This window comes from uncultured Desulfobulbus sp. (assembly GCF_963662935.2).
Classification (GTDB): Bacteria; Desulfobacterota; Desulfobulbia; order Desulfobulbales; family Desulfobulbaceae; genus Desulfobulbus.
On sequence record NZ_CAXXTL010000002.1, the window covers coordinates 403700 to 634385 of the forward strand.

The window sequence follows — 230686 nt, forward strand, 5'->3', positions numbered from 1 at the left end:
CGCCGGGTATAAGGAGCATAAATCGAAGAAGGGCGAGCGTATGGCCTTTACCGTGCTGGAGGATATGACTTCCAGCATCGAGGTCATCGTCTTTCCCTCGACATTTGCCGAATGTTCGCATCTGCTGACCAGTGATCAGCCGCTGATTGTGCTGGGCACCGTCCAGCAGGGGGAACGGGGCGCCAAGGTGGTGGCCCAGGAAATCAAAGGGTTAACCGAGACCTTGGAGCAGTATACCGAGCGGGCGGTGATCACGCTGCGGGCAGCCTCGACCTCGCGCCAGCACATGCTGGAACTCAAGGAACTGCTCTACCAGCACCACGGGACCGCACCCGTGCTTCTCACCCTGCATTTCGACAATCGCGGAGAGGTGGACATCCAGGTGCTCAAGGACATGAGTATCCGCCCTTCCACCGACCTCTTTCACAAGATCACCCGGCTCTGCGGGCCCCGCTCTCTGGCAGTGCAGATGCGCAAGCCTGAGGTACAACAGCGGCGCAATGGCAACGGTAACGGCCGCAACGGTCATTGAAGCCGGCTGAAAAAAAAGGCGGCCCATCAAGGTTGATGGGCCGCTTTTGAAACATTCTTGGTCGGTGCTGGTTTACAAACCCAGCGCCCGCCGTTTTTAATCAAGCATTTTCAAAAATTTCGTACTTTGTTGGTTCACCGAGCAATTTATCAATTTTTTCCTGCAACTCGATCCGCTCCTTGGTCAGAGTCCACGCCCGCCAATCATCAATGGACTGCCAGGTGCTGATAACCATACTAACGCCTGGTTCGTCAACCCGGGTAAAGGTTTCCCCCGAAATATAGCCCTTTTGATTCAGGGTTAATGCCCTCATTTTCCTGAGCAGGGCTTCCAGTTCCGGAGCCAGCTTATCCGCGACTTTCCTCTTGATCAGAACCTTGACAGCCATGTGTTCCTCCTCGTGTTGATGTAGGTTAATCGGACGTACATGAACAACCAGATAACGAACAGCGTGTTACGTCTTTAATATAAACATATCCGGACCCAGAAGCAAAAAATTGTGTCCGCATGACTCGAAAAAAAGGTTTGCCCACCTGAGAGAAGTGGCGAAAGTGTAACCACTGCCCGCTTACACTTTCGCACAAACGGGCAGTAGTGCAACCGCAAAGGGGCAATTAATACACCTTCAGCTTGCCCCCGGTTCCATGCCCTTGGGGTCCAGCGGCATCCTGAGGACGATAACTTTTAGTAGCCCTAACCAGGTTGTTAAAGGCATCGGTCATGGCCGCGACAATGACCTTGCCTTCAGGGGTTTTTTGATAGGCTGACAACGCACCGCCGGCACCGCCTCCGAGCATGCCAAAAACACCGCCAACATCCATGGCACTGCCACTCCCCTCGGCCGCCGCTACCTGCACGCCGGAGCGGTTGTCCACCAGGGTCAACATACTCTGGGCGCCCTTGGACTGCATCGCACCGCCAACTGCCGCGCCGACGCTGCCGAACAGGCCGCCGACCGCACCGCCGACGCCGCCCATGTTGTTGTCCTGGAAGATCAGGGTGGGAGTTACAGTGTAATCGGCGGCCACCATCTGCCCCTTGCCGAAGTTGGATTGCTTGCGCAGCTCGCCCGATTGCGCCAAATCCCGCTCGCGCATCATGCTATCCATACCGGCGCCGCGCTCAACCACGACAAAACAGTTACTTTGCTGGGCCAGGAGCCGCAGCACAGGTATGGTTGATTGGATACCGTACCGCCCAAGATAGGAATACCAATTGGCGGCGTGGTCCTCATTGACGGCAAGAGTGCCAAAAGGGGAACCGCACCGCTCCAGGCTGGCATTGGCATTGGAGGCGTTAGCGCCGCCGGCGCTGCCCGTGGCCTCGGTTTTGGCGCCTGCACTTCCCATTGTCACCTGGCTGCAGGCTGGCAAAACACATGCCATCAGAGCAATCCCCAACAGATACTTCTTCATACAACCCTCCCGTGATGAATTATTGTTTTTTACTGGTTATTTTTGCACAAGATGTACAATTATCGGGTCACCGGACGTACAGCCGAGCAATTCGGCGGCATTCGCCCGGTTAGCCGCGATTTCGAGATAACCGGAACTGTCGACCAAGACGAGTAAAGAACCGGCTTTAGCCTGATGATAGGTTTGGAAAAACTGGCTTATCCGCTGGTTGCCAATCTCGAGAAAACCAAAGGTGGCAGGATCGAAACGCCCGCCGCCGACGCGGATGTTCGTGCGGATATTGCCGAAATGATCGATACGCTGCACCTGCCCATGGAGGGAACCTGGCTGATGGACTGCCGAAGGGACAATGGCCATCCGTATGCTTCCCAAGGATACAGAGGGGCCCAAATCGTCCAAGGCGCGCGACTTGACCAAAGCCGTGGCCACGGGGGCCATGACATCGCGGCCGTGAAAAGTCGGGCTGACCGTTGCCGGAAAAAATGCGGGATGCTCCACCCGATGAATCGACTCAATCTTGTGATCGGCGACCAAAAGGGACAGAATGCCGTTATCAGGAGCGATAAAAAAATGGCCATCCCCGGCAGCTGCCAGGATGGCCCGCTGGCTGCCGACCCCAGGATCAACAATGATCAGATGAATCGTTGCCGGCGGAAAAAAGGTATAGCTGGTGCGAATGGTGACCGCGGCGGTGACCACGTCCCAGGCAGGGATCGCATGGGTAAGGTCGACGATAGTAGCCGACGGACAGCCTTTGAGCAAGGCCCCCTTAAGCTGGCCCGCATAAGGATCCTGCAGGCCAAAATCGGTGGTCAAGGTGAAAATGGCTGAATTATTTCCCATAAAGACAGGTCAGGAAGATTTCCACAACATGGTCAGAGAGAAAGGGGTCCGCTTTTTAAGAAAAACTATCCCCCGACGTCACCAGCTCAATTTGCAGGTCGGACCCGAAAAGGAACAGGCAACACGTGTCACTATGGGAGCATTGTAGAGCAAAATCTCTTCCGCCGTCAAGAAAGTCCGGCTACCCCATGCAGAAACTCTAACCTGCCGCCATGACTCAGGCAAAACAGAGGCCACAATCGGGACAGGCAGTCAAACTGGTGGAAAATTGACAGCCGCAGGCAGGACAGGTTGCCTCGGCCGCTTCAACATTGTACACCGCACCGGCAAACCGGGTGTCGTGGTCCGACAACCTGGTGCTGTGCCGGTATTCCTGCTCAAGCGCAGTCATCACCGCTGGCAAGTCGTTCTCACGCACCTGAAGGAGCAGCTCGCCGCCCCGGCAACCACAGGCGGCCCCATTCTCTTTGAGGGCGAGGGAAGGAATGCCGCCACGCAGAAGGTAAGCCTGCAACTCCTTAATCTGCAGCACCGGCCCTTTGCGGACCGTGAGCAGCGATTCCTCGGGGTGAATCTCCAAGGAAAGGGAGTTCGACTGTGGCCTAATCCGGTCCGCGTGCAGGGCCAGCATCTGTTCGCCGCTGAGCAGGTCAATGCCGCAGGCAGCACAGGTTGAGATTTCAGCGCGGTACTCGTCGTTGCAGTGAGGGCAATAGTTGAGATCGGGATCGATGTTTTGGTTCATGGCAGGCACAAGGTGCATTAGAGAATATAGCGACTGAGATCCTCGTTTTCGGAGATTTCCGTCAACTGGCGGCGAACATACTCAGCGGTGACCGTGAACACCAGGTCCTCCCGGTCCGAAGCATCAAAGGACACCTCGTCCAGAACCCGTTCAATCACCGTGTGGAGTCGGCGGGCACCAATATCTTCGGTCTTTTGGTTGACCTGCACCGCAATTCGCGCCATCTCCCGAATGGCCGAATCCTCGAACACCAGCTGAATATCCTCGGTCGCCAACAGTGCTGTATACTGTTTGATCAGGGCGCTCCTCGGTTCAGTGAGGATGCGAAAAAATTCCTCTTCACCCAAGGCATGGAGATTCACCCGTATGGGAAAACGACCTTGCAGTTCGGGCACCAAATCCGAGGGCTTGCAGACATGGAAAGCGCCACTGGCGATGAAGAGGATGTGGTCAGTTTTGACTGGCCCGTACTTGGTGGTGACGGTCGTGCCCTCGACAATGGGCAGCAAATCGCGCTGCACCCCTTCGCGCGAGACCTCGGGCGCGCCGGAACTGCTGCCGCCACGCGAGGCAATTTTATCGATCTCATCCAAGAAGATAATCCCCGACTGCTCGGTACGGCGAATGGCCTTCTCGACGACACTCTCGGTATCCACCAGCCGTTCGGCCTCTTCCCGTTTGAGGAATTCCAAGGCCTCGGGCACCTTCATTTTCTTGGGCTGTTTCTTTTTGGGGAAAAATTTGGAAAAGGCGTCCTGGAGCGAACTCTGCATATCCTCCATGCCGGAGGCGGAAAAAACCTCAACCACCGGAGTCCCGCCAGCCGAGGACACCGCCAGTTCGACCATCCGGTCGTCCAGTTCCCCCCGGTGCAGCATCTCGCGGAACCGCTCCCTGGTAGTCTGGCTGCGCGACGCCTCCTGCTTGTCTGCACCGGCATCGTAACCGAGCGAGATTACATTTGCCCCCAGCGAGGTAGACATGCCCGTCCCTTGCCCCGGGGAGCGTGGTAGAAGCAGATCAAGAAGACGCTCCTCGGCCATGGCCGCCGCCTTGCCCTGCACGCCCTCCTCCGCCTCCTTGGTTACCATATTGACCGCCAATTGGGTGAGGTCACGGATCATGGATTCGACATCTCGGCCCACATACCCGACCTCGGTGAACTTAGAGGCCTCGACCTTGAGAAAGGGACTCTGGGCCAGATGTGCCAGCCGGCGGGCGATTTCTGTTTTCCCCACACCGGTCGGCCCGATCATGATGATATTTTTCGGAGCGATCTCCTCCCGCAGCGGGGGCTCGACCTGCTGCCGCCGCCACCGATTACGCAGGGCAATGGCCACCGAGCGTTTGGCATCGTTCTGACCGATGATGTATCGATCCAGTTCGGCAACGGTTTCCTTGGGGGTGAGTGAGTTGATTCCTTTCATATTTTTTCAACGACAATGTTGGTGTTGGTATAAACGCAGATCGATCCGGCTATTTCCAGGGCGGTGCGGGCAATGGCCTCGGCATCAAGATCGGAGTGAGCAACCAGGGCTTTGGCTGCGGCCTGGGCATAGGGCCCGCCGGAGCCGATGGCCAAGATGGCGTCGTCGGCCTCGATGACATCGCCGGTGCCTGAAAGCAGCAAGGAATGCTTGGTGTCAACGGCGATCAGCATGGCTTCCAAGCGGCGCAGCATCTTGTCCATACGCCAATCCTTGGCCAACTCGACAGCGGCCCGCAGCAGGTTACCGTTGTACTGCTCAAGTTTCTGCTCCAGCCGGTCATAGAGGGTAAAGGCATCGGCGGTGGAGCCGGCAAATCCGGTAATCACCTGGTCATGGTACAGCCGCCGCACCTTGCGCGCCTGATGCTTGAGGATGGTCGCCCCGAGCGAAACCTGGCCATCACCGGCAACGACGACCTGACCTTTGTGCCGGATGGCGATAATAGTGGTGGAGCGAATTTTTTGTGTTTGCATAGGGTTCGTTCGAGGGTGGTTGATTCAAGGGAAAGTTGTTGGGGACGTGTAACCATGATAAAAAAGGGAGTCAATCCCCGTTCCGCTCTTCATCGTCCCCGCGCTTTGGCCTGGGGATGGGCTTGATCATAGACCTTGGACAGATGATCGATGTTGATGTGGGTATATTTTTGGGTTGTCGACAGGCTGACATGCCCCAACAGCTCCTGAACCGTGCGCAGATCGGCTCCCATCTCGAGCAGATGGGTGGCAAAGGAATGGCGCAGAGCATGCGGGGTGACCATCACCCCAATGCCGGCCCGCAGACCGTATATCTGGATAGAACGCTCAACACTACGGGCGCTGATTCGGGTTCCCTGACCATTGAGAAAGAGGGCCTTACCCTCGGCCTCATGTCCCCGCTGGATGCGGGCAATACTAAGGGCCTCGCGCTCGGGCAGGTACTGCTCCATCGCTTCCCCGGCAGCGCGGCCAAAGGGGATCAGCCGTTCCTTGTTGCCCTTGCCCCGGACACGAACCATCCCTGCGGAACAATCAAAATCTTCCCGATTACAACCAACCAGTTCGGAGACCCGCATGCCAGTCGAATAGAGCATCTCCAGTATGGCGCGATCGCGACGGCAATAGCGGTCTGCGGCCATCGGGGCCTCAAGTAGCGCGAAGACCTCATCCACGGTGAGGAAGGAAGGAATATGCTGGCCGAGTTTCGGGCCCACAACGCCGGCAATCGGGTCAGTGGCCAGCACCTTCTCCCGTTGCAGGAAGCGGAAAAAAGTGCGCAGAGCTGAGAGTTTGCGGGCAACAGAAGCACTTGCGTTGCCGGCATAAAGCGAGCCGACAAAGGACTGCACCGTAACAGCAGTGATCAATCCCGGTGCAACATCGCTGCCGCAAAAGCGTTGAAACTCGAGGATATCGCGCTGATAGCTGTCGGCGGTATGGGGCGAATATCCCTTTTCCACCAAAAGCCAAGCCACGAATCGTTTTATATGAGCAGTCATTGCCAAAGAGATGTTGAAACCCATGGGGAGAGTGTTTAGTATAGACGATTACCCTTGCTCAATGTATTCGGCAAATAAAATCGTTCTCAGTTCAGGCGGGCGAGGCCGCTTTATGGCAAAAAAGACCTTCGAAAATGCGCTGGCTAGGCTGGAACAGATCACCGACGAACTGGAAAGCGGCGATCTCGGCCTGGAAAAAAGTCTGGAGAAATTCAACGAAGGCATGACACTGGTGCAATTTTGCAACGGTAAACTCGATGAGGCGAAAAGTCAGGTTGAGCTGCTGTTGAAAAAGGATGGCGAACTGGTGAGCGTGCCCTTTGCAGAGGAAGACGGTGGAGATCACAACCTATCTGAATGAACAGCGGCAACGGGTCGAAGATCGTCTTGCCGCCCTCATGCTCGACCCCGTCGGTGCCTTTGCTCAGCACATCGAATCCATGCGCTACAGTCTCTTTGTCGGTGGCAAACGAATCCGGCCCATCCTGTGCCTGGCTGCGGCCGAGGCCGTGAACAACAACGAGCAAACCCGCCAGTGCGCCCTGCCCGTGGCCTGCGCCTTGGAGTGCATCCACACCTACTCCCTCATCCACGATGACCTGCCGGCCATGGACGACGACGACCTGCGCCGGGGCAAACCGACCAATCACACGATCTTCGGTGAAGCAGCCGCCATTCTTGCTGGCGATGGCCTGCTGACCTTTGCCTTTGACCTGCTCAGCAGCCCGGTTTCAGCAGCTCTTGCTGACCCGGTGCGCCTCCGCCTCATCCAGACTGTTGCCCGGGCAGCCGGTTCCCTGGGCATGGTCGGCGGTCAATCCCTGGACATGATCTATGCGGGCAAACAGGTCGGATACGAGGTATTGCGCAGCATCCACCGCAGCAAGACCGGCGCCCTGATTACCGCTTCAGTGACCTGCGGCGCTCTCGTCGCCGGGGCCAGCGAAGAACAAGAGGAGGCACTGAAGACCTACGGCGACCACATCGGTCTTGCTTTCCAGATTGTCGACGACCTGCTTGATGTCGAAGCCACCACCGAACAATTGGGTAAACCGGCGGGCAGCGACATCAAGTCCGACAAGGTCACCTATCCCTCACTCTTCGGCCGGGAAACTTCCCGAACCATGGCCCGGGAAGCGGTGCAGGAAGCCATTGCCGCCCTGGCCGCCTTTAACCATCAGGCCGAGCCACTGAGAGCTCTCGCCAATTACATCGTCAACCGTAAAAAATAGTTATGCTGATTGTGGATTCCCTGACAGACCAGACCAGTTTCCTGCTCGACACCATCGATTCTCCCTGTGATCTGCGTCGGCTCAGTCTGCCACAAATGGAATTACTTGCCCAGGAACTGCGAGAGACAATCATTACCACAGTGGCCGAAACCGGCGGCCATCTTGCGCCCAGCCTAGGTGTAGTCGAGCTGACCATGGCCCTGCATTATGTGTTCGACACGCCTCGCGACCGTCTGGTTTGGGATGTGGGCCACCAAGCCTATGCCCACAAACTCCTCACCGGTCGTCGGGATCGCTTCACCACCTTGCGCCAGTACAAGGGTTTGAGCGGCTTTCCCAAGCGGGGAGAGAGCGAATACGATACGGTCGAGGCCGGCCACAGCTCCACTTCAATCTCCTATGGTCTCGGCATAGCAGCGGCCAAGGCAATCCAGGCAGACCCGGGCAAGGTAGTGGCCATTATCGGCGACGGCTCGATGACTGCGGGCATGGCCTTTGAAGGACTCAACCACGCCGGTGATCTGGGCCGCAATCTGGTGGTTATCCTTAACGACAACGAGATGTCGATCTCCAGAAACGTCGGAGCCCTCTCGAGTTTCCTCAGCCGCAAAATGACCGGCAAAACTATCCGCCGCCTGCGCGATCACATCGAAGAACGATTAATGGCCCTTTCCTCGGTGGGTGAAAACATCCTCACAGTCCTGCGCAAAAGCGAGGAGAGCCTCAAGGGATTTTTCACCCCGGGCATGCTGTTCGAGGCCCTGAAATTCAAATATATCGGCCCGATCCCCGGTCACGAACTGGAAGACTTGATTGCAACGCTCGAAAATGTCCGCGACCACAACCACGGTCCGGTGCTGGTGCATGTGATCACCACCAAGGGCAAGGGCTACAAGCCGGCGGAAACCCACCCCGGCGACTACCATGGGATCGGCCCCTTTGATGTTACCACTGGTGCTCCAAAAAAGAACAAAAACGCCGCCATTTCCTACACCAAGGTTTTTGGCGAGACCCTCTGCAGGCTGGCCCGGCAAGACAAGCGGGTGGTGGCGATCACCGCTGCCATGCCCGGCGGCACTGGCTTGCTGCCTTTCAGCGCTGAGTTTCCCGAACGTTTTTTTGATGTCGGCATCGCCGAGCAGCATGCGGTCACTTTTGCCGCAGGCCTGGCCCTGGAAGGACTTCGACCTTTTTTTGCAGTCTACTCCTCCTTCATGCAGCGGGCCGTGGATCAACTGATCCACGATGTCTGCCTCCCCAATCTGCCGGTGACCATTGCCCTGGACCGTAGCGGCGTGGTTGGGGCCGACGGCCCGACCCATCACGGCGTCTTTGACCTCTCCTTTCTCAGCTTCATTCCCAACCTGACGGTGATGGCACCCAAGGACGAAAACGAACTACAACAGATGCTCTTTACCGCGCTGCATCATAGCGGTCCGGTGGTCCTCCGCTATCCCAGGGGCAGCGGTGAAGGCGTCGCCCTGGAGGCCACGTTTCAAAGGCTGAAGATCGGCAAAGGGGAACTGCTTAGGGAAGGCGGGGATGTGCTGCTCCTGCCGTTGGGCAACCGGGTCTACCCGGCCTTGACGGCGGCAGCTCGACTGGCGGAGCAAGGGGTCAATGCGGCCGTCATCAATCCCCGTTTCCTTAAACCGCTCGACACCGAACTCATCACCTCCTGGGCCGCACAGACGGGCCATGTGGTCACTATTGAGGATAACAGTGCCTTGAGCGGATTTGGCAGTGGGGTCTTGCAATTGCTTAACGAACGCGGCCTGCATCTACCGGTCAAGATTCTCGGCTATGCTGACAGCTTCGTCGAGCACGGCCCGCAAGCCACCCTCTGGAACAATGCGGGCATCGACGCCGACGGTATAGTTCGCAGCGTGCAGAAATTACTCCGCAAATAAAAAGAGAGCCACGGAACCTTTAAGCTTCGTGGCCCTCTTGCCGACCTCCCCTCCCCCGCCGACGACCGAAGACTCTCACACCTTGTGATCGTTCCTCTACCAATCAGCTTTTCCTTGTTGTTGGCGATGTTGTACACTCGCCAGGACACCAGCAGCTGGTCGCCGCTCAATCATCAAAATTGCCCTGCGGCCCCTTATCGGTGGCCAGGTGCGCTGCCCGCTCCCGAATTTTGACTTCGGTCCAATCCTCCAGGGACTCGATCCGGCCGGTTTTGGGTCCGATGTCATAGGAACCAGCCTCGAGGATAGCCTCCACCCCGAAGCGAGCGGTATCGGCAGCGTTGAAGACCTCGACCAGCATGGTGTAGATGAAGTTCTCGACCCGCCGGGCCATCCGCTCGCGCACCCTTTGAGGCTGGCCCAGGATCTTGTTTTCAAAGGGCAGATTAATATTCTTGTAATCGCCCTTTTTCCAGCCCTTGCTCTCGGCAAAGGTCCGCATCGCCGACCAGAGCTCCTCAGTGACGCCCTCACCGACGACCTTGATGAAATCGCCGTTGGCATCAAGGGCGGCATTGCCGTAATCATTGACCTCCAAGCCCCAAGAAACCATCTGTAAAGCCGTGGCTACATTGGCCTTGGTGGTGTAGGTCTGGGCGGCAATGGCCCGCAGCCGGTCGGAATTGTTGCCCGAAGTGCCGTGCTGGGCGCCGGAAACGGCATACCCGGCCAGAGCCTTGTGGATCTCGGTGGTCAACTCCACCTGGATCCCCTGGGCCGAGGCCTCGATGCCGTGAGTGGTGCCGTTGTTCAGGGCAATCCAGTCAGGGAAAATATCGTGGGCGTTCAACCCCTGAATGATAAACAAGGCCTCTTCTTTGGTGGATAGGCCGTGCTTGCCCTTGATCTCCCCGACCTCGGTTTCCAGACCGGCCCAGGCGGGCACATACTTCGCCAACTCAATACTGGCCAGCAGGTTGTCGGCATCGGGCATGTGCGAGGCGTCGATGGCAATCGAAGTGATGCCCGCCTCGAAAATCGTCGGGATCTCAACCACAGCAGCCGGGACATCCTCGGGTTTCTTGATCCCGTAATGATCGGCATGAATGGCAACCGGCACGGTAATGGCCAGTTCGTTGCAGAGAGCGTCCACCTGCCGGGCGATATTCCAGTAATTGACCGGACAATAGGCGTTGGCTCCGCCTTCGGAGCGGGCGATTTCAATAATGATGGCCGCATGTGCCCGTTGTGCCGCCTGCAGGGCGCCACGGATAACCAGATGGTTTCTGCCGTTGGCGGCTATGGTCATAGCCCCACCCTTGGCCAGCAAGGCGCGATCAATCACTTTGCCGCTGACGACCAGGGCACGTGAGTGGGGAAACAGGGTTTTGATATTCGGCGGTCGTCCAATTTCCAGGGCTTTCTCAAAATCAGCGATGTACGACATTCTCTCCTCCTGTTGACAATGCATTCAAATGATGGCGGCAGAATCGATCTCTTGTTGACGGAACCTTCAGGGTTGACCTCCAAATACTTTAGAATAAACGAGTTGTTAACGACTCGGCAAGGATAAAGTCAAGATCAGTGAGCAGTGACACCGCTGGGAACTTCAGGAAGGCCGGCGAAAGTCCTTACTCTTGTTTGCCGGGCTCGGATGCGGGTTCCTCGGCATCGGCCTTTGGCGGAAAACCGGCCAGGGTTTTTCGGGCAAAGAGAGCCACGGCCACGATGCTCACCTCATAGAGCAGGATCAACGGCCCAGCCATCAGCAACTGATTGACCACGTCGGGTGTGGGGGTGAGAATGGCGGCGACAATAAAAGCAATCAACAGAGCGTATTTCCGATTTTTCACCAGAAAAGACTTGTTGACCATCCCGATTTTACCGAGAAAAACCATGAAAACCGGCAGCTCAAAAATAACGCCAAACGCTAAAAACAGGCGAAGAGCCAGGGAAAAATACTCATCCACCGCTGGCATGGGTTCGAGGAACGCGCTGGAATACCCTAATAAAAATCGAAACGCCGGTGGGAAAACCACAAAATAGCCGAAAGCGGTACCGCCGACAAAACAGAGTGTAGAAATGATGGTGAAAGGAGCTAAAATCTGCTTTTCATGACGATAGAGGCCAGGGGCAATAAACCGCCAGATTTGGAGAAAGATAACTGGGCTTGCGAGAACCACGCCGCAGACAAGGGCGAGCTTTAGATAAAAAAAAACCCTTCTTGATACGAGGTGAAAATCAGCGATTTGCCGGCGGGCAACACCTTGATCAAGGGCCGGAGAAACCAATCGGCCAGTGGCTGAACAAAACTGTAGGCAGCGGTAAAACCGGCGGCCACTGCACCGAGGGTAATTAACAGACAGGAACGCAACTCCTTCAGATGTTCAGTCAGGCTCTGTTGATCGAATTGTTCTTGGTTTTCCACGAGTTCATCCCTGAGAAACTGGGGTTAGAGAGAATACGCACCTTGGCTTTCTACCCTATCCCCGTTCTAAAGTAAACCGGTTATGGATAATGTTTGACTTCGACTTCCACTTGGGGCTACACTGATCCCCAGAGCCAATGAACTGATTTACAAGGATTTTTACAAGGATACACATGGCCTCCATCCTGGTTGTCGACGATGAATTGAGCATGCGCGAATTTCTCAAGATTCTTCTTGAAAAAGACGGGTACCATGTCACCACTGCCGCCGATGGCAAATTGGCCATTGAGCTTGCCGAACAACACCCCTTTGACCTGGTTATCTCCGATATTCGCATGCCTGGCATGACCGGCCTGGAGTTACTGGCCCAACTCAAGCAACTGAAAGCCGATATCGGCGTGATCATGATCACAGCCTTTGCCTCACCCGACGATGCGGTGGCGGCAATGAAAAACGGAGCCTTCGATTACATCACCAAACCCTTCAACGTCGACGAAATTAAAAGCGTTGTCCGGGCCGCGCTGAAAAAGAAACAGAAGAGTGATCCCCAACCGGTGAGCGGATTTTCAGAAATCATCGGTCAAAGTCCGGAGATGATGCGGATCTTCGACCTGATCACCAAGATTGCGCCAACGCCGGCCAATGTTCTTATCTACGGTGAATCAGGAACCGGCAAGGAGCTAGTGGCCAAGGCCATCCACAACCGCTCCCGGGTAGCGGCCAATCCCTTTGTTCCCATTACCTGCAGCGCTATCCCGGAAAGCTTACTCGAAAGTGAACTCTTCGGTCACGTCAAAGGTTCGTTTACCGGGGCGATTGCCGATAAAGCCGGGCTGTTTCAGCAGGCTGATAGCGGTACGGCCTTTCTCGACGAAATTGGCGAACTGACGCCGATTATTCAGACCAAACTCCTGCGGGTGCTGCAGGAACGGGAATTCATGGCGGTGGGATCGACCAAGACCCGGCAGATCAATGTGCGGATCATTGCCGCCACCAACAGAATTTTGGAGCAGGAGATTATTTCCGGAAAGTTTCGGGAAGATCTTTATTACCGGCTGGCGGTTGTGCCCATACGAGTTCCCCCTCTGCGCGAACGCATCGGCGATGTGCCCCTTCTGGTCGACCATTTTCTCAAAAAATATTCGCGGCTGCTCGGTAAAGAGGTGCAGACCATCAGCTCCTATGGCATGGAAGTGCTGATGCAATACGATTTTCCCGGCAATGTCCGTGAGCTGGAAAATATCATCGAGCGGGGCGTTGCCCTCGAATCCTCCAACATCATCCTGCCGGAAAGTCTCATTCTCTCCCTGCATCGCCAGGAAAAAAACAAGCCGGAACCAGGTAAAAAGAATGGGCCGCTTTTTGTCGCGGCCCACGATGAAGGCGAGCTTTTTGACCAGGGATTGGAGGAGGTACTGCAAAGAGTAGAGAAGGAGATGATCCTCCACGCCCTGACCAGGGCCGACAACTCGAAAATGCGCGCCGCGGACCTGCTCAAACTCAGTTTCCGCAGCCTGCGCTACAAAACAAAAAAGCATAACATCGACTGAAACCGGTTTGAACAGGCGAGGCCGCCTCCATCTCTCACTCCAAACAGCGTCCAGTATGTTTCGTTTTATCAGCAGGGCCTTGACCCCGGTCGTCGATAGTGAACAGGAAACCAGGAGACACCTCCTCTGGTGGATAGCGACCAGGGTCTTTCTGTTCACCCTGCTCATCGGGCTTGCCGCCTTCTTTCGTGAAAAAGGACTCAACCTCCTTTTCCCCTCCACTTGGACGACCTCTGTTTTCCTTCTGGGACTGTACGGGTTCTCCATCGGCTCAGCGCTTCTTCTCCAGCGAATCACTCGCTCGATTCGCAGATTCGGCGTGATCCAACTGTTTTTCGACGCCGTTTTCATTGCCCTGTTGGTGTACGCCACCGGATGCAGCCGGTCTGATTTCACCTCCCTGCTCATCTTACCGGTGATTGCCGCCGGCCTCATCCTCTACAGACGTGGCGGCCTGTTCCTCGCTGCCGCCACCACCCTGCTTTATGGCGGAGTCCTTGCCTGCGAGCAACTCGGATGGATTCCCCGGTATTTTTTCGCCTCAAGCTACAAAGCGCCCGCCTCCATTCTCACCGCCACCAACCTGTTTGCCATCTATGGGCTGCTCTTCTTTCTGGCTGCCTTGTTGAGCGGACAACTCGCCCGGCGCCTGCGGGTCACCGAGGAAAAACTGCAGAGAACCGCCCTCGAGTATGACCGGCTGTCGATTCTCTATAAACAAATCTTTGAGGATATCTCCACTGGGATCATCACTACCGATCACAGCGACTTCATCACCTCCTACAACCAGGCGGCAGAACGGATCACCGGATATTTTCGCGAAAAAGTGCTCGGCCAACCGTTCAGTCGTTGCTTCCCCGACATTCTTCTTCACAAACACCAAAGTCGCAATGTTTGCGATTTTCAAAAAACCGACGGAACTTCAATTAGAATAGGCTATTCCTTTTCTTTTCTCAACATGCCGGAACCGGAGGAGATGAAGGAGCAATCAACCCGGTGGAAGGTGATAACCCTTCAGGATATCAGTCAGATCGAAAGGATGGAACAACAGGTGCGGGAGGCGGAGAAGATGGCGGCCATCGGCGAACTGAGCGCCTCCATTGCCCATGATTTCAGGAATCCCCTGGCGGCCATTTCCGGTTCCGCCCAGATTTTATCCATGGAACAGAACGACATCGGCGGCCTTGACCCGGCGACTTTGAAAACTCTGCTGGGCATTATTCACAGGGAGTCCGGCCGGATGGCCAAGACCATCACCGATTTTCTCCAGTTTGCCCGGCCAGCATCCATCCAACCCGAATGGTTTGATTTTAACCGGCTGATCGATGAGGTGACGGCCCGATTGCAGGCGGGGAGTAATGCGATGGTTGCGGCGGCGATCGTCAAGGAAATCGACGAGCGGCTTGATTGCTGGGGCGACCGGCAGCAGATGCAGACCGTCATGACCCATCTCCTTGACAACGCCTGCCATGCCGTAGCCGCCCGGCCGGGGAGTGTTGTCGTGGCCGCCAGCGAACACGCCGTCGCCGATCAAGGAGAATTGTGCATTGAAATTCGGGACCAAGGGCCGGGGATACCGATGGAACTGCGCGAGAAAGTCTTTGCTCCTTTCTTTTCCAGCCGAACAGATGGCACCGGATTAGGGCTGGCCATTGTCCGCCAGATTGTGGAGAATCATGGCGGCAAGATTGAGATCGACGACAGCACCTCTTACACCTGCATCATCCGCCTGCATCTCCCCGTGCCCCAGACGACTACTCCCTAACTTTCCAGACCTTTGCCCCCAGTCCTTGCAGTTTTTCCACCATGTTCTCATAGCCGCGCTCAAGATGATAAATCCGTGAGATTTGGGTGGTGCCGCTTGCGGAAAGACCAGCGATAACCAGGGAAGCAGAGGCCCGCAGGTCCGTGGCCATGACCGGAGCGCCGCAAAGCTTGTCGCGGCCGACGCCTCGGATAACGGCTCGGGAGCCTTCAATGGTAATGTCCGCGCCCATGCGTATCAACTCTGCTACATGCATAAACCTGTTTTCGAAGATGGTTTCATGGATAATGGAGGTGCCCTCACCCTGCGCCATCAGAGCCATAAACTGGGCCTGGAGATCGGTAGGAAAGCCGGGATAAGGCAACGTGGTGATATCGACGCTCTGCAAACGGCACAAGCTCCGACCACCGACCTCAGGACAGGAAACCGTCATCGAATCTGTTGCGGTATCGATATTGACGCCACAGAGCAGGAGTTTTTCGGTAAGTGCGGGGAGATGGGCGGGGTTGCAGTCGGTGATGGTGACCGAGCCACCGGTGGCGGCAACCGCAATCATGTAGGTTCCGGTCTCGATCCGGTCGGGAATGATGGTTGACTCGGTCGCATGGAGCCGGTCGACACCGCGAACAATCAGCCGATCTGTTCCCTTGCCTTCGATCTCAGCGCCCATGGCTGTGAGCATATCGATCAAATTGCCAACCTCCGGTTCCTTGGCGGCATTCTTGATCACTGATTCGCCCTGGGCAACCACCGAGGCCATGAGCACGTTCTCTGTACCCGTCACCGAAGGGATGTCGAAATAGACCGTGCCGCCACGCATCCGTCCCTCGACAATTGCCTCGACATACCCATGTTCCAGGTGGGTAGTCACCCCCAATTTTTCGAATCCCTTGAGGTGATAGTTAATGGGCCGGGCGCCAATGGCGCAGCCACCGGGAAGAGAAACACGGGCAAAACCCGATCGTGCCAGCAGTGGCCCGAGCACGAGAACCGATGCCCGCATGGTTTTCACCAGATCATAAGGCGCCTCCACACCAGTGAGACGGTCACTGTTGATCCGTACAGTTTTTCCAGTCCGTTCCCATTGCACACCCAGGATTTCAAGAAGTTTGAGCATAGTCCTGGTATCACGAAGATCGGGGACGTTATGTAGGGTATGCAATCCGGGAGCGAGTAGGGTAGCCGCCAACAGAGGAAGGGCAGCGTTCTTGGCGCCGCTGATGGCCACTGAGCCGTACAGGGGACGCCCGCCCTCGACAATGAGTTTATCCATAAAGATTCTCAGCGATTAAAAGGAAAGAGGAAGTATCATTCAATAACGTATCATTTCGGCACATGCCGGGCCTGCACAACCCGCGGCCGGCCGGCCCAGTCATCAATAACGCGGACTTCACTGTAATGGGGGGCGAGTAACCGGAACAGGGTACCCACCGCCTTCCTTTGGTCCGCGCCGATTTCAAGAAAAAGCCAGCCGCCGGGCTGAAGAAAGAGGTGCGCCTCCGAGGCAATTCGTTCGATGATCTTCATCCCGCCAGGACCGCCTGAGAGGGCGAGGCGAGGTTCGGACCGGCACACTTCAGGTTCCAGGCGGTCAATTTGTTCTTCGGCAATATAGGGGGGATTGCTGACAATGAGATCGAATTTCTGGTTGCTGGCCAGCGCGGCGAACAGATCGCTACACACCGGCTGGATCTGCTCCGCCACCTGGTGCCTGGAAAAATTCTTGACCGCCACCCGCAATGCGGTCTCGGAGATATCGACCGCCACCACAGGGCATCCCAGTTCTTTGGCCAGCACAACCGCGATCACGCCGCTGCCGGTGCACATGTCAAGAGCCTCGGTGCTCAGAGTTCCCGAACAGGTAGCCAATACCTGCTCCAAGAGAAATTCGGTTTCGGGACGAGGAATGAGCACCGCGGGCGACACCGCAAAGTCCATTGACCAGAATTCCTGCGAGCCGATCAGGTGCTGTAGGGGGATTCGATGGCTACGCTCTGTAATGAGATTCTGGTAACGCTCGAAAGTCCGCTCATCCAACACCGCATCTCCGTGCAGCAACAATTGGCTCCGGTTGAGTCCCGTCAAGTGCTGCAACAACAGGCGCGCATCAATGGCAGCCTCACCAATGCCGGCCAGCGACAGGTCGCGAGCCGCAGCGGCCAGTAATTCATCGATCCGCATTGAAGGCATCTCGGCAAGAAGCTAATTGGCGGTCTTCAGCGCTTCGGTCTGATAGTGGGTGATGATCGGAACAATAATATCGTCGAGCATGCCGGCAATGACCTGATCTAGGCGATAGATGGTCAGATTGATGCGGTGGTCGGTGACCCGTCCCTGGGGATAATTATAGGTACGGATGCGTTCGCTCCGATCTCCTGTGCCGACCTGACTTTTTCGATCTTCAGAGATCCGGTCGTGCCGTTCCTGTTCCAGTTTGTCAAGCAACCGGGCGCGCAGGACCTGTAAAGCCTTGGCTTTATTTTTATGCTGGGATTTCTCGTCCTGGCAGGTGACGACCAGTCCGGTGGGTAGATGGGTGACCCGGACAGCGGAATCGGTGGTGTTAACCGATTGTCCGCCTGGACCGGACGAACGGTAGACATCAAATTTGAGTTCGTTTGGTTCGATGTGCATATCCACCTCTTCCGCTTCGGGAATGATAGCAACCGTCACCGCCGAGGTATGGATGCGCCCCTGGGTTTCCGTGTCAGGGACGCGCTGCACACGATGTACCCCGGACTCATATTTCAATCGGGAATAGACCTGATGACCGCTCACGAGGGCAATGATTTCCTTGAACCCGCCGATGCCGATGGGATTAGAACTCATCACCTCAATCTTCCATCCTTGCATTTCGGCATAGCGGCTGTACATGCGAAATAGGTCTGCCACAAATAAAGCCGCCTCGTCACCACCTGTTCCGGCCCTGATTTCAAGAAAAATGTTCTTTTCATCGTTGGGATCTTTCGGGAGAAGCCGGAGGCGGATGGCTTTTTCCAGCTCCGATTGTTGCAGGGCAAGCTCTTCGAGTTCCGCCTTTGCCATTTCGACCAGATCAGGATCGTCCTGTTCGGTGCGGATTAATTCCTGGCTGTCCCGGATTTGTTGGCAAGTTGACGTGTACGCGGCATAAAGTTCAGCTACTCTGGCGACAACAGAATGCTCACAGACCACCTCACGGAACCGTTGCTGATTACTCACCAGCAGCGGGTCCGAAAGCTGCCGTTCCAGCGCACTCAGCTTCTCGTCAATATCGCGCAGATTCTCAAACATGCCCGTTTGTGTGCAGAAAAAGAAAATCCCTCATGACAACGGGAGCCAAAACCATAAGCCGTGTCTTGTCTGCCGATTTATAGGTGGACAAGGCACGGTAGGCTATGACGCCCGTGATCAGGAGGGGAAAGAGAAAAGCGTTGAACAGCGTTATTTCTTGTCGGCGCCCTGAAAACCGGCATACTTTTTCTTAAACTTTTCAATACGTCCTGCAGTATCGATCAGTTTCTGCTTACCAGTAAAAAAAGGATGGCAGGCGGAACAAATTTCGACTCGTATTTCTTTCTGGACGGAGCCAAGTTCGATTTGATTGCCGCAGGCGCAGGCAGCGCTAATTTTATAATATTCTGGATGGATATCTGGCTTCATGGGTAACACTCCTTCTGAAAAGATGGCCTCGGGAAAATAATAAAAGAAAAACTATATATCTTTTTTCGTCATTTCTTTAAAGAAAAAACGAAATCTACCGGTTCATGGAGGCAAAAAACTCCTGATTCGTCTTGGTCTGACTCATTTTATCGAGGAGAAATTCCATGGCGTCGGCAGGATTCATCGAGGACAAGAGTTTACGAAGGATCCAAATCCGGTTGAGATCTTCCGGCGGCAGGAGCAAGTCCTCTTTTCGCGTCCCGGACTTTTGGATGTCAATGGCGGGATAAATCCGACGATTTGCCATCTTACGATCAAGAACGATCTCCATGTTGCCGGTCCCTTTAAACTCCTCAAAGATGACCTCGTCCATACGGCTGCCGGTATCGATCAGGGCTGTAGCGAGAATCGTCAGGCTGCCCCCTTCTTCGACATTGCGGGCGGCACCGAAAAAACGCTTGGGACGATGCAAGGCGTTAGCCTCAACACCGCCGGAGAGTATTTTACCGGAGGCCGGGGTCACCGTATTATACGCCCTGGCCAAACGGGTGATGGAATCAAGAAGTATAACCACATCCTTCTTATGCTCCACGAGGCGCTGCGCCTTCTGGATAACCATCTCGGCTACTTGAATGTGCCGCTGCGGTGGTTCGTCAAAGGTTGAACTGACCACCTCGGCATCAACACTCCGCCGCATGTCAGTCACCTCTTCGGGGCGCTCATCAATGAGCAGCACAATCAGGATCACTTCTTTATGATTGGTGACGATCGAATTGGCAATATTCTGCATCAGCACGGTCTTGCCGGTACGTGGCGGTGCGACGATCAGCCCGCGTTGGCCCTTGCCTAGGGGAACAGCTATATCGAGCACCCGCATGGATAGATTATCGGGTGTGGTTTCCAGATTGATTTTTTCCTCTGGATGGAGCGGAGTCAAATTGATGAAAGCGGTTTTATTTTTAGCCGCTTCAGGCAATTCGTAGTTAATGGTGTCGACTTTGAGCAAAGCAAAATACCGCTCGTTGTCCTTGGGCGCCCGAACCTCGCCCTCCACGGTATCGCCGGTGCGAAGATTCAACCTGCGGATCTGCGACGGGGAAACATAGATATCGTCTGGACCGGGGAGATAATTGTAATCCGGAGCACGAAGAAAACCAAATCCGTCCTGCAATATTTCAAGGACACCACTGCCTCTTAGCTTACCGTCCTCGTCCGCTTGTTCCTTGAGGATGGCAAAGATCAGTTCTTGCTTGGTCATATTACTGTACCCTTCAATGTTTAAGGTAGCAGCAAGGCTGACGAGATCTTTAATTTTCTTGTTCTTTAGATCAGTTGGATTCATTGATCGGTTTTCCTCCATGGGCCAGTACGATAAACCGCCGATGGGATATCATCTGAAATTTAGGGGAGTTTTGAAGTGATGAGAACAACGGAAATGCTTAATTGCCGCGCTTGTCACACTTAGAGCGTTGGAGTACCAATAATGATAAATTGGCGTGATAATTATATACAAAGGCTGACTGGATAGAAAAAAGGCGAGAAAAACCCTTGCAACAAACAGGTATCAAGTTGATGCAACCGAATCAGGCAGTACACCACATCGATTCAGTTAACGTATATTTTTTTGTGTGAAATATCAGAACAAGAAACCGACAGGCACAAATCGATCTATTGAGATGTTACTGTTAGATATTTGTTTCCAGTGCGACTGTCAAGAACTTTCTTGGTAAAATCAATCCGCAAACCGTTCTGACAACTCATTTCCCAAAGAAACGACCTGTGCACGGGTGGAGGCCCAAGTCCAGCTGTTATCGATGACGTATTCGGCTCGATTTGCTTTTTCCTTGAGACTCATTTGAGCAGCTATGGCTTGTGCCGCTGCTCGCCTCGACACCCCATCGCGACGCATGATCCGACAACATTGAGCACCGCGCCGAGCGAACACCACCAAGACCGCATCCACTTCTCCTTGCCAGCCGGCCTCATACAGCAGGGGAATCTCGACCAAAATCAACGGCACCTGCTGGAGACCGAGCTGCTCGCGCATCGCTTCACGGGCCAAGGGATGCAGGAGAGCATCGACCTGTCGGCGAATCTCTGCATTATTGAAGATACGCTCACGCAAAGCGACCCGGTCGACCGCACCATTTTCCAGGAACAACGCCTCTTCAAACTCTGACCGGAGAGCAAGCCATCCGGGTTGATTGATATCCAACAAATGCCGGCAACATTGATCAACATCAATGAGCGGGACGAGGCAATAGCTGGCCAATAAACGGCTCACGCAGCTTTTCCCCGATCCGATCCCACCGGTAATGCCAAGAACAAAGGGGTTCATTGGTGAATTTCACGGAGTTTGACGAGCAAAACCTTCATGTCTTCAGGCAATGGCGCTGAGCAGCAAAGAACTTCTCCGGTAAGGGGATGATTAAAGTGGAGTGTGCTGGCATGGAGCATCTGCCGCATTGGCCTGAAACCCATATTGCGATCTACCGCGCCTCCATAGAGAAGATCACCGACCACCGGCGATTTGATCGAAGCCATGTGCACACGGATTTGGTGGGTCCTTCCGGTTTCAATACCTATTTCCGCCAAACACCATCCATTGGCAAAACGCTCTTGAAGGTGCCAGTTGGTGACCGCATACCTGCCATGTACCGGTCGAATGGCCATTTTTTTTCGGTCCACCGGATGCCTGCCGATGGGAGCTACAATCTGGCCATTACCTTCTCGGGGACAACGCAACAACAAGGCGTGATAGGTTTTATGAACCTTTCTATCCTTAAAATCAGCCATCAAGGTTCGCAAAGAAAACTCTGTCTTGGCCACAAGCATGATCCCGGAGGTGTCCTTATCCAGGCGATGGACAATTCCAGGACGTCCAGCAGCCGCTTCAGGCAGATCTTTGCACCGGTGCAGCAGCCCGTGTACCAAAGTGCCACTATGGTGCCCGCAGGCAGGATGTACGACCACACCTGGAGGTTTGCTGATGACCAAAAGGTGTTCATCCTCAAGCAGGACTGTGAAATCGACCTGCTCAGGGACGAGCGTATGGGCTTGGGGTGGAAGAAAAACGATCGATATCGCATCATTTCCCCGCAAACACTGGCCAGCTTTTACCCGCTGACCGTTGACCAAAACATCACCCGTGTTGATCAATTTAGAGAGAGAGGAACGGGAGTGCTCCGGGTATTTACTGCTCAGAAAATGATCGAGTCTTTGTCCAGCTTCGTTGCAATCAATGGCCAAGAAAGCATGAGGTTCAACAGATTGTGAAGCTTCAGGTTTCACTGAATCGTTATCCACGGAACCTGTCATAGACAATAAAAAATAAGGAGTTCAACTAAAAAGTTTTTCTATCTGTTTTTCTATCTGTTCTTCTTCGGTCTGCTTGGCCAACGATAATTCCTTCACAAGCAAATTTTTGGCGGTATCCAGCATCTTTCGCTCGCCGTAGGAGAGATCTTTATCCTCTTTCAGCAAAAAAAGATCCCGCATGACGACAGCAACCTCAAAAACAGATCCGGTCTTAATTTTTTCCATGTACTCGCGATATCTACGGTTCCACGTTTGTGCGGTAATTTTAACGTCACGTTCTTTTAAAATATCGATAACCTTGGCCACCTCTTCTCGAGAAATGATCGCCCTCAAGCCGACATTGGCACTGGTGGCCGTCGGAATCATGATAGTCATGTCATTGTCCAAAATTTTCATCACATAAAAACGCTGGTCAACACCGCCGACGGTTTGTGTTTCTATGGCTTCAATGAGGCCTACGCCATGGGCTGGATACACAGCCATATCGCCTTGTGAAAACACATTATCCTCCAAAACTGAAGTAGACTTATGCCGACCGATTCAAAAGGGGCCCGCATATTCTTAAAATATTATATTAGCATATTTTTTTGCTAATCGCAAAGCCTGTCTATAGCAAGGAAAGGAGAAAGACACCTGGAAGAAAAAACTCTGTTTAAAATCTGGCAGCTACCTGCTTTCGCCCCAAATTAAATTATCCAATGATGCTAATTGAACGCAGGAAATGATCCATCATCGACCATTCACCTGATTCATACAGACATCAATCCCCTCGTGGACAAACAGATCGGCCGCCTCTGCCACAAGCGCCTTGCGCTGATCGAACAAATCCAGCTCGTCTTCACTCATGCGCGACAGGACAAATCGATCGACCGGTTGCCCTGCACCTTCAGAGTGAACGTCGGGGCGCCCTATGCCGATTTTCATGCGCGCAAAATCCTGCGCGCCAATATGCTGGATAATAGAACGAATGCCGTTGTGCCCTCCAGCGCCACCTTTTTTTACCACCTTGATACGGCCGGCCTGGAGATCAATATCGTCATGCAGAACAAGAATATGTTCTTTGGAAATTTTAAAATAGTCGGTGAAAGCACGAACACATTCGCCAGATCGGTTCATATACCCCTGTGGTTTCAACATGAAAACCTGAGCGCCAAAGACCCGACCCTGACAATACAGGCCCTGCATTTTCAAGGTATCTACCTGCCACCCTTGAAGGCCGGCGAGAAAATCAATAAAGAAAAAACCGATATTGTGTCGGGTTAAATCATAATCCCGCCCAGGATTACCAAGCCCTACAAGCAAAAAACGAGAATCCGTCATGGAAGCAAAAGAATGAGAAACAAAAAACGAGCCGAAAGAACATTTCGGCTCGTGGGAGGTCCAAACAAAAGCAGAGGCCCTGCCTCCTTTACAATAGAGCGGGGGGAGTTACTGGACAACCACGCAGGTGACGTTGCTCTTTTCCAACATTTCGACATTTGCCGGAATGGGAAGGTCGCCATAGGTTAAACCAGCACCACCTTGCTCAAGCGGGGTAATGTCAACCTGGATGACATCGGGAACGTCAAGTGGGCAACCCTTCAATTGAATGGTTTCCTTGAGCACATGTAACTCTCCGCCCAGATCAACTCCCTTGGCTGTTCCGACATACTCGATCGGCACCTTAAACTTGGCGGACTTCTGGAGGTCTATCTCTAAAAAATCGACATGGACAAGATGACCGGAAACGGGTTCTTTTTGAATTTCCTGAACGATAACATGCCGCTCCCCAGCGCTGTCCCCCTCAACCTGCAAGGTCACCACAGCATTGCGGCCATGAATGAAGAGGAGATTTTTATAGAGCTTTGCTGTATCCAACTGGAGAGATATAGGCTCACCACCACCGCTATAGAGATTGGCTGGCGTTATCTCACGCATCCGTAACTGCCGCATCGGCCCCTTGCCAAAAACCGTGCGCACTGTAGAATCTAAATGTACTTGTAACATGCAAACCCTCCCCCCTTACTCCGGGATCTAGAACAATTCGTGAGTAGTAAAAAATCAAACAAACAAATAACTGACAGAATCCTCATCGTGGATCCTGCTGATAGCCTCGCCCAGTAGCTCACCAACAGAAAGCACAGTAATTTTATCACACTGCTTGGCATCGTCCTTTAATGGAATGGAATTGGTGACCAAGAGTGATTTCAAGCAGGAATTGGTGATCCGTTCAATAGCAGGCCCCGATAAAACCCCGTGCGAGCAGCAGGCATGCACCTCTTTCGCACCAACCTTTTTCAAAATCTCCGCCCCGCTGCAAAGTGTTCCGGCAGTGTCGACCAAATCGTCGAGAAGAATAGCGGTCTTTCCAGCAACATCGCCGATGACATGCACGGCCTCGCATTCGTTGGCCCGCTCGCGGCGTTTATCGATAATGGCCAACCCCGCATTCAGGCGCTTGGCGAAGGCACGCGTCCGCTCTACCCCTCCGGCGTCCGGCGAAACCATGACCACATCGCTAAAGCTGTCCCTGATGTATTTCAAAATGATGGGCGCAGCGTACAGATGGTCGACTGGAATATTGAAAAAACCCTGAATTTGGCCGGCATGGAGATCCATACACAGCACCCTTCGAGTCCCCACCACCATGAGCATCTCAGCAACCGCCTTGGCGGTGATCGGTACGCGTGGCCGTACCTTGCGGTCCTGACGGGCATAGCCATAATAGGGCATGACCGCTGTAATTCTCCGGGCAGAGGCGCGGCGCAAGGCGTCGATCATGATCAGTAACTCCATGAGGTGATCATTGACCGGGGTGCAGGTGGGCTGAACGACAAAAACATCGGCACCGCGAACATTCTCGCCGATCTCGACAGAAATTTCACCGTCGGAGAATTGCTTGACCTCAGCTGCCCCAAGAGGGACGCCTAAATATTCACAGATTTCCTTGGCAATAGCCGGATTGGCATTACCAGTAAAAATCTTCATTTTTTTGGGCATGACGCTCATCTCTTAGAGAATGGCTGGGGCGGGAGGATTCGAACCCCCGAATGCAAGGATCAAAACCTTGTGTCTTACCGCTTGACGACGCCCCAGCCCATTGCCAGATAGACTAAACGGACAGTGGTATTCATTTCTCTCCAACAGGAGAAACCAAATAGGTATGGAAAAAACGGCGTTTGAAAAGAGTATAGCAGGCGTCCGCACTCTGCCGGTCGGCAAACAAACCAAAAACCGTTGGCCCGGAACCAGACATCAAAGCCCTGGCCGCACCATTCTGGAGCAACTCCTCCTTCAACCGCCCGACCTCTGGATACCTGAAAGCGGTAACCGTTTCGAGATCGTTCAACAAAAAAGTCCTTTGCGGAACCGTTTGCGCGGAACCGTTTAGGGTGAAGGGCCCAGAGACACCTTCTTGCGAACTTTTTAGGTTACCTGTGTTTTCTTTTTTTGTCAACGCAAAACTCTGATAAACCCAACGGGTGGAAACGGGAAAACCTGGATTAACCAGGAGAACGCTGCACCCGCAGAGCGGTTCGACTGGCTGCAGAATTTCTCCAATTCCCGTAGCAAGCGCCGCCGGTGCATCAGCAAGAAAAAACGGTACATCCGCTCCTAATTGCAGCCCAATTTCCGCCAGCTCCACGGCGGAACAGCCGCATTCGTATAACTTATTCAAACCGTTAAGCGTTGCCGCCGCATCGCTGCTGCCTCCGCCCAAACCGGCAGCCACCGGTATCCTTTTGGTCAGCGTTATGTCAACACCGAATTCCCGCCCCCCCCTCCGTCCCTGGGTGGCCTGTAAAAACAATGCGGCCGCCCGGTAGACGAGATTCTCTTTATTTTCAGGGACTCCATCCTCCGAACAACGCAGGTGAATACCCGCAGCACACGCCCGCAGCTCAATCTCATCGTACAGGCTGACCTTCTGCATGATGGTCTCAAGGAGATGGTACCCATCGGGTCGGCGGCCGGTCACCTGAAGAAACAGATTGATCTTCGCCGGCGCTTCAATAATAAGCCGAGTTCGCTGCATGGCCCGAAACAACCAGACAATTTTAAGTCAACTTGACAAACCGCATCTTTAATTCGTAGAGGATACGGGTCAGCAACTCGCTTTCATTCGGATCGAGGTTGCCATTAGTTTTACCGGCAAGCAGAATCAGAGTGTCGATGGTGTGCTTAGCCAACTCGCGATCCACAACCCGCTGCCCGGTTTCCGGATGCGGCAATTCGCCCATGTGATAGAGGGCGGAGGTATTCAGGGACAGGATCAGAGAGGCAAAGGTAACCTCCGGCATGACGCATCTGCCGGAGGCGTCCTTCACCTTACCATCCGGACATTCGTCGCAGCTGGAGAGATTCTCGCTCATAGTTCTTCGCTCAACAGTTCAAGTTCCTTCCATCCTTCGGTTTGCCAGTGGGCGTACCAAGGAGCAAGACAGCATAAAATCGACTGAAAGGCCGATGCATCAACCGGGTATATAAATAAAATTTGACCCGCAACCCTTCAACTTTAAGGGGTCACAAACAATTGGGCAATATACCGATTTTCCCGGATACCCACAATATTAAAGTAGAATCAGCACAATTCCGAGTTACCCCACCCATCCAGACGAAGGCAATCAAACAACCAGGATCAGCTTTTCCTTGAAGAGAAGCTGGCAAGGCGCTATATCATTAAAGTTTCCCGCGCCTGAATCGCGAGGAGCAAAGAAGAGTCAACTACAGGAGTTTTGCATGGAAGAAGTTCGCGTTCGTTTCCCCCCTAGCCCCACCGGATACCTGCACATCGGGGGAGCGAGGACGGCACTATTTAATTGGATATTTGCCAAGAAACATAACGGTAAACTGATCTTGCGCATTGAGGACACCGACGAAGAACGCTCCACCCAGGCGTCAATCGACGGCATCATCGACGGCCTGCAATGGCTCGGCCTTGACTGGGACGAAGGTCCTTATTTCCAAACCGAATTCACCCATGATCATGTCGCAGCTGCCAACCGTCTGCTGGCCTCCGGGCATGCGTACAAATGTTTCTGTACCAAAGAAGAGCTGGAGCGCAAACGTGAGACGGCCTTGGCTGAAAAAAAACGCGAAGCCGGCTACGACGGCACCTGTCGCCACCTGAGCGCTGAGCAGGTCCGTGAGAAGGAAGAACAGGGAATCCCCTCGGTCATTCGTTTCAAGGTGCCCGAACGCCAAGGCACTCTTTTCTACGATGACGAAGTCCTGGGACACATCGAGCGAGCCTACAGCGAGATCGAGGATTTTGTCATTGTCCGCTCTAATGGCAAACCGCTCTACCTGCTGTGTAATGTGGTTGACGACATCCGCGACCGCATTACCCATGTCATCCGTGGTCAGGATCACATGACCAACACCACCCGCCAGGTGTTGTTGTACGAGGCCCTGCAGGCTAAAATTCCAGCCTTTGCCCACATGCCGCTCACCCTGGATCTGCAGAAACGAAAAATCTCCAAACGCAGCCATGGCGAAGTGGTGGCGGTCCAGTTTTACAGGGAGAAGGGCTTCATCCCCTGGGCGCTGTGTAACTTTCTCTGCCTGCTCGGCTGGAATCCTGGCACGGATCAAGAATTCTTTTCCCGTGAGGAACTCATCGACGTTTTCAGCCTCTCGCGGATGAGCCGGGTCAACTCGGTGTTCAACTACAAACCGGGCGACCCTAAATTCTTCACCGACCCAAAACTGATCGCCATGAATGAACATTATCTGCGCACCATGGATCTTGCACAACTTGGCGGTTTGGTGCGCAAAGAACTGGAGACTGAGAACCTCTGGGATCCGGCTTACGAAACCACCAAACTAGACTGGTACCTGGCGACACTGGGGTTGATCCGTGACCGTTTCCACACCCTCAAAGATTTCACCACGGCAGGCCGCGCCTATTTTTCCGATCAGTATGCAATCGATCCTAAGCCATTGGCCAAAAACGTGCTCAAATTCCCGGAGCTGGCCACCTGGCTGCCGCAGCTGGCAGAGCGTTTTGCCACGTTGGACACTTTCAACACCGAGGAAACCGAGCGGATCAGCCGGGAACTCGCTGACGAGTTACAGATCAAACCAGGCACTCTGATCAACGGCATGCGGACCGTGCTCACTGGGCAGTTAGCCGGCCCTTCGATGTTTGACATTGTGACTACCCTGGGCCGGGAGAAGGTCGTGGCCCGCTTAAACGACGTCGACCGCCTGTTCGCCGCAGCCTAACGAATGCCTACGGAATATGAGATGACCACAGAAAAAGAAAGCGCCAGCAAGCCGCTCGATTTCATCCGCCAGATCATTACCGAAGATCTCGCTTCCGGGAAACATCAGACCATCGTCACCCGTTTCCCACCCGAGCCCAACGGATTTCTCCACATTGGTCACGCCAAATCGATCTGCCTTAATTTCGGCGTCGCGGTGGAAAACAACGCCACCTGCCACCTGCGCTTCGACGATACCAACCCGGACAAGGAATCCACCGAGTATGTCGAATCAATTAAGCGCGACGTGCGCTGGCTAGGGTTCGACTGGGGCCCGCACCTCTATTACGCCTCCGATTACTTTGATCAACTGCACGACTTCGCCATCGAACTGATTAAGATAGGTAAGGCCTATGTCTGCCATCTCAGCGGTGAAGAAACCCGTGCATACCGCGGCACCCTGACCGAACCCGGTAAGGAAAGCCCGTATCGCCACCGGACGGTGGAGGAAAACCTCGCCCTCTTTGTCCAGATGCGCAACGGTGACTTCGAGGAAGGAACCTGTGTGCTCCGGGCCAAAATCGACATGGCCTCACCCAACATCGTCCTGCGTGATCCGGTGCTGTATCGCATTCTCAAGTCCAGTCACCACCGCACCGGCGACAAGTGGTGCATCTACCCGATGTACGATTTCACCCACTGCCTCTCCGACATGCTGGAAGGAATCACCCACTCTCTCTGCACCCTGGAGTTCGAAAACAACCGCGCCCTGTACGACTGGGTCCTGGATACGCTGCACACCCCCAACCACCCACGACAGATCGAATTTGCCCGGCTCAATATCAACTATACGGTGACCAGCAAACGCAAATTGCTGCAACTGGTGACCGAGGGGCATGTCTCTGGTTGGGACGATCCCCGCATGCTGACCATCTCCGGCCTGCGCCGCCGTGGCTATACGCCGGCCGCGATCCGTAGCTTCTGTTCCACCATCGGCATCGGCAAGCGGGAGAGCTGGATCGATATGGGCGTGCTGGAGAATGCGGTTCGAGATGATCTCAACCAGGCGGCCCGGCGGGTCTTCGGAGTGCTCGACCCGCTTAAAATAGTGATCACCAATTATCCTGAAGGCCAGACAGAGGAGGTCATTGCCCAAAATCATCCGCAGAATCCAGCTATGGGCGAGCGTCTCGTACCGTTCTCCCGCGAGGTGTATATCGAGCAGTCGGATTTCATGGAAAATGCCCCGAAAAAATTCTTCCGCCTCAGTGTCGGCCGAGAAGTACGGCTCCGCTACGCCTATCTCATCACCTGTCAGGAGGTGATCAAGGACGACCAAGGCAAGGTGGTGGAACTGCGCTGCACCTACGACCCGGCAAGCCAAGGCGGTTCCGCACCCGACGGCCGCAAGGTCAAGGGGACCATCCACTGGGTTTCTGCCCCCCATGTCCTGCGGGCTGAGGTTCGCCTCTATGACCGGCTTTTTACCGCCGAATATCCTGATGCCGATAAGGAGAAGAGTTTCAAGGACTTCCTTAATCCAGACTCGCTGACCGCTCTGGCTGACTGCATGCTGGAGCCGGGTTTGGCCCAGGCCCATTCCGATGACCGTTTTCAGTTTGAACGGCTAGGGTATTTCTGCCTCGACCCGGTGGCGAGCACACCGGAGAAACCGGTCTTCAACCGGATTGTCACCCTCCGTGACAGCTGGGCTAAACTGAACGAATCCCATGAGTGAACGGCATGCCACTGGTTAATCTGCGAAATATGTCCATCAACCAGAGCGGCACCATTGTCTCCGTCAAGGTGGGCGGCGAACTCGGTCGCCGAATCCGCGAAATGGGGCTTGTTCCCGGTACGGAGATCACGGTGAAACAACGCGCGCCCCTCAACGACCCGGTTGCCCTCCGGGTCATGGGCGGAACTTTGACCCTGCGCAACAACGAAGCGGATTTCATTGAGGTGGAAATCGCCCCCTGACCCCTGCCATTCCCACCCCCAACAGGGCGGCATTCCGTTTCTTCAAAAAATCCGCTCCCGCCCGCACCAGAACTTGTGCCGAGAGCACCAGCATAAGGCCCCGTTGCTCCCCTCTCGTCCTTCCTCTGAAAAATCGACTCGTATCGAGATCCCCCCTTGGCAAAGCTGTTGACAGTGGGCATTGTTTCGGATTACCTAACAATGACTGTTTCCACTGAACGGCAGGGGCTGGAAACGCTTTTTTATGAAAACCAACCTGCTCGACAAGACTTTCAGGGCCAGCTAAATTCCAACAGGTAGAGATCGTGTTCATGACCAAGGAGCCCTCCGAAACATCCTGCCTCCTGCTCAGTGATATCCAAACCCAGTGCCTTTGGCGTAAAAAATGTGGCAACCGGGCGGTACAGGCAGGAACCCCCTTACCCGAAACCTGTTGCAACAGCCGCTTACGAGTCTGTGCCATCAACGGCGACCGGCAGACCTGCGCCAAAATGGCACACCTTGGGGTGCTGCCGGGTTCCGAACTGGAACTGTTGTGCAAGGGCGGAGGGCAACAGTGCATGATCAAGGTTAACGGAGGCACCATCAGTCTTGATGCCCCGACCGCCGCCAATATTCTGGTGACGCCGGCCTAAGCAATCAGTTCCCATTGGGGCAGCAAGCAGGCCAAGGAATTTTTATCACGACAGTTTGGGGATGGAACAGTTGCCTCTGCTCTCAGCCCTTTGGAGGAAAAAATGCAACAGATTCTCGTATTGATCGCCGTTGCCGTTGCCGTCTTTTTTATCGCTCGACGGATATGGAAAACGCTGCGTAACCCGAAAAATCTCACTTGCGGTTGTGGATGTTCTGGTTGCGGTGCAGCTGACGACTGCTCGGAAAAGGCAACCTCCTTGCCCACATACAAACCTTGATGATGGGGGGTTGCTGTTTTCTTTCGAACCCTTCCCCTACCAGACTTTCGCTTGATCGTCTGTTCCCTAAACCTTATCTGCTTGCATGGAGTCCCACCTTCTCGTATCCGGCCCATCCCCCACTCTCAACGCCAGACCGATCCAAAAGACCATGAATAACGCCTTGACCATTGCCTTATCCGGTAACCCCAATGCCGGCAAAACCACCCTTTTCAACCATCTCACCGGTGCCCGTCAGCATGTGGGCAACTACCCCGGGATCACGGTTGAACAGAAGGAAGGCTGCTGCTGGCATCAGGGCCAGGGCCTGCGCGTGGTCGATCTGCCGGGCACCTATTCCCTGACTGCCTACTCGGTCGAGGAACTGGTGGCCCGCGATTTCATCATCAACGAGAAACCTGATGTGGTGGTAGATGTAGTCGACGCCTCCAACCTGGAACGGAACCTCTATCTCAGCTGCCAGTTCCTGGAACTCGGGACACCGCTGGTGATTGCCCTTAACATGGTTGATGTTGCCGAAAAAAGAGGCATAACCATCAATGTCAATGAGTTGGGGGCACGCCTCGGCGTGCCGATAATTCCGATTATCGCCCGGAGCGGCAAGGGCGTGGACCAGTTGCTTGATGCCGTGTTGGCGGTGGCCGCCTCGCCAACATCGCCGCAGCCGGCCTTCCTCCGTTACGGCTCGGATATCGATGAGGCCCTCACCGACATGACTGCCGATATCAGACAATGCACAGCACTGACCGCCATCTACCCCGAGCGCTGGCTCGGGGTCAAGCTGCTGGAAAACGATGACCAAATCGTCCAAAAGGCCTTAGCCACCTATCCGGAGGCTGGGGAAAAACTCATCGCCCGCTGTGCGGAAGTGACCAATCATCTCCAGCACACCCTCAGCGTCTACCCGGAAGCGGTGATTGCCGACCACCGCTATGGCTACATCAAGTCCATTATCCACCAAGGGGTCGTCTCGCGAAAATTTGTCGCCGACCGCCTGTACGCCTCAGACAAGATCGATAAAATCGTCACCCACCGCCTCCTCGGCCCGCTGATCATGGCCGCTGTCCTCTACGCCCTGTATACCTTTACCTTCAGTTACAGCACCGTGTTGGTTGACTGGCTCGCGCAATTTTTTGCGCTCATCAACAAGGGGATCGACGCTCTGCTGCCTGACGGCCCGCTGAAATCGATGATCACCTCCGGCGTGGTCGACGGGGTCGGCGGCGTCCTCGGTTTCGTGCCGATCATCATGTTCATGTTTTTCGGCATTGCCGTGCTCGAGGACTCGGGCTATCTGGCCCGGGTAGCCTTCATGATGGACCGGATCTTTCATTTTTTCGGCCTGCACGGCTCCTCGGTCATGCCCTTCATCGTTTCGGGAGGCATTGCCGGCGGCTGCGCTGTTCCCGGCGTCATGGCCACTCGCACCCTGCGCTCCCCCAAGGAACGGCTGGCCACCCTCCTGACCGTTCCCTTCATGAACTGCGGGGCCAAGCTGCCGGTGCTGACGCTCTTGATCGGCGCCTTTTTCTCGGATCATCAAGCCCGCTACATGTTTCTCTCCACCCTAGCCGCCTGGATTGTGGCCCTGTGCGCGGCCAAACTGTTACGCCTGACAGTGCTCAGAGGCGCATCCACCCCCTTTGTCATGGAACTGCCGCCCTACCGTTTCCCCACACTGAAAGGCTTGTTCATCCACACCTGGGAGCGGACTTGGCAATACATGAAAAAGGCAGGCACCGTGATTCTCGGCATTTCTGTGCTCATCTGGGCGATGATGACCTATCCGGGACTGCCGCAGGAACGGGTGACCCATTACGAACAACAGCGGCAACAGGTGCAGACGATCCATACGGCGATGAATCAAGAAGAAAAAGCCACAGAACTGCACAAGATTGAGGCGGAGGAGGCGATGGAAGGGCTCCGTCATTCCTTCGGTGGCCGGATCGGTATTGCCCTTGAAAGCGTCAGCCGTTTCGCGGGCATCGACTGGCGGACCAACATCGCGCTGCTCGGCGGTTTTGCCGCCAAGGAAGTCATCATTTCGACCCTGGGCACCGCCTACTCTCTGGGCCATGTCAGCACAGAGGAACCGACATCGCTCAGTGAACGGCTGGCCAAGGATCCCAAATGGAATCCTGTGGTCGCCTTGGCGGTGATGGTCTTTATTATGTTCTACGCCCCCTGCTTCGTCACCGTGGTCTGCATTGCCAAGGAGGCAGGGTCATGGAAATGGGCAGGCTTTTCCATAGCCTTTAACACCCTATTCGCCTTCATACTGGCGGTGGCAGTCTACCAGATCGGCGCCCTGCTCTATCTACGTTAAAGGTTTCCCGCAGATTCAGGACTTGTAGTCCCTGAACCGGCGCAGAACCTCGACCATCTCCGCGCCGGGGAGGACCGGCGGCTCGGCCACGGACAGGGCCTGCAGGTACATACGGGCCAGGGCTTCCACCTCGACAGCCAGAGCCAGGACCCGATCGAGGCCGCCGGCAAAACAGATCATGCCGTGATGGCCCAGAAGTGCTGCGGACCGGTCACGCAAGGCCTCGATCACCGTATCCGAAAGGGCCTGGGTGCCGAAGGTGGCATAGGGGGCGCAGCGGATGGAATCGCCGCCGGCCATGGCCACCATGTAGTGAAAGGATGGGATGGACCGTTCCAGGCAGGCTAAAGTGGTGCAGTAAAGACTATGGGCATGGAGGACAGCGTCCGCCTGGGGATAGTGGTGATAAATGTCACAATGCATTCGCCACTCCGAAGAAGGCTTGCGGTTGCCCTGCGCTTCACCGGCCCAATCCAGCCGCACCACATCCTCCGCCCGGCACTGATCATACGCCAGAGCCGAAGGTGTAATCAAAAATCCCTCGCCATCCCGAACGCTGACATTCCCCGAAGTACCTTGGTTGAGCCCCTGGCTGTTCATGGCCCGGGCGGTCGCCAGCAACTGTTCCCGCAACTCCGATTCGGTCATTTTCCCGGCTCCGGATAGAGCCCAAGCAAACCAGCACGGCTCGCCGAGCAGATGCCCCGCTCGGTGATCAGGCCAGTGACCAGTCGAGCCGGAGTGACATCAAAAGCCGGATTAACTGCCGGTGTTGCCGCAGGCGCGATCGACACTGTATGCACCACGCCCGCTTCATCCTGACCCTGCAGTCTCAGAACCTCCTCCCCGCCCCGCTCTTCAATGGGAATTTCCGCCACCCCGTTGCTCACCGTCCAATCAACGGTGGAGCCGGGCAAGGCCACATAAAAGGGCACGTCGTTGTCAAAAGCAGCCAGCGCCTTGAGATAGGTGCCGATCTTATTGCAGACATCGCCACTGGCAGTGGTCCGGTCGGTCCCGACGATGCAGCAGTCGACCTGACCGTGCTGCATGAGGTGCCCTCCGGCATTATCCACGATCAGGTGGTGAGGCACACCGGCAGCCACCAGTTCCCAGGCGGTGAGGCTGGCGCCCTGGTTACGCGGCCGAGTCTCGTCCACCCAGACATGCACGGGTATCCCCGCCTCTACCGCTTTATAGATCGGTGCCAAAGCGGTGCCCCAGTCGACGGTGGCCAGCCAGCCGGCATTACAGTGGGTGAGAATGTTGACCGGTTCCCCTCCCCCCTTCTTCTCCCAGATGGCCGCTATCAGGGTGGCACCGTGCCGGCCGATGGCCTCGTTGGCGGCGACATCCTCCTCGCAGATGCGCCCGGCCTCCTGGTACGCTGCAGCCAGCCGCTGCTCCACCGGCAAGGGCAAGAGCAGTCGCAGCATCCGATCCACAGCCCAACGCAGATTGATCGCCGTTGGCCGGCAGGCGATCAGCTGTTCGGCCATGTTCACGAGGGCTGCCGAAGACAGATGACGCCGCAACCCCAGACAGATGCCGTACGCTGCCGTGGCGCCGATGAGGGGCGCACCGCGAACCAGCATCCGACTAATCGCCGCCATCGCCTCTTCCACACTCTCCAGTCGAACCACTGCAAAACGAAAGGGGAGTTGGGTCTGATCAATAATTTCAACTCCTTCGCCGTCAGCCGCCAGCCAAATTGACCGATAAGCCTGCCCATTTACCTTCAAAATTCACCTCTTTCTGGAAATTATCGTCAGTCCGGTGAACGGAGCCGCCACCGTTACCAGAAAATTCGCTCCGTGCTCATGATTGCTCATACCTACCTAAACGGCGCACCATGGGTCAAGCGATTTGTACGCCACCATCGATCAATTGGGCCTGAGGCCGTTCAAAAATAATGGACGCCTAAAACTTGGTTGCTGGATTTTTCTTCTATGCTCTGCTATACAATCTAAAGTAGCCTGTTTTAAGAGAGTTACATTTCACCTGCCCATGTTATTGGCCATGACCACTGCCCACAGCGTTCTCAGCACTCTCAAAATCTCCGGCAACCTGCCGAGCATGCCGCAGGTTCTGGTGCAATTGATCGACAGTTGCCACGAAACCGATATCAATCTTCGGGCGATTGCCCACATAGTCGATAAAGATGCCGCCATCAGCGCCAAATTGCTGCAACTGGTTAATTCCGCTTTCATTGGCGCGCGCAGGACCTTTACCAATGTGGAGCAGGCGGTGGTTTATCTGGGCGGCAATACCGTAAGAAACCTGGCCATCAGCATCTCGGTGCAACAGGTCTTTCGCCGGGTCGAAAGCAACGGCCTGCTGTCCATCGACCGGTTCTGGCATCATAGTTATCTCAACGCCCTACTGGCGCGCAACATTGCCGTCGCCACCTCCTACCCCGACCCTTCGGAAGCCTACCTGGCCGGACTCCTGCACGATATCGGCAAACTTCTGCTATGGATGGCCTTTCCGGGCAAATACGCGCCGCTTTTACTCAAGGGAGTGCGCTGCAATAGCGGTCGCCTCACCTTTCTTGAAGAGGAAAAACTCCATGTCAACCACTGTTCGGCCGGGGCCTGGCTCTGCGAACAGTGGCGGCTGCCCACCCTGATCGCCGATGCCATCCGTTACCACCACCATCCGCTCGACGAGGTCGAGCAGGCTCTGCCGTTAACCAGAATCGCTTATCTGACCGATTTGCTCAGCCATAGCAGTACCGCCGGCAAAGACTGCCTGGAGGCTGCCGACCGCTTCTTCAATCTTTCCCCAACGCACGTCAAGGCACTCTACAAGGGGGTGGATGAAGAAATAGCAGAATTTGCCGAACACCTGGGCATCCATATTCCCCACAACGCCAAAACCTCCCATGATAAAGAACCGGAAAGCCAGGAGACGCACAAAGAAATTTCCTTAGGGCTGATCAATCGCATCAGGGAAATCACCCAGATGAGCGGCCTGCTCGACAACCTGCTCCGAGCTGAAAACACGGCACAAGTTGTGGCCGCAGTGGAACAAGGCATGAAAATCCTCTTTAACGAGGAGGCCTGCGTGGTGATGGTGTTGAACCCGCAGACCGGCGAGTTGCGCTGCTCCACCTCCCCCGACAACAAACTGGCCCGGGAAATGTGCGATTTCACCTTTGCGCCCACGCGGTATGCTGACAGCCTTCCCGGAAAAGCCCTCCAGCAACAACGCCTGCTGCACACCTTCCGGCAAAAGTCCGAGGAGAAGCATCCGGTCAATCTTGTTGACGCCCAACTGCTGCACCTTCTCGGGACAGAAGGCATGGTCGCTCTTCCCATGATCCATCAACAAGAACTGCTGGGCTTGGTCCTCATCGGCCTGACGGAAAAAACCTTCCACAACTTCAATGGCCAATGGACCCCGCTCCGCCTCCTGGCCAACCATGCGGCCATCTGCTTTTCCCTGGAGCGAATGCGAACAACCCAAGCGGAGAGGATTGCGGCTGAACGTGTTGAGTCGGCCACCCTGGTAGCCAGAAAAATTGCGCATGAGATCAACAACCCCCTGGCCATTCTCCGCAACTACCTGCACATCCTCGGCAAAAAAAATGAACAAGGCGAGGCAATCAACCAAGAGCTGGCCATTCTCGACAACGAACTGGAACGGCTCGGGCACATTACCTTGGGACTCGAAGATCTGGCCCGCGAACAGGATGAGCTCCACCTCGAGCAGCTGGACCTGCACCGGCTCCTCGAAGAAACACTGCATCTGTTTCAGGCCACCTCAGGCAAAATTCACCTGATCGATTTCACCTTCACCCCCTGGACCCAACCGCTTTACATCCGCAGTGACCGCGGAAGCCTCAGTCAGATCCTGCAAAATCTGTTGGGGAACGCTGTCGATGCCGTTGCGGGACACGGCGCTGTTGCCGTTCGCATAACCGCCAACAACGACAACATCCTGATTTCCGTGGAGGATAACGGGCCCGGTATTGATCCGGCCCTGACAGCAACGCTTTTCACGATCGGCGCCTCCACCAAGGATGGCCGCCATGGCGGACTGGGCCTTGCCATTGTCCATAACCTCGCAACAAGGCTGGGCGGTTCAATCAGCTTTCAAACCCGTCCAGGACAGACGATCTTCACCCTTACCCTTCCGGCCTGAAAACCTTGTCCCCATTGAATAATTGTTTTTTTCATTGGACTTTTTCCGGCAAACACGTTTGAATGATTCTCTATGGATAATCAACTGCTTTATTCTCAATAAATCTCAATTTAAACAAGAGGTTTACCCTGCCCCCATGCCTCGGTTACACACTGTTCTCGTCATTGATGATGAAGTGCACCTTTGTAACAGTCTTGCAATCTTACTCAAGGCGGATGGGTACCAAGTCGACACCGCCAATTCAGGGGCACAGGCGTTTTGTCTGCTCCAACAGCATGCCTATTCCGTGGCGCTGGTGGACATGGACCTACCCGACATAAGCGGCAACCACATTGCCGCCCGCATCCGGGACGAACACCCCGGCACCGCCATCGTTATCCTGACCGGCAACGCCACCATCGACAGCGCCGTGGAATCTCTTCGCCAGGGGGTCTACGATTACCTTCGCAAGCCCTGCCCCCCGGATCGACTGCTCCGAACCATCGCCAGAAGCATTCAGCACAAACAGCTCAAGCAGGATTTATACAACAGCGAAAAGCGCTTTCGCCAACTTTCCCAGGCAACCTGGGAGGGCATCATCATCTACGACCGGGGCGAGTTGCTGCAGACCAACAATCAGCTCTGCAGGATGTTTGGCTACGAGGAAAGCGAATTACTGGGCAAACAGATATTTGATGTTCTATTGGATCGCAGCACCATTCAGGCCATGAACATGCCGGCCGACGCTGACTCGGTAGGTCCGTTTGAAGCCCGGGGCATCAAAAAGGACGGCAACTCTTTCCCTGTTGAATTCAGGGTCAAGCATATCGATTTTCAAGGGCGGCAAGTGCAGGTGGCTGCCATCCGCGATGTCACGGACAGTGAAATCGCCCTGCAGCAAAAAATGACCCTGATGGAAAAACTGGCCGATGCCAAACGCATGGAATCCCTTGGCCTGATGGCCAGTTCCGTGGCCCATGACCTCAACAACATCATGGCCGGAATCATCACCTACCCGGAGCTGCTGCTCATGGATCTGGGAGCTGATTTCAAATACCGGGAAGAGCTGATGATGATCCGCGAGGCCGGCAAACGGGCAGCGGCCGTGGTCAACGATCTGCTGACCGTGGCCCGCGGCGCAACGTGCAAGAAAGAAGTCCATAATGTGAATGGTATCATCACCGATTACTTTAACTCGGTTGAATTTAAGGAACTCTACCAGCGATTTCCGGCCGTGCAGATCACTCCCTACCTGGAAGGCAAGCTGCACAACATCAACTGCTCGGCCATGCATCTGTGCAAATCGATCATGAATCTGGCAAACAATGCCGCCGAGGCCATTCAGGGCAAAGGCCAGGTCACCCTGACCACCAAAAACATTACCTTGACAACCCCTCATCAGGGTTACGAAACCATCGAACCAGGCGAATATGTGCTTATTTCGGTGCAAGATGACGGCCCCGGCATTTCGGCCCAGGACCTCCCGCAGATTTTTAGCCCGTTTTACAGCAAAAAGGTGATGGGACGTAGCGGGACCGGCCTCGGCCTTGCCGTGGTCTGGAATACGGTGCACGACCACGCCGGCTTTGTTGATGTCACCAGCGACAACAATGGTTCCCTGTTCTCGCTCTATTTCCCAGTGGATAAGTTCGGCGTCTCCAAACCGGTGCAGCAATTGCCGGTCATCAGTCAATACCAGGGCAACGGCGAAAAAATCCTGGTGGTTGACGATCAGAAAAGCCAACGCGAAATTGCCAGCCGTCTGCTCAGCCGGCTCGGTTACCACCCACTGACCGCCCAATCGGGTGAAGAGGCGGTCGAATACCTCAAAAAAGCAACGGTGGATCTGGTCATCCTGGATATGATGATGGATCCGGGCATTAACGGCTGTGAAACATACGAGCGCATCCTCCAGCAGGCTCCGGGTCAAAAGGCCATCATCACCACCGGATATTCCAATGCCGAGGATATAAATCGAGCCATGCATCTCGGCATCAGCCAGTTTGTCAAAAAACCCTATTCCCTGCATGAACTCGCCCAAGCCCTTAAACTGGAAATCAACCCCCACCACTCTCCCGCCCAATCATGAACAGGTAACAACTCGCCGCCAAAGGGAAAAATACTCCTTTACTCAAAAGTTACTACCCCATCAGCAAAAGTTTCGGTATATAGAAACCCGCACTTGCCTGTTCCTATCCTGTTACGTCCTGTTCCATTCATCAGCTTGAGAGAGGTTTTCATGGTTTTGAAAAGATTTTGTGCAATTCTCACCCTGGCCCTGGCGGGGGGCGTTGTCGCCGGCACGGTTTCACACGCCGAAACCCTGCAGCAGGCTGTTAAAACAATGATTGAGACCAATCCCGACGTCCGTTCCGTGGCGCATAACCGACTAGCGCGAGACGAGGAGGTCCGGCAGGCAAAAGCAAACTACTTCCCCACCCTTGATGTTGAAGCCGGCACGGGTAAGGATTATGTTGATAAACCTTTCGACGATGACCTTAACCCACAACAGGCTCGGATTGGATTGCGGCAAAATCTTTTTGCCGGCCTCTCCACCATGAACGAGGTCGACCGACAGAAAGCACGAGTGCAATCGGAAGCCTTTGTCGTCCGCAGCACGGCTGACAACACTGCCCTGAAAGTCGTTAATGTCTACCTAGAAGTTCTGAAAAACGAGGCTATTGTCACTCTCGCAAAGGAAAACCTGACACTGCACCAGCGCATCGCCGACCAGATCAAGCTCCGGAGCGAATCGGGCGTTGACCGGCTTGCCGACATGGACCAGATCCAGAGCCGCCTGAACCTGGCGCAGTCCAATCTTGTCGTCGCTGAACAAAACCTCTTCGACGCGCAAACCAATTACAATGCGGTGGTTGGCAATCCCCCGCTGCAGCTCAACCGCCCCGAGAGCCCTGTGGGTATGATTCCCGCCACCCTTGAGGATGCCGAGCAGATCGCCCTTGCCGGTCATCCCCAGCTCAAATCAGCCAGTGCCGACCTTGAAGCCCGCCGCAAGCAGGATGAAGTAGCGAAAAGCCCGTTCATGCCGATTATCGACCTTGAGGCGGACAAAATTTGGGAGGAAGAAACCAGCTTCAGTTCCTATTATGACGGTGAGGAACGGGAGGACCTGAGAGTTTTTCTCCGGTTTCGCTACAACCTGTTCAATGGTTGGCGTGACGAGGCGAGAAAAAGCGAAACCGTCCACCTGATCAACGAAGCGCAGGAAATTAAAAATCACACCCACCGCCAGGTGGTTGAATCCATCCGCCTCTCCTGGCAAGCGCACGAAGCCGCGAAAAAGAAAACCAACTATCTTAATCAGCGATTGCAATTTGCCGCCAAGACGGCGAGCGCCTATACTAAACAATGGAACATCGGTCAACGATCCCTGCTTGACGTTCTTGATGCCGAAGCCGAGCGCATTGATTCTGCCCGCCAGTTGGTCACCGCCGAGTACGAAGGCCTGTACTCGCAATACAGGATTCTCAACGGAACCGGGAAATTGGTTCCCTCTCTTAATCTCCTCTGGCCCACGGAAGGATCGGTTGACAATGACAACAATGCCGTGACCTCAACGGCTCAACCCACCAAAAAATCCTGATATCATTCACACAACCGCTCCAATCCTCACGCTGTCCAACAACCCGTCCATGCACTCACGTCATGGACGGGTTACTTCTCTCCCCTTTGTCCCAACGGTGCTTCCCCCGCCAAACGGATTGCTCGTTCTCCTGTTTCCAGGCACCGTTTTTTCTTCACTGGTCTCCCCATGCCCATCGGCGGACTCTCTTCTTCCCTGATCCAAGGAACGGCCCGATGGCTGCTCCTGATCCTGCTGGTTGCAACCGCCGCCCCTGTTGGTACCGAGGAATCATTTGTCATCAACGAACGCACTCTTCGCCTCATGGAAAAACGGTACGGTACAGGGGCACGTACCCGCCTGCTCGGTTGGCAGAACTTGATCCAAACCACCGGGGGAGACGATCGGGCCCAACTTGAGCGGGTCAACCGTTTTTTTAACGCCATGGCCTTCGTCGATGATGACATTCATTGGAAGAAGGCTGATTATTGGGCGACGCCCATTGAATTTCTTGCCAGTGAAGGCGGCGATTGCGAGGATTTTGCCATCGCCAAATATTTCACCTTAATCAAGCTCGGGATCGCGGAGGACCGCCTGACCCTGACCTATGTCAAGGCAGTGCGACTCAACAAGGCCCACATGGTCCTCACCTACTACCCTTCGCCCGGAGCGGAACCGCTTGTTCTTGATAACCTGATCGAAACCATCCAGCCTTCCTCACAGCGAACCGATCTGCTGCCGGTATACAGCCTGAACGGCTCCGGGCTCTGGCTGGCGAAACAGCGCGGCAAAGGCAAGATGATTGGCGACAGCGATAGACTCAAGCGATGGCGTGAGCTACTCGACAGAATGACCAACGAAATGGAACAGGAAGAGGAGGCACCATGACCCTATATCGACAGCTACTGCTCTTCACCCTTATCACCTTGATCTGCCTCTGCACCGGATTGTGGATAGGGGAGCAGAAACGCACCCGCGATTTTCTCGTCGACCAGTTGGAGTCGCATGCCCAGGATACGGCCACCTCGCTGGGACTCTCCCTCAGCACTCTGGCCAAGGGCACGGATGTTCCAGCCATGGAAGCTATGATCAATGCCCTTTTCGACCGAGGCTATTACCGGATCATTGAGTTACGGGGGGTCAAAGGAGAGGTGTTAGTCGATCGCAAGGCTGATATAACCGTTGAGGGTGTACCTGCCTGGTTTATCCGTTTGACACCGCTGACCGCGCCCCGGGCCAATGCCCTGATCATGCACGGCTGGCAGCAGGCCGGTTCGGTCACCGTGGAATGCCATCCCGGCTATGCGTACCGGATGATGTGGAAATCGGCCCTGGCTGCGACCCTATGGTTCGCCGCAGCGGCCGCTGCCGTGGCCCTGATGGGAGGCCTCGGCCTGCGGCGCCTGCTGCGACCCTTGTCCGAGGTTGAGGAGCAGGCCACAGCCCTCTGCGACCGTCGTTTCCACATTCAGGAACGACTGCCCCGCACCAGGGAGCTCCGGCGCGTGGTCACCGCCATGAACAGGATGACCGAACGAATCCGGGAGATGTTTCAAGAACAGGCGGCCATCGCCGACAACCTCAGACAACGCGCCTATCAGGATCCATTGACTGCCCTGGGCAACCGGCGTTTTCTTGAAGCACAGATCAAGGCAAAACTCGAAGGCAAGGAGACGGTCGCTCAAGGCGTCTTCCTCCTTTTTCAAATCCGAGACCTCCAGTCATTCAACCAGGAACATGGCTATGAGGCCGGCGACCAGCTGATCGGGGACACAGCAACATGCATCCGGCAGGCCTGTGCAGAGCTGCCCGAGACCATCCTCGGCAGATTGGGCGGCGGCGATTTTGCCTTACTTCTCCCCAACACGGACGTATCCACAGCCAGCCGGATTGCCGGCACCATTGTAGAAGATCTGTCCCGGCAAACGGAAGGGCAAACGGCACTGCCGTTGGGAGTCCTCGCCTGCGGCGGCGTGGCGTATGCAAGGGGGGCTAGCTTCAGCGAACTGATCACCAAGGCCGACACCGCCCTCAACACTGCCCGATACCACCACGACAACAAAGCAGTCATTGCCTCTCCCGCCAAGGATCAGGGGGCGATCTCAGCCGGAAAGACGGAGTGGAAACCGTTACTGGAGGATGTCCTCGCCAAGCGCGCCATCGCTCTCTATTCCCAGCCAACGGTCGGCCGTGGCGACCGGCGGCGAATAGTGCATCACGAGATTCTCACCCGGGTGATCGACGACAGCGGCAACCACCTCTCCGCAGGCATGTTCATCCCCATGGCCGAACAGCTCGGCCTGATGCCCGCCCTCGACCGGATCATCCTGGAACGAATTTTCGAACTGCCGCCGGATCTGCTTGAACCGCAACGGGTAGCGATCAACCTCTCGCCACTCTCGCTGACCGACGGCGAATTCGTCGCCTGGCTCCGCCGCCAGCTGAGAAAAAGCGCCGATGCCGGCCTGTCGCTGAACTTCGAGTTTCCCGAGTTCCGCGCCATCCGTCATCTGCATCTGATAAAAACTTTTTCCGAGGAGATTAAAACCATGGGCCACGCCCTCGGCATCGATCATTTCGGCCAGGGACTCATCCACTTCGGCTATCTCAAATCGCTTCTTCCCGATTACGTCAAGATCGACCGGGCAATCACCAACGAATTGCATAACGAGCACAGCGACAGCCACTTCTTTGTCAGTGCGCTGTGCAACGTAGCGCACAGTCTCGATATCAGAGTCATTGTCGAAGGGATCGAAACCGAGGAGCAGTGGCGCACTGTTTCGGGAACGCACGTCGATGCCGTGCAGGGATTTTTTGTACAGCGTCCGGAGCCTTTGGAGCATCGCCGGGCGTGAGGTGGTTAGAGGATGTCGTCGACCATCAGATGATCGTTGCCTATTTTGGCGCGAAGCCGTTTTCGGTTTTGAATCTTTGCCTGCGCCTCCGGCGGTAATTCGGTGAACAAGATGACTTTCTTAGAGATCAGAAGATCGATCAGATCCTCCAGCACCCTGACCATCGAGGCATCCGAGTGCATCAGCAATTGCCCCAGGAGCTCAATCTCGCCGCTGGATTGGAGAAAGGCCAGGACCTCCTCATCAAGCAGGGAAACGGGTTCCCGCCCCGGCTCCTGCTCACCCCCGCTGCGGATGGCGACAATGCCGCCCTTTGTGTCCCGTTCGACATACAACATAGATTGCTCCTGCTGAATACCTTGATACGATTGATCCCCTTGTGATACAGTCAACATACCACATGCGTTGATCGCTCCACAACCGCCCTTTGCAGACAAACATGATTGAAACGGATATACCGCATAAAACCGAGGATTGGCGCCGGACCCTCGACCCCGAGACCGTCGATGACCCCCTAACCGATTGCCTGATGCAGCTCGGCAAACTGTATAACTTGCCGGTTTCCCGAACCGGGCTCCGTGCCGGCCTGCCGCTGGTGGACAACCGTCTCACGGTCGAGCTATTTTCCCGCGCCGCCGATAGGGCTGGGCTGGTTTCGCGACTGTTGAAACGGCCCCTGGAAAAGATGTCCGGCTTGGAGCTGCCGGCCGTCCTCTTGCTCAAGGAAGGACAGGCCTGCCTGCTGGCAACCATCGATCATGGCAGACAACGGGCCACCGTCCTGCTCCCTGAAACCGGCCTCGGAGAAACGGAACTCGACCTGGCCGCGATTGAGCAGCGCTATAGCGGTTTTGCCCTCTTTGTCCGGCCAAAATTCCGCAAGGATCGGCAGCTGGAGCAGCATCTCAAGCCCGATAAAAAAAGTTGGTTCTGGGGTACCCTCTTCTCTTCCTGGCGGATCTACCGGGATGTGTTGCTGGCTTCTCTGCTCATCAATATCTTTGGCCTGACCAGTCCGTTCTTCACCATGAACGTCTATGACCGGGTCATCCCCAATCTGGCCTTTGAGACCCTGTGGGTGCTCGGCATCGGCATCGGGGTGGTATACCTCTTCAACCTGGCACTCAAGGGCCTGCGTGGCCATTTTGTCGATGAAGCCGGCAAAAAGGCCAACCTGCGGATCTCAGCGGCTCTGCTGGAAAAAGTCCTTGGGCTGCGGCTCGAGGTTCGGCCGAAATCCGTGGGCGCCTTTTCTAAAAAATTACAGCAGTTTGAATCCATTCGCGATTTCATCACCTCGTTTTCGATCACCGCCCTCATCGACCTGCCCTTCATGTTCCTGGGCCTGGCAGCCATCTGGTATCTCGGCGGTGCAATCGTCTTCGTCCACCTCAGTGCCGTTGTGCTGATGGCCCTTTTCGCCTTTGGTGTTCAGGCTCCGCTCAAGCATGCGGTGGGGCAATCTTTTGAGGCCTCGGCACAGAAAAATTCCATTCTGGTGGAAGGGCTCTCCGGCATCGAAACCATCAAGATGTTGGGTGCGGAAAGCCAGATTCAGCGTGCCTGGGAGGAAGCGGTCAGCTATATCGCCACCTGGAGCAGCCGCTCCCGCCTTTTTTCCTCCTCGGTCAGCCATTTTACCGATTTCATCATGAACCTGACCACAGTGGCGACAATCATTGCCGGGGTCTACCGAATTGCCGCCGGCGAACTGACCCAAGGCGGGATCATTGCCCTGCTCATCCTCTCCCGTCAGGCCATTGCCCCCATGTCTCAGGTGGTGAATCTTGCCACCCGTTACCATCAGGCCAAGGCAGCCCTGAAGGAACTCAACGCCATCATGGAACTGCCGGTGGAACGGCCGCCGGACAGGAATTTTCTGCTCCGGGGCGAATGCCGGGGCAAAATCGCCTTTGAACAGGTCGATTTCCAGTATCCCGAGCAGAGCGGCTTGGCCCTGAAAAATATATCCCTGTCTATCGAACCCGGCGAGAGAGTGGCAATCATCGGTCCCATCGGCTCAGGAAAAACGACCTTGGGTAAGCTGCTGCTTGGCCTGTACGAACCAACGGCCGGCATGGTCACTCTGGACGACACCGATATCCGGCAGATCGACCCGGCCGAACTGCGCCACTTCATTGGTTATGTTCCCCAAGACGTCACCCTCTTTCGCGGCTCCATCCGGGACAACATCATCCTCGGCTCGCCAGAGGTTGAAGACACGCTCATTCTCAGGGCTGCGGAACTCTCCGGGGTCAGTGAATTTGTCGGCAAACACGCCAAGGGATTCGACATGGAGATTGGCGAGCAGGGCCGAGGCCTTTCGGGCGGCCAGCGGCAAAGTGTTGCCATTGCCAGAGCCCTGCTACACGACCCGCCGATCCTGGTTTTCGACGAGCCGACCAGTTCCATGGATAATCGCACCGAGACCCGGCTCAAGAACAATCTGACTCAACTGCTCCCGGGCAAGACCCTGATTCTGATCACCCATCGCGGATCAATGCTCGACCTGGTCGACCGGATCATTCTTATCGACAATGCCATGGTGGTGGCCGACGGGCCGCGCGATCAGGTTATGACCGCCATGAAAAGCGGACAGATTCACTTTTAGGCGCAAATGATCATGGCAGAACAACAACCGGAAAAAAAAGAACGCACTCCATCGGCTGGGCTTTTCCGCCGCCTGCCGACCCCTGACTTGGATCTCGCCACCGACATCCGTACGACCCTCCTTGTGCAAAATCCCCGCGGTGGCCGGTTGATTATTTGGCTCACAGGACTGTTCTTTCTGTTCTTTATTGCCTGGGCGGCGCTTTCCAAAATCGATGAGGTCACCCGTGGCGACGGCAAGGTCATCCCGTCCCAGCAGATCCAGGTGGTGCAAAACCTGGAGGGCGGCATCCTCTCTAAAATGCTGGTTCATGTCGGTGAAATTGTAGAAAAAGATCAGTTGCTGCTCGAAATCGACAAAACCAGATTTTCGGCGCCCTACCAGGAAAGCCGGGTCGGTTTCCTGGCGCTCAAGGCGCAGATTGCCCGCCTGGAGGCCGAGACCCACGACACCCCCTTTACCGTTCCCGGGGAAGTCGTCACTGAAAAGCCCGAACTGGGCTCCCGTGAACAAAAACTCTACGGTTCCAGGAAAGAACAACTGGCCGCGAAACTGCAGATGCTCCAGGAGCAGCTTAACCAGCGTAAGCAGGAGCTGGCTGAACTGCGTTCTCGGCAGGAAGAGTTGACGCGCACATCCGGCTTGCTGCAAAGAGAACTATCGATGACCAAACCGCTGGTTGCACAGGGTGCTGTCTCTGAGGTCGAAGTCTTGCGGCTTCAGCGCCAATCGAGTGAAATGAGCGGTAATATTGACGCAACCAGGATCGCGATTCCCAAGATTGAGTCGAAAATTGCGGAAGCCAAAAAAGCTATAGAAGGAGAGCAACTTACCTTTCGCAACACCGCGCGGGGCGAGTTGATCGAGGCTTACGCCAAGCTCGAAAGCATCAACGCCAATTCCTCAGCCCTGATGGATCGTTTGCAGCGCACTGCTGTCCGCTCGCCGGTGCGCGGAACCATCAACCAAATCAAGGTGAATACGGTCGGTGGCACCATTCAGCCCGGCATGGACCTTATTGAGATCGTTCCCCTCGAGGATTCCCTGCTAGTCGAGGCGCGGATCAAACCTGCCGACATTGCCTTTCTCCACCCCAACCAGCAGGCCGTGGTCAAATTCACCGCCTATGACTACACCATTTATGGTGGGCTGGAGGCCAATCTTGAGCACATCAGTGCCGATTCCATCACCGACAAGGAGGGCAACGATTTTTACCTGGTTCGCCTGAGGACAAAACAGAATTACTTGGGAAGTAAGGAAAAACCGTTGCCGATCATCCCCGGCATGGTGGTTTCAGTGGATATCCTCACCGGCAAGAAAACCATCCTTTCCTACCTGCTCAAGCCCGTCCTGCGTGCCCAATCCACAGCGCTGCGGGAGCGATGATATGAATCTGATTCTGTGCTGCGGCAACACCGGCCTGCGGGAACGCTGGTTTTCGGCCCTGCATTCTATGTATTCCACGTACCAAGCCACCACCCTGCAGGATCTGAGCATCCTGGTGCGGCAAAAACTCTCTTTTGATCTCCTTTTTGTCCACCGGGCACTAGTCGATCCAGAGATTGTCGCCTATATCCGGAAGCGGCAGCCCGCCTGTAAACTCTTCATCTTGTCCGACCGGCCGGATGATTCGGAAGGACTCACTTTTATCCGTTTGGGGGTAATCGGTTACGCCAACAGCTACATCAGCCCGGAGCGGCTGCAAGAGGCGGCCCGGGTCGTGGCAGCGGACTCGGTCTGGATCAACCAGCAACTGATGCAGCGTTTGATCACCGAGTTGGGATCACCTCACCCGGTTGCCGCATCGCCGGAACCACCGCGACCAGCCCACCTCCACCAACTCTCCGACCGGGAATACCAGATTGCCGCCCTGGTTGCCGAAGGACTGTCGAATTTAGAAATCGCAGAAAGACTCGACATTACCGAGCGAACGGTCAAGGCGCATCTCAGTGCTATTTATGCCAAAACCACGGCAAAAAGCCGATTGGCCCTGGCACTCTTGATGCGCCCTTTAGGGGCTGATGGGTAAAGGACAGAGGCAGCGGGAGTCCCAAGCCCCCAGGAGTAAAGAAACCGGAACCAGGCCAACGAACAAAAAAAACGCAACGGGCATCAACTGATGCCCGTTGCGTTTTTATGTTGCACGCTTGGGGATGCAGACTACTTGGTATGGTCGATGTCCACCTGACCCAGCAGCGAGTTGAGTGGATCACTGGGGTCGAGCGAACTGAAATCGACGTTGTCAAAGGTGACATTGCCGATGGCGGTAGTGTGGCTGGCGTCGTCATAGATGACCAATTGCGCGTTGTCGCCGCCATCATCGATAACCCCAAGCCGGGAGTGATCATCTACGGGGCTATCAATCACATTGCTGATATCCACAGTATCACCCGGATTGTAATCCGTAATAGTATCGTGGCCTTCACCAACCTTGAAGGTATCAGCGCCACTGCCACCAGTTAAGGTATCATTACCACTGCCACCTATTAAGGTGTCATCCCCGCCTCCACCGGCAAGGGTGTCGTTCCCGGCAGCACCATCCAAAATGTTATTGCTACTATTGCCAGTCAGCGTGTCATCATGTGCACTTCCAGTGATGTTTTCAACATTCGTCACTGTATCCCCTTGAGCATCCCCACCGCTGACCGTTGCTGGATTGGTGTCATGAAGCGTCACCGCAACACCTGCGCTTGAACCTGTATAGGATACAGTATCATTACCGGCTCCTCCGTCAATAGTATCTGCACCGGCACCGCCAATGAGGACGTCATCACCGCCACCACCATGCAAGCTATCGTTACCGCCACCGCCAATCAAGGTTTCTTCACCGGCACCACCGGCTAGGATATTAGCGCTGTCAGTGCCAATAATGAAAGTGTTGGTGTCTGTTAAACCGCCACTCGCACTGTCTTCAACGGTGACAATCACTGACACGTCAGGGTGCGTGCTAATGTTGCCGGGAACCGTCATTTCCAGTCCATCAATCGTCACTGCATGGGTCACTGGATCAATGGTAACGGAGTAGCTGCCATCGCTCATCAAAGGCAGAACCCAGGTGCCATCCGAGTTTTCCGTTCCCCTGGACAAACTGGCGCCATCTGGGATTGACAGACCAATACTGACAACCGATTCTGAAAAGTCAATGTCCGTAGGCGCCACAGTCAGATCAATCGGATAGACTGTACCGGTAACAAAACTGATATCGTGAATCAGATAGTCGTTATCCCCTCCATTGGTTGGTGCTGTAAATTCAATCTTACTAATCAGCGTGCCGGCGCTTCCACGCAGCGTTATCGGATCATCAACTCTATCGGTTATGCCGCGCACGATTGCACCACCGATCTGTTGGCCATTGGCATCGTAGAGCTTGTATTCCGCCAGTTCATTGCTTGCCAACCAGGCAAAACGAAGGGTCGCTTCAGAGACCGGCGTATCAAAAACGACGGTGATTTTCTCTGACAATCCCCTTGACTGACCAAGTTCCATAGCATCACCGGATGCATTCCCCGCAACTCCGAAACCTGTGGGAGTTCCTTCTGATCTAACGGCGATGCTGCCAACGTTACCGTTGAGATCGTATGCCTTCACGGTAAAGCCTAGGCCGGGGCTTGTGACATTGCTGTTGTTGATGGTGGTGTACACCATATTCGGCATGCCCAGAACCGGTGGTGGGACATCAGGCACATCCACAACCGGGGCAAAACCGATCGTCACAGTCGCCTCGTTGCTCGACAGCGTACCGTCGCTCACCGTGTACGTGAAGGTGGTGTCACCACTGAAGTCACGATCCGGAACAAACTGCAAATGGCCAGCAGTAATATCCGCCACCAAAACTTCTCGACCGGCAGCTACGTCCACTCCATTGAGCTGTAGCTTAGCGTGGGCTCCAACATCGGTGATAGTAATGCTCGTAAACGATGAGGAGTCTGCGTCATGGTCGTTCTCTGTTCCGGTTCCATCAGTATCGAACAGGTCGGCTACCGTTATCGTCCGGGCAACGTCTTCCGTCCCGGTTAGATAGTCATTCACCGCAACCGGTGCGTCGTTCACCGGATCAACCGTGATCACCTGGTTCGCCGTCGCCGTGCCGCCCTGCCCGTCGCTGATAGCATACGGGAAGCTCACCTCTCCGTTGAAGTTGGCATCAGGACTGAACGTGATCACACCCGTCTCGCTGACATTCACCGTGCCGCCAGTCACCAGGATCGTCTGCGCCGCCCCAGGGGTCAGCGTCGTGCCGTTGATGCTGGTCACCGTCAGCGGGTCGCCGTCAACATCGCTGTCGCCGGTCAACGGATTGAGGATGATCGCCGTACCGTCTTCAGACATCGTGTACGGGTCATTCACCGCAACCGGTGCGTCGTTCACCGGATCAACCGTGATCACCTGGTTCGCCGTCGCCGTGCCGCCCTGCCCGTCGCTGATAGCATACGGGAAGCTCACCTCTCCGTTGAAGTTGGCATCAGGACTGAACGTGATCACACCCGTCTCGCTGACATTCACCGTGCCGCCAGTCACCAGGATCGTCTGCGCCGTCCCAGGGGTCAACGGCGTGCCGTTGATGCTGGTCACCGTCAGCGGGTCGCCGTCAACATCGCTGTCGCCGGTCAACGGATTGAGGATGATCGCCGTACCGTCTTCAGACATCGTGTACGGGTCATTCACCGCAACCGGTGCGTCGTTCGTGCCGGTGATCGTGATCGTCAAGGTCGTCGTGGCGGGGTCACCGTCGGCGTCCTGCAGCGTATAGCTGAAGGTCTCCGTCAGCTTCTCGCCCGCTCCCAAACCCTGGACTGCGGGGATGGCGTTATCAAGGGCATAGCTGTAGGTGCCGCTGCCGGTGTCGGTGAAGGTCCCGTAGGCGGCGGCCGTGCTTGCCCAACTGACAAAACTCGTCGGCGTGTCCGCCCCGGGTTGGCCATTGGCATGCAGGTCGTTCTCCAAGACATTGCCCGTGATCGGCGAGGCGGTGTCTTCGGCGATGCTGTTGGTATCGTCAACTGCCTGCGGAACATCGTCGACCACCCGGATAAAGATATCCTGGTTCAAGGTGTCGCCGTCACTATCTGTTACCGTTGCCGTCACTACAATTCTTAATTCGTCGTCCGTGGCTGAGCCATCAGGTCCGTGAGTGAGCGCTTTCAGTTGGGTAAAAGTGTAGGTGCCGTTATTGTTCGCCACCAGCCGCCAAGCATCATCAGCTCCGGTCAGCGTCTGCGTCACCGGATTCCAATTGGCACCATCGGCTCGCAGTTCCAGGTTTCCCGCTCCATCAGCACCATAATTAACCCTCAGCGTTCCAGTTACAGACCCTAAAGCAGTTCCTGCTTTCTCATCATAAACAGCCCGGTTGGTACTGACAGTAATTCCTGGATTGTCATCGTTCACCCTGATCGTAATGTCACGGCTGACGCTGTCGCCATCGCTGTCCGTCACCGTTGCCGTTACCACGACAGCTATAGCATCGTCCGTGGCGGATCCATCAGGTCCATGCGCCAGCGCTGCATTCTGCGTGAAGGTATAGGTACCGCCATCGTTCACCACCAGCGTCCAGGCGTCATCGGCTCCGGTCAGTGTTCGCGCCAACGAATCCCAGATGGCCCCATCAGCGCTCAACGCCAGCCCCCCTGCCCCGTCAGCACCGTAATCAAAGCTCAGCGTTCCGGTCACGACCCCTAAAGCCGTACCAGCATTCGCATCGGCTACAGACAGGTTGGTGCTCACCGTAAGGGATGGACTATCATCGCTTACGGTGATCGTGAGATCACGACTGATGTTGTCGCCATCGCTGTCCGTCACCGTTGCAGTTACCACTATATCCAAAGCATCGTCCGTGGCTGAACCATCAGGTCCGTGCATCAGCGCTGCATTCTGCGTGAAGGTATAGGTGCCGCCATCGTTCACCACCAGCGTCCAGGCGTTGCCAGCCCCGGTCAGCGTCCGCGTCGCCGGATCCCAGATGGCCCCGTCAGCGCTCATCGCCAGACTCCCTGCACCGTCTGCGCCGTAACCAAAGTTCAAGGTACCGGTGACGCTATCCAGTCCGTCCGCCTCGGTCACCGATTGGTTTCCAATGGCAAGACTCGGGCTGTCATCAGCGGTCACCGTGGCTGTAGCAGTGGATATAGCCACGGGCTCCTCATCAGGGAGAGCACCGGGAGGGGGATCAAGAAAAGTCAGGCCGATGCCCGAGGTTTCCGCGCCGGAGTCGGGGGTAACCTCCATCTGATCGGCGGTAAAAATGACGACCTGCCGACCTCCCCCCTTGGCCGCTGTTCCGGCAACGCCGGCGTCTGCCGCGGGTGGAGGCAAGTCCACGGTCGGATCAAAATTTCCATCCTGCTGAAGCGCGGTTTGGATATCTTGAACCTGGGCAATTGAATCGCCAACCTCTCCGGGTGCTGCATGAGCATAGACGTCCTCGTCAACCGCAACATCGGACATCCGACCCAGCACAAGCTGGGCGGGATTGTTGGCAAAGGCTATGGAGACGCTGCCATCCGGGCCGGTGACGATCCGTTCGTGGGCATAAATCACACTATTAGGGGTCAGTATCCGTTCGAAACCTCCAGCGGAAACAGCCTTAACCGTGCCATAAACAATGACCGCCTTGCCTACAGGCTGCATATTTCCAGTCGCCATGTGTCAATCCTCCCCTTATGGGTGAAAAATTATCTGTTTTGGTACGCTACGCTTTTGGCAAGAATCCGTCCATTGTACTTTGGTACTAGAGCTGTCTTTTCATCGGCCTCGCGTCGCCATTCATCCGGCTCTTCCTTTACCAGGAAACCCTTTTTCACTTTCTTGCCGGGCGACAAACTGCATATTCCTGTTGCTGGAAAAGAATGGTATGATGACACGCTATTGCATGGAGAGTGCTCAACAGGCCAGATTCGCGTTCCCGGCATGGAATACGCCGAGACCGGCCAGAAGCTCTCTTTCCCGAGGAGAACAAACGCCCTACGCCCTGAATTCCCTCTTTCCCCTCATCTTGTTCCGCCATGAAGGAGCCGCCTCAATGAAACGTTTTTTCTACATTCTCACCCGCCCCTTCGTCTGGCTGTGGAAGTTCCTCAGCTCCGGCTTGACGGTGTTGTCCAATCTCGTTTTTCTCAGTTTTGTCCTGATCGGCCTGTCTGTGGCGCTGTACACGCCCAAGGTTCACGTACCGCTGCAAAGCGCTCTCGTCCTGGCCCCTGAGGGCGACATCGTCGAGGAGCGATCGCCCATGGACCCGATGACCAGGGTGTTGAGCCGGGTTTCCGGGGCGCCTCTCCATGAAGAAACCTTTCTCCAGGACATCATTGATGCGGTCTCGACCGCCACCGATGACCGGCGGATCAAGCTGCTGGTTATCAACACCAACCGCATGGGCGATGCCAGCCTCGACCAGATCCGGACCATCGGCGCGGCCATCGACATCTTCAAGCAGACCGGTAAGAAAGTCATTGCAGTGGGCGACAACTTTAATCAGGCGCAGTATTACCTGGCCTCCTGGGCGGACAAAATCTACCTTCACCCCATGGGAGCGGTCAACATTCGCGGTTTTTCGGTTTTCCGGCTCTACTTACGGGAGATGCTTGACAAACTGGCCGTCAATTTCCATGTCTTTCGCGTAGGGACCTTCAAGTCGGCAGTGGAGCCTTTTCTTCGCAACAATATGTCGCCCGAGGACAAGGAGGCCAACAGCCTGTGGCTCGGTAACCTCTGGACCGCCTACTGTGCCGATATCGCCAAGCACCGCAAACTCGAGCCGGCTATTCTTACCGACAACATCAACCAGCTGGTCGCCCAACTGGCTTCGGTGGGCGGCGACCGCAGCCAACTCGCCTTGACCACTGGCCTGGTCGATGGTTTGAAAACCCATCAGGAGATGGAAGAGCTCATCAAGGAGCAGGTCGGCCTCTCAAAGGACAAAAAAAGTTACAACCACATCGGATTCAACGACTATCTCGAAACAGTCTCTCCTTCCTATGCGGACATTCCAAACAAGAATAACTTGATCGGCATCATCACCGCCTCCGGTACCATCATGCCCGGCGACAATGCTGTCGGCCAGATTGGTGCCGACGACCTGATCAAGCGCATCCGCAAGGCAAGGCAAGATGTGCGGGTCAAGGCCATTGTCCTGCGCATCAGCACCGGCGGCGGTAGCGCCTTTGCCTCTGAACTGATTCGCGAGGAACTGGTCGCGGCCAAAAAAGATGGGAAAATAGTGGTGGTTTCCATGGGCGCCATGGCGGCCTCGGGGGGGTACTGGCTGGCGGCTGACGCCGATGCTATCGTGGCTTCGCCGACCACCCTCACCGGTTCGATTGGTATTTTCGGGGCCATCCCCACGGTGGAAAAGACCCTGGCCCATCTCGGCATCCACGGCGACGGCGTCGGCACCACCGACATCGCCCATTTCGGCAACCTGACCACCGCCATGAGCGACAAGGAGAGAGCCGCTTTACAAATGGATGTCGAGCAGGGCTACCGCCGATTCATCGACATCGTAGCCAAGGGCCGGAAGATGAGCGCGGCGCAGGTGGAAAAAATCGCTGAAGGCCGGGTCTGGGATGGCGAAACCGCCCTCAAGCTGGGCCTGGTCGATAAGCTCGGCAATCTGCAAGAGGCCATTGCTGAAGCGGCCAAACGAGCACAGGTTCCCGAGGAGAACGGATTTTTTATTGAACTGACTCCCGACAACTTTCTGGAACGTTTTAAACGGGCGGAACAACCGGTCGAGGCCATGGCGGCCCGACTGCTCCATTCCCCCCTGGTGCCGGCCCCGTTGCGGCGACCGGCGGCAGAACAATTGGACTTTTTGCTGCACAGCAGCGACCCCAGGGGTCTCTATAGCCACTGCCTGCTCCCGCTCTCAACCCTCTCCTTCCAATAGACGTTGGATCGTTACCCCTTGAGCACCGCCAGCGGCTGCAATGCGACCACGACCTCGATCAGGTCGCGTTGGTTGGCGATGACCTCGCCGATGTCCTTGTAGGCACCCGGTGCCTCCTCGAGATCGCTGCGGTGGCGGAGGGAGTGGAGGACGTGTTGGGTGTCGAGCTTGTCGATTTCCTCGCGCAGGTTGAGCACCCGTTGCGCCTGCTTTCGACCGAGAAGCCGCCCGGCGCCGTGCGAGCAGGACATGAACGACTGCGGATTGCCCAGCCCCCGGACAATAAAACTGCGGCTGCCCTGGCACCCCGGAATAATGCCGTGCTCGCCAAGGAAGGCACGGGTGGCACCCTTGCGGTGCACCCAGACCTCCTTGAAAAAATGAGTTTCTCGGGCGGCATAGTTGTGAGCCACATCCAGGGGCTCGTCAAATTGATCGCAACCGGTCACCTCAACAACGATCTCTTGGAGCGCGGTCATCATCTCGCCCCGGTTGGCGCGGGCAAAAGCGACGCAGTAGTCCATCTCCCGGAGATAACGCTGTCCCTCGGCTGAGTCGAGCGGCAAAACGGCCAGTTGCCACTCCTTGGGAACCGCCTCCTTGCCCCTTTTCTTGGACAGCTGCTCTGCCAGTTTGTTGTAATGACCGGCCACCTTGAAGCCAAGGTTCCGACTGCCGGAGTGGACCATCAACCAGATCCGGTTGTCGCTGCCCCGTTGGATCTCGATGAAATGGTTTCCGCCCCCAAGGGTACAGATCTGGTGACGAGCACTTTCGAATTCCTCCGCCACCACCGGCAGATCGCGTTCCCTCTCGCCGGGATCGGGCAGAGCCTGTGCCGGCTGGGGCTTGCCGTGGTGTTTGAACCCCGTTGGAATAGCAGCGCGAAGCCCGGTGAGGATTTTTTTCAGCAGCGGAGTTTCCATCTCGGCAAGGCCGGTACGGACCGCCCGCATGCCGCAGCCAATGTCGACCCCGACCGCGTTGGGGATGACAACCCCGGTGGTTGCCAAGACGCCGCCGATCGGCATGCCATAGCCGACATGGGCATCGGCCATCAGGGCTATGTGGTGAAAGGCGCACGGCAGGTTGGCCAGGTTTCGTGCCTGTCCCAGGGTTTCCTCATCCAGCTCGTCGAGCCAGAGCAGGAGGGGAATTTTCTCAGTGGTAATGACCCGTTTCACAGTGTCCTCTTGCTCTCTGCTCCATCTGGTATATAGTTCCGCCTCAAGAAACTGTTATCCACGCGGCCGCACCCGCTTGCCGACTGTCGCACGGATATCTCCCAAAACGACTAAAAAAAATCGCCTTACGTTGCCCCCATGATTACCCAGGAAACCCTGACCCATCTCTGGCTCCACCTTGGCTGGCCGCTGCTGCGCCTGCTCATCTATCTCGCCATTGGCTTACTGGCGGCCCTGTTTATTGAGTCGCTTAACTGGACCAGAAAACTGGCAGTCGTCGCCCGCCCGTTGACCAAGCTCGGCCATCTCTCGCCGTTGACCGGCGCATCCTTCTCGGTGTGTTTCTTCTCTGGGATGGCCGCCAACACCATGCTGGCCGAGGGGTATAATAACCAGCAGTTAAGCCGCAAGGAGTTGATCCTGGCCAACCTCTTCAACAGCCTACCGAGCAATTTCCTTCACCTGCCGACAACGTTTTTCATTGCCGTTCCCATTATCAAGGGCGCGGCCTTCATTTACATCGGCTTGACCGTGAGTGCTGCGGTCCTGCGAACCTTGTTTATTGCCTTGCTGGGACGAGTGCTGCTGCCCGTCGACAACAGCGAGAGCGTGCAGACTGAGCTGCCGCCGGCCCCGGCCAACCCCTTTCGCTCGGCCCTGCGCAATAGTCTCAAACGGTTCAAACGCCGCATCCGCAAGATCGTCAGTTATACCGTCCCCATCTATATCCTGTTTTACGCGCTCACCGAGGCTGGATTCTTTACAGCCGCCGAACGTTTCATGGGGCAGCATCTCTCCTGGCTGTCCTGGCTTTCCCCCCAGGCTCTGTCTATCCTCACCTTTCAGATGGCCGCCGAATTCACTGCCGGTCTGGCCGCCGCCGGTGCGCTTCTGGCCAACGGTTCGATGCGCATGGAGGAAATCGTGCTGGTGTTGTTGATCGGCAACATCCTCTCCTCGCCTATCCGAGCCATCCGCCATCAATATCCTTACTATGCCGGCATCTTCAAACCGGTATTGGCAGCAGAACTGATCTTTTTCAGCCAGAGTTTCAGGGCCTTAAGCATAGCCCTGGTTGCCATTCTGTATTATTTTCTCGCCATGTAATGCTCGATTACCAATCCCACCATGGGCAAATCCTCAGAAACGTGCATGGAACGCCAAGGAGAAAGAGATGGAAAAAACCATTCTGGTGGCTGTCGACGGTTCGGTCTACAGTAGCAACAGCCTTGATTATCTGGCAAAATTCTTCGGACCGGATCGCAGCCTTGCCATCCACCTGCTGAGCGTGGTTTCAAGTGGAGGGGGTGGCAAGGACTGGATGTTTGATGTCGATCCGCATCGCAGCCAATCACCCGAATCGGAAAAACGGGCGCACTCAGCCCGCAAGCAGCTCAAGGATGCCGAGGAGAGGCTGGTCCGCAACGGGTTTGCCAGGGAACGGATCGAATCCCGGGTAAAATTTGCCTCCGGAATCAGCGCAGCCATCCGTGAGGAGGCCGAGCGCGGTAATTACGACAGTGTCCTCATCGGCCGCCGTGGGTTGGGAGCCATGGGCAGCATGTTTTTCGGCAGCACCTCGGGCGAGTTGATTGAAAAATGCCACAAGGTGCCGCTCTGGATCATTGACGGTAATGTCAACGCTTCCCGCTTCCTGCTTGCCGTCCAAAGCCACCCATCCTCGCTGATGGCGGCGGACCACCTTGCCTTCATGCTCAAGGACCATCCGGGAGCGGAGATCTACCTCTATCACTCCAATGCGGTTTTCGGCAGCCAGCAACCGGCCAAGGCGGAAGATTTTCATGGCCAATGGGGTCAATCATGGTGCGATCAATACCTTGATCTGGAGAATTTTCTCTTTTACGCCCACGCCCAATTGTTGGCCGACAGTGGTATCCCCCGACACCGCATCACCCAGTTGCCCGCCCAGATGCACATCGACGTGGGCACCGATTTACTGCGGCAGGCAAAACAGCACCACTGCGGCACCATCGTCATCGGCCGCCGGCGGCGGGATCTCGCCAAAGGTCAGCTCAAGGGCGTCTCCGACAAGACCCTCAATCAGGCCCAAAATATCGCAGTCTGGCTGGCCGGATGAACGGCTCCTTCCCCGCCTGCGCTTATTGCGAGAGGGGAGGAGCGCTCTTTGCGCCCCCCGGACTGACAATCACCGTAGCCGCCTGATCCGGCACCAGATACTGCCGCGCTAAGGCAGTCAACTCCTCCGCTTTGATCTCGGCAAATCCCTCGCTGATCGACAGTGGCCAACGCAATTGCTGCGGATGACGGCCCGACAGATTCAAGACGGATTCCATCCAGTACCGGTTGTTGCGCTTGATGTCCTTGATCGAGGTCAGGGTTGGCTCCAGAGCACGGTGCAACTCATCCTCGCTGACGCCTTTGCTACCCAGGCTGCCGGCCACCTCCTTGATGACCTTGGCCAAAGGTTCCGCCTGCTCCGGGGCAACGATCAGGCTCCCCTTCATCAGGCCAAATTCCGCATGGGCCCGGCTGGGCTGACTGCTCACATGGGGAGAATAGGTGGCCCCCAACTCCTCGCGAATCTTGACCCGCAGCCGGTCGTCGAGAACGGCGGCGAGCAAATTGAGCCTCCGGGTGCGGGCAATATCCCAAAAATCGCTTGTTTTCCAGGCCACGGTCAAGAACGCCTTGTCAATGGAACTGGCCACATGCAGAAGCCGTTGCTCACCGGCGGGAAAGATAATCGGTTTTCCAGGGGAGGCATCCTCCTGGCCGCGCTGGGTCTCGCCAAAATACCTGGCAACCAGACGCACCGCCTCCTGCGGCTCAATATCGCCGACCACATTGATTTCCAGCGGCTCCCTTGCAAAAATCGGCGTCAGCCAATCCCTAATCTGGGCAAGATCGATCTTCTCCACCTGCTCCCAAGCGGCTAGCCCGTATTCCGGACTTGCCCCTGCCAAGAACCGCTCACCCTGCACCTGCTGAACGCCTTCCACCGAGCTGGCCAGTTGATCATACATCCGGCGCAGGTTTTCCCGACTGCGGCGAAAAGCCTCTGGGCTATAAGCCGGATCGTTGAGCCGGTGCCGGACCAATTGCAGCAGCAACTCAAATTCGTTACGTAAACTGCTGCCGTTAAAAGAGAAACTCTCCGGACCCACCTTGAACTCCAAGGCAACATTTGAACCGGCCAAGGCTTCCGCCAGTTGCTCCCGAGTCAACTTACCAATGCCGCTCTCCTTGATCACAGCCTCGGCAACCAGAGCCAAACCGTCCGCCAGTTCAGCTTGCTTGCCCTTACCAAACTGGACGGAAAGCAGTACTTGCTTGGCCTGGAAATCGGTGGTCTTGACATTCAGGCGAACCCCGCCCTTGAGCAGAAAGCTTTCCACCCCGATCTCCTTGTGACTTATCTGCTCCACAATCGGCGCCGGAACAGACGGCGATTCCAGGTAAGGAAAGAGCGCGCGTTGGCCCTCCACCCAGGCGGCCACAGGCTTGACTTCGTTGGCTTGATAAAGCTCCCGGAGCTGTTTTTCTGCCTGCTCCACACTCAGATTCGGCTCAACGGCCCCCACCAATTCAACCAGCCTGCGCTGCCGGCTCCAGAGCTGACGAAAGGCTGCATTGACCTCGGCCAGCGACATTTTTTCGAGCACGGGCCCATAGGTGGCCATCTCCTGCGCAGGACTCAGGATCACTTCCTGATCATTGAGCTTGCGGATGATTTCTTCGGCAAGCTGCTTGCTGTCGCGGGAGGGAGCTGTCTGCACGGCTTTTTCCAGCAAGGCTGCGACCTCCCGCTTCCCTCTGGCCAACTCCGCCTCGGAGAATCCGTCCTTCAGGGCCTGGGCAAGGGATGCTTGCAGAAGCGTCAACCCTTGCCGCCACTTGTCGGTTTCGGTCCGGGCGACAAGCGTAGCATAGCCAAAACGCCGAAGAAAAATGCCGGATTGGGCCCTCGGCTGGGCAAAGGGACTGTCCGGACGCTGCTCCAACTGCTCCAGACGATTGGCCAGAAGAGCAACGGCGAGGTACTGCCGCAACTGCTCGATCTCCCAGCCTAAGGTGTCGACACGGGGCTGGAGGTTGAACACCGTGCTCAGGGAGAGCCCGGTGTACCCCAATTCAGGCTCAGGAACGACCAGAATGTCAGTCCCAGCCTCCCGTACCTGACCAAAATCGGGACATGCGCCGATCTCTCCCACACCCTTCAAACCGGCAAACGCATCTTCCAGCAATTGAACGGTTTCTTGCGGCTGGATGTTGCCGACCACCACAACAATCATATTTCCCGGTCGATACCAGCGATCATAGTAAGAACGAAGCAAGCGGCTATCGGCGATCTTCAGCACTTCTTCGGTGCCGATGGGATCGCGCTGGGCCACCAGAGTTCCAGCAAAATCGAACTGCAACTGTTTTTTTGCCACCCGGGAGGCGGCAGAATCGCGGCTTCGTTTTTCCGCCAGAATGATCCCCCGCTCTCGATCCACCTCCTGTTCCTGCAGGAGCGCCCCCCTGGCATAATCGGCCAGGACCTTGAATCCTTCCGACAGAACCTTGGCCTCACCTGAAGGCAGCAGCAGATTATACACCGTCTCGTCAAAGCCGGTGTGCGCATTGGTATCGCCGCCAAAGGTCATGCCCAGTGACTGAAAATACTCGATCAGGGTTCCTGGTGGGTAATGGGTGGTGCCGTTGAAGAGCATGTGCTCGAGAAAATGGGCTACACCCCGCTGTCCATCGGCTTCGTGGATCGATCCGGCCTGGATGTTGATATAAAGCGCCACACGGTTTTTCGGTTCTCCATTCGCCATGAGCACGTAGCGCAGGCCGTTGGCAAACCTGCCGTACACCAGGGCTGGATCCGGTTGAAGATCACTGGCATCCTGGGGCCAACCGATGGAGAGACAGGAAGATTGAACCGGAGCATTATCGGTGCCTTGAGCCCAATCGAGCGGCAAACAAAACATCGACAGCAGGGCAAGAAAGACGAGGCCGGATTTCGAAATCAGGGTTTGCTTCATTGTCGAACCTTTGGCTTTGGTGTACAAAACAGAAAGAATTCTCAAAATATAGTGTATACGGGGAGGGGAAACAAGATGCATATTGCCGGAAAAAGAGCGTTGGTGCTCGGGGCCTCGCGCGGCGTCGGCCTAGCCGTTGCCCGAATGCTCGCCGGCCAGGGACTGCAGTTGATCCTGCCCTGGTTCGATTGGCCCGAATCGGTGTCCGTCTTGGAAGAGGAATTCGGCGGCACACAGGGTGGCCATCTGCTGATGCGAGTCGATCTGCGCCAAGCGGACGAGGTAGCAGGTCTCATGATCGCCATCGACGGCAGCTTTGGCGGCCTGGACATCCTCATCAACAACATTGAGCGCGGCGGCATGCCGATTCTGCACGGAGATTATGAGCGCGAGGTCAACTCCGGACAATGGCAACTGGAAATAGACACCACCCTGCACGCCAAATGGATGGTCTTCACCCAGGCCCTGCCCCTGCTTCGCCGAAACCCGGAAGCGGTGGTGGTGAACGTCTCCTCAATTGCAGGGATCATTGGCAGGTCCGGTCCAGCAGGCCTTTTGTTCAACGACGGCTATGCCGCCGCCAACCGGGGCGTGGCTTCACTGACCGAAACATGGGCCAGATTAGGCGCGCCGTCCATCCGGGTCAACGAAATCATGCTGGGTCTCATCGATTCCCGGCACGGGCCGGGCACAAGAGGCTGGGCTTTACTGACAGAGCACCAGCGTCACGATCTGTTGCGGCATACGCTGCTGCAACGAACAGGTACGCCGGAAGAGGTCGCCCAAGCCGTTCTTTTTCTGATCCGGGATGCCGATTTTCTCACCGGTACAGTTCTGCGAATCGACGGTGGGTATATACTAGGCGGGGAATACCCTGCGGAGATGCCCGAAGGGGTGCTGTAAGAGACCAAAGAAGCCAATTTCAGATTTCCAGGGCCCATTCGGGTATGTGGTGCATGATGTACGCTGTCACCTTTTCTTTGGAGTCCGGATCGTTTTTTTGCACTCCGGCATCGCGCATCACTTCCTCAAAATCGAACCAGCAGAGTTCTTTGTCCTGGTGGCTATAAACAGTGAGAACCCGGCGACTCGGATCATCGAGATCCTCTTCTTCCTGAATGGCGGCTACTAGGCGCGAGGCCTCTTCGTAGGGCAAGAAACGAACCTGATCGTCGCTCATGGAATTCTCCGCAGTGCAGTCAGCAACATCGATATCAGTGGACATAAAAAAAAGGCGAGAGGAACTAGCCACCTCGCCTTTTTCAAAAATCGGGTTCAGGCAGGCTTAACAACAGCTCCCGAACGGATACAACGGGTGCAGGCGTTGATATGCACAGTGCCACCATTACGGGTGAGCATCCGAACTCTCTGCAGGTTGGGCAGCCAACGACGACGGGTCTTATTATGGGCGTGGCTGACGTTGTTTCCGGTCGAGGGGCCTTTGCCACAAATTTCACAAGTACGGGCCATGGTATCATCTCCTCAAAAAAAAAGTCAAATTACAGTAACCGCAAATAATACCCGCTCACCTCGAAAAAGCAAGTTTTTTTCACCATCATCCCGAGGCGAGGAAGGCTCCGGACACGACGATCCACTCGCCCGCCTTTTAGTCCATGAGCCTGCCCGTCGAGTTCAACAACGCTTTGTCACCCCAAACAGACGCGTCACCTTAGGATAACCCGGTAAAAAGGAAAGAGAAAATTTCTTCGCCCATCGGTTGGTTTCTGCTATAATCATCCTTACTATCTTTGCCGCACTGGTGAACGCCCTCTTTGTCACGAATTTGCTGCCCCATGCAGAGGACCAGATCCAGCAAAAGACAGCCCGCCATCGGGCGCACCACGCATAAGACCTCCCATACGCACAAGGAACTCTTTCATGGGGCATGCCGTTGCTCTCACATTCGAACTCTTCACCTGGCGAGCGATCCTGGACATTCTCCTGATTGCCGCCGGTCTCTTTTTCCTCTACCGGACCCTGCTGCGCCTTGGCACCTGGAAGATCATGGCCGGCATCCTGATGGCGCTGGTGGTGTTCATTCTGGCCAACGCCCTCAATCTCAAAGGCATTGAGTGGATTTACCATAACGTCAGCAACGTGGCCGTGCTCGGCCTGATCATCATTTTTCAACCGGAACTTCGTAAGGTTCTGGAAAAAGCGGTTTCGGTGCCGCCGCATCGGCTCAAAGACCGGGATAGCGCCCTGCAATCCTTGATCGGCGAAACCCTGATAAAACTAGCCCAAGAGCGGTGCGGCGCCATACTCGTTTTCCCCGGAAAAGAACCGATCAACGACAAAATATCAGGGGGATACCAGCTCAATGCCGTCCCCAGCATCCCTCTGATATTAAGTATTTTTGATCCGAATTCTCCGGGCCATGACGGCGCCGTCATCATCGATGGCAACAAGCTGACCCAATTCGGCGTCCGGCTACCCATGTCGCAATCCGCCAGACTTTCCGAGGATTACGGCACCCGTCACCATGCAGCCATGGGCCTCGCGGAACAGACCGACTCCCTGGCGCTGGTGGTTTCCGAGGAACGGGGCAAGGTCACTGCATTCAGCAACGGCGAAGTGCGGCCGCTGCGGAATGCAGACGAGATAACCCGGGCTATTATCACGCATCAACGGGAGATGGGGTTTCTCGGAAGGGATAGCACTCCTCGAATACGCAAAAGAACGCTCTTTCAAGTTGCAGCCAGCCTGATCATCGCGGTGGTTTTCTGGTCAACCCTGATCGTCTCGCAGCGCGAAGTGGTGGAACGTGTCCTACCGGTGAATATTGATTACACCGCACCGTCTGAGGACTTGGTCCTCGTGGGAGAAAAAGCCAACGAAATCAAACTGTATCTCTCGGGACCCAAATCCGAAATCGACAACCTGGCAACCAACCCGCCCAGCGTTAAAATCGATTTATCCAAAATGGCCAAGGGGAGCCAAACCATTATCATCACCAGTGAAAATATGCGCCTCCCCAAGGGCGTCACCTTGCTGGACACCTCACCTCAACAGCTCAAACTCACCCTAGCCGCCGTGATGGAAAAAAATGTGCCCATTACGCCGCAAATCATCGGTAAACTCCCCGGCAATTTGAAAATCAAAAAAATTACCGTTACCCCAGAAACCGTGCTCGTGACCATCCCGGTCAGTAAAGACGAAAAAAATACTACCGAGGTTCTCACTACCCCGATCTACCTTGAGTCCATCTCCACTGACAGTAAGCTTTTCTGCAAGGTGATCGCCCGCCCCTCAATCCAACCGGTCACAAAACGTTGGCCGGACGTGGAAGTCTTGATCGAATTGCAGTAAAGCCCCTCCCTTTTCTGATCAGGCCTGAAATCCCCCACCGCCCAAAGCTTTCCCCTCACCCCAAAAAAGTACATTTTTGATATGTTACCAACAAAAAACCACCAAAAATGTTATTCTCTTTTCAATACTGAAAGCATCAGCTCGTAGCATCGTCCGCAAAATATTAATTTTAATACAAATTAATATTTTATCATTTTTCCTAAAATTTGGCACAATAAGTGTATAAGTAAAAACGTTCAATGTGCCAACTTTCCACAAGCAACGACTTCTTGCCCATGTACACAAGAGTTATGTCCTTGCAGCTTGGAGACCCTGCAATTTTTTATTAAAAAAGGAGAAGAGAATATGAAACGTTTATTTTCCATGGCCGCCCTTGTCGCCCTTGCCACCGGTGGCGCAGCATCCCAGGCTACAGCCGCAACCGCCACTGCTGCCCTTGATGCCAACAGCGCCTATGTATGGCGCGGCCTGACCTTCAACAACGGTTTTGTTTTACAGCCGAGCATGGATGTATCCCATAACGGCTTTGCTTTTAACGTCTGGGGCAACTACGACGTTGATGACTATGACGGCGCCCTCAACGACAATAGATTTTCCGAACTCGACCTAACCGGTTCCTATGCCTTTAAACTGGGGAGCGTCGATGCCAGTGTTGGCGTCATTCATTACCTGTTCCCCGAAGCAGCCGAAGGTGCCGACGACTATACGACCGAACTGTTTGCAGGCCTCAGCTACGACCTGGGCGCCGGGTTCGCCATCTCCACCAAGCTCTATTACGACATTGACGCAGTCTCAGATTATTATATCACCGCCGGCCTGGGATACACCTACAGCATCAACGACAAAACCACCTTGGGGCTGAGTGGCCTGATCAGTTATGCGGGCGAAGACTTCTCCAGTTATTACGCAGGGGGCACAGACAGCGGATTTTTTAATTATACCCTCACCACCTCGGTAAAATATATGGTGACCGATGCCTTTGGCATTGGTGCCAATATCAACCTCACCGACTCCCTGGACGACAACGCCTTGCCGGATGAAGCGGTTCACACCAATGTATTTGGCGGTATCAGCTTAACCTACACCTTTTAACGCTCTTCCCCAGCCTCTCCCCCTCTCCCTGTACGGCCTTGTGCCGCGGGGAGAGGGGCTCCATCCCTTTCCTCTTCCCTATCGCCGCGGCGACTTCCTCTTCTTCCTTATCTCGCCTGCAGCCTGCTCATCAACACCCCTAGCCGCTGCATGCCGTCTTCCATCTGATCACTCCAGGGCGTGCTGCAGCTTATGCGAATACAATTCTTAAAGCTGCCGGTCCCCGTAGAGATAGCCCCTGGAATAATACAAATCTTTCCCGCCTTGGCCAAATGAAACAGTTCGACTCCATCAACATTTTCCGCCAATTGCACCCATAAGACATAGCCTCCGGTGGGCGCGGTCAATTTTGTCCCTTGAGGAAACTCACGGGCAATTCCCTGGGTATTATTGCTCACCTGATTTTTTTTTGCGCAATGCGAAGCTTCCGTAGATGGCGCTCATACTGCCCGGTCTCAGGAAAATCGGTGATAGTGAATTGTGATGAGCTCGTAAAATGAGAAATATTTCAGTGTTGTCATTTCGAGCGAGAGCGATAAAACTCTAGTATTATTATGAAATTTTTCATCGCTGTGCTCGTCGAAATGACAGAAATAGACTTTTTATGAAACCATCAATTGCAGCAACTTGCCCTGAGCAATCGAAGCGTTGAATTTCAAACACAAGATCCGTTGCCGAAAACGGCCAACTGCCGGACAGGTAACAACCGGAAGGCCGGCAGTGCCGCCCCGAAAGGCAACATCTCCTTGTCATTGATGACTGGCAGTATCGATTCGGCCAGAGAATGAACCGTGAGCTTGCGAGGCCGGAGAGCCGGTTGCGCGCTAGTTCGAGGTAAGGGAAAAAATAGGTCTTCCACTCTCCTTCTGGTTCCCCCATCGCAACAACAGTTGGAACACTCCATTAAAGTGAACAGTTTCCTTTACACTGTCCACTTTTGTGGATGACGAGAAGAAGCACTCTCAACCTCTCTGCCGCCGACGCCAAGAGACACCCATCCACATTTTTTTAAATAATATTTTCAATCTGTTAAACAAAAAAAGTTTACTCGGATGTCTTCCCCGCCCTGCTCCTTTCGACCAGAATTGGCAGGGGATCAGTCTCTTTTCCTGACTTGTTTCCTGCCTCCAATCGAGGCACACCCAAACGAAAAAATTTAATCAAACTACTGAATACAAATAGAAAAATACTAAAAATTCTATAGCGATCAATTTGGACGTAAAATTGCACTCCTGACCAACAGAAACAAGAGCACCGGGCGGTAACGGATCATTCATCACGAGGAGCACCACAATGTTGAAAAATTTCAAAATCGGAACGCGGTTGAGCCTCGGCTTTGGCATCCTCCTTGTACTGATGCTGGTTGTGGGCGGATATGGAATCAAATCCATCAAATCACTGCACCAAGAAATCGATCGGCTGGTCGAAGACCGGATGGTCAAAGTCGAGCAGGCCAACACGATCATCGACCAAATCAACATCGTCGCCCGGGCCGTACGCAATATGATCATCGACGACAACAAGGAGCACCAAGCGGAGGAACTGCGGCGGATTACCGAGGCACGCAAAACCGCCGGCGGGATGCTGGATCAACTGAACAAAACCATCAAGAACGACAAAGGGGTGGCTATCCTCAACAAGATAACTACCGAGGTTCGCCCGGCCTTTGGCCGCCACCTCGACGCCATCTTGGAGTTCGTCAAGAATGAGCAAACGCTGAGGGCCAAGATGCTGCTCCTCGGCGAGTACCGGCAAACACAGGCAACCTACCTGAAAGCAGCCGAAGAGCTGATCACCTTCCAGACCGATTTGGCTAAGCAAGCGGGCAAGGATGCCGCCGATGCCGCTGGTTCTGCCACCACCCTCATTGCCACCCTGCTGGCTATAGCCCTGGGGCTCAGTATTATTCTCGCCTTCTTCATTATCCGGTCGATTACAGTCCCGGTCAGCAAGGCCGCAGCCTTAGCTGACACCATGGCAAAGGGTGATTTCACCGCTACCCTCGACATCAACCAAAAGGACGAGATCGGCAGCATGGCCAAATCGCTCAATTCGATGGTTGGGCAATTGGGCACCATGATCCGGGACATCATCGGCGGCGTCAACACCCTGACCGCCTCCTCCAATGATCTGGCCGCTGTCTCCAAGCAACTCTCCGCCAATGCCAAGGACACTTCGGACAGAGCCGGTACGGTTGCCGCCGCCACCGAAGAGATGAGCACCAACATCCAGTCGGTTTCCGCCGCCATGGAGCAGTCGACCAGCAACGTCAACATGGTGGCCTCCTCCACCGAAGAGATGACCGCCACCGTCACCGAGATCGCCCAGAACGCCGAGAAGGCCCGGTCCATTTCCGAGGCCGCGGTCAAGCAGTCGCGCCAGACCTCCGAGAAAATGGCCGTGCTGGGTGAATCGGCCCGCAAGATCGGCCGGGTCACCGAGACCATCACCGAGATCTCCGAGCAGACCAACCTCCTGGCCCTCAACGCCACCATTGAGGCGGCCCGGGCCGGCGATGCAGGCAAGGGATTTGCGGTTGTCGCCAACGAGATCAAGGAACTGGCCCGCCAGACCGCCGCCGCTACCGTGGACATCAAAAATCAGATCAGCGAAATGCAGGACACCACCGCCACCACGGTGGAAGATATCGAGAAGATCTCCGAGGTGATTGCCGAGATCAACAACGTCATCAACGGCATCGCCACCGCCGTGGAAGAACAGTCGGCTGCTTCCAACGAAATCTCCGGCAATATCAACCAGGCCTCCCAGGGCATTGCCGAGGTCAACGAGAATGTCGCCCAGTCCACGATAGTGATTGCCGATATCACCCGCGATATCGCCGGCATCAACCAGCAGGCATCCCAGGTGGGCGTGGGCAGCGGCCAGGTACAGCAGAGCGCGCATGGACTGGCCGAATTGGCGGCCCAACTGGAGAAACTGGTGAAACAGTTCAAGGTCTAAGCATTGCAGAACCCTTCCGGGTGGATGCGCACCATTAAATTGCAAATGCTGCCTGGGCCATTCCGAAGAAAAAATTTGACATCCACTCTGGATTATGAGTCAATTTAACTAAATGTATTTACGATAAATTTACAGCAGAAAACGAGCTAGCTATCGGCTAAAATTCCAGAATTTGCAAGGGCTTTACGGTAGATGCGGAAATATCTGTTGCCACCGGAACACTCATCACAAGGAGCACAACAATGTTGAAAAATTTCAAGATCGGAACACGGCTGAGCCTCGGCTTCGGCATCCTTCTGTTGCTCATGCTGGCGGTGGGCGGGTATGCAGTTCTGGAGATCAAGCAGTTGCAGGGCCAAATCAACCTGCTGGTCGAAGACCGGATGGTCAAGGTCGAGCAGGCCAACGGGATTATCGACAATGTCAACGTCATTGCCCGAGCCCTGCGCAACATTATCATCGATGACGACAAAGGCCGTCAGGCTGAAGAGCTCAAACGGGTTGCCGACGCTCGCAAGAAAGCAGGTGAACTCTTTGAAACCTTAAACAGAACGATCAAGAGTGAAAAAGGTTCGGCCCTGGTCAAAAAAGTAATGGACATCCGCGCTGGCTATGTCCGCACCACCGAAGCCTACATGGAACTGATCAAGGCCGGCCAGGTTGATCAGGCGAAGAAGCTGTTGCTGACCGAGGTCCGGGAGACCCAGCGCGCCTACCTGACAGGTATTGAAGAAATCATTACCTTCCAAACGGATTTAGCCAAAGAGGAGGGGAAAAAAGCGGCAAGTGAAGCCGGCACGGCCACCACCCTCATTGCCACTCTGCTAGCTGCAGCCCTGGCCATCAGCGTGATTCTAGCCTTCTTCATCGTCCGGTCGATTACCGGTCCGGTCAGCAAGGCCGCAGCCCTGGCTGACACCATGGCCAAGGGTGATTTCACCGCCACCCTCGACATCAACCAAAAGGACGAGATCGGCAGTATGGCCAAATCGCTCAATTCGATGGTTGGGCAATTGGGCACCATGATCCGGGACATCATCGGCGGCGTCAACACCCTGACCGCCTCCTCCAATGACCTGGCCGCCGTCTCCAAGCAACTCTCAGCCAATGCCAGGGACACCTCTGACCGGGCCGGCACAGTCGCCGCCGCCACCGAAGAGATGAGCACCAACATCCAGTCGGTTTCCGCCGCCATGGAGCAGTCGACCAGCAATGTCAACATGGTGGCGTCCGCCACCGAAGAGATGACAGCCACCGTCACCGAGATCGCCCAGAACGCCGAGAAGGCCCGGTCCATTTCCGAGGCCGCGGTCAAGCAGTCGCGCCAGACCTCCGAGAAAATGGCCGTGCTGGGTGAATCGGCCCGCAAGATCGGCCGGGTCACCGAGACCATCACCGAGATCTCCGAGCAGACCAACCTCCTGGCCCTCAACGCCACCATTGAGGCGGCCCGGGCCGGCGATGCAGGCAAGGGATTTGCGGTTGTCGCCAACGAGATCAAGGAACTGGCCCGCCAGACCGCCGCCGCTACTGTGGACATCAAAAATCAGATCAGTGAAATGCAGGACACCACCGCCACCACGGTGGAAGATATCGAGAAGATCTCCGAGGTGATTGCCGAGATCAACAACGTCATCAACGGTATCGCCACCGCCGTGGAAGAACAATCGGCCGCGTCCAACGAAATCGCCAGCAATATCAACCAAGCCTCCCAGGGCATTGCCGAGGTCAACGAGAATGTCGCCCAGTCCACGATGGTGATTGCCGACATTACCCGCGACATCGCCGGCATCAACCAGCAGTCGTCCCAGGTGGGCGACGGCAGCGGCCAGGTGCAGCAGAGTGCGCATGGACTGGCCGAATTGGCGGCCCAGCTGGAGAAACTGGTGAAACAGTTCAAGGTCTAAGCATTGCAGAACCCTTCCGGGTGGATGCGCCCCCTGAATTGTAGCCGGGAACCCGGACCAATAAAAAATTTGACATTCATTCCGGTTCGTGAGTCAATTCAAATAAACAGCAACCGAGACTGGTTCTCGGTCAGAATGCTAGAATTGACAAGGGCTTTACGGTCGGTGCGGAAATGTCCGCATCGACCGGAACACTCATCACACGGAGTACAACTATGTTCAAAAATCTTAAGATTGGAACCCGGCTGAGCCTCGGTTTCGGCCTTCTCCTGCTGCTCATGCTGGTTGTGGGCGGATATGCCATCATGGAAATCAAACATCTCCGAGGTGAAATCGACCGCCTGGTCGAAGACCGGATGGTCAAAGTCGAGCAGGCCAATACGATCATCGACCAGATCAATATCGTGGCCCGGGCCACTCGCAACCTGATTATCGACGACAACAAGGAAAACCAGGCAAAGGAGGTTCAGCGCATTGCCGATGCCCGAAAAACTGCTGGGGGACTGCTGGAGCAGCTCAATAAATCGATTAAAAGCGAAAAGGGGGTGGCGATCCTGAACAAAATCACCAACGATATCCGTCCGACCTTCGGCCGCCACCTGGAAGCCCTGTTGGGGCTGATCAAGGAGGAACAAACCCTGAAGGCTAAAATGCTGCTGATGGGCGAATACCGGCAAATCCAGAGCGCCTACTTCAAAACACTCGAGGAGTTGATCACCTTCCAGAACGATCTGGCCAAAAAAGCAGGCAAGGATGCCGCCGATGCCGCCGGCACAGCCACCACCCTGATTGCCACCCTGCTGGCGGTAGCCCTGGCGCTCAGCGTGCTCCTCGCCATCTTTATTATCCGCTCAATCACCGGTCCGGTCAGCAAGGCCGCGGCCCTGGCTGACACCATGGCCAAGGGCGATTTCACCGCCACGCTCGACATCAATCAGAAGGACGAGATCGGCAGTATGGCCAAATCGCTCAATTCCATGGTTGGGCAATTGGGCACCATGATCCGGGACATCATCGGCGGCGTCAACACCCTGACCGCCTCCTCCAATGATCTGGCCGCTGTCTCCAAGCAACTCTCCGCCAATGCCAAGGACACTTCGGACAGAGCCGGTACGGTTGCCGCCGCCACCGAAGAGATGAGCACCAACATCCAGTCGGTTTCCGCCGCCATGGAGCAGTCGACCAGCAACGTCAACATGGTGGCCTCCTCCACCGAAGAGATGACCGCCACCGTCACCGAGATCGCCCAGAACGCCGAGAAGGCCCGGTCCATTTCCGAGGCCGCGGTCAAGCAGTCGCGCCAGACCTCCGAGAAAATGGCCGTGCTGGGTGAATCGGCCCGCAAGATCGGCCGGGTCACCGAGACCATCACCGAGATCTCCGAGCAGACCAACCTCCTGGCCCTCAACGCCACCATTGAGGCGGCCCGGGCCGGCGATGCAGGCAAGGGATTTGCGGTTGTCGCCAACGAGATCAAGGAACTGGCCCGCCAGACCGCCGCCGCTACCGTGGACATCAAAAATCAGATCAGCGAAATGCAGGACACCACCGCCACCACGGTGGAAGATATCGAGAAGATCTCCGAGGTGATTGCCGAGATCAACAACGTCATCAACGGCATCGCCACCGCCGTGGAAGAACAGTCGGCTGCTTCCAACGAAATCTCCGGCAATATCAACCAGGCCTCCCAGGGCATTGCCGAGGTCAACGAGAATGTCGCCCAGTCCACGATAGTGATTGCCGATATCACCCGCGATATCGCCGGCATCAACCAGCAGGCATCCCAGGTGGGCGTGGGCAGCGGCCAGGTACAGCAGAGCGCGCATGGACTGGCCGAATTGGCGGCCCAACTGGAGAAACTGGTGAAACAGTTCAAGGTCTAAGCATTGCAGAACCCTTCCGGGTGGATGCGCACCCCTCGCATCCGCCCGGATTGTTTTTCCCCGTCCTCCGCTCCCCACCGTTTTCCCCGAAGGCCCCGCCGTGCGGTGTCTACCCTGAAGCCCTTGCTATTCAAGGATTTTTGCACGGTTATCCTTGTTGCCGCCCCATCCCCATGGTACACAAAACAGGTTAGGGAAACAGGACCAAGTCCTGGCAGACCATCCGCCGCCCAGGCACTGAACACCTTCATCCGGCGGGCCTTTTCGCCGTTCCAGAAAAAGAGAAACCATGCAGGAAAACAACCAACCCCTGACAACCTCGGACCTGCAGCTCCAGTTCATCCTGAACGCCTCGCCGGTGGGCATGCTGGTCTTCAACGAACGGGAAGAGATCATCCTCGCCAACCCAACCGCCGAGAAACTCTTCGACCTTTCCTCGAACACCAATTCGCTTAAGAGATGCGGCGATTTCATCCGCTGCACCAATCGTCTGAGAACGCCCAGAGGCTGCGGCCATTCCCCCTCCTGCCCGAGCTGTCCTCTGCTGCGCGGACTGCGGGCAACCCTCGCCGGCAAAGCCACAACGGATGACCAGGAAGATGAAGCCACCCTTAACCGGGAACCTGGATGCGAGCCGCTCTGGATCCGCTACAAAATCAAGCCACTGGCCATCAACGGCCAGCGAGGTGCGCTGCTCACCGTCGACGATATCACCGCCCTGCGGCGATCGGAGCAGCAGTATGCGCAGCTCTTCCGGGAAATGCTCGATGCCTTTGCCCTGCATGAGATTCTCTGCGATGACCAGGGCAATCCTGTGGATTATCGATTTCTCGCGGTCAATCCCGCCTTTGAGCGCATAATCGGGTTGAATGCGGCCCAGATAGTCGGTCACACGGTCCTGAGTATCCTTCCCCACACCGAACCCCACTGGATAACCACCTACGGCAAAGTGGCCCTGACCGGTGAGCCGATCCGTTTTGAGAACTACTCCGGCGAGATCGGCAAGCATTTCTCGATCAACGCCTACTGTCCGGCACCCGGCCAATTCGCCTGCCTGATCAAGGACATCACCGAGCGCAAGTGGGCGGAAACATCTCTCAAGGAAAGCGAGGCCCGCATGCGGGCCATAACTGATGCAGCCAAGGACGCTATCCTGGTGATGGATCCCGAAGGTCGCGTTTCCTTCTGGAACCCCGCAGCGGAAAAAATATTCGGGTTCTCCGAGAAAGAAGTGATCGGCAGGAACCTGCATCGGCTCATTGCACCGCAGCGCTATCACGAGGCACACGAAAAGACCTTCCCCGAGTTTCTCCAAACTGGTCAGGGCAAGGCCATCGGCAACATCCTTGAACTCCAGGCCCGCCATAAAAACGGTGCCGAAATTCCCATTGAGTTGTCTCTTTCCTCGGTCTTATTACCTGAAGGCTGGCACACGGTGGGCATCATCCGCAATATCACCGAGCGCAAACAGGCGGAGGAAGCCATTCGCCTGAATGAGGCCAGGTTAAGAAGGCTGGTAGATATTCTTCAGCATCCCGCCGAAAACACCCGAGACTTTCTCGACAACGCCCTGGAGCAGGCCATACAACTGACCGAAAGTACAATCGGCTACATCTACCACTACCACGAAGACAGGCAAGAGTTTGTCCTCAATGCCTGGTCCAAGGAGGTCATGCCCAGCTGTGCCGTCGCCAATCCGTTGAGCTGCTACCAACTGGAAAAAACCGGACTCTGGGGCGAGGCGGTCCGGCAGCGAAGGCCCATTGTTGTCAACGATTTCCAAGCCGCCCACCCCCTGAAAAAGGGGCTCCCTGAGGGCCATGTCCAACTGCAGAACTTCATGACTGTCCCCATTTTCAGAAATGACCGGATCGTCAGTGTCGTCGGCCTGGCCAACAAGGCAACTGACTATGAAGAAGCCGATATTCTTCAGGTCTCACTGCTGATAGAGAGCGTTTGGCACGCCACTGAGCGCAAACTGATGGAGGAGGAACGGAAACGGTTACAGGCGCAGCTCACCCAAGCCCAGAAGATGGAGGCCATCGGCACCCTGGCAGGCGGTATTGCCCATGACTTCAACAACATCCTCGGCGCAATCCTCGGCTACGCCGAGATGGCCCGGGATGGCTCGCCGCACGGTTCGGCGGTGAGCAAAGACCTGAACAAGGTGCTCGAAGCCGGTCACCGTGCCGCCGCCCTAGTCAAGCAAATCCTCGCCTTCAGTCGTCAGAACGCCAGCGAACGGGTCGCCCTCGATCCCGCAAGGATCGTCAACGAGGTGTTCAAGCTCCTCCGCCCCAGCCTGCCCTCCACCATCGCCATTCGGCAGCAAACAGCCGCCACCCGGTCCGTTCTCGCCGACCCCACCCAGATGCACCAGATCCTCATGAACCTCTGCACCAACGCCTTCCATGCCATGGAACAGACCGGCGGCGTCCTGGACATCTCGCTCAGTGAACGCAAACTCTCAGCCGCCGACCTCGGCCAGCGGCCGGGCGCCCAACCCGGTAGCTTTGTGGTGCTCGCGGTCTCCGATACCGGTCCGGGTATTGATCCGGAGATCCGGGAGCGGATCTTTGACCCCTACTTCACCACCAAGGGCGTCGGTCAGGGCACTGGACTGGGTCTTTCCATTGCCCATGGCATCGTTGCCGATTACGGCGGCTTCATCACCTGCGGCAGCGAATTGGGCAGAGGGACAGTCTTCCGGGTCTTCCTGCCGGCCATCGAAGGTGCGGCCCCCCTCGAGGTCGCCGCCACCGAGCCGGTCCCGGCGGGGAAGGAACACATTCTCCTGGTCGATGACGAGGAGCTCCTCTCCGAGATGGGTCGAACCATGCTTGAGCGGCTTGGCTATGCCGTGACCGTCCGGACCAGCAGTCTCGATGCCCTGGCCGCTTTCCAGAACGAGCCGGACCGCTTCGACGCGGTGATCACGGACCAGACCATGCCGGGCATGACCGGCATTGACCTTGCCCGGCGGATGCTGCAGATCCGCCCCAGACTGCCGATCATCCTCTGCACCGGCTACAGCAATCTCGTCACCGAGGACCAGGCCAAGAGCTACGGAATCAAGGGGTTTGCGATGAAACCGCTGACCAAAAAAGCAGTGGCCACCCTGCTGAGAACGGTGCTCGACCTCGACGAAAGGGGGTACTGATGTCTCATAGAAGCGCGGCGCCACCGAGAGAAAGAAGCATCATGCCGATACTTGACAGATCTTTGGGCATTCTTCTGACCTGTCTGCTGTTCGGGGCAGCCTGGCCGGTTCACGCTACAGAACTCCTGCCCCACGGACCCATCAGGGTGGGCATTTTTCCCCTTGAGCCTTTGAATTTCATCGGCAAGAACGGCGTTGCCCAAGGGCTCAACCCTGCTCTGCTCGACAAAATGGGCAGCGAAGAGGACTGGGAGATCGAATATATCCCCTGTAGCTGGGCGGAATGTCTGGATCGACTGCAACAAGACCAGATCGACCTGATGGTCTCTGTTGCCTACACGCCGGAACGAGCCGAGAGCATGGAGTACGGAAACGAGCCGGTGGCTGAAGTCTGGGGGCAGATTTTTGTCCACCAGGAAGCAGGGACAACAACCATTGCCGATCTCGCCGGCCGCACGGTTGCAATCATGCGCAAGGACATAAGCGGCACCAATTTCATCAGGACTGCCGGGAGCCTTGGCGTTCAGTGCATCATCAAGGAATACTCGACCCATACCGAGGTATTTGCCGCTGTCCACAAAGGCGAAGCGGCCGCCGGAGTTGCGCCCCAGCATTTTGGCCGACGATATGCCGGCGAATACAACCTGGTCGGCAGTCCCATCCTGTTCAGCCCCTTCCCCATCTATTTCGCCAGTAAGAAAGGAAAACAGCTCGAACTGCTACGTCACCTCGACGCCTCTCTCGCCTCCTGGAAAAAAGACAAGGACTCGTTCTACTTCCGGAGCCTCAAGAAGTGGGTGGGCAATTCCGGCCAGGAAGAATTGTTTCCGCCCTGGCTGCGCTTTACCATGCTGATAACTGCCGCATTGGCGCTGATCTTTGCTGTTTTATCCCTGTACCTGAAAAGAGCAGTCAGATTGCGAACGGAAGAACTCAAGGAGAGCGAGACCAACTACAGATTCGTTATCAACTCCATGGAGGAGAGTCTTTCGATCATCGATGCCAATGGCGCCTTCCTGCTTGTCAATGAAAAGGCTGCAGAGAATCTGACCGGATCGGCCTCCAAAGAGATCGTCGGGACAAACATCCGAGAACTCGTTCCCCATGAGCAGGGAGAACAGCTCACAGCCGCCTATCGCCTGGTAGCCGAAACTGGGCAGTCCCTTGTCCAGGAGGTAGCTGTTACCCTGCCGAGCGGCGAACGGTGGTTTTACAACCGGCTCCAGCCTCTGGAATATGGGAAAAGCAAGACCAAGGCGGTGCTCTCCCTCTCCCTGGACATTACCGAACGCATTCAGGCAGAGAAGGCCCAGGCCGCAAATGAGCAGAAATATCGTGACCTCTTTGAAGCCAACATGGATGGCATCTCCCTCTTCAGGATCACCCCGGACAGGACACCGGCATGCTTTCTTGACATGAATGAGTCGGCCGCCGCCATGGTGGGGTATTCAAAACGCGAACTGGCGGGAATGACAGCAACGGATGTTGAAAAAGACAGCTCGCCGGAACGCATTGCCCAACGACTGGCAACTCTTGAAAAAACAGGCCAAGCCCGATTTGAAACGACCCTGATTGCTCAGGACAAGCGGGAAGTTCCGGTTGAGATTCTGGTCCGTTCCATTACCTATGAGGGTGCACCGGCCATGATGAATATCGTCAGAGACATCAGCAAACGCAGGCGGGCGGAGGAGGCTCTGCGGGCCTCCCTGGCAGAAAAGGAAGTGCTGCTGCGCGAGGTGCATCACCGGGTCAAGAATAACCTGGCGGCCATTGTCGGGCTTTTTGACCTGCAGCGCCAAGCCATGGACGACCCGCAGGCCCTGACCATTCTGGCTGAATTGAGCGGCCGGATCAGATCCATGAGTCTGGTGCATGAAAAACTCTACCGCTCTGAATCCCTAGCCAGTATCGATTTTCAGGAATATCTCCAGTCGCTCATCTCGCATCTGCGCACGTCCTTCGGCACGGCTCGCATCCAATGCGATATCGCCGCTGCGGGCGTGTTCATGCCCCTGGACCTGGCCGTGCCCTGCGGCATGATCATCAACGAACTGGTCACCAATTCGCTTAAATATGCTTTCCCCGAGGGCTTGACGCATCCGGAGGACGGCAATTGCCGCATCCATGTTGCTTTGAACCGCGACCACGAGACCTATACTTTATCCGTGGCCGATAACGGTGTTGGCCTGCTGGCTGATTTCGATTGGAACACCGCCAAAACCGTGGGCCTGGTTTTGGTTCGGATGCTCGGTCAGCACCAGTTGGGCGGCCGCTACGAGGTCGATCAGCGGCAGGGCACCAGGTTCACCCTCACCTTTACCCTTCGCAACCGGGACCATACCAATGACTAAGGCAAATATTCTCATTGTTGAAGACGACGGAATCCTGGCTGCCTGCCTGCAGGCAATGGTCGGCCGCATGGGCTATGCGGTGGCGGGTACTCTGGCCAGCGGAGAAGAAGCCGTTGCCTTCATGGCCGGCAAGCAGATTGATCTGGTGCTCATGGATATCGAGTTGGCCGGACCCATGAACGGCATTGAGACCGCCGGGGTCATCTGCCGATCAACGGATGTCCCCATCGTTTTCCTGACCGGATATTCCCATGACCCCCTGTTGGAACAGGCCAAGATAGCCGCTCCCTACGGGTATCTGATCAAACCCGTGCCGGAACGGGAACTGGCCGCCACCCTGGCCATGGCCCTGCACCGTCACGCCTTAGACCGCCAGCTCAGGCAAAGCCAGTTAGCCCTTGCCGAGAGCGAACTGCGCTATCGCACCCTCGCCAATTCCGGCCAGGCGCTTATTTGGACCAGCGGCCCTGACAAGCTCTGCAACTATTTCAATGAGCCCTGGCTCCGCTTTACTGGTCGGACCCTGGAGCAGGAGGTGGGCAACGGCTGGACAGAAGGGGTTCACCCGGAGGACTTTGACCGCTGCCTGCAAACCTATGTCACTGCTTTTGACAAACGGGATAAGTTCAGCATGGCCTACCGTCTGCGGAATGCTGACGGCGAATACCGCTGGTTGCAAGACGACGGCACGCCCCGATTCGACAGCACCGGCAACTTTCTCGGATATATCGGCCATTGCCTCGATATCAGCGAGCTCAAAAAGGCAGAAGCAGCCCTGCAGGAAAGCGAAGCACAATATCGCCGCATTGTTCAAACCGCCCAGGAAAGTATATGGGGGATGGATGCGCTGATGCGGACCACCTTTGTCAACCCGCACCTGACCGCGATGCTGGGCTATGCACCTGAGGAAATGCTGGGCCGCCCCATTGACGATTTCATCTATCAGGATGATCTCCATGACCATCACCTGCAAGTGCAGCTACGACAGCACGGCAATAATGGCCGCTATGAGCGCAGGTTATGGCACAAGGAGGGCCGCATTGTCTGGACCCAGGTCTCCGCCACCGCGGTACAGGACAGTGCTGGCCGGTTCGCTGGCTCGTTTTGCATGTTCACCGAAATCACCGAACGCAAGCGGGCCGAGGAAGAGCGCAAACGGTTGCAGACCCAGCTCATCCATGCCCAGAAGATGGAGGCCATCGGTACCCTGGCAGGCGGCATTGCCCATGACTTCAACAACATCCTCGGAGCTGTCCTCGGCTACGCCGAAATGGCCAGGGACGACACCCCGCACGACTCAGCTGTGGCCAGGGATCTGAACAAAGTGCTGGAAGCGGGTAACAGGGCCGCGGCCCTGGTCAAACAGATCCTCGCCTTCAGCCGCCAGAGCGCCAGCGAACGGGTCGCCCTCGACCCCGCCCGGACCGTCAAGGAGGTAGCCCAACTCCTCCGTCCGAGCCTGCCCTCGACCATTGCCATCAGCCAGCACATAGCCGCTACCCGACCCATTTTAGCCGACCCCACCCAGCTGCACCAGGTGCTCATGAACCTCTGCACCAACGCCTTCCATGCCATGGAGCAGACCGGCGGCGCCCTGGAGATCGCCCTCGGTGACCGCGAGTTGACAGCCGCCGACCTCGGCCAGCAGCCGGGAATCCAGCCCGGCGACTATGTGGCGCTCTCCGTCTCCGATACCGGTCCGGGCATCGCCCCCGAGATCCGGGAACGCATCTTCGAACCATATTTCACCACCAAGGGGGTCGGCCAGGGTACCGGCTTGGGGCTTTCCATCGTCCATGGCATTGTTGCCGAACATGGCGGTTTCATTACCTGCGAGAGTGAACCAGGCAGAGGGGCGACCTTTCGGGTCTTCCTGCCGGCCATCAATGGAGACATCCTGCTTGCAGACACCACTGCCGAGCCGGTTCCCACCGGCAGGGAACGCGTCCTTCTGGTGGATGACGAGGAAATCCTCACCGAGATGGGGCAAGCCATGCTGGAGCGGCTGGGGTACGAGGTGACCGTCCGCACCGGCAGCCTTGAGGCGTTGGCCACTTTCCAGAATGAACCGCACCGTTTCGACGTGGTCATCACCGACCAGACCATGCCGGGAATGACCGGCCTTGATCTTGCCCGGAGGATGTTGCAGATCCGCCCCGACCTGCCGATCATCCTCTGCACCGGCTACAGCAACCTCGTCACCGCGGAACAGGCCACGCGCTACGGAATCAAGGGGTTTGCGATGAAACCTTTAGCAAAAAAAGAATTGGCCACCCTGCTGAGAACCGTCCTCGACGGGGCGGATCCTCCCTGCGGCAGCACACCGCCCAACGATGGTGGGGAGGCACGATGAACCCCACGGATAACCGATCCAACCACGCTGCTACATTGCGCAAACCCGCCGAGGCAGTCGCCCAGATCCATTCACCGCAGTCCCCGGACGACCTCACCTCCCTCTCGCTTGAAGAAATCCGGCGGATGTTCCATGAACTGCAGGTGCATCAGATCGAGCTTGAGATGCAAAACGAGGAGCTGCGCCGAACCCGGAATGAGGTCGAAACCGCAAAGAAACGCTATTTCGAACTCTACAACCTGGCACCGGTGGGGTATTGCACCATCAGCGCCCAAGGGATAATCCTGGAGACCAACCTCACCGCCGCCGCCCTCCTGGGCATTGCCAGAGAGGCAATGGTCGGGCAACCTCTCTCCCGTTTTATCATCGCGAATGACCAGGGCGTTTATTTTCTATTCCGAGAACAGCTCCTAAAGACCAAGGAACCGCAGAAATGCGAACTCCGGCTGGTGCATGCAGACGGCACCCTATTCTGGGTGCAGCTAGACGCCACCGCTGGAACCGCTGCAGGCGGCACTCCCGAATGCCACCTGGTCATCAGCGATATCAGCCTGCGCAAACAAGCCAAAGAATCGTTGCGCTTAAGCGAGAACCGGCTCCATCTTCTTGTCCAGAATTCTTCTGATAGCCTGGTCATCATCAATGCCGACGGCACCCAAAGGTATGTCAGTCCAGGGGCAGAGAGAATCACCGGATTTTCGATTGCTGAACTGGAGGGCAGAGCAATCGACACCCTCATCCATCCCGACGACATGAACAACGTGGTGGCCGCCTGGAATGAGGCTGTCGAACATCCGGAAAAGACCGTGACTGTCCAGTACCGGCATATCCACAAAACACGGGAATGGGTCACCTCGGAGGCCATTGCCCAGAGCTTCCTCGACGAGCCTTCCATCAACGGGGTTATCGCCAGCGTCCGGGACATCACCGAGCGGGTGCATGCTGAAAAGGCGCTCAAGGACAGCCAATCCCTGTTGAACACCACTCAGCGGTTCGCCCAAATCGGCGGCTGGGAATGGAATGTGGCCGAGCAATCCATGACCTGGACCGACGAGACCTACCGTATCCATGGCCTTGCTCCTGAGGACCAGCCGACGCTTTCCGCCGAGCTCATCGAAAGGAGCCTGGCCTGTTATCTTCCCGAAGACCGGCCCTTGATCGCCGAGGCCTTCCGGCGTTGCGCTGAATCGGGTGAACCCTACGATCTCCGTTTTCCCTTTCTCGCCGCTGACGGCAGAAGACTCTGGATTCGCACCATGGGCGAGCCGATGCGAAAGAAAAGCCGGATTGTCCTGGTGCGCGGCACCATCATCGATATCACCCGCGAACAGCAGATGAAAAACCTCCTCCAGGCCCGCCTCCGCCTGAGCGAGGCATCGGCCTTTCTATCCCTGGACACGCTGCTCTCGTGCGTCATGGACGAGGCCGAGACCCTAACCGGCAGCCAGGTCGGCTTTTTCCATTTCGTTGAACCGGATCAACAGACGCTCTCGCTCCAGGCCTGGTCGCGCAATACCCTGGCCCACTTCTGCACAGCAGAAGGCAAAGGGCGCCACTATCCCGTGGACCAGGCGGGCGTCTGGATTGACTGCATCCGCCAGCGGAGGGCGGTCATCCACAATGACTATCCCTCTCTACCCCACCGCAAGGGGTTACCGCCCGGTCACGCCGAGGTGCGGCGCGAATTGGTGGTCCCGATTTTCAGGAACGAAAGCATCGTCGCCGTCTTCGGCGTGGGCAACAAGGCACAGGAGTATGACCAGGAGGATATCGATCTGGTAACCAGCCTGGGTGACATGGCCTGGGATATTGTCCTGCGCAAGCGGACCGAGGAAGGATTACTGCGAAGCGAGGAGCGATTCCGTAAGCTCCTTGAGAGCCTCCCGGCGGTGGCGGTTCAAGGTTACAGCCCCGACGGCACGACGCAATACTGGAACCAGGCCTCCGAACAGTTGTACGGATACAGCGCGGAAGAAGCTATCGGCCGCAATCTTCTGGACCTGATCATCCCACCGGAAATGCAGGACGCGGTTCGGCAGGCAATAGGGCAGATGGCTGAAACCGGGCAGCCCATTGCCGCCTCGGAGCTCGCTCTCATGCATCGCGATGGCTCCCGGGTGGCGGTGTATTCCAGTCACCTTATCCTCGAAATTCCGGGGCAGCCCCCCGAACTGTTCTGTGTGGACATCGACCTCACCGAACGCAAGGAAAACGAGGACCATCTCGCCGCCGCCCTGGCGGAAAAAGAAGTGTTGCTGCGCGAAGTCCATCACCGGGTCAAAAATAACCTTGCGGCCATCGTCGGCCTTCTGGACATGCAGCGCCGCATGCTCGTCGATCCTCAGGGCCGTGATATCCTCACCGAACTGGGCGGCCGGATCCGGAGCATGAGCCTGATCCACGAGAAACTCTACCGCGCCGACAACCTGGCACGAATCAATTTTCAACACTACCTTCAGGCCCTGATTTCCCATCTGCGCACCTCCTTTGGCTCGCCGCGCATCCATTGTCAAGCCGAAGCCCAGGGCGTCGAGATGCCGCTGGATCTCGCCGTGCCTTGTGGTATGATTATCAATGAACTGGTGACCAATGCTCTGAAGTACGCTTTCCCCGGAGGCCTGCCTGCCCCGGGCAACGACACCTGCCGCATCTGGGTCCGCATGCAACTGGAAAATGGGGTCTATACCCTGAGCGTCGCGGACAACGGCGTGGGCCTGCCGCCCGAATTGGACTGGACCGGCGCCAAGACGCTGGGCATGGTGCTCATCCGCATGCTCGGCCGCCACCAGTTGGGCGGCAGCTATGAGCTGGACCGGCAGGAGGGACTCCGCTTCACTCTTACTTTCAGCGAACAACGAGGCAGAAAATGACCACAGCCACCCTGCTCATTGTTGAGGACGACGGTATCCTCGCCGCCAACCTTGAACACATTCTCACCGACCTCGGTTACGGGGTGCTCGGCCCCGTGGCCACCGGCGAGGAGGCGATCACGCTGCTCCGGGATCATCCGGCCGACATGGTGCTCATGGATATTGAGCTGGCCGGGGAACTGAACGGGATCGAGACCGCCGAGATCATCAATCACTCCTCGGATGTGCCCATCGTCTTTGTCACCGGATTCTCCCATGACCCCCTGCTTGAGCAGGCCAAAATCGTCGCCCCCTACGGCTACCTGATCAAACCTGTGCCAGAGCGGGAACTCGCGGCGACCGTGGCCATGAGCCTGCACCGCCACTCCCTCGACCGGCAGCTCAGGGAAAGCCGCGTAGCTCTGGAGGAAAGTGAGGCCCAATATCGGCATCTTTTCGAAAATTCGCCGATGGGCATCTTCCGCACCACCCTGGATGGCAAGGCTCTGCTGGTGAATGCGGAGATGGCGCGGATGGTCGGCTGCGTCTCGCCGGAGGAGGCCGTCAGGGAATACACCGATCTGGCCAGACAATTCTATGTCGATCCGAAAAAAAGATACGAATTCATTGCCTTGCTGCAAGCCCACGGCGAAGTCAGGCAATTTAAATATCAGGGAAGAAAAAAGACCGGCGAAACCATCTGGGTGGTGATGAACGCCCGACTGACGGCCATCGGTGCAACCGGCAGCCCTGGTGAGAAACAAGTGATCGACGGCTTTGCCCTGGACATCACCGAACAAAAAAAGGCCGAAGAGGCCGTGGAGGAAAGCGAGCAGCGACATCGCCATTACCTCGAAAATACCCCCTATGGCGTCTTCGCGGCCGATACCCAGGGGCATTATACCCAGGTCAATCCATCCGCCTGCAGAATCACCGGCTATGCGGAACATGAGCTGCTGACCATGCACATCGCCGACCTCCATTTCCAGGAGGATTGGCCGGAACTCCAGAGCCACTTCCAGACGGTTCTCCGGGATGGCCGATTCCAGGGAGAAGTGCCCTTCCGGATGAAAAACGGCGAGCGCCGCTGGATGTCGCTCACCGCTCTCAATCTTGCCGATACCCGCGTTGTCGGATTTTGCAACGACATCACCGAGCAAAAACGGACACAAGAGGCGCTGGAAAGACGGATAATCGCTCTGGTCCAACCATTGGACAGTCTCAAAGAGATCGCCGTCGAAGAACTGTTCAACCTGCAGGACCTGCAACGCATCCAGGACGACTTCGCCCAGGCGACCGGCGTGGCGTCCATCATCACCCATGCCGATGGGACCCCCATAACCGCGCCCAGCAACTTCTGCCGACTCTGCTCCGGGATCATCCGAACAACCGAGATTGGCCGCGCCAACTGCTTCCGCTCAGATGCCCTGATTGGTCAAGCCTGCAAGGAAGGGCCGACAATCCAACGGTGTCTCAGTGGAGGGCTCTGGGACGCGGGGGCCGGCATCACGGTCGGCGGCCGGCACATCGCCAACTGGCTGATTGGTCAGGTGCGTGACGAAACCCAGACCGAGGAACAAATGCGAGCCTATGCGCGGCAAATCGGCGCCGACGAAGAAACGGTTATCGAGGCCTTTCACGAGGTGCCGGCCATGTCGCTCGACCGGTTTGAAAAAATAGCCCAGGCCCTATTCACCCTTGCCAGTCACCTGTCGGCCTCGGCCTACCAGAATATGCAGCAAGCCCGTTTTATCACCGAGCGCAAACGGGCGGAGCAAGCCCTGCAAGAGAGCAAAGAACAGCTGCAAAGCCTTTTCCGGGTCGCCCCGACAGGAATCGGCGTTGTTCGCGACCGCGTCTTTGTAGAGGTCAACACCCGGGTTTGTGAAATGACAGGATACACAGCCGAGGAACTCGTCGGCCAGAACGCTCGTCTTGTCTACCCCACCCAAGAGGATTTCGACTATGTCGGCAAAGAAAAATACCGGCAAATCCGCGAAGTCGGGTCGGGTGTCGTGGAGACACGCTGGCAACGCAAGGACGGGGTCATTCTCGATATTTTACTGGCATCGACGCCGCTTGACGCCGCTGGCCTTGCCAAGGGCTCAATTTTCACCGCCCTGGATATCACTGCGCGGAAGCGGACCGAGGCTTTACTGCGCGAAAGCGAGGCACGGTATCGCGAACTGGTGGAAAACGCCAACAGCATTATTCTGCGCATGGACAGCGAAGGAAGGATCTCTTTTTTCAACGAATATGCCCAACACTTTTTCGGGTATGCTGCCAAAGAGGTACTCGGCCGGAGCGTGGCAGGAACCATTGTGCCCGAGACCGACTCCACGGGCAAAGATCTGCGGGCCTTGATTGCCGATATCGGCCAGCGGCCCGAGTTGTACGCGACCAACGAAAACGAAAACATCCGCCGGGATGGGACGCGCGTCTGGGTCGCTTGGAGCAACAAGCCGTTTTACAATGAAGCGGGCGAGGTCACTGAAATCCTTTGCGTCGGGAACGATATGACCGAGCGCAAGCTGGCCGAGGAGGAAAAAAGGCACCTCCAGGCCCAACTGCTCCATGCACAAAAACTGGAGGCCATCGGCACCCTGGCCGGCGGCATTGCCCACGATTTCAACAATATCCTGGCGGCAGTGATTGGCTACGCCGACATGGCCCGGGAAAACGTCGCCGAGGGAACCACGCTGGCCAGGGATCTGAACCAGATTCTTAAGGCAGGCCACCGCGCCAAGGACTTGGTCAAGCAAATCCTCACCTTCAGCCGCCAGACCGAAAACGAGCCCACGACTTTCTTCCCTTCGGTTATCGTCAAAGAGGTGATCAAGCTGCTCCGGCCTTCCCTGCCCACGACCATCTCCATCGAACACCAGATCGACACGCAAGCCGGACCGGTGCATATCGACCCGACCCAATTGCACCAGATTCTAATGAACCTCTGCACCAACGCCTTCCACGCCATGGAGGAAAGGGGTGGCCAGCTGTCCCTTTCCCTGAAAAAAGTCAGCTTCGATGCCAACAACCTGCCTTCCGTGGCCCGCCCCGGCAATTACATTGAACTCTCGGTAAGCGATACCGGCACGGGCATAACACAGGACATTCGCCACCGGATCTTCGATCCCTTCTTCACCACCAAGGGGCCGGGCAAGGGCACCGGCATGGGGCTTTCCATCATCCACGGCATCGTCACCAGCTACAATGGTTTTATAACTCTCGACAGCATGCCGGGGCAAGGATCGGTGTTCCACGTCTACCTGCCGCAGGCTGAGCAGGAAGTGCTGCCCGAAGAAATCACCGCGGAGCCGGAACTCTCCGGCAACGAACACATCCTCTTTGTCGACGACGAAGAAGTGCTGGCCGCCATGGCGCAAACCATGTTGGAACGGTTGGGCTACCGAGTGACAGTCCGGAGCAACGGACTCGAGGCCCTCACCACCTTTCAGAACCACCCCGACCTCTATGACCTAGTAATCACCGACCAGACTATGCCAGGCATGACCGGGATGGATCTGGCCCGACGCCTGCTGCTGCACCGGCCCAACCTTCCCATCATTTTGTGCACGGGTTACAGCACTCTCATCTCAAAAGAGGAGGCCAAAGCCCACGGCGTTCGTGAATTTGCCCTGAAACCCCTGACGAAAAAAGATATGGCCACCTTGATTAAAAAAGTGCTCCATCCCGGATGATCAGGTCGCAGGGATGACCACATTGTAACATCCTCGCCGGGCGAAATACTGCAACACAGGCAAAGCCCACAAAATAAATCCGTGGCAACCCCACCCAGCCAAATCTCCACCCCTTTCGCCACGAGTACTAAGCGGTGCGATTTATTTTAAACAACCTCATGGAAAAGCTTGTTATTCTCAATTTTTCCCGTTAGCCTCTGTACCACAATGAGACAGTGCCCACCTCTTTCCTTGTCCATACCACCTGCTGGATGAACCAGCCGACCTCCGGACTCTTCGGAACGGCATTTTTAGTAATCCGCCACTGATCCATCATGAGCGACCACAGCGACATCCCGTTAACAAACCTGCCAAAATCTACGGCAAGGATTCTTGCATCGGCCACGAGTGCATCCGCCCTTGAGTTGGCGGACGATCGCAAGCAGGCTATCCACGAATCGCCGGACCATCAGGTCGAGCTGAAACTGCATAACGAAGAACTGCGAAAGACCCAGAATGCCCTCGAAGAAAGCCGCGCTCGCTACATGCATTTATACCACAACGCGCCCGTCGGCTACGTCGTCCTCGACAAAGCCGGGGTGGTCAGCGAAACCAACATCACCTTTGCCAAGATGGTGCATCAGGATCGAACGCAGATTTTGGACAGGCACTTCGGTGATTTTATCCATGCCGATGACCGCCCGAATTTTTTTGCCCGCTCCCCAGCCTTTTTTGAAAATCCCGCCGAAAAAAACCTGGAACTCCGGATCAACACACCTGGAAACACGCCTTCCTATGTCGGGCTTCAGGCAACCCGACAACATCGCTTCGACGACGGCTCGCCCTCCAGCCCCGATGAACTCCTACTGACCGTTACCGATATCACCGACCGGGTGGCCGTTGAAAAGGCGCTGACTGAGTCGGAACAGTTTGCCCGTTCGACCGTTGATGCCCTCTCCGCCAACATCGCCATTCTCGATGAAACCGGTCGCATTATTGCGGTCAACCAGGCTTGGCGGGAATTTGCCAACACCACCAGCGACCATCCCGAAACGATCAGCGAAGGGGCAAACTATCTTGCCCTCTGCCATTCGGTTCAGGGCACGGAGGCCGAGGCAGCAAAAAAACTCGCCTCCGGCATTGTCCAGGTGCTTAACGGCGAAATGGACATCTATTCCCAGGAGTATGCCTGCCATGCCCCGGGAAAAAATCCGTGGTTCAGCGGCATGGTGACCCGTTTCCCAGCCCGTGAGGGCAAACGGGTGGTGGTCGCCCATGAAAACATCACCGAGCGCAAAAAACTGGAAGCGGAAAACCTGAAATTGTTGCACCAATTGAACCAGAGGGAAAAAGAAGACAGCCTGGGGCGAATGGCCGGCGCCATCGCCCATCATTTCAACAACCTGCTCTTCGTTATCCTCGGTAACATTGAACTGGCGCTGGAGAATGCGCCATACAACCCGGTGCTGCAGCAGAGCCTCAGGTACGCGCAGGACGGGACCAACAGGGCGGCGGAGATCTGCGGCAAGATGCTCACCTATCTTGGCTTGACCATCACCGACAGGACCATGATCGATCTCAGCGCCGTCTGCCGCCAGAGCCTTCCCCTGTTACGGGCACTCAAGCCTGAGACCGCAACCCTTCACCCCAACTTTCCCGCCTCAGGCCCGACCCTTGTTGCCAGCGCCCGCCAGATCCAGGAACTGCTGAACATTCTGGTTGAAAACGCCTGGGAATCGAGCAACGATCAGCACTGCGATATCTACCTGACCATCGGCACGGCGGCCACGACCGATATTGCAGAACACCGCCTTCCCCTTGCCTGGAAACCGCAGGGGACGGCTTATGCCTGTCTCGAGGTTGCCGACAACGGTTCAGGCATTGCGGAAGAACACATCGAAAAAATATTTGATCCTTTTTTTTCCAATAAATTCATGGGCCGGGGCATGGGCCTCCCCATGGTTCTGGGTATCCTCCGCGCCCACAAAGGCTGCGTGACCGTCGTCAGCCAGCCCGGCCAGGGCACCACGGTCCGCGTCTATTTCCCGCTCTCCGAGGAAACAACCGGCTAATTCCGGTTTGCTTTCAAGTTGACACTTCCCGGCTTATCCTTTCGACCGAACGGGAGAATAGCCCGAGATTCCTCACCTGCATTCGGAATGACAAATCTTGGGATTGTAACCGCGTGGAATATACATGCTGACTAGAAAATCCTGAACACCTCTGCGAACAAGACGAATTTCTTGCATCTGCCCCCCTCGTCTCCCGACTTTTCCAGCTGCGTCCGGACTGAAAAAAATCGACCTGAAAAGGCGAGATGACTGCGGGCTACACTTTCTTGTTTGGAATTGGGACGGCAGCCCTTCGCAGGATCACATACCCGGCTGTTCCGGCGGCAACCGAACTGAGCAGAACCGTAATTTTGGCGCTTTGAATGGTGGCGGGATCGTTGAAGGCCAACAGCGTGATGAAAATCGACATGGTAAAGCCGATGCCGCCAAGCAGGCCGGCACCAAGGACATGGCCCCAGCGAACGTCGTCTGGCAAACGAGAGATGCCGAGTTTGACCGCCAGCCAGGAAACGAAGACTATCCCGAGAGGTTTGCCAAGAACCAGACCAGCGAAGATCCCCGCGCTGTTGGCCGTTGCCAGGCTGCCCAACCAATTCCCACCGAGGACAATCCCGGTGTTGGCCAGGGCGAACAGCGGCATGACCAGAAAGGCCACCGGATTATGGAGGGAATGGAGCAGAGTAGACGACGGCGAGTCCTCGTCGCCCCGGCCAAAGGGAATGGCAAAGGCCAGAAGAACACCGGCCAAGGTGGCGTGGACGCCCGATTTGAGAAGGCAATACCACATGACCACGCCGGGAAGTAGATAGAGGGCGAGTCGATTGACGCCCAGACGGTTGAGCGTCAGCAACCCCAAAAAAATGATCAGGGCCGAGGCAAAATAGGGCAGCGAAAAACCCTGCGCATAGAACAGGGCAATCAGGACAATAGCCCCCAGATCATCGATGATGGCAAAGGCGGCGAGAAAAATTTTGAGCGAGGCAGGAACCCGATCGCCCAACAGGGCTAATACCCCAAGGGCAAAAGCGATATCCGTTGCCATGGGAATGCCAATGCCAGCCTGGGTCGGCGTCCCCTGATTGAAGAAAAAATGAAACAGGGCGGGCAGAGCCATGCCGCCGAGCGCGGCAAAGGCCGGCAGAGTTGCCTCTCGCGGGTCGGAAAGTTTGCCAATGTAGAGTTCACGCTCGATCTCAAGCCCAATCAGGAGAAAAAACACCGCCATCAGGCCATCGTTAATCCAGTGTTCAATGGACTGATGCAGCTCCACTCCTGCCCCGGAAAAACCGATTTTCTGCTGCCAGAAGTCCAGATACCCCGGACCAAAGGATGCATTGGCGAGTGTTATCGAGCCGATCGTGGCCAGTATAAGGACGATGCCCGAGGCCTGTTCGCTGTTTAGAAATTTCTCAAAAAGGCCCATCTGCCGGTTTTCCATCTTCCTTCCTTGTCCTCATCTGTTTACCTGCATTCTCCGAGGGAGCAGCGGAGCTAATCACCACTTTTACGCTCCGTCTTCAGGGGGAAAATATGCGCTGACACAGGCCGCCACCTCGTGCAGCCATTCGGCCCGCTTCTGCTCAGTGCTGGTCACCACCACCCCGAACATCCGCCGGGCAAACCGCTTCACGCCACAGAGATCGAAAATGCAGTTTTTCCAGATGGTCTCCAAGGGGTCGCCGAACACCGTCCGTTCCCGAACCGCTTCCGTGTTTGAAGTGTTGAAAACCAAGGCAGCGCGGGCATTGAGCAAACCCACAGGCACTCCTTCGCCGGAATCTCCGGCCACGAATCCGTAGGCGACACCCGGCCGGATGACCCGATCCACCCAGCCTTTCAAGATGGCCGGCGGCATGCCCCACCAGTTTGGATGGATGATAATGATGCCATCGGCTTGCGTGATTTCCGCACAGTGGCCGGCAATCATCGGCGGCAAAGAGGCTCCCTTGGGTATCTCCTCGCCAGGGAGCAGAGGATCGAACCCTTCCTGGTAGAGATCGTGCATCACAACCGTATGCCCGCTGGCCGTCAATCGCTCCACTGCTGCCCGGGCTATGGCGTGATTGAAACTCCCCTCCTGCGGATGGGCCAGAATCACTGAAATCTTCATCGTCCTTTGCTCCTGCTCTCAGGATACCAGCGCGGCACAGACGGTATCCACGGACAGCACCTGGGCAAAGGGGCCGTCGAGGGCAGCCAGATAGGCCGCCTGCACCTGCGGAGCGGGAACTGCCACCCCGCCAAAAGTAAGATCCCTAGTTGCGCAGGCATCATGCGCCAACTGGCAGTGAAAGCCAAGGTCCGCCGCCGCCCGCGTAGTGGTGTCGATGCACATATGGGTCATCATGCCCGCTATCACCAGTTGGGAGATCTGTTGCCGCTGGAGATATTCAAGCAGTGCTGTTCCCCGAAAACTGTTGGGGAAATGCTTGACCATAACCGGCTCCCCTGCCTGCGGCGCCACGTTGGCGTGAATGGCCACCCCCAGCGTATCCGGCAGAAAAAAGGTTGCCCCTTCCCGGGTGGCGATGTGCTGGATATGAATGACCGGCAAGAATTTCTGACGAAAGACCTGCAACAGTTTCCCGGCCTTGAGGCCAGCCTCCCGGCTTCCGGCCAATTCCATGGCCCCGCCGGGAAAATAATCGTTTTGGATGTCGACCAGCAACAGTGCTTGGTTCATGGATGCTCTCCCAGAAAGGGTTAACCGTGTGTCCGGATGGGTCTTCTTTACCTCGGGTATGATCGTGCAACAACCGGTTCGAAGGGGTGTTCGGGGTGCCCGGCACCCGGACGCTGCCGTCTGGATGCCGGAATGAGGCGGGAAGGCAAGCGGCAGGGAGTCTATTCTCGCAGAATGGTGGCGCGGCGCTCCGCGTCCTCGGGGAAGACCCGGCCGGTGCGCAGGCACTCGAAAATATGGTCAAAGACCACACCGGGTTCGCCATGTCTCCGGCCGCTGCGAAAATAGGAGTGCCCCTTGGGGTTATCGTAGGCGTTGTTGACGTCGTCACAGTCGACGATATACACATTATTCGGGGTCAATTCCATATTTTCCGGGCCGCTGTGGCCAAGACGGCGGGAAGCGATCTTGTTCTTCAGGTTGGCCGCCTTGCTGCTGCGCAAAGCCAGATCGTCTGAGGCGTAGTACACCACCACGTTGCGCGAGGCGTCGCAGATGAGTTGCCCCTTTTCGTGGCGGTGAATGGACTCGTTTTCGATGTCTGCGGCCACCAGGAAGGTGTTGCGGAAGATCATGGGCACGCCGTCGGCGAGGTCGTATTTATCCCAGGAAACCAGGGTTTCGCGCAGCACCCTGTTGCCCATGGAATGGGCGAGGACGTTGATTCGCTTGAGACAGGGATCGGATTCGGGATCGTTAAGATCGGATTCACGCCACTCGAGGAAGCGGCACAGGGCACGGGCAAAGGAAGAAGCACTGCTGTCCGCCGCCTTCTGATCATCCCAGTAATCCTTAACAATACCCAGATCGTTATCGCAGGGCCAGATCACGGGGATGACCAACACCTCTTTATCCGATTTTCCGTTGCACAACTGCTGGAATTCAGTAGCCCCATTGAACACATCAGCAGGCAGATTAGAATACCCGTGAATATAGAGCAGCAGTTGCCGATAGGAAGATTGCTTGAGCTCCGACATAAATTTGAGGCCGCCGACCTCGGTGGTGGTGCCGTCCTCCTCCCGTCGGCAAAAAAACACCGAGTTACTAGGAGCATTGTTGCGCAGATCAAAATCAAAAACCCGTCCGGCTCTGGACTGAATGGACTGCTTGGGAAATCGGTTGGTGATAAACAGCATGGCTCGCTCCTTGTGATGGGGGAAAAGATTACCCGTTACAGGGGGAAGTGTGCCTTTCGGGTTCTTTCTCCTCGATGCAACAGGGCACTGTTTTTGGTATTCCGGCGAAAGTTCACTTCCGCCTTTTCAAGCCTCCGCAGATTGCCACAATCGCACCTCAGCCTCGCGGCGGCGCTTCAATCCTGCCAATTCCCTGCCACCGGCCTTGGTCCAGCGCAGAAACTGGGCGGGTGCCTGGTCAAGGGCCCCTTGATTGACCAGCTTGAGTAGGGTTGATCGCTCCAGGGCGCCGACCCCGACATTGTAGGCAAAGCTGACCAGGGCGCAAAATTTGGCGTCGCTGACCACTACTTTGAGCAGTTTCTCGACCCCTGCTGCAAACCGGCGAATATCGTCGGTCAGCAGCACCTCGGCTTCGGCCTTGGTGATGCCGCCTGGGTAGACGGAACGGGCCTCTTGTTTGCTCTCCGCCCCTTTGATCTGCTTGCCGCGCGGGTCAAGCACCACATGCCCCCAGCCGATGGTCCAATACCCGGCTGGGCAGAGATAAGGGTCTAGATTGACTGTTGCAGGATCGCCGTCCAGGATGCCCTCGAACGACTTAATCAACTCCACTGCCAGGCTGAGATCTCGTGTCATTGCGCTCACCATGAAGAGTGAATTTTTCTTGCCCTACCCTGGACAACAGGGTGAGAGGTGCCGCCTGCACAGTTTTGTGCATAAGGCTGAGCATATCGTGTAACTATCCGCTTCTGCAAAAGAAAAAGCAATCCAGGAAAAATGGAGATAAAATGGGTGAGAAAAATATCCAAAAAATGACTCGCCCGTGGGGAGACAGAGAGGGCGAAGGATCAGGCTGGAGGTACGCAGGGTGGTGTGAGGGGAGGTCCAGGAAGTTTCCTCCTCATTTGCCCTGCCCTATTCTGATGGGAGAGGGGTGACACAGCGCATTTCCGGCGCGCCGTAGCCCCAGGTGATGAGAGCTTCGCCGTGGTGTTCCCACAACGATTCGTTACGGCCCTGATATCTGGCGCCGCTGGCGCTCTGCTGCTGGACCATCAGGGATACCTGGTCGCCGCGCTCGGCAATCAGGGTGGGTGGATTGGTCTGAAAAAAAGTGGCAACCACCTCGCTCTGCGGATGGTCGCCACAGAGATAGATTACCGGGCCGATGTGGGCCACCAAGCGATACCGGGCTTGCAGCTCGATTATCCGCTGAACGTAGCTGTCGGCAACGCAGCGTCGCCGGTCATCGCTCTTCCAGCAGTCGTTGCGGCCCTTGATCCAGCCACGCTGCCCGGACTTAAGCACGGGAGAGTGCTCGTTGACCGCTTTTTCGGCTGCTTGCCCATAGACCGAAGCCAGTTTGCGGTCGAGTTCGATCAGCTCCCGGTCCGCGCAGATCATCACCTCAATGCTTCTGGTCGCCACCTTGGTGCAATCAAAGGAAGGTCCAGCGGCAAAGGCGCCCGCGTCCACTCCCCCGTACAGTAGCAGCCAAAAGACGGACAAACAAAGCCAACACGAACGAGAGCGAATGGTCATGGGAAACTCCTTCTTATGCTGCTCACCTTGCCGCAACGGATTGCCCCATGCCGAAAAACACTGCAGGCTGGCAACAGACAATCGGGCAGGGGGGCGGCCGGAAAAGGAGATGTGCAGGGCGCCCAGAGGTTCCTTGTCCCCCCTTCAAGGGAAAAATGGAGCCTATTGCAAAATGAACGTCTGCGCACCATTTCGACCAACGGGAGACATCTCTTGTTTCAAAACACGATATGTCTCGCTACCGCTCGAAATGACGACAAAACACATCTCCCCTGTTTTTTTGATAAACAGAACAAATCAATGATCTTGTCATTGTTCAAAAGGTTTAACAGAGAAGGGGAAGGACAGCGGACAGAACAGGCAAAAACCGCAAAGGGCCTTGCCTGTCCTGTTTCGGATTTTCAGCAACGCGGATGGGTTAGAATCGATACCCGATACCGACGCCAAACAGCCAGGGGTCAACGTCAACATTCGTGCTGACGGTTGTACCGAGTGCATGCACGGTTACGTCAACATCAACCCAAACCTTCTTCACATCGACATTCACGCACCAGTTCTTGGTGAAAAAATAATCAAATCCGGCCTGCAGGGCGAGGCCAACCTGACCGTCATCGTAATCAACAGCAGTCGCGACAGGGCCCGAGTCTTCATTAGGAATGAGCACATAACTGAAGCCGGCACCGACGTAAGGGCGGAACGCATTCTTGGGCATGAAATGATACTGCAGGGTCAGGGTCGGCGGCAGTAAATCAAGGGAACCAAGATCGATATTGCCGACCGCCGTGTTCTCTGCGGTGACATCATGCCGCGCATAGGTCAGCGTCAACTCGGCGGCGATATTTTCGGTGAAGAAATAGGAGATATCCAGATCAAGAGTGACGGCGCTATCCACACTGGCTTCACCACCAATGGTTGTGATCTGACTGCTGCTGTCATCCGGGATTATTCCCAATGCCCGCAACCGTACCATCCAAGGGCTGTCACCTGCTGCATAGCATGGACTTGCAGCCGCTTGCACCATGAGACAACAGCCTGTCAACAACCCCACATTCAGCATTTTTCGCATCATCCGCATAATTCCCTCCAGTAAGAATGAGTGATGTTCCAAGAAAGGTCTCCCGAAGGATCGGGATCATTTTCTCAGCCTGCTAAGAAATGAATGGTCTGAATAGACGCAGTGTATAGCTGATCGAGATGCTGGTACGGTTGAGATTCCTGTATGAAAAAAGCAAGTCGGAACGAATTATTTTATCCCCCTAACTCAGCGACCTACAAAAGTCAACACGTTTGTCAATATGCACAATTCGCCCAATCATCATAAAACAGGAAGTCAAGATCAAAAGAAACAGGGGGGCCCATGAGGACACTTTCCGGGTTACCGGGGTGGGGTTAGCCTTTGATGCGAGGTGCGGGGAGCAGTTTGTAGCCTGGATGCAACGCAGTGGAATCTGGGGTACTGGGGCATCGACCCCCGAATTCCGCCGCCCCCCCTGGGGAGGGAAGGGGGGATGCAACCGTTCATGGTGCCTTGGCCTCATTGCCCCGACCCGATGTGCATCTCCAGGGACACGGTCGAACCGGGGCGGCATCCCGGCGAAGTTTTGCTCACATCCCGTTTGATCCGCACGATCGAGCGGCGCATCCACTGCTTGAACTCATCGCGTTTGACCGTTTCCCTGAGCAGATCGCCGCAGCCGGTTTTAATGGTGACCGGCCCCTGGGAAGAGCCGAATTCGATATCCGGGCCGTCGATTCTGATGGTCACGGCACGACCGTCGCTGGTCGCGCTGACCACGCCATCGAATCTGCCGGGATATTCCTCGCCATCGGCAATCTGCCAGAGATCGATCTGGTGCCACTGGGTGCAGACGGGAGGCGAGCCGGTATACTTGGCGCAGCCCCGGCCGCTGAAGGGGCCCGCAAAGATTTCGGCGGACAGGGTCTGAATCGCATAGTCCTCCCTGGCGGAATAACGACCAGCTGCATGATCGTAATAGCGGGTGACGATGAGATTGCCGACAAAGGTCTCCTGGATGGTGTAGGAAAGCTCCTGCTTGACCTTGCCGTAAAAGGTCGAGGAGGAGCCACCCTCGATCAGAAGCACTCCTTCGACGGGTATGGCGTGGGGCACAGGGACTTCCTTTCCGCCCGCTTCGGTGCGGGAGGCAGTGGACTTGTCGCCGAGCTGCCTTCCCTTTTGGTTGATCGCGTCCCGGCGGCGTTGACTTTCCTCTTCCGGAGTTCCCAGCTGTTGCATTGTTGCTTGCAGCAGCGCTTTCCAGGCCTCGGCTGCAGTACCCGGCTTCCCTGTTTTTGGCTTCATGCAGTGTTCGGTGTATTGCTCGGAGACGCGGTCGAGTTTAGCCCGCTCCCTGGCGGCAGCCTCCTTGTTCGGTGCCTTCTTGATCGCCGCCTTCAACCCCTCCATGTGCTTCTGCATCGACTCGCAGGAGAAGGGTGAAGCGGCATGGGCAGATGCCGCCATGAGCGCGAAGAGAACAACCGAGAGCAAAAAACGACCCATAAAAATCATGGATTACCCCTTCGGTTGTTGGACGTGGCTTGTGGTCCTAATCACGGCTTCCGGCAGGGTTGCACCGCTATGGCCCCGGTGGCCGCCAGAGCGGCGATCTCCGCTTCCGACAGCCCGGTCAGCTGAAGGATGTCAGCCGCCCCTTCGCCCACCATGGGCGGCTGCAAACGGAGGTCAAAGGTCCGTCCGTCAAGGCGTAGCGGCAGCTTGGGCAGCTTGACCCGCTTGCCCGAAGGCGTTTCGGTTTCGGCCAGGCCGCCCGACTCGTTCATGTGGGGGTCGTCCCAGAGGTCGACCGGCTGGTTGACCGGGGCAAAGGGAACGCCCGCTTTCTCGGCCAGTGCCATCAGCTCGCTCTTGCTTAATTTCTGCAGCCGGTGCTGCAACTCGGGAGAAAACCAGGAACGCGCCTCGAGTCGCCCCTGGTTGGTGGCCAGCTTCGGATCATCGGCCCAATCGGTGAAGCCGAAAGTGGCGCAGAGTCGACGCCAGTGGCGGTCAGAGGTGATGCCGATGAACACCTGCTGGCCGTCTTTGGTGGCAAAAAGTTCATAGACCGACCAGGTACGACCGCGTTCGGGCATGGGCGGCGGCACCTGCCCAGAGACGGCGGCCCCGGCCATATGCTGCCCCATGAGAAAGGCCACGGATTCGAACAGGGAGGCCTGCACCACCTGTCCCTGGCCGGTCTGCTGGCGCTGGAGGAGAGCGGCAAGGATGCCGATGACCCCGAAGCCGCCGCTGAGGATGTCGGTGACCGAGGCCCCGGCCCGCATGGGTTTGCCGCTGGTGCCGGTCATGTAGGCAAGTCCGCCCATCATCTGCACAACCTCATCCAAGGCTGGCCGGTGAGCATAAGGGCCGGGCATGAATCCCTTGAGCGAGCAAAAAATCAGGCGTGGATTGCGCTCTCGGCAGATGGCGGCGCCGATCCCCAGGCGATCGACAGTGCCGGGTCCGAAATTCTCGACCAGGACATCAACATTTTCCACCAACTTGAGAAACAGTTCCCGGCCCTGGTCGCGCTTGAGGTTGATCGCCAAACTCTTTTTATTGCGGTTGAAACAGGTGAAAAAACCAGCGCCAAAGCCCTGCAGCCAACGGGTATCATCGCCCTTGCCCGGCCGCTCAACTTTGTAGACCTCGGCCCCGAGATCGGCCAGGATCAGGCCGCAGGCAGGTCCCATGATGTTGTGCCCCAGTTCCAGCACCCGGATCCCGGCCAGGGGCAAAGGATTGTGTGCCAAATGTTCGCTCTGCTCGTCTGCCATGGTTTCACCGTTTTCGGCCGATTTGTGTGGAATATGAGGAAGGAAGAGGCAACGCAACGGGTGAAAAGAGTGCCGCCGCAGTTTCTTTACTCTTCTTGATCCTGTTTCTTCGGGCCAGGCTTTTGTGGACGCAGCCTCCGCCCCAGTTGCTGTTCCAATTGGGCAAGGAAGGGCTCCTCCCCCAGCGGGCGGCCAGTGCGTTCATGCCGGTGGAGCAGGTCGAGTTCCTCCTCCGATGACAGGGCAAGAAAGGGGTGCCAGTTGCCCACCAGCGCGAGCAACGGCGCCGCGTTGACCAGACCGTCCGCCTCGCCGTGCAGATGGGTGCGGGCACTGCTCCACCGGTACTCGCCCGGTTGTACGGCCAGACCTGCGGCCACCGGATTCATCTCGATGTACCGCGCGGCGGCAAGCAGGTGCCGGTCATCCAGGGGAAAGGAGGCGAACCGCTCCTGCCAGAGATGGCCACGCCAGTTCTCGCGATTGTTGATGTGCAAAGTGTAACGGCGATGGGCCTCGCCGATGGCCCGTGCGAGCCCGACCTCGGTGTGCGGCACAGCAACCAGATGAACATGGTTGGGCATCAGGCACCAGGCCCAGATCTCCACCTTGTACTTGCCGCACCACTGGGCCATGAGTTTGATGTAGGTAGAATAATCCTCATCACAGAAAAAAGTCTGCTGCCGACGATTGCCCCGCTGGGTAACATGATGCGGCACCCCCGGAGCGATGATACGTGCGATTCTGGCCATGCAATCATTATAGCGGCGGTCGGCAAAAAGTCATCGATAAATATACTGTCCCCGAAACAGTTACTGTCCCCGAAACAGTTCGTTTTCCAATTGACATTACTTATCATGGATGTCCCCGAAGCAGTTCTTTTCTGATCGCATTGACTCCGGCCACGCTTGTTCTTACTCATTATTATTACCCCAGCGGTGGCAGCAAGACCGTTTTCCCGGCCGACATCAAAACCATGGCAGTTCTGCCGCCGACTATCCACAACGGTAAATGAAGATTGCACGGCACCGGCAAACTCACCACCTGGTTTCAGCGGGCCACTCATCGCCCCTCCCGCGACCGGATTTCCCTCATGGTGCTGAAAAGCCAGCGGATCGAAATCAGCTTCACCGTGGAAGACGGGGCAAGGGTTGAGGCGTTGTTCAAGACTCTGGGACTCCTGCACCTGGTATAGGGCCAGTCACTTCCACCACCTTCTTAACCCAACGGTAGATATTGCCGCGAGAGGTCGCCCAGAGGCCCCGCTTGGCTGACACTCACAATTGTCACACTTCCAAGGAGTGCAAACGAAAAAATGGCCATCTCAACAACACCCGCGCCGGTGCTCTACATTCCCCATGGGGGCGGCCCCTTGCCGCTGCTGGGCGATCCGGCGCACCAAAAACTGGTGGAATTTTTACAGAACATCCCCAGTTCACTGGGGACACCTACAGCCATAGTCTTGATCAGTGCCCATTGGGAGGAACAGCAGCCGACGATCACCGGCAGCGACCATCCCGCATTACTCTACGATTACTCTGGATTCCCGCCTGAATCCTACCGGATAGGCTATCCGGCGCCCGGCGCTCCGGCACTGGCAAGGCGGATCCAGACCCTATTGGCGGCCAGTGGTCTCCAACCGCGCTTAGATGAGCGCCGGGGCTTTGACCACGGCCTCTTTGTACCGCTGAAAATCATGTATCCCAAAGCAGAGATTCCCTGTCTCCAGGTCTCGCTGCTCGCCAGCCTTGACCCCGAGGCCCATATTGCCCTGGGCAAGGCTCTGGCCCCTCTGCGCCAGGAGAATGTCCTGATCATCGGCTCGGGTTTTTCCTTCCACAATCTCAGGGCTTTTTTCGCCAGCCCTCCCGGCACACCCGACCAACGAAACGAGGCGTTCAACCACTGGCTGATCGACACCTGCACGGCAGAGACCCTTTCCCCTAACGAACGCGAGCGACGCCTGACGGGTTGGGAACAAGCGCCGCATGCCCGTTACTGCCACCCCAGAGAGGAACACCTCTTGCCCCTGCATGTTTGTTACGGCTTGGCGCAGACACCGGCCCGGCTGGTTTTCAACGAAGAGGTGATCGGCAAAAAGGCGTGCGCTCTTCTCTGGTAACGGAGGCTAAAGGGTGGCCAGATGCTAGAGCGGGAAAAATTTCGCTGTACCGAGCCTCTCTTTGCCGCCGTCACTCCTTCGAGCCGCCTGATCGCACCGAGGCAAAAAAAGGGCTCTTCCTTTTCTCTTTTTCAAGTTATCCATCCCGGATCTCCCCGAAACCGCTCTTGCTTTGATAGCAGGCGCCCCCTATACTGACTGCAGTATCAGGCCGGAAGCATCCCTCGACTTGCAGCCTTGCTAAACAGCAGGACACAAGAACAAACCTCTACCCTTCCAAGGAGGTCTCGTTTGAACATTTTCTTTTCATGCACCCACTGCAACAAGCATATATCATCCGCCCTGCTGACGGCGGTCCTCCTCGGCGGCGCTTTTGCCACGGGCCATGCTGAACCGCCGAGCGCCTATCTGCACCAACTGCCCGAGGTGCCGGGAAACGGCTGCTTTGTCGATGGCCAGGGAGATCCTGCTTTCATTAAAAAAATCAACGAGGTGGCGGACAGACTGAACGCAGAGATGGCGGAGCGGAAAAAAATCTTGCAAGAGGCGCAGAGTAAAAACAGCAAGGCCCTGCAGGAAGCGATGATGAACCAGCCGGGTTCCGAAGGCGTCGACGGTGAAACCCTGAAAAAAATGTCCCGAGAGGAAAAGCGAAAAAAGGCCGAGCAATTGATGGAACAGCAATTCGGCGTCTCCATGGACGAGTTGAAAAACCTGAAGAAGACCAACCGGGAAGGCCAGGAAGGTTGGGGCAAGGCGATGATGGGGCAGATGCAGGCCGAAGCGGCGATGGATCCGGAGAAGGCCGCCAAAACCCAGCAGGGTAATATGAAGACCGCGGAACTGGCGCAAAAGCAGGCCAATCTGGCCCTGAAGATTCAGGCGGCGATCAGCAAGTGGGAACAAAAGATGAAAACCGCCGAGCAGGAACCCGGCACGGATCAATTGCGGGCGGAGATCGAGAAACAAATGGACCAGCTAGGGATCGAAGGCAAAGAGGAACTAAAGAAGAACCTTCCCCATGAAGACCCCGAGAGCAAGCGGCTGCGGGCCGCCATCAAGGCAGAAGAAGACAAACTGAAAGCCATGATGGACGGCACCTCCTCCTGTACGGCACTCGATTTCCAACGAAATAGAATTTATACAGCCAAAGAAGCCTATTGCACCAACCTGTCTCCCTCCTTTTTGGAAGCCTTGAACGGTTACCGCACAGCCATCGTCACCTCCCTGCCCGACGCGGAGGAGATGGAAAAAACCCAGATGGAAATCCAGAAGGTGCAGTTCGGCGTGGACGTGCCGCCCGAACAGGCCGACATGGCCGGGCTCGGCCTGGTTCGGGATTATATCAACAAGCTTAGATTGGCCTACAAATACGATCTGACTTCGGGGCCGTTCAGGTCCGATCCCTGCGACGGTGCCCTGGGCCGATGAATCGGAAACAAGGGGCGAAGCCCCTGCACACCGGTCTCTGGCTCTTGCTGCTGATGGCCCTGTTGACGGGATGGGCGTATAGTGCCGATCCACCCGTCGACCCGGCAACGATCCGGGCCGAGATGATGAAGATCCGCCGCTCCACCAACTGGAACGACCCCAAGGCGGTCAAGGAGGCCAATGAACGAGTCCGGCAACTGACGGCTCAGTTAGAATCCATGAGGCTCAAGCAGGAGGCGGTTAAGGCCGGTGCCACCGAGAAGACCGCATCCGAAGCAGTCGAAGAATCGGCACTCAACCGGGCAACCGGGCTGGAGCATGTCGAGCAGTCGGCCGCCAAGGGTAGAGGCACTGGCATCGATCTTTCCGAAGAGGTGCGGGACAAAATCGTCCAAGAATACGAGGAAGACCGCAATCCGACGATCAAAAATCCGGCGGTCCTTGAGGAATTGACATTGCTGATCATTGATTTTTCCCTGCCGCAAACTCCGCAGCTCATCGATCAGATCGACCAATTCAAGGCCGTCCGCACCTTGATCCTGAAAGGGACCGAGGCCAGCCAGCCCGTTGACCTAGAAATCATCTTTGAAAAAGCAAGAAAACTGCCGCTGCGGGAGCTGCACATCATCAATTTTCGCAGGGGCCTGACCAACATTCCGGAATCACTGGCAACCTTTTCCGGCCTAACCAAGCTCAGCCTGTTCAACAATAATTTCAACCACCTTCCTGCGGCCCTTGGTCAACTAAACAACCTGACGATCCTTTATCTGGACGCCAATCCGTTCGCTTCCATCCTGCCAGCCATCGGAGGACTGCAGGGTCTCAAGGAGCTGGGAATCGCCAAAACCGGGATCAGTGCCGCCGAGGTGGCGGCAATCAAAAAAACGCTTCCAGACTGCCAGGTGGTGAGCCAATGAACCGCATCCTCCTCGCCCTCATCCTTACCCTGGCGCTGCCCCTCGGCCATGCCTGGGGATATGTTAAGCCGAGAATTCTGATCACCACCTCCGTTGCCCAAGCAATGGATGGATACAAGGAGATCGAGATGATCAGTGATTATTTGGCAGATACGATTCAGGGCGGGATTCTCAAGGCCTTTCCCTGCGCCTCCCCGGCGACGGAAAAGGACATCAAATTGATGCTTGATTGGGAACGGCGAAAATCCTTGCTTGGTTATTACACCGACAAGGATACCTTCCATGCAGGTCACCAGATAGGACAAGAGGCCTTGGACAAAGAATCGGCAACTATCCGGGAGAACTTGGATGGCTACAAAGATTACCGCTATTTTATCATGCTGAAAATCACGGGCAAGGGACAGTCAACAGAAATGACCGTTCTGTGCATGGACCGGCTGACCAACAAGACGGCAATAACCCTGCACCGGACCGCAGGTACGGGCGATGCTGCCGCTGGTCCTATCGGAGAGATGGCCGATGAACTGGTTAAAAAGATGGCCTATCTGGAGATCTGCCCCTACACGGGTCCGGTGACGGTCACCGTCTCCTCGGTCAAGAAAAATGACGACACCACCCACTATCCGGTGTTCTGCAACAATTCCGATGGGGTATTCCACCAGAACAGCCGGGAGGAAACATCCACCACCCAGGATTGGCGGCTCAAACGGATCGGCAAACCCGACACCACCGGCGAGATGACCGCCACCATCCACGAATTTCGCGAGAACCGGGAAGAAAACGGTTGCTATAGCTGCGCCTCAGGCCGAAAAGGAGGCCGGAGCAGCACAAAGACCACCACCCTCGACGCGGAGGTCAATGGGCTTTCCAACCGAAGCCGGATGATGGGAGAACCGGAAAACCATGATGCCACAATCCAGCTTATTTTTAACGAAAACGGCACCTACATGGTCAGCATAGACGGTACCTCGCTCGCCTCCAACTACAGAGGCAAGGTGCGAGAGAAGGCCGAGGGCACCTGCGACCTGGTCAACACGAACGTCGACTTGACGGAAGAGCAGATCAACACCTTAATCCGCTACAACCGCGCTCTTCCTCTCAACGGCAAATGGGGCCCCTTTCCGGGCACTCCCTTTGACAAACAGCTCAGTGGAAAAAAAGAAATTCTGTTGAACGATACGGCAACCAAGGAGGAATCGAAAATCGGCATCGATTTCGACCTCCAGCGGAACTAACCCCCCTTTGTACACGCATTCTTGCCGCGTAGAAGGAGTGACTTTTTTGGGCCCCCAGTTCAGCAGACAGGTCGTTTGTTGATCTCACTTCAAACCAGCATTTCCGGGGCCGAAGATTTGAAGCGGCAGAAAAACCTTGTCACACTTGGTACAGCTCAAACCGGTTGCCCCCTTGCGCCTTGGCCCGGTACATGGCCCGGTCGGCACACTGCATCAGCCCTTCCGCATCGGTGGCGTGTTCAGGGCACAGGGCAATACCGATACTGGCAGAGACGTTGACTTGGTGCTGATCGATCAGAAAGGGCTGCTCCACAGCCAGGCGAATCTTCTCGGCAACCGTCGTCGCCGCCCGGTCATTCATGATAACGGGGAGTAGGACGACAAATTCATCCCCGCCAAGCCGTGCCAAGGTGTCGGTGGCGCGCCCCTCCCCCAGCAACCTGGCGGCCAGCGCCTGCAACAGGCGGTCCCCCACGGTATGACCCAGCGTGTCGTTGACCGGCTTAAACTTGTCGAGATCAAAATAAAGCAATGCCAGTTGCCCGCCTTCACGGCGCGCCTGGTGAAGCCCCTGGCCCAGACGATCAAGCAACAGCGCCCGATTAGGCAGACCGGTCAATAAATCGTGGTGCGCCAAGTGAGAGATGCGATCAGCCTCGGCGCAATATTCGGTGATGTCGGAGAACCCCGTCACCAGGTACAAACCATGACCGGCATCATCCCGCACCTGGTTGATGGACTGCCAGGCGACAAATATTTCACCGGTTTTTCGCCGGTTACGCACCTCCCCCTCCCAGCGCCCTCGGGTTACCAGTGACTGCTGCACTGCTTGATAGAATGCCTCACTATGATACCCGCTGGCCAGCATGGAAAAATCCCCGCCCACAGCCTCCTCGGCATCATAACCAGTAATGCGGGTAAAGGCTGGATTGACCGCGACAATCCGCTGCTCCGAATCGGTGACCACCACCGCTTCCAATACGGTTTCAAACACAGTGGCGGCGAGCCGTTCGTATTCACGCCGCCGAACAGCCTCCTGAGCTGCAGCCATCCGCCGTTCCCGCCGATACAGAACCGTGGCCAGATACAACAGGCCCGCAAGTGCCAGTCCGACCAGCAGCACCAGCCGCCCGCTCTCCTGCCGCCAATTGGCCAGAGCCTGATCCCGGTCCAAGTGCGTGACCACCAGTAAGGGAAACTGCCGGGAAACGCGAAAAGCGGTCAAAGCTTCCCCCTGCCCGTTTCCCCCGCCTTGGAAACTGCCGATCTCGGATTCCAACAACATCTGGGCAAGCATCCTGTCGGGATGGAGATTGCCCGGAGCAGAAGATTCTCCGCTGGTCAGCAAAACGACCCGATCAAAGCGTAAAATTTCGACAAACCCATCCAAGGCCGCCAACCACTGGCTAAAATAGTTGATAAAATAATCTGAATTGAGCGCAACCGCCAATTGCACATCGCGGTCCCGGTATTCCCCCCGGCAGAGAACCGGAACAAAACCAAGGCCGCTGACAGGATGTAACTGCTCGGCCACTGCAGGCGCGCCTTCATCAAAATCACGTCCGGTCCAGGGATGGCCGATACGCAATTGCGGATGGACGGAGGGGTTGACAGAAGGGAAATACTCGCCGATATCCAACAGCTGGCCCACATTCCCGGAGTTGGAACTGGCAACGATCCGGCCCGTGGCGTCGATCATCGACAGGGAACGGAGAAAGGGGGCTTGCCGAAGGGTCCGTCGAAACAACTCGTCAACAATCTCCGGGGCCGTTTCGGCCGAACCGGCAGCAATATAATCAGCGAGCCGCTGCACGGTCTCGAGGGTGCCGGTCAGATGACTCTCGAAGGCACGGGTGTGGAAGGAACTGCGGTTGAGCGCCTCGACAATCGCGGTGTTTTTCTGTCGCTGGATGATATAGGCCGTGCCGGAACCGGCAGCCAGGATGGCCAGGATAACCAGGGAGAGAAAGACGATGTCGGCGCTCAGGGCGCGGCGCAGAGTCACGTACGGGGCCGTGGTATCAGTCGAACTTGGCGATGATTTCGAGCCGGTGCCGTCTAGCCGTCTCAAGCAACCGGCCATCTTGCTTGATTGCACCAATAAAACGCTCGACCCGCTCATGCCACCGGTCATCGCCTGGCACCATGGCATAGGCGTAAGAGGTCAGATGGTAGGTGGCCGGCGGGGCCACCAATCGTGCCCAGTCGGAGTTGGCCAGCATCCGCTGACTGTAGGGATAATCGGTCATGAAGACATCGGCGCGTCCCGACTCCACCTCCTGTTCGCGGGCAAAAGGGGTATCGAGCACCACCAGTCGCGCCTGGCGCAGCCGCTCGCGCATCAACGGCTCGTGGAAGGTTCCCTTGGCCACCGCCACCACCACGCCCGGCTGGTCGATATCCGCCCATCCCTGAACACGCCGGTTGCTCCGGGTGGTCACGGCATAGACATCGCTTTGCAGGTGGGGTTGCGTAAAACGGAGTTTTTCCGCGCGGGCGGGGGTAATGCCGATGGCAAACATGGCGATGTCGCAACGGTCGCTGGTGACATCTTCAATCAGCCGGGCAAAGGAGGTGTCAACAAATTCAACCCGCACCTCCGGGCCAAGGTCACGTGCGAGTTCCTGCGCCAGATCAATATCAATGCCGGCAAGTTGCAGGGTCTTCGGATTACGGTAGCTGATGCCATAATAATCGGGCCAGATACAGACCCGCAGCTGCTTGGTTTGCAGCACCCGCGCCAGTCGGTCCGGGGATGGGATGGGTTCGGCGGAAAGAACAGGGGTCGTTCCCAGCAAGATCAAGAGCAAGAGAAACAATGGCCGCAGTCTCATTCTGTCTCCTTTTTGATGCGCGGGGCCTATGGGTTGCAGTGGGAACGCTTTCCGGCAAGGCAAAAATCCGCCTCTTCATGCGCGAAAAGCGAACGTAAATGATTGTAAAAGATTGGCGCAAGCATGTCAATTCTTCTCACAAACACTGCATGTTGCACTGTGTGCCTGTTGACCGGAACAGTGTTCGACCGCCGTCTGCTGCACCGGGCCGAAACAAATTCCGCAACTCAGGAAAGGCTTTTCACAAGGGTAAGACAAAGCTATTGACCGGCTGCATGACGGTTTGTAATACTGGCTGCATTGGACCGGTCCTTGGGGCCACCGGGGTATATTCGTGACAGTGCTTGATCGACTCATCCAGCGAGCAGACTTGAGTCATTCACGGGGACCTGGAACACAAGCAACCCCAAGACTTGCAGTTGCAGCTTCTTTTTCTCCATCGCGCAGCCACCGGCCCGAAAACAACCATTGCCCTTTCCCCCAGCATCCATCCAGGCCCGGCAGGGGGGGACAATTCCACACCTCAGCCAAGAGAATCTTCGAGCCTCTGCACAACCAAACCGCAGCGTGCCCAAGGCCCGCTGTCACCTGCGAGAACGATCCTTAACCGGGGTCATCCCCAGACAACACCCATCGAAAGGAGGAATCCATGAAACTGATTCGGGTAGTCGTCGCAGCACTGCTGTTGGCTATCATCCCTAGCGTTTCGCCGGGGAAGGAAGCGCAAACCCTTGACGAACTGGTGCAACAGTACGATGCATTGAGTTGCAAGGGGTGCCATCCTGAAATCTTTGCCCAGTGGGAGCAATCGCTCCATGCCAAGCCGATGCTCGGCCCTATCGGCAGGACGCTGGCCACCTTCCAGGGCTATGTCAATTCACGGGACACCGAACTCAAAAAATCGCGCGAGGTCGCCCCCGGTACCAGAGAGTTTCTCAAACCCTGCGTCGAGTGCCACCTGCCGCAGATGATGGATGCCTCCGAAGGCGTGGCCAACGAGATCGCCAAGGCCATCGTCGACGGCAACGAAGAGGTCCTCGGTAAACTTCAGATCACCTGCATCGTCTGCCATAACCGCAACGCCATCATCCGCAAGTTCCGCGACGGCAAACCCCAGCCCAACGTGATTTACGGGCCCAAATTCGCGGGTCCCCATGGTGACAAAAAATTCACGACTGCCGCCAAAAGCGAGTTGCTGGCCGATACGGTTTTTTGCGCCCAGTGCCACCAAGGACCGAATGTTCAGCATTATGACGAACCCATGTGGTGCACCTCGACCTTCGACAGCCACCAGCAATTTTACGTGCCCATGGGTGGAACCGAATCCTGTCAGCAATGTCACATGAAAAAAGAGGGCGGTCACCGCTTTCCACCCAACTATCAGGATCCCGCCCAGACCTCCAAGCGGTTGCAGGAGTGGATCGACCTCAATATCACCGCGATCGGCTATCGTATGAAACCAAACGCCAAGGAATTGATCCCCATGGTAGTCATCAACAGCGAAGTAGTGAGCCGGATCGGCCATCGCTTTCCCGATGGCTGCCCGTCGCCCAACCGGGTCACCCTCGACATCAAGGTCACAACCAAGGACGGCAAGGAAATTTTCCAAGACACCAAAATTTACATGCCGCAGCACAAGCTGGGGTATGACGAAAACACGATGGTGTACGCGGCCAACCGCAAGCTGACACTCATGCGCGACACCAGCTTGCAACCCTTTGTTCCGAAAAAGGAAACCATTGAGGTGAAACTCCCGGACGGCGTCCAGGAGGCAGTGGTCGAAGCGGTCCTCACTTTCCGGCAACTGCCGGGAGTGCCGGAGGCTGAATTCCCCATTCACAAGGTGACGAAGGAAGTCAGCCTCAAACGATAATCTTCCCCCCGCACGAACAAAGCCCCGGCTAACTATCGCCGGGGCTTTGCCTCACCGTCATTATCCCCATTGCCCGGCGGCTCTTCCCAAGGTATCATAAATCCATAAGCAGACCTGTACCGGTCAACTTTTTCCCTGCTCCCTTCGGTTGACCAAACGTATTGCAAGGAGCTTGCCGATGAACTGTGTCTTTCTCTCACCCCATTTTCCACCCCAGTACCACCGTTTCTGCGGGCAGCTCAAACAGGTCGGGGCCAATGTCCTCGGCATTGCCGACGCGCCCTATGATGCCCTGCCGGTCGAAGTCCGCGCCGCTCTGACCGAGTATTACCGGGTGGAGCGGATGGACGACTATGGTGCACTGGTGCAGGCCTGCGGCTACTTCACCCACCGGTACGGCAAGATCGACCGCATCGACAGCCTCAACGAATACTGGCTGGGCATTGAGGCCCGTTTGCGCGACGATTTCAATGTCTTTGGGGTCAGGGCGTGCGACATCGGCATGATCCGCAGCAAGTCGGAGATGAAGAAGACCTTCAGAGAAGCGCGGGTGCAGGTTGCTGCCGGCCGAGTCGTTCACAACCTGAACGAGGCACGGACGCTGATCGAAGAAACCGGTTATCCCGTTGTCGCCAAACCCGACGTGGGCGTCGGCGCCCTGGATACCTTCCGCCTTGATTCGGACGCGGACCTGGTGCGCTTTTTTGAACACAAGCGGCCGGTGGAGTATATCGTTGAGGCCTTCATCCAAGGTACGATCACCTCCTTCGATGGCCTCTGTGACGCTGCCGGCACACCGGTTTTCCGCACCGCTCACGTCTTTAGCCAGGGCATCATGGAGACGGTCAACGAGGCCCGGCATATCGCCTACTATTCGCTGCGCGATATTCCACCGGCCCTGGAGGCCGCCGGTCTCCGTTGCCTGGAAGCATTCCGGGTGCGGGAACGGTTCTTCCACATCGAATTCTTCCATACCGGCGACGACAGTTTCACCGCCCTGGAGGTGAACATGCGGCCACCGGGCGGCTTCACCACCGACATGTTCAATTACGCCTGCGACATCGATATTTACAAAATTTGGGCGGAGCTGCTGGTACACGGACAGACAGATGTTGCTTTCGAGCGCAAGTACCACTGCTGCTACGCCAGCCGCAAGAACAACCTGGATTACATCCATAGCCACGATGAAATCCTGACCCGCTACGGCGGACAGATGTGCCAGGTCGACCGTGTGCCCGGAGTGTTCGCCAGTGCCTTGGGCGACATGGGGTATATCTTTCGCACCGCTGATTTCGAGCGCTTGCACGAAATCATCCGCTTTATCCATCAGACCCGCGTTTAGGAGGTCCAGCCATGCAGATCGAAGAACATCAATGGTTCAGCCCCAACCTGCACAGAGACATGGCGTTCAAGGTCTACGGCCACTGGGGAGTGCCGATCCTGGTCTTTCCCTGCTCTCTGGGCCGCTACTATGACTACGAGGGCATGGGCATGATCGACGCTATCACCGAATTCATCGATGGCGGCAAGATCAAGCTTTACTGTATCGATAGCGTCGACGCCGAATCCTGGTACCACTTTTCGATCACCCCGGCCGAGCGCAACGCCCGCCACGAAGCCTACGACCGTTATATTGTCCGAGAAGTCATCCCCTTTATCCGCACGCATTGCAAACAGCCGGACATTCGGGTAATGGCCAACGGTTGCAGCATGGGGGCTTACCACGCGGTCAACGCCTTCCTCAAGCATCCCGACCTCTTTGCCGGCACCATAGCCCTCAGCGGCCTCTATCGCCTCGACCGCACCGAATTCGGCCTGAGCACAAAGGATATCCCGGCGGTCTACTTCAACTCGCCGCTCCACTACCTGGCTGCTTTGGACAATCAGTGGTTTATCGACTGGTACCGCCAAAGCGACATTGTTGTTTGCGCCGGACAGGGCGCCTGGGAGACGGAAGCGCTCGAGGACACCCGCGAGCTGGCGGACACCTTGCGGGAAAAACGAATTCCGGCCTGGGTTGATATCTGGGGCGAGGATGTGAGCCATGACTGGCCCTGGTGGTACCAGCAAATGAACTATTTTCTGGACAATCTGTATTCGAGGGAGAACTGAACCCCCCTTTTTGACCGAGCAATGGATCAGATGATGGCTTGGCGGGGCCGGCTTCTTTTCTCAGCCAATGAATTCAGCAGGTAGTGGATCAACACCAAATGATGTGCTCGCTCAAGAGACGATAAAGGGGCGGAGGGTGTTCGGGGAGGGCAGGAAGCCAGGATGCTGGTCGGGTGGACGAGTTTCCAAATGAATTAAGGGGGCAGACTGTTGGAGTGTAAAGTGTCCGGAACCGGTTCCGGACCTTGACCAATGGGGTTCCCTTAGTGCTTAGGCAACACCATCTTGAGCGGTGCGCTGCAAATCACTGGGCGGGGAGGTATATTCTAAAAAAAAATGCAAACCGGGACCTAACGCCTGTTCTTTCAAGATTTTTTAGCCGACGACTCACTGACGACTTCCAACTTGACGAGCGCAATCCCTTTCTTTCCCATCCCGACCTTCTCAGCGGCAGCAGTCGACAGGTCGATCACACGTCGAGCGTGGAACGGCCCGCGGTCGTTGATGCACACTTCGATCGACTTGCTGTTCCGGATGTTGGTAACCCGTACTTTCGTGCCCAGCGGAAGTGACCGATGCGCAGCTGTCAGTTGGCGCTGGCAAAACTTTTGCCCACTTGCTGTTTTCCGGCCGATAAATTTGTCAGAATAAACAGCGGCCAGACCGTTCATCGACTTGGTGGACTTGGTGGCTTTCGCAGCAACGGGCGACTCGGCTGTCGGGGCAGCGGCGAACGAAGATGTTGGCTCCGTAGCCGGTGCAGCGGCGGTTGACGATTGCACGATGGAAAAATCGATTATCGCCAAGCCGATCATCATAATCAGAACAAGCTTGGTGGTTTGCATAGTGATTTTGTATCAGGTAGAAGTCATATTGATGTTGTTATTCAACAATTAAAAAAACACATGTCCACATATATTGCAATATAAAACTGTCTCATTGTTTTCCCTGACAAAGAGAGGCTTCTGAAATAACAAGGAAATATTTCTATTCTGCACACGAGTAACTGGCATCTCTTTTCCGGACGTTTGCCGACGGAAAAGAGATGCGACGAGGTCGACCGACTCGTTGGAAAAGCAAGGTGGTCAAGACTGAGAGGCCCGATGGACTTGCCTCTTGTCGTTGCCTGCACAAATCATCTACTATCCCCATATTTTCCCATCTCTGGGAAAACGGGCATGCTCCCGATACGATCCAGAATTTCCCAGTCAGTGACCACCGGCAAAGCCGGTGGCTTGAAAGATTGTGAACCGCTCAAAGCGGTATGTTTAACAGATACTCTGACCACCATTCGGTGGTCGACTATCTGAATAGTTGCAGTTGCTCGACACGATGGTCTTCTTGTTCTTGCTCGCGGATGTAAGCCCGCACAACCTCTTCATCGGCACCGACAGTTGAAACAAAATAGCCCCGTGCCCAAAAACTCATGCCGCTATAGTTCTTCCGTTGGCCAAGGTAGGTCCGCGCTATATGGATCGCGCTTTTTCCTTTCATATACCCAACCATCTGCGATACCGCATATTTCGGCGGTATCGAAATCAGCATGTGCACATGATCGGATTGCAAATGCCCTTCCAACACCCGGCTCTCCTTCTGCCGGGCAAGGTCATGGAACACATCTCCAAGATTCTTGCGAAGTTGACCGTAAAGCATCTTCCGACGGCATTTCGGTATCCACACTACATGGAACTTGCAATCCCATTTCGTGTGGCTTAAACATTGTAAGTTGTTCATGAAGCCTCCTTTCTCGTGACTTTGAGCGGTCCACGTGAGAGGAGGCTTCTTTATTATGCCGGAACCGTCAAACTTTTGTTGTCCCCCGGCAAAGCCGGGGGTTTACCTAACGGAAATTATGCCAACCTGCAAACGACCATGATCCTCCCTCCATTTTGCCGGACGCTACCTCCTTGGGGTGCAAAGTCCGCTTGGCCGGTAAACGACAGGCTGCACCACTTATAATTTTAGCAGAACTCTTTCAATGGAACTCAAACGTCTCCTGATTGCCCGCTTTCCCGAGATCGTCCCCACCCGACTACCAAGCGGTTTCGACCGGGTCGGCGATATCGCCGTGGTCGGCATCACACCGGAATTAGCATCGTTGGAACGAGAAATCGGCGCGTGCATCCTCGCCCTGCACCACACAATCCGGGTGGTAGCGAAGCGCGACGGCGAGTATGGAGGCGAATACCGCACTCTGCCGCTGCGGGTCATTTCCGGTGAAGAGCGCCTGACCACGGTGCATCGGGAAAACAGCGTCACCCTTCATCTCGATCTGGCCCAAGTCTATTTTTCAGTCCGTTCGGCCCATGAGCGAGCACGGATTGCCGCCTTGGTCCAACCGGGAGAACGGGTGGCGGTCCTCTGCTCGGGCGTCGGGCCCTTTCCCTTGATCATCGGACGCCACAGTCGACCGCGCGAGGTGATCGGCATTGAAAAGAACCCCGTTGCCCATCAATATGCCCAGCACAACCTCAGGGCCAATCGAAGCATTAACAATGTCTGTTTTCTTGAAGGCGATGCCAGGGGAGTGCTCCCCAACCTCAACCGGCAGTTTGACCGCATTCTTATCGTTCTGCCCCACGGTGGAGAAAATCTGCTTCCCTGTGCCCTGGATGCACTGCGGCCGGGGGGCACACTGCATTTCTACGACATGCAGGCCAAGGGTTGCAGCAGCACTACCCAGGACAAAGTAGAGGCCGCCTGCCGAGAAAAGGGCCGCAGCATGGAACCCGTTCAAGTCACCATCTGCGGTCACTGCGGGCCCACCGTGCATCGTGTCTGCCTGGACGCGGTGATCGATGCCACGGAGTGAGAGCCTCGCGGCCCCCTCTTCCTTCGCTTTCGTTGCGGTTCCCGGTTGCCTGTGCTATCTTAACCGAACCTTACACCATCCGGCATGATGCCTCCTTCCTTCCTCAGGTGAACAGAGTGGACCCCAAGGGTTATATTAAAAAAGAAAGATTTTATCTCTACGTGGCCGCGGCCCTCATCATCGGCTTTCTTGGCGGGACGATTTTTGCTGCTTACCGCTTACCCCATGTCAGCGAACAATCCGCAACACCGCAACACCAAGAAGCTGCCGATACTCTTGCCGCCCTGGAAAAGGCGGCCCAGGATAAACCAAATGACGGTCAGGCCTGGGTGGAACTCGGCCACGCCTATTTCGACACCGGTCAGGCCAAGCAGGCCATCGACGCCTACAATAAAGCCCTGGCATTGTTGCCCGGCGACCTCAACGTGATGACCGATTTGGGCGTCATGTACCACCAGGACAGCCAGCACCAGAAGGCTATCGACCTGTTTGATCAAGTGCTCAAGCTCAACCTCAAGCATGAGCAGGCCCGGTTCAACAAAGGCGTGGTCCTGCTCACCGGATTAAATGACCGCAAGGGCGCCTTAGCCGAATGGAAGATACTTATTCAGTATCATCCCATGGCGGCGGCACCATCGGGCAAGATGGTGAGCGACCTGATCGATCAGTTGGAAAAGGAAGCGACCAAACCGTAGGGGAGCAGCCTGGGAACTTCCCCAAGATGGATATCGACGACATTGATCAAAGGCATCGCCGCAATTGACGGAAAACGGCCGGTTTCCCGCTTGACAGCCCCTTGTAACCCCTATATATTTTCGACTCTTTTAGGCATTCCTGCCCGATGGGGCCGGCAAGCAGCCGCATCAGCACATCCCGGACGGAACCGCACAACAAGAAAAGGAACACTTTATGAGTAAAATCACAGGGTCACAGGCGATTATCAAATGTTTACAGGAAGAGGGCGTGGAACTCCTGTTTGGGTATCCCGGCGGTGCGGTTATTGAGCTCTACGACGAATTATGCAAGAGCAGTATCCGCCACATCCTGGTGCGCCACGAGCAAGGCGCAGTACATGCAGCCGACGGCTTTGCCCGGGCCACCGGTAGAGTCGGCGTCGCCCTACTGACCTCCGGCCCCGGCGCCACCAACGGGGTCACGGGCATTGCCACCGCATATTGCGACTCGATCCCCTTGGTAGTACTAACCGGCCAGGTACCGCGTGCTCTGATCGGTAACGACGCCTTCCAGGAGGTCGACATCGTCGGCATCACCCGGCCCTGCACCAAGCATAACTATCTGGTCAACGACCCCGAGGATCTGGTGCCGGTGCTGCGCGAGGCCTTTTATCTAGCTGCCTCCGGACGCCCCGGCCCGGTTTTAGTCGACCTGCCCAAAGACATTATCGCATCACAGATCGTCTATCCGCCCAAGAAACAGGTCAAGATGCAGACCTACCAGCCCAACACTGATCCACATCCAGGGCAGGTGGAAAAGGCCTGCCGCGCCTGCCTCAAAGCCAAACGACCGGTACTCTATGTCGGCGGCGGCGTTATTCTCTCCAACAGCAATGAGGAATTGACCCAACTGGCCCGGCGGCTAAACATCCCGGTGACTATGACCCTGATGGGCCTGGGCGGCTTTCCGGGTACCGATCCCTTGTCGCTGGGGATGCTCGGCATGCACGGCAGTTACGCCGCCAACATGTCGGTGGCCAAGAGCGATCTGTTGATCGCCGTCGGCTCGCGTTTCGACGACCGGGTCACCGGCCGGCTCGATGCCTTTGCCCCGCAGGCCAAGATCATCCATATCGATATCGACCCCACCTCAATCAGCAAGAACGTCGATGTCGATATCCCCATTGTCGCCGACTGCAAACTAGCCCTCCAGGCTATGAACCTCTGGTTTGACAAGTCCAGTGAATACAATGCGCAGGAAGTGGCCGAACTGCACCAACCCTGGGTCGAACAGGTCAAGGAATGGGATGCCAAGCATCCGCTGGCCTACATGGAGGACGGCGAGATCATCAAGCCGCAGTATGTCATTGAAACTCTCCACAAGCTGACCGGCGGCAATGCCATCATCACCACCGAAGTCGGCCAGAATCAGATGTGGGCCGCCCAGTTCTATAAATTCAACCACCCGCGCCGCCTGCTGACCTCCGGCGGACTCGGCACCATGGGCTACGGACTGCCGGCGGCCATTGGTGCCCAGATGGCCTTTCCCGAGGCGACGGTTATCGATGTGGCCGGCGACGGTTCGATCCAGATGAACATCCAGGAACTGGCCACAGCCAGAGAATGCGGCGCCCCCGTCAAAATTGCCATCCTTAACAACAACTACCTCGGTATGGTGCGGCAATGGCAAGAGCTGTTTTATAACCGCCACTATGCCTCGACCGTGATGGAGGTCACCCCGGATTTTGTCGCCCTGGCCCAAGCGTACGGCGCTGTCGGTCTGCGCGCCAAGACCAAGGCCGAGGTCGAGCCGGTGATCAAAGAAGCCCTGGCCACCAAGAACCTGGTGATCATGGATTTCTCCATCTCCCGCGAGGAAGGCGTGTTCCCGATGGTGCCGGCAGGTAAGCCCACCACCGAGATGCTCCTGGTCTAAGGAGCACGGGAGAACGAACCGTTATCCGGCTCCCTTTGCCGGCCGCATTGAACAGAACCCCACGTCGAACAGGACAACGACTATGAAACATACCCTTACCGTCTTACTGCGCAACCGACCCGGCGCCCTTTCTCGCGTCACCGGACTTTTCAGTGGCCGTTGCTTCAATATCGAGAGTCTCTGCGTGGCTGAGACCTACGACCCCCAGGTTTCCTGCCTAACCGTGGTTACCAGCGGCGAGGCAGCCATTATCGAGCAGGTCACCAAACAGCTGCACAAACTGATCGATGTCATCAAGGTCAACGACGTCAGCGAGGGTGAATTCGTCGAGCGGGAAATGGCCCTGATCCGAGTCAAGGCTGAGGCGGGCACTCGTGCCGAGGTCCTGCGGATCATCGACATCTTCCGTGGCAAGGTGGTGGACGTCAGCCCTAACTCCTACGCCCTGGAAATCACCGGCTCCGAGTCAAAAATCAAGGCGGTGATCGACATACTCCGGCCGCTCGGCATCAAAGAGATTGTTCGCACCGGCAAAATCGCCATGGTCCGCGCCACTAAAAAATAACCGCCGCGCCGTCGGCCGCAGGGCCGCAGCCGACATTCTTCTTCCCCGGATTTCCCATGCAGAAAACTGAACTACCCCTGGCCCTTGAAGGATACCCTTTCATCCTCTTCAGCGGTTTTGCCACCCTGATTTTTGGCCTGCTTGGCTTTGTTCTTCCGGCCCTGCTCTGTCTGCTGCTCACCGGCTTTGTCACCTATTTCTTCCGCGATCCGGCTCGAGTCTTGCCAGAGGAGCCAGGGGCCATTGTCTGCCCGGCGGACGGTAAGATTATTGTGCTCGGCGAAGTTGATGACGACCGCTTTTTACACACCCGGGTTCAGAAGATTTCGATCTTCATGAATGTCTTCAATGTCCACGTCAACCGCATTCCCCTCACCGGGACCGTGGAACAGGTTGCCCTGTCGCCCGGAAAATTCTACGCCGCCGACAAGGACAAGGCCGTCCTCCACAATGAATTCTGCGCCCTCACCCTGGCCACGCCGGATAATCAGCGGTACACGATGGTGCAGATTGCCGGCCTGATTGCCCGCCGTATCGTCTGCCGCGCGGAAAAAGGGGACAGAGTCATGGCCGGAGAACGTTTTGGCATGATCCGTTTCGGATCCAGGGTTGATCTCTATCTTCCGCTGTCGGCACGGGTGTCGGTCAGGATGGGCGAGAAGGTCCGGGCCGGTGAAACCGTACTCGGTTATCTCGTCTCGGCCCCGGTCTCCGGGGCGGAAGAACCGGTTGCCTAACTCGCCAACGTACCGTATAATCTTCACATTATAATCTCCGGCCCACCTGTGGCGGCAACGCACCAGAAACCGGATGTTGAATCGACAACACCAAAGGCGCCTTAAAGCCGTCTGATTTTACACGAGCCGAACATGGAAAGCACATTGCCGACAAACCAGCCCCCCAACCGTTTTTATGTTGTTCCCTGCATGCTGACCATCTGCAGCCTGTTCAGCGGCTTTTATTCGATGATCTCCTCGATTAACGGTCACTTTTTCGCGGCTGCAGTGGCCATCTTGGTGGCTGCCGTTTTCGACGGCCTCGATGGCCGGGTGGCGCGGATGACCGGTTCAACCTCGACTTTCGGCATGGAACTTGATTCCTTATGCGACATGGTCGCTTTCGGCGTGGCCCCCGGACTGCTGGCTTATCTCTGGGCACTGACCCCCTACGGTCGTTACGGCTGGCTGGCCGCCTTTCTCTATGTCGCCGCCACCTCCCTCCGCCTGGCTCGCTTCAACTCCCAGACCGTTGCCAGCCCAAGTCACGACTTCACTGGTCTTCCTTGCCCTGCGGCTGCCGGTATGATTGCCACCGCTGTCATGTTCAGCTCGCATGTCTTTAAAACCACTGACACCGTCCAACATATCACCCTGCTCCTGCTGGTCTACCTCCTTTCCTATCTGATGGTTTCAACGCACCGGTACTTGAGCTTCAAACACATGGATATAGCCAAGGAAAAACGATTTCAGTTGATCGTTGGCCTGATTCTCCTCTTGATCCTTCTGGCCAGCGAACCGCCAATTACCCTCTTCGGCGCCTCCCTGCTCTACATCTTTTCAGGGCTGTTCATGGCCGCTAAAAACCGGTTGACCAGAAAGAAACCCAAACCAATCGTCCAAGAAAATCTGCCCCACTGACCTGTTTGTCTTTTTGAGATTCTCGTGCGCATCACCGGTGGCAGTGCCCGAGGCCGCAAACTTATCACCCCCCGATCCGATGAGATTCGGCCAACCTGTGACCGGGTGCGTGAGGCCCTGTTCAACATCATCGGGCCGCGAATTCATGGCACCAGGGTCCTTGATCTCTTTGCCGGCACCGGTGCCATCGGCATCGAGGCCTTGAGCCGAGGAGCATCCTTTGCTGCGTTCGTCGACCTGTCACTGGAAGCTGGTCGCCTGATCGAGGCCAACCTCCGAACCTGCATCCCCCAGCCTCGCGCTGCCTTTGTCCCGCTCAACCTGGCAACCACGCTGCATTTGCAGCCGCTTCGCGCCACAATGGAACCCGGCATCCGTTTCGACCTGGTCTTCATGGACCCTCCGTATAAAAAAAACCTGGCATATCAAGTCCTTACAATGCTTGAGCAAGCTGACATCCTGACAGCGGAGGCGCTGGTCATCGTCGAAGAGCAGCGACGCGTCATCCTCCCCGAAAAGGTTGGCCTCCTTTCCTTGATTGATCAACGCCGTTATGGAGAAACCGGATTATGGTTTTACAAACCTCTGCCGGACACGAATTGATATCATGAATGAAACCTGCATTTCATCCCCTCCCGGTAAACAGAACGGCGATTTCCGGATTGCTCTCTATCCAGGGACCTTTGACCCGATCACCAACGGCCATATCGATATTATCGAACGGGGATTACAGCTCTTTGACCGGATTATCGTCACTGTCGCCGTCAATGTGCAAAAAACGCCTCTGTTTTCGCTGGAAGAGCGCTGCACCATGATCCGCGAGTGTTTCAAAGACACCGGCAATCGGGTGGAGATTGGCTATACTGACGGCCTGATTGTCAATTATGCCTTGAAAAACAATGCCCGCACCATCATCCGAGGCCTGCGGGCCATTTCGGACTTTGACTACGAATTTCAATTGGCGCTGATGAACCGGAGGTTGGAACGGACGGTGGAGACGGTCTTTCTCATGACCGCTTTTCGATGGATCTACATTAGCTCGAGCAACATCAAGAACGCTGCCCGCTGCAAGGGAAACGTCACCGGACTAGTACCCGAGCATGTAGAGCGGGCCTTGAAGGAAAAATTCGCTTGATGAACACCACTGTTGCCGGCAAGGACAACCGGACCGGACCGGACAGCAGCCGCCGCGCCCTCCTTGTCCGCTGGATGCAAGGGGTGGTCGCAGCTGTTTTTCTCTACCCCCTGTTTCGCTTCATCGGACACCGGATTCCACCCAAGCCCCGGCTGGTTGAAGTTCCGGCCCCCCTCCCCCTGAGCGGCGTTCACACCGGCCATGATTTTCTCCTTTTTTCCACACAGGAAGGGCCGACAGCTGTTTCTCGAATCTGCACCCACCTCGGTTGCCGGGTCAACTACCAGCAGGACAAGCAGTACATCGAGTGCCCCTGCCACCAAAGCCGCTTCACCCCGGATGGCACACGGATCGCCGGACCGGCCGAAAAAAATTTGCCCCAATACGAGGTCACCTTCAAAGAAAACGGAGAGGGCCAGGTGATCGCCTATGTGGTCCATCTCTGATGTTTGGCTTGCTTGACAGGAAAACCTGGTCACCCCCGCTGCAATGGCTGCACGAGTATCGATGGGGCGGCGGTTCGCTGATTAGCCTCTTCCTCTCGATCCTTTCGGGGATTGTCGTTGCCCTGCAGTACGATGTCAACACACCCTTCTATTCGACCACGACCATTGAACTGGTCGTGCCCTACGGCTCCTTCTGGCGAGCCCTGCACTATTATTCCAGTCAGGCTTTTTTTCTGCTCCTGCTGGCGCATCTTGCCGTGGTGCTGTGGAAGAACGAGGAGGCGTTCAAGCGAGGGGCCTGGATTCGCCTCTGCACTACCCTCCCCTGCGGCTTACTGCTCCTGTTCACTGGTTATGTGCTGCGAGGAGATGCCACCGGCGAAGCAGCCGGGGCCATAGCCGAGCATATTTGCCTCTCCGTGCCCTTGATTGGCCCGCAGCTCAACGACCTCCTCTTTGATCTGGCCGACAGCGGCCTGCGCAAGGTCTACGCTCACCACGTCATTGGCTTGGTGGTTCTCGGAGGCATGGCCGCCTGGCCGCATCTCCGCCGCTACACCGCTCGCTGGCGCAACCATCTGGTGCTGGTATTCGTCACCGTGCTGGTGTCCATCGCCGTGGCCGCGCCGATGGAGCCAAGCCGCTTCGGCCTCCTGTTTATCGCCGGCCCCTGGTTTTTCCTTGGGTTGCAGGAACTCCTCAGATACTGGCCGCCCTTTGTTGCCGGTGTTTTGACTCCACTGCTGCCGCTGGCCCTGCTCTTCTGGCTGCCGAAGAGCTCCCTATTCCGTTCCCGTGTGCTGCTGGGCATCAGTCTCTGGCTACTGGCCTACGCCATCCTTACCTACCTCTGCATCCTGCGGATCTGAAGTCGCCCCTCCGATTTACTCGACCCGCAGCAGGCACAGCCGTTCCGGGGCCAAAAAACGATCCAACAGCACCTCACCGTCAAGGTTGCCGGGCACGGTGATTGCTGAGTTCGCCACCTGCTGATAGACCGCCTCCACCGCCTCCCCATAGCGCTCAAGAGTATAACGGGAACGGAGAATGCGCCGGTTTTCGACCAGGGGTGCATGGAGATTGACTGCATCCGGCAGAGTATCGGGACGAAGAAGCGCGGCCTGCCCGCCTGAGCTGACCAGACGGCGGAGAACCGCCTCCTGCAGAGTTTCATCCAACCTGCCGAAGTCCACCCGATCCTCACAGATCCAGGCTGTCAGCAGCCGCTCCAGATCATCCTTTCCAGGTTTGCGGCCATAAGCGGCCAGATTACGCAGCAATCCCTCTCGGGCCGCTGCCTCAACCCGATCCCGACCCAGCCACTCCAGGGGCACGTCAAGCCGGTCGTACGACCATGGCAGTTGGATGCCTTCATCACCCGAACTCGACATAATCTCGGGGAGATTGCGACCGCAGACCGGAGTGCCGAACAGCCAGGGCTCGAGAAAAGCCATGCCGAAACCTTCGGCCACGCTGGTGGTCACCGCGACATCCGCCCGCTGGAGCAGCTCAATAAAACTGTATCCGCCCGGCCCCACCAATTCAAACTGCACCGGCAGCCCCAAATCTGTGGCAACCTGCCGCCAGCGTCGATACCGGGGCTGTTCAAGTGGATTTTCCGGCCCCGAAGTGGTGGCAAACCGCGTTCCCTGAGGGGCCATGGCCGCCCAAAGGAGAAACTCACCCAGGTTTTTCCTGCGGATGGCCCGGGTCGGGTACAACCAGAGAGGGGCCGCATTTGCGGTCGGGGAAATCTCGACAGGGAGCGGGCCAAGATCCACCGGATTAAGGAGAAAGTGGAGGTGACCAGCGTCCAGTCCCGCTGCCTCTAAAGAGTCAAAATCGCGGCTATTCAACACAGCATAGTGAAGATGACCCGCCCGTGGATAAAGGAGCCGGGAGAGAACCTCCCTCTGCCCTTCCGCCATTGTCGCCAGCATGGCTCGATAATTGGCCGGGCGGCCATCTTCGGCAAAGTCGTGAATCTGAAAGAGGATTCGCTCACCCTGATCAGCCAGCAGCCGCAGAGTAATGGGCAGGACCAGGCTCTTGCCCAGGCTGTGGTTGTGCACATGCCAGAGATCGGGCGGCCCACCGAGGGCTGCGGTGGCTTCCGTCCGCATCTGAACTGCCAAATCAGAAGGGGAGATGGCCGGCCGGTCCGCCTCGTACTGCAGACCGGGAATGACCTGAAAATCCCCGTCCCCTTGCAAGGATGGCGGCTTGCCCGTGAGTACCACGGTCTTGACCCCCCGTTGATTCAGCGCCCGTTGCAGGTGGCAGATGATCCGGGTAACCCCGCCGCTTTGCAGATGGTAATGGACAAGGGCAACCCGCATCGCTTAGGACTCCACAACTGCGGCCGGGCGATCAATAGCGATGTCCGCCACTTTTGACCGACGGTCATGACTGAGCGGCGAACACACCCGCAGCCGTTGGTAGGCCTCGACCTCCCCCATCGGCGGCCGTTCCGGTTCGGCAATGCAGTGGGTCTCCTGGCGATAGGTGCCGTTGTACTGGCCGAACTGACGCAGAAGGCCGTCCCCCTCTGTAGAGCCGCGCCGGTGACCGTGCGCTCGCAACCGTCTCTCCAGAACCTGGAGAATAGCAAAGGCCATCCGGCCCAGCTCGGAATTGCTCCGGCGGCGATGACATCGCTGGCCCATATCAGTCTGGGCAAAGATCCCCAGGCCGTGCAGGGCATGCAGATCAACCAAATGGGCTGTTTCGACCCCGTAACCCACTGGAAAGGACAAGTGTTCCAAGACGCTCCGACGTGCCGCGTACTCGCCTGCCAACGGCTGGATAAAGGATGTCAATTCGGGAAAGTAGAGAGAAAACAGTGGTCGAATAAGAATCTCCGTCACCCGGCCGCCGCCGAGAAGACACTCTTCCCCATGCCGGCAGTGAGGACGCTCATAAAAGGATTTGACATAACCAACCTCCGGATGCCGCAGGAGGGGCCCAACAAGGCCGGTCACAAAACGGGGGTGGATATTGGTGATGTCCGCGTCAATAAAAATGAGGATGTCTCCCTTGAGCTGGTAGAGCGCCTTCCACAGATTCTCTCCTTTGCCCCGATGGGGTACGATATCGGGCAGGATGTCGGCAGCCCGGTACACCGAAGCCCCGGCGGCAGCCGCCAGCTCTAGAGTTCGGTCAGTGGAGCCGGAATCGATGACGGCAATCTCATCCAACAAGGGAACCTGATCGCGCAGAGCCGCATGCAACCGGGAGACCACCGCACCAATAGTCGCGGCCTCGTCGAGAGTAGGAATGCAAAGGGAGAGTGACAGGCCCAGCTTCTCTTTTTGCCGCATCAACTCTCCGACCTCGGAAAATTGGCCATGATGAAAGGTCCGGGTTGCCAACCACCGATCAACAGTGTCCATAACGTTCCTCTCCGGCACCCTCCGCTTCCCGGCCCAATAGGGGGCTACAAAAAAACGGAATATCGGCTCGATAAAGTGACATCGCCCATTCACTGGTATGGACCAACCGGTTGATTCCATGACACGAATACAAAAAACCAATTATTTCGATTATATGCGCAGGGACACCGCAAAGTCAAGCACTGGCTCACCTCTCTCGATTGGGGAGTAGGTTCCGACCAGGAACAAAGGTGCCTAACCAGAGAACTCCAGCGTCGCCGTCCAGCAACAGTTCAATATTTCATCATTTTTATCCATGAAACCCTTGCCGGATGGTGGCCTACCTTTTATGGTACTCGCCTAATAAGAATCGAATTTCCACACAGGTGTCTCATGTTGCATCAACTTGCCTGCACCCTGCTCCTCTTTGAAGACGATCCGTCCATCCGTGCCATGCTCGTCGCCTTTTTCAGTTCCTTGGGGGCCAAGGTGGTCGCGATGGAGGACGGCAGGGATGCCATGGCCCGCATCGAGGCGGCGCAGGCTGACTTGGTGCTGCTTGATGTGATCATGCCCTATCGGGATGGCCTGTCCATCCTGCAGGAACTGCGGTTGACCAATTCCGAACTGCCGGTGATCATGCTCACCGAAAAAAGCGGCGAGGACGACAAGGTCACAGGTCTGGAATATGGGGCCGACGACTACATGACCAAGCCTTTCAGCCCCAAAGAACTGCTCGCCCGGATACGGGCCCAGTTGCGCCGGAGCCGCAACCCTCGGACAGCGGGCCATCCCCCTCTGATCCTTGGCCCGCTCCGCATCGACCCCGCCACCAGGGAGGCAAGCTTGCCCGATGGGTCCTTTCTGCCCCTGACCAAAACCGAATTCGATCTACTATTCTATCTGGCCGCCCGCCCCGGCATCGTTGTTGCCCATGGCGAGCTGCTCAAAGAGGTCCTGGGGTACAATCCCGAGGCGGAGACCAAATCACTGGTCATGCACATCGCCAACATCCGCCGCAAGCTCGAAAGTGCCTGCCCCCTGGCTCTGACGATCAAGGCAGTGGCCGGTGTCGGTTACAAACTCGTCCCGGGAAAAGCCGCTTAAAAAAAAACACCAGCGTATTCCTCGCTCCTTCATCCGAGGTCCTTTATGTCTAGCCACCGATCTTATCCCCGGCTCTTCCACCTTTTGTTTCTGCTTATCCTGGTCACTCTCGTCCTCCCCTGCCCGGCAGCGGAACTGGAAAAAGAGGACACCATGATCCCCCTCCACGTAGCGGCCGGAACCAACCTGATCCATCTGGCCAGGGATTACTGTCGCGACCGGAACGACTGGCAAGAGATCGCCCGCATCAACCGGCTCACCGAACCCTATCTGATCATCCACGACACCTCGCTCCAGGTGCCGCTCTCTTTGCTGATCGTCGAGAAGCTGAGTGCCACAGTCGCCTCGGTTCACGGCCCGGTTGATCTGCTGACCAGCAAAGATCAAACCATCCCCCTCAACAAAGGTGATGTTCTGCTGCCGGGACAGACGGTCCGCACCGGCCCGGACGGGTACACCCATCTCATCTTGCCGGACAATACCTACACCCGGATCGAACCTGATTCGCAGATTACCCTCACCTACCTCTTTCGCCTCAAGGACGGGAACGTCAAAGCCGATTTCTTCCTCGGTCAAGGGACGGTTATCCATTGGGTGCGGGAAAAACTGCGGGCCAACGAGAGCTTCCAGACCCACACGCCGATTGCGGTCACCGGCATCCGCGGCACCGAATTTCGCTTGAAGATGACCGAGAAGACGGCTAACACCGTCGAGACCCTGCGCGGCCGGGTCGAGGTCAGCGGTTCGGGCCGTGCAACCACTTTGGGGACCGGTCAGGGACTGCGGGTCAGGGAAGGACAACCGCCGGAACAGCCCCGCTCCCTGCCCGACCCTCCGGCCAAACCGAAACTTGAGCCGATCTACCGCAGCCTGCCGGTGATAATCGCGGCGCCCTCCCACGCCAAGGCCAAAGTTATCCGCTTGCGGATCACCGCGGACGAGCAGGCCCAGATCACTCTCTTTGATCAAAGCGTTGCTCCGAGCGGACAATTCACTGTCAGTCCCCTGGTTGACGGCGCCTATTTTGCTTCCCTGACTGCCTTTGACAACGACCATTTCGAGAGCACGGTGACCGGACAGCTCCCCTTCACCGTCCGCACCATCCCGGCCACCCCCATGGTTTCTTCCCCTAAGACCGGCTCCACCCTCTGGGGCAAGCAGGGCACCATAGAATGGCTCGCTTCCAACCAGGTCGATCACTACGATCTCCAATTGGCGGCCGATCCGGAATTCAAACATCTCCTTGACCAGCAGCAGATCAAGACAACCACCTACACGAGCCCGGAACTCCAGCCAGGAACTTACCACTTCCGGGTAAAAGCGGTGGCCCCGGATGGGTTCAACACCCTCTACTCAGTCCCGGTGGCCTGGAAACTGGCGGAACCACCGAAGATGGGCGGCATGGAGGGAACGGCCAATGTCCGCCCGACCCTGCAATGGCCGGTGATGGCCGAGGGATGGACCTATGACCTCCAGGTGGCGTACGATGAGGAGTTCACAACTCTGGCTGTTGATCAGAAGAATTTGTCGACCACCTCCTTTACCCTCGAGGAACAGCTCGCCGCTAGCACCTATCACGTCCGCATCCGGGGTGTGGAGAACGGCCAGCCAGCCAGCCCCTGGACTCCGCCGCAGACGATGACGATCAAGCCCAAGCCGGCCGGCTGGGAAGAACTGCTCATCGGCGTGTTCTGTCTCGGCATCATCCTGCTCTAAAGCCGGACGTGCGGAAAACGTGATTAAGCGGTTACCGGCCCCCTTTGTTGGCCTGCTGCTCATCGGCCTGCTCCACCTCGGCGGCCTGCTGGCGGGGTTCGGCAACGACGGCCTTGACCTGTTGTTCCGGTTGCGCGGCCCCCGTCCACCGGATCAGCGGCTCGTCCTCATAGGGGTCGACGAGCCAAGCCTGCAGCAGCTGGGGGCCTGGCCCTTTCCCCGCCGCCTCCATGCCGAACTGCTTGGTCATCTCCGCCAGGCCAGGGCTGTTGGGTTTGATGTCCTCTTCCCCGAACCCACCGACGACGACGCTCTGTTCAGCCGCGCCCTGGAATCGGGGCCGCCGGTGATCCTGGCCATTACCCATGAACGGGATGGCCGACTCCTGCGCCCTGCTGGATCAATCGCCGGTTACAAGGGAACAGGCCACATTGAAACCATCCTGGCCGGCGACGGTATCGTCCGCCGGGTTGACCTGAACGCCGATCCAGCTCAATCCGCCTTTTCCCTTTCCCTCCTCAGGGCCGCGGCGATCAGCCTTCCAGACCTTGCCGCTCCCTCCCGGCTGTTCATCAACTATTACGGCCCGGAAGAGACCTTTCTCTTTCTCTCCTATGCCGAGGTCCTGGCAGGCCGCTACCCGCCGGACTTCTTCAGGGATCGGCTGGTGCTGATCGGTGCCCAGGCCGTCGGCCTTGGCGACTCCCACATCACCTCGTTTACCCGGGAACAGGCCACACCAGGGGTTGAAATCCAGGCCACCATCATCAACAACCTGCTCGACCACTCCTTCATTCATCCCCTGCCGTTGCTGCCCTGGCTGCTCATCGGCTTGACCTGCCTGGTGGCGGGCACCGCTTGGCCCACCTGTGGCGAACGGGTCAATCTGCTGATCAATACCACCTTGCTCCTCGCAGTCTTTGCCGGGGCCTGGCTGCTTTTCCAACAGAATCTTTTTTATGATTTTCCGCAGGTACTCCTTTTTTTCTTTTTCGCCTACCTGATCCATCTCGTCCAGCAACTGCTTCGCGCCGCCAACCGCATCCTGGTTGAGGCCCGACGGCTCGACCAGGAACTGGACGCCGGCCTGCACCTGGTGGCCGGCGCGATCCCGGAACAGTACCTACGCGCTGCAACCAACGCAAATCCGCTCACCTCCTCGGCCCTCCAACGCCACCTTGACCGTTTGCAGGCTGCCGCCAACGCCCTCAGCCTGCAGCACCACTTTCTTGAAAATCTACTCAAGGAGGAACTGCCGCCCCTGATCCTCTGGGAAGACACCAGCGGCAGGGCTGTCTTTGCCAACAGTGCCTTTGCCCGATTCTGGCAAGAATTCGCCCCGATGGATCTTGGATTGCCCACCTGTCAGCACTTCCTTGACGCCATTACCGGATCAGCGGCCACAACCACCCCCGATGATGACAATCACGTTGCAGCCGGAGAACCGGTCAACATTGAACTCCTGGGGACCAACGGCCGACGCTTCTATCAGGCCGAACTCCACCCCCTGCTGGTTCCCGACACCGGCTTTCGCGGCGTGCTCGCCGTGCTCCAGGATATCACCGGAATCAAGGAGCTGGAACAGGTCAAGGACGAGGTGTTGGCTATTGTCTCCCACCAACTGAAGCTGCCGTTGACCACCATCCTCGGATACGGTGAGATTTTGACCGATGCGCTCAGCGGCGAGCACCAGCTATACGCCCAAGAGATCTACGGCCAGTCGCGACGCTTGAACCGGATGATCGAAGATTTCCTCGATATTGCCCGGCTGGAAAGCGGTCGCAAACAGATTCGCCGTTTTCCCTTTCCTCTCGGTAGGATGATTGAGGACGCAATCACCACAGTCCAGCCTGCCGCCCAAAAAAAATCCATCGATATTATTGCCCATCAACCCAGCCGGACCACGCCCCTGCTTGGTGACGAGTCCCTGCTCCTGCAGGCAATGATCAATCTGCTCGACAATGCGGTCAAGTTCAGTCCGGAACGAACAACCGTTACCGTGGAGATGGAAGAACAGCCCCAGCAATTCGTCCTGCGCGTCATCGATCAGGGGCCTGGCATTGCCAGGGAGGAACGGCAGCGGATTTTCGACAAATTCCAACGGGGAAACCACCCCGCCAAGGCGGACGGATTCGGCCTCGGCCTGCACCTGGTCAAACAGATTGTCGACCGCCACCACGGCAGCATTGCCGTTCTGGATGGAGACGAAGGGGCGGTCTTTCAAATCATCCTGCCCAAGCTGGACCAGACTGTCGGCGATGCCGGAGCTTTCCCATGCGCATAATCCGTTTCGCCTTCCCGCTGCTCCTGCTGCTCGCCGTGCTGACGTTTTCCCTTTCCTGGACGGATCGGCTTGCCCCTGCCCTGTTGGGATGGGTTGGAATACACCAGTTCGAGATTGACCTAGCCGGGTGGGACGCAAGCGAGGTCCGGATCGGGTCCTTGCACCTCACCCTCGACCATTCCTCCGGCCCGATTGCCTTCAAGGTGACGGATGCGGTCTGCCGCTATCGAATCCTTGGTTTGCTGCAGGGCAAACTGGAGGCAGTTGCAGCCGCCTCCGTCGACATCGACCTACCCCTAGCAATAGCCGCGCCAGGAGATTCACCCGGCTTGGTCCTACTGGATTTGGCTAACCTCCTCGAACAACTCCAGCTGCGCAATCTGCCGGTGCAGCAGGTGCATCTCTCGCGACTGCTGGTCCATCGCGGATCAACAACCGACAACAAGCAGGTGGCGTTTTCCGTCGATCTGACCACGACCGAAAACGATCGCCGGTTAAGGATTGATTCGACGGCACCAAACCGCCCCAATCCCCTCACTATCCACCTGCAAAGTACGGACGAACATTATTCCGGCTCGCTCCACTATGATCTCGCCGGTCTGTCGGAACTCTTGCCGCAAGGGAAGAACTCACCTGCACCGCTTCAGGGGATCGTCAAAGCGGAAATAAAGGCCGACCTGCGTTCCGCGGCCAAGATGCCGCTGCATTTTGCGTGCACGGTTTCCGCGCTGCGGCATCCCCTGTTCTCTGCCGAAGAGGTCCGCCTGCAGCTGGACAGTAGCCAACCGCTTTCCACCACCGCCCTGGTCCTTGCACCCACCTCCCGGTTGAGCCTGCGCAATGGTCAAAACCAGGGTGTCGGTGTGGCAACTCTCGTGGCCGATCTCAGTGGGCAGATTGTGTTTGACAATAATTCTTTCCAGATACAGCTCAAACCCGCCAGTCCTTGGACGATCGAAGGCGTTACCTTCGGCGCTGTTCGCCTCGCCCCTGTGTTTTTTAAAAACCTCTCTCTGCACCTCCAGGCCGATCGCGGCCAGCTGCAGGGCGACTGCACCTTCGCAACGCCCCTGGGCAGAGGGACAATCAAAACCGATTTCAACCACCGGTTGACAAGCGACGCCAAGGGAAACTTTTCGATCCAAACTGATGGGCCGATACAGATGGGCGAAAACAGCAATCTGCGCGAACTTCTCGCTACCCCCGATATTGCCCTTGCCCTGCACAAGGGGGCGCTTACCTTCTCTGCGCAAGGCCATTGGCAACGAACATCCCCGCCTGAGCTGCAGACAGCCATCGAACTCATTGACGGTCAGGGAACACTCTTCGAGGCTCCCTTCTCCGGCCTGACCCTTCGACAGCAGCTCCGCATCCTTCCCCTCATGGAGTCGATCAGACCTGGACTGGTGCAATTGACAGAGATGCAGGGTCCGGTTCCCACGAAAAATTTTGTGATGAAAATGCACCTGCGTCCTTCTCCGCCCGGCAAAGGTCCCAACCTGTTCATCGAGGAGGCGGGTGCCCAGCTCTTTCACGGCTCGATCGGGCTGGAGAACTGTGCGTATGAGCCCAACAAACCGCACGAGGCCTGTCAGCTGCACCTCGACAATCTTGATTTACAGCCGCTGATGGCCCTGCAAAAAATCGACGGCCTCACGGTCAGCGGCCGAGTCCAAGGGCAGCTCCCCCTGCAGTTTTCGCCCCAGGGGATGACTATTCACCAGGGAAAACTGGAAAACGACGCTGAAGGCGGCATCATCCGTTATCAACCCGCCGGCAGCACCGTGCTCGATTCCCCCCTCACTGCGTACGCCCTCAAGGCCCTGGAGGAACTCCACTATCACCGGCTGGCAGCCCTGGTCGACTATCTGCCCGACGGCACCCTCACTCTTGGCTTGCAATTACAAGGGAAGAATCCGAAGCTGGAAGCGGGACGCCCGGTACATCTCAACATCACCACCGAGCAGAATCTGCTTTCACTGCTCAAGAGTCTTCAGTATAGTTATGGGCTTACTTCAGAGCTGGACCGTACAATTCGGCAACAGCCCTCACGCCAACCCGCCAACTGACCTCATAAGGAGATTGCATGTTCAAACGATTGGCAATACTTGCGGCAGCGGGAGTGTGTCTTTCTGCCTGTTCCCCGACGGTGCAGATCGCCCCACCCGACAAACCAATCACCATCAACCTGAATGTCAAGATTGAACATGAGATCCGGGTCAAGGTGGAAAAGGATTTGGAAAATGTGATCAGTGCGAAGAGTGGACTCTTTTAATGGGAGAAACATCATGAAACGATATTTTTTATTGATAATCAGCCTATTGTTCTGCTGCCAAACTGTTTATGCCCTCGATCTGCAGACGGCCAAAACGCAGGGCCTGGTGGGAGAGACGCCCACCGGCTATTTGGCCCCGGTCCAGGGTGGCAACAACGAGGTTGGCCAACTGGTGCAATCGATAAATTCCCAACGCCGGGAGGAGTACCAGAAGATCGCCCAGCGCAACAATACGCCGCTGCAGGCCGTCGAACAACTCGCCGGCAAACAGGCCATGGAAAAAACCCCAGGTGGCCAGTTCATCCTGCTGGACGGTGCTTGGAAGAAAAAATAGGCTCTGCGAGGGGGCAAAGAATGGATTAATGCCATGCCCCCTCTCCCCACCACATCACCCGCCCTTCTCTTGCCGATATTCCGACGAGTAAGAAAGGACCGCAGCGCCGCCTCATCTCCCTGTATTTGCATCCATTGTTTTGCTGCGATAAAAATCTTGACAGCACAAAACGATATGTTTAAGATTATCGATATGAAAAACGATTATACCCGCACCCTGCCCGATACCTGGAAGCCCATGTCCCGCGTCTTCACCGCCCTCGGCGACGAACACCGCCAGCGGATGTTGTTGCTGTTTGAAAAAGGGGAACGGCTGAATGTCGGTCAGATTGCCGAGGTTTCCACTCTCTCCCGCTCCACCGTCTCGCACCATCTCAAAATCCTGCGGGAAGCGGAAATCCTGTGTTCGGAGAAGATCGGCAAGGAAGTCTGGTACTGGATCAACTGTCCGTACCTGGAAGAGGTCATGGGCAATGTCGTGGAGTATGTCCGCGCCATCCGCTAATCCTTTCATTACATAACGAAAATCTTAAACATATAGACTTATTTAATTTCACCAATGACCGCCCTGTTGAGAGGAACCCTGTCATGATTCGTTCGTTGCTGATTCTGGTGTTACGTAGCCTGTGCCGTCTGCTCTTCCGGGTGGAAATCAAAGGAAAGATGTCGTCAGGCCTTGCCGCCGAACGCCTCCTGGTGGTCGCCAACCACGAATCCTTTCTCGACGGCCTGCTGCTCGGCCTCTTCCTGCCGCTCAACCCGGTCTTTGTCGTCCACACCGCGATAGCCACTAACCGTTATTTCCGCCTTATCCTCTCGCTGGTTGATTATCTGGCCGTGGATCCCACTAACCCCATGGCTATGAAAAAGGTGGTTCGCCTGCTCGAGGGCGGGCGCCCGGTGGTGATCTTTCCTGAAGGCCGCATTACCACCACCGGTAGCCTGATGAAGGTTTACGAAGGACCAGCCTTTGTCGCGGCTAAGACCGGGGCCACCATCCTGCCGGTGCGGTTGGACGGACCATCGCGCAGCTATTTTTCAAGGCTGTCCGGCAAATATCCCAAAACTTTCTTCCCCAGGATCCGCATCACCATCCTGCCGACAACCCGCATTCCAATGCCCGAGGCTCCAACCGCCAAGTTACGGCGGCGGCTGGCCGGAGAGGCGATGCGCTGCCTGATGCAGGAGATGGTCTTCTCCTCCCGGCCGCAGCAGACCCTATTTGCCGCCCTCTGTGACGCTGCTGAAATTTTTGGCCCAAACCGGCGGGTGCTGGAGGATGTGCGGCAGATCGAGTATTCTTACAACGACCTGTTGAAGATGGCGCTCCTCCTCAGCCGTCAGGTAGAACGGATCACGCAGGAGAACGAACGGGTCGGCCTGCTGCTGCCCAACATGGCACCCACACTCGGCTTGCTCCTTGGCCTCTCCGCACGCCGCCGGGTGCCGGCCATGCTCAACTACACCGCCGGCATTGATTCCATGCAGGCCGCCTGCACCGCTGCCGAACTCAGTACTCTCCTCACCTCCCGCGCTTTTGTCGAGCAGGCCAAGCTGACCGATAAGTTGGCGGGGTTGCACGATATCCGCCTCGTCTATCTGGAAGATCTCCAACAACAGATCCGTCTTGCCGATAAAATTTGGCTGATGGCCTATGCGATCCATGCGCCCCGGGCTTTTGCCCTGCCCTCTTCACCGGAGGATCCCGCGGTTGTCCTCTTCACCTCGGGCTCGGAAGGCATGCCCAAGGGGGTGGTTCTGTCCCACCGGGCCATCCTCGCCAACATCGCCCAGGTGCGGGCGGTGATCGATTTTTCCGTGGACGACAAGGTGCTCAATGCCATGCCGATCTTCCACTCCTTTGGCCTCACCGCCGGCACCCTCCTACCGGTGCTCACCGGCGCCAACCTCTTTCTCTATCCGACGCCGCTCCACTACCGGATCATTCCGGAGCTCGCCTATGATCGCAACTGCACCGTGCTCTTTGGCACCTCGACTTTCTTGGGCAACTACGCCCGATTCGCCCATCCCTACGATTTCTACCGCCTCCGCTATGTGGTCGCCGGGGCCGAGAAACTCTCCGAGGCAGTGCGCGGCCTGTGGTTTGAGAAATTTGGCATCCGCATCTTTGAAGGGTACGGCGCCACCGAGACCGCCCCGGTGCTGGCAGTGAACACCCCCATGGCCTACCGCACTGGCACAGTCGGCACCCTGCTGCCGGGGATCGAGGCCCAACTGGTGGCCGTACCGGGCGTCGAACACGGCGGCATCCTCCATGTCCGCGGACCCAATGTGATGAGCGGCTATCTCAAGGCCGACCGGCCGGGAGTCGTGCAACCACCGGCTTCCGCACTGGGTGCGGGCTGGTATGAGACCGGCGACGTAGTAACCATCGACGATGAAGGTTTCGTCAGAATCGTGGGCCGAATGAAACGATTTGCCAAAATCGCTGGTGAGATGATCAGCCTGGAGGTGGTGGAAAAATTGGCCGTGGCGGCCTCTCCTGAGCAGATCCATGCCGCCACCACCCAACCCGATGAGGCCAAGGGCGAAGCCCTGGTGCTGTTCACCACTGACCCGGCACTCAATCGTGACCTTTTGGCAACCAAGGCGAGAGAGCTCGGCATTCAGGAACTGGCCGTACCGCGCAAGATCCGTTTGGTCGAGACCCTGCCGCTCATGGGCACCGGCAAGGTCGATTATCTGAGCCTGCAGCGGCTCGCCATAGGTGCCTGACATGGAATCTCTCCTGACCAGACGTCGTTTTCTCCTCCTGCTGGCAGGCTCAGCCGTTACGGGAACTGCCAGCTGGGCGCTTACCAAGCCGGTCCTGATCAACCCCTGCCGGGCGGCGATCCCGCCGGAACTCGCAGCCAGTCCCTGGTTGCAGAAAGTGTGGTCCGGGCTCGATCCCGCCCAGGTGTGGGATTGCCATGTCCACCTGGCCGGTACCGGTGACAGCGGCAGTGGGATCGTCATCGGTCCCCAGCTCTCCTCCTACCTGCATCCGGTGCAATACGGGCAGCGGCTGTTCTACATGAATGCCGGCTGTGCCCAAAACGAGGCTGGCCAGGTTGACCGGAGCTATGCCGCGCGCCTCCTCAACCTAACCGAGTCCCTGCCCCCCGGTTTTAAAGTGCTGCTGTTTGCCTTTGATCGTTTCCATGACGAAACCGGGCAGCCCCGCGACGAGCAGTTGTCCTTCTATGTCCCGGATAGGTATGCGCGCCAGTTGGCCGCTGCCCACCCCGCACGGTTTGAGTGGGCGGCATCCGTTCATCCCTATCGGCCCGACGCTCTGGAGGCCCTGCATTCGGCCGTGACCGACGAAGCACGGGCGGTGAAGTGGCTGCCTTCGGCAATGGGCATGGATCCGGCCTCGCCCCGATGCGACCCCTTTTATCGGGCCCTGGCCACGGCAAACCTGCCGCTCATTGTCCACTGCGGCAGCGAACAGGCGGTCAAAGGAGAACACCGGCAGCATCTCAATAACCCGCTCCGTTTACGGCGGGCACTGGACGCCGGCGTGCGGGTGGTGATCGCCCACTGTGCCTCCGTGGGCCAGGATATCGACCTGGACCGGGGTCAGGCAGGCCCCGCAGTCAGCAGTTTTCGTCTCTTTTCCCGGATGATGGCTGAACCGAGATCAAACGGGCTGCTTTTCGGTGACATATCCGCTGTTACCCAACGCAACCGTCCCCTGTCGGTTCTCAAGACCCTGCTGGAACGCACTGACTGGCACAACCGCCTATTACAAGGTTCCGATTATCCGTTGCCGGGCATCCTGCCCCTGACCACGCCAACAACCCTGGCCAAAGCCGGCTTGCTGCCCGCTGACGCCGTTCCCGACCTGAAACGGGTGCGCGAGCACAATCCCCTGCTCTTTGATCTAGCCATCAAACGCCTCCTTTCCTGGAAAGGTCATTCGTTTTCCGCCTCGGTCTTCCACACCCAACAATTTTTTCAAAAGGCATCACTATGAGTTCACAGTTTGGCCTCCTCAAAACAGGTAGTTTCGCACCGTTTTTCATCACTCAGTTTCTCGGGGCTTTTAACGACAACCTGTTCAAGAACGCCCTGATTGTTCTGCTCACCTTTCAGGCAGCCAGCTGGACCAGCCTCAAGGCTGAAGTCCTGGCCAACCTGGCGGCGGGTATCTTCATCCTGCCCTTCTTCCTTTTTTCCGCCACCGCTGGTCAACTGGCAGACAAATACGACAAAGCCACCCTGGCCAGATTGGTCAAGATCTTAGAAATAGGGATCATGGTCGTGGCAGCAACAGGTTTCTGGCTGCACAGTTTATGGCTGCTGCTGACCGCCCTTTTCCTGCTCGGTTGCCATTCCACCCTGTTCGGGCCGGTTAAATATGCCATTTTGCCCCAACACCTGCATGAAGATGAACTGGTGGGCGGCAATGCCCTGATCGAGGCCGGCACCTTTGTCGCCATCCTCATCGGCACCCTGACCGGTGGCCTGCTGGCCGGTGCGGTGACGCATCCGGTGTGGATCGCCGTTGGCGGTCTGGTGGTGGCAGTCGCCGGATATCTGACCAGCCGTGGCATTCCGACCGCCCCGCCACCGGCACCGGAGCTGCGAGTCAACCCCAACCCGATCACCGAAACCTGGCACAACATTGTCTTTGCCCGGGAAAACCGTTCGGTCTTCCTCTCCATCCTGGGCATTTCCTGGTTCTGGCTCTACGGGGCGCTCTTTTTGGCCCAGTTTCCGGCCTATGCCAAAAATGTTCTGGGCGGCGGCGAAGCGACGGTGACTCTGTTGCTGGCCACCTTCACCGTTGGCATCGGCGTCGGCTCCCTGCTCTGTGAGCGGTTGTCGGGCAAGCGGGTGGAAATCGGCCTAGTGCCCTTCGGCTCTATCGGCTTGACCCTGTTTGGCCTTGATCTGGCCTTTGCCTCACCCTCCGGGCTGATTGCCGGGGCGCCCCTTGGCCTGTGGTCATTGCTCGGCCAGATTGGGACCTGGAGAATCCTGGCCGACCTCGCCCTGATCGGCATGTTCGGCGGTTTCTTCATCGTCCCCCTCTACGCCCTGGTGCAGGTGCGCAGCGAAGCCAAACATCGGGCCCGGATCATCGCGGCCAACAACATCCTCAATGCCCTGTTCATGGTGGTAGGGGCCCTGGCAGCAGCGGCCATGCTCAGCGCCGGCCTGACCATTCCCCAACTCTTCGGCCTCGGCGCCCTGTGCAATGCCGTGGTCGCGCTCTACATTTACGGCCTAGTACCGGAATTCCTCCTGCGCTTCCTGGCCTGGCTGCTGGTGCATGGGGCTTATCGGCTGGAAAAAAAGGGGCTTGAGCATATCCCGCTGGATGGTCCGGCTGTCTTGGTGTGCAATCATGTCAGCTTTGTCGATACGATGGTGGTCATGGGCGCATCACCGCGACCGATACGTTTTCTGCTGGATCGCCGCTATTTTCATATACCGATATTGGGCTATCTCCTGCGTCGCAGCGGAGCCATTGGGATTGATTTTGATGATGACCAGCCAGAAACCTTTGCGCAGGCCGTGAAGGAAGCAGCTGCAACCCTGGCCGCCGATGAATTGCTGGCCTTGTTTCCGGAAGTGACCCTCACCCCGGACGGTGAGATCCAGCCTTTCCGTCCGCTCATTTCCCGCATCCTGGCAAGCCAGCCGGCACCGGTGATCCCCATGGCGCTGCAGGGATTGTGGGGCAGCTCTTTTTCGAAAATCGCGGGCCGCGCCATGCAGCGCCCCTTTCGCCGTGGCTTTCTTTCCCCCATCGCCTTGGTGATCGGCGCTCCGCTCGGCGCTGCTGAGTCAACTCCGGAACGGCTGCAGGCAGAAGTGACCTGTTTACGGGGAGAATGTCGATAGAAAGAACGTGTCGGGAAGGTGCGGTGTAGGGAACGACAACGGGTTCGCCACTATTGAGAGTGGCGAACCCGTTTTTATGATGATCAGGGAGAGGTCTGACCGGTGGGGCGCATCATGATTTCGTTGACGTGGACGTGGGGCGGCAGAGTCAGAAGCCAGCGGATGCCCTCGGCGATGTCTCGCGGTTCGAGCAAGGTCCCGAACTGAGCCGTGAATGTGCCGAAATTCTCCGCATCATAGCCGGCAACCTGCTGGAATTCCGAGGTGACGATACCGGGCATGACGGTGGAAACCCGTACCCCGTGGGCGCAGACCTCACGACGCAATCCCTCGGCGATGGCCGAGACGGCAAATTTGCTGGAGCCGTAAAACCCACTGACCGGCGAGACGTTGCGGCCGACCACCGAACTGATGGCCACGATATCACCACCCTGCCGCTGCACCAAGTATTGCCCGGCCCGGCGCATCAGGTGGGCAGCTCCCAAGACATTGATTCGATAGAGTTCCTCCCATTGAGATTCGTCGCTGCCCAAGATGCCGCCGGCCAAGCCGCGTCCTGCATTGACGACCACAATATCATATTTATTGCCGCCCTCGCTCCAGGCCAGAGTCTGTTCGAGCAGGGCATCGATATCGGCACCCACACCGGCATCACCGGCAACCATCAGGGCCTTGCCACCCAGGGCAACAATCTCCGCCGCCACCTGCGCCAATTTTTCCTGACGTCTGGCTTGCAGAACCACCGCCGCCCCCTCACCCGCAAGGGCAAAGGCTGTTGCACGGCCAATTCCGGCACTGGCACCGGTGACGATGGCGGTTTTATGAGCAAGCGATTTGTTTGCCAGATTTTGTTTGTTTGTCTCCATCTGTTCCTTTCTCCCTTGATGAACAATCGTTTCAAACAGTTGGGTACCGAGACAACCAACGTCCGATTATGACTTTCCCGGCTCGTCGCGCTCCTTGAACACCACTTTGGCTGCAAACAATCCGTTCAAGGCGGCGGGAAATCCGACGTAAACCGCCATCTGCATGATGTCTTCGACGACCTCTTGCCGCGAGCAGCCGACCTTGAGTGCGCCATGAAATGCACCTTCAACTGGGCCGCGGCGTTGCCCAAAGCAGTCAACACGGCACCACCTCAATCTCCCGCGACTTGAGATCAAGCCCAGCCTACCGTTGAGAAATCACATACGCCCGTGGCGAATAATAGAGAGCAGCAGCCAGAAGCCCATGACGCCGGCCACCAGAAAGCCGATCAGGCCGATGACCGGGATGCTATGCCAATGCGGCGGAATGCCGGAGAGTACGATGAGGGAACTGCCCACAATCAGGGCAGCCAGAACAATGGCAAAACTGATGCGGTTCGACACCCGGTCAAGCGTTGTACCCAGTGATTTCAGGCCCCGATGCTCAAATTCGAGCCGCATCCTGCCGCTACGCAGCTGGTAGAGAATGGTACGCAACTCTTCGGGCAGGTCGCGCAACAAACGGAGATAGGCCGAGCCGGTGAGCGAGATTTCCTCGGCGATCCGCCCGGGCTGCATCCGTCCCAGTCGAATCTTGCGCATAAAGGGTTTGGCCAGATTGATCAGTTCGAGCTTGGGATCGAGCATTAATCCCACCCCTTCCACCGTGCTCAAGGCCTTCATCATCAGGTAGAGGCCGGGTTTGAACGAGAGCTTGTGCCGCGAAACCAGATCAAGCAAATCCTGAAGAATCTTACCGGCCTCGAGTTCCCCCAGAGGGCGATAAAGATACATATCCATCAGGCTGCCCAGATCACGAGCCAGGTTCTCCCGATCGACCTCGCCCAGCTGGACCGTCACCTTGAGGACGCCGGTTACGATCTTCTGCTCGTTGCCCGCCACCAGATCAAGCACCAGATCGGTAAAATCCTCCCGATCCTTGAGCGACAGCCGCCCCATCTGGCCGAAATCAATGAAACAGACCACATTGTCCGGCAGGATAAAGACATTGCCCGGATGGGGATCGGCATGGAAAAAGCCGTGAACAAAGATCTGCTCCATCACCAGATTGGCGCCGCGCTCGGCAATCAGGGGGAGATCGTAGCCCTGCTCCCGCAGCGTCTCGGTCTTGGAAGACTTTATGCCCGCCACATATTCCATCACCAAAATCCGGTCGGTGCTCAGCTCCGGATAGACCAAAGGCACATGGACGGCCGGATTACCCTCGAACTGGCGGGCAAAGCGCTGAATATTGGCCAGCTCGATGGAGAAATCGATCTCCCGGCTAAGACTGCGGGCAAACTCATGGACAATGGCCATGGGCTGATGCCCCTGGACCTCCTCGAGGTACTGTTCCATCAATTCGGCGATGTGGGCCAGAATCTCGAGGTCGACCGCAATGATGTTCTCGATGCCAGGCCGCTGCACCTTGACCACCACCTCGATGCCGTTGTCCATACGGGCTCGATGCACCTGGCCGATGGATGCGGCGGCCAGGGGTTCGGTATCGAAGTAATGAAAAATTTCCTCAGGATAACGGCCCAGCTCCTCCTTGAAGATGGCGTGGACCTCGTCCAGGGTAAACGACGGAATATCATCCTGAAGCTTGGCCAGCTCATCGAGGAAATCGGCGGGGATCAGGTCGGGCCGAGTGGAGAGCAACTGACCGAGCTTGATGAAGGTCGGTCCCAGCTCCTCAAAGACCAGTCGTAACCGTTCGGGCCGCGAGAGGCGCGATATCTGCTCCCGCGGCTTACGGTTGATCATCTGCAGCCCGGACTCCAGATACTGATCGATGTGCAGGCGATCAACCAGATCGTTGAACCCGTACTTGAACAGAACCCGCAGGATGCGGTGATAGCGGTTGAGGTGCCTGTAGGTTCGGCCTATGGCGCCGAGTTTTCTGATACTGAACATGCGAAGAATTACTCGCCGTTGCCCCTATTGGTCACCACCTGCAGCTCCTCAATCTTGCGCTGCAGTTCGGCAATCTCATCCTTGGTTGCCAGGTTGAGCTGCTGGATCCGATCCTCGACACGCTTGTTGATCCAGAGATCCAACTGATCCTTGGCCTTTTCCGATTTGCGCAAGAGATCATCGACAAACTGCTTGCCCTCTTCCTGGGACATCTTGCCTTTCTCGATCAAATCGCCCTTCAACTCTTCGATCTTCTCCTTGGTCAAAAAAGCCGCACCGATACCGGCGTACACCAAGTTTTTCAGCATCTCTTTCATACGTTCCTCCGTTATTGAAAATGAGCGTTCAAACCTCTTTTTTAAACTATACGACGCGAACCCTTCCCATGCACCTATTCCTTGCCAATATCGCGATGGGAGACAACAGGACGTAAACCTTTTTCTTCCAGCAGGGACCGCAGATGTTCGACCACGGCAACCGAACGGTGCTTGCCGCCGGTGCACCCCACAGCCAGGGTGACTGATTCCCGCCCCCGGGCCGCGTATTCTTCGACAAGAAAGAACAGCAGGGGCGCAAGTAAAGCGAGAAATCGCGTCCCGGATTCGTTCTCGAGCACATAGCGGGCCACCGCCGCGTCCAGACCGGTGTAGGGTTTCAATTCCGGTACCCAGAAAGGATTGGGCAGAAAACGGACGTCCCAGACCAAATCGGCCTGCAACTGGCCGTGCTTGAAACCGAAGGAAGACAGAAGGATGTTCAAAGTCGCCACTTTTCCGGTAAACAATAAATTTTTAACGATTTACGGCGAATATATTCAACCGTAAGGTCCAACTCTTCCACCAGACGCGGAAATGTGAACTCTGTATCCTTTACCCATTTCTCACGCAAGCCCAGCAACGTACGTAAAGTGAGTTCGTGATAGCGGTTAAATCGGCGCAGCTCGAACACAACGGTTGATTGTCGATCTATCCAAGTTGCCTTGCTTTCTGGGTCTGGAGCAACAAGTTCTTTAATCAGACGATGATAAATTTCAAATTCTCTATGCTGTTCGTCACGCTTTCGAACAAAGACAAACTGGACGACAGACCACGCAAAAGCAATAGCTGTACCGACTATGCTTAGTACGGCAGCATTGTTTGAAAGCAAATTCAACAAAGTATTCACGTCCTTTTCTCGCTTGAATAATCACCACGTTTCAATCGGCCGAGCAGAGCATCCGGATGCTTTCGGCCCGTTCGTTGATGCCACGCTTGAGCATCTCATGGTTGTAGGCGGCAATCACATCCTGACGCTTGAGCATCCCCAGAACCCAGGGTTCCTCCAAGGTTTCCACCACCGGAATTTCGTCGATCCCTTTGACGTCAAACAGCTTCATCGCCTCGTAGAGATTGGTGTCCGGGGTGAGCATAATCACATCGCGGGTACAGATGGCGCCCACCAGATGACAGACGCGCTCCTCCTCGCTGTGAAGGACGGTTTTGACATCCTGCATCGACACCACCCCAACCATCAGCCCCTTGGCGTTGATCACTGGAAAATAAAAATGGTTGCGGGCAAACCGAAACAGCTCAAGCAGGTGATTAATATTGGCGGTCTCGCTGATAAAATCAACATCCTCGGTGATCGCCTTACCCACCCGGATCGATTTCATAATCGCCACCTCGCGGCCCTCGTGGATGTCGATGCCCTCGCGGGTGAAATCAACGGTGTCCATGGAATCTCCATAGAGCCAGGACGAGGTCATGGTGCCAACGATCGCGGTCAGCATCACCGGAATGATGATCATGTAATTGCCGGTCATCTCAAACAGTAAAAAAATGGCGGTCAGAGGGGCATGAGTGGTAGCCGCAAGAAATGCCCCGATGCCCACGGTGGCGTAGGCCCCGGCAGTGGCGGTGTATTCGGGGAAGAAGTGATGGACAATGCCGCCGTAGGCCCCGCCGAGCACCGCGCCGATGAAGAGCGCGGGGGCGAAAACGCCGCCAGCGCCGCCCGAACCGAGGGTAATAGCGGTGGCCAGGGATTTGAGAAAAACCAACACCATCATCCGCCACACCAGGGTGTCGCCAGCCAGGGCCTTGGCAATGTAATCATAGCCATTCCCCATCACCTGGGGAAAAAAGATGGCAATACTGCCGACGATCAGAGCGCCGAGGATCGGTTTAACCTGGGGATGGAGCTGCAGCCGCTGGAACCGATCGCGTACCAGGTAGAAAAAACGAATATGCAAGACCGCCGTTACCCCGACGAGAATGGCCATGACTGTGTAGAGCGGAATTTCGACAAAGGCGTTGACAATGGTGTAGTCCGGGATGGGAAAGGCTGGAATCGTGCCATAATAGGCACGGGAAACCACGGTGGACAAGGCCGAGGCAATCACCAGCGCGGAAAAGGAGGAAATCTCATAGGTGCCCAACAGGACGATCTCGGCGGCAAAAAACATCCCGGCCAAGGGTGCGTTGAAAATGCCAGCAATGCCGCCGGCGCAACCGGCAGCAATATAGACCTTCATCCGCTTGCCCGAGACCCGGAACCGCTGGCCGACCTGCGACCCGAGAGCACCGCCGATCTGGGCGATCGGCCCCTCAACCCCCGCAGAATTGCCGGAACCGATAGTCAGTGCGGTGGCAATGATCTTGATGAAGATATTGCGGGCCCTGATCACCCCGTTTTCCAGGTTGACCCGGCGGAGAAAACTGGTGAATCCGTAGCCATTGACTCTTCCGGGAAAGGCCAGGGAAAGGGGGATGAGCAGGGTAACGCCAATCATCGGCAAGATCGGCAGCAGCAACCGGCGCCACCCGCCGTCACCGATGCCCAGCGCCTCGTAGCCCCAAACGAAAATCACCTCGTGCACCAGATCAACTGCCTCACGAAAGACAATAATAGCCAGGCCCGACATAACGCCGATACAGGCGGCTATCAGAATCATCCGTGCCCGTTCCCCCGGCAGAAATTTTTTTACTCTGGCAAACATATCCGCTCCGGAATCTCGCAACCGATGGCCTCGGCCTGACGTAGAAAATAGGCGTCGGTCATGCCGGCCAAGTAATCGCGGACCATGGCGGCCGGGCTGTGCGCACCCATATAGGCTGGCGACATGGACCGGAGGAAACCGCGCTCGCCCCTTTCCCCCTTCACCCGTTCCAGGTAATGCTCGAACAAGCGTTCGTAACAACCATGAATTTTGGCGCAATCCGGTTTAAAGGCAGGGTTGGTGTAGATGCGCTGATAATTAAAGGCCTTCAACCGGCGCAGGGCTTGGCCCGCTTCCTCGCTGAAGCCAATGAAATCACTGGCAGCATCGTTCAATCCCGCCTGGCGGACCTGACCGCTATTGGCGAGAAGGTCGGTAACCAGAGTGTACACGATGGTGCCATTACTGTTGCCGAGCACGGCGGTGCAGGATTCGGGAATCTCCTCGCGGACTATCAACTGCAGTTCGATGGCATCCTCGATGTCGCGGCCGACATAAGCAATGGTGTCGGACAGCCGGACCACGCAACCTTCCAGGGTCATCGGTGCCAGCGGCAGGCTCGGCTCGCCGAGTTTGTTGGCAATTTCCCGGTCATGGGCGGCAAAATCCTTACACCGTTCCGGCTGCAGTTGTCGGGCATGGACCTCACCATCATGGCAGAGAATGCCGTCCAGAACCTGGAGGGTGAGATTCCAGCCCATGCCACCCCTTTCAAAGCGATCGAGGAACTGTACCGACTGGATATTGTGCTGAAAGGAGGCAATTCCATGTCGACGGCATATTTTCGAAAGAATGTGCTCACCCTCATGTCCAAACGGCGGATGACCGATATCGTGCCCCAGGGCAATGGCCTCAATCAAATCCTCATTGAGCCCGAGAAAGCGGCCAATGGTCCGGGCAACGCGCGAAACCATCTGCACATGCAGCACCCGGTGGGTGATATGGTCGTTGTCCACCAGGGAGAAGACCTGAGTTTTATCGATATAGCGGGTGTAGGCTTTGGAATGGAGGATACGGTCGGCATCCTGGGCAAAAGGCTGGCGATGGTCAGCCAAGACTTCCCCAGTCCGGCGGACGGCATTGCGGCTGAGGCAAGCAAGAGCACTGAAAGCGGAGTGTTCCCTATCATCCAGTTCCTTCTTGATAGCGTTTAACCAATCCTGGTGTGGTGCAGATCGTTGTCCAACCATAGCCCCCCCTATGACGCCTCAGAAAAAGGGGAGCATAACAAAAACATCTTTCGAATAAAATATATTTCAGTGACCAAAATCCGAACAAGGCGCAAACTATCTGCACCGGAGAGGAAGGACGATGCTGGACAAAAAAGAGAGCAGGCCTTGTTCAGCACTCCACCCTTTCTTATAGTTATAATTCCTTATCGTTTTTCCCTCCCCGTACCTACGGCGAGCAAACATCAACAAAACGGTGTGCCATGTCAGAACAAAAAAAACGACCCGACCCAGCCAAGGTGGCCTTTCTCCGCTCCCTGCCCGTAGAAGTCAAGGCAAGCATCAGCGGAGAAGAAGCGGAACAGTTCATGTTCGGTACCGAAATCCCCGAATCGCTGTACTATAAAATCAAAGACTACCTCCTGGAAAGCGACAAATAAGGGATTGTAATGTCATTTTCAGAAGTCGAGTGCACCAATGTCAGAAGTCGAGTGCACTTGCTTGTTGTGTTGGAGAGACATGCGAACAAAGAGTGAGAGTTCTCTCTACCAATTTATGCTTAAGATGAAATGGTAGAGAGATATAGTGGCTTGCAAATAAAAAAATCCGGCGCGCATCAACTATGAATATAGGGACAGCGGAGGAATTGGAAATATTGAATTAGTTCAAATAGAAAGATATCGGTTTGAAACCTGTTTTGATTTAACCGACCCCATGTTCGGCAATTAACGGCTCGATTTATAGTTGAAGTTTCTCCCTTCTCCCTTCTCCTCGTAGGTCACGCCATCACGAATATTATAAATACGTTTGAATGTGGGAATAATCTTTTCGTCGTGGGTGACCACGATGATTGCGGTCTCAAACTTGCGGGCCATGTCATTGAGAATCCGGATGACCGCTAAAGCTCGTTCACTGTCAAGGGGTGCGGTCGGCTCATCAGCAAGGATGACCGGTGGACGATTGACCAAACCACGCGCGATAGCGACCCGCTGCTGCTCTCCTCCGGAAAGTTGGGAGGGCATTGCCGTGGCGCGATGCCCGACATCGAGGGCTTCCAAAAGCTCCATGGCCTGTTTGCGGGCTTCACGATTTGATTGACCAGCGAGCATCGGCAGCAAGGCGATATTGTCCGTGACATTCAGAAACGGAATAAGATACGGGGCCTGAAAGACGAAGCCGATTTTATCGCGGCGCAGGGCCCTTAGGTCTTTAATTTTCCATTTATTGTCATAAATTATTGCATTGCCGAGCGTCATGCGGCCAGTCGATGGTTCGATGATGGCTCCCAAACATTTGAGCAATGTCGTCTTGCCGGAACCCGAAGGGCCTATCAGGCCAACGACTTCACCTGGCGCAACAGCCATATCCACGTGCTTGAGGGCGTCAACAGCGGTATCGCCTTGACCGTACCGTTTGCTCAACCCTTCGATACGAATCCCCCGTGCTGCTATTTCAGGATATTGGTTATCCACCGATGGCCTCCGCAGGGTCGACGTTCAGCGCTGCTCGGATCGCCACGATGCTGGCGAGTACGCAGATGAGCATCACCGCCACAAACCCTCGCAGGGCATCCCCGGGTTCAAGCAGCACGTACTTCGGAAAAATGGGCGCCCAGAATGTCGCGACAATTTTGCCTACAACAAATCCGATGAGACCGAGAGCCAAGGATTGCTGAAGGATCATCGCAGATATGGTGCGGTTTCGGGTGCCGATAAGTTTCAGCACCGCGATCTCCCGGATTTTCCCCAAGGTCAGCGTATAAATGATAAAGGCAACAACCGCAGCGCTGACGATGGCAAGAATGACCAGGAACATGCCGATCTGCTTGGCCGAGGTGGCAATCAATTTTGCAATCAAGATCTCCTGCATCTGCGCCCGGGTATAGACGGTCAAGCGCTTCCAGCGGCGGATCGGCTCCGCGACACTTTCAGGATCTGATCCGGGTGTTATTTGGACAAGCACGGCGTTGACATAGGGGTTGGTGCTTTGTGAGGCGATGAGAGCATCGAGCAAACCGGGAACGCCGGGTCGATTGAGCGCCTGGTTCTCTGCGGTGCGGGCCCGTTGCCGGACGATGGCATCGTTATCTTTGAGGAATTGCGCTTCTTGAGCGTCCTTGAGCGGGATAAAAACCATGGGGTCGCCCCCCGAAGACACCATGCGTCTGGTCAATCCGACAACCGTAAAGAGGTTGCGGCGGATTTGAATGCGATCGCCCAAGGCAAAACCGGTGGCAATGTCAGCCACCGCTTCGTAATGCCCCCGGGTGATGTGCCGCCCAGCCACCAGGTAACCTGGCTGTCCGGGATGGCCCGGTCCATCCGGAGTGATGCCAACCACCATGGCCCGCACATCCCGTTGAATTGCCATTCCCGTTTGGCGCACTTGCATGGTCAGATAGGTGACATTGGCGGCTCGAACGACTCCGGTCATGCCGCGAATGCCGCGATAGGTATCGTCGTAGATGCTTGACGATTCAGCGTAGGGTCCCAGGGTATCCTGCTGCACCACCCATAAATCGGCGCCGCTGTTGTCAAGCAGGACGTGCGCATCGTCAACCATGCCCCGATAGACGCCGGCCATGGTCAGGGTGACACCGATCAGCAATCCTAGCCCGATTCCAGTGAAGACGAACTTGCCCCATGCATGCAAGATGTCGCGGCCGGCCAAGCTGATCATGGCGATTGACCAATGATGCGATCAACAACTTTGATCCGGCTCTTGGCATGCAATACTTTCCGGCTGTAGGAAACGATGCGTTCGCCTCCATCGAGCCCCTTAAGAATCTGCACGCGGCCCTCGAGGTCGGATGCGCCGATTGTAACGGGTGAAAAAGACAAGTGATCATCTTGAACAATCCATACGCCAAGGTGACCATCGACACGCTGCAAACTGGCATTGAGGACAACAGGCATTGATTTTTGCGCAGCGAGTTCGACCGTGACTTCCGTCAATTCACCGATGGGCGGCAGCACTTTTGGCAGCTGCTGGAATGCCACTTTTGCCAACACTTCCTCGGTCACGGCGTCGGCCATTGGTTCGACGCGAACAACCTGTCCGGCCAACGGTTCCGTGCCATGGGAACGCAAGACGATCCGTGCCGGCAATTGCGCACGAAGCCCCAGAGCCCGCTGCTGATCGAAACGGACGTGTATCCAGATACTGCCGGGCTCCACGATCTCAACCACCGATTGTCCCGGAACCACGGTGGAGCCGGGATCAACGTCGCGGCGGGAGATGAAACCATCGACCGGCGACACCAAGCGCAGGTTGGCGCGTTGTTGGACTAATCCGTCACGCTCCGCACGCAGTCGAATGGTTTCCTGATGGACGACTTCCAAATTGGCGCGAGCTGTCGCTAACGCAGCGCGGGCAATATCGAATTCCTGTCGTTTGGTTTCAGATGCTTCGTTACTCACGGCACGAGTGGTCAGCAGTTGCTCGTAGCGTTTCGCCTGGGTCTCAGCAAAATTCTTGCGAGCATTTGCTTCTTGCATCTGTGCTTCAGCAGCACGGACAGTGGCTTCTGCCCGTTTAAGCGCCGCTTCCTGCGCATTAATGCGGTCATCAAGATCGACCGGATCCATTTCACCGAGTATCTGATTGGTTTTGACGTGGTCGCCAGATTGTACATTCAAGTAGTTGAGTCGACCGGTAAAAGTCGGTCCGATTTTATGAGTATAGCGTGCTTCGACGGTGCCGATGCCAAAAAGAGAGGGGGTGAGTTCTCTGCGCTCAACCGTCATCAGGGTTACGGGTATGGGGGCAAGAGGCCCGGAACGCATGGTAACATAGGCAAATAGGCCAAATAAAGGCAGCAGGATACCTGCCAGCATCATGGTTCGGCCATGGGTTGAAAGGAATTGCTTCATTTTTCACCTCGTATCCCGCGTCGGTAAATGATGAAAACACCAGGAGCCTCGGTGCGAATGTGCTGGATGTCTCCGGTCAACAGGGACTGCATCACCAACCCTTGGACAGTTCCAAGAAAGAGAATTGCAGCTGACCGGGTATCCACATCAAGGGAAATTTCTTTGATTGCCTTGCCTTGCTCAATGCAAGTGCAGATGCGCTCGGTGTACCGTTGAACAAGCATATGTGCGACCCGCTTGGCCGGCGTAAGTTCGGCTCGTTGCAGTTCACCAAAGAGCATCCGGGGAACGCCTGGGTGCTCAATGACAAACTCAATGTGGCTCATAAACATAGCCTCCATAGCTGTCAGAGGGGACTTGATGTTGTGTGCCGCCTGATCAATCCGCGCCAGAAGTCGATCTTGCACCCATTCCATGACCGCTTGCCAGAGAGCCTCTTTTGTTGAAAAGTGCCGAAAAAGCGCGCCTTGAGTCAGGTTCATCTGTTGGGCGATAGCGGATGTTGTAATTTCGCTCGGATTCTGCGAACCGGCTAGCTCAATGACGGCCTCGATAGTGAGGGCCCGCCGTTCCTCTGCGGGTAATTTTGTACTGATCTCCATGCATCCTCCCACGTGATTAGCAAGTAATTGGTTACTAACTTAATCATCAAAAACAACGAGAGCAATAAGGGCGGATAAATAGAAGTATATCTTTCATCCTCCCTATCAGTTGTTCCGACGGTCAGCCGAGGATCATGCAAGGTCCGCAAGCGTGCGACGGGCCCATTGAGCACCTTGCCGATAGCACCCAAGTTGATCGTGCTGTTCAACCTGCAAAAAAAAAGAAGCGGTCCATAGCCGCAAATGGCCCAAAGATAGTCAAAGTCCTCTCTGGTTTGTGGAGTTTCGATAACCTTCCCATGCAGCCAGGCCAGGAATTCGCTTTCCACGGCGATATGGTCCGCCAATTCCTAAAAGTAATGATCGTTCACCGACATCCTCTTCTTTGGGGCGACAGCCAACACCTCGCCGCTTTGACATTGTTAATAAGGAGCGCTTGTCGGCATTAGTATTGCCTCAATTTCCTTTGCAAACTACACCTCTACTTAATTTTTAATGGGAAATAATTGACCTAGGTCAAACAAAAGAGATTATTCTTTGGCTTAAATGGTTCTATCAGTTTCTTCAACTCGTCAAAAAGGAGAGCCGTCAGTGAGCGAGATAAAAAATAACTGCTGTTCAACGATAGATATATCCGAGTCGGATGTCATCGCGGCAATGAAAGCGATTCAGGGATACATCGACATCAGCCCCGGAGACTTCCGCGAGGTGTTCCAGGTCGCCTACACCCATGCCCTGCAGCGGATCAAGGACTCGCTCAAGGCGCGGGACATCATGACTCAGCCGGTGCACTGTGTCGAGTTGCACATGGATGTGATCCAGGCGGCGACCTTTTTGGCGGACAAGCGATTTTCCGGGGCTCCGGTGATCGATGCTGCCGGGAAAATCGTCGGCGTCCTTTCGGAGAAGGATTTTCTCGCCAAGATGGGTCTGGGCCAACCGGCCTCCTTCATGCAGATCGTTGCCCATTGCCTCAATAACAGCGGCTGCATGGCTAGCTCGCTGCGCAATCATTCTGTTCAGGAAATCATGACCGCACCGGCGATCACTGCCGGGCCGGAGATGACGATGGGGGCAATCTCGGCACTGTTCATCGACAAGCGGATCAATCGTCTGCCCATCGTCGATCCCGAGGGCCGGCCAGTAGGCATCGTGACCCGCACCGATCTCGTCCAATCTTATTGTCTCACCCGCTAGAGGCTGACACCATGAACAACTTCCTGCAAAAAATGCGCGGTAACGGTCAAAGTCCTCCGGGGGTCAGCTTTGCCGAGGTCTGTTGGTCCTGGATAGGCAGCTTTCTGGGCATAGCGGCCGTCGCCCTGCTGCACTATAAACTCCTTGACCAGCATGGACTCATGTTGCTCCTTGGGTCGTTTGGCGCCTCGGCTGTACTGATTTACGGAGCTGTGCGCAGTCCTTTGGCGCAGCCGAGAAATTTGCTCGGCGGCCATATCCTTTCCGCGATTATTGGGGTAACGGCATTCCAGTGGCTTGGGAGTTACCCCTGGTTGGCGGCGGCGGTGGCGGTTTCGACCGCGATTGCCCTGATGCATTTGACCAAAACCCTGCATCCGCCTGGAGGCGCTACGGCGCTGATCGCCGTGATTGGCGGCGAAAGCGTCCACAACCTTGGTTACCTGTATGTGGTGATGCCGGCTGCCTTGGGGGCCTGCGTCATGCTGGCCATCGCCTTGATTGTCAACAACATCCCGAAAACAAGAAAATATCCTGAGTTCTGGTTGTAAAAGAACGCAACTCCGGCGAACAACTCTAATTCTCACAAATGTGCAATTATTTCATTGAGGGATGCCAACGAGGCCTTATTGTTGAAGGATGTGTAATGCGGACATGTGCCAAGGATCACCGTCGAACACGACACTAAAATCAGAAGAGGAGGGATGGCATGTTTTGTAACCAGTGCGAACAGACCGCTAAAGGAATTGGATGTAACATCGCCGGCGTGTGCGGCAAAAACGAGGAGGTCGCCGACCTCCAGGATCTTCTAATCCATGCTTTGCAGGGGCTTGCCCTCTTTGCGCAAGAGGGCCGAAAAAAAGGCATTATCGATGATGCCACCGATCTCTTTGCCTTGGAGGCCATCTTTTCCACCCTGACCAATGTCGATTTTGATCCGGATCGATTTGTGGTCCTGATCAACAAGACCGTTGAGCTGCGCGAGGCGATGAAGGCCAAAGTTGCAGCCGCCGGTGGCAAGACCGATTTCACCGAGGCCCCGGCCACCTTAATCCCGACTGGCTCCGTGACTGATCTCGCGACTCAGGGCGCAGCTCTGAAACTGATCGAGAATCTTGACAGTGATGTCAATATCCGCTCCCTGAAACAGACTCTCTTGTACGGTCTCAAAGGCATTGCCGCCTACGCCGATCACGCCGCCATCCTCGGCCAGAAGGACCCGGCCATCGCCGCCTTCTGTTACGAGGCCCTGGCCATCCTCCTTGTTCCTGGCTTGACCGTGGAACAATGCGTACCCGTGGCCATGAAGGCCGGCGAGATCAACCTGCGCGCCATGGAACTGCTCGATGCCGCCAACACCGGCACCTACGGCCATCCGGTGCCAACCTCAGTGCCGCTGGGCCATCGCAAAAACAAATGCATCCTGATCACCGGCCACGACCTCCACGACCTGGAACTGCTGCTCAAGCAGACCGAGGGCAAGGGGATCGACATCTATACCCACGGCGAAATGCTGCCCTGCCACGGCTATCCGGAGCTGAAGAAATACCCACATTTCTTTGGGCATTTTGGCACCGCCTGGCAGAATCAGCACAAGGAATTTCCCAATTTTCCGGGACCGATCCTGTTCACCACCAACTGCATCCAGAAGCCGCGCGACGATTACAAGGACCAGATCTTCACCAATGGCCTGGTGGGCTGGCCCGGTGTGAAACATATCACCGACAAGGACTATTCGGCGGTGGTCGCCATGGCCCTGACCATGCCTGGGTTCACCGACGAGGTCGACAATGGCCAGGTCCTGGTTGGTTTTGGCCGCAACGCCGTACTCGGGGTGGCCGACAAGGTGATCGAGGCGGTGAAATCGAAAGCGATTCGCCATTTCTTCCTGGTGGGCGGCTGCGACGGGGCCAAGCCCGGCCGTGATTACTTTACCAGGTTCGTCGAGCAGGTGCCCAAGGACTGCGTCGTCCTGACGCTCGCTTGCGGCAAGTTCCGCTTCTTTGACCAACAACTGGGCGATATCGGCGGCATTCCTCGTCTTTTAGATGTCGGTCAGTGCAACGATTCCTATTCAGCGATCCAGATCGCAGTGGCCCTGGCCAAAGCCTTTAACTGCGGGGTCAACGACCTGCCATTGTCCATGATCATCTCCTGGTATGAGCAGAAGGCGGTGGCCGTGCTCCTGACCCTGTTGTATCTCGGCATCAAGGACATCCGCCTCGGACCGTCGCTGCCAGCCTTCATTACCCCCGTGGTACTGCAGTTCCTGGTCGACACTTTTGACATTAAACCCATCGCCGCCAATCCCGAGGATGACCTGAAAGCGATTCTCGGATAAGCCGTTTTCGTTCGTTTCAATGCCTACCGCCCCCCACCGAATTCTTATGGTTCGGTGGAGGGGTGTTCTCAACGCTCACAAAGACTGCTAGGGGCACGTTCCCAAGAGCTCCATGATTATTGCAGAGGAGACGTTTATGCAGCAAAGAACACCAGAGAAGTCAACAATCGGCGAGATTGTTGCCGCCGATTTCAGAACCGCTAAGGTCTTTGAAACCCACGGAATCGATTTCTGCTGTGGTGGCAAGGTCGCACTCTCGACTATCTGCTCAGAAAAAGGCCTCAATCTTGATGCGCTAAAAAAGGAATTGGAGGCGGTGCAGAGCGCACCAGTCGAACGGAGCCAGAATTATTCATCATGGGAACTGCCGTTTCTTGCCGACTATATTGTCAACACCCATCATGCCTATCTCAAAGAAAATGATGCCCAAATTGCTGCCTATGTCCGCAAGATTGCCGGCGTTCATGGCGCTCATCACCCTGAGGTAATTGAGGTTGCCGCAATCTTCGACAAGATAGCCACCGATATGACCGCCCACCTGAAGGAGGAAGAAGAGGTTTTCTTTCCAGCCCTCAAGCGAGCCGATGCGGCCAGGACATCCGGCACCACACCGAAGGCGAAGGATCGGGACACGATCCGGGCGTCCCTGCTCATACTGCATCGCGAGCACGAGGAAATCGGTGACGCCGTCCATTCGATCCGTCATCTTGCCAAGGACTTTGCGATCCCTGGTGATGTCTGCAATACGTTCATGGTCACCTATCAAAAGCTCAAGGAGTTTGAGGACGACCTCCACAAGCATGTCCACCTGGAGAACAACATCCTCTTTCTGAAAGCTGCAGATCTCTAGTCCTCATGGCTCACTTGGAGAAAACGATATGGATAGGCATCTCCAGCAATTGCTTGAACGTACCACCGATGCAATTCTTGTTGCCGATCGGCAAGGGCTTATTCGTTATTGGAATACCGGGGCGGAGCAAATGTTTGGCTACCGCACCGTTGAGGCTGTAGGACAATCCATTGATCTGATTATTCCGGAGAACCTGCGATCCCGCCATTGGGAAGGTTATTTTCGGGTCATGGCCACAGGGCAAACCAAATACATCTCTGACCTGCTGACCTCACCAGGTGTTCACAAGGACGGTTCACGTCTTTCATTGGAGTTCAGCATGGTACTGCTGCGTAACGAAGGCGGCGAAATCGAGGGGTGTGCCTCGATCATGCGGAATGTGACATCGCGCTGGCAGCGGGAGAAGGCATTGAAAGAACGCCTGCCGGCCTGCGAAAGCAGGCTCCACACCTCGACCTCCTAACACTATTCAAAAGACAGATTCGACCGCATTCTCCTTACTGCGGCCATGGCGATACGATCTCGGATAGGGGAGCGTATTCTGCGAACGATCAATTATTTTCGGTGTTCCCCTTACACAAAGAGAGGTGCTTCTGTGGAAAAAAGAAAGATCAAAGAAAACATTTACTGGCTGGGTGCGGTTGATTGGGATCGGCGGCTTTTTGATTCTCTTGTTCCACTGCCAGACGGTACTTCGTACAATGCCTACCTCATCGAGGGTAGTGATAAAATAGCCCTGCTCGATGCGGTCGATCCAGCCATGGCAGATCTTCTTCTGAGCCAACTGCGGGACACTCCCAGAGTCGACTTCATCGTTTCCCATCATACAGAGCAGGATCACTCAGGAACCATCCCTCTCCTCCTCGAACGATTCCCCGAGGCCAAGGTGCTCACCACCCCAAAGGGCAAGACTCTACTCATGGAGCATCTCCACCTGGCCGAAGAGGTGCTGGTCACTGTGGCGGACGGTGAAACGCTGTCGCTTGGCGACAAAACGCTGCGCTTTATCCATACGCCCTGGGTGCATTGGCCGGAAACCATGGTCACCTATCTGGAAGAAGATCGAATTTTGTTCAGCTGCGACTTCTTCGGCGCCCACATTGCCGCCAGCGACCTGTATGTCACCGATCAGGGTCGAGTGTACGAAGCCGCGAAACGATATTTTGGGGAGATCATGCTGCCGTTTCGCGCCATCATCGCCAAAAATCTGGAGAAACTCGCCAACCTTCCTGTGGATATGATTGCCCCGAGTCACGGCCAGATCTACAGCCAACCAGCTTGGATTCTTGAGGCCTACCGCGACTGGGTGCTGCATCCGCCCCATAACCTGGTGGTGCTGCCTTTTGTCTCCATGCACGGCAGCACTCGAAAGATGGTCGACCACCTGACAGCAGCATTGGTCGCGCGAGACGTTCGAGTTGAACTGTTCAACCTTGAGGTCACCGATATCGGCAAACTGGCCATGGCCCTGGTCGATGCGGCCACCATTATCGTCGGTACTCCAACCGTTCTAGCAGGCCCGCACCCTCTTGCGGCGCATGCCGCCTTTCTGGCCAATGCCTTGCGTCCGAAGACCCAGTATCTGTCGATTATCGGTTCCTATGGATGGGGGGGCAAGACAGTGGAAACGCTGGCCGGGATGGTCCCCAATCTCAAGGTCGATGTGTTGGAGCCGGTCCTGTGCAAAGGCATGCCCGATCAGGCCACCTTTGCTGCCCTAGAGCGGCTAGCCGATGCCATTGCCCAAAAGCACAAGGAAAACGGTTTTCAATAGGAACCATCGTTGAAACTGACGTCGGCAAGGTTGAGTCATGACGTTAATCACCACCAAGCGGGTCTATGACCCCATCGACAACAACGAGGGAGTGCGAGTACTGGTAGACCGCCTCTGGCCTCGAGGCGTCTCCAAGCAAACGCTCAAGGCGGATCACTGGCTGCGTGAGGTTGCTCCCAGCGATCAGTTGCGTCAATGGTTCGGTCACGATCCCAACCGATGGGATGAATTCAAACACCGCTACTTTGAGGAGTTGCAGGCTAAGCCTGAGATAGTCAATTTTCTGCTCGAATTAGCGCGTGCAAAGGGGCTCGTTCTGCTCTTTTCTGCCCGAGACCTTCACTGTAATCAGGCGATTGCCTTGCAACAATACCTGTTATCCTTGATACAGAAGACCAAAGGAGCAAGTCAGGACAATGACCGATGAACTGTATCGGCATGCAATGCGCCATATCATGCATACTGGCCAGACCCATTGTTACGATGTAACCGGCAGGGAGATTGACTGTCAGGGGAGTGGCCAGGATGCTGAATTCCTTCGAGGTGCCCCTTGGCCACTGCCCCGCTTTGAGGTCCAGGGGGCTGTTGCTGTCGACCATGCCACTGGGTTGAGTTGGACGATTGATGCGAATATCGGTGGTTTCCCCTGTACCTGGCTGGAAGCCTTTGCACAAATAGCCGAATTGAACCAGCATCAACATGGCGGTTATAGCGACTGGCGACTACCGAACCGCAATGAACTGCGCAGCCTGGTCAGTTATCAGGCGAAAAACCCTGCCTTGCCAGCTGGGCACCCTTTTGTAAATTTTTTCCTTGGCTGGTATTGGTCGTCGACCTCAGCTGCCATCAACCCTGCCTACGCCTGGTCCGTGCATCTCGAAGGCGCCCGGATGTTTTACGGCCGCAAAGACCAAAGGTATCTCTTTTGGCCGGTTCGGGGAACTGGCAATGGACTGATTCCATGCACAGGGCAGCGGCAGTGTTTTGATGGGGACGGTAGGGTAATCGAGTATTCCGGAACCAGCCAGGATGGCAGTTTGCGGCTAGGGAGTTCCTGGCCGGTTCCTCGTTTTTCGGTCATGGACGATGTGGTGCACGACCGCTTGACCAACCTTTTCTGGTTCAAACACGCTGATCTGACCGGTGCGCCGGTGGACTGGCAACAGGCCCTTGAGAGCATTGCTCAATGGCGTCAAAAAAGAGAAAAAGAAAATATATGCTGGCGACTGCCGACCATCAACGAACTGGCATCGCTCGTCGATTGCGCGGCCTGTTTGCCCGCCTTGCCGGCTGAACACCCGTTCACAGGGGTGCAGCCAAGCTATTGGACAGCGACCACCAGCTTTTTCGAAACCGATTGGGCCTGGGTCTTATATCTCGACAAAGGCGCTTGCGGTGTGGGCCATAAGCCTGGAAAAACCTTCCATGTCTGGCCGGTTGGCTGGCTCCGCCGCTAGCATCCATCTCGCCTGACAGGCCCCTGAACAAGGGGAGACCTGCCAGGCAAGACCGATCTCAGTTGTCGTTCATTCTTTGCTGATACACGCTGCCGGGCACGACCCAATGGCTTCATCGACACATGACTCGTCAGCATTGGCGTCGTCTTTCACAAATGCCTTTCCCGCATCACCGTCAAAATCAAACACCGCCGGGCAGATTTCAACGCATGCTTCGCAGCCCAAACATTCCTCCTGATCAATCACTACTTGCTGTGCCATGGCTTTCTCCTCATTATTTGGTTGTCTTTCTTGTTTTCCAGCAATAGCGCTTATCGCCATCATTCCCACTCCAGCAGACGACGTTGTCCCTTCAGAGATCGAATATGTAGCGTCGAGATGTGGCGCAGAGGTCCTTGACTCTGTTTCCATATCCCGCTCATCGAACCGGACGTGCAAGTTTAACGTATCCGGCGCTATGCATCAGCGCACATTTTATTGTCTATCTTCACGATTTCATTCTATTTAAATACATACTTTATCATTTAGTTAGTGTGAGCCACACTGCAAATAATGAATGATTTTCTCAAAGAGAAAACGGGGAGAGTGTTCTGTTCGGCCCCCCTTAAACACTAGAAAGCAGCATATTCGGCAACAAAATTTTTTAAAATCAACTATCCTATTAGAATGATACGAATTTCCTCATTTGCACACTGGCCCCACCAGTTGCCGCTTACTTCTGAACAGCATAGGGATCTTTGAACTCCTGTTCAGGTTTGAACTTCAGTTTCTTGGCGCCGCGATTGTCCGTGTATTTTTTGAGCTCAAGATCAATCGTTACGGGCACGTCAACGCCAGCCTTGGTCAAAGCCTGGCGCAGCAAGGCTTCCGCCTTGCCGGCATGCATGACGGAATCGCCGAGAACTCTCATCGCCTCGGTCGGGTTGTGGAAGCCCAGCGAGTTTTCGGCGCCAAAGAAGAGGTTGCGATAAAAGCCTTCTTCGTAATCATCTTTTGCCTGATCGTAGAGGGCTTTGTCGATCTGCTTGCCTGCAGCCTGCTGCTGGTGAGTCAACTCGAACAGTTTGGCGACCGTGGCCAGTGCATAGCCAGAGCGGATGAACTGTGAAGCCGCGCGGTCCTGAATGGTAATGACCTGCTCCCGCAGCCATTCCGGTGTTTCGCTGTGGCATTGCTGACAGGCCTTGAAGTCGTTTTTCAGGGGGCTCATAATCCGATGATCAGAGACCTTCTTCGTCCCGACTCTCGTGTAGGGCATGTGACAGTCCGCACAGGCAACTCCTGCCATCCAGTGAACGCTCTTGTTGGAAAACATTTCAAATTCGGGATGGCGAATAAAGGCCATTTTGAAGCCGGTCACAGCCTGCGTCCATTCGCCGTAGGACTTGTCGCTGCGAATTTTTTTGATAATGTTCTCAATCGGAATATTGCCCATCTTGCTGCCTTCCCAGGGGAAGAAGACATCCTTTGATTTCATCTCTTCCGTCTTTTGCACCACGTAACTGACGTGACATTGCGCACAAACCAAGACGCGCTTGTCCTGATTGGTCAGTTTTGTCTGGTCAACCCCAAGTGTTTGCAACGCTTTCCCCAATGTAAACCCGCGGGAAATTTTAAGCGACAAGTCCTTGTTGTCGTGGCAGTCAATACACGCAACGCCGAGTTGCCGATGCTCTTCTGGAATAAGATTTTTTGCTTCGTTGTAAGGTTTTGAAAAATAGTCCAAACCATATTTTTCCGCCAGTTTGGGGGCATAGGGCGTCTTGCAGCTCAGGCAGGAACCGCCAGCCTTCACCCGTGCGGAGTCAACTTCTTCCTGGTCTCGCATCATATGGAAGTGGCCGCGCGGCTCGTTGTACTCAATGCCAAATCCCCAACCGTTAAACAGTAAGGCGTTGAATGGATATTCTGACAACTTGTCGTAGACCTTGCCGCCGTCATTGCCCTTTTTGTATTTGCTTTTGCCTTCTGGCGTTGGCTGGGCAGTTGCCTTCCAGCCTTCGTACTCTTCTGGATAATTCTTCCCCCAGATGGCCGGATCAACGGCGCCATCTGGAATCTCGCCTATCTTGACCTTCTCTGCCTCGGGAGGCGTACAGGAGGTGATTATAGTGGCAGACAGCGCTGAAGTCATGAGTACTGCAAGCAGTTTTCTCTTCATAAACAAATACTCCCGGGTGATGTTTCTTTGTTACAGGGTTTGCAGAGCGCCTGTGCCGGTATGGGTGATCCGGCGATGGCATCTCCAGCAGTTGCGTGAGGTGTCCATCTGCGAAACCAAGGCGTGATGACAGCGGATGCAGTTGGCCTTGACCACGGCGGCGCCATGATTTGAAATTTCAATCCGTTCCGGCACGGTGTTCGTATTAAAAACCAAGACGTCTTTCATGCCGTCTATGGATTTCCAGATGTAATGGGAGGCGAGATTATCGTTGGGAAGATGACATTCAACGCATTTCAATCGACGATGTGCGCCGTTATGCATGTATGCGGCGTACTGCGGCTTCATCACATGGCAGCTGGCGCAAAAAGCCGGAGATTCTGATTTGGCCAGCAGTCGCGGAGGCCCAAACAAGAGAAAGAACCCGAGCAATGCCGCGCAGAGCGCCATTGCACCCGCCATCAGGAGCCGCCAATTACTAGAAACTGTTCCCATATTCCCCCTACTCATTGATGAGGCGCAAGAAACAACCGGCGCTGACAATCAACCTGTGGTTATGGCGCCAATTCTTGCCTTGCTGACTTTTCACATTGGCCGCCATCTCGCAGATCCCGGTCGGATCTGTCGATCTGTCGCGTCCAATCAGACTTCACGTTGCTTATCATCCATCTCGTTCAAAGGTGCGATAAAATTTTTTCAAGAATTGCCGTTGGGCCCAAAGAAAAATCGTACTAACATCACTTCTCCCTTTTTGTTGAAAATACTCAACCCTACATTATTATTAAAAATATCCGATTTCTTGAACGAATTCGAATTCAATTCGAATCAGGTGCCTCTTGTAACGCTAGCAGTGCAAACCTCAGAAATACGCTTGTCACCCTGGCAGGCACATTTTTTCAGGATTTTTCAATGGGTTGAAAGTATTACCAGAATTGATCTGGATCAAGGAAATTGCTGGTTGTCTTGATTACGATTGGACGCATCGTAAGCACTATCAGGAGACCCCATGGCAATCAACGACTTTTTCATGAACAACATCACCATCATCAGACGGGCGGTGCAGGCATCTTTCGCCCTTTTTACTCTTTATGCAGGATACCAATTTTTTCTTTTCTACCAGTGGAGCATGGGGCAGGGCGAATATGTTGCCAAACCTCCGGCTGTAGAGGGTTTTCTGCCCATTTCCGCTCTACTGAGTCTGAAACGGATCTTCCTCACCGGTGAATTCGACCCCATCCATCCGGCTGGCTTAGTCATATTAATGGCCGCCCTGACTATTGGCTTGTTGGCAAGAAAGGGATTTTGCGGCTGGATCTGCCCGGTGGGATTCGCCTCCCATCTCGCGCAATGGTCGGGGGCCAGGTTGAAAATTCTGTTGAACATCCCTGCCTGGTCGGCCTCTATTCTCAGCAGCCTTAAATATCTTCTCCTTGGCTTCTTTCTCTACGTTATCGTTTGGAATATGGACGTGGCTGCAATCACCTCATTCTTGCAGACACCTTACAACCTGGCGGCAGACGCCAAGATGCTCCAGTTTTTTCTTGCTCCCAACAGTCTCACTCTGGCTATCCTGATCTTTTTGGTAACCATATCTTTTGTGCTTCCCAATTCATGGTGTCGCTTTCTCTGCCCTTACGGTGCGCTGCTGGGTCTTCTTGCCTATTTTAGCCCTCTGCAGGTCAACCGCGATCCCGACAGCTGTATTGGCTGTCAAAAATGTGATCGGCAATGTCCTGGCGGAATCAAGGTCAGTCAAAAACAGACAGTTCGCTCGCCGGAATGCATCGGCTGTATTGAATGCGTGGCCGTTTGCCCCAAAAAGGATTGCCTGACCTTACAAGGTGCGGCCGGGACGAAAGTTGCTGCTTGGTTGCTTCCTGTGCTCACCGTGTTGATTTTTTTGGGATTCTGGGCGACGGCACTCTTCAGTGACCATTGGCAGAGCAAGGTCTCTCCTGAAACTTTTCGGCAAATCTATCAAATCGCTGAGCGGATTAGCCACCCAACATACTAGAGTTCTGCTCGCGAAACGGGTAGCCCCCGTATAGATCATTGACGTGCAAGCAACTTGGTCCCATCGGACCGCAACTCACCTTTGGGTGACACATGTCTATATAATGTTTGGCGGGTAACGCCAAGTTCCTGGCACAAAGTACCAACCTTTGTTTCCGGTTGCCCCATTGCCGCCATAGCCAATCGCAGCTTGGCGGCAGTCATTTTGTACGGTCGCCCTCCATTTCGTCCTCGTGCCCGAGCCGAAGCAATTCCCGCCCTTGTGCGTTCGGCAATCAGTTCTCTCTCAAATTCCGCTAGTGCGGCAAAAATACCGAACACCAGTTTGCCGGCAGCAGTCGTGGTGTCAATGGCCGCACCGTGACCGGTCAGAACCTTCAGGCCAATATCACGACCGGTCAAATCGTGTACCGTGTTGACCAGGTGCCGCAGATTACGGCTAAGCCGGTCGAGCTTCCACACCACCAAGGCATCCCCTTCGCGAAGCGCCTTCAGGCAAGCGGCCATACCGGGCCGATCTTCATCTTTGCCGGAAACGTGGTCTTCGTAGATATGTGCCGGATTAACGCCGGCAGCAATCAACGCATCGTGCTGCAGATCAGTCGACTGAGAACCGTCAGCTTTCGAGACCCGCATGTAGCCAATCAGCATATATCACCTGTCATTTATACGTTCGATTGTGTGACAATCTGAATCAGAAAGTTGCGCCCGGAAAAATTTGTCACTTAACCCGTTATTCAATCTATAATATGTAAAGGGCTATTCGGGGGAATAATGTGACAGAAATTCCAAAGGTATTCCCTCATTGGCAAATATGGTGCGCAAACGTTCCTGGAATCCAGGGTCTCGCTTCTTATAAGATGCCAGCTTAAACAGAGAGCGAGCTGTTTCGGGGTTGCTCCTTGCTTCGGCCATTACTTCATTGAGAGCATTGAGTGCCTTCTGTAAATGATTCATAGGCTCCCTTTCCCCCTCATTCGATGGCAGACCTTTGGTGAACTTGGTCTGCGGCTCTGGCAAAAATAACTCCGCCTGTTCCCCATGAGGGGATAATACCATCGATTCGATCAGGTCAATTGCGGTGGCCGCAGCTTCCAGCATTTGCAACTGCACCCCCAAGTCCAAGGTTTCGTAGGGACGCCAATTATATTGCCCGGCACGCACCTGGTGCCCGCATTGTTTCCAGACAAAACGGATGCTTTTTGCATAAACACCACACTGCGAGAGCGGAGTGTTCAATTCATCAAGCAAGGTACGCAGCAACCGAAACCAGACACCGGTGTGGACACGTCGGCGCGGCAGTTCAACATATCCCGTCGTCAACGCCTGCCAGGTGCGCCGGTCCATCGCCGTAATCACTTTGCTGGCCATGCGTGGCGAAGAATCGGTCGTTTTCCAGCCGAAAATTTGTCCAGGTATTCCCCAATAGGATTCCAGCCAACAGCCATGCATAGGACAGCTCAGCATCAAGGGAAGCTTCCACGCGAACAGCACGGCTTGATTCGCAGGATCGTTCAGGCAAAGTGGGCAGGCCCGGTGGATCGGCTGGCTGGGCAGCCACGCACGCCAGCGTGTAATCGATCTCGTCTTACGGCGGAGTTTAGGCAGCGATACCGAGAACTGGAACGCAGAGGTTTCGAGAGCTGACGGAATCAAATCATCGAGGCTGTCCAACAGCCATGGCACTCAACCGGCCAAGCTCATGGAGCGCAGCCGGTCCGGATCAATGCCGCTCCGTTGAGCCAGCGGCGCCAGTAGCGACATCGGTGGTGCAGTATCCAGGTCATCGACCTGACTGTGACCGAGATCGTGTTCCAGCAGATCGCGCATGTCCATCTCGTAGCATACGGCGACACGATGGAGCCACGAGGACATGGCCTCGCCTTCCTTGGGCGCTGGATGCAGCGACCAGCGTTGTGCCGACTTCACATCAGTTCTCGCTCAAATTGTCGACGCCGCTCGCTGGGACCGGTGTAATCCGCCATACTGAGCGTGCGGTGTCCTCACCGCTTTCCACGGCGGCGACGGCCACTGCCATCAGCAAATGTGCCAGTTCGCCGATGGTACCCTCACTGCGAGTAAGCAGGTAGCGGGCCATGTCCGGCGTTGTGGCTATCGGCGAGTGCCGCCGTAGCGGGAGAGAAGCGGCGAAGCTGGCCAACAGCGAGCAGCAATCGTCGTTGGCCTCCCACAACGGCAACATCATGGGCTCGAACCGGTTCTCCAACTGGTCGTCCGAGCGAATGGCCAGGTAAGCATCGCGCGTGCCGACGCCTACCAGCGGGATGCGCAGCTCCTTGCCAAGGAAGCGGAGTAGGTTGAGGAATTCCCGCCGGTTGATACTGTTTCCGGCCAAGACGTTGTGCAGCTCGTCGATCACCAGCATACGCACACCGACTTTTCGTAGCAATGTCAGCGCCAGTTGCTCTATCTCCGGCAACCGTGGACGCGGGCGCAGAGGCGCGCCCATGGCGGCGAGCAATGCCACATAGAAGCGGATCACCGACGGCTCGGACGGCATCTGCACGACCAGCACCGGGATGTACTCATGGTCGGCGCTGGAGCTGGCCGGATGCGTGCGCCGGAATTTTTCGATGATCATCGACTTGCCGTTATTGGTCGGCCCAACCAGCAGCAGGTTAGGCATACGTTGTTTATTCGGCCACGCATAAAGGGTCTCTAGCCGGTTCTGCGCTTCGACCGCTCGTGGATAGCCAATCCATCGGTCGGCGCGTATGCGCTGGATGCGCTCGGCTGCCGGCAGCCGGGCCAATACCTGCGAAGCTGGCAGCAAGTGGGACAAGTCGATGATGGGATATTCATCCACGGCTACCACTCCTCTATCTGGTTGAACGGCTTAGCCGGCGGCTGGTTGTCCGTCTGCGGGTCAACAATGTCCGCTTTTGGTGGTACGAGTTTGACTGGCGGTACCGACGCCCTGAGGTGCTGGCGGCGATCCGCATCGCGGCGCATCTTGCGCGTGGTCCGCTGGGCGGTGTTTACGATGTCGCGCACCTGACTGATCATGCGAAACAACGCCGACTCGTCCACCTGTTCGCGTCCGAGTTGGCGTAACTTCGCCAAGGCCTGGCGTTGTTCCCATAGGGTAATTGCAGGGTGGGATAATGTGCGGTAGGGGACTTCCAGGTAGTGATGGCCTTCCGGTTCCAACACCCAGATGCGGCTGATGTCGCGCGGGTCGCGTCGAATCAGAAAAACAGGCAAGCGGAGGCGCCGCGCAATCCATGGTTTGAGAGCGTCGGCATAGTAGTGGATGTGGTCGATGACGAAACCTGTACGGGTCAGCTTGCGGCGAATGACGGGCAGGAAATCGACCAGAAAGGCGGTGGCGCGGGTGACGACCGGCGGTACGCCGACACATGTAACCGCCTCGGCCCAGCGCGCGGCTGGCGGCTGGAGCAGACTGCCATGCACGGAGCCGTGATAGGTACCGACCGCCAAAGTGAGCCATCTCTCCAACTCGCGCAACGTGAGGACAGCCTTAGTCTCGGAGTCATACTCCCCGCGCTGGTCAGGATTAGAGAAGGTCGTCCCAGGCAATTCGTCATGGATCATCTTCATTGCCGTGCCGATGATCCGCTCGACGATGCCTCCGTAGTGAGGCTGCTTGGGCGGGCGATAGTCCAGCTGGATGCCATGCTGCTCGCAGCCACGGCGCAGGGCCTCGCTTTTGAACTCGGCCGCGTTGTCAATGTATAGCTGTTTGGGCTTGCCGCTCATCGGCCAGTCCACCTCCACGCTCAGCTCTTCAAGCCAGGGACGCTTGTCGCAGGCAACATGCGTAAGGCATAGGCCTACCGAGACGGTAGACGGGGCTTCCAATGTAACCACCATGCCGAGCACGCAGCGGGTGAAAACGTCGATAGCGATGGTCAAATATGGACGGCCAATCGGTTGGCGATCACGCTCGTCTACGACGATTAAGTCGATGACCGTATGGTCGATCTGTACTTTTTCCAGTGGCTTATTAACACTGGGAGGAACGCCACCGGCGCTTTGAAGGTCACGGGACCCATCTTGGCCATCCCTGCGTCGCGATGTTTTTAACGGATCAAGGCCTGCAACCCGCAAGGACACTGTGTTGCGAGTTGGAGCCTGCAGCTTTTGCGCTTTGCAAGTCCGTGCGATTTCGCGATGGAAGGCAGCCAGACTGCATTTTTGCTTGGTCAAGAACCGCTTTTGCAGCAACTCGCGGATGATGCGCTCAACCGATTCCGGCAAACGCCCCTTGCCCTTTCCGCCCCCAGATCGGCCTGGTACTAAATCTGTCACAAGGCCGGTTCCTTGCCGGGCTCGGCGGATTAAGACATACACCTGTCGCCGAGCCAGTCCCAGCGCCTGGGCAGCGGCATCGGCTGCCTGATGACCGACCACTTCAAGCTCGGCCAGCGGCCCGATGATTTCTTTCCTGCGCCGGGCTTGCTCCCATACCTCGCCGGGTAGAGTGGCTACCCCACTCTCGGTAATTTGTGGTGTGTCTGACATCATGCCGACCCCCTTATTTGGTGCACAGGAGTATTGAGCATAACCGAGATTGGTGCAGCTGACTACTGACAAATTTCTGTCAAAAGTCGATTGCACACCAGTCTCTACACCTAGTAAATTGGTGCACTCGACTTCTGAAAATGACAAGCAGGTCGTCCATGGGCGTATATACAGAAATATCGAGGAACTACGGGTTGCTGTCGAGGCTTTTGTCTAAACATACAATCGACATTGGTTAATGGAAAAACTCGGATTCAAGAGTCCTTGGCAAGCACGGCAAGAATTCGACAATCAATTGTTCAAAGCGGCAGCGTGATTCTTAACTTGTGTCCAGGGAATCGGGCGCGCTACAAACCTTGTAGGTAGAAGAAAATCCGTCAAAGATCGGCACGGTCAGCGTCAGGCCTACGGTAGTTTCTTTGCTGTCAGTGTAAGTGACCGCCTCGTCGGGCCGGGTGTTTTGGTAGAGTAGCTGGCGGAATTTTGTCCGTTTCGTGAGCAGACCCCTATAAGGGCGCAGAGATAGCTTGGCTGAATGATAGTGTTGGCCCGAAAACTCAATCCTTATCGAAGCGTCGGAATTTTCGGCGGTTCCGGCTTAGAACCCCAATAACGGAGCCACCGGCAGCCTTCACCCCTCGACCCTCTCTTGAGTGAGCACACTGCCGCCCCCCCTCCATACCGACTCTCACACCTCGACTCGCCCCCTGTCGCCACAATCAAAAGAGCCGCAAACCATCGCTTTTCATAGCCTCAATAAGAAACGACAACTCATTGCAACTGTATGGGTTTTCGGCAACGCTTTAAGATTGCATAATGCTATTATTTGGTTTATCGTGGCCCACTAATATACTGAATCCCAATTCATTGCGGTGGCCGCTCGGCTCTTCCGATTGAATATTTTTTTGTGCTGTTGAGGATTGACCGCTCTGATAGAGGGCGGAAGATTGTTGCAAACCGGACGGGATACCAATCACCTTTGGCGGCAACCGGATAAGCTCCGGAACCCCCCCCCTTGTTCCTCCCCGGAACACAATGATTGCCCTTCCCAAAATGAGGTGCTGAACCAAAGCGGACCACGTCGGGCTAAGTAAGCGTTTTTGAGGTTCCTTCCGGAACCTTCTTTTTCATAGCGTTCATCTTTAATCGTTTCCGGTAGTCAATCGCCTGCCGGCGAACACCAACCACCGTGTAAGGAGAATGATCTTATGTCGCGAAAAATGGTCACTATTGACGGAAACCAGGCATGTACGCATGTAGCGTATGCCACAAGTGAAGTCATCACAATCTATCCCATTACGCCATCCTCCCCGATGGCAGCTGATTCAGACGCCAAAGCCACTGCCAAACAGGAAAACATCTGGGGTTCCATCCCGGTTATCTCCCAGATGCAGTCTGAAGCCGGTGTTGCCGGTTCCATCCACGGCTCACTGGGCGCTGGCGCCCTGTGTACCACCTTCACCGCTTCTCAGGGTCTGCTGCTGATGGTCCCCAACATGTACAAGATCGCCGGCGAGTTGATCCCGACCGTCTTCCATGTGACCGCCCGCGCCATCGCGTGCCAGGGTCTGTCCATCTTCGGTGACCACGGTGACGTTATGGCTGCCCGTCAGACCGGCTGGGCCATGCTCTGCTCCCAGGATGTTCAAGAGTGTCAGGATATGGCTCTGATCGCCACCCAGTCCACACTTGCTTCCCGTATTCCCTTCCTCCATTTCTTCGACGGTTTCCGCACCTCCCATGAGGTTATGAAAATCGAAGAACTGACCATGGACGATATCCGTTCCATGATCGACGAGGATCTGGTCATTGCTCACCGTGAGCGCGCCCTGACCCCGGATCGCCCCTCCATCGGCGGCACCGCTCAGAATCCGGATGTCTATTTCACTGGCCGCGAGACCGTGAACAAATTCTACGACGCCATTCCGGGAATCGTCCAAGGCACCATGGACAAATTCGCCGCCCTCACCGGTCGCCAGTACCACCTGTTTGATTACGTCGGCGCCCCGGATGCAACCGATGTTATCGTGATCATGGGTTCAGGCGCCCTGACCGTTGCTTCCACCATCGAGCATCTCGTTGCAGAAGGTGCCAGAGTGGGCATGGTTATTGTTCGCCTGTTCCGCCCGTTTGATCCTGCGGCCATGGTCAACGCCTTACCGCCGACCGTTGAGCGAATCACCGTTCTTGATCGCACCAAAGAGCCGGGTTCCAATGGCGATCCGCTCTATCTTGACATTCGCGCTGCAGTTGGCGAGGCTGCCGAAGCCAACCCCACCATGATCACCCCGTTTATCCTCAACGGCCGCTATGGTCTGGGTTCCGCTGAATTCACCCCGGCCATGGTTAAGGCTGTCTATGACAACATGGCTTCACTGGCACCGAAGAAAAAATTCTGTGTCGGTCCTAACGATGACGTCACCTTCACCAGCCTTAAATACGACAAGTCCTTCAACATTGAAGGCAGTGATGTCTATCGGGCGCTGTTTTACGGCCTCGGCTCCGACGGTACAGTTGGCGCCAACAAGAACACCATCAAAATCATTGGGTCTGAGACCGACAACTCCACTCAGGGGTATTTTGTTTACGACTCCAAAAAATCTGGTTCCATGACTGTTTCGCATCTGCGTTTCGGTAAAAACCAGGTTGTCGCTCCGTACCTGATCAACAAGGCCAACTTTATCGCCTGTCACAACCCGGCCTTCCTTAACACCTACGACATGCTGGCCAACCTCGAGTCGGGCGGCACCTTCCTGCTCACCACCAGCTACGACAAAAACCAGATCTGGGATAGCCTGCCTAGCCTTGTTCAGAAGCAGATGATCGACAAAAAGGTCAAGTTCTACATCATCGATGCCGTCAAACTGGGCTTGGCACTGGGCCTTGGCGCTCGCATCAACATGATCATGCAGACCGCCTTCTTTGCAATCTCCGGCATTATCAGCAAGGATGACGCCATTAAGGCTATCAAAAAGGCCATCAAAAAGTCTTATGGCACCAAGGGCGAAAAAGTCGTCAATATGAACTACGGTGCTGTTGACGGCGCCATCGAAAACATCGTTGAGATTAAGATCCCGAAAAAGATCACCGGGCACGAGATGCCTCCGATCGTACCGGCCGATGCACCCGACTTCGTCAAGAACGTCACCGCCAAGATGATGGAAGGCCACGGTGAGGACATCAAGGTCTCCGAATTCCCGAATGATGGTCGCTGGCCTACCGCCACCACCCAGTGGGAAAAACGCAATATCGCGGTTACGGTTTCCAGTTGGGATGCTGAGGCGTGTATCCAATGCGGTCGTTGCTCGCTGGTTTGCCCGCATGGTTGTATCCGGATGAAAGTCGCCACTCCTGCAGCCCTCAAAGCTGCCGGCGCCGGCGCTACCTTCAAAACTGCCGATGCGGTAGGGAAAGAGTTCAAAGACATGAAGTTTACCATGCAGATCTCAACCGCTGACTGCTGTGGTTGTACCCTGTGTGTGACTGTCTGTCCGGCCCGCAAGAAAGACAAGGATGGCAACAAGACCGAGGTCCGCGCTCTGTCCATGGCCACCAATACCGAAGAACTCCGTCTGGAATCAGGTGCCAACTGGAAGACCTTCATGGCCCTGCCTGAAGTCGACGAGAGCCTGATCAATGTCGGCACCATCAAGGGCAGCCAGTTCAAACGTCCGCTGTTCGAGTTCTCCGGCGCCTGTGCCGGTTGCGGCGAAACCCCGTACATCAAGCTGGTCACCCAGATGATCGGCGACCGGATGCTGGCTTCCAATGCTACAGGCTGTTCTTCTATTTACACCGGCAATCTGCCCACCACCCCGTACTGCAAACGCGAAGACGGTCGTGGTCCGGCTTGGTCCAACTCCCTGTTCGAGGACAATGCCGAGCATGGCCTTGGAATGCGTCAGGCTGTTGACAAACTGGCCAGCCAGGCTCTGGAACTCTTGGCTGCAGCAGTTAAAGACGGCATTGTCACCAAAAAACTCGCCGATGCGATCACCAGTGCTCCTCAGGTCAGCCAAGGCGAGATCGAAGCTCAGCGTGGTCGCGTGGCTGAACTGAAAGCCGTCTTGGAAGGAAAAGGCATTGTTGCCAAGCGCCTCATCCATGTGGCTGACTACTTGGTGAAGAAGTCCGTCTGGATCATCGGCGGCGACGGTTGGGCGTATGACATCGGCTACGGCGGATTGGATCACGTCCTTGCTTCCGGCAAGAACGTCAATGTTCTTGTCATGGATACCGAGGTCTACTCCAACACCGGCGGCCAGATGTCTAAGTCCACTCCGCGTGCTGCAGTCGCCCAATTTGCTGCCGGCGGCAAGAACGCACCCAAGAAGAACATGGGCCTGATCTTTTCCACCTTCGGTACGGTCTATGTCGCCCGCATCTCCATCGGTGCCAATCCACAACAGGCTATCAAGGCTATTCAGGAGGCCGAGGCCTATGACGGTCCGTCCTTGATCATTGCCTACGCACACTGCATAAACCATGGCATCAACATGGCCATGGGCCTGGAGCAGCAGAAGAAGGCAGTCGAGTGCGGTCACTGGTCACTGTTCCGGTACAATCCGACCCTTGAGGCTGAGGGCAAAAACCCGATGATCATCGATTCCAAGGAACCGACCATCACCTTTGCCGACTACGCTTTGAACGAGAACCGTTACCGGATGCTGAAGCTGGCTAATCCGGAGCATGCGGATCAGTTGATGGCAGAATCACAGAAGGATGTGGACAAGGCTTGGAAGCTCCTCAAGGGCTGGGCCAAAGCTCTTGACGTTGAATAAGTCGTCCTTCGGATGATATGAAAAAGAAATCCCCTGCCGGTTACACCGGCAGGGGATTTTTATTTGCAAAACATAAAAAAAGGGGCCTCACTTCAGCCCCTTGTCGGTGTTGCGGGTGCCTCGCTTCAACTCTCCGAGTCTTTCTCCGGAACTCCGACGTTGCGATTTTTAAGCATTTTGTCCCGCTCGGCCTTTAACTCCTCATATTCTTTTTCCGCCTTCAGCATAGCCTCGTCTTGCTGCTTCTTGATTTCCTCGACCTTTTTCTTGATTTTTTCCCCTTTAATGGTCAACCCGGGGACGCCGAACAAGGTGTTGGCGAGATATTTGAACGAAAACAGCATCAACTCCACATCGTCTTCTTTGATTTTGGAGATGGTTTCCTCATCAATCTCGTAGGTATCGAGAAACGAGCTTTCCATAATGAATTTGCGAAAGGTGTCTAGGTCGGTTGAGGCCATGAAAAACATCCGCTTGGCCGCCTCACTCAGAGTAGCCTGAAGGCCGAAAGATTTTCGCCGCATGACCAGGCGAAGCCACTCCTTATTCATTTCGTCCCGCAGATCAACACCCTGATCGGCACGCCATTCTCGGATGATCCAGTGCTTTGGTTCTTCATGGCCTTTACAATGTTGTTCTTTGACCAGGAAAAAAAACTTATCCTCGATGGCGTCATTGGTGCCGCCTTCATGAAAATCAGCCATACCCACAGGATAATAACGACAGGCCGAGGGTCGATCTGAATAAATGGTACAACCTTCCGGAGTGACGAACGGGCAACCGTTTTTCTCGCCGACCAATTTAAGTTGTACCCCTGGCATATCAGTTTTTTCCAGATAGGTCGGTTCTGTATACTGGGTGATGAATTCATGGGACGGTAAATTCAGTCGCTTGCGGAGAACAAGAATGTCGTACGGTGTCAGGATGATCTTGATGTTGTGACAGCAGGCGGTGAAGCAGCTGACCTTAGGATGGCATGCGAACTGCAACTTCGAGTCGAACGTCAGTTTTTCCGGAAGAATGTTGGACGGGTTTTTATCGGTGGACTTGATAAAATCAGAATCGTTAGCAATATAATCATCAGTCGCCATGCGGCACCTCTTGTGTGCGGATTAAAAAAAACGGATTGAGCGCCCCTTGAAGGGGTAGGGCGAAACCGATCATTTTACCATGCACTTCCCCTGTGTCAAATCCAATCGGTGAAGCTTGCAATTTATTCTCACATCCATAAGGAGTTAGGCGAGGGGGGGGAGGCGACTCGGTGACCACTGCTGATTGCGGCTTAAACAGCAACTAAGCCAAAAAGTGGGCCCAGGCTTTGCTTATTTTATGTCTTTTCGCCAGCAAACCTGCTAAGACAAAAAGCATACTATTCTCACCAAGGATCGATAACGTACATGAAAAGATATTTCTCCAACCCCGTGGACCTCAGCAAGGTCAACACCCTCATTTACCATCTCCCCGATGGACCAACATTTTCCGTTGAAATGGATGACCTTGACGGTTTCCTCGATTTCGACATGGAACTGGGCGACATCTGCGACACCTCGGATATCGATGGCGTGCTCCACTTCTTTCCTCGAGGCAACGCCTAAATTTCAACCGCTTCTCTTCCTTCCTGCTTCTCCATTTCCTTTTTGCATCCCATGACTTCCTTGATCGATACAACCGTTGACGGGCATGTCCACACCCGGCTCTGTAACCACGCAATCGGCGAGATGGAGGAGTATGTCGAAAAAGCTGTGCAACGCGGCTTAGGGACGATCATTTTTCTCGAACACCTGGAGACGGATATTCGCTACCAGCCGCGAAGCTGGTTGGACGAGGAAGATTTCTCTTACTATTTTAAGGAAGGAGCACGACTGAAGCAATGCTACCAAGGGCGCATTGATGTCCGATTAGGCATGGAGGTTGGGTTCAATCCAGCGGCAAGGAAGACTATCAAGCAACGGCTGGCCCAATATCCGGTTGAGCGAGTTGGCCTCTCCTGCCATTTTTATCGCCACGGCGACGCCCACCTCAACCTACTCAGCCGAAGGCGGCAAAGCCTGGATCTTTTGGCGGCCATTGGCCCAGAGGCAGTAGTCACCTCCTATTTCGAGACCTTGATTGAGGCAGTGGCATCGATGGATTGCGATGTTCTCTGCCATCTGGATGCGGTGCTGCGCCATCTTCCAGGCATCCGATTCAACGAAGAACATCAGCGCCAGATTCACATGCTTCTCGATGGCATGCAGGCAAAAGGCGTGGCTCTAGAAATCAACACATCGGGATTCGACTACCGGGGAGCGGCCTTTCCTGCGCCCTGGATTATTTCCGAGGCCCTGCAGCGCAGAATCCCCTTGCTTGCCGGATCGGACGCCCACCGTCCATCCGAGGTTGCGCGGCACTTCGAACAGTTGCCGCATTACCTCGACGAAATCCTGTCAGCAACAACATCGCACCCGCCAAAGGCGGAACGGAGCGGACTTTTTCCCCTCAGTTCACTTTGATGAATTTCCCCATAGCCGTCCGCAAGGACTCGGCGTTAAAGGGTTTGATAAGAAGAGTATTGACTCCAGCCGCAGCAGCCGCCTCGTGATCTTGAACATCGGACTGAGTGGTCACCATGATCACCGGCAAGGTCTCCGCCGAATAGATTGCCCGTATCCTCTTGGTCAGTTCAATTCCTGATATTTCCGGCATGTTCAAATCGGTCAAAACCATGGCCGGTTTTTCCTTGGCCAGCCATTCCAGCGCCCCAGCGGGAAACTCAAAGAGGACCGGATCAAAGCCAAGTTCATGCAACGTAGCCTTGTAGATATTGAGAATCATACGGGAATCATCAACGGCACAGACCTTGACCCTCGTTTTTCCGTCCAGTTCCTCACCGGAAATTCTTGCTGCAAAATCCTCCAAACCCTTCTGTTGGAGCAGGCCGATATAATGATTTTTGATGTCCCGGTGGGCATGGGGAAGATAAACAAGTGCCAATTCCTGGAAATAATCCTCCGGGGCCAAATTGAGAAAGACGTTGTCCACCTGGGCGTTGACGATAATCTTGACGATATGACGCGCCTCGTCATTTTGCGCCCGAATCATGTTCTTGATGCCCGCCGCAAGAATCTCATTGAAGTTCCTATCAATAGCCCGAGCAGCGGCGGTGCAGACATGATCCTCGCTATCTGTCAGGCCGGCGGCCAGGGTGTAGGCTCCCTTGCGCAGGGGCAACAAAGCCAGGGCCTCGTAGGCGGCAAAGCGAACATTGGCGTTGCGCGGCATCGTATTGAGCAGGGCGCGGATCGGCATGATCGCGCTCTCGTCGCCAATTTCCCCCAGCACATTGAGGGTATGAACCAGTAGATCGCTGTCCCCCTCCTTAAGGTTCTCGATCAACACCGGCACAGCCTTGATACCGATGCGCACCAACTCATCCTTGGCATAAATACGCATGTGGGCATGGTGTGAACGGAGCGTGTCGTTCAATTTCTCCAATGATACCTGATCCTGGACATCAGCAAAGATTCCCAGGATGATCAGATCCAGTTCATTGTCCGTCCCCATCCGTTCGGCCAGCCTGTGCATGGCCGTATTGGTGCCAACTTGCCCCAGGGCATGAATGGCCGAGGTGATCAGTTCTCGGTCCGCTGCATAGAGGTAGTCTGTGAGGGTGTTGATCGACTCGGGATCACCAATCAAACCCAGGTTGTCGATGATCAGCTTGATAAAAGCATTATCCTTGGTGTGTGCCAGGAGATCGATCAAAACAGTGGTAGCCTCTTCGAATTTCAACTCACCAGCTGTCTCGATCATGACCGTCTTATCGGCAATATCCGGATTTGCCAACGATTGGAGTAAAACATGCGGATAGGCAATCAGGTTGGAGATAAGCGTTTCTCGAATGATCGGTAGACCGGCAGTCAATTCGGGATGCGCTGTCAATAGATAATTCAACAGGGGGACGGTGAAGGTCATATCGCCGCGCGACAGTTCGTAGAGCAACCGGTTCTGCGTCTTCTTGTCGACCTCGCCGAGATGATCGAGGACCAACCGGGCCTTGAGGGCATCGCCGGTCTGGATATTGGCCTGGATTTCCTCAACCATGTGTTCTGTATTCAGTTCAGCCATACGTCACCCCTGTTGCAAGAAAACTCACTCTTATTTCACCAACCAGTCAACTCCCAGCCGACTGATCACATTTAGCCCACCACATAATACCATGCTATCGAATTTTCCAAGGTGGTCAAGGAAGACTTGCACTTCGTACGATCTGGTGCCGGCATTACAGAGAATAACGTAGGTTTTATCGGTGGGCAATTCGTTGTACCTTGCCCGCACCTGCCCATAATCCAAAGCGGTCCACAGATCGACTCCGTATTTTTCGACATAGGGCGCTGCTTCCAGAGGGTGGCGGAGATCGAGCACCGCCCAGTTCGGCTCAATGGACATATTATCCATCCAGGCGAGGAAGCGGTCGAGGTCAACCCGGCGCAATCGGTTGTCGCACATATTTTCAGCTACATAGGCGGCGGCGTTGATCGAATCGATGGCCGAGGAAAAAGGTGGGGCGTAGGCCATCTCCAACAGGCCGAAATCCTCGATGGTCCCGTCCTGGGCGATCAAGCCGGCGGCCGCGTCCACCCGAGCCGAAATCGAATCGTTCATCATGCCGAAAGCTTGCAGACCGAGAACACGCCGCGATTTTCGATCAAAAACCAACTGCAGGATCACCACCGCCTGATCCGGAAAAAAATGGGCGCGGTCAGACGGTGAAGTCAGGGCGTAATCGGCGTCAAAACCCTCGGCCAGAGCCGCCTCGTAGGTTATGCCGGTTGAGGCGATGCAACGCTCAAAAGCCTTCATGATGAACGAACCGCAGACCCCCTTGAACACCGAGGGGTGACCGGCCATGTTATCGGCCACCACTCTCCCTTCGCGGTTGGCAAGTGAGCCTAAAGGGGCATAGGTTTCCCGGCCGGTAATCAGACTGGTCACGGCAATGCAGTCGCCAGCGGCATATATGTTGGGGTCCGAGGTCTGCAGTCGCTGGTTAACCTTGATACCGCCCCACGGAGCGACATCAAGTCCGGCGGCTTTGGCCAGCTCGCTACGCGGCCGCACTCCCACGGCCATGATCACCAAATCAGCTTCCAAGGTGCGATGTGCGGTCTTGACGCCGCAGACCTTGCCCTGACCGTCGTCAAGCAGTTCGGTAGCTGATTCTCTGGTGAAAATAGCCACACTCTTTTCCTCGAGATGCTTTTGCAGCATGGTGGCAAAATGCCAATCAACCAGCCGGGGCAGAAGCTGCGGCGCCAATTCCAGCAAGGTGGTTTCAATCCCCCAGAGGTCGGTGAGGGCCTCGGCCATCTCAATGCCGATAGCTCCGCCTCCAATGACCACGGCCCGACTGACCTTGCCCTGAGCGATTCTCTTTTTGATCTCGATGGCCTTATGCAGATCGGCAATGGCGAACACGCCGTCAAGACCAACGCCCGGAATGGGGAGGTCAAACGGTTTGGCCCCGGTGGCCAGCATCAGTTGATCATAGGGCAATTCCTGCCGGACGCCACTGTCAAGATTTTCCACCAGAACCGTCTTTTCCTTGCGGTCAATGGACAAGGCCCGGGTTCTGGTCAGCGCCTTGACCCCCTTAGAGTTCTCAAAGAAACCGGCATCACGGATGACATGGAAACTGGTAGCCCGCAGTTCGCTCTCGTCCGAAACATCGCCGCTGACATAGTAGGGAATGCCGCACCCACCGTAGGAGATCAGGCTGTCCTGGTCGACCATGGTGATTTCCCAATCCGGTTGCAAACGCTGTAACCGGCACGCCGCCTTGGGGCCTGCGGCAACGGCCCCAATAATAACTATTTTCTTGCTCATGACAGGTCTCCTTCTGTGAAAAAAAATAGAACGACAATGCACACAATCTGTTGCGAAATTATTGTAGACAATCATTCGACGGTGACGGGCCGGCCGGAATACAGTCGCACCGGGGATGCGCCCTAATTCTTCCCTATTCTTTAGGTTGCGACTCTGCAGCCGCCGGTTTTCCCGAAGTCGGCGGTTGCTCAGTTTCTCCTGCTGCCTTGGGCTGTTCCAACTCAATCCCCTTGCGCAACTGTCCGGACAATCCGGCTAGAAAGGTGGCCTGATCAAAGATCGGTTTAGCCCGCGCCCCACCTATCTCCGCCTCAACGGTTGCCTCCGCCTGTACGATCAATTGCGCCTTATCCGCCAGTTGCTTACCAACCGGCATCCGCACCTGATAATGCAACGAGTCGTCCATGTTCAAATGACCCCGGAGCCCAAACTCTGCTGCTCCAGCCATGAGATGGACGGGGGTGCAGCTGACGAGGCCGCTTTTTCCCTCGCAGATCAGCTCATGCTCCCTGCAGCGCATCCACTCCTGGTCAAAACCACCCAGATTGAGGATCTCGCGGAGCACGTCAGTTGCCTTGAATTTGATTCGAGCCAATGCGACGGTGGCAGTGTAAACGGGTCGCGCTGACCCCTTTCCCGCCATGGGTACAGAAAAGCTCTCCAGGCGCAGATCGACTGTGCCTTGAGATTGGGCCAGTGCGCCGAAGAGTGGATGCATCCTGCCCAGCAGGCTGTGCACAAGTGGGGACTTGAGTGGCACATCCTTGAACAATTGAGTAGCGGGAGGCAGGGTCAGCACCACTTGGGGAGTGGTGAGATCCCACAAGGGCTGCAGGCTGACCCGGCCGCCATCGAGTTTTTCCTCTATAGTGACCCGCAGTTTGCCGCGGTTCAAATCCACCGGCAGGGTCAGCTGCCGCAAACCTGCCCCCTGAAATCGAAGTGAATCCACGGGCACCTGTGCCGAGAAGGTAAGCTGCTCCTTTCTGAGGGGAAAGGCCAGCGGCAGGGAAAGAAGAAAATCTCCGGGCCGGTTGCCGGTCACAATGGCATCCCGGCCAAAAATGGGGGCCAGAAGCGGGGCAAGAACAATAAAATCAGGGGTCATTTGCCCCTGCAACTCCAAAGAGGGGGGATTATTTCTCGCAACAAGCCCGGCGCCCTCGATCCGCATCGGCGCCGTGTGCAGAAAAAAAGCAGGGATGCTCACCGCTCCTCCAATTTTTTCTTCGTTGTGCAAGCTGAGCTTAAGGATCGGTCGAGAATCGGTAAAAATTTTCTCCTTACCGCGCCAGATCTCAAATGGTTCCATCCGCAGGGTCAGATCGGTACGGTTGCCCTGTCTTTCCCCTGAAACAGTAGCAAGGTCGGCCCACGCCCGCCCTTTCACGCTCAGATCCGCAGGAAACCAGCCTGCTGATCTGGCTATATCGGTGAACAAAGCACCATCTGTTTCCCCCTTGAGGGCCGCTGAAAAATTGGCGGCCGGTTGCCACCAATCCTCAACCACAAAATTTGTATCCACGTTCGTGTTGGCCGATGCCCACCCCAAATGACGGACTTCCAGCCGCTGCCGGTCAAAATCAACCAGGAAAACAGGTTGCCCCTGTTCGCTCAAATCCTGCCAGTTCTCGGCAACCAAGAGTTCACGAACAGCAACGGGCCGGCGGCTATTTCGACGTTCCACCTCCCCCATGGCAAAAACCACCCGTGGCTCCTGCACGGCAGACCCCGGACCGGCCACCACCAACTGCTCGACGGTTCCGTTCAAACTCTGCAAAGAAACCTGCCGCCCCTCACATCGTCCGGCCCCGTCAACTTCCAGCTTCCCTTTCAAAACAGAAAAAGGAGAGGCATCGGTAAAGGCCTGCACCAGAGCGTTCAACCGCTCAAGATCAGCGGCTCCCTTCAGGGTGCAATTATTCGGTGCCTGTCCCGCGCTCCGTTGCAGGTCTTCGGCCATGAGGGTGATTTTTCCCGGCCAAAAATTTCCATCGATCTGCACTGACTGGAGGGCGCCGTCCTGCACAAACGAAGGCGCAGTTCCGACTTTACCGGAGAGGAGGAAATCATGGGCCGGAAAGAGTGCCGCCTTGCCGCGGGAGAGAGCAAACCCATGAATGGAAACCCGGCTCTCAAGACTGAAGCCACCATCTTCTCGCCTCCGGGTCGACGCAGAAAGTTCCGTCCGTCCCTTAGCGTGAACAGTGAGGGTAAATATTTTCCCCAACTCCTGGAACATCTGATCGAGATCCCCGCCAGCCTGGAGGGCAAAATCATCGATGCCGCCGCTGCCCTGAGCCTCAAAAAAAGGCATGTGGACCCGCAGAGTGCGGAACGCCGTTTTCTCCTGGCTATAATCGGCCTCGGCCAGCAGATCGAGCGGTGTGTCCCAGGAATACTTTCGGCTATCATGGACAATATTGAGACGATCGGTCCGGCACTCAGCCCGAATGGCAAGTGCCTCTGGCACGCCCGTGACACCAAGCGAAAAGTCAGCGGTTCCCTCGGTAATCGTGGTTTTTTCATGGAGACCCAGCAAACGAGGCACTTGGGCCGCTATTGCCGGCAGATTGACGCTGCCCTTGGCGGCCAGAGAAACCGTTTTGCCGTCGAAACTGCCTCCGCCAGTCAGTCGGATCGGCTCAGATTGCAGATCCAGGGCAGATAACCGCCATCCCTCCCCTGTACGATGGCTCCCCTTGAAGATGAAATTGAGCTGGTCTAGCATCGGGTGTTCTACACCAAGGACACCGCCGGTGAGCTGCAATCCTCGCAGAAAAATTTCTCCCTGGGCCTCCAGGTCCTCAAGCCCGGAGGCGTTCAGATGAAAAGCCGCATTAAGTACCCCCTTGCCACGAGGGGTAGAACTGCGCGACGCGGCAAGATCAAGGAAATCAGTAAGCTCCAGATCTTTGATTTCCACCTCGGACCGGGAGATCAGCGTCTCCAGGAGTGACTGACCGGCTGTTGGCAGATTGACAAACCCCTTGGCCCGAAGATATCCCGCTTGCAACGCGGAACGGAGATACACGTCATAATTGACGGTGCCCATGGCCAGACTGCCGGTGAGCTTTATTTCCTCGGCAAGCTTTCGGCCCGGAGGCGGCCCCTCGATGAGGACAAGTCCGCCGCTGTTTACATGGAGCCGAAAGGTCAGGCGTTCCCACCAGGATGCGGGTGCATGTCCTTCCTGATTTGAAGCTCCGGGTTTGGACTCGGCGCCGACGGAGTCATTGGCCTGAGTGCGGGGTGGTTTGTGCCCCGACTGGTGAGGAAGGAAAGAAAGTGTGGGATGGTCGAGAATAATCTCACCCAGATACGAGGGCGCCGCTAGCAGCAGAAGCAGTCCCTTATCGCTGGTCAGGCGAGGCACCTCGAAACGCAGGCCTCGGAGCGAGTCGTCGTAGCGAACCTGTTCGCAACGAAGCCCCTGCAGCCAGCCCAGGGAACAATCCTCCATCTCCAATGTACCGGCGAGGTGACGACTGGCTAGACTCAGGAGCGCATGCAGGACAGGGCGCGAGCCGAGCAGCGACGGCAGTAAAAGAAGCGCGCCGGCAATCAAAGAAACAACAAGGATAACGGCGCGGCCTTTTTTCCTCACGATTTCCCTTTGCTCCCCTTTCTCCGCATACGCGTATAACTACCGGATTCAACAGGAGCAACTTGCCGCGAAAGGTTGACGTTGTCAACCCTGGAATGGCCGGGGGAACAAACTGTTCAGGGGGAGGAGGGGAAAATCTGGCCACGGCGGATCATATCCTTGAGCTCCGCCATCTTATGCCGATAACAGTCGGGACAAATCCCGTGACTGAGATCACTGCCGGTTGTCTTGCTGATGAACTGTTCAATGCTGAGCCACCGGACCTCGCCGTTTTGGTCCGGTTCGTCGTCGCGGATTTTTTTGCATTCACTGCAGATGGACAGCAACGATTCATACAATCGCACAGTTTTTCGCAAGTTCCGCCCTGCAAGGCATTTGGCGACGCGCAGGATCAACTCATCATGGTTATAGGGCTTTAACAGGTAATCATCCGCCCCCAGACGAAGTGCTTCGATGGCCGATTCCAGCTCGCCGTACCCGGTCAGGATGAAAACCGCCTGATCCGGCCGTTTGGATTTTGCCAGCCGCAGAACCTCCATGCCATCGATCCCCTCCATGATCAGGTCGGTAATGATTAGGTCGTATTCCTTTCCCAGCAGGACCGCCGCCTCTTCGCCGCTGGCGGCAAGGTCCACGGCATACCCCATATCCAGCATGTCAAGCCGGAGGGTCTCACGGATCAGTTCCTCGTCATCGACAATCAAAACGGCTGCTTGCGACATGCAGGTCTCCTTGTTGTTTACCTTGAGCCCCGGCAGGCAGGAGCACGGTAAAGATTGTTCCTTGCCCCGGAGGCGACTCGACCAGGATCTCGCCGCCATGGGCTTTGATAATGCTCGAGGCGACCGACATCCCGATACCGGTTCCCTCGACGGTGGCCTTGTTGGTGGTAGAAAACGGCTCAAACAGATGCGACAGGTGCTCCTTGCTGATGTTTGTGCCGCTGTCGGCGACGATAATCCGGACAAGGTTCCCCTCTTTACTGGTCTCTATCCGAATCTCACCACCCGTCTCGGCCAAGGCCTCGCCGCTGTTTTTGATCACATTGAGCAGCGCCTGCTTGATTTGGCTTTCGGAGGCGTTCACCATGAGGGCATCATTACCATACTCCCGCCGCACCACGACTTTCCGCACTTTCAGGTGTTTATTGAGCAGCAATAGGAGTGAATCGAGGCCACGATGCAGGTCAAAATCCTGCCGGTCGTCTGAAAAAGGCTTGTCAAACTGCTGCAAATCCCGGATCAGCCGTTTCATACGATCGCAGTTCTCGAGAGCGAGTTCCAGCAGGCTCAGATCGGCGGCCGCCCACCCGGATTTCCTGGCCATCCGCTCGACCACTGAGCGGACCCCACAAAGAGGATTGTTGAATTCATGGGCGATGGAGGCTGCCAACGAGCCGATGGCACTCAGCTTTTCTGCTTGAATGAGCTGCTGCCGGGTCGTCAGCAGGTCAGCCGAAATCTTTTTCAGCTCCCGGCTGTCGAAGAAAGTGATAACCGTGGCGCTCAGTTGGCCAGAGGAATCTTTATAGGGTGCGGCATGGAGCGTGCACGAGAGATGCTGGCCGTGCGCAACCTTGTCGATCTCCTGATAACAATGCCCCACACCGGTTTGCAGCTGTTTCACAGGACAGTTCATGGTACCACACCCCTCACAGCCCCAGATATCCGAACCCGATTTGCCGAGGGCTTCCTTGAGGGAGCAATGAAAAAAATCACAAAAAGCCTGATTAATCTTGAGGATTTGACAATCCAAAGAAAGCAGGCAGAGGGGAACAGCGACGTTAAAGATTTGCTCAAGCTCGCTGTAAGCGGCGCGTAATTTCCGCGCCCCCTGCTTCTCCGTCGTCATATCGAGGACGGTCAAGGAGGCGTCATGGCGCCTGGAATGATCGCCGACAGCCAGAGGAAGGGCGCTGAAGAGCACATCCACCAACGATCCGTCGGCCCGCTGCCAGCGAGATTCGACCGACTGCAACAAACCTGATTCCAGAGGCGGCCAATCGGCGGTTTGGCTGCTCTCCTTTGCGTCTGGGGCGAACAGCGTGCTCCAATGGCGGCCAAGCAGTTCGGCGGCCTGATACCCTGTCATCCGGGCCAGCTGCCCATTGAGATACTGAAATCGTCCCTGGCGAAGAATACCGATGCCGGCCGAAGTGGTGTTGAGCAGATTTTGCATCAGTAAAGAATTTTGGAGCAACTCCTCGTGCTGCTCGCGCACCTGTGCATTCAGCACCCGGTTATGATGACGAAGAACGTCCTCCTGCACCTTCCGCTCGGAGACATCGCGGACAATGCTTTGTACTCCGACTATTTTTTCACCATCAAACCAAGGAAAAGCATGGATCTCGACCCAGACTCGCCCGCCATTTCGATGCGCCACTTCAAGAATGAGCTCAAGAGAATGGACTCCACCCAAGAGAAGATCAAAGGATTTCCCAACCTGGGCCTGATCTTGCGGGCGAATAAAATCTAAATATTGTCGATGAAGGACGGCCTTCGGGGCAGAGCCGAGCATTGTCGAGCTGGCCGAGGACAGATAGAGAATCCGCCCCTCGCGGTCCAAGCGAACAAAGAGGTCTGGCGAAGTCTCAGCAAAAGAGCGGAATTGATCGTCAGTCTGTACTTTATGCAATTCCCGCTGTTCACCTTGTTCGTCCCTGACCACGCACGCCCCCTTTAAAGCAACGAAACACAACTCAACCATTGCTTCGTGCTGTCCTTATTGCAGGGCAAGGTTTCTCAGTCAAAGAAATCGCCCCCACACCAGCTGTTTGCTATAGCAGACAACACCGCAAAGAGCACGACAAAAATGTCGTAAAAGAATCAATAAATCAATGACAAGCCGCTTCTCGTTGCCGCGCAACGATTTCCAGGCCACAGGCAGCATTTGCCAGGGACACCACCCCATCAGCTCACAGTACAGTTCCCTTGTACACAAATGCGCTGCAAAACCACTGTCCATTGATTATAGAGTTTGGGGTGGAGACAGAGGGACAAAGTAATGCTGGCAGACAGACAGGACAAAAATATGTGGAAGAAAAGGCAGACTCTGCAAGAATTACAATCCGCCTGCACCTCAACCCTGGTGGAAAGCCTAGGGATTGAGTTCACGACCGTTGGCGAAGACTATATCGAGGCGCGAATGCCAGTGGATGAACGAACCATGCAGCCCATGGGCCTGCTCCACGGCGGGGCCTCGGCGGCCCTAGCGGAGACACTGGGCGGCGCAGGGGCCTACTTGAGTGTCGAGGAAGGTACTGTGTGCGTGGGCCTGGAAATTAACGCCAACCATGTCCGGCCTGCCGGCCGCGGTTGGGTTACCGGTCGTGCCGAACCGCTGCACAGAGGGCGCACCACCCAAGTTTGGAATATTGCGATCCGCGACGAGGCGAAAGACCTTGTCTGCATCTCCCGTCTGACCGTGGCGGTACGCCGGTTCCCCGACGAAAAAAGCTAATCAGCGCCCCAAGGCCGGTCATCACAAGAAGAAATGTTTCCTTTTTAAGGGAAGATCCAGGACCACAAAAAAGTGGCCGTCACAATGCGTGCCGGAGGACCTTTGAGGCGTACATGCCGGAAATGTGTTGGCGCTCGGCCCTGCCGAGGCCGACAAATTCCACCCCCGTCGTATAGTTGCGGTCCTGGTTTTGCACATGCTTGACCACGGCTCCGGAGATAATCTTTTCAGCACCAAGGAAGAGCCCCACCTTGATCGCCTGATTCTCCGCAAGCCGACAGTCAAGCTTGACAGCAAGTCCGCCTTCACAAATATCGTGCAACGAACCGGTAAACGTTGTTTCCGCCGTCGCCACCTTCACCAGGACACGCTGCCCGTCAAACAAACGAGCCAACTCCTTTTCATCCATCCGGGCATGGACACGTTTACCATGGGGACTAGCCGGCTGAAACTCCCAATCCATCTCCAACCCTGCCAGCGAGGGAATATCATCCCATTTTTTCTTTTGCATGGTCCTTTCTCCTTTTCCAAGAGCCTAGGCTATCACCAAGGAGACGGTGCAGCCAAACCTTCGCGTCTCCAGCCCTTTCCGATCTACATTCCTGTATTTACAGTAGCTCCCTTCAGACTAATGAGCAAGTCCCCGGTTACGCGTTCCCGGCAGTTTTTCAACACCAAAGAAACGAATAAAGACGGCCCGACTTTTCTCGCCAATTTGGGGCGGAATACGTTCATGGCACAGGAGAAAACGGAACTGGATATCAGGTTGCACTGGGCGCCCCCGATGAATGGCAACACAATGACTGGCCATATATCTTCTAGTTACCAACAGGGTTACGCAGGACCATAATCCTGTCGACACTTCCCCTCTCAGATCCGCCGAGTTATCTTTGCCCTATCTGCAGGAACCTGTGACAATATCCAAATCTCTCATCGCTACAAAGGGTTTATTAGCGCCCTTTTTATATTCTTCTATTTTTACTACTCGATAGGCACGGGTACCGCTCTTAGCAGCTCCAAAATCAGCGACAGCGACAAAAGAATTCTCGTCAGACCCTTTATGAATGACAAGCGTGGATTTGGCTTGGGTCGTATCGAGTTCGCTCGACTTACCCGTAATCGCTCCAGTTTCCCTAGAAATAGTGAACTGATGCTTCGCGACGTTTTTGTCCCTCCCAGATTCCAGAGACGTTTCCAGCGTTCCGATCTCCTTGAGCTGATACACTTGAGTAATTGTGCATGTATAGTCAGTTACGCCCGCAGAAGCGGCGCAACTGAGGAACCAAGAAAAAAATGTGGGTACCAAAAAAAGTTGACTAATACGAATCGAAATCATAAGGAAATTCAACCTGTTGCAGTTTTATTCAACGAGCTGCTCCATGGAAAAATGACGCCGCTCACAAACTCGTCCTTCCATTGACGTGCCCCAGTCCAGCGACACACCAGCCGGGGGACCTCAAAAAGCTAAAAAGGAAACCCCTTCACGTTCACTACCTGCTGAACTCCTCCCACAGGAGGTAACAAACACCCGTAATAGAGGCGATGAATATAATACCGCGAATGATCAGGCCCTTAGTGGTGAGCAGTTTCTTAGCAGGCATTGGCCCGATAAACGCGGCCTTCTTTTCCCTTCTTAATTTCGATTTGTTTACATCCATAATCCCTCTGTTAGCTGATACAATCCTGGCCTTGGACGCTCACCTTTCGTGCCATCGATACTGGCATGGCTATCCGCTGCTGTTTTTTGCTATTTTAATCACTGCCAACCGAGATCCCAGACGAGATAGCACGCATACAGTACCGGCGGAATCATGAAGGCCAGGCGGGTCGCCCAACCATTTGCGAACCGTTTCTGTTCCGGTGGTGATACTTGCGGTTGTAATTGCGCCTGCTTCTTTCTTTCCCTTCTCAACTTCGATTTGTTTGTCCCCATGTGTCCCTCCATTAGTCAAAAGCTGCGAATGGTGACGGTGCAGTCTGCGCACCTTGCTCCCCATAGCTTTTCGTCGTATTGCTTATTATTCCGTCATCTCCGAAGTATCAACAAGTAACTTGAGTTGAATGGCGCTGTTCAGCCTGATCCAACATTTTCGGTCGGCAGGATTATCGCCCCCAAAAAATTACAGCTACTAGAAGAATTTACAGAGAGCTTCCACGATAATTTTGGGTGTGAATGAGCGTGCGGTTGGTTGCATGATTTAATCAAATAGCATCCACATCACCGCAAAAACACTTAACTTAATAGCCGCTATTGACGAACTCAAAGGCGCATGGCGAGCATTAAGCACACTTGCGCAGAACCGATTATTGGCCCTGAGGCGTGTTGCGACCATTGAAAGCATTGGCTCCTCGACCAGAATTAAAGGAAGCAAACTTTCAGACCGCGATGTCGAGAAGCTCCTTGCCAATCTCCAGATCAAATCGTTCACCACCCGTGACAAGCAGGAGGCGGCTGGTTATGCCGTGGACACAGGGGAAAAATATTGAGGATGGGCGTTGATCAAAACCGCCTACAAAGTGCTTACACAAGGCAGCACAAACAAAAAAAGGGGTTAAGCCATAATGACTTAACCCCTTGAATATGCGTGGTAGCGGGGACAGGATTTGAACCTGTGACCTTCGGGTTATGAGCCCGACGTGCACTTATATTGTCATTTTGTATGCAAGTATATTTTTCTTTCATCTTCTAGTAGTTATCGATTGACGCGTTGCTGTTTTGTTGTATTACTTTGCCTCAAACAGGCTAAATTTTACCGTTCCACATGTCACCGGCATGTAACGGAAGATCGGGGCCCCGTTTCGCAAAAAAAAATTTTTCTACGGGACAGAACACATGGCATTTTTGAGAAAAAAAGCATGAGCAAGGAGAATAAATTTAATTTCACAGAGGAACGGCTACGCAAAATTAAACCAGCGGCAACTGGAAAGCGAGCATATTACTACGATCAATCAACTGCTGGACTGCGCTTGACCGTAACGGACAGGGGAGGAAAGTCCTTTCAGGTTCAAACATGGAGTCCTGCAAAACAAAAGCCTATCATTTCCACCATTGGCAAATGGCCCTCCGTGCCACTACATGAGGCAAGAAGCCGAGCGTCTCGATTATTGGTGGAAGTGCGGGACGGCATTGACCCATTACAACTAAAACGTCAAAGGCGTGCAGAAATGACTATCGCTGAGGTGGCTGAGATATTCATGCAAGAACACGCTAAGCCCAACAAGAAATCATGGCGTGATGATGAATGCCGTTTGAACAAGCGTATTATCCCCGATTTCGGGGCAAAAAAAATGTCCGATCTAAGCCACGAAGATGTGAAACGCTGGCATTCCGGACTTGTAAGCGCTGGCCTTTCCAGAACCACGGCAAATAGATATCTGGAGGTATTGAGCGGACTTTATACAGTAGTGCTACCCAAGACGGAAAACCCATGCGACGGGATTAAACATTACAGGGAAGTACAGAGAGATCGTTTTTTAAATCAAGACGAAGTTCGACGGTTATTCGCGACGCTGGAGGCCGAACAGAACGAAGATATTCGTGACTATATTCTGTTGTCGCTTTTTATCGGTGCAAGAAGGGCGAACATACAGGCGATGCGGTGGAGTGACATTGACTTTAATCTCCAGCAGTGGTGCATCCCTTTTCATCAATCTAAGAGCGGGTCAACTATGCTCATCCCTTTGGTTGTCGAGGCCCTAGAGGTGCTTGAGCGAAGAAAGGCTACGACGACATCCGCTTTCGTGTTTCCAGGAAAAGGCAAGACGGGGCATCTGGTTGATCTTCGGAGACCCTGGCAGCGCATCCTCAACCATGCAGGCATTGATGACTTTCATTTGCACGATTTGAGGAGAACGCTTGGATCGTGGCAGGCGATTACCGGCGCGAGCCTCCCCGTCATTGGCAAGAGTCTCGGTCATAAATCCACTGCCGCCACATCCATTTATGCTCGATTAAGTAAAGAGCCCGTGCAGTTTTCTATGCAAACGGCGGTCTCAGCAATGAAACAAATAGCTGCCATGCCTGCGGAAGAGACGGCCGCCAATGTTATTGGCAACAAAACGACACAGGAAAGATGATGGTCATGAAAATAGATTTAATAAAAAAATCCTTTCAACTAATTGCGCCCAAGGCATACCAAATTAACGATAAAAACTGTACCCCTGAGACCATATGGAGAAATCTGGCCATTCAAAACGCCAAGGCCATGGATATGCAAAATTGGGGAGGAGGATGTATTCCATTACTAGAATTAATGGAAAAGTGTCGCAATCGGAAAGATGATTTTTTTAGATTAATTAAACCAGACGAAATTTCAATTTATTATTGGTGCAAAGGAGAGGTCAGTTATTTCAAATATAATAGATTGTTAGACACAAGCCTTTTGCAATCTGTTGAGTACCACAATGGACTTTTTCAGATTGATCATACACTGGCAAATCGTATATGTGGTCTCGGATATCAGGAGTTTGAAGTTGTTAGCGGCTTTAATAAAGATGAAAATAACTATGCCAAGCACTTACCAATACCAATATATCCAAAAAATCTACTAGTTGATCCTGACGATGCAGACCAATTAATAAAAAAACACCCTGATGTTTTTAGTGCACGGACAAAGGTCAGAAAATCAACTATTGCTCGCGGTCAGTCACGTGAAATATCCTCAAAAACCGAAGAAAACTTGCTTAAGGCATTGGCGGTTATAACAAAGGATGCATATGAAGGAAAACCAGAATTTACCAATAGTAAAAACAATATCAGCGCCTCGGCGATAGAAGAGCATGTTATGAAAAATCTTCCAGAAGAATATTCTCGCAAAGGCTTAAAAAAGGGAACTTTACGAAAATTAATACGAAGGGCAATGCCGGTTCTGGAAGAAAGTAAAAAAACCGAAGAAGATTAATTTTGACGTGGTCAAATAAAAGTAGACGTTTTATTAAGCCGCTTTTTTCCAAAGCTGATGTTTCTCAAATTCCATGGGATTCATGTACCCCAAAGAGGAATGACGGCGCTTGCTGTTGTAAAACATCTCGATGTACTCAATGATGTCCTGTCTGGCGCTAGATCGGCTGGGATACCTCATCCCAAAAACCTGCTCAACCTTGAGGCTACCGAAAAAACTCTCGGCCACAGCATTGTCCCAGCAATTGCCCTTTCTGCTCATGCTGGTCAGTATTCCATGCTTCTTGAGTAATTTCTGGAAATCATGGCTGCAATATTGACTGCCCCTGTCCGAGTGAAAAATGAGACCACTCGATGGTTTTCGTCGCCAAATCGCCATGGTGAACGCATCCATGACCAATCGCCTGGTGATGCATTTGTTCATCGACCACCCTACGATACAGCGGGAATACAAATCGATCACAACCGCTAAACACAGCCATCCCTCGGATGTCCAAATGTAGGTGATGTCGCCAACCCAGACGCAATTCGGTGTGGTCACGGAAAACCTGCGGTTCAGAAGATGAGGGGCGACAGGAAACGTATGCTTGCTATCGGTTGTGGCCTTGAACTTTTTCCGTTGTTTTGCTGCAACGCCAGCCAGCTTCATCAAAGTTCCGGCCTCATGCTTGCCGCAATGAAACCCAAGAGCATTCAGCTCCTGAGCCATTCTTCGGCTGCCGTACGTTGCTTTCGATTCCTGATGAATGGAACGAACCCTGGGAATCAGCTGGGATCGCTCCTTCTCCCTGGCCGATGCTCCACGCTTTTTCCAGTGGTAATAACCGCTACGGCTCACCTGCATGACTTTACACAGCAAAAACAAAGGGAACACCTTCTTCTCGATATCGATGAAGGAAAATCTCAAACCGATTCTTTCGCGAAGAAGGCTGCTGCCTTTTTTAGAATCTCTCGCTCCATTCGAAGACGCTCATTTTCCCGCCTCAACTGCTTAAGTTCTGCTTGCAACTGAACCGTGCTGGTCGTAACGGGGGGGCATCCGGTGATTTCCCTTTGACCCACCGGCGAAGTTGAGTGGCATGGATGCCCAGATTCCTGGCCGCTTCGGAAATCTTGTATCCTTGTTCCGTGACCAGTTTGACGGCCCCTTCCTTGAATTCGTCTGTGAATTTTCTGCGTCCTGTTTTTTTCATGTGAACACCTCCTCAGAGCAGATTAAACGCTCTTAATTTTGTGTCCACTTTTTCTGTACCACCTCATTTTGTTTTGGCAGAAAGTAATTTAATTAACATACCGAATATAAAGAAAAATACCAGATAAGAATTTGCCAATATTTGTCTTCATTTTTTGGCAAATTAACGGAAACCTTATCCAAAAGGATTTACGCTTCTCGTTCATTCAAGAGGTATCTAACGCAAGTTATTGGTGATTTGCGACGATGTATTTGCCTCTGACCATTTAAAGGAGAGAAGCCATGTCCGATTCACCGTCTAGCCCCACCCACCAACCAGCCCCCAACCAATCTCTAAACCCCGCTGATCCTCAGTCGCCCAAACCTTTGGGCTTTAACGATATTGAAGCCGCCAGAATTCTCGGCATGAAACCATCCACTTTGCGTCGATGGCGAAGCCAAGGGATCGGGCCTGTGTACAGGAAAATAGGGAGGAATGTGCAGTACACCCAAGCCGATTTACAGGAATATCATGATCGACAGGCGGTGGGAAGGTGAGGAGTCTAAGAGATAAAGCCATCTTGCTCAATCAGGTTGGTCACCTGAGCAAGATGGCTTCAAATGGAAAAATTTACAGTCAAAAATGTAACAGGTTGAACCTTGTTTCTCAACTCATTTCCAAAGGGTACAAGGCATGGAGACTGTCAAGCTACCGCCTTCTTGAAATAGCTATCATTATAAATTCTCACTGCTTATCGAGAAGACACATAATCATCAAAGGAGGTCAACTGGCAAAAGAAACTACCGGCACTCACATAAGCAATTGCCCGCCACAACTGCTACCAGAGCAGCGTTTACTATGTAACTATCTAATAATAAATATTTTATTTTGTAGCGACAAATTGCTACGAAGCCATTGTATGCTGCTACGAGGGAGGTCATTGCATGTTTCTTGATGACCTGAGGCAAACGGTCTTGAAAGAGTTTTCTACCCCAAAGACCAAAATACATGGAGGTGTGATCCATGGCCTTTTATGCCCTGAATGTGGTGCGAATGAGGCGTATGCCTATGAAGGGAAACCTTTTGCCATCAACTGTAACCGGAAAAATCAATGCGGGGCCAATACCAAAACCATCCCGCTTCTTTCTTTCTCAACCCAAGTTGAGAAGAAACACCCACCTACAGAGACGGACAAACACCGGCCAGCACGAATCTATCTTGAAAGTCGCGGAATCCCACCTGACATTATTGCAAGATCAGGCTTTGAGTATCATGCCCAGACAAGAAAAGGATGTGGTGGCGGTGTAATGTTTCTAGTTGGCGTGGATGATAAGAGCCAAAAGATCTACAACGGGAGATTAATCAATCCACCTTACAAGGAAGGAAAAACCCATAATATAGGCTCAGTATCAGGTCATTATTGGAAAATGCCCGGCACGGTCTGCGACTCAGAAAGGACAACCTATGTTACAGAGGGGATCATTGATGCCCTGTCTCTAATTTCTATGGGCGAGCAGGCCATCGCAGTGTTAGGCGCAGGATATGATCCCGCTAAATTTGATCTATCTGGGTTCCACGATCTCACGTTCGCCTTCGACTGCGATCCAGCAGGAACAAAATTTACAACCAGATGGCTTGATCATTTTGCAAAAATGGAACCCGGTACCTCTCCCCCCATAGTTTCAGCCATCATGCCAACCGGCGGCGACTGGAATACTCTTCTTTGCGATGCTATCAATACCGAGGCAGCAGGGATCACATTCAGGAGTAATCTCGACAGATACCGGCACCAGGCGTTGCTGAACCTGGCGGAATCAGCACAACAATACGCTGAGATTTATTCTACCGGCCAGGATGGCCAGGCACCGGGACTGTTTGCATTCCAGGGACAATTTTTTTGGTCATATATTAAAAATAAAAAGGTAGATAGCGTTGAGATTCCGACCGTTTATTCTGAGCGTGTGAGCGACTGCCTCATTTCAGTCAGGCATTTTCGTCGATCTGATAAAGACGAGGAACTTCCTGTTTTTCTCTATTGCCTGGAGGTCAAACCAAAAAACGGTAGGCCAATACAAATGACTCTTGCTGGCGACAGCCTGAAGTCAGCAGATGCTGTGACAGGGAGCCTGTTAAAGCATGGTAAGGCCCATTGGCGAGGCGGCCCGGAAGCGACTAAGGCCCTGGCGGAAATGATCCTCCACTGCAAGGCCCCAATCGTCAGACAGGCAGAGTTCATCGGATACGACCACAAAACCAGGCATTATATTTTTAAGGATTTTGCTATAAACACGAAAGGCCAGTTTATCCTGCCCAACAAGGATGGATTTTTCAAGGCCGGCTACGGCAACGAGTTTGTCAAACCACCGTCCACCGAAACTATCAATCCGACTCAATGTTGCGATGTCGCCAAAATTTATCACCTTTTAATTGGGGCCTGGGGGGATAACGCCGCGGCGGCAGTGGCGTTTCTCGTCGCTTCGCTATTTGTCAATCAGATCAAGGCGACAACGAAATTCTTTCCTTTTCTCTCCTTGCATGGTGATCCACAAACCGGAAAATCAAGACTGGTGACATCACTTAATGCGATGCAGTGCCTTGATGAAGAGGGATTGCCCATGAGCGGAGCAAATACCAAAAAAGGTGAACTGCGAACCCTTTCACAAGTATCCGGCTGCATGAAAGCTTTAATCGAGGGCAATAATCCGGACAAATCCCGATTCGATTTCGAATCAATCCTTCCCCTCTACAATTGTGGCAATCCTTTGCAGATCAGGGCATTGACAACCAACGACAGCCGTACCCATGGCCTGCCTTTTTACGGAACACTTGCCTTCGTTCAGAATGTGGAACCGTTCAAAAGTAGAGCGGCACGGGAGAGGGTTATTTCCTTGAAATTTTCGGAAGAGAATATAACGGATACCACGAAAAGGGCCTTTGATGAAATCATTGCCCTGCCCTTGCAGGTATTGGCGGGATTTTATCCGGCAATCATGAAATTCAGAGGAGTTATTGAATCCTCATGGACAGCTCGATTTGAGCAAGCGAAAACAGATCTGAAAAATGAGGTCCCAGATAATCGGATCAATGAGAATTACGCGCTCATCCTTGCCTTTCATCGGATGTTGTGTGTTTATTTTGACATCAAGCACGACATCCTGTCGTTTGTCGCCCAAATAGGCAAGATCAAGATGGAGTCGGCGCGACAGAGGCTTCTCACCCCAGCGGACAACTTCTTTGATACCATCAACACAATACCGGAGTCATTCCCCTGCATCAAAGAACGAGAAGGTGAAACCATGCATAAAAACGAATTTATGGACATGCGAGGACTAGAGCTTTTCATTAATATCCCAGGTGCACTCAAGGCTATTAAAGAAGCCGGATTCACTATAGATTATCCAGAACGGCTCCAGGCATCCTTGCAGGCGCATCCTGCATTTATCAAAGCGAGCGTCAATCATAGATTCCGTGGCGCCCCTGACAGGCCATTAAAGGCAATGGTATTTGATTGCAAACGGATAGATGGATAAAAGACAAAATTGATTTTCCGCTACGACAGCTACAAACTGCCACAGCTATTGCCACATAAATAATTATATAAAATTATATAGTTAATATACTATTTATAGAGTTGTGGCAGTTGTAGCATTCCCTGCGAGTTTGCTCAGTAAATTTTTTAACCAACAAGGATCGACCTGTCATTTCAGTTGCGAGAAGAATTTAAAGAGATCTTCTACGATATTTTTGGGTGTAATTGGGTATTATTATGGTTATTGGGCGTAAATGAGTGTACTATTGGTAGCATGATTCAATCAAACACCATCCACATCACTTCAGAGATACTTGGCCTAATAGCCGCCATTGACGAATTCAAAGGTGCATGGCGAGCATTAAGCACACTTGCGCCGGACCGATTATTGGCCCTGAGACGTGTTGCGACCATTGAAAGCATTGGTTCCTCGACTAGAATTGAAGGAAGCAAACTTTCTGACCGCGATGTTGAGAAGCTGCTTGCCAACCTCCAAATCAAACCATTTACCACCCGTGATGAACAGGAGGTGGCTGGTTATGCCGAGGTAATGGATATGGTATTCTCATCCTGGCAGGAAATCACACTCACCGAGAATCACATCAAGCAATTGCACCGCGACTTGTTGACTTACAGCGAAAAAGATGAATGGCATCGCGGCAGCTACAAAACCTCATCCAACAGTGTTGCCGCTTTCGACGAAAACGGGGTCCAGCTTGGTATCGTATTCGAAACTGCCACCCCCTTCGATACGCCGCATTTAATGACAGAACTAGTGACCTGGCTACAAAAGGAGCGCCAAGACAAACAGTTACATCCACTTTTAATGATTGGCTTATGGGTGGTTGTCTTTCTGGAGATTCATCCGTTTCAAGACGGCAACGGACGATTGAGCCGCGTATTGACCACCCTGCTGCTTTTACAAGCAGGATATGCCTACGTGCCGTACAGTTCCCTGGAGAGCGTGATCGAGCAAAACAAGGAAGGATACTACCGCGCACTTCGCCAGAGCCAGGGAACAATTCGCACCGAAGCCCCGGATTGGCAGCCATGGTTGATCTTCTTTTTGCGCTCACTGTTTGAACAGACGCGTCATCTGAACAAAAGGGTTGAGCGAGAAAAACTGGTTCTTGCTCCACTCCCAGAGCTTTCATTACAGATTGTCGAATTCACTCGCGAGCACGGCCGGATCACAATGGGCGACATTATCAGATTGACGGGTGCGAGCCGCAACACGCTCAAACAACATTTTCGTTCTCTGGTTAAACAAAATCACCTCAAGCAACAAGGGAGTGGCCGAGGTGTTTGGTACGAACTGCTCTGAGTTGAAAAAAACGGGGGTACATACTTTTTTTCTATGCACTGTGTGTTGGAGTGTTGCCGTGGAGTGCTGCCGGTGGAAGATGATCGCCGGGGTGATACTGCTTTCGTCGACCACTCCAATATGATCCGCCTGAACAGTACCATTGGCTATATTGCGACTGCGGACAGATGTATGGACGAGACAAACTGATTTTCAAAGACAGCAACTCTAAAAGTGAACCTACCTGCGAAGGAAGAAAACAAAAACGGTCCACATGCCGTTTCCCGACTGCCCTGTAAAGGCCAAGCCCTTCGGGCGCTGACGCGGCCTTGACAGAGCAGCCAAAAAACGGCGGGCCTGAAAGTGGCGAAGGCGATGGGGCGGCAAAAGCCACCCACGCCTCTGGCAGGGTTCAGGCTCAAGGGCTCAACGACTCACGCTATGAAGCCAGCCAGAAGTTCCATTTCCATCTGAAGCAAAACACTCAGTGTATCCACAACGGAACGCTACGAAATAATAAAGATGGATTCTGATTTTTTCTCAGAAATTTAATAGGGTTAAATTCTTTAAACCGAGAAGCGGCCGGATCTCATGTTTACACAAGGTGGCCATCAAATCGCTTATAGGAATAAAGGGAGTTGAGCAAATGATTTTCAGTGAAGACTCACGCGTCAAAATACCCTGCATCCTGCATCTGGTCCGGCTTGGTTACCGCTATCTTTCCCTCAAGGATGTCACATGGGATGGAGAATACAACATTTTCCCGGAATTATTCCACACTGCCGTTACCCGCGTCAATCCTGACCTCGACCCTGACGACATCGAACGCCTTTTGATTGACGTCAAACTCTCCCTGGAGAACGAAGACCTAGGTAAAGCTTTTTATGAAAGGCTTACCGAGCGCTCAAACGTTAAACTGATCGACTTTGCCGATTTCGCCAACAACAGCTTTCATGTGGTCACCGAGCTCACCTACCAAAACGGCGATGACGAATTCCGGCCAGATATAACCCTGCTCATCAACGGCATGCCGTTGGTCTTTATCGAGGTCAAGAAGCCCAACAACCGCGAGGGCATCTTAGCCGAACGCAACCGCATCGTCACCCGTTGTCGAAACCCACGGTTCCGCCGTTTTGTCAACATTACACAGTTGATGGTCTTCTCCAACAACATGGAGTACGACGACGGCTCGCCGCAACCCATCGAAGGGGCTTTTTACGCCAGCCCAGACTATGACAGTCCTATTTTTAACTACTTTCGCGAAGAAGAGCAGCTGAACCTTGCCGACCTGCTCGCAGCCGAAGATGACGACATCGAAAAAGCCGTTCTGAAGGACAACAATTTAAACGTCATTAAGCACAGCCCGGAGTTTATCAGCAACAAGTCACCAGATACACCAACCAACCGGATTTGCACCTCATTGTTCAGCAAAGTGCGGCTTTCGTTTGTGCTGCAATATGCGCTGGCCTATGTCAAGGAAGCCGACGGCCTCCACAAGCATGTGATGCGCTACCCCCAGCTGTTCGCCACCAAAGCGATTGAAAAAAAGTTGAATGAAGGCTCCAGGAAAGGCATTATCTGGCACACGCAAGGCAGCGGAAAAACTGCACTTGCCTATTACAATGTACAGTTTTTAACTGATTATTTTCAACGCCAGGCTGTTATTCCCAAATTTTACTTCATCGTCGATCGACTCGATCTCCTCATTCAGGCACAGCGCGAATTTTCAAGCCGTGGCCTGCTTGTGCATACCATCAACTCCCGCGATGCTTTTGCTAAAGACATCAAGGCTGTCCAGGTGATTCATAATCACACGGGCAAGCCGGAGATCACCGTTGTTAACATTCAGAAATTTGAGAATGATCCGGACGTCGTGCGCACCGAAGATTACGATGTCAGCATTCAGCGGGTCTATTTTCTCGATGAGGTGCACCGCAGCTATAACCCCACGGGCAGCTTTTTGGCAAACCTGACCCAGTCTGATCAAAACGCCATCAAAATCGGCCTTACCGGAACGCCACTCCTGGGGGACGACTATACTTCCCGGACATTATTTGGCGACTATATCCACAAATACTACTACAACGCCTCCATCGCCGACGGCTACACCCTGCGCCTGATCCGCGAGGAAATCGCCACCAACTACAAGATTGCCCTGCAACAGGCGCTGAAAGAAGTGGAGATCCTGCAGGGCGACATCGAGAAAAAAAGTCTCTTCGCCCATCCGCGCTTTGTCGAACCGATGCTGGAATACATCCTCCGGGATTTTGAAAAAAGCCGGGGTGCATTCAACGACAGCACCATTGGCGCCATGGTCATTTGCGACAGCTCCGAGCAGGCGAAGCAGATGTATGAAATTTTCACGGAGCGCTATGCTGCACCAGTGGGTTCATTCAGCCCTGCCGCCCTCACCGTTTCAGGCGATGCCTTGCCGATGACCGCCGAGGCACCCCCCACGTACAAGGTGCAGCAACAACAAGCGAACACAGTCGATAGCGCAGCGCTAATCCTGCACGATGTCGGTACTAAGAAAGAACGCGAAGACTGGGTGTATGATTTCAAGGCCGGCAAGATTGATCTCCTGTTTGTCTACAACATGCTCCTCACCGGTTTTGATGCCAAACGGCTGAAAAAACTCTACCTGGGCCGAGTGGTTCGTAAACACAACCTGTTGCAGGCACTGACACGGGTCAACCGGCCCTACAATGATTTTCGTTACGGCTACGTGGTGGACTTCGCCGACATCCGTAAAGAATTCGATGCCACCAACAAGGCCTATTTTGAAGAGCTGCAAGAAGAACTCGGCGACGAGATCGAGCACTACTCCCATTTGTTCAAGTCAGCCGAGGAAATCACGCGGGAAATTGAACAGATCAAGGATCTGCTGTTCCGTTTTGATACCACCAATGCCGAGGTCTTCTCGCAGCAGATCAGCCAAATCCAAGACCGCGCTACCGTGCAGGCGCTGAAAAAGGCCCTAGCCGACGCTCGCAGTCTTTACAACCTGATTCGTTTGCAGGGTGAATACGAATTTTTACAGCATCTTGATTTCCAGAAGCTCAACAAGCTGTACCGGGAAACCTGCAATCACCTGGACCTGCTCAACCTGAAAGAGAGCATCGAGAACAGCAACGACACCACCAACCTGCTCAACATTGCCTTGGAAGACGTGCTGTTCCTGTTTACCAAGATCAGGGAAGAAGAGCTGGTGCTGGCGGACAAACTCAAGAACACCCTCCGCCGCACCCGAGAGGCGTTGGCAGGTAACTTCGACCAGCAAGACCCGAAGTTCATCACCTTGAAAGAAGAGCTGGAGCGCCTGTTTAAAAAGAAAAACCTCAGTGAAGTCACACAGGAAGAGATGAACCGGAATATCGGCGCACTCGATCAGATTTACGAGAAGGTCAAGGAGCTGAACCGTGAGAACAATCAGCTCAAAGCCAAGTATCACGGCGATGCTAAATACACTCGCATCCACAAACGCCTGCTGGAGCGTGGTGCCCTCTCCGAGCCGGAACGCCGTATCTTTGCCGCCTTGACCGGAGTGAAGGCGCAAGCCGATGAGCAAGTGCTGCAAAACACGCAGCTCCTACACAACGAAAGTTATTTCGAGCGCATGATGATGCCGCTGGTGATCGGCCAGTTTAAAACTCAGCACAAGATCAACCTCAACCCCGACGCATCCCGTTATATCAATGGGTTGGTGGTCAATGAATACAGGAATGAATATGTCTCAGGCAGTACAAGAGGAGCGCGTGCGTGGTAACCCAGGATTTTGAACAAAGAACCAGACAATTAATCGACAGCCTCAAGGGCATCTGTGCCTCGTATGGCTTGGGCAATGACGGCAATGAGTTCAAAATCATCACCCAGGTGTTTCTCTACAAGTTTCTCAACGACAAGTTCGCCTTTGAAGCAAAAAGCATCGATCCGAACCTGGCCCAGGTAGAAAACTGGGAACAGGCCGTTGCTGCCCTCAGTGAGGGCGACCTGGACATGCTCCAACTGCAAATGGGTGCCGATACTGCCCGCCTTAAACCGGAGCATTTCATATCACACCTGTTTAGCCGACAGAACGCACCGGATTTTGCCAAGCTGTTCGACGACACTCTGCGTGATATTGCCATCACCAATAACGACATCTTTGCGGTAAAAACGGATGGCGGCACCAAGATAACCCTGTTTGACCGGGTCAGTGAATTCATTACCGATGAATCCAAGCGTGACAACTTCTGCCGCGCCCTGATCAACAAGCTGGTGGAATTCAGTTTTGAGCGCATCTTTACCCAGAAGTACGACTTTTACGCCACCCTGTTTGAATACCTGATCAAGGACTACAACAAGGACAGCGGCGGTAAATACGCCGAGTACTATACGCCGCATGCGGTGGCCAAGATCATGGCTGCCATCCTGGTGCCGGAAGATCAGCAGGGCACAGTCAAGGATGTCAGCTGTTATGACCCCTCCGCCGGCTCCGGCACCCTGCTGATGAATATTGCCCATGCCATCGGCGAGCAGCGTTGCAGCATCTATTCGCAGGATATCTCCCAGAAATCCTCCAGCCTGTTGCGCCTGAACCTGATTTTGAACAATCTGGTGCATTCAATTCCGAACATTATCCAGGGCAACACCGTGCTGCACCCTTTTCACAAAGATGGCAAGGCCCTCAAACGGTTTGACTATATCGTCTCTAATCCACCGTTCAAGATGGATTTCAGCGATTTCCGCGACGAGCTGGACACCAAGGAAAACAAGGAGCGCTTTTTTGCCGGTGTGCCGAACATCCCCAAGCAGGCCGTGGACAAGATGGCCATCTATCAGTTGTTCCTCCAACACATCATCTATTCGCTGAAACCTGGCGGAAAAGCGGCGGTGGTAGTGCCCACCGGCTTCATCACCGCCCAATCTGGTATCGATAAAAAAATTCGTCAGAAATTGGTGGATGAAAAAATGCTAGCCGGAGTAGTGTCCATGCCGAGCAATATTTTCGCCACCACCGGCACCAACGTCTCAATCCTCTTCATCGACCAGGCCAACAAGGACAAGGTAGTGCTGATCGACGCCTCCAACTTAGGGACGAAGGTTAAGGATGGCAAGAACCAGAAAACCCTGCTTGCCGAGGAAGAGGAAGACCGGATCATCGCTGCTTTCAACACCAAGGAAACGGTGGAAGATTTCTCTGCGGTGGTTGATTACGAGGAGATCGCCGTCAAGAATTATTCGCTCAGCGCCGGGCAGTATTTCGAGGTGAGGATCGAGTATGTGGATTTGACAATGGAACAGTTCGCCGCGAAGACACAAAGATTCAGCGACAATCTAGACAGACTATTTAAGGAATCTAGCGAGTTAGAGAAGGAGATCAGGAAACAGCTGGCGGGATTGCGTTATGCGTGAAGCCATTAAACACATACCGTTTGGGCAGGTTGCTGAATTCAGGAATGGCTTAAATTTTGGAAAGGATAGTCATGGCAAGGGTTGCTTGTTAGTCGGAATTCCTGACTTTAAAGACCGATTCACTCCTAAGTATGAAGCACTAGGAGAAATTAACCCGGATGGTATAGCAAAAACGGAAGATTATCTTCAAAAGGGGGATATTGTATTCGTAAGGTCTAATGGCAATAAAGAACTTGTTGGAAGAAGCCTCTACGTTGACAAACAGGTGAAGGCTCTTTTTTCAGGCTTTTGTATTCGCGCAAGAATTACAAGTAATGCTATTGACCCTAATTTTTGTGCTTATTACACAAAGACCAGGACTTTCAAGGATTCGATATCGTCATCAGCTGGCACTAACATTAACAATCTCAATCAAGAAATTTTAAGTCAGGTCAAAATACCGCTCTTTACGAAGAATGAGCAGCTAGCTATAGCAAAAGTGCTTGCTGTTTTAGACAAGAAAATCGAGTGCAATAACCGTATCAATGCCGAACTGGAGGCAATGGCCAAAACCCTCTACGACTACTGGTTCGTGCAGTTCGACTTTCCCGACGAAAACGGCAAGCCCTTCAAATCCTCCGGCGGCAGGATGGTCTACAACACAACCCTGAACCGCGATATCCCCGCTGGATGGAAGGATATAACAATTGCTGATTGCGCTTCTCTAAGTAGGGGGGTCACTTACGGCAAAAACGACGTTCGAAGTAAGGATGATATCGGTGTAATTGGCGTTTTGAGAGCCACAAATATCACTGGCAATCAAGTGGATTTAGATGATCTTGTGTATCTTCCTGAAGGAACGGTTTCGGAAGATCAGTTTATGAATGCATTTGAATCCTTAATTGTGATGTCTAGTGGTAGTAAAGATCACATAGGGAAAAACGGTATTTACTACTCCGATAGAAAAGTTGCATTCGGCGCTTTTTGCTCTAAGTTATCGATTAATGAGGGATTTGTATTTTATGTCAGTACTTTTTTAAATTCGCCTTGGTTTAAGGTTTATATTAAGAATCAATGCCTTGGAACCAATATTAATAATTTAACAAATGACCACATAAAGGAATGCCGACTTGTTAAGCCTGATGTAAAAATTTTGACACTTTTTGAAAAAACAATGTCTGAAGTCTACAAAAAGATCGCTTCTAATTCAATTGAGAATAGAGTTTTAAAAGATCTAAGGGACTGGCTCCTGCCAATGTTGATGAATGGTCAGGTCACGGTGGCATAAAGGAGGCAGGCCATGAGTGACACCTTCAACGTCTACTGCGACGAATCCTGCCACCTGGAAAACGATCACCAGAAAGCCATGGTGCTGGGGGCGGTCTGGTGTCCGCTGGAGAAATCCCGAGAGATTGCCGTCCGCCTGCGAGAAATCAAACAGAAACACGGGCTGGCTCCGGAATTCGAAGTGAAGTGGATCAAGGTCTCTCCCGCTAAGAAGAGTTTCTATATAGACCTGGTCGACTACTTTTTCGATGATGACGATCTCCGTTTCCGGGCCCTAATCGTACCCGACAAATCTCTCTTGCGGCACGACGCCTTCCCCGGGCAAGATCATGACGGCTGGTATTACAAAATGTACTTCGACATGCTCAAGGTCATCTTTCGACCCGATTCCCGCTATCGCATCTACCTCGATATCAAAGACACGCATGGCGCACACAAGGCGGCCAAGCTGCACGAAGTGCTGTGCAATGATCGTTACGATTTTTCTCGCCAGGTTATCGAACGTTTACAGCTGGTCCGCTCGCATGAGATCGAGCAACTGCAATTGGCCGACCTGCTCATCGGCGCGGTCGCCTATCTCAACCGTGGCCTGAGCGGCAACGTAGGGAAAGAAGCCATCATTAAACGCATGCGCAAGCGGTCCGGGTACGACCTGACCAGGACCACTCTCCTCCGAGAAGAAAAAATGAACTTATTCTGCTGGCATGCGGCGGAGGTTCCGTGGTGAACGGCACGCCGCCGGACTGGCTGCCGCCGCTTGTTCTGTTCAGCGATTACGGTGGAAACTGGGAGGCATACCTGGAGGCGTTGTACACCTGGTTCAAGTGGGACTTCATCGACAGCAAACCGGTCTTCCAGGGCAAACGGCTCGGATTAAAGCGGTATCCCCTCAGCCAGGGTAAGGAAGCGACGTTCTGGCACATGACCTCCGAGGGGAGCGATGAGGAAAACAGAACTCCCGATTTCAGGAGGTGCGAACGGATTCGTTGGCCGAAACCGGTCATCGAAAACGACACCGACCCGGCGGTCAAAGTTTGGCGCAATCAGCGGGGCAGGGAAAACAGGATTTGCTTGTGGTTGGTGCAGGAAAATTACTTGGTCGTTCTTACAGACCGAGGCGAGTATATTCTACCGTGGACCGCCTACCTGGTTGAAAAGCCACACCAGCAGCGAAAATTGGAAAGGGAGTATGCGGAATATCGGCGATGCAATCCCTAGAAATGGCTGAAGCCGCCCCGAAGGACGGCCTCGTTACTCCTTCCACGCATGGTAGATGAGCTGACTAAAATATCGTTGTTATTTGAACAAAAGTCAACAACTTTGATGGACCCACCTATGGCGGCTTGCTATCGCAGCACCCTTGACCTGTTTACTCCACCTCTTTGAGCTTGACCTAATCGATTTTCATGCCGCCATACTCCTTACGCCAGAGGTAGTTGCATGTCTGCTCAGTAAGTCGAGCGGGGCCAACGATGATCAGGGCCAAGTCGTGCCAGACAATCAAACATCTTCGCTTCACTAATTCCATGAAATTGGCCTCGCAGCATATTCGATAGCATCGGCTCAGTCATGCCGACAACTTCAGCGGCTTGTAGCAGGGTCCACTTGTGGCCTTTAATAATCTCACCAATTTTGGTCGCAAGCTGTGCTTTGACCATCATTTCGTCAGCGTCGGCCATGCCAAGGTCGGTGTATACATTGCCCGAACTCTCTTCAATTTCGATCATTTGAGTTATCCTTATGTGTGTCATTCCGCTGTGGCAATCGTTCCCAAATCAGGTCCATATCAGGCAGGTTTCATGCAGTTCAGGGTGTAACCTCATCGCTATATGATCGTATAGACAGTACGAAGAGCATCGCCACACGACCATCCGAGATCTCGATGGTCAAGATCTTTCGTTAAAACATTAGTATTTGTGCTTCTTCTGATACCACCCAATTTGGGGTCAGAATAAAATTTGTTTCCACATGTCGGAAATGCCATAACCATCACACCAATATTTTTAGGGAACCGCGACCGTTCCGCTGAGGAGGTAGCAAAAGCTGTCTGTTGGCTTGCGATCGATGCACCAACAAAAGGAGATGCCAAATTTCATGTTTGTTATCCTGCTGAATTACAGCAAACCACTATCCGAGGTGGATTGCTTTATCGAAGAGCATCTTGAATTTCTGGAACGCCACCATACTTCGGTCACTTTCTGCTGCTTGGGCGCAAGGAGCCACGCAAGTCCAGTCCAACATCCTTCAGCACCCTCCTTTAGGTGAAATCTCGCCCTTCTCCCTTCTCCTCGTAGGTCACGCCATCACGTATGTTATAAATACGTTTGAATGTGGGAATAATCTTCTCGTCGTGGGTGACCACGATGATTGCGGTTTCGAATTTGCGGGCCATGTCATTCAGAATCCGGATAACCGCTAAAGCTCGTTCACTGTCAAGTGGTGCGGTCGGTTCATCGGCAAGGATGACCGGTGGACGGTTGACCAAACCACGAGCGATAGCGACCCGCTGCTGCTCTCCTCCTGAAAGCTGGGAAGGCATCGCCTTGGCCCGATGCCCCACATCGAGGGCTTCCAAAAGCTCCATGGCCTGTTTGCGAGCTTCGCTGTTTGGCTGACCAGCAAGCATCGGTAGCAAGGCGATATTGTCTGTGACGTTCAAAAACGGAATAAGGTATGGGGCTTGAAAGACGAATCCAATTTTGTCGCGGCGTAGAGCCCTTAGGTCTTTAATTTTCCATTTATTGTCATAAATTATTTCATTTCCGAGCGTCATGCGGCCAGTCGATGGTTCGATGATGGCTCCCAAACATTTGAGCAATGTTGTCTTGCCGGAACCCGAAGGGCCTATCAGGCCAACGACTTCACCCGGCGCAACAGCCATATCCACGTGTTTGAGGGCGTCAACAGCGGTATCGCCTTGACCGTACCGTTTACTCAGGCTTTCGATACGAATCCCCCGAGCTGATATTTCAGGATATTGGTTATCCACCGATGGCCTCCGCAGGGTCGACGTTCAGCGCTGCTCGGATCGCCACGATGCTGGCGAGTACGCAGATGAGCATCACCGCCACAAACCCTCGCAGGGCATCCCCGGGTTCAAGCAGCACGTACTTCGGAAAAATGGGCGCCCAGAATGTCGCGACAATTTTGCCTACAACAAATCCGATGAGACCGAGAGCCAAGGATTGCTGAAGGATCATCGCAGATATGGTGCGGTTTCGGGTGCCGATAAGTTTCAGCACCGCGATCTCCCGGATTTTCCCCAAGGTCAGCGTATAAATGATAAAGGCAACAACCGCAGCGCTGACGATGGCAAGAATGACCAGGAACATGCCGATCTGCTTGGCCGAGGTGGCAATCAATTTTGCAATCAAGATCTCCTGCATCTGCGCCCGGGTATAGACGGTCAAGCGCTTCCAGCGGCGGATCGGCTCCGCGACACTTTCAGGATCTGATCCGGGTGTTATTTGGACAAGCACGGCGTTGACATAGGGGTTGGTGCTTTGTGAGGCGATGAGAGCATCGAGCAAACCGGGAACGCCGGGTCGATTGAGCGCCTGGTTCTCTGCGGTGCGGGCCCGTTGCCGGACGATGGCATCGTTATCTTTGAGGAATTGCGCTTCTTGAGCGTCCTTGAGCGGGATAAAAACCATGGGGTCGCCCCCCGAAGACACCATGCGTCTGGTCAATCCGACAACCGTAAAGAGGTTGCGGCGGATTTGAATGCGATCGCCCAAGGCAAAACCGGTGGCAATGTCAGCCACCGCTTCGTAATGCCCCCGGGTGATGTGCCGCCCAGCCACCAGGTAACCTGGCTGTCCGGGATGGCCCGGTCCATCCGGAGTGATGCCAACCACCATGGCCCGCACATCCCGTTGAATTGCCATTCCCGTTTGGCGCACTTGCATGGTCAGATAGGTGACATTGGCGGCTCGAACGACTCCGGTCATGCCGCGAATGCCGCGATAGGTATCGTCGTAGATGCTTGACGATTCAGCGTAGGGTCCCAGGGTATCCTGCTGCACCACCCATAAATCGGCGCCGCTGTTGTCAAGCAGGACGTGCGCATCGTCAACCATGCCCCGATAGACGCCGGCCATGGTCAGGGTGACACCGATCAGCAATCCTAGCCCGATTCCAGTGAAGACGAACTTGCCCCATGCATGCAAGATGTCGCGGCCGGCCAAGCTGATCATGGCGATTGACCAATGATGCGATCAACAACTTTGATCCGGCTCTTGGCATGCAATACTTTCCGGCTGTAGGAAACGATGCGTTCGCCTCCATCGAGCCCCTTAAGAATCTGCACGCGGCCCTCGAGGTCGGATGCGCCGATTGTAACGGGTGAAAAAGACAAGTGATCATCTTGAACAATCCATACGCCAAGGTGACCATCGACACGCTGCAAACTGGCATTGAGGACAACAGGCATTGATTTTTGCGCAGCGAGTTCGACCGTGACTTCCGTCAATTCACCGATGGGCGGCAGCACTTTTGGCAGCTGCTGGAATGCCACTTTTGCCAACACTTCCTCGGTCACGGCGTCGGCCATTGGTTCGACGCGAACAACCTGTCCGGCCAACGGTTCCGTGCCATGGGAACGCAAGACGATCCGTGCCGGCAATTGCGCACGAAGCCCCAGAGCCCGCTGCTGATCGAAACGGACGTGTATCCAGATACTGCCGGGCTCCACGATCTCAACCACCGATTGTCCCGGAACCACGGTGGAGCCGGGATCAACGTCGCGGCGGGAGATGAAACCATCGACCGGCGACACCAAGCGCAGGTTGGCGCGTTGTTGGACTAATCCGTCACGCTCCGCACGCAGTCGAATGGTTTCCTGATGGACGACTTCCAAATTGGCGCGAGCTGTCGCTAACGCAGCGCGGGCAATATCGAATTCCTGTCGTTTGGTTTCAGATGCTTCGTTACTCACGGCACGAGTGGTCAGCAGTTGCTCGTAGCGTTTCGCCTGGGTCTCAGCAAAATTCTTGCGAGCATTTGCTTCTTGCATCTGTGCTTCAGCAGCACGGACAGTGGCTTCTGCCCGTTTAAGCGCCGCTTCCTGCGCATTAATGCGGTCATCAAGATCGACCGGATCCATTTCACCGAGTATCTGATTGGTTTTGACGTGGTCGCCAGATTGTACATTCAAGTAGTTGAGTCGACCGGTAAAAGTCGGTCCGATTTTATGAGTATAGCGTGCTTCGACGGTGCCGATGCCAAAAAGAGAGGGGGTGAGTTCTCTGCGCTCAACCGTCATCAGGGTTACGGGTATGGGGGCAAGAGGCCCGGAACGCATGGTAACATAGGCAAATAGGCCAAATAAAGGCAGCAGGATACCTGCCAGCATCATGGTTCGGCCATGGGTTGAAAGGAATTGCTTCATTTTTCACCTCGTATCCCGCGTCGGTAAATGATGAAAACACCAGGAGCCTCGGTGCGAATGTGCTGGATGTCTCCGGTCAACAGGGACTGCATCACCAACCCTTGGACAGTTCCAAGAAAGAGAATTGCAGCTGACCGGGTATCCACATCAAGGGAAATTTCTTTGATTGCCTTGCCTTGCTCAATGCAAGTGCAGATGCGCTCGGTGTACCGTTGAACAAGCATATGTGCGACCCGCTTGGCCGGCGTAAGTTCGGCTCGTTGCAGTTCACCAAAGAGCATCCGGGGAACGCCTGGGTGCTCAATGACAAACTCAATGTGGCTCATAAACATAGCCTCCATAGCTGTCAGAGGGGACTTGATGTTGTGTGCCGCCTGATCAATCCGCGCCAGAAGTCGATCTTGCACCCATTCCATGACCGCTTGCCACAGAGCTTCTTTTGTTGCAAAGTGCCGAAACAGCGCGCCCTGAGTTAGGTTCATCTGTTTGGCGATAGCAGATGTTGTTATTTTGCTGGGATTCTGCGAAGCTGCCAGCTCAATGACGGCCTCGATAGTGAGGGCCCGCCGTTCCTCTGCTGGTAAGTGTTTTGTGCTGATTTCCATGTTTGCCCCTTGAGATAAGTAAGTAATTAATTACTAACTTAATCATCAAAAACAACGAGAGCAATAAGGGTGGAGCAAAAGAGTTATATCTTTATCCTACCTATCAGTTGTTCTGACGGTCACCCGAGGATCATCAAGGTCCGCAAGCGTGCGACGAGCCCATTGAGCACATTGCCGATAGCACCCAAGTTGATCGTGCTGTTCAACCTGCTCAAAAAAAGAAGCGGTCCATTGCCGCAAATGGCCCAAAAGATAGTCAAAGTCCTCTCTGGCTTGTGGGGATTCGATAACCCTCCCATGCAGCCAGGCCAGGAATTCGCTTTCTACGGCGATATGGTCCGCCAATTCCTCATGCTCCATTCCATATTGACGATAGATACGGGCCACCTTCACCGTTGATTCCCCCATGACCGTCCCTTCCAGGTACACGGAGCCATAGGGTGCACACGGCACCTCCGGCATGGCATTGACAAAAAGCCGGACATATTCGTTTTCCAGGCGGACAGGATCGATAAGGTTCATTTCTTTGATTAATGCCTGGGCCTCGGCCCCCACTTTTTCTGGAAGGAGGGCCGAGACCTCATGCGCATAGGGGTAACGGAACATGCGCGAAATTGACCACAGGTCGGGATGCAAGACGGTCGTGGACATCAGTTGCTCTCTTTCACCAAGATCGGCAATTTGGAAATTGCCAGCAAGACCAGAAACACCGCATAGGCCATTATACCGAGCAGGATCACCACCTCAACCAGCGAAGGGGTATAGCTGTACTGATCAAGAAATGTACTCACACCGGGAAAAAAGCGTCCAGAGGCAATCGGCAATGCCCAGTGGGTATTGGGTAAACCCAACGGCGTCATCGTCATCGGGATGTTGTTATAGGCGGCTGGCATGATCAGGAAGCGGTGGACAAAAACACCTGCAATAAGGATTACTGAACTCAGAGCCAGCAGTGGCAACGAGCGCCGGACGGCTGGCAGCATCAAGAGCCCCGCGCCAATGAGCGGTGCCGCGACCTCAAAGATATGAGCCCAGGCAAAATCACCCCAGGCGATCTCCATGATTCGGTGGGTTTCCGCATTCCCATACCAGGCATGGATGACCAAGTCGTTCATCATCAAAAAGAGATGAATACAAATGGCCATGAAGATGATCAGGCCGAGCGTCCGGTAGGCTGGTTCGTATTGTTTACCTGTTCCGTAGGCCAACGCCCCCGCCAGCAAAACGACCGTGGTGCCAACCGCGATGGCGACCGAGACAAAATCTGGAGCCATGGCCGGTGAATGCCACCAGTCGCGAGCGCCTTGGGTGGAAAAAATCCAGGCAGTTACTACATGGATACCGATGGCAAACAGCAGAGCCACAGGTGCAATTCGCTTAGCCCAGCGTTCGGAAAAATCATGGGCGTTCTCCACCTTGATGGCGAGCCAACTAAGCTTGCCGGTCAGTTCGGGCAACATCAGAATATAGAGATAGATTGCTGAGGCCAGGGCGTACAGATTAAGAACAATAACGTCCCACACCAGTGGCGACATGAAGTTGGGATGGAGAATGAGGTTATAGAGACGTAACGGTTGACCAATATCCGGGAGCACGATCAGCATCGCGGCGGTGACATTGGCAAAGGCAGTGAGGGCGCCAAGTTTAGCCAGGGGCTTGAGTTGTTTGACCCCAAAGAGATAGATCGACGAGGTCAACACCAGGCCACCAGCGGCGTTGCCGACAAAAAAGGCCAAACCCGAGATATAGAGTCCCCAATTGAAGGAGTTCTGCATATTGGTTAAAATCAAACCTTCTTTGAGCTGGTAGAACCAGACCGCAAGCGCGACCAGAAAGAAGGCGCCGCTGACCCACAAACTGCGTTTCATTGTACCAGACATGGTCACACCTCCTTAGGTTTGGGCGGCAGATAAAAGACGGTGGGCTTGGTTCCCTTTTCCGGTAACAAGGTAAAGGCATCGCGTGCCTTGATCATCGTGCTGACTTCACTGAGGGGATCGTCGAGATCACCGACGAAACGAGCCTTGCCGGGACAACCGCGAACGCAGGCAGGCAACTCACCTTTATCACGGTACTGCGCACAAAAGGTACACTTCTCGACGATACCTTTGGGGCGGATGGGGGTGTACACCAGGCGACCTTTATGGCGGTGGTCCTCAGGATAGCCATAATGATATTTTTCCTGATACTCCGACCGTTGATGGGCCTTTTCCGGGTCTTCCCAATTAAACTGGCGGACACCGTAGGGGCAGGCCGACATACAATAGCGACAGCCGATACAGCGTTCATAATCAATGAGGATCGCCCCGTCTTCGGCCCGATAGGTGGCTCCGACCGGGCAAACCTTTTCGCAGGGAGCATTTTCGCAATGCTGGCAGTGGACCGGCAGGAAATATTCGACCCCCTTAGCTGGAGGGGTCAGGTGACGATGGCTCCCAGGGGTGAAGACTCGGTTCCACCACGTTTCCGGTGGCTGGGCGTTATGTTGTTTACAGGCAACCATGCAGGATCGGCAGCCGATACATTTTTCCAGATCAATCACCATGCCCATTTTCATGCGCTCATCCTCCGTACGTCCACGAGACACTCGTTCCACACCGTGGTGGGTGACCAAATACCGGGAACGAAATAGATTTCATGCAACGGCTTGATCCAGGGCGAGGTCAGGGAGTTATATGATTCATCCCCCAGATAGCGGGACCACCACCCCTCTTCGAAGATGGCCGTTCCCGCGCTGCAGCCTGGATCGAGGACTGCATAAGCCCTAGTCTTGCCGCGATCGTTGTATATTTTGACCAACTCCCCGTTCTTTATCCCTTGTTTCTCCGCGTCGTTTGGGTTGAGAAAGACCTTGGCTTTGTTGTCCTGTAGTTCGAGGAGAATGGTGTTGTTGGAATGGGTGGAATGGACCCGGTAGAGCGAGTTCTTGGTTACAAACCGAAATCGATATTTCTCCCGAGCCGCCGGGTTGACCTTGTACTCGGTCTCGGCATAGGTCTCTTTGTGGACGGGCAGTTGTTCGCCTTCTTTGAGGAACAGGTCCTCGTCCTTGTAGAATTCGATCCGGCCGCTGCGGAGAAATTGCGCAGTAGCCTTGATCGGTGCGGGATAACTCGGTGGTGGGAAAGGAACTCGGTGCTGGACCTGTTCATAGAACGGGACCTGCCGATCACCTGGGGCGGGTGAATGAAGGCGAACTGGCCCCTTCTTCAGCATATCTAAAGTTATACCCGCTGTTTCAAAGCCGCCCGTGGCCAAGAGAAGCTCAATGACCTTGAGGGCCGCCTCATTTTCATCGAGCTGCGGGAAGAAATGCTGCTCAAAGGCAGGATTGATTCGTTTAGCCAACTCTCGGAAGATCCACAGTTCGGACTTGCTCTCGAATAACGGTTTGATGGCCGGTTGCTGCAACTGCAGATAGGGATGCAGGATGGTGGCGGTCAGGTCATACTTCTCGTACCAGGAGGGGGCTGGCAGGACCACGTCCGACCACATGCAACTGGTCGACATCTGAAAATCGGTGGTCAGGATGAATTCCAACTCGCCGGAGGTTGCCCTTTCCTTGAGGCGATTGCTCATGTTGTGCTGATCAAAGGGATTGCCCCAACCACCAACCATGGCTTTGATCCCATTCTGGGGATATCCGGGACCTTTCCCCTGCAGAAAGTGCAGATAGGCAACCCAGTTGAGCTTTGACCCTTCTGGGAACCACCAGCTTTTGACATTGAAGCGAATCCGATACTGTCCGGCATAGGTGGAAATACCAGCGCCGCTTTTACCAATACTGCCGGTCAAAACCGGGAGTAAGGAAAGCGCCCGCCCCTTGAGATCGCCGTTATACCACTGATAATTGCTGGCGCCGTAGATGATGTGCAGCGGCCCATTGTTGGCGGCATCGACGGTCACCCTCTCGATCTGTTGCGGGTCGCAACCGGTTATGGCTGCCACTTTGTCGAGCGTGTACGCAGCAAGCGTTTTTTGCAGGGCAGTGAAAACCGTTTCCACTTTGATGGTTTGCCCATCTGCGAGCGTCACTTCGTACTCCCCTTCAAGCTCAGCGTGGGTCGGGTTGAGTTTTTCCGGATCAAGGATCTGGAATGCATTGTCGCTGCGGACGACAAAGAGGCGCCGGTAGTCGGGGATTATTCGGGTCTCGGCATCTGCTGCGAGAGCCGGCACCTCCCCGGCCAGCAGCCGTTTGCCGGTATCCTGACGAACAAAGATCGGGAAATCGGTAAAATCCTGGAGAAAGGCAGCGTCATAGAGTTTACGGTCAATGATGATCTTGGCCATGCCGAGCCCCAGCGCGGCATCGGTATCGGCCTTGATCGGCATCCATTCGTCGGCCTTGGCAGCGGTGCTGCAAAAGTCGGGATCGACTACAATCACTCGCCCTCTTCGTTTGGCTTCAAGAAGATGATGCGCGTCGGGGAGGCGGGTTTGAATGACGTTGGAACCGAAAATGAGAGTGGTGCGGGCATTGATCCATTCGAGCGATTCCAGCTCTTCGCTCTGCACGCCGAATGTCATCGGCCAAAACATCGGCAGATCGCCGTTCTGGTCGTATCCATGATGCATGGTCCAGTGGGCTAACCCGGCAAGAGCCACCAGCGCCCCTTTCTGGACGTACCCGGTTCCTGGAACCTGAATCGTGGAAGCAATTGCTTCCGGGCCATATTTTTCGGTGATTTCTTTTAACTTGCCGGCAGCGTAATCGAGGGCCTCATCCCAGGTGGCCCGGCGAAACTGGCCGCTGCCACGGGCGCCGGTACGGATGAGTGGATACTTGAGGCGATCTTTACCGTAAATGAGGTCCATCATCGACAGGCCACGCAGACAACCTCGAGGATTATACGAATCTTCAGGATAATCGGCCGCCTGGATTAAGGTGCTGATCCGGCCACCGGTGATCCGGGCCTTGAAGCCGCACGCCCCGGTACAATTGGGCGAACAGGTGGAGCGAACCAACTGTTCAACCTCTGCGGCATAAGCCTTTGGATCATCTGAGAAGTGAAAAAATTTCAACCCGAAAGCTAAGGCACAGCCCGCACCCGCAGCTCCCCGCAAAAAATCTCGCCTGTCCATGCGCATGGCATTCCCCCTCCTGAAAGTAATGATCGTTCAACGACATCCTCTTCTTTGGGGCGACAACCAACACCTCTCCCATCGACCTCGTCGATAATGAGTGCCTGCCGGCATCAGCATTGCCTCAATTTTGTATGTACTGTACTCTTCTACTCAAAATTTTCTGCAAATTAATTGACATAGATCAAACAACGGGAAGAATTTTTCGATTTGACTGACTCTGGCAATTTTATCAGGACTTCAACAACAGGAGTGCTCCCAATGTGCGCAACTAATAACAGCTGCGATACTGCCATTGATATCTCTGAGTTGGATGTGATTGCGGCCATGAAAGATATCCAGGGATATATTGACATCAGCCCTGGAGACTTCCGTGAGGTGTTCCAGGTCGCCTACAACCACGCCCTGCAGCGGATCAAAGACTCGCTCAAGGCGCAGGACATTATGACCAAACCGGCTCACTGTGTCGAGTTGCACATGGATTTGATCCAAGCGGCGACTTTTTTGGCGGACAAGCGATTTTCCGGGGCTCCGGTAATTGATTCCGGCGGAAAAATTGTCGGAGTTCTTTCGGAGAAAGATTTTCTCGCCAAGATGGGTTTGGGACAACCAACTTCGTTCATGCAAATCGTTGCCCATTGCCTCAATAACAGAGGCTGCATGGCCACTTCGCTGCGCAATCATTCTGTTCAGGAAATCATGACCGCACCGGCAATCACCGCTGGACCGGAGATGACAATGGGCGCGATCTCGGCCCTGTTCGTCGACAAACGGATCAATCGTTTACCCATCGTCGATTCCGAGGGAAGACCTGTAGGCATCGTGACCCGCACCGATCTCGTCCAATCCTATTGTCTCACCCGATAGAGGCTGACGCCATGAACAACTACCTGAAAAAAATGCGCGGTAACGGTCAAAGTCCTCCTGGGGTGAGCTTTGCCGAGGTCTGCTGGTCCTGGATCGGCAGCTTTCTGGGCATCGCGGCCGTCGCCCTGCTCCACTATAAACTCCTTGACCAGCATGGACTCATGTTGCTCCTTGGGTCGTTTGGTGCCTCAGCTGTACTGATTTACGGAGCTGTTCGCAGTCCCTTAGCGCAGCCGAGAAATTTGCTCGGCGGCCATATCCTTTCCGCAATTATTGGGGTAACGGCATTCCAGTGGCTTGGGAGTTACCCCTGGCTGGCGGCGGCGGTCGCGGTTTCGACCGCGATTGCCTTGATGCATCTGACCAAAACCCTGCATCCTCCTGGAGGCGCTACGGCGCTGATCGCTGTGATTGGCGGCGAAAGCGTCCACCAACTTGGTTACCTTTATGTGGTGATGCCGGCTGCCCTGGGGGCCTGCGTCATGCTGGCCATCGCCTTAATAGTCAACAACATCCCGAAAACCAGAAAATATCCAGAGTTCTGGTTGTAAAAGAACGCAACTCTGGCGGAAAACGCTATTTGTCGCAAATTTGCAAATTATTTCATTGAGGGATGCCAACGGAGCCTTATTGTTAAGTGATATGTAATGCGGACATGTGCCAAGGAACACCGTCGAACACGACACTAAAATCAGAAGAGGAGGAATGGCATGTTTTGTAACCAGTGCGAACAGACCGCTAAAGGAATTGGATGTAACATCGCCGGAGTGTGCGGCAAAAACGAGGAAGTCGCGGACCTTCAAGATCTTCTAATCCATGCCTTGCAGGGGCTTGCCCTCTTTGCGCAAGAGGGCCGAAAAAAAGGCATTATCGATGATGCCACCGATCTCTTTGCCTTGGAGGCTATCTTTTCCACCCTGACCAATGTCGATTTCGATCCGGATCGATTTGTGGTCCTGATCAACAAGGCCGTTGAGCTGCGCGAGGCAATGAAGGTTAAGGTTGCAGCTGCTGGGGGCACAACCGATTTCACTGAGCCCCCGGCTACCTTTATCCCGACTGGTTCCGTGGCTGATCTCGTGGCTCAAGGTGCGGCTCTGAAACTGATCGAGAATCTTGACAGTGATGTCAATATCCGCTCTCTTAAACAGACCCTGTTATACGGTCTCAAAGGCATTGCCGCCTATGCCGATCACGCCGCTATCCTCGGCCAGAAGGACCCGGCCATCGCCGCTTTTTGTTACGAGGCCCTGGCGATCCTCCTCGTTCCTGGCCTGACCGTGGAGCAGTGCGTACCCGTAGCCATGAAGGCTGGCGAGATCAACCTGCGCGCCATGGAGCTGCTCGATGCGGCCAACACCGGCACCTACGGCCATCCTGTGCCAACCCCGGTGCCGCTGGGCCATCGCAAGAATAAATGCATCCTGATCACCGGCCATGACCTCCATGACCTGGAACTGCTTTTGAAGCAGACTGAGGGCAAGGGGATCGACATCTACACCCACGGCGAGATGCTGCCCTGCCACGGCTATCCGGAGCTGAAGAAATATCCCCATTTCTACGGTCATTTCGGCACCGCCTGGCAGAATCAGCACAAGGAATTCCCCAATTTTCCGGGGCCGATCCTGTTCACCACCAACTGCATCCAAAAGCCGCGTGACGACTACAAGGACCGGGTCTTCACCAACGGCCTGGTCGGCTGGCCCGGCGTGAAACACATCGCTGACAAGGACTATTCGGCAGTGGTGGCCATGGCCCTGGCCATGCCGGGTTTCACCGATGAAGTCGATAATGGCTCGGTCCTGGTTGGTTTTGGCCGCAACGCCGTACTTGGTGTGGCCGACAAGGTGATCGAGGCGGTGAAATCGAAAGCGATTCGCCATTTCTTCCTGGTGGGTGGCTGTGACGGCGCTAAGCCTGGTCGCGATTATTTCACCAAGTTTGTCGAGCAGGTGCCCAAGGACTGCGTCGTCCTGACTCTGGCCTGCGGCAAGTTCCGCTTCTTTGACCAACAACTGGGCGATATCGGCGGCATCCCGCGTCTTTTAGATGTCGGTCAATGCAACGATTCCTACTCCGCCATCCAGATCGCGGTGGCATTAGCCAAGGCCTTTGACTGCGAAGTCAATGACCTGCCGCTGTCCATGATCATTTCCTGGTATGAGCAGAAGGCAGTGGCCGTGCTCTTGACCCTGTTGTACCTTGGCATCAAGGACATCCGTCTCGGACCGTCGCTGCCGGCCTTCATCACCCCGGCGGTGCTCGAATTCCTGGTCAACACCTTCGACATTAAACCCATCGCCGCCAATCCCGAGGAGGACCTGAAAGCGATCCTCGGATAAGCCGTTTTACGTTCGTTTCAATGCCTACCGCCCCCACCGAATCCTTATGGTTCGGTGGGGGGTGTTCTCAATGCACAACATATCGACATTGCAGAGACTGCAAGGGCCACGGCCCCAAGAACTCCGTGATTATTTCAGAGGAGACGATCATGCAGCAAAGAACACCAGAAAATACAACTATCGGCGAGATTGTTGCCGCCGATTTCAGAACCGCTCAGGTCTTCGAAAACCACGGGATCGATTTCTGCTGTGGCGGCAAGGTCGCACTCTCGACTATCTGCTCAGAAAAAGGCCTCAATCTTGATGTGCTAAAAAAGGAATTGGAGGCGGTGCAGAGCGCACCATTCGAACGGAGCCAGAATTATTCATCATGGGGCCTGCCGTTTCTAGCCGACTATATTGTCAACACCCATCATGCCTATCTCAAAGAAAATGATGCCCAAATTGCTGCTTTTGCCCGCAAGATTGCCGGCGTTCATGGCGCTCATCACCCTGAGGTAATCGAGATTGCCGCAATCTTCGACAAGATAGCAACCGACATGACCGCCCACCTGCAGGAGGAAGAAGAGAATTTTTTTCCAGCCCTCAAGCGAGCTGATGCGGCCAGGATATCCGGCACCGCACCGGAGGCGAAGGATCGGGACACGATCCAGGCGTCCCTGCTCAAACTGCATCGCGAGCACGAGGAAATCGGTGACGCCGTTCATTCGATCCGCCATCTTGCCAAGAACTATGCGATCCCTGGCGATGTCTGCAATACCTTCATGGTCACCTATCAAAAGCTCAAAGAGTTTGAGGACGACCTCCACAAGCATGTCCACCTGGAGAACAACATCCTCTTTCCGAAAGCTGCAGCTCTCTAGTTTGATTCGTCTTTCCTTTCAAGGTCATTGTGCTGAGATGGTTGCGTTTTCATTCCACGTGAGCGGTCTAAGGAGTTTTTATGAAGCGAATTCTTAAATATGACTGGGACGCCATTGCTGGGATTATTGCGGCTGTTGCAGCAATTCTCATGCATTTTCTGCATATTGTTGAATCCGACGTTCTCTTAATGATCGCTGTCGTCCTCATTGCCCTACTCTTCTTGAGGGATTTGCGACGTGAGCGCCAGGGTGAACATCTCGGTGAGTGCCTGACGAGGACAGAACAGTCAATTAACGATATTTTGACATACATTCAGCCTCATGATGTTGTCTTGGTCGGGCCGCAAAGAATTCATCACTCAATGGAAGATTTCTCCCGTCGAGCTTGCAACGAAATGCTCTGGTTTCATGTATGCCCCTTGATGTTCAAGCGTCAATTAGTCTTCGATGCACTGCTGAAAACAGCAATTGAAAATACCAAAGTCAAATCGATTCAGTTTATTCTTGATCACAGTGACCGGGAAATTTGGGAAAAAGAAGTAGCTCCCAAGATCAACAATTGCCCGAGTGGAAAAAAGGTCCGAGAAACAATCTGGACTTCCATCTCAGATGGAGTTTCGGTGATCATTTCCGATATCGATAAAGAAGGAAGGGCTGAATGTTTGTTGAGTTTCTGGGGAGAACCCTTCATGGCGCGCACGCTCAATAACAACGTTCCCCGGTATATCTTTCATGTTCAGAGTCATTCCGAATTGATTGGACGCATGATTGAGGTCGTGAGAAATTATCGAATATCAGAGCGAGGATCAAATATTGTTGAAAATATTTCATAGCTGAATTTTACATTTATAATATATAAATGTCTGCAAATATTCACTTGTAGTTTACGGTATATTTATCAAATAAAAATAAGATAACGTGCAGAAATTCGATTCATGTAATAGCAAATTTTATTTTTCATTATTCATCTGTAAAAGTAACAGGTTTTTTACAATTACCAAATAATTATACCACATATCGATAACATCGAATACTTAAAGATATTAACCCGTGATAGTTTAAAAAGTATCGCTCTTAATGTGGCAGTAAGACTGTCTTGTTTTCAGCGGAATTGATGATTAAAATAATAAAGCAATAGATTTATCCAATGCATGTAATTTTTAACAAAAAGAGATGACAATTTCATTTGGCGCTTCTCAGGAAGCGCATCAGCTAGAAGCGTCCATTTAATCACGACCTAATCAGCAAGTCGCGTTATTGTTGATATGTGGTTAATATTATAAACTATTTAACAACGAGGGCAAAAATGAAACAGGTTAAAATCGACCAAGATGAATGTATCGGCTGTGGAGCCTGCGTAGAGCTATGCCCGGACATTTTCGCCTTTGATGACGATCAAAACAAGGCGTATGTCACCGTTCCCGAAGGAGGCAATCAAGAATGTATTAACGAGGCGATTGCCTCGTGTCCTGTGAGTTGTATCAGCAATGAGGAGGAATAGGCCCGAAAGCGTCCTGCCCGGAAAACTTGGTCAAAGTCCGAGGCGGTGCAATTCGCAATCTCCGCATTGAGGTCACATTCTTTACTGAAATCTGTGCAGTCAAAAAACCTGCTTATCGAACAACCATATGAGGTTTGCGATGATCACTGAGTTGAAGAAAACTCCCATTCGTCCGCAAGTCCTGATCTCTTTGACCTTCGCTGGGCTCTTACTCGCTTGCGGGGCGAACTTTTTGATCTTTCCAATTTTTTTCGAACGAAATTACTTGGAGTGGTATCTGAGTGCGGGACCGATGATTGCGTTGGCAACTGCAGCGTTTGGTGCGGCTTGGGGAAGCCTTGATAAGAACCCTGCGCTCATATCGGCAAACCCTCTCACCTACTTCGGTGCGTGCCTACAGGTCGCAGGCCTTCCACTCTATTCGCTGGGAGCACACTTGAAATCAGGCAACCGTGTTGAGCCTGTTGGATTCGAAGTTGTTCCGGTTAGTTGCCTAGCATTCTCGCTTACGATTGCGATATTCGCCTGGCTGTTCTTTATTGTCCCGGCACAATACTTTCTCTTTCTCGTCACCGGGTCTCTGTCACGAATTGCACAAACATCTACTGCGCAGACATCCGCTCGTATTCAGTCAGGGCAAGTTGAGATTCTTGAATCCGGCCCGGATGATCGCCCAATGCCAGAGGATGGATGGTGGGATGCAAGTCTTAGAAATAAGCCAGTTACCCTGGCAAGTGCATTTGGGGCCGCAATCCTGTTTCTGCTGCATCTCCTTTGGAATTATTGATTGGGCCGTTATTCACCGAACACGGTCAAATCTATTATATGCCTTAAAGCCAAAGTAGCTGAACATACCCTCTTTCTTCTCAACAAATGGAGGTGATACACCGGAGATATTGTTCGGTTTTGAATCGTCAGTATCGTAGGGAAACACAATTTGACTCTTAAATAATCATTCGAGCCGCGCCTTCCGCGTCTCATGTTATGGAGTGACGCTATGCCCAGGTTTGACAACGGTGATACACCGGAAAATGGCATTGTACCGGAACAGGGCGAATTTCTGAATCCCACCCCCATGCTTGCCGAATTGGAAAAAGGCCCGTGGCCCAGTTTTGTCAGTGGTTTCAAACAACTGGCAGAAAGGACACGTAAACCGATGCTTCGCGGTGTCATCGACCAACTTGAATATTCCTACCAGACAAAAACCGGCTATTGGGAAGGTGGCTTGGTGACCGTACGCGGCTACGGCAGCGGGGTTATCACCCGCCGTTCAAAAATCCAAGACAAATTTCCTGAAGCGCATGAATTCCACACACTGCGTGTGCAACCAGCACCGGGACTCCATTACAACACCACGATGTTGCGCGATCTTTGCGACACCTGGGAAAAACACGGCTCGGGTATCATCGCATTGCATGGACAGAGCGGTGATATCATGCTGCAAGGTATCGAGGAATCCCGGGTTCAAGAGTGTTTTGATGCCATAAACCAGGCGGGCTGGGACCTCGGAGGTGCCGGTCCAGCTATGCGAACTTCTGTCTCTTGTGTCGGACCTGCTCGCTGCGAACATGCTTGTTATGACACATTGAAGGTTCACTTCAACGTGTTAAAACATTTCACCGGTGATATTCACCGGCCTTCGTATAACTATAAATTCAAATTCAAATTTTCCGGGTGCCCCAATGACTGCACCAACTCCATATTTCGTTCCGATATGGCAGTTATCGGAATCTGGCGAGATTCCATACAAGTAGATACCGAGGCTGTGTCGACGTGGATTGCACGAAACGGGATTGATGATCTGGTAAATAATGTCATCAACCGGTGCCCTACCCAGGCCCTCTCTCTAGCCGGTGAAAACCTGGTAATTGACAATGGCTGCTGTGTGCGGTGCATGCACTGTATCAATGTGATGCCAGGGGCGCTGTCCCCCGGCCAGGAAAGAGGAGTGGCACTGCTGCTTGGCGGTAAAAACACCCTCAAGGTCGGGGCAATGGGGGGCACGTTGATTGTTCCCTTTCTCAAGATGGAGACGGATGCAGATATCAGCGCCTTTATATCCCTCAGCCAGGGCATAATCGACTGGTGGAACGATAATGGTTTTGAGCACGAGAGGGTGGGCGAAACTATTGAAAGGGTCGGCCTCAAGCATTTTCTTGACGGTGTTGGCCTCCAAGCCTCTATCGACATGGTAACGAGACCACGAAGTAATCCGTACTATAAATCAGAATATTGACGTCTCTTTTCATTTTTCAGTGACGCCTTTCAAAGGTCGCATTCTCGGTCACATTCATAATGGAGCAACAATGAGCGATCAAAAGCCCTGGAAAACAATCGAGTCAGGCCCGTATGATTATCGACAAGCACTCCATCCCGTGGTCAGAAAAAATTACGGCAAATGGAAACACCATGAAATGCCCAGGCCCGGAGTGCTGAAACACACAGCTGCGAGCGGTGACGTTCTTTACACGGTCAGGGCCGGAACACCTCGCCAGGATTCTGTGGACCTGATCCGGAGGATATGCGATGTAGCAGACAAATATGCTGATGGTTATCTCCGTTTCACCGTGCGTAACAATGTCGAATTCATGACCGCAGATGAGGGAAATGTAGAACTGCTGATTAGGGAACTTGAGAATATCGGCCTGCCGGTTGGCGGTATTGGACCGTGTGTCACCAATCTTGCCCATACCCAGGGTTGGCTGCATTGTGATATCCCTGCCACCGACGCCTCCGGGGTTGTGAAATCGGTCATGGACAATCTCTTTGACTATTTCACGAGTTGGCGCCTTCCAGCCAAGGTGCGAATTTCCACCTCCTGTTGCGCTATCAATTGCGGTGGCCAGGCTGATATCGCCATTATTGTCAAGCATACTCGGCCACCACGAATCAACCATGATATCCTTGCCAATATTTGCGAATTGCCAAAAGTCGTTGCCCGATGCCCTGTTGCCGCGATCCGGCCGACCGTGGTCAACGGCCGGCAATCCCTGATGGTCGATCATGAAAAGTGTATGTATTGCGGCGCCTGTTTTGGCGCCTGTCCAGCGATGGAGATCAACCATCCCGAACATTCCAAGATCGGCATCTGGGTCGGCGGGAAAAATTCCAATGCCCGCTCCCGTCCGGCAATGGGATGCTTGGTCGCGCAGAATCTTCCCAATAACCCACCTCGTTGGCCTGAAGTCAATGAAGTGGTTAAAAAAATCCTTGAGGTCTACGCCAAGGAAGGAAAACCCTGGGAACGACTCGGCGAATGGATTGATCGGGTAGGTTGGAAACATTTCTTTGCGGCGACAGATCTCGTGTTTGAAAAAGACATGATCGACACGTATCGACATGCACGAACCACTTTCAACCAATCGGCGCACATTCGTTTCTGAAACTTTTGATTCAAGGGTTGGCATGTATGGAAAATCCCCTCCGAAGTCCTGCCGATATGCTCGATTCGATCTTGAACTGGCAGTATCCGCCGTTTAAAGAAGAAAAAGGGGTTGATCGGGTTGTTGCCTTTGGTGATCACAGTCACAAATGCCCGGTCTATGTCCGGCAAACCCCACCGTGTACGGCCGCTTGCCCTGCTGGCAATGACATACGAGCTTGGTTGACCACGATCCAACAAACCGACCTGAAGGGACGCAACTGGAGAGAATCCTGCGAGCAAGCCTGGCATGTTGCCAGCAGAACAACGCCCTTTCCAGCCACCTGCGGTCGGGTCTGCCCTTATCCCTGCGAAACAGCCTGTAACCGCTCAGAAAAAGATCACCATGCCGTCAACATTGCGGCCTTTGAACGTTGGATAGGTGATTACGGCATCGAACACGGCCTTCAACATAAAAAACTGGTGTCCGACCCCATTGATCGAAGCATAGCCGTTATTGGCGCCGGGCCAGCGGGATTGAGCTGTGCTTTTCAGTTGGCCAGACGCGGATATTCGGTGACCATTTTTGAGGCTCTCGGAGATCCTGGCGGTATGCTTCGTTACGGTATTCCCGCCTTCCGTCTGCCTCGTCCTGTTTTGGATGCCGAAATCAGGGCGATCACCCGAATGGGGGTTGATATCATTTGCAACCATGCCATCGGCACCGAGAATGATTTCCAGGAAATTCGTTATCGATACGATGCGGTGTTCCTTGGGGTTGGAGCACACCAAGGGATTGAGCTGGACCTGGCAGGACAAAACGCCGCCAACGTCTTGAGCGGAATTACGTTTTTGCGCCGGATAAACAGCGGAGAATCAATGGACATCGGCAACAGGGTGGTTGTCGCTGGTGGTGGTAATACCGCTATCACCGCCGCCCGTGCCGCCAGGCGATTGGGCGCGGAAGTCACCATCATCTACAGAAGAACCCGGACAGAAATGCCGACGCTCGAAAAGGAGATCGAAGATTCTCTGCTCGAAAATATTGCTTTCCGCTATCTGGTTGCCCCGGTTGGTATTCGTGTCGAGCATGGGAGGGCAACAGCCGTCAAATGCGTGCAGATGGAACTTGGCAGTATCGACAGGACTGGCCGCCGAAGGGTTTCACCTGTAACCGGTTCTGATTTTGAGATTCCTTGCACTGCACTGATCACCTCTTTTGGTCAACGTCCGGAGACGGAACGATTTGGGATTGCAATGAACCCCAATGGCTGGTTGCAGCCGGACAACAACTGGTCGCTGGAACCAGGGTTGTATGCAGGAGGCGATGTTCTCGGGCTGGCTCTGGTGACCACCGCAATCGGTCATGGGCGCAAGGCGGCGGAGAGCATTGACGCACGTCTCATGAACCGGCATCCTCGTCGCTTGGCGAATCAAGAGATAATCACCCACGAAGCGCTTCGCCTCGAGTATTATTCAGAAGTGGAACGCTGCCGGAAACGCTCGGTACCAGCTGAGGATCGTTGCACACGAGGCCTCGATTTTGAACCGGACCTTGGCATCACCGAGGAACAGTTCAAAACCGAATCACAACGCTGCATGAGTTGCGGACTCTGCTTCGAATGCCGGCAATGCCTGATCTACTGCCCGCAGCAAGCTATAGTGGAATTCTCACGGAATCCCACTGGAGAGGTTATGTATACCGATTACAATCGCTGTGTTGGATGTCACATATGCTCACTTAGCTGTCCCTGCGGTTACATCAAGATGGGAATGGCAAAAGAACTTTGAGTCGAAGAAGAAACTATGGCAGACAGAGAATTCGAACAAAAGCTCCAGCAAGCGATCAATCGGTCCTCTCAATGGGCAGGCCATGGCTGGTCGATCACCTTTGGCCCTAGAGATGAGATTGTCTCCTCTCTCCAGCAGGCTGAGCAGCTTCCCGCCGACATTGTCTATCGTCAAGTGGCCATCGACTATTGGAATAATGTAGATCGGTTAGGACAGGAAGCCGCCGAATGGGGCAGACAAGCCATGCGCCATCTGCAGCAAAACAACCTCAATGCAGCCGAGGATGCTGTCTACTATGCCCGCTATCTAGAACGGCCAATAGCACAACAAACCTTGACTTGGGAGCCGGTTCACCTCTTTTTATACGAGAGGTTGAGTCATGCCGAGAAATGAAAACCTGAACAAATAATCAGAATACTCTTTTCAGTAGCATCTCGAGCATTGTGTTGATTTTAACAAAATGATCATTCGGAGCCGCATTGATCTGTTCCTCGGTCTGGATATAGCGACCTGGTACTAATTCATGTCTGCAATGATCGAGAATTGCTCGTATCGTTTCAGGGGTCGACTCCAAATGGAACTGCAATCCAAGAATGCGATTGTCAAACAAAAAAGCCTGGCTGTGGCAGCCTTCGCTTTCAGCCAAGTGGACTGCGCCTTCTGGAATATCAAAAGTATCCCCATGCCAATGAAAAACCGTTGTTTGATGCGGTAATCCATCAAGCAAATATGACTTTCTACCGTTCTCAGTTAGCGTGATTGGCAACCAACCGATTTCTTTTTCCTTGCCAGCAAATACCGGTGACCCTAGAGCATCTGCCAGTAGTTGCGCGCCCAAACAAATACCAATTGCAGATTTACCCGCATCAATTGATTGCCTAATCAGAATCTTTTCCGTTTTCAGCCAGGGATAATGGGCGTCTTCGTAGATATTCATCGGGCCACCCATTATCACAAGTCCATCAAACCAATCCAATTGAGGCAATTCTTCTCCGTCGTATAAATGCGTGACGGTAAGACGGTGCCCCTGTTCGACAATCCAATGCTCTATATGACCAAGTCCCTCAAAGGGAACATGCTGCAAGGCGTGTAATCGCAATTTAGTCTCCTTCCAACTGGAGCAACAGGTAAAGCTTCATACTTTCGTATTCAAACCTGCCGCAGGCAATCAATTTTCGCTTTTTATGATGGCGGTCAAATAGCTCTTCATTGCCGTGTCGGATGTCGCCACGTCCAGTGGGACCAGCTCATCGTTGACAAAAACATTCGTCGAGCTTCTCAGGTTATAGGGAAGAGCTTCCGGAGAATCGGCGCGGTGAATTTGCAGTTCCAACCCATCCTTAAAAATTTCCTGCATTTTTTGGGCTACACCTGTAGCCTTCTGGCAGCTTACTCAAGCGGGATTCCCGCTGTGGAACAGCAGCATTTTAACCATACAGACCTCCTTGGTTGTTAACGTGAATTCGGATCTTCCGGCCTCACGATTCCTAAATGGCGATAGATACAGGCCTCAACCTCTTCTTCGCTGACATTACCGCCTTCTACCACGATCTCATCGTTCACCATGATGGCAGGGGCCACTGGGAGATCGAGTGCAAAGTACTCATCGGTCTGGTATTCGGCTTTTGGCTTTGAAACGACATCAATGGTTACGTCATACTTTGTGCCCAACCTGGGCATCATCGCAAGAAAATTTATTCAAGAATTGCCGTTGGGCTCGTTGAGGAAAAATCGTACCAACATCACTTCTCCTTTTTTGTAGAAAATACTCAACCCTACATTATTTTTTAAAAATATCCGATTTCTTGAACGAATTCGAATTCAATTATAATCAGGTGCCTCTTGTAACGCCAGCAGTGCAAACCTCAGAAATAAGATTGTCACCCTGGCAGGCACATTTTTTCCGGATTTGTCAATCCGTTGAAAGTATTATCAGACTTGATCTGGATCAAGGAAATTGCCGGTTTTCTTGGTTACGATTGGAAGCATCGTAAGCACTATCAGGAGGCCCCATGGCAATCAACGACTTTTTCATGAACAACATCACCATCATCAGACGGGCGGTGCAGGCATCTTTCGCTCTCTTTACTCTTTATGCAGGATACCAATTTTTTCTTTTCTACCAGTGGAGCATGGGGCAAGGCGAATATGTTGCCAGGCCTCCGGCTGTAGAGGGTTTTCTGCCCATTTCCGCTCTACTGAGTCTGAAACGGCTCTTCCTCACCGGTGAATTCGACCACATCCATTCGGCTGGCTTAGTCATATTAATGGCCGCCCTGACTATTGGTTTGTTGGCAAGAAAGGGATTTTGCGGCTGGATCTGCCCGGTGGGATGCGCCTCCCATCTCGCGCAATGGTTGGGGGCCAGGTTGAAAATTCTGTTGAACATCCCAACCTGGTCGGCCTCTATTCTCAGCAGCCTTAAATATTTTCTCCTTGGCTTCTTTCTCTACGTTATCGTTTGGAATATGGACGTGGCTGCAATCACCTCATTCTTGCAGACACCTTACAACCTGGCGGCAGACGCCAAGATGCTCCAGTTTTTTCTTGCTCCCACCAGTCTCACCCTGGCTATCCTGATCTTTTTGGTGGCCATATCTTTTGTGCTTCCCAATTCCTGGTGTCGCTTTCTCTGCCCTTACGGTGCGCTGCTGGGCCTTCTTGCCTATTTTAGCCCCCTGCGGGTCAACCGCGATCCCGACAGCTGTATCGGTTGTCAAAAATGTGATCGGCAATGTCCTTGCGGAATCAAGGTCAGTCAAAAACAGACAGTTCGCTCTCCGGAATGCATTGGCTGTATTGAATGCGTGGCCGTTTGCCCCAAAAAGGATTGCCTGACCTTACAAGGACCGGCCGGGAGGAAAGTTGCTGCCTGGTTGCTTCCCGTGCTCACCGTGGTGATTTTTTTGGGATTCTGGGCGACGGCACTCTTCAGTGACCATTGGCAGAGCAAGGTCTCTCCTGAAACTTTTCGGCAAATCTATCAAATCGCTGAGCAGATCAGCCACCCAACATACTAGGTTGGTTGCGCAGCGAAGTCGATCCAGAAAAAAGGAGCAAGGCAAGACGTTCGTTTTATCTGACCGAGAAGGTACGGGGGGCAGAGGGGGCATTGCGCTCCACCTTTCTCAGCAAGGTGGCCATCTCGCCAGAAACCTTAGTGGCCACCAATGCCCTTGTTGGTCTCTTCTCTTTATGAGGCAAAAAACCTTTCTTCAAATGTCATTAACCGACAGGTTGCCGTGGACTATTGGAATAATGCTGAGGTGGAGTGGACGACATTGGCATGATCCAGCTCCATGCCGATGCAATCTCTAGCCATGAAGCAGCCTGGAACGAAGTCACCCCTTGGCTCTTTTAAGTGTTTTGGTGGGCAGGCAAGAAAAGCCTCCTCACCCTCGACCATGGTAGGCCTCGTTCCCTCCCTGATGCAGACCGTTTCCCGGAGAGCGCTTTCGCACAAAGCGGTTGCCGGTCAAAAAAGCCGTGCTTCTTCCGGTCAAGTGCTAACTAACCGCCGCGTGAAAAGCCAAAAATAGCAATCCTCTCTGGACAGCATCAAGCACTGGTGCAATTCCTGAAAGAATGAGATTTACCAGACCTTTCGAGAGCGCTATCTATCAGATCAATATTTCGCTGTAACCGTTGTACTGATTGCATTTTATCAAGGGCGTCAGCCCAATTATATCCTACAGCCATAATACCTGGAGTTTCAGGAACACTGGCGACATAGCCTTTACAAGCAGCATCCCAAACAATTTTCAATGAGAGCCGGGGAAACTCTTTTTTTTCCAGCCACGGCTCCTTGAGCTGTGGAGCCTCCCCGAACATCTCAAAATATACTTCAGGACAATCACGCCTCACGGCTTCATGGATTGGGCTCACATCTTCCCCTAATCTTTTACTGAGCTTTGCCACTGTATTACTCGGATCAAATCCCCAGCCTAAACACCATCGGCCAAAAGAATAACCCCTTTTCTTGAGTGCCTTTTGCAAACGGGAATCGATATTGTAAAAGTGACTATACTCACTTCTTGGCATCAACGGGATCAATCTGGCATCACGTAGTATTCCGTGGACGAATTCAATCCGTATTTGCTTGAGAGCATTTGCAATTTCAATTACGCTCATCCCGCTGGTAAACGCGGTACCTATTTTTGCATGATGAATACGCTCCAAATCCTTTACTTGCAAAAATCCATCAGTAATCATAAAGAAAATCACCTTGCCGATCAATTGTAGGCGTTAAAAAATTAATTCCCTTACCAATGGCGACATCCAACATCAGCACTTCCTGGCCATTGAAATATACTTCATTTACAATCGAGCCATTTCGCTGCAAAGAAATATGAAGGAAACTTTTTTTGTTTTTTTGGCGAGCTGCAAAGTTGAGGATTTGCGTCTCGCTACCGTTCCCACATGTTCCATTGGGGTGATGCCGGATTATTTCTGTTGCAAGATCAATCTTGCTGGCCTCTTTCCCTGATCGTTTCCAATATCCTTGCATAAAATAAATCAGGGAGGATTTGATCAAAGATAGCTCCTGAAGATTTCCCCGGACGGGAAAATCCCAAAATTTAACCAAGGTTTTTACCTTTCTCTCAAAATGTGTCCTTTTCCGATTATTTGCATCCTTATATTCGGAACGCTCGAGTTCAGCCCTGATTTCAACCTTGATGGCCCCAAGTTCAAATACAATCATTCTTTTCCTCCACCTCGTGCCATAACTTCATCAAATAGGATGGGGACACTTTAAGCTTATGGGATTTGAGCAAGTACTCGGCAATTGGGCGGAACCCCATTCCTGCCACCTTCAGCTCTTTGACCACTCCCCAGCGGGCAAGCACCTTGCGCTTTATGACGGGAGTGCGGCCACGATTGAGCAGCAGTTCGGCGGCCTTGGACCGACGGAGATGGATAAAATCTGTATACTGTTCTTTCTGAGCAACACGGTATCCCTTCCCCTTGATGGTGTCCCAGCCAGATTGGCGCGCAGCCAAAATAAATGTGCAATACTTATTGATTCGCCCAGGTAAATCAGGACGCTCTTTATGGAGTTGAAATGATTTTTTAACCCCGGTCTGAAAAATCCCTACAATCTTCTCTTCGGCAAGTGAAGCAACCCAGGATAACAGATGCTTTCTCTCTTTGGCGGTTAGCCCGGTAATTGGATTCAGCAAATCATCAATATCCATCTCATCCACAGGTATAGGTCAAGGTTTCCCGCATCCGAAAATGCGCCGTTTCCAGTGAAGTTTGCTGCAAGGCCTGCTCATGGGACAATCCATGATCGACACACTCCAGGTAACGCTCTTGAGCAAAATTATGTTTGAGCCCATGGCTGCCACGGCCAACCGCATACTGCCCAGTTTCCCGGGCCGCTCTATTGATGGCTTCCACGTAGGAGTGGTATTCGCTTTCCAGCTTGCTATGAATCTGAATGTATTTTTCCAGGCGGTAATAGGTTTCCAGGGAGATATAATGATCGGTTTCCTTCCCGCCTTTTTCTGTAGCGGTCACGATACCCATAGCCTTTCCAGTAACCAAATCCTTCCCTGTGCCGTGGAGTCCTTTTTTTATAAGAGGATTTTTTAGGCGGCGATTACTAGGTGCACCAACGCCTTCGGCTCGCAAACCGCCTTCATACTGAAGCGAGGCTTGCAGCTGAAATGTAGGATCGGTGATCCTTTCGATCAGCCGGAGAGGATCTGGATAGGCCCGATTCCCAAAGACCTTGCTTGATTTGGGCAACTGAGCCTTACTTTGTGCATAAAATTTCATGCGTAAATTTTTCGTTTCCAAAGGGGCCACATCAAGGCCATGACGCCCAATGTAGAGATTTATTGCATATTCAAGTTTTCCCAGTGCGGACAGTAGGGTCTCCATGGTCTGTCGAGATCTTTTCTGAGCAACATAGCACTCTAGTTTTTCAGCCAGATACGCAGCCATCTCCTCCGCGACCATCACAGTGTCTAGCAAACTGACCTGCCCTTTCTCAAGCAAGCACTGAACAAAACGATGGGTCTCATATTTATAGACCTTCCAACTTCCAAAGGAATAAATCCCGCCCTCATGGGCATCCACTTTCGCCAAACGAAATGAACGAATAGAGTGAAATATTGCCTCAACCTGCGAATGGAGAGATCGCGGCCAACGATGCGTCATAACTACTCCTTAACTTCTGAACCCCATTAGCCGTTTCCGGCCGACGTGCTGATGAGATGACATGCTTTTTTTGGCGCCAGCACAAGATGCGCCGAAGGTAGCAGATCCTTCAATTAGAACCCCATCAATTTAATTGCTCTATGCGCGAGATCCGGGGATCCATATGGCTCTCAATCGCACAGGTACTCTTGGTTTCAGATCAAGTTAACGCCTTGCCAGGGCGCTTGACTCAGGGGCACATCCCTGGTCAACATCGACAATATCTGCCAGCTATAACTTTCACCAATGACGATCACTCAAGGAGAGTACCGGTCCTCAAGATGAAAGGGCTTTCAACTTAGGTCTGCCAATCCCTTTTGGGTGGAGTCTGGTGGTCGGCCCCTACAGGCACTTTGCACACGCAAATACTCCGGTCTAAATGGTACTTAAAAAGTTGATCACGAACTGTTTTGTTATGTTCACGAACAAGTGGTAACTAACTGCAAAAATAGAATTTACTTCCAATCCATCATTCTCATTAAAACGCCCATTGTGTTCATTTGTGAGCACCTTTTCGAAAGGAGTGTAACGGCATATCCTGATAGCCAACAAACGGATTGAAATTTTCCGACTATTTATTTCAGTCTATCTTGAATCACTCTTGAGGCAACTGCGCATGCATCTATATCTATAGATACAAGTTGATCGCATTTAACATACTGTAATATATAGATAATTTTACCATAAACACAAATTCTTATAGCTTAAGAGGGAGAGGAAGGCAAACTTAAAAAAATTCTGGTTTTCATTCGGGAAGGATTTTTGAAAATAAGGTGGGAGGGGAATTGTCGAACTGAGGATGTAGCAGATTGATGTAATGAATTAATCGATAGTAACAGATTTCTGGAGCCACATGTCACCGGCATGTAACGGAAAAAAAAAGGGGTTAAGTCATAATGACTTAACCCCTTGAATTTGTTGGTAGCGGGGACAGGATTTGAACCTGTGACCTTCGGGTTATGAGCCCGACGAGCTACCAGACTGCTCCACCCCGCGTTGCAATCCGGTGATATTAACCTATTGAGGAGAAAAGTCAACTATTCAGTTGGCTCGCCGCATCTTTTCCGACAATCGCCGTAATCTTTTCCAGGACCACGGGTGGAAAAGCCGTTAATTTTCCCTGACGGTTGACGCAGGCGTGGCTGGTAAACCCTTTCACTAATAAGGTTGCCCGACCATCCTCGTTCAGGCGGGTGATGGCATAATGAAAACGGCACGTTACCTTACTGACCTCCACCAATGAAGCGGCAATGGTGAGCAGATCGTCGTAAGCGGCCGGGGCCTTGAATCGAAGATAACTTTCCGTCACAGGCAGGATGCACCCCAGCTCCTCAATGGCCTTATAAGGCAGGGCCCATGCGCGCATCATCTCGGTGCGACCTATCTCAAAATAACGGAGATAGGTCGCATTATAGACCACACCCGCCGCATCGGTATCACCATAGATCACCCGACAGGTGGTGGAGAATACTGGTTCCACCAAGCCGACGGCCAGCTTACTCATCACAGCCCTCGCGTTCGACAAAGCGGCGAAAAAAAGCTGCTCCGGAAGGCAGATCCAACCTGTTCTCCTGAACTGCCGCCAGGACATTGGCTTCGGTGTAGGTCCGATAGGAAGGGACAGCAACTCCCCGTGAATCATAGAGAAACATGGGCACCGGCCAATCCTCGTGGGTGCGGCGATGCACCGGGGTGTAGTGGTCCATGGTCACCACCAGACGAAACGGCTCGCCACGACGCTCCATTTCCTCGACGATTGGAGTGACGATGCGTTGATCAAAATCCGCCACAGCCTGGACTTTCTCCCGCGCCAGCCCCTGATGGCCGGTTTCGTCCGGGGCCTCGACATGAACCAGGACAAAATCGTCCTTGGCCAACACATCAAGCGCGGCCTGGGCTTTGCCCTCATAATTGGTGTCGAGGTAACCGGTTGCACCGGGGACATCAATCACCTCCAGACCACCAAGCACTCCCAGCCCTTTGAGCAGATCGACTGCCGAAATCAGACCGCCGCGGATGCCGAAGCGCTGCTCCAGAGTCTCCATGGACGGCCGCTTGCCCTCACCCCAGAGCCAGATGCCATTGGCCGTTCTTTTGCCCTGCCGCTCTCGCTCCCGGTTAACCGGATGACCGGCCAGAATC

The 230686-nt window shown here is 54.8% G+C and carries 191 protein-coding genes, 2 tRNA genes and 6 pseudogenes (2 of these 199 cut by a window edge); 101 read left to right on the plus strand and 98 right to left on the minus strand.

Features of this window, described 5'->3' with window-relative positions:
- Positions 1-532 carry the final stretch of a DNA polymerase III subunit alpha gene (gene dnaE, locus ACHZCX_RS06145; protein ID WP_319586359.1) on the plus strand. It extends 2987 nt beyond the left edge of the window, so only the last 532 of its 3519 coding nucleotides appear in the window; the start codon falls outside the window, past its left edge; its stop codon occupies positions 530-532.
- Between the two features lie 100 nt (positions 533-632).
- Here the strand turns inward: dnaE and ACHZCX_RS06150 are convergent, their stop codons facing one another.
- The 7 genes from ACHZCX_RS06150 to ACHZCX_RS06180 form a co-directional block, all read right to left on the minus strand.
- The gene (locus ACHZCX_RS06150; protein ID WP_319586360.1) at positions 633-920 is read right to left on the minus strand and encodes an antibiotic biosynthesis monooxygenase family protein; all 288 of its coding nucleotides are present in this window, start codon (positions 918-920) and stop codon (positions 633-635) included.
- A gap of 226 nt (positions 921-1146) precedes the next feature.
- Complete coding sequence (locus ACHZCX_RS06155; RefSeq protein ID WP_319586361.1) at positions 1147-1947, minus strand: CsgG/HfaB family protein; 801 nt, start codon at positions 1945-1947, stop codon at positions 1147-1149.
- 36 nt (positions 1948-1983) lie between these two features.
- A complete protein-coding gene (locus ACHZCX_RS06160; protein ID WP_319586362.1) occupies positions 1984-2790 on the minus strand; it encodes an SAM-dependent chlorinase/fluorinase in 807 nt (268 codons plus the stop codon).
- Between the two features lie 217 nt (positions 2791-3007).
- Positions 3008-3535 (minus strand): hypothetical protein, encoded by a 528-nt coding sequence (locus tag ACHZCX_RS06165; protein WP_319586363.1) that lies wholly within the window; start codon positions 3533-3535, stop codon positions 3008-3010.
- Between the two features lie 17 nt (positions 3536-3552).
- Positions 3553-4962, minus strand: a complete 1410-nt coding sequence (gene hslU / locus ACHZCX_RS06170; RefSeq protein WP_319586364.1) for an ATP-dependent protease ATPase subunit HslU — start codon at positions 4960-4962, stop codon at positions 3553-3555.
- Positions 4959-5498 (minus strand): ATP-dependent protease subunit HslV, encoded by a 540-nt coding sequence (hslV, locus tag ACHZCX_RS06175; RefSeq protein ID WP_319586365.1) that lies wholly within the window; start codon positions 5496-5498, stop codon positions 4959-4961. Before hslV ends, hslU begins: the two co-directional genes overlap by 4 nt.
- Before the next feature lie 89 nt (positions 5499-5587).
- Positions 5588-6523 carry a tyrosine recombinase XerC gene (locus tag ACHZCX_RS06180; protein WP_319586366.1) on the minus strand — a complete coding sequence of 312 codons (936 nt, stop codon included), beginning with the start codon at positions 6521-6523 and terminating at the stop codon, positions 5588-5590.
- A gap of 88 nt (positions 6524-6611) precedes the next feature.
- Between ACHZCX_RS06180 and xseB the strand changes: the two genes are divergently transcribed.
- From xseB to dxs, 3 genes are read left to right on the plus strand one after another with little or no spacing between them, the layout of a single operon-like run.
- Positions 6612-6860 (plus strand): exodeoxyribonuclease VII small subunit, encoded by a 249-nt coding sequence (xseB, locus tag ACHZCX_RS06185; protein ID WP_319586367.1) that lies wholly within the window; start codon positions 6612-6614, stop codon positions 6858-6860.
- Positions 6835-7731, plus strand: coding sequence for a farnesyl diphosphate synthase (locus ACHZCX_RS06190; protein WP_319586368.1), 897 nt, complete (start codon positions 6835-6837; stop codon positions 7729-7731). The genes xseB and ACHZCX_RS06190 overlap by 26 nt, the downstream gene beginning before the upstream one ends.
- Before the next feature lie 2 nt (positions 7732-7733).
- Positions 7734-9641 carry a 1-deoxy-D-xylulose-5-phosphate synthase gene (dxs, locus tag ACHZCX_RS06195; protein ID WP_319586369.1) on the plus strand — a complete coding sequence of 636 codons (1908 nt, stop codon included), beginning with the start codon at positions 7734-7736 and terminating at the stop codon, positions 9639-9641.
- Positions 9642-9807: 166 nt separating this feature from the next.
- On the opposite strand, the gene ACHZCX_RS06200 is transcribed toward dxs, so the two are convergent.
- Complete coding sequence (locus tag ACHZCX_RS06200) at positions 9808-11088, minus strand: class II fructose-bisphosphate aldolase (protein WP_319586370.1); 1281 nt, start codon at positions 11086-11088, stop codon at positions 9808-9810.
- A gap of 184 nt (positions 11089-11272) precedes the next feature.
- Positions 11273-12069: pseudogene (tatC, locus tag ACHZCX_RS06205) on the minus strand (twin-arginine translocase subunit TatC).
- A 173-nt stretch (positions 12070-12242) separates the two neighbouring features.
- Between tatC and ACHZCX_RS06210 the strand changes: the two are divergent.
- Entirely contained in the window at positions 12243-13619 is a 1377-nt protein-coding gene (locus ACHZCX_RS06210) for a sigma-54 dependent transcriptional regulator (protein WP_319586373.1), read from the plus strand.
- Between the two features lie 55 nt (positions 13620-13674).
- Positions 13675-15384, plus strand: coding sequence for an ATP-binding protein (locus tag ACHZCX_RS06215; RefSeq protein WP_319586374.1), 1710 nt, complete (start codon positions 13675-13677; stop codon positions 15382-15384).
- Here ACHZCX_RS06215 and murA read toward each other — a convergent pair.
- From murA to ACHZCX_RS06285, 14 genes are all read right to left on the minus strand, one after another.
- Entirely contained in the window at positions 15374-16657 is a 1284-nt protein-coding gene (murA, locus tag ACHZCX_RS06220; RefSeq protein ID WP_319586375.1) for a UDP-N-acetylglucosamine 1-carboxyvinyltransferase, read from the minus strand. The two genes, ACHZCX_RS06215 and murA, sit on opposite strands and share 11 nt — an antisense overlap.
- A 50-nt stretch (positions 16658-16707) precedes the next feature.
- On the minus strand, positions 16708-17565 hold the full coding sequence (gene prmC / locus ACHZCX_RS06225) for a peptide chain release factor N(5)-glutamine methyltransferase (protein ID WP_319586376.1): 858 nt from the start codon (positions 17563-17565) through the stop codon (positions 16708-16710).
- A 21-nt stretch (positions 17566-17586) separates the two neighbouring features.
- Positions 17587-18657 (minus strand): peptide chain release factor 1, encoded by a 1071-nt coding sequence (prfA, locus tag ACHZCX_RS06230; RefSeq protein ID WP_319586377.1) that lies wholly within the window; start codon positions 18655-18657, stop codon positions 17587-17589.
- A 150-nt stretch (positions 18658-18807) separates the two neighbouring features.
- A complete protein-coding gene (gene rpmE, locus ACHZCX_RS06235) occupies positions 18808-19026 on the minus strand; it encodes a 50S ribosomal protein L31 (RefSeq protein ID WP_319586378.1) in 219 nt (72 codons plus the stop codon).
- Positions 19027-19120: 94 nt separating this feature from the next.
- A complete protein-coding gene (rho, locus tag ACHZCX_RS06240; RefSeq protein WP_319586379.1) occupies positions 19121-20368 on the minus strand; it encodes a transcription termination factor Rho in 1248 nt (415 codons plus the stop codon).
- Between the two features lie 390 nt (positions 20369-20758).
- Positions 20759-21364 (minus strand): dephospho-CoA kinase, encoded by a 606-nt coding sequence (coaE, locus tag ACHZCX_RS06245; RefSeq protein WP_319586380.1) that lies wholly within the window; start codon positions 21362-21364, stop codon positions 20759-20761.
- The gene (locus tag ACHZCX_RS06250) at positions 21361-22344 is read right to left on the minus strand and encodes an RluA family pseudouridine synthase (protein ID WP_319586381.1); all 984 of its coding nucleotides are present in this window, start codon (positions 22342-22344) and stop codon (positions 21361-21363) included. The genes coaE and ACHZCX_RS06250 overlap by 4 nt, the downstream gene beginning before the upstream one ends.
- 21 nt (positions 22345-22365) lie before the next feature.
- A complete protein-coding gene (locus tag ACHZCX_RS06255) occupies positions 22366-22845 on the minus strand; it encodes a CarD family transcriptional regulator (protein ID WP_319586382.1) in 480 nt (159 codons plus the stop codon).
- A gap of 228 nt (positions 22846-23073) precedes the next feature.
- Positions 23074-23646 carry an aminoacyl-tRNA hydrolase gene (gene pth, locus ACHZCX_RS06260; RefSeq protein ID WP_319586383.1) on the minus strand — a complete coding sequence of 191 codons (573 nt, stop codon included), beginning with the start codon at positions 23644-23646 and terminating at the stop codon, positions 23074-23076.
- Positions 23647-23772: 126 nt separating this feature from the next.
- The gene (locus ACHZCX_RS06265; protein WP_319586384.1) at positions 23773-24330 is read right to left on the minus strand and encodes a 50S ribosomal protein L25; all 558 of its coding nucleotides are present in this window, start codon (positions 24328-24330) and stop codon (positions 23773-23775) included.
- A 54-nt stretch (positions 24331-24384) separates the two neighbouring features.
- Positions 24385-25323 carry a ribose-phosphate pyrophosphokinase gene (locus ACHZCX_RS06270; RefSeq protein ID WP_319586385.1) on the minus strand — a complete coding sequence of 313 codons (939 nt, stop codon included), beginning with the start codon at positions 25321-25323 and terminating at the stop codon, positions 24385-24387.
- A 20-nt stretch (positions 25324-25343) separates the two neighbouring features.
- Positions 25344-25418: transfer RNA gene (locus tag ACHZCX_RS06275), tRNA-Gln, on the minus strand.
- Between the two features lie 35 nt (positions 25419-25453).
- Positions 25454-26359, minus strand: a complete 906-nt coding sequence (gene ispE, locus ACHZCX_RS06280) for a 4-(cytidine 5'-diphospho)-2-C-methyl-D-erythritol kinase (RefSeq protein WP_319586386.1) — start codon at positions 26357-26359, stop codon at positions 25454-25456.
- Positions 26360-26381: 22 nt separating this feature from the next.
- On the minus strand, positions 26382-26696 hold the full coding sequence (locus ACHZCX_RS06285; protein ID WP_319586387.1) for a DUF1844 domain-containing protein: 315 nt from the start codon (positions 26694-26696) through the stop codon (positions 26382-26384).
- A gap of 367 nt (positions 26697-27063) precedes the next feature.
- Between ACHZCX_RS06285 and gltX the strand changes: the two genes are divergently transcribed.
- The 6 genes from gltX to feoB all read left to right on the plus strand — a co-directional run bounded on the left by gltX (position 27064) and on the right by feoB (position 33749).
- The gene (gltX, locus tag ACHZCX_RS06290; protein WP_319586388.1) at positions 27064-28551 is read left to right on the plus strand and encodes a glutamate--tRNA ligase; all 1488 of its coding nucleotides are present in this window, start codon (positions 27064-27066) and stop codon (positions 28549-28551) included.
- A gap of 21 nt (positions 28552-28572) precedes the next feature.
- Complete coding sequence (locus tag ACHZCX_RS06295) at positions 28573-30267, plus strand: glutamine--tRNA ligase/YqeY domain fusion protein (RefSeq protein WP_319586389.1); 1695 nt, start codon at positions 28573-28575, stop codon at positions 30265-30267.
- A 5-nt stretch (positions 30268-30272) separates the two neighbouring features.
- On the plus strand, positions 30273-30509 hold the full coding sequence (locus ACHZCX_RS06300; protein ID WP_319586390.1) for a FeoA family protein: 237 nt from the start codon (positions 30273-30275) through the stop codon (positions 30507-30509).
- 311 nt (positions 30510-30820) lie between these two features.
- The gene (locus ACHZCX_RS06305) at positions 30821-31144 is read left to right on the plus strand and encodes a ferrous iron transport protein A (RefSeq protein WP_319586391.1); all 324 of its coding nucleotides are present in this window, start codon (positions 30821-30823) and stop codon (positions 31142-31144) included.
- A 102-nt stretch (positions 31145-31246) separates the two neighbouring features.
- Positions 31247-31423 carry a FeoB-associated Cys-rich membrane protein gene (locus tag ACHZCX_RS06310; protein WP_394708770.1) on the plus strand — a complete coding sequence of 59 codons (177 nt, stop codon included), beginning with the start codon at positions 31247-31249 and terminating at the stop codon, positions 31421-31423.
- 151 nt (positions 31424-31574) lie between these two features.
- Positions 31575-33749, plus strand: a complete 2175-nt coding sequence (gene feoB, locus ACHZCX_RS06315) for a ferrous iron transport protein B (protein WP_319586392.1) — start codon at positions 31575-31577, stop codon at positions 33747-33749.
- 15 nt (positions 33750-33764) lie between these two features.
- Here feoB and ACHZCX_RS06320 read toward each other — a convergent pair whose 3' ends face one another.
- Positions 33765-34397 carry a class II aldolase/adducin family protein gene (locus tag ACHZCX_RS06320; protein ID WP_319586393.1) on the minus strand — a complete coding sequence of 211 codons (633 nt, stop codon included), beginning with the start codon at positions 34395-34397 and terminating at the stop codon, positions 33765-33767.
- Positions 34394-35491, minus strand: coding sequence for an S-methyl-5-thioribose-1-phosphate isomerase (gene mtnA / locus ACHZCX_RS06325; RefSeq protein ID WP_319586394.1), 1098 nt, complete (start codon positions 35489-35491; stop codon positions 34394-34396). Before mtnA ends, ACHZCX_RS06320 begins: the two co-directional genes overlap by 4 nt.
- A 277-nt stretch (positions 35492-35768) precedes the next feature.
- Here mtnA and ACHZCX_RS06330 point away from each other — a divergent pair, with 277 nt between their 5' ends.
- From ACHZCX_RS06330 to ACHZCX_RS06350, 5 genes are all read left to right on the plus strand, one after another.
- Complete coding sequence (locus tag ACHZCX_RS06330; RefSeq protein ID WP_319586395.1) at positions 35769-37895, plus strand: HDOD domain-containing protein; 2127 nt, start codon at positions 35769-35771, stop codon at positions 37893-37895.
- A gap of 136 nt (positions 37896-38031) precedes the next feature.
- Entirely contained in the window at positions 38032-39963 is a 1932-nt protein-coding gene (locus tag ACHZCX_RS06335; protein WP_319586396.1) for a response regulator, read from the plus strand.
- Positions 39964-40113: 150 nt separating this feature from the next.
- Positions 40114-41478 carry a TolC family outer membrane protein gene (locus ACHZCX_RS06340; RefSeq protein ID WP_319586397.1) on the plus strand — a complete coding sequence of 455 codons (1365 nt, stop codon included), beginning with the start codon at positions 40114-40116 and terminating at the stop codon, positions 41476-41478.
- 168 nt (positions 41479-41646) lie between these two features.
- Complete coding sequence (locus tag ACHZCX_RS06345; protein ID WP_319586398.1) at positions 41647-42345, plus strand: transglutaminase-like cysteine peptidase; 699 nt, start codon at positions 41647-41649, stop codon at positions 42343-42345.
- A complete protein-coding gene (locus ACHZCX_RS06350) occupies positions 42342-44312 on the plus strand; it encodes an EAL domain-containing protein (protein WP_319586399.1) in 1971 nt (656 codons plus the stop codon). Before ACHZCX_RS06345 ends, ACHZCX_RS06350 begins: the two co-directional genes overlap by 4 nt.
- 5 nt (positions 44313-44317) lie before the next feature.
- Here the strand turns inward: ACHZCX_RS06350 and ACHZCX_RS06355 are convergent, their stop codons facing one another.
- The gene (locus ACHZCX_RS06355) at positions 44318-44650 is read right to left on the minus strand and encodes a hypothetical protein (RefSeq protein ID WP_319586400.1); all 333 of its coding nucleotides are present in this window, start codon (positions 44648-44650) and stop codon (positions 44318-44320) included.
- Positions 44651-44751: 101 nt separating this feature from the next.
- Between ACHZCX_RS06355 and ACHZCX_RS06360 the strand changes: the two genes are divergently transcribed.
- From ACHZCX_RS06360 to ACHZCX_RS06370, 3 genes are read left to right on the plus strand one after another with little or no spacing between them, the layout of a single operon-like run.
- Positions 44752-46923 carry a type I secretion system permease/ATPase gene (locus ACHZCX_RS06360; RefSeq protein WP_319586401.1) on the plus strand — a complete coding sequence of 724 codons (2172 nt, stop codon included), beginning with the start codon at positions 44752-44754 and terminating at the stop codon, positions 46921-46923.
- Positions 46924-46935: 12 nt separating this feature from the next.
- Positions 46936-48309 carry an HlyD family type I secretion periplasmic adaptor subunit gene (locus ACHZCX_RS06365; protein ID WP_319586402.1) on the plus strand — a complete coding sequence of 458 codons (1374 nt, stop codon included), beginning with the start codon at positions 46936-46938 and terminating at the stop codon, positions 48307-48309.
- Between the two features lies 1 nt (position 48310).
- Positions 48311-48952 (plus strand): response regulator transcription factor, encoded by a 642-nt coding sequence (locus ACHZCX_RS06370; RefSeq protein WP_319586403.1) that lies wholly within the window; start codon positions 48311-48313, stop codon positions 48950-48952.
- Positions 48953-49083: 131 nt separating this feature from the next.
- Here ACHZCX_RS06370 and ACHZCX_RS06375 read toward each other — a convergent pair whose 3' ends face one another.
- The gene (locus tag ACHZCX_RS06375) at positions 49084-53565 is read right to left on the minus strand and encodes an Ig-like domain-containing protein (RefSeq protein WP_319586404.1); all 4482 of its coding nucleotides are present in this window, start codon (positions 53563-53565) and stop codon (positions 49084-49086) included.
- 376 nt (positions 53566-53941) lie between these two features.
- Here ACHZCX_RS06375 and sppA point away from each other — a divergent pair, with 376 nt between their 5' ends.
- Positions 53942-55807 (plus strand): signal peptide peptidase SppA, encoded by a 1866-nt coding sequence (gene sppA / locus ACHZCX_RS06380; protein WP_319586405.1) that lies wholly within the window; start codon positions 53942-53944, stop codon positions 55805-55807.
- A gap of 11 nt (positions 55808-55818) precedes the next feature.
- On the opposite strand, the gene ACHZCX_RS06385 is transcribed toward sppA, so the two are convergent.
- The gene (locus ACHZCX_RS06385) at positions 55819-56991 is read right to left on the minus strand and encodes an RtcB family protein (RefSeq protein WP_319586406.1); all 1173 of its coding nucleotides are present in this window, start codon (positions 56989-56991) and stop codon (positions 55819-55821) included.
- Positions 56992-57129: 138 nt separating this feature from the next.
- Here ACHZCX_RS06385 and ACHZCX_RS06390 point away from each other — a divergent pair, with 138 nt between their 5' ends.
- Together ACHZCX_RS06390 and ACHZCX_RS06395 are read left to right on the plus strand one after the other, a co-directional pair.
- Complete coding sequence (locus ACHZCX_RS06390; protein ID WP_319586407.1) at positions 57130-58098, plus strand: hypothetical protein; 969 nt, start codon at positions 57130-57132, stop codon at positions 58096-58098.
- A gap of 67 nt (positions 58099-58165) precedes the next feature.
- Positions 58166-59089, plus strand: coding sequence for a universal stress protein (locus tag ACHZCX_RS06395; protein WP_319586408.1), 924 nt, complete (start codon positions 58166-58168; stop codon positions 59087-59089).
- 22 nt (positions 59090-59111) lie between these two features.
- Here the strand turns inward: ACHZCX_RS06395 and ACHZCX_RS06400 are convergent, their stop codons facing one another.
- Positions 59112-62003: an insulinase family protein gene (locus ACHZCX_RS06400; protein ID WP_319586409.1), complete on the minus strand. Its 2892-nt coding sequence runs from the start codon at positions 62001-62003 to the stop codon at positions 59112-59114.
- 75 nt (positions 62004-62078) lie between these two features.
- Between ACHZCX_RS06400 and ACHZCX_RS06405 the strand changes: the two genes are divergently transcribed.
- Positions 62079-62906 (plus strand): SDR family oxidoreductase, encoded by an 828-nt coding sequence (locus tag ACHZCX_RS06405; protein ID WP_319586410.1) that lies wholly within the window; start codon positions 62079-62081, stop codon positions 62904-62906.
- Positions 62907-62925: 19 nt separating this feature from the next.
- Here the strand turns inward: ACHZCX_RS06405 and ACHZCX_RS06410 are convergent, their stop codons facing one another.
- From ACHZCX_RS06410 to ACHZCX_RS06420, 3 genes are all read right to left on the minus strand, one after another.
- Complete coding sequence (locus tag ACHZCX_RS06410) at positions 62926-63183, minus strand: hypothetical protein (RefSeq protein ID WP_319586411.1); 258 nt, start codon at positions 63181-63183, stop codon at positions 62926-62928.
- Positions 63184-63278: 95 nt separating this feature from the next.
- Positions 63279-63473 carry a 50S ribosomal protein L28 gene (gene rpmB, locus ACHZCX_RS06415; protein ID WP_319586412.1) on the minus strand — a complete coding sequence of 65 codons (195 nt, stop codon included), beginning with the start codon at positions 63471-63473 and terminating at the stop codon, positions 63279-63281.
- A gap of 199 nt (positions 63474-63672) precedes the next feature.
- Positions 63673-63846 (minus strand): hypothetical protein, encoded by a 174-nt coding sequence (locus tag ACHZCX_RS06420; protein WP_319586413.1) that lies wholly within the window; start codon positions 63844-63846, stop codon positions 63673-63675.
- Positions 63847-63881: 35 nt separating this feature from the next.
- On the opposite strand from ACHZCX_RS06420, the gene ACHZCX_RS06425 reads away from it, so the two are divergent.
- Both ACHZCX_RS06425 and ACHZCX_RS06430 read left to right on the plus strand, forming a co-directional pair.
- Positions 63882-65312: a diadenylate cyclase gene (locus ACHZCX_RS06425; protein WP_319586414.1), complete on the plus strand. Its 1431-nt coding sequence runs from the start codon at positions 63882-63884 to the stop codon at positions 65310-65312.
- Between the two features lie 345 nt (positions 65313-65657).
- Positions 65658-66404 (plus strand): MltA-interacting MipA family protein, encoded by a 747-nt coding sequence (locus tag ACHZCX_RS06430; RefSeq protein WP_319586415.1) that lies wholly within the window; start codon positions 65658-65660, stop codon positions 66402-66404.
- A gap of 107 nt (positions 66405-66511) precedes the next feature.
- On the opposite strand, the gene ACHZCX_RS06435 is transcribed toward ACHZCX_RS06430, so the two are convergent.
- Positions 66512-66802: a hypothetical protein gene (locus ACHZCX_RS06435; protein ID WP_319586416.1), complete on the minus strand. Its 291-nt coding sequence runs from the start codon at positions 66800-66802 to the stop codon at positions 66512-66514.
- Between the two features lie 895 nt (positions 66803-67697).
- On the opposite strand from ACHZCX_RS06435, the gene ACHZCX_RS06440 reads away from it, so the two are divergent.
- The 9 genes from ACHZCX_RS06440 (at position 67698) to ACHZCX_RS06480 (ending at position 89617) form a co-directional block, all read left to right on the plus strand.
- Positions 67698-69365 (plus strand): methyl-accepting chemotaxis protein, encoded by a 1668-nt coding sequence (locus ACHZCX_RS06440; RefSeq protein WP_319586417.1) that lies wholly within the window; start codon positions 67698-67700, stop codon positions 69363-69365.
- A 242-nt stretch (positions 69366-69607) separates the two neighbouring features.
- The gene (locus ACHZCX_RS06445; protein WP_319586418.1) at positions 69608-71272 is read left to right on the plus strand and encodes a methyl-accepting chemotaxis protein; all 1665 of its coding nucleotides are present in this window, start codon (positions 69608-69610) and stop codon (positions 71270-71272) included.
- Positions 71273-71487: 215 nt separating this feature from the next.
- Positions 71488-73155, plus strand: coding sequence for a methyl-accepting chemotaxis protein (locus ACHZCX_RS06450; protein ID WP_319586419.1), 1668 nt, complete (start codon positions 71488-71490; stop codon positions 73153-73155).
- Between the two features lie 289 nt (positions 73156-73444).
- A complete protein-coding gene (locus ACHZCX_RS06455; RefSeq protein WP_319586420.1) occupies positions 73445-76315 on the plus strand; it encodes a PAS domain S-box protein in 2871 nt (956 codons plus the stop codon).
- Between the two features lie 41 nt (positions 76316-76356).
- Positions 76357-78666, plus strand: coding sequence for a PAS domain S-box protein (locus ACHZCX_RS06460; protein WP_319586421.1), 2310 nt, complete (start codon positions 76357-76359; stop codon positions 78664-78666).
- Positions 78659-81019 carry a response regulator gene (locus ACHZCX_RS06465; RefSeq protein ID WP_319586422.1) on the plus strand — a complete coding sequence of 787 codons (2361 nt, stop codon included), beginning with the start codon at positions 78659-78661 and terminating at the stop codon, positions 81017-81019. The genes ACHZCX_RS06460 and ACHZCX_RS06465 overlap by 8 nt, the downstream gene beginning before the upstream one ends.
- The gene (locus ACHZCX_RS06470; protein WP_319586423.1) at positions 81016-83889 is read left to right on the plus strand and encodes a PAS domain S-box protein; all 2874 of its coding nucleotides are present in this window, start codon (positions 81016-81018) and stop codon (positions 83887-83889) included. The genes ACHZCX_RS06465 and ACHZCX_RS06470 overlap by 4 nt, the downstream gene beginning before the upstream one ends.
- A complete protein-coding gene (locus ACHZCX_RS06475; protein ID WP_319586424.1) occupies positions 83886-87566 on the plus strand; it encodes a PAS domain S-box protein in 3681 nt (1226 codons plus the stop codon). The genes ACHZCX_RS06470 and ACHZCX_RS06475 overlap by 4 nt, the downstream gene beginning before the upstream one ends.
- Positions 87567-87880: 314 nt before the next feature.
- A complete protein-coding gene (locus ACHZCX_RS06480) occupies positions 87881-89617 on the plus strand; it encodes an ATP-binding protein (protein WP_319586425.1) in 1737 nt (578 codons plus the stop codon).
- A 256-nt stretch (positions 89618-89873) separates the two neighbouring features.
- Here the strand turns inward: ACHZCX_RS06480 and nhaA are convergent, their stop codons facing one another.
- The 10 genes from nhaA to ACHZCX_RS06530 form a co-directional block, all read right to left on the minus strand.
- The gene (gene nhaA / locus ACHZCX_RS06485) at positions 89874-91055 is read right to left on the minus strand and encodes a Na+/H+ antiporter NhaA (protein WP_319586426.1); all 1182 of its coding nucleotides are present in this window, start codon (positions 91053-91055) and stop codon (positions 89874-89876) included.
- 66 nt (positions 91056-91121) lie between these two features.
- Complete coding sequence (locus ACHZCX_RS06490) at positions 91122-91727, minus strand: NAD(P)H-dependent oxidoreductase (RefSeq protein WP_319586427.1); 606 nt, start codon at positions 91725-91727, stop codon at positions 91122-91124.
- 18 nt (positions 91728-91745) lie between these two features.
- The gene (locus tag ACHZCX_RS06495; protein ID WP_319586428.1) at positions 91746-92300 is read right to left on the minus strand and encodes a cysteine hydrolase family protein; all 555 of its coding nucleotides are present in this window, start codon (positions 92298-92300) and stop codon (positions 91746-91748) included.
- Between the two features lie 161 nt (positions 92301-92461).
- Positions 92462-93436, minus strand: coding sequence for an alpha/beta hydrolase (locus tag ACHZCX_RS06500; protein WP_319586429.1), 975 nt, complete (start codon positions 93434-93436; stop codon positions 92462-92464).
- Positions 93437-93562: 126 nt separating this feature from the next.
- A complete protein-coding gene (locus ACHZCX_RS06505) occupies positions 93563-94075 on the minus strand; it encodes a lysozyme (protein ID WP_319586430.1) in 513 nt (170 codons plus the stop codon).
- Positions 94076-94354: 279 nt separating this feature from the next.
- Complete coding sequence (locus ACHZCX_RS06510) at positions 94355-94981, minus strand: MliC family protein (RefSeq protein WP_319586431.1); 627 nt, start codon at positions 94979-94981, stop codon at positions 94355-94357.
- A gap of 418 nt (positions 94982-95399) precedes the next feature.
- On the minus strand, positions 95400-96056 hold the full coding sequence (locus ACHZCX_RS06515) for an OmpW family outer membrane protein (protein ID WP_319586432.1): 657 nt from the start codon (positions 96054-96056) through the stop codon (positions 95400-95402).
- A gap of 459 nt (positions 96057-96515) precedes the next feature.
- Positions 96516-97514, minus strand: a complete 999-nt coding sequence (locus ACHZCX_RS06520; protein WP_319586433.1) for a hypothetical protein — start codon at positions 97512-97514, stop codon at positions 96516-96518.
- A 41-nt stretch (positions 97515-97555) separates the two neighbouring features.
- Positions 97556-98785, minus strand: a complete 1230-nt coding sequence (locus ACHZCX_RS06525; protein WP_319586434.1) for a CaiB/BaiF CoA-transferase family protein — start codon at positions 98783-98785, stop codon at positions 97556-97558.
- Between the two features lie 86 nt (positions 98786-98871).
- Complete coding sequence (locus tag ACHZCX_RS06530; RefSeq protein ID WP_319586435.1) at positions 98872-99537, minus strand: transposase; 666 nt, start codon at positions 99535-99537, stop codon at positions 98872-98874.
- 266 nt (positions 99538-99803) lie between these two features.
- Between ACHZCX_RS06530 and ACHZCX_RS06535 the strand changes: the two genes are divergently transcribed.
- The 5 genes from ACHZCX_RS06535 (at position 99804) to ACHZCX_RS06555 (ending at position 104490) form a co-directional block, all read left to right on the plus strand.
- The gene (locus tag ACHZCX_RS06535) at positions 99804-99980 is read left to right on the plus strand and encodes a hypothetical protein (protein WP_319586436.1); all 177 of its coding nucleotides are present in this window, start codon (positions 99804-99806) and stop codon (positions 99978-99980) included.
- A 120-nt stretch (positions 99981-100100) separates the two neighbouring features.
- Positions 100101-100907 carry a class III extradiol ring-cleavage dioxygenase gene (locus ACHZCX_RS06540; protein WP_319586437.1) on the plus strand — a complete coding sequence of 269 codons (807 nt, stop codon included), beginning with the start codon at positions 100101-100103 and terminating at the stop codon, positions 100905-100907.
- Between the two features lie 291 nt (positions 100908-101198).
- Positions 101199-102338, plus strand: coding sequence for a hypothetical protein (locus ACHZCX_RS06545; protein WP_319586438.1), 1140 nt, complete (start codon positions 101199-101201; stop codon positions 102336-102338).
- Positions 102335-103255 carry a hypothetical protein gene (locus ACHZCX_RS06550; protein WP_319586439.1) on the plus strand — a complete coding sequence of 307 codons (921 nt, stop codon included), beginning with the start codon at positions 102335-102337 and terminating at the stop codon, positions 103253-103255. Before ACHZCX_RS06545 ends, ACHZCX_RS06550 begins: the two co-directional genes overlap by 4 nt.
- Positions 103252-104490 (plus strand): hypothetical protein, encoded by a 1239-nt coding sequence (locus ACHZCX_RS06555; protein WP_319586440.1) that lies wholly within the window; start codon positions 103252-103254, stop codon positions 104488-104490. Before ACHZCX_RS06550 ends, ACHZCX_RS06555 begins: the two co-directional genes overlap by 4 nt.
- A gap of 139 nt (positions 104491-104629) precedes the next feature.
- On the opposite strand, the gene ACHZCX_RS06560 is transcribed toward ACHZCX_RS06555, so the two are convergent.
- A complete protein-coding gene (locus tag ACHZCX_RS06560) occupies positions 104630-106561 on the minus strand; it encodes a diguanylate cyclase domain-containing protein (protein ID WP_319586441.1) in 1932 nt (643 codons plus the stop codon).
- Positions 106512-107324: an ABC transporter substrate-binding protein gene (locus ACHZCX_RS06565; RefSeq protein ID WP_319586442.1), complete on the minus strand. Its 813-nt coding sequence runs from the start codon at positions 107322-107324 to the stop codon at positions 106512-106514. Before ACHZCX_RS06565 ends, ACHZCX_RS06560 begins: the two co-directional genes overlap by 50 nt.
- A gap of 649 nt (positions 107325-107973) precedes the next feature.
- On the opposite strand from ACHZCX_RS06565, the gene extKL reads away from it, so the two are divergent.
- From extKL to ACHZCX_RS06580, 3 genes are all read left to right on the plus strand, one after another.
- Entirely contained in the window at positions 107974-109197 is a 1224-nt protein-coding gene (extKL, locus tag ACHZCX_RS06570; RefSeq protein WP_319586443.1) for a multiheme c-type cytochrome (seleno)protein ExtKL, read from the plus strand.
- A gap of 178 nt (positions 109198-109375) precedes the next feature.
- Positions 109376-110539, plus strand: a complete 1164-nt coding sequence (locus ACHZCX_RS06575) for a carboxylate--amine ligase (protein ID WP_319586444.1) — start codon at positions 109376-109378, stop codon at positions 110537-110539.
- Positions 110540-110550: 11 nt separating this feature from the next.
- Positions 110551-111309, plus strand: a complete 759-nt coding sequence (locus ACHZCX_RS06580) for an alpha/beta hydrolase-fold protein (protein ID WP_319586445.1) — start codon at positions 110551-110553, stop codon at positions 111307-111309.
- A 365-nt stretch (positions 111310-111674) separates the two neighbouring features.
- Here ACHZCX_RS06580 and ACHZCX_RS06585 read toward each other — a convergent pair whose 3' ends face one another.
- On the minus strand, positions 111675-112154 hold the full coding sequence (locus tag ACHZCX_RS06585) for a septal ring lytic transglycosylase RlpA family protein (protein WP_319586446.1): 480 nt from the start codon (positions 112152-112154) through the stop codon (positions 111675-111677).
- 457 nt (positions 112155-112611) lie between these two features.
- Positions 112612-113043, minus strand: coding sequence for an IS200/IS605 family transposase (tnpA, locus tag ACHZCX_RS06590; protein WP_319585594.1), 432 nt, complete (start codon positions 113041-113043; stop codon positions 112612-112614).
- A gap of 244 nt (positions 113044-113287) precedes the next feature.
- On the opposite strand from tnpA, the gene ACHZCX_RS06595 reads away from it, so the two are divergent.
- From ACHZCX_RS06595 to ACHZCX_RS06640, 10 genes are all read left to right on the plus strand, one after another.
- The gene (locus ACHZCX_RS06595; protein WP_319586447.1) at positions 113288-114121 is read left to right on the plus strand and encodes a hypothetical protein; all 834 of its coding nucleotides are present in this window, start codon (positions 113288-113290) and stop codon (positions 114119-114121) included.
- Positions 114122-114237: 116 nt separating this feature from the next.
- On the plus strand, positions 114238-114816 hold the full coding sequence (locus ACHZCX_RS06600; protein WP_319586448.1) for a tetratricopeptide repeat protein: 579 nt from the start codon (positions 114238-114240) through the stop codon (positions 114814-114816).
- Between the two features lie 214 nt (positions 114817-115030).
- Positions 115031-116731 carry a biosynthetic-type acetolactate synthase large subunit gene (gene ilvB / locus ACHZCX_RS06605; protein ID WP_319586449.1) on the plus strand — a complete coding sequence of 567 codons (1701 nt, stop codon included), beginning with the start codon at positions 115031-115033 and terminating at the stop codon, positions 116729-116731.
- Between the two features lie 82 nt (positions 116732-116813).
- The gene (gene ilvN, locus ACHZCX_RS06610) at positions 116814-117296 is read left to right on the plus strand and encodes an acetolactate synthase small subunit (protein ID WP_319586450.1); all 483 of its coding nucleotides are present in this window, start codon (positions 116814-116816) and stop codon (positions 117294-117296) included.
- Positions 117297-117352: 56 nt separating this feature from the next.
- Positions 117353-118033, plus strand: coding sequence for a phosphatidylserine decarboxylase family protein (locus ACHZCX_RS06615; protein ID WP_319586451.1), 681 nt, complete (start codon positions 117353-117355; stop codon positions 118031-118033).
- Positions 118034-118165: 132 nt separating this feature from the next.
- Positions 118166-118933, plus strand: coding sequence for a CDP-diacylglycerol--serine O-phosphatidyltransferase (gene pssA / locus ACHZCX_RS06620; protein ID WP_319586452.1), 768 nt, complete (start codon positions 118166-118168; stop codon positions 118931-118933).
- Between the two features lie 24 nt (positions 118934-118957).
- The gene (gene rsmD, locus ACHZCX_RS06625) at positions 118958-119536 is read left to right on the plus strand and encodes a 16S rRNA (guanine(966)-N(2))-methyltransferase RsmD (protein ID WP_319586453.1); all 579 of its coding nucleotides are present in this window, start codon (positions 118958-118960) and stop codon (positions 119534-119536) included.
- 4 nt (positions 119537-119540) lie between these two features.
- Positions 119541-120068: a pantetheine-phosphate adenylyltransferase gene (coaD, locus tag ACHZCX_RS06630; protein WP_319586454.1), complete on the plus strand. Its 528-nt coding sequence runs from the start codon at positions 119541-119543 to the stop codon at positions 120066-120068.
- The gene (locus ACHZCX_RS06635; RefSeq protein WP_319586455.1) at positions 120068-120514 is read left to right on the plus strand and encodes a ubiquinol-cytochrome c reductase iron-sulfur subunit; all 447 of its coding nucleotides are present in this window, start codon (positions 120068-120070) and stop codon (positions 120512-120514) included. The genes coaD and ACHZCX_RS06635 overlap by 1 nt, the downstream gene beginning before the upstream one ends.
- Positions 120514-121383, plus strand: coding sequence for a cytochrome b N-terminal domain-containing protein (locus ACHZCX_RS06640; protein ID WP_394708771.1), 870 nt, complete (start codon positions 120514-120516; stop codon positions 121381-121383). The genes ACHZCX_RS06635 and ACHZCX_RS06640 overlap by 1 nt, the downstream gene beginning before the upstream one ends.
- A gap of 15 nt (positions 121384-121398) precedes the next feature.
- Here ACHZCX_RS06640 and ACHZCX_RS06645 read toward each other — a convergent pair whose 3' ends face one another.
- A complete protein-coding gene (locus ACHZCX_RS06645) occupies positions 121399-122853 on the minus strand; it encodes a glycosyltransferase (RefSeq protein ID WP_319586457.1) in 1455 nt (484 codons plus the stop codon).
- 3 nt (positions 122854-122856) lie between these two features.
- The gene (locus tag ACHZCX_RS06650; protein WP_319586458.1) at positions 122857-123906 is read right to left on the minus strand and encodes a glucosyl-3-phosphoglycerate synthase; all 1050 of its coding nucleotides are present in this window, start codon (positions 123904-123906) and stop codon (positions 122857-122859) included.
- Positions 123907-124278: 372 nt separating this feature from the next.
- Between ACHZCX_RS06650 and ACHZCX_RS06655 the strand changes: the two genes are divergently transcribed.
- The 10 genes from ACHZCX_RS06655 (at position 124279) to ACHZCX_RS06700 (ending at position 137459) form a co-directional block, all read left to right on the plus strand.
- Positions 124279-124992, plus strand: coding sequence for a response regulator transcription factor (locus ACHZCX_RS06655; RefSeq protein ID WP_319586459.1), 714 nt, complete (start codon positions 124279-124281; stop codon positions 124990-124992).
- A 45-nt stretch (positions 124993-125037) separates the two neighbouring features.
- Positions 125038-126708 carry a FecR domain-containing protein gene (locus ACHZCX_RS06660; protein ID WP_319586460.1) on the plus strand — a complete coding sequence of 557 codons (1671 nt, stop codon included), beginning with the start codon at positions 125038-125040 and terminating at the stop codon, positions 126706-126708.
- A 19-nt stretch (positions 126709-126727) separates the two neighbouring features.
- On the plus strand, positions 126728-128992 hold the full coding sequence (locus ACHZCX_RS06665) for a CHASE2 domain-containing protein (protein ID WP_319586461.1): 2265 nt from the start codon (positions 126728-126730) through the stop codon (positions 128990-128992).
- Positions 128983-131061: a YdbH domain-containing protein gene (locus ACHZCX_RS06670; protein ID WP_319586462.1), complete on the plus strand. Its 2079-nt coding sequence runs from the start codon at positions 128983-128985 to the stop codon at positions 131059-131061. The genes ACHZCX_RS06665 and ACHZCX_RS06670 overlap by 10 nt, the downstream gene beginning before the upstream one ends.
- A gap of 17 nt (positions 131062-131078) precedes the next feature.
- Entirely contained in the window at positions 131079-131267 is a 189-nt protein-coding gene (locus ACHZCX_RS06675) for a YnbE family lipoprotein (RefSeq protein WP_319586463.1), read from the plus strand.
- Positions 131268-131280: 13 nt separating this feature from the next.
- Positions 131281-131601 carry a YdbL family protein gene (locus tag ACHZCX_RS06680; RefSeq protein WP_319586464.1) on the plus strand — a complete coding sequence of 107 codons (321 nt, stop codon included), beginning with the start codon at positions 131281-131283 and terminating at the stop codon, positions 131599-131601.
- A gap of 192 nt (positions 131602-131793) precedes the next feature.
- Positions 131794-132105, plus strand: a complete 312-nt coding sequence (locus ACHZCX_RS06685; RefSeq protein WP_319586465.1) for a metalloregulator ArsR/SmtB family transcription factor — start codon at positions 131794-131796, stop codon at positions 132103-132105.
- 83 nt (positions 132106-132188) lie between these two features.
- Positions 132189-134336: a bifunctional acyl-ACP--phospholipid O-acyltransferase/long-chain-fatty-acid--ACP ligase gene (aas, locus tag ACHZCX_RS06690; protein ID WP_319586466.1), complete on the plus strand. Its 2148-nt coding sequence runs from the start codon at positions 132189-132191 to the stop codon at positions 134334-134336.
- A gap of 1 nt (position 134337) precedes the next feature.
- On the plus strand, positions 134338-135582 hold the full coding sequence (locus ACHZCX_RS06695) for an amidohydrolase family protein (protein ID WP_319586467.1): 1245 nt from the start codon (positions 134338-134340) through the stop codon (positions 135580-135582).
- Complete coding sequence (locus tag ACHZCX_RS06700) at positions 135579-137459, plus strand: MFS transporter (protein WP_319586468.1); 1881 nt, start codon at positions 135579-135581, stop codon at positions 137457-137459. The genes ACHZCX_RS06695 and ACHZCX_RS06700 overlap by 4 nt, the downstream gene beginning before the upstream one ends.
- A gap of 83 nt (positions 137460-137542) precedes the next feature.
- Here ACHZCX_RS06700 and ACHZCX_RS06705 read toward each other — a convergent pair whose 3' ends face one another.
- From ACHZCX_RS06705 to ACHZCX_RS06740, 8 genes and pseudogenes are all read right to left on the minus strand, one after another.
- Entirely contained in the window at positions 137543-138325 is a 783-nt protein-coding gene (locus ACHZCX_RS06705; RefSeq protein WP_319586469.1) for an SDR family oxidoreductase, read from the minus strand.
- Between the two features lie 66 nt (positions 138326-138391).
- A pseudogene (locus ACHZCX_RS06710) lies at positions 138392-138623 on the minus strand (carboxymuconolactone decarboxylase family protein); the annotation flags it as partial.
- A gap of 20 nt (positions 138624-138643) precedes the next feature.
- Positions 138644-140341 (minus strand): AarF/ABC1/UbiB kinase family protein, encoded by a 1698-nt coding sequence (locus ACHZCX_RS06715; protein ID WP_319586470.1) that lies wholly within the window; start codon positions 140339-140341, stop codon positions 138644-138646.
- 8 nt (positions 140342-140349) lie between these two features.
- Positions 140350-140658 (minus strand): hypothetical protein, encoded by a 309-nt coding sequence (locus ACHZCX_RS06720; RefSeq protein ID WP_319586471.1) that lies wholly within the window; start codon positions 140656-140658, stop codon positions 140350-140352.
- A gap of 74 nt (positions 140659-140732) precedes the next feature.
- Complete coding sequence (locus tag ACHZCX_RS06725) at positions 140733-141101, minus strand: RNase adapter RapZ (RefSeq protein ID WP_319586472.1); 369 nt, start codon at positions 141099-141101, stop codon at positions 140733-140735.
- Positions 141098-141505, minus strand: coding sequence for a hypothetical protein (locus ACHZCX_RS06730; protein ID WP_319586473.1), 408 nt, complete (start codon positions 141503-141505; stop codon positions 141098-141100). The genes ACHZCX_RS06725 and ACHZCX_RS06730 overlap by 4 nt, the downstream gene beginning before the upstream one ends.
- 31 nt (positions 141506-141536) lie before the next feature.
- Positions 141537-143318 carry a chloride channel protein gene (locus ACHZCX_RS06735; protein ID WP_319586474.1) on the minus strand — a complete coding sequence of 594 codons (1782 nt, stop codon included), beginning with the start codon at positions 143316-143318 and terminating at the stop codon, positions 141537-141539.
- Complete coding sequence (locus tag ACHZCX_RS06740) at positions 143303-144508, minus strand: dGTP triphosphohydrolase (RefSeq protein ID WP_319586475.1); 1206 nt, start codon at positions 144506-144508, stop codon at positions 143303-143305. Before ACHZCX_RS06740 ends, ACHZCX_RS06735 begins: the two co-directional genes overlap by 16 nt.
- Before the next feature lie 242 nt (positions 144509-144750).
- Here ACHZCX_RS06740 and ACHZCX_RS06745 point away from each other — a divergent pair, with 242 nt between their 5' ends.
- A complete protein-coding gene (locus ACHZCX_RS06745; RefSeq protein WP_319586476.1) occupies positions 144751-144927 on the plus strand; it encodes a hypothetical protein in 177 nt (58 codons plus the stop codon).
- 285 nt (positions 144928-145212) lie between these two features.
- Here ACHZCX_RS06745 and ACHZCX_RS06750 read toward each other — a convergent pair whose 3' ends face one another.
- Genes ACHZCX_RS06750 through ACHZCX_RS06765 form a run of 4 tightly spaced genes read right to left on the minus strand, consistent with a single transcriptional unit; the run spans position 145213 to position 148961 of the window.
- Positions 145213-145938, minus strand: coding sequence for an ABC transporter ATP-binding protein (locus tag ACHZCX_RS06750; RefSeq protein ID WP_319588721.1), 726 nt, complete (start codon positions 145936-145938; stop codon positions 145213-145215).
- Between the two features lie 13 nt (positions 145939-145951).
- On the minus strand, positions 145952-147166 hold the full coding sequence (locus ACHZCX_RS06755) for an ABC transporter permease (RefSeq protein ID WP_319586477.1): 1215 nt from the start codon (positions 147164-147166) through the stop codon (positions 145952-145954).
- Positions 147163-148359, minus strand: a complete 1197-nt coding sequence (locus ACHZCX_RS06760) for an efflux RND transporter periplasmic adaptor subunit (protein ID WP_319586478.1) — start codon at positions 148357-148359, stop codon at positions 147163-147165. Before ACHZCX_RS06760 ends, ACHZCX_RS06755 begins: the two co-directional genes overlap by 4 nt.
- Positions 148356-148961: a TetR/AcrR family transcriptional regulator gene (locus ACHZCX_RS06765; RefSeq protein ID WP_319586479.1), complete on the minus strand. Its 606-nt coding sequence runs from the start codon at positions 148959-148961 to the stop codon at positions 148356-148358. The genes ACHZCX_RS06760 and ACHZCX_RS06765 overlap by 4 nt, the downstream gene beginning before the upstream one ends.
- Before the next feature lie 591 nt (positions 148962-149552).
- On the opposite strand from ACHZCX_RS06765, the gene ACHZCX_RS06770 reads away from it, so the two are divergent.
- From ACHZCX_RS06770 to ACHZCX_RS06805, 8 genes are all read left to right on the plus strand, one after another.
- Positions 149553-150158: a CBS domain-containing protein gene (locus ACHZCX_RS06770; RefSeq protein ID WP_319586480.1), complete on the plus strand. Its 606-nt coding sequence runs from the start codon at positions 149553-149555 to the stop codon at positions 150156-150158.
- 11 nt (positions 150159-150169) lie between these two features.
- Positions 150170-150709: an HPP family protein gene (locus ACHZCX_RS06775; RefSeq protein WP_319586481.1), complete on the plus strand. Its 540-nt coding sequence runs from the start codon at positions 150170-150172 to the stop codon at positions 150707-150709.
- A gap of 158 nt (positions 150710-150867) precedes the next feature.
- The gene (gene hcp / locus ACHZCX_RS06780) at positions 150868-152499 is read left to right on the plus strand and encodes a hydroxylamine reductase (protein ID WP_319586482.1); all 1632 of its coding nucleotides are present in this window, start codon (positions 150868-150870) and stop codon (positions 152497-152499) included.
- A 136-nt stretch (positions 152500-152635) separates the two neighbouring features.
- Positions 152636-153349 (plus strand): iron-sulfur cluster repair di-iron protein, encoded by a 714-nt coding sequence (gene ric / locus ACHZCX_RS06785; RefSeq protein ID WP_319586483.1) that lies wholly within the window; start codon positions 152636-152638, stop codon positions 153347-153349.
- A gap of 28 nt (positions 153350-153377) precedes the next feature.
- Positions 153378-153812 (plus strand): PAS domain S-box protein, encoded by a 435-nt coding sequence (locus ACHZCX_RS06790; protein ID WP_319586484.1) that lies wholly within the window; start codon positions 153378-153380, stop codon positions 153810-153812.
- 132 nt (positions 153813-153944) lie between these two features.
- Complete coding sequence (locus tag ACHZCX_RS06795) at positions 153945-155123, plus strand: FprA family A-type flavoprotein (protein WP_319586485.1); 1179 nt, start codon at positions 153945-153947, stop codon at positions 155121-155123.
- A gap of 37 nt (positions 155124-155160) precedes the next feature.
- Positions 155161-155550: a DUF488 family protein gene (locus ACHZCX_RS06800; RefSeq protein WP_319586486.1), complete on the plus strand. Its 390-nt coding sequence runs from the start codon at positions 155161-155163 to the stop codon at positions 155548-155550.
- Positions 155540-156580 (plus strand): DUF1566 domain-containing protein, encoded by a 1041-nt coding sequence (locus ACHZCX_RS06805; RefSeq protein WP_319586487.1) that lies wholly within the window; start codon positions 155540-155542, stop codon positions 156578-156580. Before ACHZCX_RS06800 ends, ACHZCX_RS06805 begins: the two co-directional genes overlap by 11 nt.
- 69 nt (positions 156581-156649) lie before the next feature.
- On the opposite strand, the gene ACHZCX_RS06810 is transcribed toward ACHZCX_RS06805, so the two are convergent.
- From ACHZCX_RS06810 to nrfH, 3 genes are all read right to left on the minus strand, one after another.
- Complete coding sequence (locus ACHZCX_RS06810) at positions 156650-156904, minus strand: ferredoxin (RefSeq protein WP_319586488.1); 255 nt, start codon at positions 156902-156904, stop codon at positions 156650-156652.
- Between the two features lie 388 nt (positions 156905-157292).
- Complete coding sequence (locus ACHZCX_RS06815; RefSeq protein WP_319586489.1) at positions 157293-158741, minus strand: ammonia-forming cytochrome c nitrite reductase subunit c552; 1449 nt, start codon at positions 158739-158741, stop codon at positions 157293-157295.
- 30 nt (positions 158742-158771) lie between these two features.
- Complete coding sequence (gene nrfH / locus ACHZCX_RS06820) at positions 158772-159173, minus strand: cytochrome c nitrite reductase small subunit (RefSeq protein ID WP_319588722.1); 402 nt, start codon at positions 159171-159173, stop codon at positions 158772-158774.
- On the opposite strand from nrfH, the gene ACHZCX_RS06825 reads away from it, so the two are divergent.
- Both ACHZCX_RS06825 and ACHZCX_RS06830 read left to right on the plus strand, forming a co-directional pair.
- Positions 159064-159708: a hypothetical protein gene (locus ACHZCX_RS06825; protein WP_319588751.1), complete on the plus strand. Its 645-nt coding sequence runs from the start codon at positions 159064-159066 to the stop codon at positions 159706-159708. The two genes, nrfH and ACHZCX_RS06825, sit on opposite strands and share 110 nt — an antisense overlap.
- A gap of 39 nt (positions 159709-159747) precedes the next feature.
- Complete coding sequence (locus ACHZCX_RS06830; RefSeq protein ID WP_319586490.1) at positions 159748-160755, plus strand: 4Fe-4S binding protein; 1008 nt, start codon at positions 159748-159750, stop codon at positions 160753-160755.
- A 35-nt stretch (positions 160756-160790) separates the two neighbouring features.
- Here ACHZCX_RS06830 and ACHZCX_RS06835 read toward each other — a convergent pair whose 3' ends face one another.
- The 4 genes and pseudogenes from ACHZCX_RS06835 to ACHZCX_RS06850 all read right to left on the minus strand — a co-directional run bounded on the left by ACHZCX_RS06835 (position 160791) and on the right by ACHZCX_RS06850 (position 165263).
- A complete protein-coding gene (locus ACHZCX_RS06835; protein WP_319586491.1) occupies positions 160791-161405 on the minus strand; it encodes a recombinase family protein in 615 nt (204 codons plus the stop codon).
- Between the two features lie 108 nt (positions 161406-161513).
- Positions 161514-162683 (minus strand): annotated as a pseudogene (locus ACHZCX_RS06840) (TniQ family protein).
- Positions 162680-163581: pseudogene (locus tag ACHZCX_RS06845) on the minus strand (TniB family NTP-binding protein). The pseudogenes ACHZCX_RS06840 and ACHZCX_RS06845 overlap by 4 nt, the downstream one beginning before the upstream one ends.
- A 2-nt stretch (positions 163582-163583) precedes the next feature.
- The gene (locus tag ACHZCX_RS06850) at positions 163584-165263 is read right to left on the minus strand and encodes a Mu transposase C-terminal domain-containing protein (protein ID WP_319586493.1); all 1680 of its coding nucleotides are present in this window, start codon (positions 165261-165263) and stop codon (positions 163584-163586) included.
- A gap of 1205 nt (positions 165264-166468) precedes the next feature.
- Between ACHZCX_RS06850 and nifJ the strand changes: the two genes are divergently transcribed.
- Complete coding sequence (gene nifJ / locus ACHZCX_RS06855) at positions 166469-170041, plus strand: pyruvate:ferredoxin (flavodoxin) oxidoreductase (RefSeq protein WP_319586494.1); 3573 nt, start codon at positions 166469-166471, stop codon at positions 170039-170041.
- 125 nt (positions 170042-170166) lie between these two features.
- Here nifJ and ACHZCX_RS06860 read toward each other — a convergent pair whose 3' ends face one another.
- Positions 170167-171132, minus strand: coding sequence for a YkgJ family cysteine cluster protein (locus tag ACHZCX_RS06860; RefSeq protein ID WP_319586495.1), 966 nt, complete (start codon positions 171130-171132; stop codon positions 170167-170169).
- A gap of 306 nt (positions 171133-171438) precedes the next feature.
- Between ACHZCX_RS06860 and ACHZCX_RS06865 the strand changes: the two genes are divergently transcribed.
- Positions 171439-171636, plus strand: a complete 198-nt coding sequence (locus ACHZCX_RS06865; protein ID WP_319586496.1) for a hypothetical protein — start codon at positions 171439-171441, stop codon at positions 171634-171636.
- 51 nt (positions 171637-171687) lie between these two features.
- Entirely contained in the window at positions 171688-172533 is an 846-nt protein-coding gene (locus tag ACHZCX_RS06870; protein WP_319586497.1) for a histidinol-phosphatase, read from the plus strand.
- Here the strand turns inward: ACHZCX_RS06870 and ACHZCX_RS06875 are convergent.
- From ACHZCX_RS06875 to ACHZCX_RS06895, 5 genes are all read right to left on the minus strand, one after another.
- A complete protein-coding gene (locus ACHZCX_RS06875; protein WP_319586498.1) occupies positions 172520-174148 on the minus strand; it encodes a response regulator in 1629 nt (542 codons plus the stop codon). The genes ACHZCX_RS06870 and ACHZCX_RS06875 overlap by 14 nt on opposite strands.
- A gap of 30 nt (positions 174149-174178) precedes the next feature.
- Positions 174179-175906: an FAD-dependent oxidoreductase gene (locus ACHZCX_RS06880; RefSeq protein WP_319586499.1), complete on the minus strand. Its 1728-nt coding sequence runs from the start codon at positions 175904-175906 to the stop codon at positions 174179-174181.
- Between the two features lie 133 nt (positions 175907-176039).
- Positions 176040-179513 carry a hypothetical protein gene (locus tag ACHZCX_RS06885; RefSeq protein ID WP_319586500.1) on the minus strand — a complete coding sequence of 1158 codons (3474 nt, stop codon included), beginning with the start codon at positions 179511-179513 and terminating at the stop codon, positions 176040-176042.
- 116 nt (positions 179514-179629) lie between these two features.
- Positions 179630-180235 (minus strand): response regulator, encoded by a 606-nt coding sequence (locus ACHZCX_RS06890; RefSeq protein WP_319586501.1) that lies wholly within the window; start codon positions 180233-180235, stop codon positions 179630-179632.
- On the minus strand, positions 180204-182180 hold the full coding sequence (locus ACHZCX_RS06895; RefSeq protein WP_319586502.1) for a PAS domain S-box protein: 1977 nt from the start codon (positions 182178-182180) through the stop codon (positions 180204-180206). Before ACHZCX_RS06895 ends, ACHZCX_RS06890 begins: the two co-directional genes overlap by 32 nt.
- A 336-nt stretch (positions 182181-182516) precedes the next feature.
- Here ACHZCX_RS06895 and ACHZCX_RS06900 point away from each other — a divergent pair, with 336 nt between their 5' ends.
- Positions 182517-182972 (plus strand): hotdog fold thioesterase, encoded by a 456-nt coding sequence (locus tag ACHZCX_RS06900; protein ID WP_319586503.1) that lies wholly within the window; start codon positions 182517-182519, stop codon positions 182970-182972.
- Between the two features lie 79 nt (positions 182973-183051).
- On the opposite strand, the gene ACHZCX_RS06905 is transcribed toward ACHZCX_RS06900, so the two are convergent.
- The 4 genes from ACHZCX_RS06905 to ACHZCX_RS06920 all read right to left on the minus strand — a co-directional run bounded on the left by ACHZCX_RS06905 (position 183052) and on the right by ACHZCX_RS06920 (position 184905).
- Positions 183052-183483 (minus strand): PilZ domain-containing protein, encoded by a 432-nt coding sequence (locus tag ACHZCX_RS06905; protein ID WP_319586504.1) that lies wholly within the window; start codon positions 183481-183483, stop codon positions 183052-183054.
- 384 nt (positions 183484-183867) lie between these two features.
- On the minus strand, positions 183868-184308 hold the full coding sequence (locus ACHZCX_RS06910) for a hypothetical protein (protein WP_319586505.1): 441 nt from the start codon (positions 184306-184308) through the stop codon (positions 183868-183870).
- Between the two features lie 154 nt (positions 184309-184462).
- Positions 184463-184630 carry a hypothetical protein gene (locus ACHZCX_RS06915; protein ID WP_319586506.1) on the minus strand — a complete coding sequence of 56 codons (168 nt, stop codon included), beginning with the start codon at positions 184628-184630 and terminating at the stop codon, positions 184463-184465.
- A gap of 98 nt (positions 184631-184728) precedes the next feature.
- Complete coding sequence (locus ACHZCX_RS06920; RefSeq protein ID WP_319586507.1) at positions 184729-184905, minus strand: hypothetical protein; 177 nt, start codon at positions 184903-184905, stop codon at positions 184729-184731.
- A 278-nt stretch (positions 184906-185183) separates the two neighbouring features.
- Between ACHZCX_RS06920 and ACHZCX_RS06925 the strand changes: the two are divergent.
- From ACHZCX_RS06925 to ACHZCX_RS06935, 3 genes and pseudogenes are all read left to right on the plus strand, one after another.
- Positions 185184-185435 (plus strand): annotated as a pseudogene (locus ACHZCX_RS06925) (Fic family protein); the annotation flags it as partial.
- Between the two features lie 393 nt (positions 185436-185828).
- Positions 185829-187049: a tyrosine-type recombinase/integrase gene (locus tag ACHZCX_RS06930; RefSeq protein ID WP_319586509.1), complete on the plus strand. Its 1221-nt coding sequence runs from the start codon at positions 185829-185831 to the stop codon at positions 187047-187049.
- A 5-nt stretch (positions 187050-187054) separates the two neighbouring features.
- Positions 187055-187873 carry a hypothetical protein gene (locus ACHZCX_RS06935; RefSeq protein WP_319586510.1) on the plus strand — a complete coding sequence of 273 codons (819 nt, stop codon included), beginning with the start codon at positions 187055-187057 and terminating at the stop codon, positions 187871-187873.
- Between the two features lie 33 nt (positions 187874-187906).
- Here the strand turns inward: ACHZCX_RS06935 and ACHZCX_RS06940 are convergent.
- Positions 187907-189065: pseudogene (locus ACHZCX_RS06940) on the minus strand (IS3 family transposase).
- 281 nt (positions 189066-189346) lie between these two features.
- On the opposite strand from ACHZCX_RS06940, the gene ACHZCX_RS06945 reads away from it, so the two are divergent.
- The 8 genes from ACHZCX_RS06945 to ACHZCX_RS06980 all read left to right on the plus strand — a co-directional run bounded on the left by ACHZCX_RS06945 (position 189347) and on the right by ACHZCX_RS06980 (position 201754).
- Positions 189347-189601 carry a helix-turn-helix domain-containing protein gene (locus tag ACHZCX_RS06945; protein ID WP_394708772.1) on the plus strand — a complete coding sequence of 85 codons (255 nt, stop codon included), beginning with the start codon at positions 189347-189349 and terminating at the stop codon, positions 189599-189601.
- Between the two features lie 387 nt (positions 189602-189988).
- Complete coding sequence (locus tag ACHZCX_RS06950) at positions 189989-192574, plus strand: toprim domain-containing protein (protein WP_319586511.1); 2586 nt, start codon at positions 189989-189991, stop codon at positions 192572-192574.
- Between the two features lie 273 nt (positions 192575-192847).
- A complete protein-coding gene (locus ACHZCX_RS06955; protein ID WP_319586512.1) occupies positions 192848-193897 on the plus strand; it encodes a Fic family protein in 1050 nt (349 codons plus the stop codon).
- Positions 193898-194522: 625 nt separating this feature from the next.
- On the plus strand, positions 194523-197642 hold the full coding sequence (locus ACHZCX_RS06960; protein ID WP_319586513.1) for a type I restriction endonuclease: 3120 nt from the start codon (positions 194523-194525) through the stop codon (positions 197640-197642).
- On the plus strand, positions 197636-199270 hold the full coding sequence (locus tag ACHZCX_RS06965; protein WP_319586514.1) for a class I SAM-dependent DNA methyltransferase: 1635 nt from the start codon (positions 197636-197638) through the stop codon (positions 199268-199270). The genes ACHZCX_RS06960 and ACHZCX_RS06965 overlap by 7 nt, the downstream gene beginning before the upstream one ends.
- Positions 199263-200537 (plus strand): restriction endonuclease subunit S, encoded by a 1275-nt coding sequence (locus ACHZCX_RS06970; RefSeq protein WP_319586515.1) that lies wholly within the window; start codon positions 199263-199265, stop codon positions 200535-200537. The genes ACHZCX_RS06965 and ACHZCX_RS06970 overlap by 8 nt, the downstream gene beginning before the upstream one ends.
- Before the next feature lie 12 nt (positions 200538-200549).
- The gene (locus tag ACHZCX_RS06975) at positions 200550-201263 is read left to right on the plus strand and encodes a DUF3800 domain-containing protein (RefSeq protein WP_319586516.1); all 714 of its coding nucleotides are present in this window, start codon (positions 200550-200552) and stop codon (positions 201261-201263) included.
- Complete coding sequence (locus ACHZCX_RS06980; protein ID WP_319586517.1) at positions 201260-201754, plus strand: hypothetical protein; 495 nt, start codon at positions 201260-201262, stop codon at positions 201752-201754. The genes ACHZCX_RS06975 and ACHZCX_RS06980 overlap by 4 nt, the downstream gene beginning before the upstream one ends.
- Positions 201755-201984: 230 nt before the next feature.
- Here ACHZCX_RS06980 and ACHZCX_RS06985 read toward each other — a convergent pair whose 3' ends face one another.
- From ACHZCX_RS06985 to ACHZCX_RS07025, 9 genes are all read right to left on the minus strand, one after another.
- A complete protein-coding gene (locus ACHZCX_RS06985; protein ID WP_319586518.1) occupies positions 201985-202263 on the minus strand; it encodes a helix-turn-helix transcriptional regulator in 279 nt (92 codons plus the stop codon).
- A gap of 530 nt (positions 202264-202793) precedes the next feature.
- Entirely contained in the window at positions 202794-203504 is a 711-nt protein-coding gene (locus tag ACHZCX_RS06990) for an ABC transporter ATP-binding protein (RefSeq protein ID WP_319588723.1), read from the minus strand.
- Positions 203505-203517: 13 nt separating this feature from the next.
- Positions 203518-204732, minus strand: coding sequence for an ABC transporter permease (locus tag ACHZCX_RS06995; RefSeq protein ID WP_319586477.1), 1215 nt, complete (start codon positions 204730-204732; stop codon positions 203518-203520).
- Positions 204729-205925 carry an efflux RND transporter periplasmic adaptor subunit gene (locus tag ACHZCX_RS07000; RefSeq protein WP_319586478.1) on the minus strand — a complete coding sequence of 399 codons (1197 nt, stop codon included), beginning with the start codon at positions 205923-205925 and terminating at the stop codon, positions 204729-204731. Before ACHZCX_RS07000 ends, ACHZCX_RS06995 begins: the two co-directional genes overlap by 4 nt.
- On the minus strand, positions 205922-206530 hold the full coding sequence (locus tag ACHZCX_RS07005) for a TetR/AcrR family transcriptional regulator (protein WP_319586519.1): 609 nt from the start codon (positions 206528-206530) through the stop codon (positions 205922-205924). The genes ACHZCX_RS07000 and ACHZCX_RS07005 overlap by 4 nt, the downstream gene beginning before the upstream one ends.
- A gap of 96 nt (positions 206531-206626) precedes the next feature.
- Positions 206627-207181, minus strand: a complete 555-nt coding sequence (locus tag ACHZCX_RS07010) for a molecular chaperone TorD family protein (protein WP_319586520.1) — start codon at positions 207179-207181, stop codon at positions 206627-206629.
- Positions 207181-208410, minus strand: a complete 1230-nt coding sequence (gene nrfD / locus ACHZCX_RS07015; RefSeq protein ID WP_319586521.1) for an NrfD/PsrC family molybdoenzyme membrane anchor subunit — start codon at positions 208408-208410, stop codon at positions 207181-207183. Before nrfD ends, ACHZCX_RS07010 begins: the two co-directional genes overlap by 1 nt.
- Before the next feature lie 2 nt (positions 208411-208412).
- A complete protein-coding gene (locus ACHZCX_RS07020; protein ID WP_319586522.1) occupies positions 208413-209087 on the minus strand; it encodes a 4Fe-4S dicluster domain-containing protein in 675 nt (224 codons plus the stop codon).
- Positions 209084-211621 (minus strand): molybdopterin-dependent oxidoreductase, encoded by a 2538-nt coding sequence (locus ACHZCX_RS07025; protein WP_319586523.1) that lies wholly within the window; start codon positions 211619-211621, stop codon positions 209084-209086. Before ACHZCX_RS07025 ends, ACHZCX_RS07020 begins: the two co-directional genes overlap by 4 nt.
- 255 nt (positions 211622-211876) lie before the next feature.
- Between ACHZCX_RS07025 and ACHZCX_RS07030 the strand changes: the two genes are divergently transcribed.
- From ACHZCX_RS07030 to ACHZCX_RS07080, 11 genes are all read left to right on the plus strand, one after another.
- A complete protein-coding gene (locus ACHZCX_RS07030; protein ID WP_319586524.1) occupies positions 211877-212482 on the plus strand; it encodes a CBS domain-containing protein in 606 nt (201 codons plus the stop codon).
- 11 nt (positions 212483-212493) lie between these two features.
- Positions 212494-213033, plus strand: a complete 540-nt coding sequence (locus ACHZCX_RS07035; RefSeq protein ID WP_319586525.1) for an HPP family protein — start codon at positions 212494-212496, stop codon at positions 213031-213033.
- Between the two features lie 159 nt (positions 213034-213192).
- Positions 213193-214824 (plus strand): hydroxylamine reductase, encoded by a 1632-nt coding sequence (gene hcp / locus ACHZCX_RS07040; RefSeq protein WP_319586526.1) that lies wholly within the window; start codon positions 213193-213195, stop codon positions 214822-214824.
- 149 nt (positions 214825-214973) lie between these two features.
- Positions 214974-215687, plus strand: coding sequence for an iron-sulfur cluster repair di-iron protein (gene ric, locus ACHZCX_RS07045; protein ID WP_319586527.1), 714 nt, complete (start codon positions 214974-214976; stop codon positions 215685-215687).
- An 80-nt stretch (positions 215688-215767) separates the two neighbouring features.
- Positions 215768-216520, plus strand: coding sequence for a hypothetical protein (locus ACHZCX_RS07050; protein WP_319586528.1), 753 nt, complete (start codon positions 215768-215770; stop codon positions 216518-216520).
- Positions 216521-216993: 473 nt separating this feature from the next.
- Positions 216994-217188 carry a ferredoxin gene (locus ACHZCX_RS07055; protein ID WP_319586529.1) on the plus strand — a complete coding sequence of 65 codons (195 nt, stop codon included), beginning with the start codon at positions 216994-216996 and terminating at the stop codon, positions 217186-217188.
- Positions 217189-217327: 139 nt separating this feature from the next.
- The gene (locus ACHZCX_RS07060; RefSeq protein WP_319586530.1) at positions 217328-217975 is read left to right on the plus strand and encodes a hypothetical protein; all 648 of its coding nucleotides are present in this window, start codon (positions 217328-217330) and stop codon (positions 217973-217975) included.
- A gap of 210 nt (positions 217976-218185) precedes the next feature.
- On the plus strand, positions 218186-219424 hold the full coding sequence (gene dsrA / locus ACHZCX_RS07065) for a dissimilatory-type sulfite reductase subunit alpha (protein WP_319586531.1): 1239 nt from the start codon (positions 218186-218188) through the stop codon (positions 219422-219424).
- 70 nt (positions 219425-219494) lie between these two features.
- A complete protein-coding gene (gene dsrB, locus ACHZCX_RS07070) occupies positions 219495-220571 on the plus strand; it encodes a dissimilatory-type sulfite reductase subunit beta (RefSeq protein ID WP_319586532.1) in 1077 nt (358 codons plus the stop codon).
- Between the two features lie 26 nt (positions 220572-220597).
- Positions 220598-222340: an NAD(P)-binding protein gene (locus ACHZCX_RS07075; protein ID WP_319586533.1), complete on the plus strand. Its 1743-nt coding sequence runs from the start codon at positions 220598-220600 to the stop codon at positions 222338-222340.
- A gap of 15 nt (positions 222341-222355) precedes the next feature.
- Positions 222356-222733, plus strand: coding sequence for a hypothetical protein (locus ACHZCX_RS07080; protein WP_319586534.1), 378 nt, complete (start codon positions 222356-222358; stop codon positions 222731-222733).
- A 16-nt stretch (positions 222734-222749) separates the two neighbouring features.
- Here ACHZCX_RS07080 and ACHZCX_RS07085 read toward each other — a convergent pair whose 3' ends face one another.
- The 3 genes from ACHZCX_RS07085 to tsoC form a co-directional block, all read right to left on the minus strand.
- Positions 222750-223439, minus strand: a complete 690-nt coding sequence (locus ACHZCX_RS07085; RefSeq protein WP_319586535.1) for a type 1 glutamine amidotransferase — start codon at positions 223437-223439, stop codon at positions 222750-222752.
- A gap of 69 nt (positions 223440-223508) precedes the next feature.
- Entirely contained in the window at positions 223509-223775 is a 267-nt protein-coding gene (gene tsoX, locus ACHZCX_RS07090) for an HSGNPxU motif (seleno)protein TsoX (protein WP_337661115.1), read from the minus strand.
- A 17-nt stretch (positions 223776-223792) separates the two neighbouring features.
- The gene (gene tsoC, locus ACHZCX_RS07095; protein WP_394708773.1) at positions 223793-224086 is read right to left on the minus strand and encodes an NEPxGxxU motif selenoprotein TsoC; all 294 of its coding nucleotides are present in this window, start codon (positions 224084-224086) and stop codon (positions 223793-223795) included.
- Positions 224087-224352: 266 nt separating this feature from the next.
- Here tsoC and ACHZCX_RS07100 point away from each other — a divergent pair, with 266 nt between their 5' ends.
- Positions 224353-225360: a 4Fe-4S binding protein gene (locus ACHZCX_RS07100; protein WP_319586538.1), complete on the plus strand. Its 1008-nt coding sequence runs from the start codon at positions 224353-224355 to the stop codon at positions 225358-225360.
- 538 nt (positions 225361-225898) lie between these two features.
- Here the strand turns inward: ACHZCX_RS07100 and ACHZCX_RS07105 are convergent.
- The 7 genes from ACHZCX_RS07105 to ACHZCX_RS07135 form a co-directional block, all read right to left on the minus strand.
- The gene (locus tag ACHZCX_RS07105) at positions 225899-226552 is read right to left on the minus strand and encodes a hypothetical protein (protein WP_319586539.1); all 654 of its coding nucleotides are present in this window, start codon (positions 226550-226552) and stop codon (positions 225899-225901) included.
- Positions 226542-227042: a hypothetical protein gene (locus ACHZCX_RS07110; RefSeq protein WP_319586540.1), complete on the minus strand. Its 501-nt coding sequence runs from the start codon at positions 227040-227042 to the stop codon at positions 226542-226544. Before ACHZCX_RS07110 ends, ACHZCX_RS07105 begins: the two co-directional genes overlap by 11 nt.
- Positions 227029-227535, minus strand: coding sequence for a hypothetical protein (locus ACHZCX_RS07115; protein ID WP_319586541.1), 507 nt, complete (start codon positions 227533-227535; stop codon positions 227029-227031). Before ACHZCX_RS07115 ends, ACHZCX_RS07110 begins: the two co-directional genes overlap by 14 nt.
- Before the next feature lies 1 nt (position 227536).
- Positions 227537-228505: a hypothetical protein gene (locus ACHZCX_RS07120; protein WP_319586542.1), complete on the minus strand. Its 969-nt coding sequence runs from the start codon at positions 228503-228505 to the stop codon at positions 227537-227539.
- A gap of 958 nt (positions 228506-229463) precedes the next feature.
- Positions 229464-229540 (minus strand) — tRNA-Met (locus tag ACHZCX_RS07125).
- A 37-nt stretch (positions 229541-229577) separates the two neighbouring features.
- Positions 229578-230048 (minus strand): thioesterase family protein, encoded by a 471-nt coding sequence (locus ACHZCX_RS07130; protein WP_319586543.1) that lies wholly within the window; start codon positions 230046-230048, stop codon positions 229578-229580.
- A protein-coding gene (locus ACHZCX_RS07135; RefSeq protein WP_319586544.1) for a cofactor-independent phosphoglycerate mutase crosses the window boundary here: on the minus strand, positions 230041-230686 show its 3' portion. It continues 590 nt past the right edge of the window; the window shows 646 of its 1236 coding nt (coding positions 591-1236); its start codon lies beyond the right edge, outside the window — the gene reads right to left on this strand; its stop codon occupies positions 230041-230043. Before ACHZCX_RS07135 ends, ACHZCX_RS07130 begins: the two co-directional genes overlap by 8 nt.

Excerpts from the sequence above, each read along its gene's own strand:
- ACHZCX_RS06815 (WP_319586489.1), bottom strand. The coding sequence starts at position 158,741 with ATGAAGAGAAAACTGCTTGCAGTACTCATGACTTCAGCGCTGTCTGCC.
- ACHZCX_RS06310 (WP_394708770.1), top strand. The coding sequence starts at position 31,247 with ATGCAACAGATTCTCGTATTGATCGCCGTTGCCGTTGCCGTCTTTTTT.
- ACHZCX_RS06455 (WP_319586420.1), top strand. The coding sequence starts at position 73,445 with ATGCAGGAAAACAACCAACCCCTGACAACCTCGGACCTGCAGCTCCAG.
- pssA (WP_319586452.1), top strand. The coding sequence starts at position 118,166 with ATGGAAAGCACATTGCCGACAAACCAGCCCCCCAACCGTTTTTATGTT.
- ACHZCX_RS06660 (WP_319586460.1), top strand. The coding sequence starts at position 125,038 with ATGTCTAGCCACCGATCTTATCCCCGGCTCTTCCACCTTTTGTTTCTG.
- ACHZCX_RS06700 (WP_319586468.1), top strand. The coding sequence starts at position 135,579 with ATGAGTTCACAGTTTGGCCTCCTCAAAACAGGTAGTTTCGCACCGTTT.
- ACHZCX_RS06355 (WP_319586400.1), bottom strand. The coding sequence starts at position 44,650 with ATGTTGTATGTCGAACGGGACACAAAGGGCGGCATTGTCGCCATCCGC.
- ACHZCX_RS06910 (WP_319586505.1), bottom strand. The coding sequence starts at position 184,308 with ATGATTTCGATTCGTATTAGTCAACTTTTTTTGGTACCCACATTTTTT.
- coaD (WP_319586454.1), top strand. The coding sequence starts at position 119,541 with ATGAATGAAACCTGCATTTCATCCCCTCCCGGTAAACAGAACGGCGAT.
- ACHZCX_RS07010 (WP_319586520.1), bottom strand. The coding sequence starts at position 207,181 with ATGTCCACGACCGTCTTGCATCCCGACCTGTGGTCAATTTCGCGCATG.
- ACHZCX_RS06410 (WP_319586411.1), bottom strand. The coding sequence starts at position 63,183 with ATGAGCGACGATCAGGTTCGTTTCTTGCCCTACGAAGAGGCCTCGCGC.
- ACHZCX_RS06525 (WP_319586434.1), bottom strand. The coding sequence starts at position 98,785 with ATGGCAGACGAGCAGAGCGAACATTTGGCACACAATCCTTTGCCCCTG.
- ACHZCX_RS06285 (WP_319586387.1), bottom strand. The coding sequence starts at position 26,696 with ATGAGCGAGAATCTCTCCAGCTGCGACGAATGTCCGGATGGTAAGGTG.
- ACHZCX_RS06645 (WP_319586457.1), bottom strand. The coding sequence starts at position 122,853 with ATGCGGGTTGCCCTTGTCCATTACCATCTGCAAAGCGGCGGGGTTACC.
- ACHZCX_RS07105 (WP_319586539.1), bottom strand. The coding sequence starts at position 226,552 with ATGATTACTGATGGATTTTTGCAAGTAAAGGATTTGGAGCGTATTCAT.
- ACHZCX_RS06305 (WP_319586391.1), top strand. The coding sequence starts at position 30,821 with ATGACCAAGGAGCCCTCCGAAACATCCTGCCTCCTGCTCAGTGATATC.
- ACHZCX_RS06200 (WP_319586370.1), bottom strand. The coding sequence starts at position 11,088 with ATGTCGTACATCGCTGATTTTGAGAAAGCCCTGGAAATTGGACGACCG.
- hcp (WP_319586526.1), top strand. The coding sequence starts at position 213,193 with ATGTTTTGTAACCAGTGCGAACAGACCGCTAAAGGAATTGGATGTAAC.
- ilvB (WP_319586449.1), top strand. The coding sequence starts at position 115,031 with ATGAGTAAAATCACAGGGTCACAGGCGATTATCAAATGTTTACAGGAA.
- ACHZCX_RS06550 (WP_319586439.1), top strand. The coding sequence starts at position 102,335 with ATGAATCGGAAACAAGGGGCGAAGCCCCTGCACACCGGTCTCTGGCTC.
- ACHZCX_RS06515 (WP_319586432.1), bottom strand. The coding sequence starts at position 96,056 with ATGCGGATGATGCGAAAAATGCTGAATGTGGGGTTGTTGACAGGCTGT.
- ACHZCX_RS07075 (WP_319586533.1), top strand. The coding sequence starts at position 220,598 with ATGGAAAATCCCCTCCGAAGTCCTGCCGATATGCTCGATTCGATCTTG.
- ACHZCX_RS06735 (WP_319586474.1), bottom strand. The coding sequence starts at position 143,318 with ATGTTTGCCAGAGTAAAAAAATTTCTGCCGGGGGAACGGGCACGGATG.
- aas (WP_319586466.1), top strand. The coding sequence starts at position 132,189 with ATGATTCGTTCGTTGCTGATTCTGGTGTTACGTAGCCTGTGCCGTCTG.
- ACHZCX_RS06565 (WP_319586442.1), bottom strand. The coding sequence starts at position 107,324 with ATGAGACTGCGGCCATTGTTTCTCTTGCTCTTGATCTTGCTGGGAACG.
- ACHZCX_RS06950 (WP_319586511.1), top strand. The coding sequence starts at position 189,989 with ATGTTTCTTGATGACCTGAGGCAAACGGTCTTGAAAGAGTTTTCTACC.
- ACHZCX_RS06345 (WP_319586398.1), top strand. The coding sequence starts at position 41,647 with ATGCCCATCGGCGGACTCTCTTCTTCCCTGATCCAAGGAACGGCCCGA.
- ACHZCX_RS06335 (WP_319586396.1), top strand. The coding sequence starts at position 38,032 with ATGCCTCGGTTACACACTGTTCTCGTCATTGATGATGAAGTGCACCTT.
- ACHZCX_RS07025 (WP_319586523.1), bottom strand. The coding sequence starts at position 211,621 with ATGCGCATGGACAGGCGAGATTTTTTGCGGGGAGCTGCGGGTGCGGGC.
- ACHZCX_RS06740 (WP_319586475.1), bottom strand. The coding sequence starts at position 144,508 with ATGGTTGGACAACGATCTGCACCACACCAGGATTGGTTAAACGCTATC.
- ACHZCX_RS06365 (WP_319586402.1), top strand. The coding sequence starts at position 46,936 with ATGGCAGAACAACAACCGGAAAAAAAAGAACGCACTCCATCGGCTGGG.
- prmC (WP_319586376.1), bottom strand. The coding sequence starts at position 17,565 with ATGCGGATCGATGAATTACTGGCCGCTGCGGCTCGCGACCTGTCGCTG.
- ACHZCX_RS06810 (WP_319586488.1), bottom strand. The coding sequence starts at position 156,904 with ATGATGGCGATAAGCGCTATTGCTGGAAAACAAGAAAGACAACCAAAT.
- ACHZCX_RS06250 (WP_319586381.1), bottom strand. The coding sequence starts at position 22,344 with ATGACAGGTTCCGTGGATAACGATTCAGTGAAACCTGAAGCTTCACAA.
- ACHZCX_RS06865 (WP_319586496.1), top strand. The coding sequence starts at position 171,439 with ATGAAAAGATATTTCTCCAACCCCGTGGACCTCAGCAAGGTCAACACC.
- ACHZCX_RS06640 (WP_394708771.1), top strand. The coding sequence starts at position 120,514 with ATGTTTGGCTTGCTTGACAGGAAAACCTGGTCACCCCCGCTGCAATGG.
- ACHZCX_RS06935 (WP_319586510.1), top strand. The coding sequence starts at position 187,055 with ATGAAAATAGATTTAATAAAAAAATCCTTTCAACTAATTGCGCCCAAG.
- ACHZCX_RS06705 (WP_319586469.1), bottom strand. The coding sequence starts at position 138,325 with ATGGAGACAAACAAACAAAATCTGGCAAACAAATCGCTTGCTCATAAA.
- ACHZCX_RS06860 (WP_319586495.1), bottom strand. The coding sequence starts at position 171,132 with ATGGCGACTGATGATTATATTGCTAACGATTCTGATTTTATCAAGTCC.
- ACHZCX_RS06500 (WP_319586429.1), bottom strand. The coding sequence starts at position 93,436 with ATGCTGTTTATCACCAACCGATTTCCCAAGCAGTCCATTCAGTCCAGA.
- nifJ (WP_319586494.1), top strand. The coding sequence starts at position 166,469 with ATGTCGCGAAAAATGGTCACTATTGACGGAAACCAGGCATGTACGCAT.
- ACHZCX_RS06470 (WP_319586423.1), top strand. The coding sequence starts at position 81,016 with ATGAACCCCACGGATAACCGATCCAACCACGCTGCTACATTGCGCAAA.
- ACHZCX_RS06695 (WP_319586467.1), top strand. The coding sequence starts at position 134,338 with ATGGAATCTCTCCTGACCAGACGTCGTTTTCTCCTCCTGCTGGCAGGC.
- ACHZCX_RS06915 (WP_319586506.1), bottom strand. The coding sequence starts at position 184,630 with ATGGATGTAAACAAATCGAAATTAAGAAGGGAAAAGAAGGCCGCGTTT.
- dxs (WP_319586369.1), top strand. The coding sequence starts at position 7,734 with ATGCTGATTGTGGATTCCCTGACAGACCAGACCAGTTTCCTGCTCGAC.
- rho (WP_319586379.1), bottom strand. The coding sequence starts at position 20,368 with ATGAATCCAACTGATCTAAAGAACAAGAAAATTAAAGATCTCGTCAGC.
- ACHZCX_RS06800 (WP_319586486.1), top strand. The coding sequence starts at position 155,161 with ATGACGTTAATCACCACCAAGCGGGTCTATGACCCCATCGACAACAAC.
- ACHZCX_RS06790 (WP_319586484.1), top strand. The coding sequence starts at position 153,378 with ATGGATAGGCATCTCCAGCAATTGCTTGAACGTACCACCGATGCAATT.
- ACHZCX_RS07130 (WP_319586543.1), bottom strand. The coding sequence starts at position 230,048 with ATGAGTAAGCTGGCCGTCGGCTTGGTGGAACCAGTATTCTCCACCACC.
- ACHZCX_RS06320 (WP_319586393.1), bottom strand. The coding sequence starts at position 34,397 with ATGACCGAATCGGAGTTGCGGGAACAGTTGCTGGCGACCGCCCGGGCC.
- ACHZCX_RS06715 (WP_319586470.1), bottom strand. The coding sequence starts at position 140,341 with ATGTTCAGTATCAGAAAACTCGGCGCCATAGGCCGAACCTACAGGCAC.
- gltX (WP_319586388.1), top strand. The coding sequence starts at position 27,064 with ATGGAAGAAGTTCGCGTTCGTTTCCCCCCTAGCCCCACCGGATACCTG.
- ACHZCX_RS06210 (WP_319586373.1), top strand. The coding sequence starts at position 12,243 with ATGGCCTCCATCCTGGTTGTCGACGATGAATTGAGCATGCGCGAATTT.
- ACHZCX_RS06830 (WP_319586490.1), top strand. The coding sequence starts at position 159,748 with ATGGCAATCAACGACTTTTTCATGAACAACATCACCATCATCAGACGG.
- ACHZCX_RS06165 (WP_319586363.1), bottom strand. The coding sequence starts at position 3,535 with ATGAACCAAAACATCGATCCCGATCTCAACTATTGCCCTCACTGCAAC.
- ACHZCX_RS06340 (WP_319586397.1), top strand. The coding sequence starts at position 40,114 with ATGGTTTTGAAAAGATTTTGTGCAATTCTCACCCTGGCCCTGGCGGGG.
- ACHZCX_RS06425 (WP_319586414.1), top strand. The coding sequence starts at position 63,882 with ATGGGGCATGCCGTTGCTCTCACATTCGAACTCTTCACCTGGCGAGCG.
- ACHZCX_RS06755 (WP_319586477.1), bottom strand. The coding sequence starts at position 147,166 with ATGATCAGCTTGGCCGGCCGCGACATCTTGCATGCATGGGGCAAGTTC.
- ACHZCX_RS06975 (WP_319586516.1), top strand. The coding sequence starts at position 200,550 with ATGAGTGACACCTTCAACGTCTACTGCGACGAATCCTGCCACCTGGAA.
- ACHZCX_RS06350 (WP_319586399.1), top strand. The coding sequence starts at position 42,342 with ATGACCCTATATCGACAGCTACTGCTCTTCACCCTTATCACCTTGATC.
- ACHZCX_RS06530 (WP_319586435.1), bottom strand. The coding sequence starts at position 99,537 with ATGGCCAGAATCGCACGTATCATCGCTCCGGGGGTGCCGCATCATGTT.
- ACHZCX_RS06760 (WP_319586478.1), bottom strand. The coding sequence starts at position 148,359 with ATGAAGCAATTCCTTTCAACCCATGGCCGAACCATGATGCTGGCAGGT.
- rpmB (WP_319586412.1), bottom strand. The coding sequence starts at position 63,473 with ATGGCCCGTACTTGTGAAATTTGTGGCAAAGGCCCCTCGACCGGAAAC.
- ric (WP_319586527.1), top strand. The coding sequence starts at position 214,974 with ATGCAGCAAAGAACACCAGAAAATACAACTATCGGCGAGATTGTTGCC.
- ACHZCX_RS06945 (WP_394708772.1), top strand. The coding sequence starts at position 189,347 with ATGTCCGATTCACCGTCTAGCCCCACCCACCAACCAGCCCCCAACCAA.
- ACHZCX_RS06745 (WP_319586476.1), top strand. The coding sequence starts at position 144,751 with ATGTCAGAACAAAAAAAACGACCCGACCCAGCCAAGGTGGCCTTTCTC.
- ACHZCX_RS07050 (WP_319586528.1), top strand. The coding sequence starts at position 215,768 with ATGAAGCGAATTCTTAAATATGACTGGGACGCCATTGCTGGGATTATT.
- hslU (WP_319586364.1), bottom strand. The coding sequence starts at position 4,962 with ATGAAAGGAATCAACTCACTCACCCCCAAGGAAACCGTTGCCGAACTG.
- ACHZCX_RS06825 (WP_319588751.1), top strand. The coding sequence starts at position 159,064 with ATGTATGCGGCGTACTGCGGCTTCATCACATGGCAGCTGGCGCAAAAA.
- ACHZCX_RS06805 (WP_319586487.1), top strand. The coding sequence starts at position 155,540 with ATGACCGATGAACTGTATCGGCATGCAATGCGCCATATCATGCATACT.
- ACHZCX_RS06870 (WP_319586497.1), top strand. The coding sequence starts at position 171,688 with ATGACTTCCTTGATCGATACAACCGTTGACGGGCATGTCCACACCCGG.
- ACHZCX_RS06595 (WP_319586447.1), top strand. The coding sequence starts at position 113,288 with ATGGAACTCAAACGTCTCCTGATTGCCCGCTTTCCCGAGATCGTCCCC.
- ACHZCX_RS06330 (WP_319586395.1), top strand. The coding sequence starts at position 35,769 with ATGACCACTGCCCACAGCGTTCTCAGCACTCTCAAAATCTCCGGCAAC.
- ACHZCX_RS07080 (WP_319586534.1), top strand. The coding sequence starts at position 222,356 with ATGGCAGACAGAGAATTCGAACAAAAGCTCCAGCAAGCGATCAATCGG.
- ACHZCX_RS06405 (WP_319586410.1), top strand. The coding sequence starts at position 62,079 with ATGCATATTGCCGGAAAAAGAGCGTTGGTGCTCGGGGCCTCGCGCGGC.
- prfA (WP_319586377.1), bottom strand. The coding sequence starts at position 18,657 with ATGTTTGAGAATCTGCGCGATATTGACGAGAAGCTGAGTGCGCTGGAA.
- ACHZCX_RS06395 (WP_319586408.1), top strand. The coding sequence starts at position 58,166 with ATGGAAAAAACCATTCTGGTGGCTGTCGACGGTTCGGTCTACAGTAGC.
- ACHZCX_RS06180 (WP_319586366.1), bottom strand. The coding sequence starts at position 6,523 with ATGGGTTTCAACATCTCTTTGGCAATGACTGCTCATATAAAACGATTC.
- rpmE (WP_319586378.1), bottom strand. The coding sequence starts at position 19,026 with ATGAAGCCAGATATCCATCCAGAATATTATAAAATTAGCGCTGCCTGC.
- ACHZCX_RS06480 (WP_319586425.1), top strand. The coding sequence starts at position 87,881 with ATGAGCGACCACAGCGACATCCCGTTAACAAACCTGCCAAAATCTACG.
- ACHZCX_RS06150 (WP_319586360.1), bottom strand. The coding sequence starts at position 920 with ATGGCTGTCAAGGTTCTGATCAAGAGGAAAGTCGCGGATAAGCTGGCT.
- ACHZCX_RS06655 (WP_319586459.1), top strand. The coding sequence starts at position 124,279 with ATGTTGCATCAACTTGCCTGCACCCTGCTCCTCTTTGAAGACGATCCG.
- ACHZCX_RS06510 (WP_319586431.1), bottom strand. The coding sequence starts at position 94,981 with ATGACCATTCGCTCTCGTTCGTGTTGGCTTTGTTTGTCCGTCTTTTGG.
- feoB (WP_319586392.1), top strand. The coding sequence starts at position 31,575 with ATGAATAACGCCTTGACCATTGCCTTATCCGGTAACCCCAATGCCGGC.
- ACHZCX_RS06370 (WP_319586403.1), top strand. The coding sequence starts at position 48,311 with ATGAATCTGATTCTGTGCTGCGGCAACACCGGCCTGCGGGAACGCTGG.
- ACHZCX_RS06995 (WP_319586477.1), bottom strand. The coding sequence starts at position 204,732 with ATGATCAGCTTGGCCGGCCGCGACATCTTGCATGCATGGGGCAAGTTC.
- ACHZCX_RS06295 (WP_319586389.1), top strand. The coding sequence starts at position 28,573 with ATGACCACAGAAAAAGAAAGCGCCAGCAAGCCGCTCGATTTCATCCGC.
- hcp (WP_319586482.1), top strand. The coding sequence starts at position 150,868 with ATGTTTTGTAACCAGTGCGAACAGACCGCTAAAGGAATTGGATGTAAC.
- ACHZCX_RS06970 (WP_319586515.1), top strand. The coding sequence starts at position 199,263 with ATGCGTGAAGCCATTAAACACATACCGTTTGGGCAGGTTGCTGAATTC.
- ACHZCX_RS06960 (WP_319586513.1), top strand. The coding sequence starts at position 194,523 with ATGATTTTCAGTGAAGACTCACGCGTCAAAATACCCTGCATCCTGCAT.
- ACHZCX_RS07035 (WP_319586525.1), top strand. The coding sequence starts at position 212,494 with ATGAACAACTACCTGAAAAAAATGCGCGGTAACGGTCAAAGTCCTCCT.
- ACHZCX_RS07100 (WP_319586538.1), top strand. The coding sequence starts at position 224,353 with ATGGCAATCAACGACTTTTTCATGAACAACATCACCATCATCAGACGG.
- ric (WP_319586483.1), top strand. The coding sequence starts at position 152,636 with ATGCAGCAAAGAACACCAGAGAAGTCAACAATCGGCGAGATTGTTGCC.
- ACHZCX_RS06875 (WP_319586498.1), bottom strand. The coding sequence starts at position 174,148 with ATGGCTGAACTGAATACAGAACACATGGTTGAGGAAATCCAGGCCAAT.
- ACHZCX_RS06265 (WP_319586384.1), bottom strand. The coding sequence starts at position 24,330 with ATGTTACAAGTACATTTAGATTCTACAGTGCGCACGGTTTTTGGCAAG.
- ACHZCX_RS06635 (WP_319586455.1), top strand. The coding sequence starts at position 120,068 with ATGAACACCACTGTTGCCGGCAAGGACAACCGGACCGGACCGGACAGC.
- ACHZCX_RS06890 (WP_319586501.1), bottom strand. The coding sequence starts at position 180,235 with ATGTCGCAAGCAGCCGTTTTGATTGTCGATGACGAGGAACTGATCCGT.
- ACHZCX_RS06540 (WP_319586437.1), top strand. The coding sequence starts at position 100,101 with ATGGCCATCTCAACAACACCCGCGCCGGTGCTCTACATTCCCCATGGG.
- nrfD (WP_319586521.1), bottom strand. The coding sequence starts at position 208,410 with ATGTCTGGTACAATGAAACGCAGTTTGTGGGTCAGCGGCGCCTTCTTT.
- ACHZCX_RS06905 (WP_319586504.1), bottom strand. The coding sequence starts at position 183,483 with ATGCAAAAGAAAAAATGGGATGATATTCCCTCGCTGGCAGGGTTGGAG.
- ACHZCX_RS06775 (WP_319586481.1), top strand. The coding sequence starts at position 150,170 with ATGAACAACTTCCTGCAAAAAATGCGCGGTAACGGTCAAAGTCCTCCG.
- tnpA (WP_319585594.1), bottom strand. The coding sequence starts at position 113,043 with ATGAACAACTTACAATGTTTAAGCCACACGAAATGGGATTGCAAGTTC.
- extKL (WP_319586443.1), top strand. The coding sequence starts at position 107,974 with ATGAAACTGATTCGGGTAGTCGTCGCAGCACTGCTGTTGGCTATCATC.
- ACHZCX_RS06675 (WP_319586463.1), top strand. The coding sequence starts at position 131,079 with ATGTTCAAACGATTGGCAATACTTGCGGCAGCGGGAGTGTGTCTTTCT.
- ACHZCX_RS06930 (WP_319586509.1), top strand. The coding sequence starts at position 185,829 with ATGAGCAAGGAGAATAAATTTAATTTCACAGAGGAACGGCTACGCAAA.
- ACHZCX_RS06155 (WP_319586361.1), bottom strand. The coding sequence starts at position 1,947 with ATGAAGAAGTATCTGTTGGGGATTGCTCTGATGGCATGTGTTTTGCCA.
- murA (WP_319586375.1), bottom strand. The coding sequence starts at position 16,657 with ATGGATAAACTCATTGTCGAGGGCGGGCGTCCCCTGTACGGCTCAGTG.
- ACHZCX_RS06900 (WP_319586503.1), top strand. The coding sequence starts at position 182,517 with ATGCTGGCAGACAGACAGGACAAAAATATGTGGAAGAAAAGGCAGACT.
- ACHZCX_RS06835 (WP_319586491.1), bottom strand. The coding sequence starts at position 161,405 with ATGCTGATTGGCTACATGCGGGTCTCGAAAGCTGACGGTTCTCAGTCG.
- ACHZCX_RS06585 (WP_319586446.1), bottom strand. The coding sequence starts at position 112,154 with ATGCAAACCACCAAGCTTGTTCTGATTATGATGATCGGCTTGGCGATA.
- ACHZCX_RS06465 (WP_319586422.1), top strand. The coding sequence starts at position 78,659 with ATGACTAAGGCAAATATTCTCATTGTTGAAGACGACGGAATCCTGGCT.
- ACHZCX_RS07115 (WP_319586541.1), bottom strand. The coding sequence starts at position 227,535 with ATGGATATTGATGATTTGCTGAATCCAATTACCGGGCTAACCGCCAAA.
- ispE (WP_319586386.1), bottom strand. The coding sequence starts at position 26,359 with ATGCAGCGAACTCGGCTTATTATTGAAGCGCCGGCGAAGATCAATCTG.
- hslV (WP_319586365.1), bottom strand. The coding sequence starts at position 5,498 with ATGCAAACACAAAAAATTCGCTCCACCACTATTATCGCCATCCGGCAC.
- ACHZCX_RS06685 (WP_319586465.1), top strand. The coding sequence starts at position 131,794 with ATGAAAAACGATTATACCCGCACCCTGCCCGATACCTGGAAGCCCATG.
- ACHZCX_RS07110 (WP_319586540.1), bottom strand. The coding sequence starts at position 227,042 with ATGATTGTATTTGAACTTGGGGCCATCAAGGTTGAAATCAGGGCTGAA.
- ACHZCX_RS07120 (WP_319586542.1), bottom strand. The coding sequence starts at position 228,505 with ATGACGCATCGTTGGCCGCGATCTCTCCATTCGCAGGTTGAGGCAATA.
- ACHZCX_RS06215 (WP_319586374.1), top strand. The coding sequence starts at position 13,675 with ATGTTTCGTTTTATCAGCAGGGCCTTGACCCCGGTCGTCGATAGTGAA.
- ACHZCX_RS06430 (WP_319586415.1), top strand. The coding sequence starts at position 65,658 with ATGAAACGTTTATTTTCCATGGCCGCCCTTGTCGCCCTTGCCACCGGT.
- xseB (WP_319586367.1), top strand. The coding sequence starts at position 6,612 with ATGGCAAAAAAGACCTTCGAAAATGCGCTGGCTAGGCTGGAACAGATC.
- ACHZCX_RS06300 (WP_319586390.1), top strand. The coding sequence starts at position 30,273 with ATGCCACTGGTTAATCTGCGAAATATGTCCATCAACCAGAGCGGCACC.
- ACHZCX_RS06445 (WP_319586418.1), top strand. The coding sequence starts at position 69,608 with ATGTTGAAAAATTTCAAGATCGGAACACGGCTGAGCCTCGGCTTCGGC.
- ACHZCX_RS06360 (WP_319586401.1), top strand. The coding sequence starts at position 44,752 with ATGATTGAAACGGATATACCGCATAAAACCGAGGATTGGCGCCGGACC.
- dsrB (WP_319586532.1), top strand. The coding sequence starts at position 219,495 with ATGAGCGATCAAAAGCCCTGGAAAACAATCGAGTCAGGCCCGTATGAT.
- ACHZCX_RS06460 (WP_319586421.1), top strand. The coding sequence starts at position 76,357 with ATGCCGATACTTGACAGATCTTTGGGCATTCTTCTGACCTGTCTGCTG.
- ACHZCX_RS06375 (WP_319586404.1), bottom strand. The coding sequence starts at position 53,565 with ATGGCGACTGGAAATATGCAGCCTGTAGGCAAGGCGGTCATTGTTTAT.
- ACHZCX_RS06580 (WP_319586445.1), top strand. The coding sequence starts at position 110,551 with ATGCAGATCGAAGAACATCAATGGTTCAGCCCCAACCTGCACAGAGAC.
- ACHZCX_RS07020 (WP_319586522.1), bottom strand. The coding sequence starts at position 209,087 with ATGAAAATGGGCATGGTGATTGATCTGGAAAAATGTATCGGCTGCCGA.
- ACHZCX_RS07005 (WP_319586519.1), bottom strand. The coding sequence starts at position 206,530 with ATGGAAATCAGCACAAAACACTTACCAGCAGAGGAACGGCGGGCCCTC.
- ACHZCX_RS06475 (WP_319586424.1), top strand. The coding sequence starts at position 83,886 with ATGACCACAGCCACCCTGCTCATTGTTGAGGACGACGGTATCCTCGCC.
- ACHZCX_RS07030 (WP_319586524.1), top strand. The coding sequence starts at position 211,877 with ATGTGCGCAACTAATAACAGCTGCGATACTGCCATTGATATCTCTGAG.
- ACHZCX_RS06390 (WP_319586407.1), top strand. The coding sequence starts at position 57,130 with ATGATTACCCAGGAAACCCTGACCCATCTCTGGCTCCACCTTGGCTGG.
- nhaA (WP_319586426.1), bottom strand. The coding sequence starts at position 91,055 with ATGGAAAACCGGCAGATGGGCCTTTTTGAGAAATTTCTAAACAGCGAA.
- ilvN (WP_319586450.1), top strand. The coding sequence starts at position 116,814 with ATGAAACATACCCTTACCGTCTTACTGCGCAACCGACCCGGCGCCCTT.
- ACHZCX_RS06270 (WP_319586385.1), bottom strand. The coding sequence starts at position 25,323 with ATGCCCAAAAAAATGAAGATTTTTACTGGTAATGCCAATCCGGCTATT.
- ACHZCX_RS06850 (WP_319586493.1), bottom strand. The coding sequence starts at position 165,263 with ATGATGTCAGACACACCACAAATTACCGAGAGTGGGGTAGCCACTCTA.
- coaE (WP_319586380.1), bottom strand. The coding sequence starts at position 21,364 with ATGAACCCCTTTGTTCTTGGCATTACCGGTGGGATCGGATCGGGGAAA.
- ACHZCX_RS06615 (WP_319586451.1), top strand. The coding sequence starts at position 117,353 with ATGCAGAAAACTGAACTACCCCTGGCCCTTGAAGGATACCCTTTCATC.
- ACHZCX_RS07000 (WP_319586478.1), bottom strand. The coding sequence starts at position 205,925 with ATGAAGCAATTCCTTTCAACCCATGGCCGAACCATGATGCTGGCAGGT.
- ACHZCX_RS06160 (WP_319586362.1), bottom strand. The coding sequence starts at position 2,790 with ATGGGAAATAATTCAGCCATTTTCACCTTGACCACCGATTTTGGCCTG.
- ACHZCX_RS06985 (WP_319586518.1), bottom strand. The coding sequence starts at position 202,263 with ATGATCGAAATTGAAGAGAGTTCGGGCAATGTATACACCGACCTTGGC.
- ACHZCX_RS06880 (WP_319586499.1), bottom strand. The coding sequence starts at position 175,906 with ATGAGCAAGAAAATAGTTATTATTGGGGCCGTTGCCGCAGGCCCCAAG.
- ACHZCX_RS07060 (WP_319586530.1), top strand. The coding sequence starts at position 217,328 with ATGATCACTGAGTTGAAGAAAACTCCCATTCGTCCGCAAGTCCTGATC.
- ACHZCX_RS06505 (WP_319586430.1), bottom strand. The coding sequence starts at position 94,075 with ATGACACGAGATCTCAGCCTGGCAGTGGAGTTGATTAAGTCGTTCGAG.
- ACHZCX_RS06765 (WP_319586479.1), bottom strand. The coding sequence starts at position 148,961 with ATGGAGATCAGTACAAAATTACCCGCAGAGGAACGGCGGGCCCTCACT.
- ACHZCX_RS06450 (WP_319586419.1), top strand. The coding sequence starts at position 71,488 with ATGTTCAAAAATCTTAAGATTGGAACCCGGCTGAGCCTCGGTTTCGGC.
- ACHZCX_RS06575 (WP_319586444.1), top strand. The coding sequence starts at position 109,376 with ATGAACTGTGTCTTTCTCTCACCCCATTTTCCACCCCAGTACCACCGT.
- ACHZCX_RS06920 (WP_319586507.1), bottom strand. The coding sequence starts at position 184,905 with ATGGGGACAAACAAATCGAAGTTGAGAAGGGAAAGAAAGAAGCAGGCG.
- ACHZCX_RS07055 (WP_319586529.1), top strand. The coding sequence starts at position 216,994 with ATGAAACAGGTTAAAATCGACCAAGATGAATGTATCGGCTGTGGAGCC.
- dsrA (WP_319586531.1), top strand. The coding sequence starts at position 218,186 with ATGCCCAGGTTTGACAACGGTGATACACCGGAAAATGGCATTGTACCG.
- ACHZCX_RS06555 (WP_319586440.1), top strand. The coding sequence starts at position 103,252 with ATGAACCGCATCCTCCTCGCCCTCATCCTTACCCTGGCGCTGCCCCTC.
- ACHZCX_RS06650 (WP_319586458.1), bottom strand. The coding sequence starts at position 123,906 with ATGGACACTGTTGATCGGTGGTTGGCAACCCGGACCTTTCATCATGGC.
- ACHZCX_RS06400 (WP_319586409.1), bottom strand. The coding sequence starts at position 62,003 with ATGAAGCAAACCCTGATTTCGAAATCCGGCCTCGTCTTTCTTGCCCTG.
- ACHZCX_RS06520 (WP_319586433.1), bottom strand. The coding sequence starts at position 97,514 with ATGATTTTTATGGGTCGTTTTTTGCTCTCGGTTGTTCTCTTCGCGCTC.
- ACHZCX_RS06495 (WP_319586428.1), bottom strand. The coding sequence starts at position 92,300 with ATGAACCAAGCACTGTTGCTGGTCGACATCCAAAACGATTATTTTCCC.
- ACHZCX_RS06955 (WP_319586512.1), top strand. The coding sequence starts at position 192,848 with ATGATTCAATCAAACACCATCCACATCACTTCAGAGATACTTGGCCTA.
- sppA (WP_319586405.1), top strand. The coding sequence starts at position 53,942 with ATGAAACGTTTTTTCTACATTCTCACCCGCCCCTTCGTCTGGCTGTGG.
- ACHZCX_RS06680 (WP_319586464.1), top strand. The coding sequence starts at position 131,281 with ATGAAACGATATTTTTTATTGATAATCAGCCTATTGTTCTGCTGCCAA.
- ACHZCX_RS06720 (WP_319586471.1), bottom strand. The coding sequence starts at position 140,658 with ATGAAAGAGATGCTGAAAAACTTGGTGTACGCCGGTATCGGTGCGGCT.
- ACHZCX_RS06490 (WP_319586427.1), bottom strand. The coding sequence starts at position 91,727 with ATGAAGATTTCAGTGATTCTGGCCCATCCGCAGGAGGGGAGTTTCAAT.
- ACHZCX_RS06670 (WP_319586462.1), top strand. The coding sequence starts at position 128,983 with ATGCGCATAATCCGTTTCGCCTTCCCGCTGCTCCTGCTGCTCGCCGTG.
- ACHZCX_RS06440 (WP_319586417.1), top strand. The coding sequence starts at position 67,698 with ATGTTGAAAAATTTCAAAATCGGAACGCGGTTGAGCCTCGGCTTTGGC.